At 59.4% G+C, this 230686-nt stretch carries 205 protein-coding genes, 5 tRNA genes, 5 pseudogenes and 1 riboswitch (1 of these 216 cut by a window edge); of the genes and pseudogenes, 88 read left to right on the forward strand and 127 right to left on the reverse strand.

Annotated elements, in window-relative coordinates; all coding sequences use genetic code 11:
- Positions 1-267: 267 nt before the first annotated feature.
- A tRNA-Arg gene (locus tag ACA071_RS23615) sits at positions 268-344 on the reverse strand.
- Positions 345-633: 289 nt separating this feature from the next.
- Here ACA071_RS23615 and ACA071_RS23620 point away from each other — a divergent pair.
- Together ACA071_RS23620 and ACA071_RS23625 are read left to right on the forward strand one after the other, a co-directional pair.
- Positions 634-867, forward strand: coding sequence for a hypothetical protein (locus ACA071_RS23620; RefSeq protein ID WP_497641353.1), 234 nt, complete (start codon positions 634-636; stop codon positions 865-867).
- A gap of 22 nt (positions 868-889) precedes the next feature.
- Positions 890-1069 (forward strand): PA3371 family protein, encoded by a 180-nt coding sequence (locus ACA071_RS23625; protein ID WP_497641354.1) that lies wholly within the window; start codon positions 890-892, stop codon positions 1067-1069.
- Here ACA071_RS23625 and phnN read toward each other — a convergent pair.
- Both phnN and ACA071_RS23635 read right to left on the reverse strand, forming a co-directional pair.
- Positions 1044-1616, reverse strand: a complete 573-nt coding sequence (gene phnN, locus ACA071_RS23630; protein ID WP_497641355.1) for a phosphonate metabolism protein/1,5-bisphosphokinase (PRPP-forming) PhnN — start codon at positions 1614-1616, stop codon at positions 1044-1046. The two genes, ACA071_RS23625 and phnN, sit on opposite strands and share 26 nt — an antisense overlap.
- 121 nt (positions 1617-1737) lie before the next feature.
- The gene (locus tag ACA071_RS23635) at positions 1738-1893 is read right to left on the reverse strand and encodes a hypothetical protein (RefSeq protein WP_497641356.1); all 156 of its coding nucleotides are present in this window, start codon (positions 1891-1893) and stop codon (positions 1738-1740) included.
- A 110-nt stretch (positions 1894-2003) separates the two neighbouring features.
- Between ACA071_RS23635 and ACA071_RS23640 the strand changes: the two genes are divergently transcribed.
- Positions 2004-2330, forward strand: a complete 327-nt coding sequence (locus tag ACA071_RS23640; protein WP_003178899.1) for an Arc family DNA-binding protein — start codon at positions 2004-2006, stop codon at positions 2328-2330.
- A gap of 101 nt (positions 2331-2431) precedes the next feature.
- On the opposite strand, the gene mgtE is transcribed toward ACA071_RS23640, so the two are convergent.
- Entirely contained in the window at positions 2432-3874 is a 1443-nt protein-coding gene (gene mgtE / locus ACA071_RS23645) for a magnesium transporter (protein WP_497641357.1), read from the reverse strand.
- A gap of 319 nt (positions 3875-4193) precedes the next feature.
- Between mgtE and ACA071_RS23650 the strand changes: the two genes are divergently transcribed.
- A complete protein-coding gene (locus ACA071_RS23650; RefSeq protein WP_497641358.1) occupies positions 4194-4712 on the forward strand; it encodes a cell envelope protein SmpA in 519 nt (172 codons plus the stop codon).
- A 19-nt stretch (positions 4713-4731) separates the two neighbouring features.
- Here ACA071_RS23650 and ACA071_RS23655 read toward each other — a convergent pair.
- From ACA071_RS23655 to ltaE, 7 genes are all read right to left on the reverse strand, one after another.
- Positions 4732-4808 (reverse strand) — tRNA-Arg (locus tag ACA071_RS23655).
- Between the two features lie 72 nt (positions 4809-4880).
- Positions 4881-4957 (reverse strand) — tRNA-Arg (locus ACA071_RS23660).
- A gap of 107 nt (positions 4958-5064) precedes the next feature.
- Positions 5065-5155, reverse strand: a tRNA-Ser gene (locus ACA071_RS23665).
- 62 nt (positions 5156-5217) lie between these two features.
- A complete protein-coding gene (gene csrA, locus ACA071_RS23670; RefSeq protein WP_003178872.1) occupies positions 5218-5406 on the reverse strand; it encodes a carbon storage regulator CsrA in 189 nt (62 codons plus the stop codon).
- A gap of 189 nt (positions 5407-5595) precedes the next feature.
- On the reverse strand, positions 5596-6837 hold the full coding sequence (locus ACA071_RS23675) for an aspartate kinase (protein WP_123407338.1): 1242 nt from the start codon (positions 6835-6837) through the stop codon (positions 5596-5598).
- 90 nt (positions 6838-6927) lie between these two features.
- On the reverse strand, positions 6928-9546 hold the full coding sequence (gene alaS / locus ACA071_RS23680) for an alanine--tRNA ligase (RefSeq protein WP_497641359.1): 2619 nt from the start codon (positions 9544-9546) through the stop codon (positions 6928-6930).
- Positions 9547-9692: 146 nt separating this feature from the next.
- Positions 9693-10697: a low-specificity L-threonine aldolase gene (ltaE, locus tag ACA071_RS23685; RefSeq protein WP_497641360.1), complete on the reverse strand. Its 1005-nt coding sequence runs from the start codon at positions 10695-10697 to the stop codon at positions 9693-9695.
- Between the two features lie 196 nt (positions 10698-10893).
- A riboswitch (FMN riboswitch) is annotated at positions 10894-11064 on the forward strand.
- Positions 11065-11167: 103 nt separating this feature from the next.
- On the opposite strand from ltaE, the gene ACA071_RS23690 reads away from it, so the two are divergent.
- On the forward strand, positions 11168-11677 hold the full coding sequence (locus ACA071_RS23690) for a 6,7-dimethyl-8-ribityllumazine synthase (protein ID WP_497641361.1): 510 nt from the start codon (positions 11168-11170) through the stop codon (positions 11675-11677).
- Between the two features lie 118 nt (positions 11678-11795).
- On the opposite strand, the gene astE is transcribed toward ACA071_RS23690, so the two are convergent.
- The 7 genes from astE to ACA071_RS23725 all read right to left on the reverse strand — a co-directional run bounded on the left by astE (position 11796) and on the right by ACA071_RS23725 (position 19636).
- Entirely contained in the window at positions 11796-12806 is a 1011-nt protein-coding gene (gene astE, locus ACA071_RS23695) for a succinylglutamate desuccinylase (RefSeq protein WP_497641362.1), read from the reverse strand.
- 12 nt (positions 12807-12818) lie between these two features.
- The gene (locus tag ACA071_RS23700) at positions 12819-13106 is read right to left on the reverse strand and encodes a hypothetical protein (protein ID WP_033056735.1); all 288 of its coding nucleotides are present in this window, start codon (positions 13104-13106) and stop codon (positions 12819-12821) included.
- A gap of 62 nt (positions 13107-13168) precedes the next feature.
- Entirely contained in the window at positions 13169-14515 is a 1347-nt protein-coding gene (gene astB / locus ACA071_RS23705) for an N-succinylarginine dihydrolase (RefSeq protein ID WP_497641363.1), read from the reverse strand.
- A gap of 139 nt (positions 14516-14654) precedes the next feature.
- On the reverse strand, positions 14655-16124 hold the full coding sequence (astD, locus tag ACA071_RS23710) for a succinylglutamate-semialdehyde dehydrogenase (RefSeq protein ID WP_497645376.1): 1470 nt from the start codon (positions 16122-16124) through the stop codon (positions 14655-14657).
- Positions 16121-17146 (reverse strand): arginine N-succinyltransferase, encoded by a 1026-nt coding sequence (astA, locus tag ACA071_RS23715; RefSeq protein ID WP_133837982.1) that lies wholly within the window; start codon positions 17144-17146, stop codon positions 16121-16123. Before astA ends, astD begins: the two co-directional genes overlap by 4 nt.
- Before the next feature lie 53 nt (positions 17147-17199).
- Positions 17200-18219 (reverse strand): arginine/ornithine succinyltransferase subunit alpha, encoded by a 1020-nt coding sequence (gene aruF, locus ACA071_RS23720; RefSeq protein WP_497641364.1) that lies wholly within the window; start codon positions 18217-18219, stop codon positions 17200-17202.
- 196 nt (positions 18220-18415) lie between these two features.
- Positions 18416-19636 carry an aspartate aminotransferase family protein gene (locus ACA071_RS23725; protein WP_497641365.1) on the reverse strand — a complete coding sequence of 407 codons (1221 nt, stop codon included), beginning with the start codon at positions 19634-19636 and terminating at the stop codon, positions 18416-18418.
- A gap of 279 nt (positions 19637-19915) precedes the next feature.
- Between ACA071_RS23725 and ACA071_RS23730 the strand changes: the two genes are divergently transcribed.
- Positions 19916-24994, forward strand: a complete 5079-nt coding sequence (locus ACA071_RS23730) for a dermonecrotic toxin domain-containing protein (RefSeq protein ID WP_497641366.1) — start codon at positions 19916-19918, stop codon at positions 24992-24994.
- 7 nt (positions 24995-25001) lie between these two features.
- Here ACA071_RS23730 and ACA071_RS23735 read toward each other — a convergent pair whose 3' ends face one another.
- The 7 genes from ACA071_RS23735 to acs form a co-directional block, all read right to left on the reverse strand.
- Positions 25002-25982 (reverse strand): GlxA family transcriptional regulator, encoded by a 981-nt coding sequence (locus tag ACA071_RS23735; protein ID WP_010457247.1) that lies wholly within the window; start codon positions 25980-25982, stop codon positions 25002-25004.
- Positions 25983-26095: 113 nt separating this feature from the next.
- Entirely contained in the window at positions 26096-26860 is a 765-nt protein-coding gene (locus tag ACA071_RS23740) for an ABC transporter ATP-binding protein (protein ID WP_497641367.1), read from the reverse strand.
- Between the two features lie 27 nt (positions 26861-26887).
- The gene (locus tag ACA071_RS23745; protein ID WP_497641368.1) at positions 26888-28000 is read right to left on the reverse strand and encodes a M14 family metallopeptidase; all 1113 of its coding nucleotides are present in this window, start codon (positions 27998-28000) and stop codon (positions 26888-26890) included.
- Between the two features lies 1 nt (position 28001).
- A complete protein-coding gene (locus ACA071_RS23750) occupies positions 28002-28700 on the reverse strand; it encodes an ABC transporter permease (RefSeq protein ID WP_123407314.1) in 699 nt (232 codons plus the stop codon).
- Positions 28697-29386, reverse strand: a complete 690-nt coding sequence (locus ACA071_RS23755; RefSeq protein WP_123407311.1) for an ABC transporter permease — start codon at positions 29384-29386, stop codon at positions 28697-28699. The genes ACA071_RS23750 and ACA071_RS23755 overlap by 4 nt, the downstream gene beginning before the upstream one ends.
- Positions 29387-29477: 91 nt before the next feature.
- Positions 29478-30251 carry an ABC transporter substrate-binding protein gene (locus tag ACA071_RS23760; RefSeq protein WP_162438695.1) on the reverse strand — a complete coding sequence of 258 codons (774 nt, stop codon included), beginning with the start codon at positions 30249-30251 and terminating at the stop codon, positions 29478-29480.
- 1502 nt (positions 30252-31753) lie between these two features.
- Positions 31754-33709, reverse strand: a complete 1956-nt coding sequence (gene acs / locus ACA071_RS23765; RefSeq protein WP_497641369.1) for an acetate--CoA ligase — start codon at positions 33707-33709, stop codon at positions 31754-31756.
- 406 nt (positions 33710-34115) lie between these two features.
- On the opposite strand from acs, the gene ACA071_RS23770 reads away from it, so the two are divergent.
- The 6 genes from ACA071_RS23770 (at position 34116) to ACA071_RS23795 (ending at position 39373) form a co-directional block, all read left to right on the forward strand.
- Complete coding sequence (locus ACA071_RS23770) at positions 34116-34379, forward strand: DUF2790 domain-containing protein (RefSeq protein ID WP_497641370.1); 264 nt, start codon at positions 34116-34118, stop codon at positions 34377-34379.
- A 188-nt stretch (positions 34380-34567) separates the two neighbouring features.
- Positions 34568-34822, forward strand: a complete 255-nt coding sequence (locus ACA071_RS23775) for a hypothetical protein (RefSeq protein WP_169373514.1) — start codon at positions 34568-34570, stop codon at positions 34820-34822.
- A gap of 515 nt (positions 34823-35337) precedes the next feature.
- Complete coding sequence (locus tag ACA071_RS23780; protein ID WP_169373513.1) at positions 35338-36588, forward strand: ribonucleotide-diphosphate reductase subunit beta; 1251 nt, start codon at positions 35338-35340, stop codon at positions 36586-36588.
- Between the two features lie 374 nt (positions 36589-36962).
- On the forward strand, positions 36963-37496 hold the full coding sequence (locus tag ACA071_RS23785; protein ID WP_497641371.1) for a BRO-N domain-containing protein: 534 nt from the start codon (positions 36963-36965) through the stop codon (positions 37494-37496).
- 120 nt (positions 37497-37616) lie between these two features.
- Positions 37617-38330 (forward strand): HNH endonuclease, encoded by a 714-nt coding sequence (locus ACA071_RS23790; RefSeq protein ID WP_497641372.1) that lies wholly within the window; start codon positions 37617-37619, stop codon positions 38328-38330.
- A 59-nt stretch (positions 38331-38389) separates the two neighbouring features.
- Positions 38390-39373, forward strand: a complete 984-nt coding sequence (locus tag ACA071_RS23795) for a hypothetical protein (protein ID WP_497641373.1) — start codon at positions 38390-38392, stop codon at positions 39371-39373.
- A 3-nt stretch (positions 39374-39376) separates the two neighbouring features.
- Here the strand turns inward: ACA071_RS23795 and ACA071_RS23800 are convergent, their stop codons facing one another.
- From ACA071_RS23800 to ACA071_RS23825, 6 genes are all read right to left on the reverse strand, one after another.
- On the reverse strand, positions 39377-40537 hold the full coding sequence (locus ACA071_RS23800; protein WP_497641374.1) for a hypothetical protein: 1161 nt from the start codon (positions 40535-40537) through the stop codon (positions 39377-39379).
- Positions 40538-40582: 45 nt separating this feature from the next.
- A complete protein-coding gene (locus tag ACA071_RS23805; protein WP_497641375.1) occupies positions 40583-41677 on the reverse strand; it encodes a hypothetical protein in 1095 nt (364 codons plus the stop codon).
- A gap of 34 nt (positions 41678-41711) precedes the next feature.
- Complete coding sequence (locus ACA071_RS23810; RefSeq protein ID WP_497641376.1) at positions 41712-42866, reverse strand: hypothetical protein; 1155 nt, start codon at positions 42864-42866, stop codon at positions 41712-41714.
- 34 nt (positions 42867-42900) lie between these two features.
- Positions 42901-44058 (reverse strand): hypothetical protein, encoded by a 1158-nt coding sequence (locus tag ACA071_RS23815; protein ID WP_497641377.1) that lies wholly within the window; start codon positions 44056-44058, stop codon positions 42901-42903.
- Positions 44059-44152: 94 nt separating this feature from the next.
- Positions 44153-44845, reverse strand: a complete 693-nt coding sequence (locus tag ACA071_RS23820; RefSeq protein ID WP_497641378.1) for a DUF6933 domain-containing protein — start codon at positions 44843-44845, stop codon at positions 44153-44155.
- Positions 44846-44871: 26 nt separating this feature from the next.
- Positions 44872-45681 carry a sulfite exporter TauE/SafE family protein gene (locus ACA071_RS23825; RefSeq protein ID WP_497641379.1) on the reverse strand — a complete coding sequence of 270 codons (810 nt, stop codon included), beginning with the start codon at positions 45679-45681 and terminating at the stop codon, positions 44872-44874.
- Between the two features lie 112 nt (positions 45682-45793).
- Here ACA071_RS23825 and ACA071_RS23830 point away from each other — a divergent pair, with 112 nt between their 5' ends.
- Positions 45794-46561: an AraC family transcriptional regulator gene (locus tag ACA071_RS23830; protein ID WP_497641380.1), complete on the forward strand. Its 768-nt coding sequence runs from the start codon at positions 45794-45796 to the stop codon at positions 46559-46561.
- A gap of 93 nt (positions 46562-46654) precedes the next feature.
- A complete protein-coding gene (locus ACA071_RS23835; protein WP_497641381.1) occupies positions 46655-46972 on the forward strand; it encodes a helix-turn-helix domain-containing protein in 318 nt (105 codons plus the stop codon).
- Positions 46973-47028: 56 nt separating this feature from the next.
- Here the strand turns inward: ACA071_RS23835 and ACA071_RS23840 are convergent, their stop codons facing one another.
- Positions 47029-48078 carry an MBL fold metallo-hydrolase gene (locus ACA071_RS23840; protein WP_497641382.1) on the reverse strand — a complete coding sequence of 350 codons (1050 nt, stop codon included), beginning with the start codon at positions 48076-48078 and terminating at the stop codon, positions 47029-47031.
- Between the two features lie 215 nt (positions 48079-48293).
- On the opposite strand from ACA071_RS23840, the gene ACA071_RS23845 reads away from it, so the two are divergent.
- From ACA071_RS23845 to ACA071_RS23855, 3 genes are all read left to right on the forward strand, one after another.
- A complete protein-coding gene (locus ACA071_RS23845) occupies positions 48294-48902 on the forward strand; it encodes a TetR/AcrR family transcriptional regulator (RefSeq protein WP_497641383.1) in 609 nt (202 codons plus the stop codon).
- Between the two features lie 158 nt (positions 48903-49060).
- Positions 49061-50143 (forward strand): diguanylate cyclase, encoded by a 1083-nt coding sequence (locus ACA071_RS23850; protein ID WP_497641384.1) that lies wholly within the window; start codon positions 49061-49063, stop codon positions 50141-50143.
- Between the two features lie 34 nt (positions 50144-50177).
- A complete protein-coding gene (locus ACA071_RS23855; protein WP_497641385.1) occupies positions 50178-50723 on the forward strand; it encodes a DUF1003 domain-containing protein in 546 nt (181 codons plus the stop codon).
- Positions 50724-50927: 204 nt separating this feature from the next.
- Here ACA071_RS23855 and ACA071_RS23860 read toward each other — a convergent pair whose 3' ends face one another.
- Positions 50928-51878 (reverse strand): LysR family transcriptional regulator, encoded by a 951-nt coding sequence (locus ACA071_RS23860; RefSeq protein ID WP_497641386.1) that lies wholly within the window; start codon positions 51876-51878, stop codon positions 50928-50930.
- A 15-nt stretch (positions 51879-51893) separates the two neighbouring features.
- On the opposite strand from ACA071_RS23860, the gene ACA071_RS23865 reads away from it, so the two are divergent.
- Complete coding sequence (locus tag ACA071_RS23865) at positions 51894-52601, forward strand: CTP synthase C-terminal region-related (seleno)protein (RefSeq protein ID WP_497641387.1); 708 nt, start codon at positions 51894-51896, stop codon at positions 52599-52601.
- A complete protein-coding gene (locus tag ACA071_RS23870) occupies positions 52598-52927 on the forward strand; it encodes an antibiotic biosynthesis monooxygenase family protein (protein ID WP_497641388.1) in 330 nt (109 codons plus the stop codon). The genes ACA071_RS23865 and ACA071_RS23870 overlap by 4 nt, the downstream gene beginning before the upstream one ends.
- A 66-nt stretch (positions 52928-52993) precedes the next feature.
- On the opposite strand, the gene ACA071_RS23875 is transcribed toward ACA071_RS23870, so the two are convergent.
- The gene (locus ACA071_RS23875) at positions 52994-53320 is read right to left on the reverse strand and encodes a DUF2025 family protein (protein ID WP_497641389.1); all 327 of its coding nucleotides are present in this window, start codon (positions 53318-53320) and stop codon (positions 52994-52996) included.
- Between the two features lie 235 nt (positions 53321-53555).
- On the opposite strand from ACA071_RS23875, the gene ACA071_RS23880 reads away from it, so the two are divergent.
- The 3 genes and pseudogenes from ACA071_RS23880 to ACA071_RS23890 all read left to right on the forward strand — a co-directional run.
- A complete protein-coding gene (locus ACA071_RS23880) occupies positions 53556-54683 on the forward strand; it encodes a glycerophosphodiester phosphodiesterase (RefSeq protein WP_497641390.1) in 1128 nt (375 codons plus the stop codon).
- A 176-nt stretch (positions 54684-54859) separates the two neighbouring features.
- Positions 54860-55165, forward strand: coding sequence for a PepSY domain-containing protein (locus ACA071_RS23885; RefSeq protein ID WP_497641391.1), 306 nt, complete (start codon positions 54860-54862; stop codon positions 55163-55165).
- A gap of 239 nt (positions 55166-55404) precedes the next feature.
- A pseudogene (locus ACA071_RS23890) lies at positions 55405-55893 on the forward strand (sensor histidine kinase); the annotation flags it as partial.
- On the opposite strand, the gene ACA071_RS23895 reads toward ACA071_RS23890, so the two are convergent.
- Together ACA071_RS23895 and ACA071_RS23900 are read right to left on the reverse strand one after the other, a co-directional pair.
- Positions 55890-56327: a hypothetical protein gene (locus tag ACA071_RS23895; RefSeq protein WP_497641392.1), complete on the reverse strand. Its 438-nt coding sequence runs from the start codon at positions 56325-56327 to the stop codon at positions 55890-55892. The pseudogene ACA071_RS23890 and the gene ACA071_RS23895 overlap by 4 nt on opposite strands.
- A 111-nt stretch (positions 56328-56438) precedes the next feature.
- Positions 56439-58064, reverse strand: a complete 1626-nt coding sequence (locus ACA071_RS23900) for a methyl-accepting chemotaxis protein (RefSeq protein ID WP_497641393.1) — start codon at positions 58062-58064, stop codon at positions 56439-56441.
- A 428-nt stretch (positions 58065-58492) separates the two neighbouring features.
- Here ACA071_RS23900 and ACA071_RS23905 point away from each other — a divergent pair, with 428 nt between their 5' ends.
- The gene (locus tag ACA071_RS23905) at positions 58493-59515 is read left to right on the forward strand and encodes a transporter (protein ID WP_497641394.1); all 1023 of its coding nucleotides are present in this window, start codon (positions 58493-58495) and stop codon (positions 59513-59515) included.
- Positions 59516-59744: 229 nt separating this feature from the next.
- The gene (locus ACA071_RS23910) at positions 59745-61358 is read left to right on the forward strand and encodes an inorganic phosphate transporter (protein WP_497641395.1); all 1614 of its coding nucleotides are present in this window, start codon (positions 59745-59747) and stop codon (positions 61356-61358) included.
- A gap of 84 nt (positions 61359-61442) precedes the next feature.
- Here ACA071_RS23910 and ACA071_RS23915 read toward each other — a convergent pair whose 3' ends face one another.
- Complete coding sequence (locus ACA071_RS23915) at positions 61443-62294, reverse strand: NmrA family NAD(P)-binding protein (protein WP_497641396.1); 852 nt, start codon at positions 62292-62294, stop codon at positions 61443-61445.
- A gap of 112 nt (positions 62295-62406) precedes the next feature.
- On the opposite strand from ACA071_RS23915, the gene ACA071_RS23920 reads away from it, so the two are divergent.
- Positions 62407-63333 carry a LysR family transcriptional regulator gene (locus tag ACA071_RS23920; RefSeq protein WP_497641397.1) on the forward strand — a complete coding sequence of 309 codons (927 nt, stop codon included), beginning with the start codon at positions 62407-62409 and terminating at the stop codon, positions 63331-63333.
- A 156-nt stretch (positions 63334-63489) separates the two neighbouring features.
- On the opposite strand, the gene ACA071_RS23925 is transcribed toward ACA071_RS23920, so the two are convergent.
- Positions 63490-63927, reverse strand: a complete 438-nt coding sequence (locus tag ACA071_RS23925) for a multidrug/biocide efflux PACE transporter (protein ID WP_497641398.1) — start codon at positions 63925-63927, stop codon at positions 63490-63492.
- Between the two features lie 89 nt (positions 63928-64016).
- Between ACA071_RS23925 and ACA071_RS23930 the strand changes: the two genes are divergently transcribed.
- On the forward strand, positions 64017-64871 hold the full coding sequence (locus ACA071_RS23930) for a LysR family transcriptional regulator (protein WP_497641399.1): 855 nt from the start codon (positions 64017-64019) through the stop codon (positions 64869-64871).
- Positions 64872-65037: 166 nt separating this feature from the next.
- Here the strand turns inward: ACA071_RS23930 and ACA071_RS23935 are convergent, their stop codons facing one another.
- Positions 65038-65877 (reverse strand): LysR family transcriptional regulator, encoded by an 840-nt coding sequence (locus tag ACA071_RS23935; protein WP_497641400.1) that lies wholly within the window; start codon positions 65875-65877, stop codon positions 65038-65040.
- Between the two features lie 111 nt (positions 65878-65988).
- Between ACA071_RS23935 and ACA071_RS23940 the strand changes: the two genes are divergently transcribed.
- Positions 65989-66714 (forward strand): SDR family oxidoreductase, encoded by a 726-nt coding sequence (locus ACA071_RS23940; protein WP_497641401.1) that lies wholly within the window; start codon positions 65989-65991, stop codon positions 66712-66714.
- 120 nt (positions 66715-66834) lie between these two features.
- On the opposite strand, the gene ACA071_RS23945 is transcribed toward ACA071_RS23940, so the two are convergent.
- From ACA071_RS23945 to ACA071_RS23960, 4 genes are all read right to left on the reverse strand, one after another.
- Positions 66835-68070 (reverse strand): RNA polymerase sigma factor, encoded by a 1236-nt coding sequence (locus ACA071_RS23945; protein WP_497641402.1) that lies wholly within the window; start codon positions 68068-68070, stop codon positions 66835-66837.
- On the reverse strand, positions 68070-68561 hold the full coding sequence (locus ACA071_RS23950) for an SRPBCC family protein (RefSeq protein WP_149657815.1): 492 nt from the start codon (positions 68559-68561) through the stop codon (positions 68070-68072). The genes ACA071_RS23945 and ACA071_RS23950 overlap by 1 nt, the downstream gene beginning before the upstream one ends.
- A gap of 26 nt (positions 68562-68587) precedes the next feature.
- A complete protein-coding gene (locus ACA071_RS23955; RefSeq protein ID WP_497641403.1) occupies positions 68588-68932 on the reverse strand; it encodes a YciI family protein in 345 nt (114 codons plus the stop codon).
- A gap of 79 nt (positions 68933-69011) precedes the next feature.
- Complete coding sequence (locus tag ACA071_RS23960) at positions 69012-69437, reverse strand: YybH family protein (protein ID WP_497641404.1); 426 nt, start codon at positions 69435-69437, stop codon at positions 69012-69014.
- Between the two features lie 141 nt (positions 69438-69578).
- Between ACA071_RS23960 and ACA071_RS23965 the strand changes: the two genes are divergently transcribed.
- Both ACA071_RS23965 and ACA071_RS23970 read left to right on the forward strand, forming a co-directional pair.
- The gene (locus tag ACA071_RS23965) at positions 69579-70064 is read left to right on the forward strand and encodes a GNAT family N-acetyltransferase (protein WP_497641405.1); all 486 of its coding nucleotides are present in this window, start codon (positions 69579-69581) and stop codon (positions 70062-70064) included.
- Between the two features lie 18 nt (positions 70065-70082).
- Positions 70083-70688 (forward strand): pyridoxamine 5'-phosphate oxidase family protein, encoded by a 606-nt coding sequence (locus tag ACA071_RS23970; RefSeq protein WP_497641406.1) that lies wholly within the window; start codon positions 70083-70085, stop codon positions 70686-70688.
- Between the two features lie 122 nt (positions 70689-70810).
- On the opposite strand, the gene ACA071_RS23975 is transcribed toward ACA071_RS23970, so the two are convergent.
- The 9 genes from ACA071_RS23975 to ACA071_RS24015 form a co-directional block, all read right to left on the reverse strand.
- A complete protein-coding gene (locus ACA071_RS23975) occupies positions 70811-71308 on the reverse strand; it encodes a GNAT family N-acetyltransferase (protein ID WP_497641407.1) in 498 nt (165 codons plus the stop codon).
- A 409-nt stretch (positions 71309-71717) separates the two neighbouring features.
- A complete protein-coding gene (locus ACA071_RS23980) occupies positions 71718-72410 on the reverse strand; it encodes a response regulator (protein WP_497641408.1) in 693 nt (230 codons plus the stop codon).
- On the reverse strand, positions 72407-75100 hold the full coding sequence (locus tag ACA071_RS23985) for a DUF4118 domain-containing protein (RefSeq protein WP_497641409.1): 2694 nt from the start codon (positions 75098-75100) through the stop codon (positions 72407-72409). Before ACA071_RS23985 ends, ACA071_RS23980 begins: the two co-directional genes overlap by 4 nt.
- A gap of 54 nt (positions 75101-75154) precedes the next feature.
- Positions 75155-77224 (reverse strand): potassium-transporting ATPase subunit KdpB, encoded by a 2070-nt coding sequence (kdpB, locus tag ACA071_RS23990; RefSeq protein ID WP_497641410.1) that lies wholly within the window; start codon positions 77222-77224, stop codon positions 75155-75157.
- 11 nt (positions 77225-77235) lie between these two features.
- Complete coding sequence (kdpC, locus tag ACA071_RS23995; protein WP_497641411.1) at positions 77236-77916, reverse strand: K(+)-transporting ATPase subunit C; 681 nt, start codon at positions 77914-77916, stop codon at positions 77236-77238.
- Between the two features lie 10 nt (positions 77917-77926).
- Entirely contained in the window at positions 77927-79633 is a 1707-nt protein-coding gene (kdpA, locus tag ACA071_RS24000; RefSeq protein ID WP_497641412.1) for a potassium-transporting ATPase subunit KdpA, read from the reverse strand.
- Positions 79634-79800: 167 nt separating this feature from the next.
- Positions 79801-79899 (reverse strand): K(+)-transporting ATPase subunit F, encoded by a 99-nt coding sequence (gene kdpF / locus ACA071_RS24005; RefSeq protein ID WP_095130908.1) that lies wholly within the window; start codon positions 79897-79899, stop codon positions 79801-79803.
- Between the two features lie 260 nt (positions 79900-80159).
- Positions 80160-80648 carry a GyrI-like domain-containing protein gene (locus tag ACA071_RS24010; RefSeq protein ID WP_497641413.1) on the reverse strand — a complete coding sequence of 163 codons (489 nt, stop codon included), beginning with the start codon at positions 80646-80648 and terminating at the stop codon, positions 80160-80162.
- Positions 80649-80715: 67 nt separating this feature from the next.
- A complete protein-coding gene (locus tag ACA071_RS24015) occupies positions 80716-81378 on the reverse strand; it encodes a LysE family translocator (protein ID WP_497641414.1) in 663 nt (220 codons plus the stop codon).
- A gap of 126 nt (positions 81379-81504) precedes the next feature.
- On the opposite strand from ACA071_RS24015, the gene alaC reads away from it, so the two are divergent.
- The gene (gene alaC / locus ACA071_RS24020; RefSeq protein WP_497641415.1) at positions 81505-82722 is read left to right on the forward strand and encodes an alanine transaminase; all 1218 of its coding nucleotides are present in this window, start codon (positions 81505-81507) and stop codon (positions 82720-82722) included.
- 166 nt (positions 82723-82888) lie between these two features.
- Here the strand turns inward: alaC and ACA071_RS24025 are convergent, their stop codons facing one another.
- Positions 82889-84241 carry a GntP family permease gene (locus tag ACA071_RS24025; RefSeq protein ID WP_497641416.1) on the reverse strand — a complete coding sequence of 451 codons (1353 nt, stop codon included), beginning with the start codon at positions 84239-84241 and terminating at the stop codon, positions 82889-82891.
- A gap of 82 nt (positions 84242-84323) precedes the next feature.
- Positions 84324-84857: a gluconokinase gene (locus tag ACA071_RS24030; protein WP_497641417.1), complete on the reverse strand. Its 534-nt coding sequence runs from the start codon at positions 84855-84857 to the stop codon at positions 84324-84326.
- A 216-nt stretch (positions 84858-85073) separates the two neighbouring features.
- Here ACA071_RS24030 and gntR point away from each other — a divergent pair, with 216 nt between their 5' ends.
- Complete coding sequence (gene gntR / locus ACA071_RS24035) at positions 85074-86105, forward strand: HTH-type transcriptional regulator GntR (RefSeq protein WP_497641418.1); 1032 nt, start codon at positions 85074-85076, stop codon at positions 86103-86105.
- Positions 86106-86298: 193 nt separating this feature from the next.
- Here gntR and ACA071_RS24040 read toward each other — a convergent pair whose 3' ends face one another.
- Positions 86299-86547 carry a DUF6124 family protein gene (locus ACA071_RS24040; RefSeq protein ID WP_497641419.1) on the reverse strand — a complete coding sequence of 83 codons (249 nt, stop codon included), beginning with the start codon at positions 86545-86547 and terminating at the stop codon, positions 86299-86301.
- A gap of 454 nt (positions 86548-87001) precedes the next feature.
- Entirely contained in the window at positions 87002-87877 is an 876-nt protein-coding gene (locus tag ACA071_RS24045; protein WP_497641420.1) for a LysR family transcriptional regulator, read from the reverse strand.
- A gap of 120 nt (positions 87878-87997) precedes the next feature.
- On the opposite strand from ACA071_RS24045, the gene ACA071_RS24050 reads away from it, so the two are divergent.
- From ACA071_RS24050 to ACA071_RS24070, 5 genes are all read left to right on the forward strand, one after another.
- The gene (locus ACA071_RS24050; protein ID WP_497641421.1) at positions 87998-88429 is read left to right on the forward strand and encodes a PACE efflux transporter; all 432 of its coding nucleotides are present in this window, start codon (positions 87998-88000) and stop codon (positions 88427-88429) included.
- A 42-nt stretch (positions 88430-88471) separates the two neighbouring features.
- On the forward strand, positions 88472-89104 hold the full coding sequence (locus ACA071_RS24055; protein WP_497641422.1) for a glutathione S-transferase family protein: 633 nt from the start codon (positions 88472-88474) through the stop codon (positions 89102-89104).
- Positions 89105-89354: 250 nt separating this feature from the next.
- Positions 89355-90095 (forward strand): NAD-dependent epimerase/dehydratase family protein, encoded by a 741-nt coding sequence (locus ACA071_RS24060; RefSeq protein WP_497641423.1) that lies wholly within the window; start codon positions 89355-89357, stop codon positions 90093-90095.
- Positions 90096-90220: 125 nt separating this feature from the next.
- A complete protein-coding gene (locus ACA071_RS24065) occupies positions 90221-91645 on the forward strand; it encodes an MFS transporter (protein WP_497641424.1) in 1425 nt (474 codons plus the stop codon).
- A gap of 137 nt (positions 91646-91782) precedes the next feature.
- Positions 91783-92334 (forward strand): hypothetical protein, encoded by a 552-nt coding sequence (locus tag ACA071_RS24070; RefSeq protein WP_497641425.1) that lies wholly within the window; start codon positions 91783-91785, stop codon positions 92332-92334.
- Positions 92335-92432: 98 nt separating this feature from the next.
- On the opposite strand, the gene ACA071_RS24075 is transcribed toward ACA071_RS24070, so the two are convergent.
- The 3 genes and pseudogenes from ACA071_RS24075 to ACA071_RS24085 form a co-directional block, all read right to left on the reverse strand.
- Positions 92433-93002, reverse strand: coding sequence for a methyl-accepting chemotaxis protein (locus tag ACA071_RS24075; protein WP_497645377.1), 570 nt, complete (start codon positions 93000-93002; stop codon positions 92433-92435).
- Positions 92976-93752, reverse strand: a pseudogene (locus tag ACA071_RS24080) (PAS domain-containing protein); the annotation flags it as partial. The gene ACA071_RS24075 and the pseudogene ACA071_RS24080, both read right to left, overlap by 27 nt.
- 415 nt (positions 93753-94167) lie before the next feature.
- Positions 94168-95046 (reverse strand): LysR family transcriptional regulator, encoded by an 879-nt coding sequence (locus ACA071_RS24085; RefSeq protein ID WP_497641426.1) that lies wholly within the window; start codon positions 95044-95046, stop codon positions 94168-94170.
- A 99-nt stretch (positions 95047-95145) separates the two neighbouring features.
- Between ACA071_RS24085 and gstA the strand changes: the two genes are divergently transcribed.
- Positions 95146-95748, forward strand: coding sequence for a glutathione transferase GstA (gstA, locus tag ACA071_RS24090; protein ID WP_497641427.1), 603 nt, complete (start codon positions 95146-95148; stop codon positions 95746-95748).
- A gap of 131 nt (positions 95749-95879) precedes the next feature.
- Here the strand turns inward: gstA and ACA071_RS24095 are convergent, their stop codons facing one another.
- The 4 genes from ACA071_RS24095 to ACA071_RS24110 all read right to left on the reverse strand — a co-directional run bounded on the left by ACA071_RS24095 (position 95880) and on the right by ACA071_RS24110 (position 99364).
- Positions 95880-96893 (reverse strand): ABC transporter substrate-binding protein, encoded by a 1014-nt coding sequence (locus tag ACA071_RS24095; RefSeq protein ID WP_497641428.1) that lies wholly within the window; start codon positions 96891-96893, stop codon positions 95880-95882.
- Positions 96890-97441, reverse strand: a complete 552-nt coding sequence (locus ACA071_RS24100) for a sigma-70 family RNA polymerase sigma factor (RefSeq protein WP_497641429.1) — start codon at positions 97439-97441, stop codon at positions 96890-96892. Before ACA071_RS24100 ends, ACA071_RS24095 begins: the two co-directional genes overlap by 4 nt.
- Before the next feature lie 143 nt (positions 97442-97584).
- Positions 97585-98376: a phosphate/phosphite/phosphonate ABC transporter substrate-binding protein gene (locus ACA071_RS24105; protein ID WP_497641430.1), complete on the reverse strand. Its 792-nt coding sequence runs from the start codon at positions 98374-98376 to the stop codon at positions 97585-97587.
- A 46-nt stretch (positions 98377-98422) separates the two neighbouring features.
- On the reverse strand, positions 98423-99364 hold the full coding sequence (locus ACA071_RS24110) for a fatty acid desaturase (protein ID WP_497641431.1): 942 nt from the start codon (positions 99362-99364) through the stop codon (positions 98423-98425).
- A 404-nt stretch (positions 99365-99768) separates the two neighbouring features.
- Here ACA071_RS24110 and ACA071_RS24115 point away from each other — a divergent pair, with 404 nt between their 5' ends.
- Both ACA071_RS24115 and ACA071_RS24120 read left to right on the forward strand, forming a co-directional pair.
- Positions 99769-100206, forward strand: a complete 438-nt coding sequence (locus tag ACA071_RS24115; protein ID WP_497641432.1) for a GNAT family N-acetyltransferase — start codon at positions 99769-99771, stop codon at positions 100204-100206.
- A gap of 60 nt (positions 100207-100266) precedes the next feature.
- Positions 100267-101088 (forward strand): class I SAM-dependent methyltransferase, encoded by an 822-nt coding sequence (locus ACA071_RS24120; RefSeq protein ID WP_497641433.1) that lies wholly within the window; start codon positions 100267-100269, stop codon positions 101086-101088.
- 83 nt (positions 101089-101171) lie between these two features.
- On the opposite strand, the gene def is transcribed toward ACA071_RS24120, so the two are convergent.
- The 3 genes from def to ACA071_RS24135 all read right to left on the reverse strand — a co-directional run bounded on the left by def (position 101172) and on the right by ACA071_RS24135 (position 103031).
- Positions 101172-101711: a peptide deformylase gene (gene def, locus ACA071_RS24125; RefSeq protein WP_497641434.1), complete on the reverse strand. Its 540-nt coding sequence runs from the start codon at positions 101709-101711 to the stop codon at positions 101172-101174.
- Between the two features lie 2 nt (positions 101712-101713).
- Positions 101714-102664, reverse strand: a complete 951-nt coding sequence (locus tag ACA071_RS24130; protein ID WP_497641435.1) for a YihY/virulence factor BrkB family protein — start codon at positions 102662-102664, stop codon at positions 101714-101716.
- 175 nt (positions 102665-102839) lie between these two features.
- Positions 102840-103031: a CsbD family protein gene (locus ACA071_RS24135; protein ID WP_497641436.1), complete on the reverse strand. Its 192-nt coding sequence runs from the start codon at positions 103029-103031 to the stop codon at positions 102840-102842.
- Between the two features lie 201 nt (positions 103032-103232).
- Between ACA071_RS24135 and ACA071_RS24140 the strand changes: the two genes are divergently transcribed.
- Positions 103233-103610 (forward strand): hypothetical protein, encoded by a 378-nt coding sequence (locus ACA071_RS24140; protein ID WP_427632766.1) that lies wholly within the window; start codon positions 103233-103235, stop codon positions 103608-103610.
- Between the two features lie 184 nt (positions 103611-103794).
- Here ACA071_RS24140 and fadD1 read toward each other — a convergent pair whose 3' ends face one another.
- Together fadD1 and fadD2 are read right to left on the reverse strand one after the other, a co-directional pair.
- The gene (gene fadD1, locus ACA071_RS24145; RefSeq protein WP_497641437.1) at positions 103795-105486 is read right to left on the reverse strand and encodes a long-chain-fatty-acid--CoA ligase FadD1; all 1692 of its coding nucleotides are present in this window, start codon (positions 105484-105486) and stop codon (positions 103795-103797) included.
- 398 nt (positions 105487-105884) lie between these two features.
- Entirely contained in the window at positions 105885-107573 is a 1689-nt protein-coding gene (gene fadD2, locus ACA071_RS24150; protein ID WP_497641438.1) for a long-chain-fatty-acid--CoA ligase FadD2, read from the reverse strand.
- A gap of 226 nt (positions 107574-107799) precedes the next feature.
- On the opposite strand from fadD2, the gene ACA071_RS24155 reads away from it, so the two are divergent.
- Both ACA071_RS24155 and ACA071_RS24160 read left to right on the forward strand, forming a co-directional pair.
- The gene (locus tag ACA071_RS24155; RefSeq protein ID WP_497641439.1) at positions 107800-108744 is read left to right on the forward strand and encodes an alpha/beta hydrolase; all 945 of its coding nucleotides are present in this window, start codon (positions 107800-107802) and stop codon (positions 108742-108744) included.
- Positions 108745-108798: 54 nt separating this feature from the next.
- Positions 108799-109269, forward strand: a complete 471-nt coding sequence (locus ACA071_RS24160) for a MaoC family dehydratase (protein WP_475267534.1) — start codon at positions 108799-108801, stop codon at positions 109267-109269.
- 169 nt (positions 109270-109438) lie between these two features.
- Here the strand turns inward: ACA071_RS24160 and ACA071_RS24165 are convergent, their stop codons facing one another.
- Positions 109439-109906 carry a ferritin-like domain-containing protein gene (locus ACA071_RS24165; protein WP_497641440.1) on the reverse strand — a complete coding sequence of 156 codons (468 nt, stop codon included), beginning with the start codon at positions 109904-109906 and terminating at the stop codon, positions 109439-109441.
- Between the two features lie 203 nt (positions 109907-110109).
- Between ACA071_RS24165 and ACA071_RS24170 the strand changes: the two genes are divergently transcribed.
- Together ACA071_RS24170 and ACA071_RS24175 are read left to right on the forward strand one after the other, a co-directional pair.
- Positions 110110-110346 (forward strand): DUF3820 family protein, encoded by a 237-nt coding sequence (locus ACA071_RS24170; RefSeq protein WP_092278897.1) that lies wholly within the window; start codon positions 110110-110112, stop codon positions 110344-110346.
- A 16-nt stretch (positions 110347-110362) separates the two neighbouring features.
- Positions 110363-111544, forward strand: coding sequence for an aminotransferase class V-fold PLP-dependent enzyme (locus ACA071_RS24175; protein WP_497641441.1), 1182 nt, complete (start codon positions 110363-110365; stop codon positions 111542-111544).
- A 9-nt stretch (positions 111545-111553) separates the two neighbouring features.
- Here the strand turns inward: ACA071_RS24175 and ACA071_RS24180 are convergent, their stop codons facing one another.
- The 4 genes from ACA071_RS24180 to zwf form a co-directional block, all read right to left on the reverse strand.
- Positions 111554-112276, reverse strand: coding sequence for an intradiol ring-cleavage dioxygenase (locus tag ACA071_RS24180; RefSeq protein ID WP_497641442.1), 723 nt, complete (start codon positions 112274-112276; stop codon positions 111554-111556).
- Between the two features lie 179 nt (positions 112277-112455).
- Positions 112456-113121 carry a bifunctional 4-hydroxy-2-oxoglutarate aldolase/2-dehydro-3-deoxy-phosphogluconate aldolase gene (locus ACA071_RS24185; RefSeq protein ID WP_169373449.1) on the reverse strand — a complete coding sequence of 222 codons (666 nt, stop codon included), beginning with the start codon at positions 113119-113121 and terminating at the stop codon, positions 112456-112458.
- A 17-nt stretch (positions 113122-113138) separates the two neighbouring features.
- Positions 113139-113852, reverse strand: coding sequence for a 6-phosphogluconolactonase (gene pgl / locus ACA071_RS24190; RefSeq protein WP_497641443.1), 714 nt, complete (start codon positions 113850-113852; stop codon positions 113139-113141).
- Positions 113839-115308: a glucose-6-phosphate dehydrogenase gene (zwf, locus tag ACA071_RS24195; protein WP_429512082.1), complete on the reverse strand. Its 1470-nt coding sequence runs from the start codon at positions 115306-115308 to the stop codon at positions 113839-113841. Before zwf ends, pgl begins: the two co-directional genes overlap by 14 nt.
- Before the next feature lie 226 nt (positions 115309-115534).
- Here zwf and ACA071_RS24200 point away from each other — a divergent pair, with 226 nt between their 5' ends.
- Entirely contained in the window at positions 115535-116395 is an 861-nt protein-coding gene (locus ACA071_RS24200; protein WP_497645378.1) for a MurR/RpiR family transcriptional regulator, read from the forward strand.
- 108 nt (positions 116396-116503) lie between these two features.
- Here the strand turns inward: ACA071_RS24200 and ACA071_RS24205 are convergent, their stop codons facing one another.
- The 11 genes from ACA071_RS24205 to edd form a co-directional block, all read right to left on the reverse strand.
- Positions 116504-117355 (reverse strand): D-hexose-6-phosphate mutarotase, encoded by an 852-nt coding sequence (locus tag ACA071_RS24205; protein WP_497641444.1) that lies wholly within the window; start codon positions 117353-117355, stop codon positions 116504-116506.
- Between the two features lie 114 nt (positions 117356-117469).
- The gene (locus ACA071_RS24210; protein ID WP_497641445.1) at positions 117470-118819 is read right to left on the reverse strand and encodes a carbohydrate porin; all 1350 of its coding nucleotides are present in this window, start codon (positions 118817-118819) and stop codon (positions 117470-117472) included.
- 130 nt (positions 118820-118949) lie between these two features.
- On the reverse strand, positions 118950-120110 hold the full coding sequence (locus ACA071_RS24215; RefSeq protein WP_497641446.1) for an ABC transporter ATP-binding protein: 1161 nt from the start codon (positions 120108-120110) through the stop codon (positions 118950-118952).
- Between the two features lie 2 nt (positions 120111-120112).
- Positions 120113-120955, reverse strand: a complete 843-nt coding sequence (locus ACA071_RS24220) for a carbohydrate ABC transporter permease (protein ID WP_133838062.1) — start codon at positions 120953-120955, stop codon at positions 120113-120115.
- Positions 120948-121856 carry a carbohydrate ABC transporter permease gene (locus ACA071_RS24225; protein WP_054044927.1) on the reverse strand — a complete coding sequence of 303 codons (909 nt, stop codon included), beginning with the start codon at positions 121854-121856 and terminating at the stop codon, positions 120948-120950. Before ACA071_RS24225 ends, ACA071_RS24220 begins: the two co-directional genes overlap by 8 nt.
- 90 nt (positions 121857-121946) lie before the next feature.
- Positions 121947-123248, reverse strand: coding sequence for an ABC transporter substrate-binding protein (locus tag ACA071_RS24230; RefSeq protein ID WP_497641447.1), 1302 nt, complete (start codon positions 123246-123248; stop codon positions 121947-121949).
- A gap of 117 nt (positions 123249-123365) precedes the next feature.
- Positions 123366-124625, reverse strand: coding sequence for a D-mannose isomerase (locus ACA071_RS24235; RefSeq protein WP_497641448.1), 1260 nt, complete (start codon positions 124623-124625; stop codon positions 123366-123368).
- Between the two features lie 188 nt (positions 124626-124813).
- Complete coding sequence (locus ACA071_RS24240) at positions 124814-126283, reverse strand: ATP-binding protein (protein ID WP_497641449.1); 1470 nt, start codon at positions 126281-126283, stop codon at positions 124814-124816.
- Positions 126273-127004 carry a response regulator gene (locus tag ACA071_RS24245; RefSeq protein ID WP_008155851.1) on the reverse strand — a complete coding sequence of 244 codons (732 nt, stop codon included), beginning with the start codon at positions 127002-127004 and terminating at the stop codon, positions 126273-126275. The genes ACA071_RS24240 and ACA071_RS24245 overlap by 11 nt, the downstream gene beginning before the upstream one ends.
- Before the next feature lie 153 nt (positions 127005-127157).
- On the reverse strand, positions 127158-128111 hold the full coding sequence (locus tag ACA071_RS24250; protein ID WP_497641450.1) for a glucokinase: 954 nt from the start codon (positions 128109-128111) through the stop codon (positions 127158-127160).
- Entirely contained in the window at positions 128108-129934 is a 1827-nt protein-coding gene (gene edd / locus ACA071_RS24255; RefSeq protein ID WP_497641451.1) for a phosphogluconate dehydratase, read from the reverse strand. Before edd ends, ACA071_RS24250 begins: the two co-directional genes overlap by 4 nt.
- A 220-nt stretch (positions 129935-130154) precedes the next feature.
- On the opposite strand from edd, the gene gap reads away from it, so the two are divergent.
- The 10 genes and pseudogenes from gap (at position 130155) to ACA071_RS24305 (ending at position 141986) form a co-directional block, all read left to right on the forward strand.
- Positions 130155-131156: a type I glyceraldehyde-3-phosphate dehydrogenase gene (gene gap / locus ACA071_RS24260; protein ID WP_054044940.1), complete on the forward strand. Its 1002-nt coding sequence runs from the start codon at positions 130155-130157 to the stop codon at positions 131154-131156.
- A gap of 17 nt (positions 131157-131173) precedes the next feature.
- Positions 131174-131638: a methylglyoxal synthase gene (locus ACA071_RS24265; RefSeq protein ID WP_497641452.1), complete on the forward strand. Its 465-nt coding sequence runs from the start codon at positions 131174-131176 to the stop codon at positions 131636-131638.
- Between the two features lie 90 nt (positions 131639-131728).
- Complete coding sequence (locus ACA071_RS24270; protein WP_497641453.1) at positions 131729-132247, forward strand: RNA polymerase sigma factor; 519 nt, start codon at positions 131729-131731, stop codon at positions 132245-132247.
- Between the two features lie 81 nt (positions 132248-132328).
- Positions 132329-133294 (forward strand): FecR family protein, encoded by a 966-nt coding sequence (locus ACA071_RS24275; RefSeq protein ID WP_497641454.1) that lies wholly within the window; start codon positions 132329-132331, stop codon positions 133292-133294.
- A gap of 122 nt (positions 133295-133416) precedes the next feature.
- Positions 133417-135981, forward strand: a complete 2565-nt coding sequence (locus tag ACA071_RS24280) for a TonB-dependent receptor (RefSeq protein ID WP_497641455.1) — start codon at positions 133417-133419, stop codon at positions 135979-135981.
- Positions 135982-136097: 116 nt separating this feature from the next.
- Positions 136098-136700, forward strand: a complete 603-nt coding sequence (locus tag ACA071_RS24285) for a biliverdin-producing heme oxygenase (protein WP_497641456.1) — start codon at positions 136098-136100, stop codon at positions 136698-136700.
- Between the two features lie 123 nt (positions 136701-136823).
- Entirely contained in the window at positions 136824-137225 is a 402-nt protein-coding gene (locus ACA071_RS24290) for a YbaN family protein (protein ID WP_497641457.1), read from the forward strand.
- A gap of 451 nt (positions 137226-137676) precedes the next feature.
- A pseudogene (locus ACA071_RS24295) lies at positions 137677-138684 on the forward strand (methyl-accepting chemotaxis protein); the annotation flags it as partial.
- 333 nt (positions 138685-139017) lie between these two features.
- A pseudogene (locus tag ACA071_RS24300) lies at positions 139018-139542 on the forward strand (methyl-accepting chemotaxis protein); the annotation flags it as partial.
- 1112 nt (positions 139543-140654) lie between these two features.
- Positions 140655-141986, forward strand: coding sequence for a CoA transferase (locus ACA071_RS24305; RefSeq protein WP_497641458.1), 1332 nt, complete (start codon positions 140655-140657; stop codon positions 141984-141986).
- 122 nt (positions 141987-142108) lie between these two features.
- Here ACA071_RS24305 and ACA071_RS24310 read toward each other — a convergent pair whose 3' ends face one another.
- Both ACA071_RS24310 and arcD (ACA071_RS24315) read right to left on the reverse strand, forming a co-directional pair.
- Positions 142109-142972 (reverse strand): DNA-3-methyladenine glycosylase family protein, encoded by an 864-nt coding sequence (locus tag ACA071_RS24310; RefSeq protein WP_497641459.1) that lies wholly within the window; start codon positions 142970-142972, stop codon positions 142109-142111.
- On the reverse strand, positions 142969-144396 hold the full coding sequence (arcD, locus tag ACA071_RS24315; protein WP_497641460.1) for an arginine-ornithine antiporter: 1428 nt from the start codon (positions 144394-144396) through the stop codon (positions 142969-142971). Before arcD (ACA071_RS24315) ends, ACA071_RS24310 begins: the two co-directional genes overlap by 4 nt.
- A 448-nt stretch (positions 144397-144844) precedes the next feature.
- On the opposite strand from arcD (ACA071_RS24315), the gene arcD (ACA071_RS24320) reads away from it, so the two are divergent.
- From arcD (ACA071_RS24320) to ACA071_RS24375, 12 genes are all read left to right on the forward strand, one after another.
- Positions 144845-146272: an arginine-ornithine antiporter gene (gene arcD / locus ACA071_RS24320; RefSeq protein ID WP_497641461.1), complete on the forward strand. Its 1428-nt coding sequence runs from the start codon at positions 144845-144847 to the stop codon at positions 146270-146272.
- Between the two features lie 35 nt (positions 146273-146307).
- Positions 146308-147564: an arginine deiminase gene (gene arcA, locus ACA071_RS24325; RefSeq protein ID WP_497641462.1), complete on the forward strand. Its 1257-nt coding sequence runs from the start codon at positions 146308-146310 to the stop codon at positions 147562-147564.
- A gap of 69 nt (positions 147565-147633) precedes the next feature.
- Entirely contained in the window at positions 147634-148644 is a 1011-nt protein-coding gene (locus ACA071_RS24330; RefSeq protein WP_497641463.1) for an ornithine carbamoyltransferase, read from the forward strand.
- Between the two features lie 156 nt (positions 148645-148800).
- The gene (gene arcC, locus ACA071_RS24335; protein ID WP_497641464.1) at positions 148801-149730 is read left to right on the forward strand and encodes a carbamate kinase; all 930 of its coding nucleotides are present in this window, start codon (positions 148801-148803) and stop codon (positions 149728-149730) included.
- A gap of 63 nt (positions 149731-149793) precedes the next feature.
- Positions 149794-150150: a DUF5064 family protein gene (locus tag ACA071_RS24340; RefSeq protein ID WP_497641465.1), complete on the forward strand. Its 357-nt coding sequence runs from the start codon at positions 149794-149796 to the stop codon at positions 150148-150150.
- A 211-nt stretch (positions 150151-150361) separates the two neighbouring features.
- Positions 150362-151870 carry a transcriptional regulator GcsR gene (gene gcsR, locus ACA071_RS24345; protein WP_497641466.1) on the forward strand — a complete coding sequence of 503 codons (1509 nt, stop codon included), beginning with the start codon at positions 150362-150364 and terminating at the stop codon, positions 151868-151870.
- A gap of 419 nt (positions 151871-152289) precedes the next feature.
- Positions 152290-152673 carry a glycine cleavage system protein GcvH gene (gene gcvH, locus ACA071_RS24350; protein ID WP_497641467.1) on the forward strand — a complete coding sequence of 128 codons (384 nt, stop codon included), beginning with the start codon at positions 152290-152292 and terminating at the stop codon, positions 152671-152673.
- Between the two features lie 9 nt (positions 152674-152682).
- Positions 152683-155535: an aminomethyl-transferring glycine dehydrogenase gene (gene gcvP, locus ACA071_RS24355; RefSeq protein WP_497641468.1), complete on the forward strand. Its 2853-nt coding sequence runs from the start codon at positions 152683-152685 to the stop codon at positions 155533-155535.
- Positions 155536-155666: 131 nt separating this feature from the next.
- A complete protein-coding gene (locus ACA071_RS24360; RefSeq protein ID WP_497641469.1) occupies positions 155667-157043 on the forward strand; it encodes an L-serine ammonia-lyase in 1377 nt (458 codons plus the stop codon).
- A gap of 42 nt (positions 157044-157085) precedes the next feature.
- Positions 157086-158210, forward strand: coding sequence for a glycine cleavage system aminomethyltransferase GcvT (gene gcvT / locus ACA071_RS24365; protein ID WP_497641470.1), 1125 nt, complete (start codon positions 157086-157088; stop codon positions 158208-158210).
- Positions 158211-158602: 392 nt separating this feature from the next.
- Positions 158603-158815 (forward strand): cold-shock protein, encoded by a 213-nt coding sequence (locus tag ACA071_RS24370; protein WP_003175786.1) that lies wholly within the window; start codon positions 158603-158605, stop codon positions 158813-158815.
- A 96-nt stretch (positions 158816-158911) separates the two neighbouring features.
- Positions 158912-159400: an RDD family protein gene (locus tag ACA071_RS24375; protein WP_497641471.1), complete on the forward strand. Its 489-nt coding sequence runs from the start codon at positions 158912-158914 to the stop codon at positions 159398-159400.
- 96 nt (positions 159401-159496) lie between these two features.
- On the opposite strand, the gene nadA is transcribed toward ACA071_RS24375, so the two are convergent.
- From nadA to ACA071_RS24470, 19 genes are all read right to left on the reverse strand, one after another.
- Entirely contained in the window at positions 159497-160555 is a 1059-nt protein-coding gene (nadA, locus tag ACA071_RS24380) for a quinolinate synthase NadA (protein WP_497641472.1), read from the reverse strand.
- Between the two features lie 270 nt (positions 160556-160825).
- Positions 160826-160901 (reverse strand) — tRNA-Lys (locus ACA071_RS24385).
- Between the two features lie 63 nt (positions 160902-160964).
- On the reverse strand, positions 160965-161657 hold the full coding sequence (gene queC, locus ACA071_RS24390; RefSeq protein WP_497641473.1) for a 7-cyano-7-deazaguanine synthase QueC: 693 nt from the start codon (positions 161655-161657) through the stop codon (positions 160965-160967).
- A 1-nt stretch (position 161658) separates the two neighbouring features.
- Positions 161659-162306, reverse strand: coding sequence for a 7-carboxy-7-deazaguanine synthase QueE (queE, locus tag ACA071_RS24395; protein ID WP_046032066.1), 648 nt, complete (start codon positions 162304-162306; stop codon positions 161659-161661).
- A 166-nt stretch (positions 162307-162472) separates the two neighbouring features.
- Positions 162473-163318, reverse strand: coding sequence for a tol-pal system protein YbgF (ybgF, locus tag ACA071_RS24400; RefSeq protein ID WP_497641474.1), 846 nt, complete (start codon positions 163316-163318; stop codon positions 162473-162475).
- Positions 163319-163324: 6 nt separating this feature from the next.
- Positions 163325-163822 (reverse strand): peptidoglycan-associated lipoprotein Pal, encoded by a 498-nt coding sequence (gene pal / locus ACA071_RS24405; protein ID WP_003178634.1) that lies wholly within the window; start codon positions 163820-163822, stop codon positions 163325-163327.
- 52 nt (positions 163823-163874) lie between these two features.
- Positions 163875-165143 (reverse strand): Tol-Pal system beta propeller repeat protein TolB, encoded by a 1269-nt coding sequence (gene tolB, locus ACA071_RS24410; protein ID WP_497641475.1) that lies wholly within the window; start codon positions 165141-165143, stop codon positions 163875-163877.
- A gap of 29 nt (positions 165144-165172) precedes the next feature.
- Positions 165173-166252 carry a cell envelope integrity protein TolA gene (gene tolA / locus ACA071_RS24415; protein ID WP_149657886.1) on the reverse strand — a complete coding sequence of 360 codons (1080 nt, stop codon included), beginning with the start codon at positions 166250-166252 and terminating at the stop codon, positions 165173-165175.
- Positions 166252-166704 carry a protein TolR gene (gene tolR / locus ACA071_RS24420; RefSeq protein ID WP_166656030.1) on the reverse strand — a complete coding sequence of 151 codons (453 nt, stop codon included), beginning with the start codon at positions 166702-166704 and terminating at the stop codon, positions 166252-166254. The genes tolA and tolR overlap by 1 nt, the downstream gene beginning before the upstream one ends.
- A gap of 23 nt (positions 166705-166727) precedes the next feature.
- Complete coding sequence (gene tolQ, locus ACA071_RS24425) at positions 166728-167423, reverse strand: protein TolQ (RefSeq protein ID WP_054044990.1); 696 nt, start codon at positions 167421-167423, stop codon at positions 166728-166730.
- Positions 167413-167880, reverse strand: coding sequence for a tol-pal system-associated acyl-CoA thioesterase (ybgC, locus tag ACA071_RS24430; RefSeq protein ID WP_054044992.1), 468 nt, complete (start codon positions 167878-167880; stop codon positions 167413-167415). Before ybgC ends, tolQ begins: the two co-directional genes overlap by 11 nt.
- Positions 167881-168017: 137 nt before the next feature.
- Positions 168018-169079 carry a Holliday junction branch migration DNA helicase RuvB gene (gene ruvB, locus ACA071_RS24435; RefSeq protein WP_133838095.1) on the reverse strand — a complete coding sequence of 354 codons (1062 nt, stop codon included), beginning with the start codon at positions 169077-169079 and terminating at the stop codon, positions 168018-168020.
- Positions 169080-169697 (reverse strand): Holliday junction branch migration protein RuvA, encoded by a 618-nt coding sequence (gene ruvA, locus ACA071_RS24440; RefSeq protein WP_092278805.1) that lies wholly within the window; start codon positions 169695-169697, stop codon positions 169080-169082.
- A 114-nt stretch (positions 169698-169811) separates the two neighbouring features.
- Complete coding sequence (gene ruvC, locus ACA071_RS24445; protein ID WP_008147379.1) at positions 169812-170336, reverse strand: crossover junction endodeoxyribonuclease RuvC; 525 nt, start codon at positions 170334-170336, stop codon at positions 169812-169814.
- 166 nt (positions 170337-170502) lie between these two features.
- Entirely contained in the window at positions 170503-171249 is a 747-nt protein-coding gene (locus tag ACA071_RS24450) for a YebC/PmpR family DNA-binding transcriptional regulator (protein WP_497641476.1), read from the reverse strand.
- A gap of 121 nt (positions 171250-171370) precedes the next feature.
- A complete protein-coding gene (gene aspS / locus ACA071_RS24455; RefSeq protein ID WP_497641477.1) occupies positions 171371-173146 on the reverse strand; it encodes an aspartate--tRNA ligase in 1776 nt (591 codons plus the stop codon).
- Between the two features lie 94 nt (positions 173147-173240).
- A complete protein-coding gene (locus tag ACA071_RS24460; protein ID WP_010457489.1) occupies positions 173241-173462 on the reverse strand; it encodes an FmdB family zinc ribbon protein in 222 nt (73 codons plus the stop codon).
- Positions 173463-173614: 152 nt separating this feature from the next.
- On the reverse strand, positions 173615-173929 hold the full coding sequence (locus ACA071_RS24465) for a ribbon-helix-helix domain-containing protein (RefSeq protein WP_169373407.1): 315 nt from the start codon (positions 173927-173929) through the stop codon (positions 173615-173617).
- A gap of 267 nt (positions 173930-174196) precedes the next feature.
- A complete protein-coding gene (locus ACA071_RS24470) occupies positions 174197-174667 on the reverse strand; it encodes a Dps family protein (protein ID WP_475267603.1) in 471 nt (156 codons plus the stop codon).
- A 310-nt stretch (positions 174668-174977) separates the two neighbouring features.
- Here ACA071_RS24470 and ACA071_RS24475 point away from each other — a divergent pair, with 310 nt between their 5' ends.
- Entirely contained in the window at positions 174978-175580 is a 603-nt protein-coding gene (locus tag ACA071_RS24475) for a cold-shock protein (RefSeq protein ID WP_497641478.1), read from the forward strand.
- A gap of 73 nt (positions 175581-175653) precedes the next feature.
- Here the strand turns inward: ACA071_RS24475 and ACA071_RS24480 are convergent, their stop codons facing one another.
- Both ACA071_RS24480 and ACA071_RS24485 read right to left on the reverse strand, forming a co-directional pair.
- Positions 175654-175860, reverse strand: coding sequence for a SlyX family protein (locus ACA071_RS24480; protein ID WP_169373405.1), 207 nt, complete (start codon positions 175858-175860; stop codon positions 175654-175656).
- A gap of 3 nt (positions 175861-175863) precedes the next feature.
- Entirely contained in the window at positions 175864-176289 is a 426-nt protein-coding gene (locus ACA071_RS24485) for an HIT domain-containing protein (RefSeq protein WP_054045765.1), read from the reverse strand.
- 908 nt (positions 176290-177197) lie between these two features.
- On the opposite strand from ACA071_RS24485, the gene ACA071_RS24490 reads away from it, so the two are divergent.
- A complete protein-coding gene (locus ACA071_RS24490; protein ID WP_497641479.1) occupies positions 177198-178499 on the forward strand; it encodes an OprD family porin in 1302 nt (433 codons plus the stop codon).
- A 240-nt stretch (positions 178500-178739) separates the two neighbouring features.
- On the opposite strand, the gene ACA071_RS24495 is transcribed toward ACA071_RS24490, so the two are convergent.
- The gene (locus ACA071_RS24495; protein WP_497641480.1) at positions 178740-179582 is read right to left on the reverse strand and encodes a mechanosensitive ion channel family protein; all 843 of its coding nucleotides are present in this window, start codon (positions 179580-179582) and stop codon (positions 178740-178742) included.
- A gap of 139 nt (positions 179583-179721) precedes the next feature.
- Complete coding sequence (locus tag ACA071_RS24500) at positions 179722-180207, reverse strand: YajQ family cyclic di-GMP-binding protein (RefSeq protein ID WP_028621905.1); 486 nt, start codon at positions 180205-180207, stop codon at positions 179722-179724.
- A gap of 140 nt (positions 180208-180347) precedes the next feature.
- Here ACA071_RS24500 and ACA071_RS24505 point away from each other — a divergent pair, with 140 nt between their 5' ends.
- The 3 genes from ACA071_RS24505 to ACA071_RS24515 are packed head-to-tail and all read left to right on the forward strand — an operon-like array spanning position 180348 to position 183931.
- Complete coding sequence (locus ACA071_RS24505; RefSeq protein ID WP_497641481.1) at positions 180348-181265, forward strand: putative 2-dehydropantoate 2-reductase; 918 nt, start codon at positions 180348-180350, stop codon at positions 181263-181265.
- A gap of 45 nt (positions 181266-181310) precedes the next feature.
- Positions 181311-183347, forward strand: a complete 2037-nt coding sequence (locus ACA071_RS24510) for a sensor histidine kinase (protein ID WP_497641482.1) — start codon at positions 181311-181313, stop codon at positions 183345-183347.
- Positions 183348-183349: 2 nt separating this feature from the next.
- Positions 183350-183931 carry a cob(I)yrinic acid a,c-diamide adenosyltransferase gene (locus ACA071_RS24515; RefSeq protein WP_497641483.1) on the forward strand — a complete coding sequence of 194 codons (582 nt, stop codon included), beginning with the start codon at positions 183350-183352 and terminating at the stop codon, positions 183929-183931.
- A 110-nt stretch (positions 183932-184041) separates the two neighbouring features.
- Here ACA071_RS24515 and ACA071_RS24520 read toward each other — a convergent pair whose 3' ends face one another.
- The 4 genes from ACA071_RS24520 to secA form a co-directional block, all read right to left on the reverse strand.
- On the reverse strand, positions 184042-184986 hold the full coding sequence (locus tag ACA071_RS24520; protein WP_497641484.1) for a Nudix family hydrolase: 945 nt from the start codon (positions 184984-184986) through the stop codon (positions 184042-184044).
- On the reverse strand, positions 184983-185615 hold the full coding sequence (locus tag ACA071_RS24525; RefSeq protein ID WP_497641485.1) for a glutathione S-transferase family protein: 633 nt from the start codon (positions 185613-185615) through the stop codon (positions 184983-184985). Before ACA071_RS24525 ends, ACA071_RS24520 begins: the two co-directional genes overlap by 4 nt.
- A gap of 135 nt (positions 185616-185750) precedes the next feature.
- Positions 185751-186968: a bifunctional glutamate N-acetyltransferase/amino-acid acetyltransferase ArgJ gene (gene argJ, locus ACA071_RS24530; protein ID WP_497641486.1), complete on the reverse strand. Its 1218-nt coding sequence runs from the start codon at positions 186966-186968 to the stop codon at positions 185751-185753.
- A gap of 121 nt (positions 186969-187089) precedes the next feature.
- Positions 187090-189825 carry a preprotein translocase subunit SecA gene (secA, locus tag ACA071_RS24535; RefSeq protein ID WP_497641487.1) on the reverse strand — a complete coding sequence of 912 codons (2736 nt, stop codon included), beginning with the start codon at positions 189823-189825 and terminating at the stop codon, positions 187090-187092.
- 307 nt (positions 189826-190132) lie between these two features.
- Here secA and ACA071_RS24540 point away from each other — a divergent pair, with 307 nt between their 5' ends.
- The gene (locus ACA071_RS24540; protein WP_497641488.1) at positions 190133-190588 is read left to right on the forward strand and encodes a DUF721 domain-containing protein; all 456 of its coding nucleotides are present in this window, start codon (positions 190133-190135) and stop codon (positions 190586-190588) included.
- Between the two features lie 82 nt (positions 190589-190670).
- On the opposite strand, the gene ACA071_RS24545 is transcribed toward ACA071_RS24540, so the two are convergent.
- Complete coding sequence (locus ACA071_RS24545) at positions 190671-192158, reverse strand: helicase HerA-like domain-containing protein (protein ID WP_497641489.1); 1488 nt, start codon at positions 192156-192158, stop codon at positions 190671-190673.
- A 187-nt stretch (positions 192159-192345) separates the two neighbouring features.
- On the opposite strand from ACA071_RS24545, the pseudogene ACA071_RS24550 reads away from it, so the two are divergent.
- From ACA071_RS24550 to gpgF, 5 genes and pseudogenes are all read left to right on the forward strand, one after another.
- Positions 192346-193380, forward strand: a pseudogene (locus tag ACA071_RS24550) (HAMP domain-containing protein); the annotation flags it as partial.
- Between the two features lie 90 nt (positions 193381-193470).
- Positions 193471-194235, forward strand: coding sequence for a methyl-accepting chemotaxis protein (locus ACA071_RS24555; RefSeq protein ID WP_371927523.1), 765 nt, complete (start codon positions 193471-193473; stop codon positions 194233-194235).
- A gap of 145 nt (positions 194236-194380) precedes the next feature.
- The gene (gene gpgS / locus ACA071_RS24560; RefSeq protein ID WP_497641490.1) at positions 194381-195502 is read left to right on the forward strand and encodes an N-acetylglucosaminyl phosphatidylglycerol synthase; all 1122 of its coding nucleotides are present in this window, start codon (positions 194381-194383) and stop codon (positions 195500-195502) included.
- A complete protein-coding gene (gene gpgD, locus ACA071_RS24565) occupies positions 195495-196271 on the forward strand; it encodes an N-acetylglucosaminyl phosphatidylglycerol deacetylase (protein ID WP_497641491.1) in 777 nt (258 codons plus the stop codon). The genes gpgS and gpgD overlap by 8 nt, the downstream gene beginning before the upstream one ends.
- Entirely contained in the window at positions 196268-197263 is a 996-nt protein-coding gene (gpgF, locus tag ACA071_RS24570; RefSeq protein WP_497641492.1) for a glucosaminyl phosphatidylglycerol flippase, read from the forward strand. The genes gpgD and gpgF overlap by 4 nt, the downstream gene beginning before the upstream one ends.
- A gap of 107 nt (positions 197264-197370) precedes the next feature.
- Here the strand turns inward: gpgF and ACA071_RS24575 are convergent, their stop codons facing one another.
- Together ACA071_RS24575 and purU are read right to left on the reverse strand one after the other, a co-directional pair.
- Positions 197371-197547 (reverse strand): hypothetical protein, encoded by a 177-nt coding sequence (locus tag ACA071_RS24575; protein WP_497641493.1) that lies wholly within the window; start codon positions 197545-197547, stop codon positions 197371-197373.
- A 145-nt stretch (positions 197548-197692) separates the two neighbouring features.
- Positions 197693-198541, reverse strand: coding sequence for a formyltetrahydrofolate deformylase (purU, locus tag ACA071_RS24580; RefSeq protein WP_027922916.1), 849 nt, complete (start codon positions 198539-198541; stop codon positions 197693-197695).
- 339 nt (positions 198542-198880) lie between these two features.
- Here purU and mvaT point away from each other — a divergent pair, with 339 nt between their 5' ends.
- Positions 198881-199258: a histone-like nucleoid-structuring protein MvaT gene (gene mvaT, locus ACA071_RS24585; RefSeq protein WP_007933316.1), complete on the forward strand. Its 378-nt coding sequence runs from the start codon at positions 198881-198883 to the stop codon at positions 199256-199258.
- A gap of 97 nt (positions 199259-199355) precedes the next feature.
- Here mvaT and sbcB read toward each other — a convergent pair whose 3' ends face one another.
- Positions 199356-200786 (reverse strand): exodeoxyribonuclease I, encoded by a 1431-nt coding sequence (gene sbcB, locus ACA071_RS24590; protein ID WP_497641494.1) that lies wholly within the window; start codon positions 200784-200786, stop codon positions 199356-199358.
- Between the two features lie 186 nt (positions 200787-200972).
- Between sbcB and ACA071_RS24595 the strand changes: the two genes are divergently transcribed.
- The 6 genes from ACA071_RS24595 to ACA071_RS24620 all read left to right on the forward strand — a co-directional run bounded on the left by ACA071_RS24595 (position 200973) and on the right by ACA071_RS24620 (position 207820).
- Positions 200973-201698 (forward strand): RDD family protein, encoded by a 726-nt coding sequence (locus ACA071_RS24595; protein ID WP_497641495.1) that lies wholly within the window; start codon positions 200973-200975, stop codon positions 201696-201698.
- Entirely contained in the window at positions 201695-202672 is a 978-nt protein-coding gene (locus ACA071_RS24600; RefSeq protein WP_497641496.1) for a stage II sporulation protein M, read from the forward strand. The genes ACA071_RS24595 and ACA071_RS24600 overlap by 4 nt, the downstream gene beginning before the upstream one ends.
- The gene (locus ACA071_RS24605) at positions 202659-204203 is read left to right on the forward strand and encodes a DUF4129 domain-containing protein (protein ID WP_497641497.1); all 1545 of its coding nucleotides are present in this window, start codon (positions 202659-202661) and stop codon (positions 204201-204203) included. The genes ACA071_RS24600 and ACA071_RS24605 overlap by 14 nt, the downstream gene beginning before the upstream one ends.
- Positions 204200-205363, forward strand: coding sequence for a DUF4350 domain-containing protein (locus tag ACA071_RS24610; protein ID WP_497641498.1), 1164 nt, complete (start codon positions 204200-204202; stop codon positions 205361-205363). The genes ACA071_RS24605 and ACA071_RS24610 overlap by 4 nt, the downstream gene beginning before the upstream one ends.
- Positions 205360-206358 (forward strand): AAA family ATPase, encoded by a 999-nt coding sequence (locus tag ACA071_RS24615; RefSeq protein ID WP_497641499.1) that lies wholly within the window; start codon positions 205360-205362, stop codon positions 206356-206358. The genes ACA071_RS24610 and ACA071_RS24615 overlap by 4 nt, the downstream gene beginning before the upstream one ends.
- A gap of 130 nt (positions 206359-206488) precedes the next feature.
- Positions 206489-207820 carry a DUF58 domain-containing protein gene (locus ACA071_RS24620; RefSeq protein ID WP_497641500.1) on the forward strand — a complete coding sequence of 444 codons (1332 nt, stop codon included), beginning with the start codon at positions 206489-206491 and terminating at the stop codon, positions 207818-207820.
- On the opposite strand, the gene ACA071_RS24625 is transcribed toward ACA071_RS24620, so the two are convergent.
- The 5 genes from ACA071_RS24625 to ACA071_RS24645 all read right to left on the reverse strand — a co-directional run bounded on the left by ACA071_RS24625 (position 207817) and on the right by ACA071_RS24645 (position 223126).
- Positions 207817-212133, reverse strand: coding sequence for an Ig-like domain-containing protein (locus ACA071_RS24625; RefSeq protein ID WP_497641501.1), 4317 nt, complete (start codon positions 212131-212133; stop codon positions 207817-207819). The two genes, ACA071_RS24620 and ACA071_RS24625, sit on opposite strands and share 4 nt — an antisense overlap.
- Positions 212126-214861 (reverse strand): Tc toxin subunit A-related protein, encoded by a 2736-nt coding sequence (locus tag ACA071_RS24630; protein WP_497645379.1) that lies wholly within the window; start codon positions 214859-214861, stop codon positions 212126-212128. Before ACA071_RS24630 ends, ACA071_RS24625 begins: the two co-directional genes overlap by 8 nt.
- Positions 214862-215081: 220 nt before the next feature.
- On the reverse strand, positions 215082-216230 hold the full coding sequence (locus ACA071_RS24635; RefSeq protein WP_497641502.1) for a neuraminidase-like domain-containing protein: 1149 nt from the start codon (positions 216228-216230) through the stop codon (positions 215082-215084).
- A 47-nt stretch (positions 216231-216277) separates the two neighbouring features.
- Positions 216278-219862 (reverse strand): Tc toxin subunit A, encoded by a 3585-nt coding sequence (locus tag ACA071_RS24640; protein ID WP_497641503.1) that lies wholly within the window; start codon positions 219860-219862, stop codon positions 216278-216280.
- Between the two features lie 138 nt (positions 219863-220000).
- The gene (locus ACA071_RS24645; protein ID WP_497641504.1) at positions 220001-223126 is read right to left on the reverse strand and encodes a hypothetical protein; all 3126 of its coding nucleotides are present in this window, start codon (positions 223124-223126) and stop codon (positions 220001-220003) included.
- A gap of 458 nt (positions 223127-223584) precedes the next feature.
- Between ACA071_RS24645 and ACA071_RS24650 the strand changes: the two genes are divergently transcribed.
- Positions 223585-223950: a DUF6124 family protein gene (locus ACA071_RS24650; protein ID WP_497641505.1), complete on the forward strand. Its 366-nt coding sequence runs from the start codon at positions 223585-223587 to the stop codon at positions 223948-223950.
- A gap of 116 nt (positions 223951-224066) precedes the next feature.
- Here ACA071_RS24650 and ACA071_RS24655 read toward each other — a convergent pair whose 3' ends face one another.
- Together ACA071_RS24655 and ACA071_RS24660 are read right to left on the reverse strand one after the other, a co-directional pair.
- The gene (locus ACA071_RS24655) at positions 224067-224426 is read right to left on the reverse strand and encodes a PilZ domain-containing protein (RefSeq protein WP_497641506.1); all 360 of its coding nucleotides are present in this window, start codon (positions 224424-224426) and stop codon (positions 224067-224069) included.
- Positions 224427-224673: 247 nt separating this feature from the next.
- A complete protein-coding gene (locus tag ACA071_RS24660; protein ID WP_497641507.1) occupies positions 224674-225057 on the reverse strand; it encodes a tetratricopeptide repeat protein in 384 nt (127 codons plus the stop codon).
- A 157-nt stretch (positions 225058-225214) separates the two neighbouring features.
- Between ACA071_RS24660 and pyk the strand changes: the two genes are divergently transcribed.
- Both pyk and ACA071_RS24670 read left to right on the forward strand, forming a co-directional pair.
- A complete protein-coding gene (gene pyk / locus ACA071_RS24665; protein WP_497641508.1) occupies positions 225215-226666 on the forward strand; it encodes a pyruvate kinase in 1452 nt (483 codons plus the stop codon).
- Positions 226667-226910: 244 nt separating this feature from the next.
- Positions 226911-228230, forward strand: a complete 1320-nt coding sequence (locus ACA071_RS24670; protein ID WP_497641509.1) for a hypothetical protein — start codon at positions 226911-226913, stop codon at positions 228228-228230.
- Between the two features lie 167 nt (positions 228231-228397).
- Here the strand turns inward: ACA071_RS24670 and ACA071_RS24675 are convergent, their stop codons facing one another.
- The 3 genes in view from ACA071_RS24675 to ACA071_RS24685 are tightly spaced (at most 31 nt apart) and all read right to left on the reverse strand, a layout consistent with a single transcriptional unit that may run on beyond the window.
- A complete protein-coding gene (locus tag ACA071_RS24675) occupies positions 228398-229147 on the reverse strand; it encodes an enoyl-CoA hydratase-related protein (RefSeq protein ID WP_497641510.1) in 750 nt (249 codons plus the stop codon).
- Between the two features lie 31 nt (positions 229148-229178).
- Entirely contained in the window at positions 229179-230114 is a 936-nt protein-coding gene (locus ACA071_RS24680; RefSeq protein ID WP_497641511.1) for an iron-sulfur-binding ferredoxin reductase, read from the reverse strand.
- Positions 230107-230686 carry the 3' portion of a GGDEF domain-containing protein gene (locus ACA071_RS24685; protein WP_497641512.1) on the reverse strand. 527 nt of this gene lie beyond the right edge of the window, so the window shows 580 of its 1107 coding nt (coding positions 528-1107); its start codon lies off the right edge, out of view; it ends in the stop codon at positions 230107-230109. Before ACA071_RS24685 ends, ACA071_RS24680 begins: the two co-directional genes overlap by 8 nt.

Consider the following 230686-nt stretch of genomic DNA (forward strand, 5'->3'; position numbering starts at 1 on the left):
GTGGGGCGAATTATAGACTTCCAGAATCTGCCGTCAAGCCCTGATTTCGCTTTTCTATCAATAACTTGCAGAAAGCCGGAAAACACTTCGTTTAGCCCTCTATATAGGAGAGCGGCACCGCTCCCTCTATATAGAAGAGAACCGCAAAGCCCCCAACCTCCCGGAAAGCAGCCACAAAAACGCACCCAGATCCAACGCCCGCTTCAGGGGGCGATTGAGAACCAGAAAGGGAATTCAGGGAAAAAGGAGCCGAGCTTGAAATGAAAGTGGTGTCCCAGGGCAGGTTCGAACTGCCAACCTTCCCCTTAGGAGGGGGATGCTCTATCCAATTGAGCTACTGAGACACAAGTCGCCCGCGAGAACCGCGATGCGATGACGGCGAGCATGTTAACGGGCAGCCCCGCTTTTGTCATGTCGTCCTTAGGCTTTTTAAGTGTAGGCAAGCGCCTCATGCCCCCACGGCGTTATCTACCGTGCAAATTGCACCACCTCAAAACGCCATCATTGCAAATTGCACTGGCACCTTTTGGAAATTTAACCCCAATCCATTGTTTTTAAAGGATTTAATAGCCGTTAGACTCTTGGCATGCGGACTGCTTTAGCTATTCTCCAAGAACAATGGAGGATAACCCCATGAACAGCGCCCTTTTACTCTCGAATGCGATCGCCTTGACTGTGCTGCTTGGCTTTCAATTGATCCCCGAGGGTAACGCTGAAGTGGTTGCCCAGCGCATGCCTCATTACCTCCAGCTTCAGAAAGCCCCCCAACTGGCGGTCATGAGTGATCAGCACGTTTTTGCAAACCAGGAAGTGAGCCAAGAGAACTCTCTGCTACAGACACTGCCTTCCGAACGATTGGTATTTTGACTTTCACAACCAGGAGCACCACATGTCCAAATCAGCCACTGGATTTTTTATCCTGGCCTTGTTGAGTGGCATCCTTCATCTAGTCCTGGATCAGGACACACTACTTGCCCTGCCCTTGATTGCCTGCGGCGTCTTTGGTGCATTGTTCGTGCTCGCGTTGATCGCCGGGCGTCGAATCAAATTTGATCCGGTTTTACACTAAGCCCCAGCAGACTCAGAAGATTGTTGACCGTGACAGCCAAGTCGCCAGAGTTATCGAGTCGAAGGATTTGCGTTTCGCAGATTGAATGATCAACTGCGAATAGCCTGTTGCGCCGAAGCCTGGCTTCAATGTCCTCCAGGCTCTCGCGCCCCCGTCGCAACAACCGCTCGCGCAGCACTCCATCCTTGACCGTCAGCAACACCGGCAGCATCGCCGGATAGCGCGCCAGCGCAACGGGCAGATGCCCGCGAGAGCCATTGACCAGAACATGGCGCCCATTTTGGAGCCATTGATCGATTTCGACGGGAATCCCGTAATCCAGTCCGTTGGCGCGCCAGGAAAGCGAGAAGCCGCCCTCCTCCTTGCGCCGCTCGAACTCCTCAGGAGTAACCCCAATGGCGTCCTCGCCCACGGATTCGGCTGAACGCGTGATGACCCTACGTACCACTTCGCAACCCAGCGCCTGCAAAGGCTGCCGAGCTGCCTCGATGAGACTGTCTTTACCCGACCCCGAAGGCCCCATCAGATAAATCAATCTGCCATCCATCCTGAAATCATCCCGCACTACAGGTTCGCCTCTAGTAAATCGGCCATTTGCCACTATCCTATATAAGGTAAGGAACGATGATCGAATCCGCATAGCATGCACCTTCAGGCGTCCTTGGACATCACCTGCCGGGCAAGAGGACGCGGTCAGAGATATGGACCAAGGCAAGCTTTTCAAACCAGTCCGCATTTCTGATAATTGGTGCTGGCATAACGCCTTTATCCAGTTCAATATTTGTCACAGAATTGACGCCAATGAACTGGCTGCTTTGAGGCATGATGCGAGCCTCTATCAATTCAGGTTGAACATTTGGCCAGAGTGCTTGTCACATCAGACATCCTGCGGCTAATCCCGAGAACCGCTCCCCTGAACTAACCGGTTAAATATATGCGCCCATTGAAACAGGCAATTTATTCCAGCCGTACGGCTGACAAGTTTGTCGTACGTCTGCCAGACGGAATGCGTGAACGCATTGCCGAGGTGGCTCGCAATCATCATCGCAGCATGAACTCCGAAATCATTGCGCGCCTTGAGCAGAGTCTTATTCAGGAAGGTGCACTGGGCGAAGAGCTGAGCATGCGCCTGGACAGCCCGGAGCTGTCGTTGCACGAACGCGAACTGTTGCAACGCTTCCGTCAACTCTCCCACCGTCAGCAAAACGCTCTTGTTTCGCTGATCGCCCATGACGCTGAAATGGCCGCAGACGCGTCCTGATCCACCCCAAAAAATTCAAGCCGGCATAACCGCTGGCTTTTTTTTGCCTTGAATTTGAGGCACAAAAAAGCCCGCCAATGTGGCGGGCTTCAAGATGCGAGTCAAAGCAGGAAGATGGTAGCCAACCCAAGGAATATGAAGAACCCACCACTGTCGGTCATGGCCGTGATCATTACACTGGCACCCATTGCCGGGTCGCGACCGAGCCGCGCCAACGTCATGGGAATCAGCACCCCCATCAACGCCGCCAGCAACAGATTAAGTGTCATCGCTGCCGTCATCACTACGCCAAGGGACCAACTGCCATAGAGCAGATAGGCGACGACCCCAATGACCCCGCCCCAGACCAGGCCGTTGATCAAACCTACCGCGAGTTCTTTGCGCATCAAGCGCGAGGTATTGCCGGTACTGACCTGATCCAGCGCCATGGCCCGAACGATCATGGTGATCGTCTGGTTACCCGAGTTGCCACCAATACCCGCCACGATCGGCATCAACGCCGCGAGTGCCACCAGCTTCTCGATGGAGCCTTCGAACAGGCCAATTACCCGGGATGCTACGAAAGCAGTCACCAGGTTCACTGCCAGCCAGGACCAGCGGTTACGCAGGGATTTCCAGACTGACGCGAAAATGTCTTCTTCTTCGCGCAGACCCGCCATGTTGAGAACTTCGTTTTCGCTCTCTTCACGAATCAGGTCGACCATTTCATCAATGGTCAGACGGCCGATCAGCTTACCGTTCTTGTCGACCACCGGTGCAGAGATCAAGTCGTAACGCTCGAACGCCTGAGCGGCATCATAGGCATCTTCATCCGGGTGAAAACTCACCGGATCACTGGCCATGACTTCAGCAACCTGTTTATCCGGATCGTTGACCAGTAAGCGCTTGATTGGCAGCACGCCCTTGAGCACGCCGTCATAGTCGACCACGAACAACTTGTCGGTGTGCCCCGGTAACTCCTTGAGACGACGCAGATAGCGTAGAACCACTTCGAGACTGACATCCTCACGGATAGTCACCATCTCGAAGTCCATCAGAGCACCGACCTGGTCCTCGTCATAGGACAACGCGGAGCGAACGCGCTCACGCTGTTGGCCGTCAAGGGTTTCCATCAGCTCATGGACGACGTCTCGCGGCAGCTCGGAGGCCAGGTCAGCAAGTTCGTCGGCATCCATATCCTTGGCCGCAGCCAGAAGCTCGTGATCGTCCATGTCGGCAATCAGCGTTTCACGAACCGAATCGGATACTTCGAGAAGGATGTCGCCGTCACGATCAGCCTTGACCAATTGCCAGAGCGTCAGACGATCGCCCAGCGGCAAGGCTTCAAGGATGTAGGCAACGTCAGCGGAGTGCAGATCATCAAGCTTACGCTGCAGCTCGACGAGGTTTTGCCGGTGAACCAGGTTCTCGACCCGGTCGTGATGTGGGCCTTCCTGGCGATGAGTCAGGTCTTCGACCACTCGCTGACGCTGCAACAGCTCAACGACTTGAGCCAGGCGGTCCTGCAAGCTTTCCTGCGTTTTCTTTACTTCAACTTCAGACATAGGCGAACTCCACTCCCAGCAGCGGGGCACGCCGGAAGGATCAATCAGTCAATTCATGATTGGAAAAACGGGGTACTGAGTAACTACTGGGTAAGTCCATGGAGGTTTTCCATAAGCCCCGGCGGGGCTGACGGGCGCAATGATACACCGCCTGACGGTTTAAAACGTTAAAAAATCGTGGCTGAAACAAGCGCTTGCAAGACAAACCTGAGCGCTGTCCTATCCATGAAACTGCGACGACTTATCCTGAAAAGAAAACACACGGCGGCCGAAAAATGTAGCGACTACCCTTCAGAGGGAACGTCATGGAGGACGCCGAATGCCATCAAACACACACCTTCTGCTGCTGATCACCCTTCTCTGCTTACCGCCCTGGGCGCTTGCGGCGACCATACACCGATGTGAGGCAGCCGATGGACGCCTCACCTTCACTACACTGAGCTGCAAGGCTGAGGAGCGTCTTTCACCTCAGGTCGTAAGCCCATATATGCCAGGCACCAGCATTGCGATCATGCCTGAGGCCAGCACCCGGGAAATACCAGGTACGAACTTAAAAAGAAGGGAGCCAACCGTCGTCGGCCAACCCGAGGACAAGTGTGGAAACCTGATCGACGCCAAACAACGGCGCGAAGCGATCATCAATCAGCGCGTCGTTGCCGGCATGAGTCAGCAGGACGTCGAAAGCTCACTCGGCAAACCGGACAAGATCAGTATTCGCAATTCTGCCACGAGCTACCGCTATGACCTCAAGCGAGGCCGAAGTGCTCACGTCGATTTCGATGAGAAAGGATGCGTCAAAGGAAAAGCCAAATCCCAGACGGCAAAAAGCCCGCGTTAAACGCGGGCTTTTTGGTGTTTGGTGCACTCGACAGGATTCGAACCTGTGACCGCTCGGTTCGTAGCCGAGTACTCTATCCAGCTGAGCTACGAGTGCATTTTGTGTTTTTAAACCAGACCACAACTGGCTGAAGCAAAGTCGCTCGCATTACTGCAAACAACTCTTAAATGGTGCACTCGACAGGATTCGAACCTGTGACCGCTCGGTTCGTAGCCGAGTACTCTATCCAGCTGAGCTACGAGTGCATTTGTTGCCGCGCATTATAGGCCGTCTAATCTCTATGTCAAACACTTTTTCTAGTAATTTCAACAACTTACCGAAGAAGCCAGATTACAACGTACTACGCAAATAATGGCGGAGAACGGGGGATTCGAACCCCCGACACCCTTTTGAGGTGTACTCCCTTAGCAGGGGAGCGCCTTCGGCCACTCGGCCAGCTCTCCGCAACACGGGGCGTATCTTAACCAACCTTTTCCCCGTTTGCAAACATAAAAAACGATAAAAATTAATGGCTTGGTTCGTCGTCCTTCTCTTTCTTGATCCGCAAGTAGATTTCCTCGCGGTGAACAGCAACCTCTTTAGGCGCGTTAACGCCAATACGCACTTGATTTCCTTTAACGCCGAGCACGGTCACAGTGATTTCGCCATCACCAATAATCAGGCTTTCTGCGCACCGACGAGTCAGAATCAGCATACCTTTCTCCTCACGCATTTCAGTTCAGGGACAACAGTCTGCAAAAAAAAGGCACTTGACCTACAACCGGAACGATCGCAGCCCTACATGCCTGAGTATTGACCAGCGCGAGCAAAAGAACAGAGTCCTGGGTCGCGCCATTCAAAAAAGACGAAGGGCGCGGTCAGACCGCGCCCTTCGGTAAACGCATCACTCGCCCTGACGGGCAGGCGCGTCCAGTTCGAAAGCCGTGTGCAGCGCGCGCACAGCCAGTTCCAGGTACTTCTCTTCGATCACCACGGAGACTTTGATTTCCGACGTCGAGATCATCTGGATGTTGATGCTTTCCTTGGCCAGGGATTCGAACATGCGGCTGGCCACGCCTGCGTGAGAACGCATGCCGACGCCAACGATCGAAACCTTGGCGATCTTGATGTCACCCACGACTTCACGGGCACCGATCTCGCGAGCGGTGTTTTCCAGCACGGTTTGCGCGGCCTGGAAGTCATTGCGGTGCACGGTGAAGGTGAAGTCGGTGGTGTTATCGTGCGCAACGTTCTGCACGATCATGTCGACTTCGATGTTCGCGCCGCTGATCGGCCCAAGAATCTTGAACGCCACACCCGGGGTGTCTGGCACGCCACGGATGGTCAGCTTGGCTTCATCGCGGTTGAAAGCGATGCCGGAAATGATCGGCTGTTCCATGGTTTCCTCTTCATCAATAGTAATGAGGGTGCCCGGACCCTCCTTGAAGCTGTGCAGTACGCGCAGCGGAACGTTGTACTTGCCGGCGAATTCCACCGCACGGATCTGCAACACCTTGGAACCGAGGCTGGCCATTTCCAGCATCTCTTCGAAGGTAATCTTGTCCAGGCGCTGGGCCACGGACACCACGCGCGGGTCAGTGGTATAGACGCCGTCCACATCGGTGTAGATCTGGCATTCATCAGCCTTCAGGGCCGCTGCCAGCGCCACGCCGGTGGTGTCGGAACCGCCACGACCGAGGGTGGTGATGTTGCCGTGCTCGTCGACGCCCTGGAAACCGGCGACAACCACCACGCGACCTGCCTTCAAGTCACCGCGGATCTTCTGATCGTCAATCTGCAAGATACGCGCTTTATTGTGCGCGCTGTCCGTCAGAATCCGTACCTGATTGCCGGTGTAGGACACCGCTGGCACGCCGCGCTTGATCAGCGCCATGGCCAACAGGGCAATCGTCACCTGCTCACCGGTGGAGACGATCACATCCAGCTCACGGGGAACTGGCTGATTGTCGCCACTGATTTGCTTGGCCAGATCGATCAGACGGTTGGTCTCGCCGCTCATTGCAGACAGCACAACCACCAGGTCATCGCCGGCATCGCGGAATTTCTTAACCTTGTCGGCGACCTGCTCGATTCTCTCGACAGTGCCGACCGAGGTGCCTCCAAATTTCTGTACGATCAAAGCCATTTCAAAGCCGCCTCTGCCCATGAAGGGCGCCCAATAATCACTCAAACAGTTGCCGGACCCGCCACTAGACCGCGCGCCCGGCCAACCGCCTTATAAACCCTGCTCTACAAATGGAACGGTCAGGGCCAATGCCGCGTCCAGTGCGCCGGCGTCTACACCACCGCCCTGCGCCATGTCCGGACGACCACCGCCCTTCCCGCCCACTGCCGCAGCGGCTTGCTTCATCAAATCACCGGCTTTGAGTTGGCCAGTCAGGTCCTTGGTTACGCCTGCAACCAGAACGACCTTTTCCTCATGGACACTGCCGAGCAGGATCACTGCGCGGCCGAGTTTGTTTTTCAATTGATCGACCAGCGCCAGCAGCGCCTTGCCGTCCTGGCCGTCCAGACGCACGGCCAGCACTTTCACGCCTTTGACATCCAGCGCCGAAGCCGACAGATCGTCGCCCGCCGCGCTGGCTGCCTTGGCCTGCAACTGCTCGAGTTGCTTCTCCAGCAGACGGTTGCGCTCCAGCACAGCCGACAGCTTGTCGATCAGGTTGTCGCGGCTGCCCTTGACCAGGTTGGCCGCTTCCTTGAGTTGTTCTTCCGCAGCGTTCAAGTATGCCAGCGCTTGCGCGCCGGTGACCGCTTCGATACGACGTACGCCGGAGGCCACACCGCCTTCGCTGATGATTTTCAGCAGGCCGATGTCGCCGGTACGGTTGGCGTGGATGCCACCGCACAGCTCGACGGAGAAATCACCGCCCATGCTCAGCACGCGCACGTTGTCGCCGTACTTCTCGCCAAACAGCGCCATGGCGCCTTTTTGCTTGGCGGTCTCGATATCGGTTTCTTCGGTTTCAACCGCGGAGTTCTTGCGAATCTCGGCGTTGACGATGTCTTCCAGGGCTTTCAACTGCTCAGGCTTGATGGCTTCGAAGTGGCTGAAGTCAAAGCGCAGGCGCTGACTGTCGACCAACGAGCCTTTCTGCTGAACGTGATCGCCCAGCACCTGACGCAATGCCGCGTGCAGCAAGTGCGTCGCCGAGTGGTTCAGCGAGGTGGCGTGCCGCACATCGGCATCGACATGGGTTTCTACCGGCGCGCCGATGGTCAGGCTACCCAACACCGCTACACCGTGGTGCAGGAAAGCACCGCCGGTCTTGGTGGTGTCGCGCACGTCAAAACGGCTGCTGCCGACTTGCAGATAACCGCAATCGCCGATCTGGCCGCCGGACTCCGCGTAGAAAGGGGTCTGATTCAGAACGATCACGCCCTCTTCGCCTTCACTCAAGACGTCGACCGACTGGCCTTCTTTATAGATAGCGACAATTTTCGCCGAACCGCTGGTGGCCTTGTAGCCGGTGAACTCGGTCGCCACGTCTACTTTGACCAACGTGTTGTAGTCCAGACCGAACGAACTGGCCGAACGCGCACGTACGCGCTGAGCTTCCATTTCGCGCTCGAAACCGACTTCATCGACAGTCAGGTTGCGTTCGCGGGCGATGTCAGCGGTCAGGTCCATCGGGAAACCGTAGGTGTCATACAGCTTGAACACCACGTCGCCCGGCACCACGGTGCCTTTGAGTTCCAGCAAATCCTGCTCGAGAATCTTCAGGCCGTGCTCCAGAGTCTTGGAGAACTGCTCTTCTTCGGCCTTGAGTACGCGCTCGATGTTGGATTGCTGCTGCTTGAGTTCCGGGAAGGCTTCGCCCATCTCGGCCACCAGCGCTGCAACAATCTTGTAGAAGAAGCTGCCGGTCGCACCCAGCTTGTTACCGTGACGGCACGCGCGACGAATGATACGGCGCAGTACATAGCCGCGACCTTCGTTGGAAGGCAACACGCCATCGGCAATCAGGAAACCGCACGAACGGATGTGGTCGGAAACCACTTTCAGCGAAGACTGGTCGTCATTGCTGCAGCCAATGGCCTGGGCCGAAGCGCTCAACAGGTTCTTGAACAGGTCGATTTCGTAGTTGGAATGAACGTGCTGCATCACCGCACTGATCCGCTCCAGGCCCATGCCGGTATCGACCGACGGCGCTGGCAGCGGATGCAACACGCCGTCGGCGGTGCGGTTGAACTGCATGAACACGTTGTTCCAGATCTCGATATAACGGTCGCCGTCTTCTTCCGGCGAACCCGGGGGGCCGCCCCAGATGTGGTCGCCGTGATCGTAGAAAATCTCGGTGCAAGGACCGCACGGGCCGGTATCGCCCATGGTCCAGAAGTTGTCGGACGCGTATGGCGCGCCTTTGTTGTCGCCGATGCGAATCATGCGCTCGACAGGCACACCGATTTCTTTGGTCCAGATGTCATAGGCCTCGTCGTCCGAGGCGTAGACCGTTACCCAGAGTTTTTCCTTGGGCAGCTTCAGGACACCGGTCAGGAAGGTCCAGGCGTAGGTGATCGCGTCGTGCTTGAAATAGTCACCGAAGCTGAAGTTACCCAGCATTTCAAAGAACGTGTGGTGACGAGCGGTATAACCGACGTTTTCCAGGTCACTGTTCTTGCCACCGGCACGCACGCACTTCTGGCTGCTGGTCGCACGGGTGTACGCACGTTTTTCCTGGCCCAGGAAGCAGTCCTTGAACTGGTTCATCCCCGCGTTAGTGAACAGCAGGGTTGGGTCGTTGCCCGGAATCAAAGAGCTGGAGGCTACACGGGTGTGGCCTTGCTCTTCGAAGAAGCGAAGGAAGGCTTCACGGATTTCTGCGCTTTTCATTAGGTTCTTCCACGGAGGCTGCGGCCAAAGGCCTGTGCAAAACGTCATCAGACGAAGCGACGGCAAAGGGCCGCATTATATCGGCCCTGCGCGCGGGGTACAGCGTGTTTATACGATAGAAACGGTCAATTGGACGGCTAACGCTGTCAGTTGCGCGAAAACTCGACGAATGTAGCGATGACCTGCTCGATTTGCGCGCGGCTGACGTCCATGTGCGTGACCATCCGTAGACGCCCGGCAGCGCTCAGCTTGATGCCGCGCTCGCCAGCGAACGCTTTAATCGCTTCGGCCTTGTCGCCCATGGCGACGTAAACCATGTTGGTCTGCACTGGCTCGACTTCATAACCGGCTTTGCTCAGGCCTTCAGCAAGAAATTGCGCATTGGCGTGGTCGTCGGCCAGGCGCTGGACGTTATTGTCCAAAGCGTAAAGGCCTGCTGCGGCAAGGAGCCCGGACTGGCGCATACCGCCGCCGACCATTTTACGCAGGCGGCGTGCCTTGGCGATGAACTCGACCGAACCACACAACACCGAACCAACTGGCGCGCCCAGCCCCTTGGACAGACAGACCGACACCGAGTCGAAGTGTTGAGTGATCTCCCGGGCATCGACACCCAGTTTGACTGCGGCGTTGTAGAGGCGCGCGCCGTCCAGGTGCAGGGCCAGGCCGTGTTCTCGGGTGAAACTACGCGCTCGGGCCAGATACTCCAGTGGCAAGACCTTGCCCTGCATGGTGTTTTCCAGGGCCAGCAAACGGGTGCGGGCAAAATGGAAATCGTCCGGCTTGATCGTCGCGGCAACCTGGGCCAGGTCCAGGGAACCGTCAGCCTGCAATTCCAGCGGCTGCGGCTGGATCGAACCGAGCACTGCAGCACCGCCACCTTCGTACTTATAAGTGTGGGCCTGTTGGCCGACGATATATTCCTCACCGCGTTCGCAGTGCGCCATCAATCCCAGCAAGTTGCTCATGGTGCCCGTCGGGACGAACAGCGCGGCGGCAAAACCCAGCCGTTTGGCCAGTTCCGCTTCCAGACGATTGACCGTCGGATCTTCACCATAAACGTCGTCACCGGTAGCCGCCGCAGTCATGGCGTCGAGCATTCCCTGGGACGGCTGGGTGACGGTGTCGCTGCGAAGATCGATAACGCTCATGAATCTGGCCTCGGTAAGCAGGGGAAATCCCTATCCAGGTTGAGTTACTGCGGTCATGCCGACGAATAATCAACCCTTGGGCGGAGAAAAGGCGCTTTGTACCTTCGGAAAACTCGATATCAATCATCAGAAAGCAGCAATGCGCACGCAGGAAATATGTGTTAAAAACGCTTCGCCGCCAAACATTCTGGCGGCAAAACGTTCTCAGGGCGGGGTGCAACTCCCCACCGGCGGTAATTGCGCGCAATGCGCATAGCCCGCGAGCGCTTGGTGACAGCACGGCTTCGGCGGTGACTGGCGGCAAGGTCAGCAGACCCGGTGTGATCCCGGGGCCGACGGTCATAGTCCGGATGAAGAGAGAACGGGATTGGCGCCAAAGGGCCGTCTGCGAGCATTTTTTGCGAGCACGCGTACCCTTAAATCCCATTCGATTCATAAGCCCTGTTTTTCACACAAACAGGAACCAGAACATGCAACCCACCGCAATCGATAGCAAAAGCAAAAACCATCAGGGCGAGCGCGTCGCGTTCATCCAGGCCTGCTGGCACAAGGAAATCGTCGATCAGAGCCGTAAAGGCTTCCTCACCGAAATGATTGCCCAGGGCTATCAGGAATCGGACATCGATTTCTTCGAAGTCGGCGGCGCCTTTGAAATCCCGTTGCACGCCAAGCTGCTGGCCAAGTCCGGTCGTTATGCTGGCATCGTTGCCGCCGGCCTGGTGGTGGACGGCGGGATCTACCGTCACGAATTCGTCGCCCAATCGGTAATCAGCGGCCTGATGCAGGTGCAGCTGGAAACCGAAGTGCCGGTGTTCTCGGTGGTCCTGACCCCGCACCACTTCCATGCCGGCGAAGAACATCAGAAGTTCTTCTTCGAGCATTTCGTGCATAAAGGCCAGGAAGCGGCGAAGACGTGTGCGGATACGTTGCACAAGACCCGTGCATTGCGTCGTAGCGAGCCACGCGCAGTCGCGGTCTAGTCAGTGATCGTCCCCACGCTCCGCGTGGGGATGCATCCCGTGACGCTCTGCGTCACATCCAGAGCCGAACGCGGAGCGTCCGTGGCGGCATTCCCACGCGGAGCGTGGGAACGATCAGTCAGGCGAGGTTTTCGTCGGTGGTCGGCACGATCAGGATGCCAGCGCGCAGCCCGTTCTTCACCTTGGGGTTCGGGAAGATAATCCGGGCGCCCTTCTCTTCGATGATCCAGCGGGTCTGGGCGATGTCCTCGGCCAGCACGTAACCCACTTCCAATTCCGAAAAGTTCTCGATGTCCGCGGGCAGGTTCAAGCGGAAGCTGTCGCTGTGCTTGATGATTTCCCGCGCCACGCTAAATAGCTGCAAACCGTCCAGCGACGCTTCGGCCACGGGCGGCTCGTTGCCTTCGATGATCTGTTTGAGTCGGGTTTCCAGCAGATCGACATTGACCCCGTCGTTCTGCCCGAATGGCCGGGCCTTGCCCAGTTCGAGGGTAAAAGCCTCGGCATCGAGCTTGTCGTAGGTGTAAGAGCTGAAGACGATGGATGGTTTGTTCTGCAACAGCACCGCTTCCATGCCAGCAGCACGCAGGCGCGCCAGCTCCAGACGCGAGTGCTGGCGACCTTCTTTCCACGGGTACAACGCGAATTGCTCGATCTTCGAGCCACGAATCGCCGTGTGCAGGTCGTAGTGCAGACGGTCGCGGTCCGGCAGGCTAAAGAAACTCGCCGCCAGTCGCTCCAGTTCACAAGCACGCAGGGCTTCGGAACCGCTGCTTTGTTCGTGACGGCCATTGAACAGCCGATTGACGTCCTGCTCGATGTAACGCTCGCCGCGACGGATCGCCTCGGGGTTGCCGAACAGGAACAGAATACGTGCGCGCGGTTTAAGATCGCCACGGGCGATGTCATGCAACAGGCGATCAAGCAACTCGATCGGCGCTGTTTCGTTGCCATGGATACCGGCCGATAACAGCAGGTCCAGGCCATTGTCGCGAGCTTCAGGTGGCCGGACTTCCAGCGCACCTTCGCTCAACCAGCGCATCCGCACGCCTTCGACAGTCAGTTGAGTCTTCTCCGCCGGTTCGCGGCCGGCGAGGGTCAGTTCAAGCAGTTTGCCGAGGGCGAGCATAGAGCGATTTCCTTAGTGGTCGTGTGCGCAATCCGGGCCGTGCACGTGGTCTTCGTCACCGACTTCGGCCGGTTCCATTTCCAGTTGCAGACTTACCAGATTAGTCGCCAATGGGCGCAGCAGCAGGTTTGCGTATTCGGCATCGCCTTCTTCGACGTCCACGCCGATCAACAACTGGCCGCGGCCGTCTTGCTGGATCCACAGCTCTTTGCCTTGCCACATGACCGCGACGCGGGTGCAGGAAGTTTCCAGTTGCGTGCCGTCGGTGTCTTCAAGGATCAGCTGCAGGGTATCGCTCATGTCTTTTTACGCTCTCGTTTGAGATGAAGCAGCGCGCGTCCGGATAGAAAGCGCGCCGTCGATCAATTGATCTGGAATGGATAAACCGCGCCCAGTTTAAGGATTTGCGTCAGTTCATCCAGTGCCGTCCGGCATTCAAGCAGCAATTGCGGGTCCGCCAGATCGTTTTCGGTCATGCGGTCGCGGTAATGCTTGTCGACCCATTCGGTCAGCGTGCCGTACAACGGTGCCGTCATGATAACCCCTGGGTTGACCGCCGCCAGTTCGGTTTCGTTGAGGGCCACGCGAAGTCTCAGGCAAGCCGGGCCACCGCCGTTCTGCATGCTCTGCTTGAGGTCGAAGACTTTCACTTCGCGGATCAGCCCGCCAGAGCTGGTCAAACCTTGCAGGTACTGCCAGACGCGCTCGTTGCCACGGCATTCTTCCGGCACGATCAACAGCATCGAGCCGTCAGGACGCGACAGCAGCTGGCTATTGAACAGGTAGGAACGAACCGCGTCTTCTACGGTTACCGCGGAACGCGGAACGCAGACAGACTGAAATTTCCCACCGACTTTGGCGAGTTTTCCGGAAAGCTCGGCCAGCATCTGTTCGGTGTCGAGGAATGCATCCTCGTGATAGAACAAAACTTCGCCGTTACCCACGGCGATCACGTCATTGTGAAACACGCCCTGATCGATCACCGATGGGTTCTGCTGGGCGTACACCACGCCGTCATCGCTCAAACCGTGCAAACGAGCAACGGCCTGGGACGCTTCGAGGGTCTGGCGCGCCGGGTATTTCTGCGGTGCCGGGTAACGGTTATCGAAGGCACTGCGACCGAACACGAAGAACTCGACACCGGCCTCGCCGTATTCACGGCAAAAACGCGTGTGGTTGGCCGCGCCTTCATCACCGAACTGCGCCACGGCCGGTAATGCGGCGTGGTGAGCAAAGTGCTGCTGGTTAGCGAACATGGCGCCCAGCACGCGGCTGGTGGTCGGGTGTTCGATGCTGCGGTGGTATTTGCAGTTCAGGTTGGCGGCAGTGAAATGCACGCGGCCATCGGCGGTGTCGGCACTCGGGCTGACAGTGGCGGCGTTGGCGACCCACATGCTCGATGCGGAGCAACTGGCGACCAGCAACGGCATCGCTTCTTTCGCGGCCTGCTGGATGACCTGGGCGTCGGTACCGCTGAAACCCAAACGGCGCAGTGCGGCGACGTCCGGACGTTCTTGCGGTGCCAGCACGCCTTGCTGAAAGCCCATTTCCATCAGCGCTTTCATTTTCGCCAGGCCCTGCAACGCCGCTTCCTTCGGGTTCGAAGACTGCTGGCTGTTGCTCTGGGACGCGACGTTGCCGTAGGACAGGCCGCCGTAGTTATGGGTCGGCCCCACTAGACCGTCAAAATTGACTTCATAGGATTTCATCAGCGAGGCTCCACGAGAATCTGTTTTTATAGGCATCTGGTAACAATTCAGTAAGACCGAGGCGTGGCCATCGCGGGCAAGCCTTGCGCCTACAGGTTTCATGCAACCCGTGGGAGCAAAGCTTGCTCGCGAAGCGGTCTTACGACATCCGCACACCTGGGGTCAGCGTGCCAGGCAAGGTCAGGCTCGGGGTTTCCAGCGACGCCACCGGGTACGCGCAGTAATCTGCCGCGTAGTAGGCGCTGGCGCGATGGTTGCCCGAGGCGCCGACACCGCCGAATGGCGCGCTGCTCGCAGCACCGGTCAACTGCTTGTTCCAGTTGACGATCCCGGCGCGGCTTTCCAGCCAGAACTGCTGATAACGCGCTTCGGAATCCGACAGCAGACCGGCGGCCAGGCCGTAGTCGGTGTCGTTGGCTTCAGCGATCGCCGCTTCAAAATCAGCGTAGCGGATCACTTGCAGCAACGGGCCGAACAGCTCTTCGTCAGGACGGTCGGCAACGGCGGTAACGTCCAGAATGCCAGGGGTCAGCAACGCCGCTTGGGCCTGAGGCTGAGTCATTTCCAGCAGCGTCACGGCGCCGTTGGCCTGCAGATGTTCCTGCGCATCCATCAACGCTTTCGCCGCGCCGAGGGAAATCACCGAGCCCATAAACGGCGCCGGGGTTTGATCGAACGCACCGACTTCAATCGTCGAGCTGACCGCCACCAGGCGCGCCAGCAACGTGTCGCCCCAGGCGCCTTGCGGCACCAGCAAGCGGCGGGCACAGGTGCAGCGCTGACCGGCAGAAATGAACGCCGACTGGATGATCGTGTAGACGGCGGCTTCAACATCAGCCACTTCGTCGACGACCAATGGGTTGTTACCGCCCATTTCCAGCGCCAGGATCTTGTCCGGACGACCGGCAAACTGTTGGTGCAGGTGATTGCCGGTGCGGCTCGAACCGGTGAAGAACAACCCGTCGATACCCGGATTCGCCGCCAGGGCGATCCCGGTTTCACGAGCGCCTTGCAGCAGGTTCAACACACCCGCCGGCAGGCCGGCTTCGATCCAGCACTTGACCGTCAACTCAGCGACTTTCGGCGTCAGTTCACTTGGCTTGAACAGCACGCTGTTACCGGCCAGCAGCGCCGGCACGATGTGACCGTTGGGCAAGTGACCCGGGAAGTTGTAAGGACCGAATACCGCGACCACGCCATGTGGCTTGTGACGCAACACGGCTGTGGCATCGCCCAACGGCCCGCTCTTCTCGCCGGTACGTTCACGGTAACTCTGCACCGAGATCGCAATCTTGTTGACCATGCTGGTGACTTCAGTCGCCGATTCCCACAGGGGTTTGCCGGTTTCCTCACCGATGCAGCGAGCCAATTCGTCAGCGTGGTTCTTCAGCGCGGCAGCAAAAGCTTCCAGAACCGTGATGCGCTCGTCCAGAGTCCGACGGGCCCAGCCCGGGAACGCCTGACGTGCGGCTTGCACGGCCGATTCAACCTGGGCGGTGGTGGCACCTTCGCCGGTCCACAAGACTTGTTGGGTCACCGGGTTCAGCGATTGAAAAGCTTCACCCTGGCCAGCCAGCCATTCACCTGCGATGTATAGCGAATTCATTATTTCGACTCCCGAGCAGCGGACAACGGAACGGCGCGCACTTGATCGCCGGCGTTGAGTTGAAGACGTTTGGCGGTCAGCGGATCGACCACCAGCGTACCGGCGGCGAAGCGTGCTGGCGCGGCAGTGATCCGGCAGTCTTCGCGCTTGCGGTTGTGAATCAGGAATGGCGTGGCGTCGTCACCCGGTGTGCCGATGGCCAGCACCAGCGCCTGGCTGTCGCGCACCGCGCGGATCTTGCCGGTTTCGCACTCCACCGCCGGGCCGGCGTCGAAGATGTCGACGTAACCCTGGTAGCTGAAACCTTCGCTCTTGAGCATGGACAGGGCCGGCTCGGTGTCCGGGTGAACCTGGCCGATCACGTTGCGTGCGTCTGGCGACAGGAAGCAGGTGTACAGCGGAAACTTCGGCATCAGTTCGGCGATGAACGCCTTGTTGCCCACGCCCGTCAGGTAATCCGCCTGGCTGAATTCCATTTTGAAGAAGTGCCGACCCAGGCTTTCCCAGAACGGCGAACGCCCGGCTTCATCGGACACGCCGCGCATTTCGGCAATGATCTTGTTGCCGAACAGCTGCGGGAATTCGGCAATAAACAGCATCCGCGCCTTGGCCAGCATGCGGCCGTTAAGGCCACTGCGGTAATCGGCGTGCAGGAACAGCGAGCACAACTCGGAGTTGCCGGTCAGGTCGTTGGCCAGGAACAGCGTCGGGATTTCGCGGTAGATGTTCAGCTCTTGCGAGGCACTGACCGTCAGGCCAACCCGGAAGTTGTACCAAGGCTCACGCATGCCGACCGCGCCAGCGATGGCGGAAATACCCACCACGCGGCCATTGTCATCTTCGAGCACGAACAGGTAATCCGCGTCGCCCCGCCCGGCTTCGCCACGGAAGGTTTTCTCGGCCCAGCCGACCCGGTGGGCCAGACGTTCTTCGTTGGCAGGCAAGGTAGTCAGGCCGGTGCCGGTGCTGCGGGCCAGGTCGATCAGAGCGGGTAAATCGCTGCTGCGTACGGGACGAACGATCATGCTATCTCCTCAAACGGGCCGCTTGCGCCACCCGCGAAACTCTTCGAAAGGCTTTAAACCGCGACCAGGCGCACGCTGGCACCTTCACCGACGCCCAGGGCTTCGGCCGCTTCCAGATCCAGGGTCACGGGTTTGCCCGGCGCGTAGTCGAGCTCGAGCAACACGGCGCGGTAATCCTGCAACTGGGCGTTGGCCACCAGGTACTGACGACCGGCGCCTTTGACCGGCTCGCCGATTTTTACCGGGACCACACGGCTCTGGGCGATCGAACGGATCCCCGAGACGCGGGCGTGCAAGGTCGGGCCGCCGTCGAAAATGTCGATGTAATGATCGGTCTCGAAGCCTTCGCGCATCAGGATGTCAAAGGTGATCTGCGCACGCGGGTGCACCTGGCCCATCGCTTCTTGAGCGGTGTCCGGCAGCAACGGCACGTAGATCGGGTAGTGCGGCATCAGTTCGGCGAGAAAGGTCCGGCTCTTCAGGCCACACAGACGCTCGGCAGCGGCGTAGTTGAGGTCGAAGAAGTTGCGACCGATGGCGTCCCAGAACGGCGAGTCACCATTTTCATCGCTGTAACCGACGATCTCGGTCACCACGGAATCGGCAAAGCGTTCCGGATGGCTCGCGACGAACAGCAGGCGACCACGGGAGTTGAGTTCTGCCCATGGCGAACCGACCAGTTCCGGCTTCACATAGAAACTGGTCAGCAAGCTGTTGCCGGTCAGGTCGTGGCACTGGGAGAGCACGTGGATCTTGTTATGAATCTTCAGCTCGCGGGAAGCGTGCACGAAGGTTTCATTGCGGAAGCTGTAGAACGGCTCGGAATAACCGGCCGAAGCAACGATCGCCGAGCAGCCCACCAGTTGGCCGGTGGCACTGTCTTCGAGGACGAAGAAATAGCTCTCTTCACCGTTGAAGCTGACTTCAGCGGAAAACGAGGCTTCGCTCGCGGCGATCTTGTCGCTCAGGCGTTCAACGTCATCCGGCAAGGAAGTGACACCAATCGGGCTGTCCGCAGCCAGACGCTGTACCTCGCCCAGATCAGCCATTTGCGCGGGGCGCATCACCAGCATGGTGTCACTCCTTTCTCTTACTCTTGTGGGGGAAATAAACCGAACCCTTGTAGGATCGAAGCTTGCTCGCGAAGGGGTGTCAGTCGACATCACGGTGACTGACACCCCTTCGCGAGCAAGCTTCGCTGCTACAGAAGAGCGGGTCCGGCATAAAAATTGGGTTCGACGCCTGAACAGTCAGGCGTCGAAGGGTCGATCAGGCTTGCGTCAGTTTCGCCGCAGCGCGCTCGAAACGATCCAGGCCGGCATCGATATCAGCGTCTTCAACCACCAGGCTTGGCGCGAAACGAATCACGTCCGGGCCGGCTTGCAGGATCATCAGGCCTTCACGCTCGGCGGCGTTGAAGATGTCCTTGGCCTTGCCTTTCCAGGCATCGCTCAGCACGCAACCGATCAACAGACCCAGGCCACGCACCTGAGTGAACAGGCCGTATTTCTCGCCGATCTGTTCCAGGCGAGCCTTGAACTTGTCGTGCTTGGCGTTGACGCCGGCCAGCACTTCAGGGGTGTTGATCACGTCGATCACGGCTTCAGCGACAGCGCACGCCAGCGGGTTGCCGCCGTAAGTGGTGCCGTGAGTGCCGACAACCAGGTGTTTGGCCAGGTCTTCGGTGGTCAGCATCGCCGCGATCGGGAAACCGCCGCCCAGGCTCTTGGCGCTGGTCAGGATGTCCGGAGTCACGCCGTAATGCTGGTAGGCGAACAGCTTGCCGCTGCGGCCCATGCCGGTTTGCACTTCGTCGAACACCAGCAGTGCGTTGTGCTCGGTGCACAGTTCGCGGGCGCCTTGCAGGTAAGCCAATTCGGCCGGCATTACGCCGCCCTCGCCCTGGATCGGTTCCAGCACCACGGCGCAGGTCTTGTCGGAAACGGCGGCTTTAAGAGCCGCCAGATCGTTGTAAGGAACGTGGGTGATGCCGGTGATTTTCGGACCGAAGCCGTCGGAGTATTTCGACTGGCCACCGACGTTCACGGTGAACAGGGTACGGCCGTGGAAGCTGTTCAGCGCGGCGATGATTTCGTACTTCTCGGTCCCGAAACGATCGAAAGCGACGCGACGGGCCAGCTTGAAAGCGGCCTCGTTGGCTTCGGCGCCGGAGTTGCAGAAGAACACGCGCTCGGCAAAAGTGGCGTCGATCAGCTTATGGGCCAGGCGCAGGGCCGGCTCATTGGTGAACACGTTGGACACGTGCCACAGCTTGTTCGCCTGCTCGGTCAAAGCACTGACCAGCGCCGGGTGCGCATGGCCCAATACGTTAACGGCAATCCCCCCGGCGAAGTCGATCAGCTCGCGGCCAGACTGGTCCCAAACGCGGGAACCGGCACCACGCACAGGGATGAATGCGGCAGGCGCGTAGTTGGGAACCATTACCTGGTCGAAATCGGCGCGTTGTACCGCAGCGTGCTCAACGGACATCGGAGTCTCCTGAAGAGGAACACCCGCCTGAAACTGGCGAGCGATGAGGGGATTGTAAGGACAGTTTTCAGCCCGGCCTTGCCGCCAAGCGACAACTTCTTATAGCGCAAACCCCGGTTTCAGCCGGGTTTACGGCAATGCGACATATACCGTCGCAAAGGCGCAGTTTAAACCGATGCGCAAGATTAGCGGCAGCGCGTGCGACATTAGATTTCAGGCCGTTGGTGGATGTGCGGTAACTATGTACCGCACCCACATTTTTATTTCGGGTCTCCTTGCATGCTCGACATGTTTAAGGACGAACCCGTGGATCCATTGATTGCCTCACAGATTGCGACGCCTGCGCCGATTTGGCCGCAACACTCCGACAGCCATTACGAGCACCTGGCAACCGCCCTGCCCCAATGGCTGATCAAGGCGTCGCCCCAAAGACGCGCCGCCCTGGGCAACGTCCGGCCACACCTGCGGGACGAGTTCCGCAACGCCTCGACAGGCCAACATAGCGTTCTAAAACGGTTGAATGCCGCGTACTGGACAGCGCAGAACCAGGTCGACCAACGCCTGGAGCACCTCAAAAGTGCTCGCACCTTTGGCGAGCCCTTGTTGCGTGAGGCCTTGAAAAAGCAGTACGGCCTGGATCTGGACGTAAACACCACGTTCTTGCGCCTGTACATTCCCGCATCCATCCCCTGGTTTGCGATCAAGTCAGGCGCCGCTCGCAGCTGGACGGTTTCGCTGCTCGACGCGGCCCTGCACAACTTCGAATTCTCGGAAACTGAAGAAGATGCCTATGAATCTGACTCAATCTTCATCACCCAGCCGACAGCCGCCGGTCAATTCGAAACCCTCGGACACATCAAGGACCACCTGACCATTGCAGCGTTTACCCGCTTGTGTCGTGAACTGGATATCGGCCAACAATACGAGGCCTGGCTCAAAGACAACCTCGGGGTGAACAATCCGCTTGTCGATGGGGCACTCCGACCGCAGATCAAGGACAGCCACCAAGCCGCCCTGCGAATGGCGCTGGAACTGGCGATCACCCAGAAGGACATCCTCAAAGACGATGCCTACCTGTCCATTCTCGGCCTGGTGAATGGCGTGCAAGGCATGCTGCTCGACGGCAAACCCTTGCTCTGTCATGACTTGACGATGATGGCCGCCCGACTGACCGGCATCCTGCTGTTTGCCCCGGACCTGGAACACAATCGCAGCGCGGTACGGGTAGTGGCTTACATTCCCGACGATCCCGAGCATCCGATCAAGGAGTACCCGTCCAGCGCCCACTTCATGGTGGATCTCAGTCAAAAACTGCGTTCGAACAACTATCAACACTTCTTCAGCCAATTCGTCGCCCATCAGGATCGCGGCTATTTCTTCAGCAACCTCAACAACCGGCTGACACAAACCACCTGGCACCCGCACACCGCCGGCGACCCGCTACCCTCGTGGCGCGAAACAGTCGCCCCGCACAGCAACCTGCAGTTCGCCACCCGGGTGATCACCTCCGATCTGTGGCAGCACCTGCACGACAGCAAACTCAACAAAATCCTCAACGACGCCCGTACCTTGGCCGTCTCCACCGCCAGCGCCGACCGAAAGGCTCGCTGGGAATTGTGGGACTCGTTCAGCAACATCGCCTCCACGCTTGTGCAGATCGCCTCGTTCGTGGTGCTGCCGTTTGTGCCCTTCCTCGGGGAAATGATGATGGCTTACATGGTCTATCAACTGCTCGACGAAACCTTCGAAGGTATTGTCGATTGGGCCGAAGGGCTCACTCGGCAAGCCTTCGAACACACCATGGGTGTGCTCGAATCACTGGTCCAGCTGGGTGCTTTCGCAGCAGGTGGCAGCATCGTCGCCGGGGAGTTTCGCAAGGTACTGCCAACAGAATGGGTCGATTTTATTGATCGCTTTACCCCCGTGAAGACAGGCAGCGGTCAAACCCGTTACTGGAACGGCGACCTGACACCCTATGAACAAAACATCACCCTGGCGCCCGACGACAAGCCCAACGACCTGGGCCTGCACTCCCACGGGCAGAAAAACATCCTGCCACTGGAGAACAAACACTACGCCGTTACCCATGACCCAGAGATCAATCAATTTCAAATTGAACATCCGACGCGCACCGACGCTTACAAACCGCTGCTGGAACACAACAGCAACGGCGCCTGGCACACCGAGCTCGAAAAACCACTGACCTGGGACGGTGACACGGTCTTGCAACGCTTGGGGCATCTGACCGATTCGCTCTCCAGCCGCGAACTCGAGCAAGTACTGAAGATCAGCGGCCATCATGAAAACGCCTTACGCCGGATGCATGTCGACAACGCTTCTGTACCGCCTCTCGTTGCCGACACCCTCAAACGCTTCAAGATCGACAAGGACATCCAGACTTTTATCGAACGAATCGGCAGTGAGCATTCACAGATTTGGCAGACGGCGGATCGGCCGACCCAACTGCAACTGCTCACCGAACACTTCCCGTGGCCGGAAAACAATGCGCTGCGACTGATCGACAGCGAAGGCAACATGACGTGGCAAAGCGCAAACGGCCTGACCCACGGCGTACGCGTTTATGACATCCCGGCCAGCAGCACCGACGTGCTGAAAACAGCGCTGCAAGGCCTGAGTCAGGAGGAAATAAAAGTACTGTTCGATGAAGCGTTCGGCACGCCGGCGCTGGCCATCGACGTACGCGCCAATCGCCTGAGATCAAGCCTTGCGCAGATCGCACGAACTCAACGCAGCTCATTGTTTGACTCACGTTACCAAGCGCTGGAACGTGAAGCAGACCCGCAGACCCTGCGCCTGATGGACAGCGTTTCAGGCTTGCCAAGCAGTGTCGCCGAAGAACTGCTGAACACGGCCAGCGGCAGCGAACTGCAACGGCTGGAACAAGGCGCGATCGCCCCAAGACTCCAAGAACTGGCGCGCTGGGCTCAACACCATGTACGCGCCGCCCGCGCCCGTGAAGGCCTGGTGCTGTCGTCGCAGAACAACCCGGATACCGACCGACTCGCTCTGCATTCGCTGCCGCGCGTGCCTGGCTGGTCGGGCAAGGTTCGCATTGACGTCAACCGTTTTTCATTCAACGGAGAAACCGTCGACAGGATTGGCAAACCCGACGCATCCGAGCACAAAGTGCTGGTCCAGCTCGTCGATGGGGATTACCAGGCCTACGACGAACTCGGCGAGGAACTGTCCGGAACTGAAGACCTCTACGATGCACTGCTGCGCGCATTGCCCGACAGTGAACGCCACGGGATGAACCTACAGACCGGGCAAGGCTTGGCGCTGAAACAGTTGATCAGCGAACACACTCTGGGCCACGAGGAACTGCAAAAAGTTCTCTCGCTTCACCCGCTTCGCAAACCTCACTACGATCCGAACGTCATGCGCCTGCCCGGCGGGACGGATTATCCTCGCCACCACCACGGCGCCCCGTCATTGCAAGACCGGGTCCGGAACCTCTATCCCACCTTCACCCCCGAAGAGGTGGAACGGTTTACCCTGGCATTGCAACGTCATCCTTCGGGCGCGCGTATCGAGCTCTCAAGGCTGAACAACGAATACGCCCAACTGGCCAACAGCCTGCGGATCTGGTGTGCCGCCACTCCGCCCTATCACCCCGAAACCGGCGCCAGGCTCAGCCCTCGCCAACTCACCGCCTCCAGACGCAACCGGGCACTGCTCGCCGATGAACTGCAACGCTGCTGGCGGCGCCAGACCGCGCTGAATGACGGCGATCTGGATGCCGGCGAGCGCGGCTACATGTTCAGGTTCACCCGGCCGATCACTGGCGAGCTGCCGATTATTCAAGCGGACTTCAGCCACATTGCCTACCTGACCCTCGAAGGCAACGAGGCGACACGCGGCACCCATGAGTTCCTGCGCCACTTCACCGGTGTGCGTCGCATGGAAGTGCGCAATATTCCCCTGTCCACACTGCCCGACGTTCTGCCCTCATTATCGAATCTTGATCAACTGATCCTGAGTAATTGTGGGATCAGGCTGACCGCCGAAGCCCAGGTAACGCTTTCGTCCTTGAGTCAGATGCGTACGCTGGAGTTGTACAAAAATCCTCTGGGGCAGGTATTCAGTATCGAGACCATGAACCAGCTGGACTACATCGACCTGGGCGAGACCGGTATCTCCAGCCTTCCCCCGGGCCTGCTGAGTCGCCCACAGCTGAAAACAGCTATCTTCGCCGACAACCAACTGTCGGAGCTTCCAGCCGAACTGTTCGAGATGCCGCCGAGCCAAGGCAAGGGTTTCGATTTCGGTAATAACCCCTTGTCCGTCAGCACACAAAATCGCGTGAAAGCTTACTTCCAGCAGACCCGTGAAGACCTGGGCGTCTATGCCATACAGTCCGATATCGAGCGGGTTGTCGCCCTTTACCCGCGCCTGGATCGCGAACAGGCCAGCGGATTTGTGTACAACCTGCCCGGGACACTGGAGGCCGGGCGAGCCGAACTCACACGACTGGAGACAGAGTACGCAACACTGAGCACCGCCCTCGCGGCGTGGACTGGCAACATTCCCCCCGTGCATCCGCTCAGCGGCGAGCCCTTCAGCGCGCAGCAACTGCTGGTCGAGCACAACACTCGGGACGAATTTAAACGGATCGTTGAACAGGGCTGGCGCCGTGAAACCGAGCTGGATGACTTTAACGAAACCCTTGAGCCTTCTTATGAGCTCGGTCTGTCATTGATAGTCACTGGCGAGCTGCCCACCCTAAGCGCTGACTTCAGTCACGTGTCCCACCTGTACCTGCACAGTTACGGCGAACTGACATCGGTTTCCGATGGATTCCTGAAGTGCTTCCCCAAACTCAAGGGGCTGACCATTCGCCACTACCGCCTGGGCAATATCCCGCAGTCGGTATTCAGCATGGGTGAACTGGTGGCATTGGTGCTGCCTAACTGCCGCATCAGCCTGACTGCCGACACGGTGGCGGCGCTGGCCGGCATGGAACACATGGACTTTCTGGACCTGAGTGATAACCCGCTACTGCTGACACCTGATGTCAGTCAGATGCCGGACCTGTCCACGCTCATCCTCAGTAGCACGCACATTACCGAGCTACCGCCGGGGCTGCTGAACTTGAAAGCGCTGGATATCGCCAGCCTGAACAATAATGCGATTCGCGAACTACCCAGCGACATCCTCGAACTGCCCATGGAAATCGGCGAGAGCATCACCCTGCGTGGCAATCCGTTTTCTGAGCGAAGCCTGCAACTGTTGCACGCTTACTTCAGGCAAAACGGCACCGATTTTGGCGTTGAGGCAATTATTAACACCGCTGAGATGGAGGTCTCCGACTCAGACGAGTCAGAGACAGAGCAGTAACCGCACATCAACCGCGCTCTGAAGGCACCGACGACAATTCGAACGGGCTGCTGCTGCGCCGCTGGTTGCGATCTTCCCGCGGCGTGGCGCCGAAGAAATTGCGGTAGGCACTGGAGAAATGCGGCCCCGACGAGAAGCCACACGACAGGCCGATCTGGATGATCGACTTGCTGGTTTGCATCAACATCTGCCGGGCCTTGTTCAGGCGCAGTTCCAGGTAGTACTGGCTCGGCACACGGTTGAGGTATTGCTTGAAGATCCGCTCCAACTGCCGACGGGACACGCACACGTGCTGGGCGATTTCGTCGGTGGTCAGCGGCTCTTCGATGTTGGCTTCCATCAGCAGCACCGCTTGGGTGAGCTTTGGATGGCTGGAGCCGAGGCGGTTTTGCAGGGGGATGCGCTGGCGTTCGCCGCCTTCGCGGATGCGCTCGACTACCAGTTCTTCCGACACCGCGCCTGCCAGTTCGGCGCCGTGGTCACGGGCCAGTACCGCCAGCAGCAGGTCGAGCACCGACAGTCCGCCGCACGCGGTCAGGCGATCACGATCCCAGTCGAACAGATGGCTGGTGGCGATGACTTTCGGGAAACGTTCGGCGAAATCGTCCTGCCAGCGCCAATGCACGGCAGCGCGATAACCGTCGAGCAAACCGAGTTGCGCCAACGGGTAAACACCGGCGGACAAACCGCCGATCACACAACCGGCACGCACCAGTTGTTTAAGCGAACTGCTGAGGGCCGGCGCCAGAGTGGTCGGTGGCTCATCGGCGAGCAAAAACAGTTTCTGGAAATTTTCGAGCTTGCCGGCCCACGGTTCACCGGGCAATTGCCAGGCGCCTTCGGTCGGCGGTTCGGCCTGCAAGAATGACAGTTCGTAGACAACGTCCGGATGCACACGCTGAGCAACACGCAAGGCCTCCTCAGCCAGCGCAAGCGTCAGAGCTTTAGTGCTGGGCCAAATCAGGAAACCAATTCGATGGGCAGTCATGGCGGGCAATCCGAAACTAAAACAGTGTTAAAGGCCGAAGGCGGCTGCAACCAAATTAGACCATCTGGCGCGCGGTGCGCAGCATGACCTAATTTGGTGCGTAACGGGAGCGATTACTTCAGGCTACCCGAGAGGAATTGCTGCAAACGTTCGGACTGTGGATTGACCAGGACCTCACGCGGGTTGCCGCTCTCTTCGACGATACCTTTGTGCAGGAACACCAGTTGGTTCGACACTTCGCGGGCGAAGCCCATTTCGTGGGTGACCACCACCATGGTCCGGCCTTCCAGCGCCAGGGCCTGCATGACTTTCAGCACGTCGCCGACCAGTTCCGGGTCGAGGGCCGAGGTGGGTTCGTCGAACAGCATTACCTCAGGTTCCATCGCCAGCGCACGGGCAATCGCCACACGCTGTTGTTCGCCGCCGGACATGTGGCCCGGGTAAGCGTCTTTACGATGGGCCACGCCGACCTTGTTCAGGTAGTGCTCAGCCTTTTCACGGGCTTCAGCCTTGGTCATGCCGAGCACGTGGACCGGCGCTTCCATGATGTTTTCCATCGCGGTCATGTGCGACCACAGGTTGAAATGCTGGAACACCATCGACAGGCGCGAACGCATGCGCTGCAGCTGTTTCGGGTCGGCGGCCTTCAGCGCGCCGTCCTTGTTCGAAACCAGTTTCAGCTCTTCGTTGTTGAGCAGGATCTTGCCCGCGTGCGGCTGCTCAAGCAGGTTGATGCAGCGCAGGAAGGTACTTTTGCCGGAGCCACTGGAGCCGATGATGCTGATCACATCGCCAGCCGCCGCTTTCAGGGACACGCCCTTGAGCACTTCGTGACTGCCATAGCGTTTATGCAGGTCTTGGACTTCAAGTTTGTACATGCGGTCGGTTCTCACAAAAACAGTCAGTCAGTCGTTGAGCAAGCGCCCGTGACGCAGCGCTTCGCGCCCCGCCACCTTGGCCAGCCAGAAACCGGGTTGGGCATAACGTAGCCGTTCAATGGCAAACAGCACCCCGGACGTACCAGCACACACCGTGCTGACCCGATCCGCCAACGGATCGATCACTTCGAAAATCTCATCGCCGGCTTCAATCCATTCACCGGGTTTACGCAGGAAACTCACCACACCGGGGTGCGGCGCGAACAGCAATTCGGTGCCTTCGAACGGCACGCCTTCACAGGCCTCTTGCGCAGGTTTCGGCCATTCGCCGCTGATCAAACCTTGCTCGGCGAGGAACGCCAGAATGCCTTCGGCGTGGGATTCAGCTTGCGGGCGCCCGGTGTCGGCCTGACCGCCCAGCTCGATCGTCGTCGCCAGGCACGCCAGTGGAATCTGCGCCTCCGGAAACAGGCGCGACAGGCGCAGCCACGACAACGAGCAGGCTTCGTCAAACGAGCTGCCGCCGGAATCTTCCGCCAGCAGACCCACTTTCACGTCCAGGTGCGCAGCCAGCGAACGCCATTGCGGCCAGTGTTGCGGCAAGGCGTACATGTGCAGCGCGGCTTCGGCATCGCAATGCAAATCCAGCACCACGTCGGCGGTGCAGGCGTGGTTGAGCAAGATGCGCTGCATGCCTTGCAACTGGCTCGCGGGGGGAGGCAATGCGGCCAGGGCATCGCTCATGGCTTGGCGGATCAAGCGGATATTGGCGTGAGGATCATCCCCCAGATGCCCGTCCACTGCGGCGGCCACTGGCGCGCTGAGCTCGACGAAATCCCGGTTGAAATTCTTGCCGCTGCCCGCCTCGAAACGCCCTTGATGGTTGCCTTGCAGCAGTTGACCGAGGCCCAGCGGATTCGCCACCGGCACCAGTTCAATCACGCCGTTGAGCAAGCCTTGGGCTTCGAGTTCGGTCAGGCGCTTTTTCAGCTCCCAAGCGGTGCGCATCCCCGGCAATTCATCGGCATGCAGGCTGGCCTGAATATAGGCCTTGCGCTCGCCAGTGCCGAAGCGGAACACCGAAATCTGGCGTTCGCTGCCCAAGTGGCTCCACGGCAATGAGTGATCGATGCGTTCCATATCAGTGCTTCCGCGGGGCCATGTAGCCCAGCCAGCGGCGCTCGGCCAGTTTGAACAGCTTCACCAGAATGAAGGTCAGGCACAGGTAAAACACACCCGCCGTGATGTAGGCCTCGAACGGCAAGTAGAACTGGGCGTTGACCGTACGCGCGGCGCCGGTGATGTCGATCAGGGTCACGATGGACGCCAGACTGGTGGTCTGCAGCATCATGATCACTTCGTTGCTGTACTGCGGCAGCGCCCGACGCAGGGCCGACGGCAGCAGGATGCGCTTGTACATCTTGTAGCGGGACATGCCCATGGCCTTGGCCGCTTCGATCTCGCCGTTCGGCGTCGCACGCAGGCTGCCGGCGATGATTTCGGCGGTGTAGGCGCTGGTGTTGATCGCGAAGGCCAGGCACGCACAGAACGTGGCGCTGGACAGCCACGGCCACATGAAGCTTTCCCGCACCGCTTCGAATTGCGCCAGCCCGTAGTAGATCAAGAACAGCTGCACCAGCATCGGCGTGCCGCGGATCACATAGGTGAACAGCCAGGCACTCATGTTGACGACCGAGTTCTTGGAAACGCGCATCAGCCCCAGCGGCAAGGCCGCCAGCAGACCGAAAAACAGCGACAGCGCGAGCAATTTGAGGGTGGTCACCAGGCCGCCGAAGTACAGCGGCAGGGCCTCCCAAATGACGTTGTAGTCGAAGATCATAGATCAGCCGCCCTTACGCCTACCGAGTAGCGCTTCTCAAGGTGACGCAATGCCAGCAACGAGACACTGGTGATCACCAGGTACATCGCCGCCACTGCGAGGAAGAAGGTGAAAGGTTCGCGGGTGGCATCGGCCGCCTGCTTGGCCTTGAACATCATGTCTTGCAGACCCACCACCGAAATCAGCGCGGTGGCCTTGGTCAATACCAGCCAGTTGTTGGTGAAACCCGGAATCGCCAGGCGAATCATCTGCGGCACCAATACCCGGAAGAACACCTGGAAACTGCTCATGCCGTAAGCCATGCCGGCTTCGGCCTGACCTTTAGGGATCGCCATGAAGGCGCCACGGAAGGTTTCCGACAGGTACGCACCGAAGATGAAGCCCAGGGTGCCGATACCGGCGGCCAATGGGTTCAGGTCGATGTAGTCGTCGAAGCCGAGCATCGGTGCGACGCGGTTGAGCAGGTCCTGACCACCGTAGAAAATCAGCAGGATCAGCACCAGGTCGGGAATCCCGCGAATCACCGTGGAATACAGGTCGCCCAGCCAGGCCAGCCAGCGGATCGGGGACAGACGCAGCGAAACGCCGATCAGGCCCAGAACAATGGCCAGGACCATGGACGACAAGGCGAGCTGAAGCGTCAGCCATGCGCCATCGAGGATGACAGCCCCGTAGCCTTTCAACATGATTCAGGTCCTCGAAAGTTGGGATGAAAAAATGGCGCAAACCTCAGAGATCCTGTTGCTTGCGCCATTTCGGACTTGTCGCTCGGACGTATTACTTGCCGTAGATATCGAAGGCGAAGTACTTGTCCTGGATTTGCTTGTACTTGCCGTTCTCGCGAATGGCAGTGATCGCGGTGTTGATCTTGTCTTTCAGCGCGTCACCCTTGCGAACCGCGATACCTACACCGTCGCCGAAGTATTTGACGTCGGTGAAGGCCGGGCCAACGAAGGCAAAACCTTTGCCGGCGTCGGTTTTCAGGAAACCGTCATCCAGCAGCGTAGCGTCTGCCACGGTGCCGTCGAGGCGGCCAGCGGCCACGTCGAGGTAGATTTCGTTCTGCGAACCGTAAGGCTTGATCTCGGCACCCAACGGGGCCAGGACTTCGCGGGCGAAACGCTCGTGGATCGAACCACGCTGTACGCCGATGTTCTTGCCCTTCAACTCGGTCAGGCCTTCGCTGACTTGAGTGCCGGCCTTCATGACCAGGCGCGCCGGGGTGTTGTAGTACTTGTTGGTAAAGTCCACAGACTTCTTGCGGTCTTCAGTGATCGACATGGACGACAGGATCGCGTCGATCTTGCGCACTTTGAGTGCCGGGATCAGACCGTCGAACTCTTGCTCGACCCAGACGCACTTGACCTGCATCTGTTCGCACAGGGCGTTGCCGATGTCGTAGTCGAAACCAACGATGCTGCCGTCCGGTGCTTTGGAGGCGAACGGAGGGTACGCCGCTTCGATACCGATCTTCAGAGGCTTTTCATCGGCGAAGGTCGGCAGGGACAGCACGGACAGTGCCAGGGCGCCAAGCAGCACAAGTTTCTTCATCTTGGGACTCCATCGGTAAAGGGCAAAAACGGCAGAGTGAGCGACAGCCCAATATGCGAATGGGTTAAACGGAAAAGCAGTGCTGCGTCCTGGGAAACCCGCGCTGATTTCAACGCGAGCAACGACGAGCGAGTGATCGGCATTCTAACGACAGGCCGGAAGCCGATATTTCTTCAATGCGACAACTAATTACAGATGCACTGAGAAAGCCGCTTAGGCACGTTGACAGCCTTGCAAATTCATGCAAGAGCAAAAGATTGTGAACCGATCTATGCTGCAAATTGCGGGCCTATTATTGGCAAACCCTTCTAATCCGGCAAGCGCAGCGTGGTGTCTTATTTTTCATGGGCGGTTTAGAGGCCCGGGAATGGGGCTTTGCGTTTCCCAATGCCCCGGATTGGTGGGGACGGTTACACATTCAGTTACTTTCCTGAAAGCGGGTAACAGTGGGAAATGGCCTACAAGTGATGCCGATAATTATTCGGCTCACCCGTTGATCGTTCCCACGCTCTGCGTGGGAATGCCGCCATGGACGCTCCGCGTCCGCCGTTGACGCTGTGACGCAGAGCGTCACGGGATGCATTCCCACGCGGAGCGTGGGAACGATCGGCGCGGAGCGTGGGAACGAGCGGGCATGAAAAAGCCCCGCCAGGCGCCACAGCTGGCAGGGCTTCATATTCGGCTCACCCGTTGATCGTTCCCACGCTCTGCGTGGGAATGCCGCCATGGACGCTCCGCGTCCGCCGTTGACGCTGTGACGCAGAGCGTCACGGGATGCATTCCCACGCGGAGCGTGGGGACGATCGGCGCGGAGCGTGGGGACGAGCGGGTACGAAAAAGCCCCGCCAGGCACAACACCTGGCAGGGCTTCATATTCGGCTCACCCGTTGATCGTTCCTATGCTCGGCGTGGGAATGCCGCCATGGACGCTCCGCGTCCGCCGTTGACGCTGTGACGCAGAGCGTCACGGGATGCATTCCCACGCGGAGCGTGGGAACGATCGGCGCGGAGCGTGGGGACGAGCGGGCATGAAAAAGCCCCGCCAGGCACAACACCTGGCAGGGCTTCATATTCGGCTCACCCGTTGATCGTTCCCACGCTCTGCGTGGGAATGCCGCCATGGACGCTCCGCGTCCGCCGTTGACGCTGTGACGCAGAGCGTCACGGGATGCATTCCCACGCGGAGCGTGGGAACGATCGGCGCGGAGCGTGGGGACGAGCGGGTACGAAAAAGCCCCGCCAGGCGCCACACCTGGCAGGGCTTCATATTCGGCTCACCCGTTGATCGTTCCCACGCTCTGCGTGGGAATGCCGCCATGGACGCTCCGCGTCCGCCGTTGACGCTGTGACGCAGAGCGTCACGGGATGCATTCCCACGCGGAGCGTGGGAACGATCGGCGCGGAGCGTGGGGACGATCGGCACGGAGCGTGGGAACGAGCGGGCATGAAAAAGCCCCGCCAGGCGCAACACCTGGCAGGGCTTCAATGTCGCTGAACGCTGCTTACGCGACGTTCATTGTCTTATGCGTATCAATCAAATGCTGCACCACACCCGGATCCGCCAGGGTGGAGATATCCCCCAACCCATCGTATTCGGCGGTCGCAATCTTGCGCAGGATCCGGCGCATGATCTTGCCCGAACGGGTTTTCGGCAGCCCCGGCGCCCACTGGATGACATCCGGCGAAGCAATCGGCCCGATCTCTTTACGCACCCAGTTTTTCAGCTCCAGACGCAATTGCTCGCTCGGCTCTTCACCATTTTTAAGGGTGACATACACATAAATGCCCTGCCCCTTGATGTCGTGCGGCACACCGACCACCGCCGCTTCGGCGACTTTCGGGTGGGCAACCATCGCACTTTCAATCTCAGCCGTACCCATGCGGTGGCCGGAAACGTTAAGCACGTCATCCACACGACCGGTGATCCAGTAGTAACCGTCTTCGTCACGTCGCGCGCCGTCACCGGTGAAGTACATGCCACGGAAGGTCTTGAAGTAGGTGTCGACGAAACGGTCATGGTCGCCATACAGCGTGCGCGCCTGGCCTGGCCACGAATCGAGAATCACCAGGTTGCCCTCGGCAACGCCTTCGATGATGTTGCCCAGGTTGTCCACCAACGCCGGCACCACACCGAAGAACGGACGCGCCGCAGAACCTGGCTTGAGGGCGTGAGCGCCCGGCAGCGGGCTCATCATGTTGCCGCCGGTTTCGGTCTGCCACCAGGTATCGACGATCGGGCAACGGGACTTGCCCACATTCTTGTAATACCAGTCCCACGCTTCCGGGTTGATCGGCTCTCCCACAGAACCGAGCAGGCGCAAACTGCTGCCATCGGCACCCTCAACAGCGGCTTGGCCCGACGCCATCATTGCGCGGATCGCGGTCGGTGCGGTGTAGAGGATGTTGACCTTGTGCTTGTCGATGATCTTCGCCACCCGGGTGATATCCGGATAGTTCGGCACGCCTTCGAACAGCAGCGTGGTCGCGCCGTTAGCCAATGGACCGTAGACGATATAGCTGTGGCCGGTGACCCAGCCGACGTCGGCGGTGCACCAGTAGACTTCACCCGGACGGTAATCGAACACGCGCTCATGGGTCATTGCCGCATACAGCAAGTAACCGCCGGTGGTGTGCTGCACGCCCTTCGGCTTGCCGGTGGAGCCGGAGGTATAAAGGATGAACAGCGCTTCTTCAGCGCCCATCTCTTTCGGCGCGCAAACACTGCCCGCCACTTTCATCAGGTCTTCGTACCAGATGTCGCGATGCTGGTTCCACTTGATGTCGCCACCGGTGCGCTTGCACACGATAACTTTCTGGATGCTGCTGGTCTCAGGGTTGGTCAGCGCGTCATCGACGTTGGTCTTGAGCGGGACCTTCTTGCCGGCACGAACACCTTCGTCGGCCGTGATCACCACTTTGGATTTGCAGTCGATGATGCGGCCAGCCAGGGCTTCCGGCGAGAAGCCACCGAACACCACCGAGTGAATCGCGCCGATCCGGGTGCAGGCCAGCATGGCGACCACGGCTTCGGGGATCATCGGCATATAGATAGTCACCACGTCACCGCGATGCACATCCTGGCCGCGCAAGGCGTTGGCGAACTTGCAGACTTGCTCGTGCAGCTCGCGGTAGGTGATGTTGCGGCTCTCGGCAGGGTCATCCCCTTCCCAGATAATCGCGATTTGATCGCCGCGCTCGGCCAGATGACGGTCGAGGCAGTTGTAGGAAACGTTCAGGGTGCCGTCGGCGAACCACTTGATGTCGACATGGTGATCGTCGAAGGAGGTCTGTTTCACCGTGGTGAAAGGCTTGATCCAGTCGAGGCGCTTGGCCTGTTCGCGCCAGAAGCCGTCCGGATTGACGACCGACTGCTGGTACATGGCCTTATAGGTGGCCTCGTCAGTCAGCGTATTGGCTGCTACCTCGGGACGAACGGGATACAAAGAAGCCGCACTCATCTTTCTTACCTCGGTGGAATAGTTGTTTTTGTATGGCTCTGTTGTAGCCGGGCCGGGCCTATAGAACCATTCGACGATGGTAGTAACAAGCCCCTACAAAATGTCGTGGTTCCTCCCTCCGAGCGCTCAAACCCAAGCCATCCGCGACTTCCCATCCCTCGCAGCGGCCTGCGAACATTTGCTTTTCGCGCGATTGTTACGGGAATCGCGAAAGGTGTTTATCAAAACCATGGGTATATGAATGCAGACCCCACGCCTAAAATCAGCCTCGCCAACAAGGCACCCCTGATTAACCAAGTTGCAGCCCCCACGAAGGCAGTTAATCAAAAAACCAAGTACTGAAGTTCCACACGCAATCCCAAAAAGATTGCGTGACCCCTCACGACTTTAGAAAGGTAAAACTGAAATGAAAGCTTTATTAGTTCTGGCCCTCAGCAGCCTGTGCGCAACCGCCATGGCAGACGAGGTCCCGACTGATGTCGCACAGCAACAACCCGTGGTCGAGGAATACACTTACTCCACCCACCTGGACATCGCCAACGTGGTGTCCATGAGCGAAGTCCCGAACGTGTGCGAAGTGGTTCCGATGAAAATGGAATACGACGACTCCAAAGGTCAGCGCCACATCCTGCGTTATAGCGTCATGGGTAACGGCTGCTCTAACGGCTGATCTTCCCGCCCCCCCCTTAACGGTTCGACCCACCCGCCCGCTCTTTAAGGCAGATGAAGCGCCGAACCGAATACATCTACAAATACGATTGTTTAGTGCGATTATTTGCGCTTTTTAATCAAAATAGCTGGCGTAGTATCCATTCCACACCCAAGGCACACAACGCCAACGAACCTGGAGCCACTCACATGAAAACCAAACTGATCCTCGCCCTGACCCTCTCCGTACTGGCCGGTAGCGCCTTCGCTGCTGATGGTTTTGACCGCACCGGCTCCGCTGTTGCCGCTGACGGTTACGATCGCACCGGTTCCGCCGCTGTTGCTGCTGATGGCTACGATCGCACCGGTTCCGCCACCGTTGCTGAAGACGGCTACGACAAGACCGGTTCGGCAACCTTCGCTGCTGACGGTTTTGAACGCACCAACTCGGCGACTTTCAGCTGACATTTGGCTGAATCATCACTGCCCGACTTCGGTCGGGCTCAGTTGTGTCTGGAGCCATCGAAAAGCGCTTCAAAACACAACATGTAGTGAAAAACCGGTTTTCTGGCTGTTTTTTGAGCAAAAAAACCAACGCGCTAAATTTAATGAAAAAAAATCTGCCCCCGCGATACCCAGCCAAAGCCCTGTAAACCCTCGCTCCGACCAAAAAACCTCCCCCGCCGTCCGTTCTCAGTGCCATTTCGTCGCACCACAGCCCTGTTTTTTTCCCTATAATGCGGCGTTAAACGGGCCTGCAATATTCCCTTACAGGGATAAGACTGCCAGTCTGAAGCCCCACGCAGAAGCGATTCATTCCTCTGCGCCCATCAGTGGCTTCGGAACCCGGACAAAATTCTGTTTGATGCCTGCGTATAGCTGCCGCAAAAAACGATTCCTTTAGATCCAACGCGGTCAGTACGACCGTGTGAAAAACCATCACACGGGCAATCTGGCCCTCACGCAGGAGACGACACGTCATGCTGAGCTGGGACGAATTCGACAAAGAAGACACGGGCGAAGTAGCCGTAAAAGGCGCCAACGCTGGCCACGCGACTGAAGCCAACATGGACCGCCTCGACACCGCCGGTGGCGTTGCCGCCCAAGAAGCGCGTGCCGTGACCGCATCCGACTCCGCCGCCATCGCCCGTGCCAAGGCTGCCCTGGACAACCTCGACGTTGCCGAAGGCCTGGCCGAACTCGAAGGCGCCTCCGCCCGTGTTGCCGTCGACGAAAAGCGCATGATCAACTGCCGCGCCGACCTCAACCAACTCGTACCCTTCAAGTACGACTGGGCCTGGCAGAAATACCTGGACGGTTGCGCAAACCACTGGATGCCGCAAGAAGTCAACATGACCGCCGACATCGCCCTCTGGAGAGACCCGGAAGGCCTGACCGACGACGAACGCCGCATCGTCATGCGCAACCTCGGCTTCTTCTCCACCGCCGACTCCCTGGTTGCCAACAACCTGGTCCTGGCCGTGTACCGCCTGATCACCAACCCGGAATGCCGCCAATACATCCTGCGCCAGGCTTTCGAAGAAGCGATCCACACCCACGCCTACCAGTACTGCATCGAATCGCTGGCCATGGATGAAGGCGAAATCTTCAACATGTACCACGAGATCCCATCGGTCGCGAAAAAAGCCACCTGGGGCCTCAAATACACCCGCTCGATCTCCGATCCGAAGTTCGAAACCGGCACCGTCGAAACCGACAAAGAACTGCTGCGCAACCTGATCGCCTACTACTGCGTCCTGGAAGGCATCTTCTTCTACTGCGGCTTCACCCAAATCCTCTCCATGGGCCGACGCAACAAAATGACCGGCGTCGCCGAGCAGTTCCAATACATCCTGCGCGACGAATCCATGCACCTGAACTTCGGCATCGACGTGATCAACCAGATCAAAATCGAAAACCCACATTTGTGGGATGCTGAAATGAAGGAAGAGGCCTCGCAGATGATTCTGCAGGGGACTCAGCTGGAGATTGAATACGCTCGCGATACCATGCCTCGTGGGGTGTTGGGGATGAATGCGGCGATGATGGAGGACTACCTGAAGTTCATCGCTAACCGTCGTTTGTCGCAGATCGGTTTGAAAGAAGAGTATCCAGGGACGACTAACCCGTTCCCTTGGATGAGCGAGATTATGGACTTGAAGAAAGAGAAGAATTTCTTTGAGACTCGGGTTATTGAGTATCAGACTGGTGGGGCGCTTAGCTGGGATTAACTCCTGAGGCTAATCGATAACCTGAAAGCCCCGATCTAATCGGGGCTTTTTATTGCCTAGAAGAAACCCTTGCTCGTCCCTACATCACTTCGCTAAAACTCCTACAGCACTTCCAGCACTTTCCCGATTGATGCCAAGTCAATGCACCTCTAAGCTCAATCCAGGTGCCTAAGAAACGCCCAACGTAGAAGCTGACTTACTCACACAGAACCGCGTGTTGAAGACATATACGCGAGCTTGTGTGGAAGAGACTGCCTGTTGGGATTTCTTACATCCTCTATGTTGGGTTCTGGCTCTATCCAATTCATTCGTAGAGGTAATGGATATGCCCACACAACACCCCATCCGCTCTCCCGCTTCTTTGGAGATCGGCCATGTCTGAACCCTTCATACCCACCGTCTTCATCCGCCAAAACCTAGACCTTCACGCCCTCCTCCTGGAAAACCAGCCATGGTTCTGCGCCCGCGATCTGGGTCGCTTAATGGGCTTTCATCTGAATGATCGAGTGGTCAGCAAACTGGATGAGGATCAGCGCCATACGCTGCTGATTGACTACCACGGTCAACCAGAGAAGCGGCTAATGCTCAGCGAGTCCGGCGTCTATGCATTGCTGGTCTATCACTACGCGCCGGGGAATCGGTTGCTGCGTGAGTGGCTGACACATCAGGTGGTGCCGGCCTTGCGCGACGCTAGGCAATCGAAGAATTCTGATCGGCCGATGTTGAGCTTGTTGGATTGGCCAGAGATGTCGTTGAGCCTTTTGCATTGGCAGGATGAAGGCTGGATTCGGCTGCGGGACATGCCTTATCTATTGCTCAATCGCACGCGGCGGCGGGTACCAGTGGTTAAGCCTTGGTGGCGGAAGGTTTTGGAGGTGTTTCAGTCTTCGAAGCAATCGGTGGGTTAGTGCGGCGGTGTCTTTGTAGGATCGCTTGAGCGACACGTCGGTCTGTTCTGTAGGAATTTTCGTAGACAGCCGTAATGGCCACTCAGTATCGTCCGAGGGTTTTCAACCCTCGGCGATTGTATGGATACGGAAAAGAGCAACAGCGATTGGACTGACGTGGAGATTCAGGCTGCGGTCGATGCCTATCTCAGCATGTTGTCCCGCGAGCAGAGCGGTCAGAAAGTCGTTAAGACTGAGGAAAATCGCATCCTGCGCGAGGGAGCCTTAGCCGGTCGGACTAAAGGATCGGTTGAGTTTCGGATGCAGAATATCTCTACGGTGCTGGTCGAACTGGATCGTGCTCGCATTGAGGGCTACAAACCGGCCAAGAATGTCGGCGCGAATGTTGCGCGCAGCATTCGTAGAGCGCTCAGCGCTTCAAGCATTTTGACACCCGAAGATTTTGCTCCGACTGCGGACGAGGCAACACTGGAGCAACGAGCTGCCAAACTCGAACGACGACCGATTCTCGATGTGCCGAAAGGGATTAAAAAACCCATACAGATTCAGTCCAGCGGAAAGTCCTACGTTCGCGATCCGGAATTGAGGGCTTGGGTACGTCAACAGGCCGAAGGCAAATGCGAAGGCTGTCGCAACCCTGCTCCGTTTGAAAAGGATGGTCGACCGTTTCTTGAGGTGCATCACGTGAAGCACTTGGCGCAAGACGGTACGGATCTTTGGACGAATGTTGTGGCGCTATGCCCCAACTGTCACCAGCGTTGCCACCACTCAAGTGATAAAGATGCGTTCACGGAGTCGCTGTATCAGACGATAGGAAGGTTGGAGCGCGAGTAATAAATTTGCACCGCCTCCCGCTATTAATACCCTCCCCCACTCAAGGACCCGAGCCCACCATGAAATTCGACCTCGCCTACTGCCTCAGCCTCGACGACAAGCTGTCGATCTATGACGTGCGGGATTTGAATTTCGACGAGACGATGGAGTTCGATTCCGCCAAGGAACACTTCCAATGTCCCAATGACGCCTGCAGGGCGGCCTTCAATGCGACGAATGTGTTGACGACGTTCAACGCCAAGAATGTGAATTACGTTCGCACCCCGCACTTCAAGAACACGCCCAGCACGCGGCATGTGGCGGATTGTCCTTATGTCAGTCTGAAGACGCCGGCGTCGGGGCTTGAGGCGGAGGGTGCGGAAACGGATGACGGTCGCGAGGAGCATTTTCCGTCGGAGTTGTTACTGGCTCGGCGTGAGTATGTGCGCAAGCTGTCGTCTCCCGCGGTGGCGGCGGATGTATTAAGGGATGACGTAAAACCCATTACAGCGGACAGCCACACGGAACACCCAACCCGTGAGTCGGCGCCGGACAAGACCAGTGTCTTCGCCCATCCGGTGGAGTGTTTTGTGTCGAACTTCGAGGACAGGGAGTTGCTCAAGCGCATGCCGCTGAAGATTGGCGAGCATACGGCGCCTTATGGGTCGTTCTTCAAGAAGATTGAATACCTGACGGACAACAAGGGGCTGATTTACTGGGGCAAGATCAAGGAGATCAAGGATTACACCCAGAGTTTTCGCATAGATTTCGAGCAGAAGGTCTGGTTCAAGCAGGCGGATGAGACGAAGAAGAAGCCTTATTCGGTGAATGTTTATTTGAGCAAGAAGCTGATCGACAACTACCGCAAGCGCAAGGCGTTTCTGGAAGAGATCAAGCACGCCATCGAAAGTGGGAAGGAATTGTTCTGTTTCTTCTATGGCGTGACGCCGGAGTTGAAGCAGGTGCCGAGCAAGAAAAACCCCGAACAGACGTTCGGGGTGTTCAGTGCGAATATCGAGAACCTGGATCACTTTATTGTTCGTGAAGCGCCGGGGTTGGAGTAGGGATTAACCGTTACGCAGTTCCAGCTTCAGCGCGCCGGGGTGCTGTTTGACCAGCGAGTACGGCAGCACTGACCAGTCCGGCGAGTCGCAGCCCCGTTGGTAACGGGCGAAGTAGGCGCCCAGGTACAAGCCCTTCGCGGTGAAGTGCCAGTCGGAGTAGCCCCAGATGTTTTCGTCGGTGTAGTCGCAGGTGTCTTCGTCGCCTTCAACCGGTTTTTTCATTTCATCCGGGTAGAGCGCGGTGAACTGTTCAATCAACCAAGGCACCAAAACGTCCCGTTGTTCGCTGGCTTGCGCGTCGCTGATGGTTGCCGTCGCAGGTTTATCCGCCTCGCCAATCCATAGCACGTCGGTCAGCGATAAGACTTGGCCGGTATGAACGTCGAAATTAAGCGGTGAGTCGCCAAAGTCCGGATGCGCACCACCGCAGTCGTAGCCGATGGAGATGCTCACGCTGACCACGTCCGGCGACAGGTATGTAGGGGTGGCGCCTTGTTCGAACTCGGCATTCTCCCCGCCCCGTAGCTGGCAGCCGTAATAGTCGATGGCCTCGCTCCAGAGTCGCCCCAGCAGCTGTTGATTGACGCGATCCAGATCGGCTTTGGCATAGCCGGATTCGACGCTGAACAGCGAGACCTTGGACTCAGGCTCGCTCCACCACTGCAGGCCGTAGCCCATGAACGTTTCTTTCTTGCCAGGTTTGAGCTTCAGCCCTTGCAGGCGCAGGTACTCGTAAGGATCTTTTTTTGGTAGCGCGGCAATGAAGGGCAAGGCGTCCGCCGCCGGGGCCGGGAGTTTGGCCTCGGTCAACTGCACCGCAAGGGTCTTGCCCTTGGGGCTTTTCCATTCGCCCTGCCAGCCATTGGCGGTTTGTTTCAGCTTGAGGGTTGGCAGGGGTTTGTCCTCGCCATAGCGATTGTTGCCCTCGTTGAGCGTCAGAGTCTTGTCCTGCAGCGTTCCGCTCAGTTCCAGGTCGCGATGGAATTTCTCGTAGAAATAACGGCCAGTCACTTCGCTCGCGTCGCGGGTGTTCACTTCCAAGACAATCGGCATCTTGCCCAGGGTGCCGGTGAACACCTGCCCGCCGAATTCGGCATGGGCGGTTGAGACCAGCGTAAGAAACAAAGTGGCGCAAGGTACGAGACGCAACAGACCTTTAAACATCAAATCTTCCTTGGATAAGCAAACGGGAGTTGGCGGTGGGCAACGTTAAGGCAGTTGCAGCGCTAAACCGCCAGGGTGTTGTTTGATCAGACTGTAGGGCAGGATGCTCCACTCCACGTTGCGGCACATGGCCTGGTTGTGAGCAAAGACCGGCAGCAACTTGATGCCTTTGTCGGTGAAGTACCAGGCAGGGGAAACCCAGGACTGTTCTTCGCCATAGACGCAACCATCGTTACGATCAGTTGTAGTGGTAACTTCCTCGGGGTAGAGCGTACGCAGTTGCGCCACCAGCCATGGCGCCAAGTCTTTGGGTTCGCCCAGTACATCTTCCAGGCTCAGGGTCTTGCCTGTTCTGGTATCGAGATTGAACGGTATATCGTTCTCATCCGAATAATTCCCGCCGCAGTTGGACTCGGCGGTGATGTTCACGCTGAGCACCGACGGTGACATCCACAATGGAGTCGCCGATTGGCTGTAGGTGGTCACGCCGTACTCGGTGAGGCACTCATGAAAGTTGACGACTTGCTGCCATAAACGCTCCATCAACTGTTGATTGATGCGCTGACGTTGTTCGGCGGGGTAACCCGACACCACTTCAAACAGCGACATTTTGGATTGCGGTTCGCTCCACCATTGCAGTGTGTAGCCCATGAACACTTCAGTTTTACCTTGTTTGAGTTTCATGCCTTGCAGGCGCAGGTAGTCGTATGGCGCCAAGTCATGGAGCGTGGCGAGAAAGGGCAAGGTGTTGGCAGGGATTGGCGGGATTTTGGCTTGCGACAATTCGATCTTCAGGACTTTGCCTTGGAGACTGGTCCATTCTCCGGACAATCCATTCGGGGTGGATTGAAGACGAAGGTTCGGATGCGGGGTATTTTCATGATTGCGGTCGCTGGCTTCATTTAGCACCAGCGCGTCGCCGTCCTTTTCGCCGCCAAGGAGTAAGTCCTTGCGAAACTTTTGATAGAAGTAGCGGCCACTCACGTCCTTGGCGTTATCGGTGTTCAGCTCCACCACAATCGGCGAATGGCCGAGTGTTCCGGTGTAAACCTGCTTGCCACTACCGGCCCCCACAGCAGTTGAAACCGCCGAGCACATGAGCGCGATAACGCCGGTCAAATGACACAATCCTTTGAACATCAAATCATCCTTGAGTAAATGGCTGCGGGCTTTCTTAGGGAAGTTGCAGGGTTACGCCGCCGGGGTGTTGTTTGACGAGGTTGTAAGGCAGAACGCTCCAGTCAATGTCTCGGCACACGGCCGCAGCGTGAACAAAAGCAGGCTCCAACTTGAGGCCTATTTCGGTGAAGTACCAGAGTGGGTAACTCCAAAGGTCATTGTCGTTGTAGACGCAATCGTTCTCCTCCACTTCAGGCTTTGCCGTCATTTCGTTGGGGTTGAGTTTGAGTAATTGCGCTACCAGCCACGGCGCCAGCTCCTTAGTACGATATTCGGAATGAGCGTGAGATGCTGGGGATGAGTAATCGAAGCCCTCTTCGAAATGCACTGGTTTGCCCTGCCCCACCCACAGCACATCATCAAGCGTCAGGGCATTGCCAGTCTTGGTATCGAAATTGAGCGATTCGTTGTCCTGGTTCGGATGAAGACCACCGCAATAGAAGTCGGTGAAGGTAAAGACGCTCATCACCGAAGGAGACATCCATACGGGATGACTTATTTGAAAATAGGAACCCGGCGCACCATCGACCGTGCACCCGAAAGTATTCCCGACGCCCTGCCACAAACGCGCCATTAATCGCTGATTGATGCGTTGAAGCACTTCAGCGGGATAACCCGAAACAACTTCGAACAGTTGCACTTCTGATTGCGGCTCGCTCCACCATTGCAGCGTGTAGCCCATGAAGTTTTCGGTTTGGCCTTGTTTGAGTTTCATGCCTAGCAAGCGCAGGTATTCGTAAGGCCACTTGTCATGAAGTTGGACGAGATAGGGCAAGGTATCGGCGGCCACTGGCGCAAGTTTGGCTTGCTGCAGCTCCATCTTGAGCACTTTGCCCTTGGCACTGGTCCACTCGCCAGACCAGCCATCCGGCGTGGGTTGCAGGCGCATGGTCGGGTGAGGCTGGCTCTCGCCGCCCTCCTCCAGTACAAGTATTTCCCCTTCTTTCGTAAGGCTGAGAACCAAGTCCTTGCGATACTTTTGGTAGAAGTAACGACCTTCACCAAAGTCAGGATTCACTTCCAGCACAATCGGCATTTTACCCAAAGTCCCGGTGTAGACCTGAGTGCTGGCGTCAGCCCAAATCACAGGCGAAAACGTTAAGCATGCCGTTACGACAACTCCGGCCAACCAGCGCAATCCTTTAAACATCAAATCTTCCTTGGGTAAATGGCCATATCCAGCCTTAGGGCAGTTGCAGGGCGACGCCGCCAGGGTGTTGTTTGATGAGGCTATAGGGCAAAACACTCCACTCCACATGCCCACACGGCGCTTGCGCATGAGAGAAGTAAGGCTCTAACTTGATTCCTTTTTCAGTGAAATACCAAGTAGGGAGAACCCAACGGTCCTCTTCGCCGTAAGCACAGTTCTCGTCGCTGCCAGGTATCTGATCGGGATGAAGCTTATGCAACTGTTCGACTAGCCAAGGTGCAAGTTTTTGGATGCGGTACTCGGAATAAACTTCGCGCGCGTCCGGGGCTTGTTCGTCATTCAGTTCTTCGTAATGCAGCGGTTTGCCCTGCCCGACCCAGAGGACGTCCTCTAGTGTCAGGGACTTACCGGTTTTGGCATCCAGGTTAATGGGAGCCTCGCTGTAATCCGGGTGCTGGCCGCCACAACGCCCCACGGTTTCAACGTTCAAGCTGATAACCGATGAGGTGATCAGCAGCGGTGTCATCGCTTGGATAAGCGACGTATCACTACCGCCAGCGAGACACCCGTAGTACCCCACCACTTCCCGCCACAATCGATCCATCAACAGCCGATTAATGCGATCGCGCGCTTCAGGGGTATAGCCGGAAACCACTTCAAATATCGTCAACTTCGTCTGCGGCTCACTCCACCACTGCAACGAATAGCCGTTGAACGTCTCGGTCTTGCCTTGTTTGAGTTTCAGACCTTGCAGGCGCAGATACTCATAAGGTTCCTGATCATGGAGCCTGGTTAGATAGGGCAAAGTATTGGCGGGTAGTGGTGGGCGTTTGGCTCGCTCCAACTCGATCTTCAGCACTTTACCTTCAGGGCTGATCCATTCGCCGGCCCAGCCTTCAGGCGTGGGTTGCAAGCGAATTGTCGGGCGCGGCTTGTCCTCGCCGTAAGGTTCTTCACCCTCCTTGAGAACAAGGGCGTTCCCTTCCTTTGTGCCGCTGAGCACCAGATCCTTGCGGTACTTCTGGTAGAAGTAGCGGCCACTTCCCGTGTCAGGGTACATCTCCAGCACAATCGGCGTTTTGCCCAAGGTTCCGGTGTACACCTGAGCGCTGTTTTCAGCCCACAGCGACGTAGAAAACATTGAGCACGCCAGCGCGATAACGCCAGTCAGACGACACAATCCGTTGAACATCAAATCATCCTTGAACGAAGCGAGCGTCTGCCCGCTGGAAATTAGCGCGGATTATGGCGAAGAGACGTCAAACAATCGATACGGCGAAGTTCGATCATCCTTGCTCAAACTGCCGCTTCAACTCCCGAATCTCGCGCTTCACTTCTTGACGTCGATCACGCGCAGCCTGAACACCTTGCTCATCCTGAGCTGAGTAGATGCGCATCCAGTGCGCAACCATTTCTTCATCGGGCCAGTAATAGTCCTTATGGCCTTTACTTCGTCGCGGGGTGTCATTTATCTGAGCGTCGAAGCGGCCAGCCACGTATTCGTCAGGCGGTAGCTCGCCCCACTCGGCCGCATAATCCTGAAAAATCCAGGCGATTTCGTCGATGTGCTTTTGCGCACCGCGATGCCTGCGTTTATAGAAAACATATTCGCTGCAGGCTTGCTCATAACGCTGCTGCATGAGGTCGCCGTCTATCCATGGAAGAAGGTCATTCTGGGTCGCGTGGCGCATCAGACCGTAGAGCCAGCGCTCAGAGAAGCGCTGGATAAAACCGTCAACGTCAGCCTTTTTCGCGTCCGCGAAAATCATGCAGTAACGGGTTTTGATGTGTATGACGAACAGCACATGTTTGCGCTGTACGGTGATCGCGTGGAGCAGCCACTGCTCTGTCAGGTCAGCCGGCTCGTCTTCTTCTGGGGTGGGCGATGGTGGATTAAAGTCCATGGGCGTTATTGTTTTGCCCTTTTGGACGCGGCTGAAAAACTGGCTGGCGGCTTCGGTACAGTTGAAGATCAACATCAATGGCTCTCAAGAGTCAGGTGCGCTTATTTAACCCATATACCAAGCATCACTAAAAGCAGCAAACCGATGTAGACCCACGCATGCACGCGATCCGGTATGCGCCCGATCCAAGGCGTAGCCAGCCTCATGCCGATGATCGATCCAGCCGCCAAAATCGCAAACGCCAACACATCCACATACCCGATAAACCACGGCCCCAGATCAAACTCGGTGAAATGGGCCATCGCCATGTAAGTCAGCGTTCCGGCCAGGGCCACGGGCAAACTCAGTGGATTGGCCATGGACGTGGCTTGCGACATGCTCAGGCCGCAGCGCCTTAGCAATGGCACGGTCATGACACTGCCGCCCACGCCGAGAAAGGTTGCGATAGCGCCGATTCCTACACCAGACACCTCCACCTTCCCCAATCGTCGTGGGACTCCGTTATCCGAGGGTGTGAGAAAACCGCGCCTGAACAGGCAGTCCAGAATCGTGATGCCGAGGTAGGCGATGAAGGCATAGCGAATCACCTCCCCATTGGCCCACATCGCAGCAACCGCGCCGATAATCGCGCCTAATCCGATGTACCCACCCAACGGCCACAGGTAATGGCGAATGAGACTACCGGCGCGGTGATGTTTTCGGGTGGCGATCAGCGCATTGACGATCATCACGCAGGTCGAAGTGGCCACGGCAATGTGCATCGCCGATTGACCGACAGGGTCATCAGCACCATGGCTGGCCATGAGCATGCGGTATAGCAGCGGCACCACGACAAAGCCGCCGCCGAAACCGAACAGTACGGCGGTGATACCGGTCATGCAGCCGAAGAGTGTCAGCAAGAGATAGAACATCGTGCATCGTCCAATGGTTGGGAGCGGTCGACGATAGAGCGATGCCGCTTGGCCTGCTTCAGCAAGTCAGCCAATAATGTTTGCGTTTACGCCAATCGCTGGATACCGCTTGATGCGCAATGTTTCGATCAATTTGCTGGACGACACGCCACGGCCAGTGGTGGCGATCGGTACGGATTATTCCCACGGGCATGTATTGCCCCTTCATACACACCGGCGAGCCCAACTCCTGTATGGCGCCACCGGCGTGATGCAGGTCAGCACCCACGACGGCAATTGGGTGGTGCCACCGCAGCGGGCGGTGTGGATTCCGGCTGGGGTGGCCCATGAAGTGTTGATGCTGGGGGTAAGTACACGGAGTTTGTACATCGAGCCGATGGCGGTTGATTTGGGGAGTCGATGCCAGGTGATCAGTGTGTCGCCGTTGATGCGGCACTTGTTGATGGAGGCGGTGGAGGTTCCGCTGGCGTACGACGAGGCCGGGCGCGATGGTGTGCTGATCGACTTGTTGCTACATGAACTGGCCCGCAGCGCTCATCTGCCGTTGCACATTCCGCTGCCCGTCGAAGGTCGATTGCTCGGGTTGTGTCAGACGTTTCTCCAGCAGCCCAACATCCATCAAGCGCCGCAGCAATGGGCCGATCAGTTGCACATCAGCCTGCGCACCTTTAATCGCCTGTTCCGCCAACAGACCGGTATGAGTTTCAGCCAGTGGCGGCAACAAGCCTGCGTGGTGCTGGCCCTGGCGCGGCTGGCGGTGGGGACGCCGGTGACGCGGATTGCCGTGGATTTCGGCTATGACAGCCCGGCGGCGTTCTCAACGATGTTTCGCCGGGTGCTGGGGCAGGCACCGTCCGTCTGGATGGAGGCAGCGAAATAGCACAAATCAAAAAATGCGTTTGATCCGGGACCAAAACAACTGTACAAAAACACAGTACATTTTGAATCAGCACTCTCGAGCCCGGAGAACACCATGGCCTCTCTTGCGATGAAAATCACCCTGGAACGTATCGCCCTCTTCCAATTCACCCCGGCCCACAGCGCCCAGGCCCGAGCAATGCTGGGCTGGAGCGTGGAAGAACTGTCTCGTGAATCCGGGGTTTCCGTGGACGCCATCGAGCGATTCGAGGCCGAGCGCGATGTATTGGATGTCACGAGGCTGGCATTGGCGTATCGGTTTGAGTCGGAAGGGTTGGTGTTCTTCCCGGGTTTTGCGCCGGGTAGAGGGATGAATGTGAAAGGGTCGACGCCGAATCCGGTGGCGCGGACGGATTATGCGATGGTTGAGTGAGGTGGCCGCCGGGCCGCTTTCATGGCAAGCGGCCCGGCGTCAAACCATCAGGCGCTCTACGCCGTCACCTGCTCCCCAACGCTTTCCAACCCCAGCCACCACGGTCTGCCACGCTGCGGATACATCACGTTGAACGCTTCACCCATCTGCGGCGTGCTGATCGACACATTCCGCTCCCAGGCCAACGCCAGGATGCGATCGAAGGGTTCGTACCAGGCGTGCATCGACAGGTCGAAGGTGCCGTTGTGAATCGGCAGCAGCCAACGCCCTTTGAGATCGATGTGCGCTTGCAGGGTTTGCTCGGGTTGCATGTGCACGTGTGGCCACTCGACGTTGTAGGCACCGGTCTCCATCAGGGTCAGGTCGAACGGGCCATACTGTTCGCCGATGCGTTTGAAGCCGTCGAAGTAGCCGGTATCGCCACTGAAGAAGATTCGGGTGTTGCCGTCAATCATGACCCACGAGGCCCACAGCGTGCTGTTGCCATCGAACAGGCCGCGACCGGAAAAGTGCTGTGACGGTGTGGCGATGAATTGAATGCCATCGACTTCGGTGCCCTGCCACCAGTCCAGTTGGCGGATTTTGCTGGCATCAACGCCCCACTTGATCAGGGTGTCGCCAACGCCCAGCGGCGTGAGGAAGTACTTGGTCTTATCCGCCAGTTTGAGCACAGCGTTGTAGTCGAGGTGGTCGTAGTGATCGTGGGACAGGATCACGGCTTCAATCGGCGGCAATTCTTCCAGGCTGATTGGCGGCTGGTGGAAACGCTTGGGGCCGGCCCATTGCACCGGTGAAGCGCGCTCGGCGAAGACCGGGTCGGTGATCCAGAATTTGTCTCGCAGTTTGAGCAGTACGGTGGAGTGACCGAGGCGGTAGACACTGTGGTTGGGAGCGGCGATCAGCGCGGCTTGAGTCAGGGGTTGTACCGGGATGGCAGCGCTCGGGCGGGTGCTGCGCGGTTTGTGGAAGATCATGTTCCACATGATGCGCAGCATTTTGCGAAAGCCTTCGCGCTGGACCGGCTGGTGATTTCGGAAGTGCCCTTCTACCTGACGGGAAGCTTCAGGCTGGGTAGCGTTATCGGTTAGGGAAGTCGTAATGGCCATGACTGAATGACTCCAGAAAAACCGCGCAATTCACGGTTTTCCGCTTTGGGACGATAAATGGCCAAGGCACGCACGCATCAGCCGGAGATTCTATTTTTCACCGTGCAGGATTAACTCAGCATTACACTGCACAGTGTAGTTTCTAGGTTGCATCAATCCCGATCACAAGTAAACTGCCGAGTGTAACTCCCACTTTTTCCTGCCGAAGCGTACTTATGACAGCTCCACAGCGCCTCACCGACCGAAAACGCGAAGCCATCATCCAGGCGGCGATTGCCGAATTCCGAACCAACGGTTTCGAGATCACCAGCATGGACAAGATCGCCGCCACCGCGGGCGTGTCGAAGCGCACGGTGTACAACCACTTCCCGAGCAAAGAAGAGTTGTTCGCCGAAATTCTCAACCAGTTATGGGCACGGGTGACGGAAGAACAGGAAACCTCGTACCGCCCCGACCTGCCCCTGCGCGATCAACTGCGCCAGCTCCTGCTGGCGAAAATGCAGATGATGGGCGACAACAACTTTCTCGACTTGGCGCGCGTCGCCATTGCCGCGACCATCCATTCTCCCGAACGCGCGCAGAACATGATCACCCGCATGGGTGCGCGCGAAGAGGGCCTGACCCTGTGGATTCGCGCCGCCCAGGCCGATGGCCGACTGAAACCGGTCGCCCCGGAGTTTGCTGCGCAGCAGGTCCAGGGATTGCTCAAGTCCTTCGGGTTCTGGCCGCAGATCTCCATGGGCCAGACCGGCCTTTCGCCTGAAGTACAAAGCACTGTCGTCGAGTCGGCCATGGACATGTTCCTGGCCTGTTATCAGCTCTAGATCAAGTCTCTGCCACGCCTGCGCTCCCGTTAAATGGCTCCCAAGGACACTGATTATTCCCGTTGGAATAAATGACAATGTCTGCCGCTTTACCGATGAACGGTATCTCTGAATAAAACACCGCAAAGTGTTTCAGAATGAATCTGGCGCAGGGAATTATGGAAAACCAACGCGGCAAGGGCCTTTCGTTTGCCCGACGCATTTACATGCCCAGAACCGTCGGTCTGGGGATTGGCTGTATCTGTGTGACCGCCGCGCTTTATCCATTGAACATGCCGGGATGGGTCTGGGTCCTGATGCTGCTCAATGGCTTCGTCTGGCCCCATCTCGCCTACCAGATGGCCACCCGTTCGCCGTTTCCTTATCAGGCCGAACGCCGCAACATCATCGGCGATTCGCTGTGCGGCGGTTTCTGGGCGGCCGCCGTTCAGTTCAACCCGATCGTGACCGTCACCATTCTGTCCATGATGACGATGAACAACGTCGCAGCCGGTGGCCCGAGACTCTTCTTCCAGGGTGCCCTGGCGCAAATGGTCGGCGTCATCATTGCCTGGCTACTGTTCGGCATCGGCTTTACCCCGACGGCCACGCCGATCCAGGTGTGGGCCTGCATACCGTCGCTGACCATTTACCCCTTGGCGGTGGGCATGGTGTGTTATCGACTGGCATTCAAACTCGCCGAACACAAACGCGCCCTGAGCGCCTTGAGCCGCACCGACAGTTTGACCGGCCTGCTCAACCACGGCGCCTGGAAGGACCTGTTGCACGTTAAATTCCAGCAGTGCCGGCAGAACCAGGTCGCGTCGGTGATTGCCCTGATCGACATCGACCATTTCAAGGCGATCAATGACACCTACGGGCATATCGTCGGCGATACGGTGCTGCGTCAATTGAGCGTGGAGCTCAAGCGCACCCTGCGTGAAAGTGATCTGGCTGGCCGTTATGGCGGCGACGAGTTCTGCGTGATCCTGCCCAACATGTCGTTACAGCACGCCAGGGAAATCATGGAACGCCTGCGCGAGGCGCTGAATGACTATCGCCACCCACAAGTGCCCGAACTGCGAATGAAACTGAGCATTGGCCTGGCCGCGTACCAAACGCCTTTCGCCGACGCGATTACCTGGCTCAACGACGCTGACAAAGCCCTCTACACCGCGAAAAACACCGGTCGTAACAAGATTAGTATGGCGTCGAGCCATTCAACATTGATTCAGACAACCGACGCCTACGCAGGACTATAGTGACCCCAAGTCCCGACTCCCTGCCGAGCGCACCATGAATTCAACCAAGTCCGACACCCAGCCCGCCGCCCCCGTCGATCACCTGCGCTTCCACCGCCCTCATGCTCACCTGGCGCCGACCTTCGGCAATGACAAATTCGCCCTGCGCGCCGAGGCGTTTGCGCGGTTCTTTGGTACCCCTAAGTTTCTTGGGGCGCAAACCCTGATCGTGGTGCTCTGGGTTTGCCTTAACTTGTTCGGCGTGGCGCACTTTGACCTGTACCCGTTCATCCTGCTCAACCTGGCGTTCAGCCTGCAGTCGGCCTACGCCGCGCCACTGATCCTGCTGGCCCAGACCCGCCAGGCCGCACGGGACAAAGCCCAGTCCGAAGCCGATGCGCAGCACCGCGAAGCCTTGGCGGTTGCCAACAGCCATCGCCAGGCTCAAGCCGCGCAGCACACCACACAATTGCTGGAACTGCTGGAACAGAACACCCGCCTCACCGAAATGACCAAGACCTTGACCGAACGTATCGAAAACCTGACGTCGGAAATGCATCAGCACTTTGTGCGCAAGGACGGACCCAAAACCCCGATTTAAGGCAGACGCAACGCCAAATGCCGATCAATTAAAAGGTCGCCAGCCAAACACGGTTTATGTAGCAGCTGGCGAAGTCTGCGTTCGGCTGCGAAGCAGTCGTAAAACCTGAGCGCGCAGTCTTCCTGAAGAAACGCGTCGGCTGATTTCACGACTGCTTCGCAGCCGAACGCAGGCTTCGCCAGCGGCTACAGATCGCGAGGAGACTTAACTGACCGGCATTAACCGCAGCGCCCGGCCCAATTCATCAAACAGCGTCACCACCGAGCGCAAGGCGCGGCAGTCCGGCCGGGTCAGCAACCACAGCGCCGTGTCATAACCCTGCAACGGCCCGGTCAGCGACTGCAAACCATCGCCGATCAGAAAGTCCGGCAACGCCGCGACACCCAGCCCCGCCCGCACCAACTCCGTCACCGACAACATGCTGTTGCAGCGATAACCCGGCACCACGCCGGGCAATTGCTGGCGGCGCCAGGCGATGGTCGGGTGATCCGGCAGGAAGTCGTCCGGGGCGATCCAGGTCAGCGACGCCAGATCGGTTGGATCAACGGTTTTCAAATAGGCCGTGCTGCCACAGACCCGATACGACACCTGCGCCAGACATCGGCCAACCAAGTGCTCGGGCGGTGTGCGGGTCAGGCGCAGGGCGATGTCGGCATCCCGGCGACTGAGGTTCGCGAAGTCATTGGAGGTGCTGAGCTCGATGGTGAGTGCCGGGTAGGACGGCATGAACTGCGCCAATGCCGGCAGCAGCAAACCCTGCAGGACTGAATCGGTACACGTCAGGCGCACGGTGCCGCTGATGATTTCACCGCCCTGCTCCACGCCGATACGCGCCGCGTCCAATGCTTGCTCGGCGCGTTCTGCCTGTTCGGCCAGGGTCTGCGCCAAAGTCGTCGGCAGGTAACCGGCGCGGCTCTTTTCGAACAGTTGCTGACCCAATGCAGCTTCCAGTCGGCGCACCGCCCGGAATACCGTCGAGACGTCGACCTTTAACAGCTGTGAAGCCCGGGCCAGAGAGCCACCGCGAACCAGGGCAAGGATCAAGGCCAGGTCCGGGTAATCCAGCCGATAGTGCGCCGGTGCATTGATCAATTGGGATAACGCCAATATTGAGTGCGTGAACGCCAATCTATAGTGGGTGCAAGGAATCAACAAGCGCAGAGAACACTCATGGAAAGCACCGTCATACGCATCGCCCTGATCGGCGATTACGACCCGCACGTCACCGCCCACCAAGCCATCCCCATCGCCCTCGGCATGGCTGCCGAACACTCGGGCCTGGACGTGCAATTCCAATGGCTGGCCACCGATCACATCAGCGCCCAAACCCCGCTAGATGATTTCGACGGTTTCTGGTGTGTGCCCGCCAGCCCCTATCGCGACATGAATGGCGCATTACGGGCCATCCGCTTCGCTCGCGAACAGCAGCGACCCTTTCTCGGGACCTGCGGTGGTTTTCAACACGCGGTGCTGGAATACGCGCGCAATGTGCTGGGCTGGGCAGATGCCGAGCACGGAGAGACATCCCCCGATGCCGCACGGGCATTGCTCACTCCGCTGTCATGTTCGCTGGTGGAAGCCGTCGACAGCATTCATCTGATTGAAGGTTCGTTGATCGCCAAGGCGTATGAAAAATCCGAGATTCACGAAGGCTATCGCTGCCGTTTCGGAGTGAATCCGCAATTCGAGCAGGCGCTGCTGAACCGGCAACTCAACGCCGTCGGTCACGATTCGAATGGCGATTTACGGGTGTTGGAACTGCAAGGTCACCCGTTCTTCGTCGCCACCCTGTTCCAGCCAGAACGTGCCGCGCTCAAAGGTACGTTGCCGCCGTTGGTGGGTGCCCTGATCGAAGCCTGTGCGAGGCAAAAACCATGATCGCCGATACCCCATCACCGCACTACTACGCGGTCATCTTTACCTCCCTGCGCACCGACGGTGATCAGGGTTACGCCGAGGCAGCCGGGCGCATGGTCGAGCTGGCGCGCGAGCAACCGGGCTTCCTCGGTGTCGAGTCGGCCCGGGGCGAGGACGGGTTGGGGATTACCGTGTCGTATTGGACCAGTGAGGCGGCGATCCTGGCCTGGAAGCATCACCCCGAGCACAGCGCCATTCGTGAGCGTGGACGCTCGACGTGGTATGCGGCTTGCCATACGCGGGTGTGCAGGGTTGAGCGGGCCTATCGGTTTGAAAAACCGGTTTAACAGCAGAAAAGATAGCAGCCTTCGGCAGCACTCGTAGGAGCTGCCGAAGGCTGCGATCTTTTGACTTTAACCCCGCACCAAACTCCGAACCGCCGAAATCTGCGGCACTTCCAGCCGATTCATATACACCCGCAACGGCTCGGTAATATTGATCCGGTCATCGATGTTCTGGTCCAGCAACAACTGAATCAGCTCGCGCTTAAGCGTCATCGCCTGCTCGGGGCCCGGTCCCCAGACAAACTCACTGGCAGGAATAATGCCGTCGTCCGCCACGTCCATGCCGAAGGAGTCTTCGCTGAAACGTACGATGTACTGGCCGGTCTTGCGATTGAGGCCGACGAAGCCCTTGAGTTGGTCGGCGGCCTGGCAGATGAGCTGGGAAGTGATGCGCATATAAACCTCACAAAAGGTCGCAAAGGGACCGGTGATCGATGGTTTACACGCAAGGGTTGGGGAACGGGTTTCCCTCTGCCGGGGAAACTGCCGCGCCAAGAGTACTGCAAAGAACCGCACAAAAGCGCTGAAAAAAATCGCTTTAAACACGTTTATGTCGGTCTGGCGATAGCGCTCGCGGCGCTCAGTTGTTAAAAGGTACGTCTTTGAAAACCTCTGCGAAAGGACCTCGACCATGCCTGCTACCTTCACCAAGAGCGCCTTGGTACTGAGCCTGTTGCTCGGCTTCGGCCAGGCACAGGCCGCCACACAGCCCAGCCCCACTGCGCGGGCGACCACGCTGGGCATTCCGCATCCGGCCGTGATTGCCCACCGCGGCGCGTCCTTCGATGCCCCGGAATCCACCGCCGCGTCCTACAAACTGGCCCGCGACCTGGGCGCCGATTACCTGGAAATGGACCTCCAGCGCAGCAAGGACGGCGTGCTGTTCGCCCTGCACGACAACAACCTGCAGCGCACCACCGACGTTGCCACCAAGTTCCCTGAGCGCAAGGACGCCCCGGCCAACCAGTTCACGATTGCCGAACTGAAAACCCTCGATGCCGGCAGCTGGTTCAACGCCGCTTACCCGGATCGCGCGCGTCCTTCCTACGTCGGCCTGAAGATTCTGACTCTCGACGAAATTATCGACATCGCCCAAGGCAACCCGCTGCACAAGCCGGGCCTGTACATCGAAACCAAAGAGCCGAAGCAATTCCCCGGCATCGAACGCGACCTCAAGGAGAAACTCCAGGATCGCGGCTGGCTGAGCCCGGTCGGTTCGAAACTGGCGAAGAGCGAGATTGCGGTCGGCCAGGGCAAAGGCAAGGTCGTGCTGCAAACCTTCGAGAAGAGCAGCCTCGAACTGCTGCAAAAAGAAATGCCGAACGTGCCGAAGATCCTGCTGCTGTGGGTCGGTGACGGCAGCATTGAGCCGAAATCCAAAGTGACTTTCGCCGAATCCGGCGACAAGGACAAAGCCACTTACTACGCCAAGCAAGAGCCGAAAGACAAAGCTGAATTCCAGCAATGGGTCGAGTACGCCAAGGCCCAGGGCGCGATCGGCACCGGCCCTTCGGCGGCGCTGACCAAGGGCGGTGATCAGAGCTATTCGGACCTGGTCAAGCCGTGGATGAACCAATTCACCCACGATCAGGGCCTGCTGGTGCACGTCTACACTATCGACGACGCGGTGGATTACCAGAAGGTGATGGATTCGGGTGTCGACGGCATCTTCACCAACCGCGCCAGCGAACTGCTGAAGTTCTACAAGCGCCCGGCGGCTGGCACCGTGGCGCAATTGCTGCAGAACAACGGCTACTAATAGGTATCGGGCAGCGACACTGCGTCGACTTCTTCGCGAGCAGGCTCGCGCCCACAGGATTGTGCTGAACCTGTGGGCGCGAGTGCTTTTAGCGGCGGCCGATGAATTAAGGGTGAATTAAGTTGCGCCGGTTAACCTGAGCCCACTTAAACAGATCACCCCAAGGAAAGAATCTTATGAAAACCCTGACTGCCCTGTTCACCGCCGCTGCCCTGACCCTCACTGCTGGCATGGCCCAAGCTGATATTCGCGTCGACCAGATCCCTGAGCTGGTCAAAAGCGGCAAGATCAAGCCTTTGGAAGAAATGAACCAGGCGGCCCTGAAACTGCATCCGGGCGCGACCATCACCGACACCGATCTGGACAACCACTTCAACGGCTACGAATACGAAGTTGAACTGAAAGATGCCAAAGGCGCTGAATGGGACGTGGATTTCGATGCCGCCACCGGCAAAGTCCTGAGCAACAAGCAAGACACATAATCCCCGTTATCCCTGTAGGAGCGAAGACGGCAGCACATTCAACATTGATGTGACTGACACACCGCTTTCGCGAGCACGCTTCGCTCCTACAGGGTTTTTGCCGGATTCAAGAACGCACGATCTTCGGGTCGTGCGTTTTTTTATGCCTGCGCGCGCCAGGGTCGCTAGAATCCCCACGGGTTCACGCAGAGATAAATGAAGATGGAGCAAACCGCGGCGGCAGACATCGTCACCATCGGAACTTCGCCCGTGGACGCCTGGGCAACGGCATCCCGCTTAACATCGAGACCTGCGCGGACCTGGGCGATGCCTTGCAACATGTGATGTCAGAGATACAGGGCGTGCACCTGCAACGGGTCATCCGCGCATCGATCGGTGAGTTGCAAGGCATCCATTGCGATCGCGAGCGTGTCGCGCAATTGCTCTCCAACCTGCTGGCCAATGCCATCGCCCATGGCGATGCCCAAGGTGACATCGAAGTCATCGCGCAGGTGGATCAGGGTGCCTTGATGCTGGGGGTGAAGAATCAGAGGACGATCCCCGAAGAAGTGTTGCCCCATCTCTTCCAGCCCTACTCGCGACCGACCCGCGACACGCCTCGGGCCGGCCTCGGACTGGGCCTCTACATTGCCAGCCAGATTGCCCAGTCCCATGGCGGCCAACTGCACGTGGCGTCCACGGCGCAGAACGGCACGCTGTTTACGTTCAGCCTGCCGGCAGCCCATTAAGCCGACGTACTGACCATCGACCCGGACGTGCTGCTGCCCTCATCCTGCAACGCCTGCAACAACGCCGCCGTGGCGGTTTGCAACGAGCCCGAGGTGGTCGCGATCTGCGACTGCGCGGCGGCTACGTTGGCGGCTTTGGCATCGGCGCTTTCCTGCTTGGCCTGAGCCGCTTGCAATTGCCGCTGTTGTTCCTGCAGTTGCTTTTGCAGTTCGGCGATCTGCTTGCGCAGTTCTTTCACCGTGTCGGATTCAGTGCTGCTGCTCGAACTGCCGCCACCGGCAGCCGGTGCCGCACCGCTCGCAGAAGCCTTGGTGGTATCGCTGGAGGCAGCCGCGGTCGCTGACGTCGCGTCGTCGGTGCTGTCGCTGATCGCGGTTTTGCTCGAAGGCGTCGAGAGGGTCTGGTTGATCGAAACCGAGGTGATGCTGACCATGGGACTTATCCTATGTGGGTTCAGGTTAAGTCCATCATCGACATCGGCTGGCCAGACTTGAGATCGACTGTGTACCGGTTTGGTAAGCAAACCGGTACACAGTCTTTTGCCTTAAGCGCTCAGGCGCGCCGTCACTTCGTTCAACTGGCCCGACAACCCGTGCAGGTTGTGGCTGGCCGCTTCGGTGCGTTGCACGTTGTCCAGGTTGGTGCTGGCGATGGTGGTGATCTCGGTGAGGTTGCGCGAGATGTCTTCGGCCACCGAGGTCTGCTCTTCGGCAGCGGTGGCGATCTGGCGGTTCATGTCGCGGATGGCCTCCACGGCATGGGTGATGCGCTCCAGCATGGCGCCGGCCTCGGTCACCTGCGCGACACTTTCTTCGCTGCGTGACTGGCCGCTTTCAATCGCCTGGGCCGCGTCCACGGCACCAGTTTGCACGGTCTGGATGATCTGGTTGATCTCGATGATCGATGCCGCCGTGCGCTGGGCCAGGCTGCGCACTTCATCGGCCACCACCGCAAAACCGCGCCCGGCTTCACCGGCACGGGCCGCTTCGATGGCCGCGTTGAGCGCCAGCAGGTTGGTCTGTTCGGCGATGCCGCGAATCACTTCCAGTACTTTGCCGATGCGCCCGCTGTCGGTTTCCAGACGACGGATGACGGTGGCGGTGTTGGCGATTTCGCCGCGCATTTGGGTGATGGTGTGAATGGTGCCCTGCATGACCTTTTCGCCTTGCTGAGCGGACTGGTCGGCATCGTCGGCCGCACGTGCCGCGTCTGCTGCGTGACGCGCCACTTCCTGGGCGGTGGCGGACATTTCGTTCATCGCCGTGGCCACCTGATCGGTGCGGCTGAACTGCTCGTTGGTGCCGCTGGCCATCAGGGTGGCGATGGAGTTCAGCTCGCCGCTGGCGCTGTCCAGGTCCTTGGCGCTGCGCTGCAAACGGCTGAAGGTTTCGGCGAGGAAGTCGCGCAGGGTGTTGGCGGCCATGGCCAGTTTGCCCAGTTCATCCTGACGGGTGCTGGCTACGCGGTCGGCGAACTTGCCCTGGCTGAGTTGTGCCACGTAGTCGATCAGTTTGCGGATCGGGTCAACCAGGTTGCGGTTGATCAACCACAGGCTCAACAGGCCGATCAACAGACCCGAGGCGAGCATCACGATAATCCCGAGCATGACCGTGCGCTCGGCAGCGGCGCTGATCTGCGCCGATTGTTCGGTGCCCTGCTTGCGCAGTTCACCGACCAATTCGCTCATCTGATCGCTGGTGGCGCGGTCCACGCCTTTGACGGCGGTGTCACCGGCCGTTGGGTCGGCACCCGCCGCTACATAAGCATCACGACCTTTCTGGTAAGCGCTGCCCAACTGACGGTGTTCGTCACGCAAACGTTCGATGCGGGTCTTGAGTTGACCATCCAGGCCTTTCTGCCCGGCCAGTTCGCCGAGGATGCCCTGCACGTCGCGCTGACGGTCTTCGAATTGCTTCCAGTATTTGTCCAGATCGGCCGGCTGCTTGCCGCGCAGCAGGACGTTTTTCCACTCCTGAACCTGCACCTTGAATTGCAGGTTGGCTTCATCGATCAGTTGCGAAGTATGCAGCGGGCCGTCGATCAGGTTGGCGTAACTTTGCACGCCGCTGGACAGGTAGTGAAAGCAAGCCAAGGCGATCAGCAATATCGCCAACAAGCTGCCGCTCAGCAACGCGAGGATTTGGGCTCTCAGGGATTTCTGCAGCATCAAGTGATACTCATGACAGGAAAGAGGCACGCCTGGTTGGGCGTGAAAGACGTCCAAACTTCCCTGTCTGCAATCTCGGCTCGTGGCCGAAGCCGCGCAACCTAGCACCTGCGTCATCGGCGTGCCAGAGCAGTTCTTGAATCAATCCCGACGATTGGTGACGCACACGTTTGCGCGCCACGTAACTGTCACAAAACCGTCAAGACACCTTGCGATGATGCCCGGTAGCAGCTGTCGAGCGGAGCGAGGCAGCGTTCGGCGACGAAGTCGTCGTGAAATCAGCCACCGCGGTGTTTCAGGAGAACCGCGTGTTCAGGTTTGACGACGACTGCGTCGCCGAACGCTGCCTCGCTCCGCTCGACAGCTGCTACGTGGCTACGTGGCTACGTGGCTACGTGGCTACGGATGAATGCCCCTCCCAACGAGACCTCATGAACCACAGCATCGATCACACTCACCGCGACACTGACTTGTTCGGCCTGCTTTACGGCTTCCGTTTTCGTCCGGGTGAGCGCGGCCGGGAGATCGATTCGGCCGAGGCATTGCGCTGTTTGCAACAGTCTGAAGACAGCGATGAGTTCCTCTGGCTGCACTTGAACCTGGCCCACGCCGCGTGCGAGCGCTGGATGAAAAGCCATCTGGAATTGCCCGAGGAGTTTTTCGAAGCGTTGCACGAAGGCTCGCGCTCAACGCGTATCGAGCACGTCGATTCGGCGTTGTTGGCGGTGGTCAACGATGTGGTGTTCAACCTCAGCAGCATGGTGTCCTCGGATGTCTCGACGCTGTGGGTCTGCGCTCGCAGCAAGCTGATTATCAGCGCGCGCCTGCAACCGCTGCACTCGGTGGACAAGCTGCGTTCTTCGGTGAAGGCCGGCGAGTGCTTTCGCTCGCCGTTGGAATTGCTGGTGCACCTGCTGCGCGATCAGGGCGAAGTGCTGACGCAGATCGTGCGCAAGACCAGCCAGAGTGTCGATCGGATCGAGGATGAATTGCTGTCTTCGCGGCTGTCGACCAACCGTGCCGAACTGGGCGCCAATCGTCGGGTGCTGGTGCGGCTGCAACGGTTGTTGGCGCTGGAGCCGGGATCGTTGCTGCGTTTGCTGAACCGGCCGCCGCAATGGTTGCAAAAGGAGGACGTCAAAGAGTTACGCAAATCCACCGAGGAGTTTGCACTGATCATCAACGACCTCACGGCCCTCGGTGAACGGATCAAGCTGTTGCAGGAAGAGATCGCCGCCAACCTCAACGAACAGAGCAACCGCACGCTGTTTACCCTGACCGTGGTGACGGTGCTGGCGTTGCCGATCAACATCATTGCCGGTTTTTTCGGGATGAACGTCGGTGGCGTGCCGCTCTCCGGCGACCCGGAAGGGTTCTGGATTCTGGTGGCGCTGGTGGCGACCTTTACCGTGATTGCCGGGCGCTGGGCGTTTCGTAAGCGCCAGGATTACTAACCTGACGTGATCGTTCCCACGCTCCGCGTGGGAATGCAGCCAGGGACGCTCTGCGTCCCAAAGCGGACGCGGAGCGTCCGGGGAGGCATTCCCACGCAGAGCGTGGGAACGATCATCTTCCGACCGAAGGTAACAGGAATAAAACCCAAACACTGACCCACCGCAGTCTCTCTGTCACATTTTGAAACGATCATGGGCGACACTCCTTCCTCGCTCAGGATTGTCCGGCATGGCTACTCCTTCCTTGACCGCTGCCCAGGCGCCCGCCAGCAGCGCCAGACCGCAGCTTGATAAAAAACCCGGTCTGTTCACCCTGGTGATTTTCTTCGGTGTACTGGCCAGCGGATTGTTGTTCACCGCTTACAGCCTGATGCACGACATGCACGAACTCGGCACGGTGGTGACCACCTGGACCCCGTTTCTGCTGCTCGGCGTGGCGCTGCTGATTGCCCTCGGTTTTGAATTCGTCAACGGTTTCCACGACACCGCCAACGCCGTGGCCACGGTGATTTACACCAACTCGCTGCCGCCGAACTTCGCGGTTGCGTGGTCCGGGTTTTTCAACTTCCTCGGCGTGTTGCTGTCGAGCGGCGCGGTGGCGTTCGGCATCATCGCCCTGCTGCCGGTGGAACTGATTCTGCAAGTCGGTTCCTCCGCCGGTTTCGCCATGATCTTCGCCCTGTTGATCGCCGCGATCCTGTGGAACCTCGGCACCTGGTGGCTGGGCTTGCCGGCCTCGTCGTCGCACACCCTGATCGGTTCGATCATCGGCGTCGGCGTGGCCAATGCCCTGATGCACGGCCGCGATGGCACCAGCGGCGTGGATTGGGCGCAGGCGACCAAGATCGGTTACGCACTGCTGCTCTCGCCGTTGGTGGGTTTCGGCTTTGCCGCGCTGTTGCTGCTGGCCTTGCGCGCGTTCGTCAAAAATCGTGCGCTGTACAAGGCACCGGAAGGCGATGCTCCGCCACCATGGTGGATTCGTGGTCTGTTGATCCTGACCTGCACCGGCGTGTCCTTCGCCCACGGTTCCAACGACGGCCAGAAAGGCATGGGCCTGATCATGTTGATTCTGGTCGGCACCCTGCCAATGGCCTATGCGCTGAACCGCACCATGCCGGCCGATCAAGCGTTGCAGTTCGCTGCCGTGGCTGAAGTCACCCAGCAAGCGCTGGTGAAAAACACGCCGCTGCCGGCACCTGGCGACCCACGTGCGGTGCTGTCCGATTACGTGCGCAGCAAAGAAGCCACGCCGCAACTGATCCCTGCCCTCGCCGCGCTGGCCGGCAATATCGGTAACGAAGTGAAGGGTTATGGCTCGCTGTCGAAAGTCCCGGCCGAGGCCGTGGGCAACGTGCGTAACGACATGTACCTGACCAGCGAAACCATTCGCCTGATGGACAAGAACAAGGTCGGCAACTTCGACGCCGACACCAGCGGCAAGCTGCAACTGTTCAAACAACAGATCGACAATTCGACGCGCTTCATTCCGCTGTGGGTGAAGATCGCCGTGGCCATCGCGCTGGGGCTGGGCACCATGGTCGGCTGGAAGCGGATCGTGGTGACGGTCGGTGAAAAAATCGGCAAGACCCACCTGACCTACGCCCAAGGCGCCTCGGCAGAAACCGTGGCCATGCTGACCATCGGCGCCGCCGACATGTTTGGCCTGCCGGTCTCCACCACCCACGTGTTGTCCTCGGGGGTGGCCGGGAGCATGGTCGCCAACGGCGGCGGCTTGCAGATGAAGACCATCCGCAACCTGCTGATGGCGTGGGTGCTGACCTTGCCAGCGGCGATCCTGCTGTCGGGCAGTTTGTACTGGTTGTTCACCAAGATTTTCTGACCCACCCCGAACCTGTAGGAGCAAGGCTTGCCCGCGATGGCGATTTCAAGAACGCCATCGCGGGCAAGCCATGCTCCTACAGGTCTAATTCGTCAGCAACTGCTTGAGTACGGTCAACAACTCGATCCGGCCTTTGCGCGGTTCGCCTTCAAACTCGATCCAGCCTTCGTTAAAGCCATCGATCATTTGCATCCGTGGCATCGGATGGCGCATCCCCTGACTTTCAAACAAGCCCTGCCAGGTCTCCCGTGGCACCACTTGCATGCGCACCGGTTTACCCAACAACTCGCTGAACCCGGCGCCCAGTTGCAGCGGCGTAATCCGTTGCGGCCCTTCGAGTTCGACGATGCGTTGACCGTTCCAGTCCTCCTGCAATAGTTCTGCGGCGACTCGACCGACATCGGCGGTGGCGATCATCGGCACCGGTTTATCCAGCGGTTGCAGGAAAGATGGAATGCTCCCGGAGCCAACCGCGTGTTCGACGTCCCACAACGCGTTTTCCATGAACCAGGCGGGTCGCAACAGGGTGACTGGCAATACAAGATCGTTAAGCGCCAGTTCCAGCAAACGCAATTGATTAAGCAGGTTCGGCTGGGAGGCCTGAGCGCCGATAGTCGACAGCCCCACCACTTTGCCGGGCTGTGCAACTTCAAGCGCCGAGCGAATGTTCTCCACTACTTGCCGGGTTTCCGGGAAGCCTGGGGACGGGTCGAAGTTCGACGGCATCATCACGAACACCCCTTTTACGCCAGTAAACGCCTCAATCATGGCGTTACAGTCATCGACATCCGCCACGGCCAATTCACACCCCTGCCCGGCCCACACCGCGCCTTTATCGGCACTGCGCACCACCGCGCGCACTTTGTGACCGGCGGCCAGTAACGTCCGGGCGACCGCGCCGCCCACTTTCCCGGTAATGCCCATGACTGCGTACATCAGCTGTTCTCCTGTTGGATGGCGACGGTTGTCGCGATGGCAGATTATTGAGCCGAGGGCTGACATTCTCCGATAGCATGAATGTCATTGAACAAATGATCGGGAGTCATTAATGAGTTTCGACGCAAGCCTTGCCAGCGGGATGGGCGTGTTCAGCGCGGTGGTCGATGGCGGCAGTTTCGTGCGGGCAGCCGAAGCGCTGGAATTGACGCCGTCGGGTGTCAGCCGGGCCATCGCTCGATTGGAAAAACGCCTGGGCATTCGGCTGTTCGACCGCACTACTCGCACGGTGACGCTCACTGATGAAGGTCGGCGCTTCCATGGTGAAATCGCGCCGTTGCTGGCCAGTCTGGAAGAGGCAGCCAACTCGGCCTCGACCAGTGCCACCCAGGTACGTGGTCGGCTACGGGTGAACATGGACCCGTATTTTTCGCGGCTGATTCTGGGGCCCAAATTGGGACAGTTCATGGCGCGCTATCCCGAGCTGTATCTGGAGCTGCAAACCCGTGATCAACTCGGGGATATGGTGGCGGACGGGTTTGATCTGGCGGTGCGGTTCGGCCATCCGCAGTCGTCGTCGCTGGTGGCGCGCAAGTTGCTGGAGGTGCGCGTGCTGACGCTGGCGTCGCCGGCGTACCTGAAGCGTCATGGCCGACCGCTGGCGCCGCTGGACATGGAAGACGAGCGACACACGTGCGTGCAGTTTCGCGACCCGCAAACGGCGCGACCGTTTGGCTGGGAGTTTCATCGTCCGGGCCGCGCGGTGCTGCATGTGCAGCCGCATTGCCGGTTGCTGGTGAATGATGTCGGTACGTTGCACAGCGTTTGCGAAAGTGGCCAGGCGATTGCCCAAGTGCTGGACCTGGGGATCGCTCCGGCGCTAGAGGAAGGACGGTTGGTGGAGTTGTTTCCTGATTGGCCGGATGAGCGATTTCCGTTGTATGCGTTGTACCCGTCGCGGCATTTGCCGGCGGCGAAGGTGCGGGCGTTTTTGGGGTTTGTGAGTGAGTTGTGTGACGGAGCGACAGGCCCCTTGTAGCAGCTGCCGAGCACCGCGAGGCAGCGTTCGGCGGCGAAGCCGTCGTAAACCCTGCGTACGCGGTCTGCCTGACATACCGCATAGCTTGATTTCACGACGGCTGCGCCGCCGAACGCTGCCTCGCGGTGCTCGACAGCTGCTACGAAGCCGTGATCATTAGCCTTGGCAAGAAGAGCGCAAGACCAACCGCTCCCGCACCACGTCATACCCCCAGTGGTAAACGTAGGTGTACGGCAGGAAGAACAGCAGCACACCAATGTCCAGCAGGAACGCTTGCCACAGGCTGACGCTCAGCCACCAGGCAATCAGCGGCACGCCCATCACGATCAAGCCGCCCTCGAACAACAGCGCGTGCACCACCCGGACCCAGGCGCTGCGCACGATTTCATAGCGCTTGAGCAACCGGTCGAAAAACCCGTTGAACACCACGTTCCAGCCCAGGGCCAGGGCGGCGATAGCGACGGTTGCCACACCCATTTCCAGCATCGGTTTGTCCATGACCCAAGCCAGCAGCGGGGTACAGATCAATACGGCCAGCAGTTCAAAACCGATGGCCTGGAAAATACGTTCAGTAATGGATTTGTTGGCGTTCATGGCCAGACTCCCTGAGTGACTGTGGTTGCCATGATCTGTCAGCGCACCGATACTTCATAATCAATAACCATCGATCAAGGCGATAGTTCATGGCTTCCCACGAAGTGTTACTGGCGTTTGTCCAGGCCGCGACCCAAGGTTCCTTTTCCGCGGCGGCGCGCAAACTCGGACGCAGTCAGTCGACCATCAGCGCGGCGGTGGCGAGCCTGGAAATCGACCTCAATCTGACCCTGTTCGACCGCAGCAGCCGCAAGCCCAGCCTGACCCCGGCCGGGCATGTGATGCTGCAACGGGCCGAAGAAATCCTCGCGGCCACCAGCCGATTGGAAATGACCGCCAGCCAACTCTCAAAAGGGGTCGAGGCGAAGTTGACGGTGGCGATTTCCGATACTTATCAATCCGACCGCTTCGAAGCGGCGCTCAGTGCGTTCGAACAGCGTTATCCAGACCTGGAGCTGGAATGCCTGATCGCCGAATGCGATGACTTGGTGGCGCTGGTGCAACGGGGCCGGGCTCATGTTGCCTTTGCCGAAATGCAGGACAGTTATCCGCCGGATCTGGTCAGTTCGACTGTCGATGAGCGCACGGAAATTGCGCTGTTCGTTTCTCGTACACACCCGTTGGCGACGCTGAGCGGGATCGATCAGGACGTGTTGCAGCAGCATCGGGAATTACGCCTGGCGACCATCGTCAATCCGTATGAAAGCCGGGCGAAGGGCCGGGTCTGGTCGGCGCCGAGTTATCTGATGCTACTGGAAATGGCCCAGGGCGGATTCGGCTGGGCGCCGCTGCCACGCTGGCTGGTGGGACGGTTTGGCGCTGGGTCGCTGGTGGAGCTGGAGGTGCGCGGCTGGCCGAAACCGGTGTATGTCGATACGCTGTGGTCAAGGCTGCATCCGCCGGGGCCGGCGGGGAGTTGGTTACTTAGCAAGATGTTGGAGTAGATCGCCCTCCGTAGCAGCTGTCGAGCACCGCGAGGCAGCGTTCGGCGGCGAAGCCGTCGCAAACCCTACACGCGAGGTTTACCTGAAACACCGCGTCATCTGATTTCACGACGGCTTCGCCGCCGAACGCTGCCTCGCGGTGCTCGACAGCGGCTACCGGGGGTTCTTACGCGGCTTCAGTCGCTACAGGCCGATTCACCTGAAAATACTCATGCAACCCGCGCAACGCCGGCAACTCCAGCGCCTGCGCCGCATAACACAACCCCACCCGGCGCGTCGGTGCCGGCAGGTGCAAGGTCCGGGTCACTACCCGTTCATGCCCGCTGACCAACGACTGCGGCAACATCGCCACACCAACCCCGGCCGCCACCATGTGCAACGCCTGTTTCAATGAACCGGCATGCCCGGCCACCGCTTCCGGCGAGCGCCCGTACAACGCCATCAAGCGCTGATGCGACGGATGCTGCGGGCAGGTAATCCAGTCATCGATCGGCGTCCAGGCTTGCGCCGATTCCGCCGCCATCGGATGCCCGACCGGCAGCGCCATCACATAAGACTCTTCCCACAACGGCAGGAACAATTCGTCCTCGCAGCACATCTCTTCCACCGCCAACCGGGCATCGCCGTGGCAACCTTCTTCCAGGGTCAGCAACAGATTGGGCAAGGCCTGATGGGCCATGCGCACGAAGGCTTCGATTTGCCGGTCAGCGATATCGCCTTCAATCCCTAGGGTCAGCGGCACACGGTTCTCCCGGCCACGGAACATTCGGCTCAAGGCCTCGGCTTCCGCCACCATCCGCCGCGCTTGCGGGTACAGCACCCGCGCCTCGTCACTGACCTCCACACCACGGGGCAGACGTACAAACAGCGCCGCGCCCATTTCGTCTTCGAGTTGCTTGATGGTCACCGACAAAGTCGGCTGACTGATGAACAGCCGTTGCGCCGCCGCGGTGATATTGCGTTCCTCGAACACCGCGAGGAAGGCTTTGAGATGACGGATATCCATAGGAGATTCCGATAGCAGACAGAGGAATAAGGCATTTTTCAGCCCGGACAGCGCTAAATATACTGCGCCGCAGCTTGAGTGATTTGTTTTTCTTATTTCAGGAGTCTAGCCATGAGCAAGCCATTGATCATCATCACCGGGGCCAGTTCGGGCATTGGCAAAGCCGCCGCACGGCTGTTGAGCGCCGCCGGCCATCCGCTTCTGCTGCTGGCCCGTCGGGTCGAGCGCCTGGAAGCCCTGGAATTGCCGAACAGCCTGAGCCGCCGCGTCGACATCACCGATCGCGCCGCCCTGCTCGCCGCCGTCGCCGAGGCTGAAGCGCAATTCGGCCCGGCGGATGCTTTGATCAACAACGCCGGAGTGATGTTGCTTGGCGAGATGATCAAACAAGATCCAGCGCAGTGGGACCGGATGCTCGACGTCAACGTGAAAGGTTTGCTCAACGGCGTGCATGCGGTCGTCGCCGGGATGGTCGAGCGCAAGCACGGCACGATCATCAACATCAGCTCGGTGGCCGGGCGCAAGACGTTCCCGAATCACGTGGCCTATGTCGGCACCAAATTCGCGGTGCATGGCCTGTCGGAAAACCTGCGTGAAGAACTGTCGCCGCACAATGTGCGGGTGATCACCATTGCGCCGGGCGCGGTGGAAACCGAGTTGCTGAGCCACACCACGGATGAGGCGATCAAGACCGGTTACCAGGCCTGGAAACAGGACATGGGCGGCACGGTGTTGAGCGCTGAGGACGTGGCTTCGGCGATTGCCTATGCGTATCAGCAGCCGCAGAACGTGTGTGTTCGCGAAATCGTGCTGACCGCCACACGGCAGCAGGCCTGACCCCATGATCGTTCCCACGCTCCGCGTGGGAATGCCGCCAGGGACGCTCCGCGTTACGCTTCTGAATGTGACGCAGAGCGTCACGGGATGCATTCCCACGCGGAGCGTGGGAACGATCAGTCATTTCAATTCCTGCAATCGCCCCTCGATAAACCGCCGCTCCGGCTCCTGCTGCGTCAACTCCAGCGCCCGCTGATACGCCTCCCGCGCCTCCCCCACCCGTCCCAACTGCCGACAAAACTGCCCCCGCGCCGAATGCGCCAAGTGGTAATCCAGCAACTCCCCCCGCGCCAAAATATCTTCGACCACCGTCAACCCCGCCAACGGCCCATCGCGCATGGCCAGCGCCACCGCGCGGTTCAGTTCGATCACCGGCGACGGCAGCGCCCGCAGCAGCAAGTCATACAGCCCGACAATCTGTGGCCAGTCGGTCTCCCCTGCTGTCTCGGCTTCGGCATGCACCGCCGCAATCGCCGCTTGCAGGCAATATGGCCCGAAGCGCCGCAGGGTCAGCGCGCGCTCCACCAGCGCGCAGCCTTCGGCAATCATCTCGCCATCCCACAACGAACGGTCCTGTTCATCCAGCAGGATCAACTCGCCGGTGTCCGAGGTCCGGGCCGGTCGCCGGGACTCGTGCAACAGCATCAGCGCCAGCAACCCCATCACCTCCGGTTCGGGCAACAACTCCACCAACAACCGCCCGAGGCGAATCGCTTCGCGGGTCAGGTCTTCGCGAGTCAGTTCAGCACCGATGGACGCCGAGTAACCTTCGTTGAACACCAGGTAAATCACCCGTAACACGCTGTCGAGACGCTCGGGCAATTCGGCCAGCGATGGCACTTGATAAGGGATTTTCGCGTCACGAATTTTCGCTTTGGCCCGCACGATGCGCTGGGCGATGGTGGCCGGCGCCGAGAGAAACGCGCGGGCGATTTCTTCCGTGGTCAGGTCGCAAACTTCCCGCAGGGTCAGCGGCACCTGGGCGTCCGCCGCGAGTGCCGGGTGACAGCAGGTGAAGATCAGGCGCAGGCGATCATCTTCCACGTCTTCGTCACTCCAGTCGGCCTGCTCCAGCTCTTCAAGCTGCGCGATCAGCAGCGGCCGCGACGCCTTGAAACGAGCGCGGCGGCGCAACACATCAATCGCCTTGAAGCGCCCGGCAGACACCAGCCAGGTACGCGGATTGTCCGGCACGCCATCGCGCTGCCAGCGCTCGACCGCGACGAAGAACGCCTCGTGCAAGGCCTCTTCGGCGAGGTCGAAATCACCGAGCAAACGAATCAGCGTCGCGAGGATCCGCCGCGAGTCTTCGCGGTAGACCTGCTCGACCTGTGCCTTGACCGACTCGGCCGACATCAGTCGGGCATGCCTTCGGTCACCAGCGTTACCAACCGATCCAGGCTCTGCCCCCAGCCGTCGTGGAAACCCATGGCCTCGTGGGCCTGGCGATCTTCTTCGCTCCAGTGCATGGCGCGGGCGGTGTAGAGGGTTTTACCGTCCCGGTCTTCAAGGGTCACTTCGGCGCTCATGAACGGTTTGCCCGAAGGAATCCAACCGGGAATAAACGCATCGGTGAACACCAACCGCTCAGGCGCGACGATCTCCAGAAACACGCCCATGGTCGGGTATTCGCTGCCGTCCGGCGCACGCATCAGGGTGCGAAACTGACCGCCGACCCACAGGTCCATTTCACATTCCGGCGTGGTCATGCCATGCGGCCCCCACCACTGGACGAGCAAGGCCGGCTCGGTCCAGGCGCGGAAAATTTTGCGGCGTGGCGCGTCGATCAGACGGCTGATGGACAGTTCGAATTCGGCAGGCTGTTTTTTAAAGGGTTGCGGGCTCATGCAGATCTCCTGTTTGTTTTGATTGTTCAGGGATTCAACTGGCGAACGGGACGCACCTCGACACAGCCGACCCGGGCCGCCGGGATGTTGCCGGCGACCTGGAGGGCTTCGTTGAGGTCCTTGGCATCGATCAGGTAGAAGCCGGCCAACTGCTCCTTGGTTTCGGCGAACGGGCCGTCGGTGATCGACAGTTTGCCGTTACGCATGCGCACGGTGGTGGCGGTCTGCACCGACTCCAGCGCCTCGGCGGCGACCATCCGGCCGCTGCCCTGGATCGATTCGGCGTAGGCCATGCACTCGGCGTCTTCCGGGCTGTCGGGCAGCGAATGCAACGCCTGTTCGTTGCTGTAAACCAGGCATAGGTATTTCATGGGGCTCTCCGTGATCGGCTGATCAACTATGGCTGCTGTTTGGCGGGTCGGCTGCTTTTCCGACGAGTAAGCCCGACGATCAGGGTTTCAGATCGAACAGAGCGGCGCCGCTGGTCATGTCGAACGGTGCCGACCAGTGTTCATGGACGATCTGCCACAGCCCCGCCTCTTGCCGATAGCACTGGGTGACGCGCATCCAGCAGGCCTGGGTTTCGCCCTTGTCATTGGTGCCGCCGCAGTGGGCCAGCCAGTGGGCGAAGGCGATCTCCTGGGAGGGCGCGATGTCGATCTCGTGGAACTCGAAGATGTGCGGGCCTGGGCACATTTCCATGCATTCTTGCCAGTGCGCGCGGTAGGCCGCCTTGCCTTTGAATTGCAGGGCCTTGACCGCGTCGAAGGACACGATGTCGGCGGCATACAGCGCCATGACTTTTTCCACGTCCTTGGCAATGACGGCCTGGCGGTAGCTTTCAATCAGGCTATGGATTTGGGTTTGCGCGTTCATGGTGGTTCTCCGTGGTTTTTGTGGTGAAGACACCCTTAGTCGTTCGGCGTAACGTTGAATCGACAACTGAAATAAAAATAATCCAACCACGCAAACTCGCTAGAATCCGAGGCTCATTTGCAGAGGGAAAAGGACACTCCAGTGGCAACTCAGCTCGTGCCTTACGAAAGCCTGAACGCGCACCAGTGCCGGCAGGTCGAGGCCATCGAAGTACACAAAGAACAAATCAAGTTTTCCGGCGACATCCACGGTGCGTTGCACTCCTTGCTGTCCAAACCCGGTCCCGGCGTCAAAGGTTTTGCCTTGCTGGTCGAGGACATTCCCGTCGCGTTCCTGCTGCTCAAACGCCCACCGGCACTACCGGCCTGGGCCGATGAACACAGCGCCACGTTGCACGCCTTGCAAGTCGATCAACGCGCCCAGGGCAAAGGGTATGGCAAGGCCTGCTTGCAAGCGCTGCCCGACGTCGCACGCCAGGCGTTCCCGGAAATAAAGGGTATTGAGTTGTCAGTGGACGCCGACAACGAAGCGGCCATTGCGCTGTATGCAAAATTTGGCTTCGTCGACAGTGGTGAGGCGTACAAGGGCCGGATCGGTTACGAACGGCGGATGGGCCTGGTGTTCTGATTCGTTGAGGGAAAAACGATGGTGAATTCAATCGAAGAGCTGGAAGCGATCTACGGCCAACCCCACGACCGCGCGGTGCGCAAGCAGATCCCTTTTTTAAACGAGGACTATCAAGCGATGGTCCGCGCCTCGCCGCTGATCATCATCAGCTCGGTCGGCCCGGATGGCATGGACGGCTCACCTCGGGGCGACGCGCCGGGGTTTGTGCGGATCATCGATGAGCGCACCCTGGCGATCCCGGATCGTCCGGGCAACAATCGCATCGACACCCTGCGCAATGTGGTGCTCGATTCACGGGTGTCGCTGCTGTTCATCATTCCGGGGATTGGCGAGACCTTGCGGGTCAACGGCACGGCGCAGATCAGCGCCGAACCTGCGCTGCTGGAGAGTTTTGCGGTCAACGGCAAACCGGCGCGCACGGTGATGCTGGTGGCCGTGGAGGCGGCGTATTTCCACTGTTCCAAAGCGATTGTCCGTTCGGAGTTGTGGAACCCGGAACGCTATCTGGACCGCTCTGCCCTGCCGACGGCGGGTGCGTTTCACAAACGCTTGAATGATGGGCAGTTCGATGCCGAGACGTATGATCGGGAAGCACCGGCGCGGGTGCGCGATAGTCTCTACTGACACGACCACCACCTCGTAGGAACTGCCGCAGGCTGCGATCTTTTGATCTTGATCTTCAACCGTTTCAACGCCGCCAAAGATCAAAAGATCGCAGCCTTCGGCAGCTCCTACGGGGATTGGGTTTACAGGCTCAGCGTCATCTCATGCCACGCCATGCCGCCATGGTCCGACGCCGATGGCTTGATGTAGGCAAACCCAAATCCCGCATACAGCGGAATGTGCCGTTCCTTGCACATCAAATGGATGGTGGATTTGTTCAGCCCGCGCATCCGCTCGATGAACTCGCTCATCAAGCGCTTCGCCTGACCCTGCCCCTGATAATCCGGATGCACCACCACCGACATGATCACCACGTGCGGGCCTTTCGGGTCGTGGCCGATCAGTTCCTTGAACGCCTCGTCCGACATTTCCACTTCAAACGCCGCACCGGAATTGATAAAACCGGCTACAACGCCGTCCACTTCAGCGACGATGAAGCCTTCTGGCCAGGTGGCGATGCGGGTGGCGATTTTTTCCCGGGTGGCGGCTTCGTCGCCTTCGTAGGCCACGGTTTCGATGGCGTAGCAGCGGTCCAGATCAGCGGGCAGGACGTTTCGGATAACAGGGTTCGACGAGTTCATGGCGGATTGCAACGACCTTGGGGCAGGTGGAATGACAGGATAGCGCTCGCCGATTCTAACAATACTTGCCTCCTTTCGAACGCCCGATGTCCACCGCTCGTATGAAGTGCATAGCGTTCTAGGACAGGGCCGTAAAGCTTTCATATAACCGCTTCCCCAAGGTCCAGGGTTCGTACTATTTATCTGTGCCTCGACGATTGACGACGCCCAGCCACGGCAGGTTAAGCGCTCCTCGTCCCACCCACAGGACTTTGATCATGAGCACGACTCAAATCGGCCTACTCGTGTTGTTCAGCATTACCTCGTTCGGCTTCGTCACGCTGTACATCGATTTCCTGCACGAGCGCCGGATCAAGAAAAACAAGTGAGTGACCCACGGCCAGGCGCAGCAACCCGCGCCTGCCGTGCCTTACAGCCCGACCAAGCGATAACCCACCTGCAATTCAGTGATGAAATGCTGCGGCTGGGCCGAGTCGGCCTCCAGTTTTTGCCGCAGGTGCGCCATGTGCACCCGCAGATAGTGAGCACGATCGACGTAATCCAGGCCCCACACTTCCAGCAGTAGCTGGCGATGGGTCATGACCCGGCCTTGTCCGCGAATCAGCGCGCACAGCAAGCGATACTCGATAGGCGTCAGATGGACCGATTGGCCCTCACGCCGAACCTCGTGCGTGGCCAAGTCCACTTCGATCATGCCGAATGTCACCTTGCTGGTGACCGCGTCGGTGCCCTTTTGCAAATGCCGGCGTAACTGGGCGCGGATACGTGCGAGCAACTCGGGCACACCGAAGGGTTTGGCCAGGTAATCGTCCGCCCCCGCATCCAGGGCCGCGACTTTTTCCTCTTCACGATCACGGGCCGACAGCACCAGAATCGGCACCGTCATCCATCCCCGCAACTCACTGATCAATTGTTTACCGTCGCCGTCGGGCAAGCCCAGATCGACAATCACCAGATCCGGTTGACGACTGGCGGCGTGGATCAGGGCGCGCTTGACGGTGTCGGCCTCGAACACTTGAAAACCTTCGTCCTGCAGCGCGATACCGACGAAACGGCGAATGTTGGCCTCGTCCTCGACAATGAGGATGCGTGCACTGGTCATAGCGATTCCATGGAGGGCGGATGACCCGCCGGTAGTGTGATGACGAAGCGGATGCCCGAGGCGGCCTGAGGCTGAGCCTCGATCGTTGCGCCATGGGCCTGGACAATACGTTTTACCAACGCCAGCCCAAGGCCGATGCCGGCGACAGCCGACTCCTGCTGACCCCGGGTGAACGGTTCGAACAAGCTCTGAGGCGTGCTGCCCTGAGGACAACCGGGACCGGCGTCGATCACCTCCAGCACAATGCTGTCCGCCTCTTGCCGGGCCGCCACCTGCACCAGCGTTCCGGCCGGAGTGTACTTGGCAGCGTTGTCCAACAGGTTGACCAGCACGCGCTCGATCAACAGTGCATCGACGTCGACCAACGGCAACTGCGGCGACAACGCGGTGCGCACCACATGCCGCGCCAACGGCTCGCGCAGTTGACGCAAAGCGCTGCCGACGATTTCCTCCAGTGAGTGCCATTGCCGGTTGAGGCGTACACCGCGTTCCTGCATCCGGGCCATGTCCAACAGGTTTTCGATCAACCGCTGCATGGAGCTGGCCTGATCGCGAATGCCGCCCAGCAACTGCGTCAGCGGGCCGGCCGGCGCATGGGGCGCCGCGGCATCGGCTGCGCCGATGATGGTGGTCAGCGGCGTGCGCAGGTCATGGGAGATCGCCGCCAGCAGGGTATTGCGCATGCGCTCGCCTTCCATCTGCACCAAGGTGCTTTGCGCCACTTCGACGAAATGCACCCGTTCCAGCGCGATTGCCAGTTGGCTCATGCAGGCCTCAAGCAGGCGTTGCTCTTCAGGCTCGTTCAACCGTTCGGGTTCAGCCAGCTCGAGCACCAACACGCCGCGCACACGCATGGGCGCCTTCAACGGCAAATAGCGGCCCAGCGCGGCAGCCAGCGTGTCGGTGCCCTGGCCGGCAGGTTGGCCATGGTCGTAAACCCATTGGGCAATGCTTTGATCGATCGGGAATGCACCCGCGCCACGCGCTTGGACGCTGTCTGCGGCGTCCGGCAGTGTCAGCCCGACCCGCGCTTCAAACACCCCGCTGAAGGTGCGCAGTGCCACCTCCGTGATCTGCTCCACCGTCAGCGCCGCCGACAAATCGCGCGCCAACCTGGCCAACGACGTCGCCCGCCGTTCACGGCCGGCAGCGGTACGGGCTTCATGACGCAAGCGTGCCGTGAGTTGCCCGGTGATCAACGCAATCCCCAGCATCAGGGCGAAGGTAAAGAAGTACTGAGTGTCGTTGACCGTGAACGACCAGCGGGGCTGGACGAAGAAAAAATCAAAACACAGCACCGCCAGCATCGCCGCCCACACACCCGGCCCTCGCCCGTAGCGCAGGGCGACCAGCACCACCGTGAGCAAAAACAGCATGACCACGTTGGCCAGATCAAACACCTGCAATAGCAAGGCAGCCACCGCTGTGGCGGTAAAACAGGCCAGGCTGGCCCACAGATACGCCGCAGCCCTGCTGGGCGGCAGCGCTGCATCAGTATTGGCCGCGACCGCCACCACGATGGGTAACGGGCCATGCGCGATGACAATCTGATCGATCTCGGGATGACGACGGCTGATGCGGTCACTGACCGATTGGTGCCAGAACTGCCAGACCTTGCGTGGGTAATGCCCTAGCACCAAACGGTTGGCGTTGTGCTCACGAGCAAACGCCACCAGTGCCTCGGCCACGTCCATGCCCGACAACGTGGCGGTGTCCGCGCCGAACTCGGCGGCCAGCGCCAGGGTTTTCATCGCGGCGGCATAGCGGCTCGCCCCCGCGCCACGGTGCTGCGCCGAAGGCACATGGACGACAATCCAGTCCGCCTCAAGCTTTTGTGCCAGACGCGCCGCTTCCCGCACCAGGCGTTCATCCGAAGGGTGCCCCGCCACCCCGACCAGCAAACGCTCGCGTGCGGGCCAAACGGTGTTGATCGACCGCTCGCGACGATAGACGCGCATCTGTGCATCGACGCGATCAGCGGTACGTCGCAGCGCCAGCTCGCGCAAGGCCAGCAGGTTGCCCTTGCGAAAGAAGTGCCGGGACGCGCGCTCGGCCTGGGGTGGCAGGTAGACCTTGCCTTCCTTGAGACGGCGCAGCAAGTCATCGGGTGGCAGATCGATCACCACCACTTCATGCGCAGCGTCGAACAGATGATCAGGCACGGTCTCGCGCACCCGGATGCCGATGATCCCGCTGACGATATCGTTGAGACTTTCCAGGTGCTGGACATTGAGGGTGGTCCAGACGTCGATGCCGGCGCGCAGCAGTTCTTCGACATCCTGCCAGCGCTTGGGGTGACGCGAACCGGGGACGTTGCTGTGGGCCAGCTCATCCACCAGCAGCACCGCCGGACGCCGCGCCAGCGCGGCATCCAGATCGAACTCGCTGAGGGCACACTCACGATGCATCACGTTATAACGCGGCAGCAGTTCCAGGCCGGCGAGCAGTTCGGCGGTTTCCCGGCGGCCATGGGTTTCGATCACGCCAGCCACCAGATCACGGCCCTGGGTCACTTCGCGTTGGGCCGCGGTGAGCATGGCGCAGGTTTTCCCGACGCCGGCATTAGAGCCGAAGTAGATGCGCAGTTTCCCACGCAGGGCGGTCTGTTCGTCCTGTTGCAGCTTCTCCAACAGCGCGTCGGGATCAGGGCGGCCGCCACGTGAAGCGGTGAACGTATCAAAAACGGGCATGGCAATCCTTTTGAACTGCACGGCGCCCTACAGGGCGCCGTGCAGTCAGTCCTTTCAAACCAGGCCGAGCCCGGCCAACAGCATGTCGATCACCTTGATTCCCGCAAAGGGCACCAGCACGCCACCCAGGCCATAGATCAGCAGGTTGCGATTAAGCAACGCCGCGGCGCCGATGGCCCGGTAGGTCACGCCCTTGAGCGCCAGCGGGATCAGAAACACGATGATCAAGGCATTGAAGATCACCGCACTGAGAATCGCCGAGTTCGGGCTGCTCAGGTGCATTACGTTCAGGGCGCCCAGTTGCGGGTAGGTCGCGACGAATGCGGCCGGTACGATAGCAAAATACTTGGCCACATCGTTGGCCACGCTGAAGGTGGTCAACGCGCCGCGCGTCATAAGCATCTGTTTGCCGACTTCCACCACCTCAATCAGCTTGGTCGGGTTGCTGTCCAGATCGACCATGTTGCCCGCTTCCTTGGCGGCCTGAGTGCCACTGTTCATGGCCACGGCCACGTCCGCCTGAGCCAGTGCCGGCGCATCGTTGGTGCCGTCTCCGGTCATCGCTACCAGCTTGCCCTGGGCCTGATAGTCGCGGATCAGTTGCAACTTGTCTTCTGGCCGAGCCTCGGCAACAAAGTCATCGACCCCGGCTTCCACGGCAATCGCTGCCGCCGTCAGGCGGTTATCGCCGGTGATCATGACAGTCTTGATCCCCATGCGCCGCAGTTCGGCAAAGCGCTCCTTGATGCCACCCTTGACCACGTCCTTGAGCTCAACCACGCCCAAGGCCTGCAGGCCATCGCACACCACCAGCGGTGTACTGCCACGGCGCGAGACTTCATCGACCCTGGCCTGCAACGCGGGTGGGAAGCTGCCGCCCAGCGCTTCGATGTGCTGGCGAATGGCATCGGCTGCACCTTTGCGGATGCTCCGGCCACCCGCCAGATCGACCCCGCTCATGCGGGTTTGCGCGGTGAAATGCACGAAGCTGGCGCGCAGCGCATTGAGGTCCCGCGCCCGCAGGTCGAACTTTTGCTTGGCGAGCACCACGATGCTGCGCCCCTCCGGCGTTTCATCGGCCAGCGAGGCCAGTTGCGCGGCGTCGGCCAACTCCGATTCCTTGACCCCGGGCGCCGGCAGGAAACTGCTGGCCTGGCGGTTACCCAAGGTGATGGTGCCGGTCTTGTCCAGCAGCAGGACGTCAATGTCGCCCGCCGCTTCCACGGCTCTGCCGGAGGTGGCAATGACGTTAGCCGCCATCATCCGGCTCATGCCCGCCACACCGATCGCCGACAACAGGCCACCGATGGTCGTGGGGATCAGGCAGACCAGCAACGCCACCAGCACCGTTGCGCTGACCACGTCGCCGCCGCTCATGGCCACCGCGAACATCGAGGAAGGCCCCAGGGTCACGATCACCAGCAGAAACAAAAACGTCAGGCCCACCAGCAAAATGGTCAGCGCCACTTCATTGGGCGTTTTCTGGCGTTTCGCGGACTCGACCATGGAAATCATTCGGTCCAGAAACGACTCGCCGGGATTGACGCTGATGCGCACCACCAGCCAGTCCGACAGCACTTTTGTCCCGCCGGTTACCGATGAAAAGTCGCCACCCGCCTCGCGAATCACCGGTGCCGATTCGCCGGTAATTGCGCTTTCATCCACCGACGCCACGCCTTCGATCACCACGCCATCGAGGGGCACCAGATCGCCAGCTTCGATCAACACCACTGCGTCCTTGAGCAGTTCGCTGGAAGGCACGGGCATCCAGGCGGAGCCATGCCGGGGTTGCTGCAACAGCTTGGCCAGGGTCTGGCGCTTCATCCCGCGCAGGCTGGCCGCTTGGGCTCGACTGCGGCCCTCGGCCAGGGCTTCGGCGAAGTTGGCGAACAACACGGTGAACCACAGCCACAACGTGATGCTGAGAATGAAGCCACTGGGGGCTTCACCCTTACCGCCCAGTGATTGAAACCACAACAACGTGGTGAGAAGGCTGCCCAGGTACACCACAAACATCACCGGGTTTTTCCACTGCGCCTGGGGCAGCAACTTCTTGAAGGCATCCAGGCACGCCGTGAGCAACAACCCACGGTCGAACAAAGGCAAACGAGCTTGCTTACTCATGGTTGTTTCTCTTACTCACTGGCCGCAAGGGGTGGCTGATGCGCAGGCGCCAGAGCATCCAGCGCAAGGTTGAGTTGCAGCACATTGACCCGGGGCTCGCCGAGCAGGCCGAAGGTGCGTTGCTCGGTGTGGGTATTCACCAGTTTCAACAGATCGGCTTCCGGCAGGTGGCGCAGACGTGCGACGCGCGCTGCCTGGATCTGTGCGTTGGCCACCGAAATGTGCGGGTCCAGGCCAGAGGCCGACGAGGTGACCGCATCCACCGGCACCTGCGCATTTGCCGCCAGGCCGTTCTGCCGACGGTAGGCTTCGACCCGCAGGGCTACGGTGTCGATCAACTTCTGGCTGGTAGGACCAAGGTTGCTGGCGCCACTGGAGCCTGCGTTGTACGGCTGCGCCACGCTTTTGCTCGGGTCCAGTGGATCGGCGCCAAGGGTCATGCTCGCCCGTCCCTGGAAATACTCGGGACGGGTGAAGTGCTGGCCGATCACCGCCGAACCGATCACCAGTCCGTCGCGTTCAACCAGACTGCCCTGAGCCTGAAACGGAAACAGCACGTTGGCCACCAGCGTGGTGAACAACGGATACCCCAGCCCGGTCAGCAGCATGAAGAACGCGGCCGAAATCAGCACCGGGCGCAACAGGCCAACAAACAGAAATTGCGTTTTGGTTTGTGTTTGTACTTGAGTCATCACAGCCCCCTCACTTGTAAGTCTGGCCGGACAGCAACTGCAGTTGCTCGACCAGCGGGCCGAGCGCAAGCGCCGGCAGGAAAGTCAGGCCGCCCACCACGAGCACCACGAACACCACCAGGAACATGAACAACGGCGTGGCGGTCGGGATGGTGCCGGCACCGGCCGGGATGTTCTTTTTCATCGCCAGAGAACCGGCGACGGCAAGCATCGGCAGCATGGTGAAGAAACGTCCGAGCAACATGGCAAGACCGATTGTGGTGTTGAAGAACGGTGTATTGGCATTCAATCCGGCGAACGCCGAACCGTTGTTGGCAGTGCCCGAGGTGTAGGCATAAAGCACCTCGCTGAAGCCATGTGGCCCCTGGTTGTTGAGGCTGTTCAGGGTGTCCGGCCAGAGTGTCGCCAGGGCGGTGAAGCCGAGAATGCAGATGGGGTGTGCCAGCACCGAGAGCATGACCAGCTTGATCTCCCGGGCCTCGATCTTCTTGCCGAGGAATTCGGGACTGCGGCCGATCATCATGCCCACCAGGAACACCGTCAGCAGCGCGTATTGGATCAAGTTGATGAAGCCCACGCCGTCGCCACCGAACACGCAATTGAGCATCATCTGCGCCAGCGGTACGAAGCCGCCCATGGGCGTCAGCGAGTCATGCATGGCGTTCACCGAGCCGGTGGTTGCACCGGTGGTGGTGGTGACGAAAAGGCTGGTATCGGCAATCCCGAAGCGCAACTCCTTGCCTTCCATGTTGCCGCCACTCTGGGTGGCCGACAGCACCTGGTCTGCGCCCACCCCGGTCAGTAGCGGGTTGCCACTTTGTTCAGCCGTGTAAACGATGCTCAGAAAGCCGACAAACATCACCAGGAAGGTGCCAAAGAACACCCAGCCCTGACGCCGACGCATCAGCATGCTGCCAAAGGTGTACGTCAGCGCCGACGGGATCAGCAACATGCTGAGGATATGCAGCATGTTCGTCAGCGGCGTCGGGTTCTCGAACGGGTGTGCGGCGTTCATGCTGAAGAAGCCGCCGCCGTTGGTGCCGATGTGCTTGATTGACTCAAAGCTTGCCACCGCGCCAACGATCAATTGCTGCTGCGCACCTTCCAGAGTGGTAGCCAGTGCCTGGGAGTTCAGGGTTTGCGGCATGCCTTGCCAGACATAAACCAGTGCCATGCCAAAACACAGTGGCAACATCACCCGATACAGCGTGCGAGTGAAGTCCACCCAGTAGTTTCCGATATCAGCGGAATTTGAACGACTGAGGCCGCGAATGAAACCCGCCGCAGCCACAACGCCCGCCGTAGCACCGACGAACATCAGGAAGGTGATCACCGCCATCTGGCTGAAATTGGACAGGCTGGTTTCACCCGAGTACGCCTGCCAGTTGGTGTTGGTGATAAAAGACGCAGCGGTATTGAACGCCAGATCAGGGGTTTGCGCGCTCAGGCCCAAGGGGTTGAGCGGCATGAAAACTTGCAGGCGCAACACGATGTAACCCAGCAACATCATCGCCGCGTTCGACAACAGTAAAGCCGAGCCGTAACGTGCCCAGCCCATGGTTTCAGCGGTATCGATCCCCAGCAGACGATAAGTGGCGCGCTCCGCCAACGCATGCTTGCGCCCGGTAAATACCAGCGTCAGCCACTTGCCCATCAACACGGCGAGTCCGGTCATCAACCCGAGAATCACCGCAAATTCCAGCATAGTGCTCAACATGTTGATGCTCCGTTCAAATCTTGCCCATGGCGACGATGACCATGGCTGTCGCAGCAAAAAACACCACGCTAACCCCCATAAAGATCAGGTCGTACATTGCCGATTTCCTTTCTCAAGACCGCCCTCGCGGGCTGATAAAAAAGCCTGTGGCGCAATGACTGCGGCCATCAGAACTTCTCTGCACGGATAAGGGCGTAACCCAGGTAGGCAAACAACAGGGCGGCACACAGGCCGCTGGCGATGTAAATGAACTCGAGTGTTAACAAGACAGCTCCCCCTGACATAACGAAAGGACACCCGCAATCGGGTGCCGATAGAGAGCGTCAGTGCAAAAAAACGCACTGAATCGCGCTCTCTATCTGCGCCTTGCAGGTTAAGTGAGGGGGTATCAAGGTCGGACACTGATTGGGGGCAGCGGTATTAAGACGGCGTATAGATCGAGCGAAACGGACGGTGGGCGGGGATGATGCGAGGAGTCAAACACCGTCACGAACGGGCACGCTGAAGTGCCCGTCCGGGACTGGGATCATTCGGGTTTGAGCGGCAACCAGATTTCCAACACACCGGTATTGAGCTTCGGGTTGAAGTCCTCGCTGTAGCGTTCGAACTCCGGGGCGTCCGCCGCTGAGCGACCGGACTGTGGCAGCCAGGTTTTCCAGATGTACTGAAAGGTCTCGGGCAAGGTGTCCAGCGACCCTTTGTGCTCGAACACCGCGTAATGCTGGGGCTGAACCTCGACCCAACGGTACTTGTCGGGCAGATCGTCAAGCTTGCTGATTTCCACGCCGGCGATGTATTCGAACCCGCCCATGCCGTCGGGATTGCAGCAGATGCCGTAGGTCACTTCGCTTTTCTGGCCAGGAATTTTGCCAATCTCGGGAACGAATTTCTCCCAGAGGTCGGGGATTTTCTTGGAGGTTTCCTGGGTAAATCGCCCGCCAAGCCCGGCAATGAGCAGGAAATGCCCGTTTTCAAAACGTGGCTCGGCCGGTTTGACGCCTGATTGCTCATCCATGACTCACTCCTGGTACAAAAAAAATGGGTTCGGCTGGGAGTATAGAAGCCAAACCCGATTCTCCCAATCAGAGCCCGGGAAGCTGCCCGACGGCAGCCTTACCGATGAACTCGTTGTAACCCGATAGGATCACGTAGGCCGCGAAATAGCAGAAGATCGCCGCTGATGCCATGTAGGAGTAGCGCAGCAACTTGTCACCCAATAATTTGCCGCCATGACTCGCCGCGAAGCACAACGCGACGCACCAGAGCACCCCGGCGCAGAGAAACCCGCCGAGAAACAGAGCCGAACTGAGTGCACCACCGCCGCCGGAACGCGCGATCAGGGTGCCGCCCACTGCGGCGAACCACAAAATCGCGCTGGGCGAGGACATGGCGAGGAAAATTCCGCGAAAAAACTCTCGTCGATGGGAGTTGTTTCCTACGTCTGCGGCCTGGGCCAGTACCGCTTCGTGGTGGATCGCCGAGTAAATCATCTTCGCCGCGAAGTACAGCAACAATGCCGAACCACCGATCCACAGCACCCAGCGCACCGTTTCGTATTGCAGCAAAACGGTCATCCCGGCCAGCGCCAGCACGGCGTAGATCAGGTCGCCGACGCAGGTCCCCAAGCCCAGCGCAAAGCCTTGAAAATAGCCGCGCTGCATGGCCAGGGTGATCATCGCGATGTTGGCCACGCCGATATCCAGGCACAGCGAAAGGCTCAGCAAAAAGCCACTGCTAAATTCCATCAACCGATTTCCTTCGGAAAAATTTGTTTACAGTTTGCCATATCCGCCCTTACATTCCGCCACAGGCCACCGCAGTGGCCAGCGTCGCTCGGACGGTTCCGGGCGCTCACGTTATTCGAGGCAACAATGGCTAACCCAGGTTCGCCGCGCCGCTTTGCGCGCATAGATCGACTCCCCCCTTACGTATTCAACATCACTGCCGAGCTGAAGATGGCCGCCCGACGTCGTGGCGAAGACATCATCGACTTCAGCATGGGCAACCCTGATGGCCCGACCCCGCCGCATATCGTCGAAAAACTGGTGACCGTCGCCCAGCGCGAAGACACCCACGGTTACTCGACGTCCAAGGGCATCCCGCGGCTGCGCCGGGCGATTTCCAACTGGTACAAGGATCGCTACGAGGTCGACATCGACCCGGAAACCGAAGCCATTGTCACCATCGGTTCCAAGGAAGGCCTGGCGCACTTGATGCTGGCCACCCTCGACCAGGGCGATACCGTGCTGGTGCCGAACCCCAGCTACCCGATTCACATCTACGGCGCCGTGATTGCCGGCGCCCAGGTACGGTCGGTGCCGCTGATTCCGGGCGTGGACTTCTTCGCCGAACTGGAAAGCGCCATTCGCGGCTCGATCCCGAAACCGAAGATGATGATCCTCGGCTTCCCATCGAACCCTACCGCTCAATGCGTGGAGCTGGACTTCTTCGAGCGAGTGATCGCCCTCGCCAAGCAGTACGACGTTTTGGTGGTGCACGACCTCGCCTACGCCGACATCGTCTATGACGGCTGGAAAGCCCCGTCGATCATGCAAGTACCCGGCGCCAAGGACATTGCGGTGGAGTTTTTTACCCTGTCCAAGAGCTACAACATGGCCGGCTGGCGCATTGGTTTCATGGTCGGCAACGCCGAACTGGTCAATGCCCTGGCGCGGATCAAGAGCTATCACGACTACGGCACCTTCACGCCGTTGCAGGTTGCGGCGATTGCAGCGCTGGAAGGCGATCAGCAGTGCGTCAAAGACATCGCCGAGCAGTATCGGCAGCGTCGTAACGTGCTGGTCAAAGGCCTGCATGAACTGGGCTGGATGGTCGAAAACCCGAAAGCGTCGATGTACGTCTGGGCGAAGATTCCCGAGGCATATGCGCATTTGGGTTCCCTGGAATTCGCCAAGAAAATGCTCGCTGAGGCGAAGGTTTGCGTCTCGCCGGGCGTAGGGTTCGGGGAATATGGGGATGATCATGTGCGCTTCGCGCTGATCGAAAACCAGGACCGGATTCGTCAGGCCGTGCGCGGGATTCGCGGGATGTTTAGGGCGGATGGGTTAGTCACAAAAACCAACGCCTGACACATCAAACACCCACAAAAAAACCGCATCGCTGCGGTTTTTTTGTACCTGATCGTTCCCACGCTCTGAGTGGGAATGCATCCCGTGACGCTCCGCGTCACAGTGGACGCGGAGCGTCCATGGCGGCATTCCCACGCAGAGCGTGGGAACGATCAGTACGGTGTGCTTAGACGAACAGCGACAGCAGCAAGATAAAGCCCAGCGCCACCACGGACAGGATGGTTTCCATCGCCGTCCAGGTCTTGAAGGTTTCCAGCACGGTCATGTTGAAGTACTGCTTCACCAGCCAGAAACCGGCGTCGTTGACGTGAGACAGCACCAGCGAACCGGCACCGGTGGCCAGCACCAGCAGCTCAAGGTTCACACCCGGCATCATCCCCACCACCGGCACCACGATGCCCGCGCCAGTAATGGTCGCCACGGTCGCAGAACCCGTCGCGACACGAATCACCGCGGCCACCAGCCAGGCCAGCAGGATCGGCGAGATCTGTGCGTTCACCGCCATGTGGCCGATCACGTCGCCCACGCCGCTGGTCACCAGCATCTGTTTGAAGCCACCACCCGCACCGATGATCAGAATGATCGCGGCGGTCGGCGCAAGGCTGGCGTCGAGCAATTTCAGAATCGTGTTCGAGCCCATGCCCTGCTTGTAGCCAAAGGTGTACAGCGACAGCAGCAACGCCAGCAGCAGCGCGGAGATCGGGTGACCGACCAGGTCCATGAACGAGCGCGCGAAATTGCCTTCCGGCAGTACCACGTCGGCAAACGTCTTGAGCAACATCAGGAACACCGGCAGCAACACGGTGACCAGGGTGATGCCAAAGCTCGGCAACGTGGCGGCCTGAGGCTCGCGAGCCAGTTGATCCACCAGTTCCTGATTGGCATGACCCGGAATGTACTTGGCAATGAACGTACCGAAGATCGGACCGGCAATAATGGCGGTCGGCAGCGCAACGATCAGACCGTACAGAATGGTTTTACCGATGTCGGCACCGAACACGCCGATGGCCAGCAACGGGCCCGGGTGCGGTGGCACCAGACCGTGCACGGCGGAAAGGCCTGCCAGCAGCGGGATACCGATTTTGATAATCGACACGCCGGTACGTCGGGCAACGATGAACACCAATGGGATCAGCAGCACGAAGCCGATTTCGAAGAACAGCGGAATGCCGACCAGGAACGCCGCGAACATCATCGCCCACTGCACCTTGTCCTTGCCGAACGCGCGAATCAGGGTCTGGGCAATCTGATCCGCCCCGCCCGATTCGGCCATCATTTTGCCAAGCATGGTGCCCAGCGCCAGGATGATCCCGACGAAACCGAGCACCCCGCCGAAGCCGTCCTGGAACGCCTTGATGACGGTGCCGATCGGCATGCCAGAGGTCAGCCCGAGAAAGGCGGCGGCGATGATCAGGGCAATAAACGGGTGAAACTTGAACTTGGTGATCAGGACGATAAGTCCGATCACGGTAACCACTGCATCTAGCAGCAGGAACGACTCGTGGGACATGCCAAACATGGGGGGGTGTCTCCTGTTTGTTGTTGTTATGAAAGCAATTATTCAAAAGCAATCAGGACAGCGCTATCTCTTGGAGCGAGACTTAACCGGCGAGTTTCAAACCGTGTTTAAGCCACCAGGCTTGAGCCTGTTGAGCCAATTCGTCGACGCTGTGATTCGAGGCGTCCAGCGCCAGTGTCAGGGGTTCGCCCACCGGAGACTCCAGGGTGGCGAACTGACTGTCGATCAGGGTTGACGGCATGAAGTGGCCCGGACGGTGGGACACACGCTCGGCGGCGACTTCAGGGGTCAGCTCAAGGAACACGAAGCCCAGGCCCGGCAAGGCACTGCGCAACACTTCGCGATAGCTGTGTTTGAGGGCCGAGCAGGTCAGCACCGGGCGTTCGCCCTTGGCGTCAACGCGGCGCAGTTCGACGCACAAGCTGTCGAGCCAGCCAGCACGGTCTTCGTCGTTCAGGGGGATACCCGCGCTCATCTTTTCGATATTGGCGGCAGGGTGGAAAGTGTCGCCTTCAATGGCAGTCGCGCCGCTGAGCTGGCACAAGGCTTCGCTGACGCAAGTCTTGCCACAACCGGCAACGCCCATGATGACCAGGGCGGTGATGGGATGATTCATGAAACACCTCAGCGCGCAGACAGCGCTACCTTTGCTACGTGAAACTCTAGAGCAAAAGCAGAAGTTGCCGACGCCTTTTTGTCATTTTTGTGGGTTGCAGCATGTTCGTTCACAAAGCTAAAAAGCGAGGATCAGGCAAAACTCGCTTACGCATTTGCAGCTGCTTCGGGACAGCGCTACCTTAGTGCCTTGAATTTTGTTTGGCAAGCCGCCCCGATGACCACCCCTAAAAACGATAAAAATACGCGCACCACTGGCCGCCCTACCCTCAACGAAGTTGCACGCCTGGCCGGCGTCAGCCCGATCACCGCCTCCCGGGCCTTGCGCGGTGTCAGCACCGTGGCCACCGAACTGGTGGAAAAGGTCCAGAAAGCCGCGCTTGACCTGAACTACGTGGTCAACCCCGCCGCCCGCGCACTGGCCTCGGCTCAGAGCCATTCAGTGGTGGTGTTGGTGCCGTCGCTGTCCAACCTGCTGTTCATCGACACCCTGGAAGCCATTCATCAGGTTTTGCGGCCCAAGGGCTTTGAAGTGCTGATCGGCAACTTCCACTACTCGCGCGATGAAGAAGAAAACCTGCTGCGCAACTACATGGCCTATCAGCCACGCGGCTTGCTGCTGACCGGGTTCGACCGCACCGAAAGCTCGCGGCGGATGATCGAGGCGAGCAACATTCCCTGCGTGTACATGATGGAACTGGACAGTGCTGCGGGCCTGAACTGCGTCGGCTTCTCGCAACTGGCCGCCGGCGAAACGGCAGCCGAACATTTGTTGTCCCGTGGGCGTAAGCGCCTGGCCTACATCGGCGCGCAACTGGATCAGCGCACCTTGCTGCGTGGCGAAGGTTTCCGCAAAGCCCTACAAAAATCCGGTTTGTATGACCCGGATCTTGAAGTGCTGACTCCGCGTGCCTCCTCCGTCGGTTTGGGCGGTGAGTTGTTCCTGCAACTGCTGGCCACTCATCCCGATGTCGATGCGATCTTCTTCGGCAACGACGACCTGGCTCAGGGCGCATTGCTTGAGGCCATGCGTTGCGGGATCAAGATCCCCGAGCAGGTGGCGATCCTCGGCTTCAACGACCTGCCCGCCTCGGCACACATGGTGCCGCGCCTGAGCAGCATCAGCACCCCGCGTGAAGCCATTGGCCGGCGTGCGGCGGAACAGATGCTGACGTTGATGGCCGGCAATGCGGTGGCCAAACCGGTGCAGGACATGGGGTTTGAGTTGAAGGTGCGTGAGAGTACTTGATGTAGCGAGAAAGACTCGCGAAACACGTTCGTTGTAGCAGCTGTCGAGCACCGCGAGGCAGCGTTCGGCGGCGAAGCCGTCGTAAACCCTACACCCACGGTCTACCTGACACACCGCGTCGCCTGATTTTGCGACGGCTTCGCCGCCGAACGCTGCCTCGCGGTGCTCGACAGCTGCTACAAAGGTTCTGTGTTTAGTCTTGTGGATCGAGGTTATTCAGTGCCCGATTCACCGCCATTTCCGCCGACAGGATGATCTGTGCAATGCCCAGCGCGGTGTTGCGATGAGGGTTGTCCAGAAAGGTCGCGAAGTCATTGATCATGACAGTGGCTGAAGCCAGGGATTCGCAGGCGTGGGCCAGCAGGGCTCCGTTGTTGAGGTCCGCCGAGATGCTGAACATCGGGCTGATTTTGCGCGGCGGATTGGGGGTTGGTTTGAACATGATTACGCTCCTAGAGTCATGGAGCTGCCACGAATTCGCTGCTAGACGAAATAAGGTGACAGCCGTGCGCGGGCTAGCAGACCGGGACTCTAGAGACCGGTAGACCCGAAGGTCTTCCCACGCACAGCCGCCATAACGTGAACAGATCACGGACAGAGGACGCTGTGCGTCTAAGTACCCAGGCTGCTAGACCCGGTCGCTGCATTGGCAGCGACCCGGAAACGATAAAGTCCGGGCACCAGACGCACAAGCCGGCGGATTCTGGCGTAGTTGTAGGCAATGGAGCAAGAAGCTGTAGCCTTTGGAAACCTGCCGAAACTGCTTTCCTACAGACCCCCTTACATGATCGTTCCCACGCTCCGCGTGGGAATGCAGCCCGGGACGCTCCGCGTCCCATCCAAAGCCGAACGCGGAGCGTCCGTTGAGGCATTCCCACGCAAAGCGTGGGGAACGATCATTCGCCAGACATGAGTCCGACGAAGGCCAATGCCCCTTTCTGCAACGGCTGGCTCTTGAGCCATACCGCATGCACCGGCAACACCAAACCATTCTCGATGTTCCTGAAGCTCAGGCGCTTGAGCCTTCCGGCATCGAGCAAAGGCTGCACCACTGACAGCGGAAAGTTGCCCCAGCCCAACCCGGCCTCGACCATTTCCAGCGCAGCGCCCAAGGTGTCGGTGCGCCAGTAGGATTCAGCCACTAACGGCCGGGTTTCGCTGATCGGCAAATCACGGCTGGCAACGACGATTTGCCGCACATGCACCAAATCTTCCAGATACAAATCCTGTCCCTGAAACAGCGGATTGTCCGCCGCCAGCGTGGCGATCATCCGCTCCGTGCCGACAAACTGAAAACGCTCCAGCACGTTCATGCTCAACCCGGCAAACGCCAGGCATACGCTGACTCGACCGCTGTGCAGCAACGCCAGCACATCATCCTGCGGCGCGCTAAGCACTTCGATGTCCAGCAGCGGATGACGTTCGGCAATGACCTTGAGTGCCGCCATCAATCGACTCTTGTCGATGTCCGCCACCACCCCGATCGACAACGTGCTTTCCAGCCCCAGCGACAACTCAATCGCGTGCACCTGCAACTGCTTGAGCTGTTCAAAAATGAGCCGCGCATGGGGCACCAGAGCGCTGGCCATGGCGGTCGGTACCGGTTCGCGATGGCTGCGGTCGAACAGCGGATAACCCAGCTCGGCTTCAAGATTGCCGATGCCCATGCTCACCGCCGACGGCACTTTGCCCAGCGCCCGAGCGGCGGCGGAAAACGAGCCGCGCTCGATCACCGCGAGAAACAATTCGATGCTGTCGCTGTTGAAGTTCATCCGCCGTCCTATCAATAAAACTGAAAGCTACTGACTTTTTCTGTCACCCCTATTGAAGCTATCTTTCGACGCCTTCGCCAGTGCTGCTGGCTCAAGTTCGCAAGAAAGAGGCAAAACCCCATGCAAGGCGTTAAACGCAAACTGGTCTATGTGTCGCTATATGAAGTGATCGGCATGACCTTCTCGGCCCTCGGCCTGGCGCTGTTGTCCGGCACTTCACCGGGTAGCACCGGTCCGCTGGCGGTGATCATTACCACCCTCGCCGTGACCTGGAATTTCATCTACACCTCGCTGTTCGAACGCTGGGAAAGCCGCCAGCTTTCGCGCACCCGCACCGTCAGACGGCGCATCGCCCATGCCGTGGGTTTTCAACTAACCTTGATTGTATTCCTCATCCCGTTGATCGCTTGGTGGATGAACATCAGCCTGGTGCAGGCCTTTTTGCTGGACTTGGCGCTGATCCTGTTCATCCCGTGCTACACCTTCGCGTTCAACTGGTTGTTTGATCGCACGTTTGGTTTGCCAGCGTCGGCGCTGCCGGATCCCGCTTAGTGGTAGATTCCCGAGGCGTCGATTCGCTAAAGGAGTAGCTCCATGGAACATGCACTGAAGATTCTCGGCAAGGCTTCGTCCATCAACGTCAGAAAAGTCCTTTGGACTTGTGAAGAGCTGGCCGTTTCCTACGAGCGTGAGGATTGGGGCAGCGGTTATGCCTCGACCCACAGCCCCGAGTTCACCCGGCTCAACCCCAACGCCCAGGTGCCGGTGATCATCGATGACGCCGGGGTGTTGTGGGAATCCAACACGATTTGCCGTTACCTGGCGGCCAAGCACCACAACCACGAACTGCTGCCCAGCGAACCGGCAGCGCGTGCGCGGGTTGAGCAGTGGATGGATTGGCAGGCCACCGAACTCAATCGGTCCTGGGGTTATGCGTTTACCGCGTTGGTGCGCAAGGATCCGGAATACCAGGACCCGCACCAGATTGCCGTCGGAGTGAACGACTGGAACTACAAAATGAGCATCCTTGAGCAGCAGCTCAAGACCACCAAAGCCTACGTTGCCGGACCCCGCTTTACGCTGGCGGACATCGTGATCGGGCTGTCGGTGAACCGCTGGCTGATGACGCCGATGGAGCGGCCGGACTTTCCCGCTGTCGACGAATACTTCCAACGACTGGCCCAGCGTCCGGGGTTTCTGAAACACGGCTGCAACGGTTTGCCATAGCGCCGGACAAACGCCCCTAATGCCCATCAGTTAAGAAAACCTCATGCCAAACACACTCTTTGTAGCAGCTGGCGAAGCCTGCGTTCGGCTGCGCAGCAGTCGTGAAGTCAGCCGATGCGCTTCTTCAGAAAAATCGCGCGCTCAGGTTTTACGACTGCTGCGCAGCCGAACGCAGGCTTCGCCAGCTGCTACAGATCGCTACGGCTTAATGGACTGGCATTAGCCCCAACCCCCTAAAAAAGAGAGACTCATGAACGGACTCAACGTACTGCTGACCGGTGCCTGCGGCAGAATCGGCAAAACCTTTTTCGAAGCCTCGAAAGATCGTTACACCTTCGTACTGACTGACCGCGTCGAGCCTGACTTTCCGGTTGAGGCGCCGCACCGTTTCGTACGCCTGGACATGGCCGATCCCAAGGCAATGGAAGCAGTGCTCAAAGGCATCGACGTCATCGTCCACCTGGCCGGCATTCCCCACGCCACGGCGACTTTCGATGAACTGTTGCCCAACAACATTCTGGCCACCACTTACCTGTTCGAAGCGGCGGTGGCGGCCGGTTGCAAACGACTGGTGTTCGCCAGCAGCGCGCAAACCATAGAAGGCTACCCGGTGGACCGGCAGATCACCCCGGGCATGCAGGTGATGCCGGCCAATCTGTATGGCGTCAGCAAATGTTATGGCGAAGCGTTGTGCGCGTTCTATGCCGCCAAACGCGGGCTCTCGACCATCGCCATCCGCATCGGCGCTTTCGAATTCCCGGACCGCCACGAACTGACCAACGCCCGCGACTTGAGCGCCTGGCTCAGCCCGCGTGATGCCGTGCAATTGCTGCAACGCTCGGTGGAAGTCGAAGGCGTGCAACACCTGATCGCCCACGGTATTTCCAACAACCGCTTCAAGCGTCTGGACCTCAGCGAAACCACGCGGGTGTTGGGTTATTTGCCAGTGGATGATGCATTTCGCGAGTTTGATATTCCGATCGCGCCATAAACCCTTAAAACCTGAGCCGTTCTTGCAATAACTCAGCGAAACTCGTCACAACGCCGCAAAAATTCACAATCATTGATTTCCGATAGCAGGCTAAGCTTCCCGCTCAACAAGAATCGGATCAGCCCATGCCTGCTCACCCCCCCGCCGTCGCTCAAGCAGACGGCATCGACCCTGTTCGTGCCGCTCAGATCTCCGCCCGCATCGATCGACTGCCTGCCGTTTCCACGATCTGGAAACTGGTGGCATTGCTGTCGATTGGTGGTTTTTTCGAGCTGTATGACCTGTTCCAGACCGCCTACATCAGCCCCGGCCTGATCCGCGACGGCATCTTCGCCACCGGCAGCCAGGGTGTGCTCGGTTTCTCCGATCAGGCCGCATTTGCCTCGGCAACCTTTCTTGGGTTGTTCCTCGGCGCGAGTCTGCTAAGTCCCTTGGCTGACCGCTTCGGTCGCCGGGCAATCTTCACATTTGCGTTGATCTGGTACACCGTCGCCACCGTGGCCATGGGCGTTCAGAGTTCGGCGCTGGGCATTATCTGCATGCGCTTTCTGGTGGGCATCGGTCTGGGTATCGAGCTGGTGACCATCGACGCCTACCTCTCGGAACTGGTGCCCAAACGCATGCGCAGTTCGGCGTTTGCCTTTGCGTTTTTCGTGCAATTCCTATCGGTGCCAGCGGTGGCGTTGATGTCCTGGTGGCTGGTGCCGCAGGCGCCGTTCGGGGTGTCGGGCTGGCGTTGGGTGGTGTTGGCCAGCGCGGTGTTTGCGCTGTTCATCTGGTGGCTGCGCTCACGGTTACCGGAGTCGCCGCGCTGGTTGGCCCAGCATGGACGTTTCGACGAGGCCAGCCGGATTCTCGATACCATCGAAGCACGCTGCGTGAAGGATCAGGGCAAGGCGCTGGACGAGCCGGAACTGGCGGCGGTGGACGTTCAGGGCACCGGCCGCTTCGCCGATATCTGGCAACCGCCCTATCGCCGTCGGGCGTTGATGCTCATCGTCTTCCACGTGTTCCAGGCCATCGGTTTCTTCGGTTTCGGCAACTGGTTGCCGGCGCTGCTGTCCGGCCAGGGCGTGAGCGTGACGCATAGCTTGATGTACGCCTTCATCATCACCCTGGCCTACCCGCTCGGGCCATTGCTGTTCGTGAAGTTTGCCAATCGCTTCGAGAACAAGTGGCAGATTGTTGGCTCAGCCCTCGGCGCCATGACCTTCGGTACGTTGTTCGCGCTTCAGACCAGCGCGGTCGGGCTGATCGTCTGTGGGGTGATGATCACCTTCTGCAACGCCTGGCTGAGCTTCGCCTACCACTCCTACCAAAGCGAACTGTTCCCCACCAACATCCGCGCCCGGGCGGTGGGCTTCTGTTATTCGTTCAGTCGCTTGTCGACGGTGTTCAGCAGTTTGCTGATCGGGATCTTCCTCGAACACTTCGGCACGCCGGGGGTGCTGGCGTTTATTGTCAGCAGCATGCTGATCGTGATGATCACCATCGGTTACTTCGGGCCAAGAACCCGCAACCTGGCGCTGGAAAATATCGCTCACCGCTGAAGCGGTTGCCGTCTGCCGCCCAGCGGCAAAACCTGACCGCCGCCGCTGCCGAATCGCCCCGCAAACCGGGCGTTTGCGCAGCGGCACGCTAATTGCTCCTACAGACTCAACAGCAATTACCTACAGGTTTATCCATCATGTTGGTCAATGCCCACAAAGCCGCAATCATTCAACAGACCCAGCGCACGGACATGGACCCGACCACGGCCGCCGCCAGCGCGCTGTACAGTGGTTTGATCCAGAACGCGCAAAACACCGTGGCGCAAATCAAGCAGGACAGCACCAACGCCCAGTCCTCCGGCCTGACCTCCGCCACCCAGCAAGTCAGCGCGGCGAGCACCCTCAGCGACAACGTTGATGAAGCGTTCGCGAAAACCCGTGTGGCCCTGCAAGCCTCTGTCCCGGACGATAGCAAAACCAAGTCCACCGACAGCGCCGCCATGACCGACTTCAAGGACTACATGAGCAAAACGCCGGAACAGCGGCTGCGCGACAGTATCCTGAAAGAGATGGGCATTACCGAAGACCAATTGAAAGCCATGCCGCCAGCGCAACAACTGGCCGTTGGGAAAGAGATCGCCGAGCGCATTCAGGACAAGATGAAACTGGCGCAGGCTGACAAGGAAAATGGCGCCACTGAAAAGGATGATGGACCGCAAGTGGTCGACAAGTTTCTCGCTTCGCTTTAACGGCTAACAGCGCATTTGTAGGAGCGAAGCTTGCCGGAGAAAGCGTTCTTGAGGACGCCTTCGCCGGCAAGCCTGGCTCCTACAAGTACATGCCGTGATCAGTTCAGTTGCAGGGTCGAGCTGAACTGACTGATCGCATCCACCACATGCCGCGACCCTTGCTGTATCTCCAGAATCACCTCCCCCGCCTCGTTCGCCAGTTCCACGCCTAAACCGGTGCGGCTCAAGCTCGATTGCATGCTCGATACCGCGCTCAACGACAAGTCATGGTTCCTGCGCACCACGTCGACAATCTCCAGCGTCGCCTGGCTGGTTCGCGCCGCGAGGCTGCGCACTTCATCGGCCACCACCGCGAACCCGCGTCCATGCTCCCCGGCCCGGGCCGCTTCGATGGCGGCGTTGAGCGCCAGTAGGTTGGTTTGATCGGCAATGCCACGAATGGTCTGAACGATGGTGCCGATGATGTCGGACTGCTTGCTCACCGCATCAATGCTCAGTGCCGCTTCGTTGAGGTCGCGGGAAATGTCCTGGATGATCTGCACCGTTTGCTGAACCACCAAAGAACCTTTCTGCGCACAGGCGTCGTTTTGTACCGAAGTGCTGTGGGCCGATTCTGCGGCGGTTTGCAGGGTGGTGACCTGCTGAGTGATGTCGCTGGCAAACTTCACCACTTTGTACAACCGGCCCTTGCTATCGAACAGCGGGTTGTAGGAAGCCTCCAGAAACACCGTATGACCGTGCTTGTCCTTGCGCTCGAAACGGTGCGAGTGATATTCGCCGCGATTGAGTGAGGCCCAGAACGCTTTGTACTGCGGCGACTCGGCTTCGGCGCGGTGGCAGAACAGGCTGTGGTGCTGGCCCACCACTTCGTTGAGCGAGTAGTGCATGGTTTTCAGGAAGTTGTCGTTGGCGGTAACAACGCGACCGTCCGGGGTGAACTCGATCACCGCCATGGACCGCCCGATGGCCGCCAACATGCTCTCCTCTTCGTGCTCTTTATAGATTCGATCGGAGATGTCCGAGGCCACTTTCATCACACTTTTAACTTGGCGATCGGGTCCGAATACCGGCATGTAACTGGCCTCCAGCCAAATCTCCCGCCCGGCCTTATTCAAGCGCAGGAACGTGCCACTGACCGGTTCGCCACGGGCCAGGTCACGCCACAACTTGGCGTATTCCTCGCTGCGATAAAACGCTTCTTCGCAAAAGACGCGGTGATGTTTGCCGCGCACTTCTTCGGCGCTGTAGCCCATGGTGGCGCAAAAGTTATCGTTGGCATCGAGCACGATGCCTTCAGGGCTGAACTCGATTATTGCCATCGAGCGACTGACGGCCGCCAACTTGGCGTTGGCCTCGGTCAATGCGCCATTAAATCGCTCGAGCTCCAGCAGGTCAGCCTTGTGATGTAGGTTAAACATGGTTCTATCACCTTAAGCGCGATCTTTTGATTGATGAAAGTTGTTGGTCTTTCAAGATCCACCACTACGTTCCATGGAACAGGCACACGCATCCCGCCATCGGCAGGATTTGTCAGGTGATAAATGATGTTCAATCGGAGAGTCCGTGCAGCAACGCTCTTATCAAGACATCCTTCTCTTGATAGCCCGGTCGGGCCAACCCTAACGTTTTGCTAAGTAACTCCATTTACGGGACAACTCCTTGTTGTTCAGTGTCGGTGCCTTGGGTTGCGCACTCTGGGGTTATTTCAGGAACTGGTTTTGGCGGGGCGCCGACTTTCATATGGCGACCGACATGATTAGTTACGAGTCAGCATAGTCAGCGCAATCAGGGACGCAAGGCCACTAGTCGGCCAGTATTGAGGACAAAATCGGTTCAGCACCCTGCGCCAGCGAGCATGCCCAACAGCGCCTGCACCGCTGCCGACGGTTCCTTGTGTGCGGCCATTACCAAGGCAAATTCGCGATTGATCTGCGGTGTCAGCGGAACAATCCTCAAACCTTGGCGATTGCTTGGCAGCGTCATCTCCGGCACCACGGTCACGCCGATGTTTTCCCGCACCAGAGTGAATGCGCTGCTCCACTCGCGAACCTCGGCCCGCACATCCAGCAATTGCAACCCGGCTTCGGCCGCCAGACTGCGGGCATTGGTCGAACAACCGCCCGTGGCCAGGACAAAAGGTTGCGTCACCAGTTGCGCGAGGCTGATGCCTTCTTCGTTTGCGCCGCGTGCCAAGGGGTGGCCGCCGGGCAGCACCGCCACCCAGGCATCGCGCCCCAACAGCGCAGCATTACGTTCGGGCGCCGGGTTCAGCGCTACGCCGATGTCCACCAGCCCGGCTTCGAGCAGGGTTTCCACTTCGTCGTCGCTGACTTCCAGGGCCACCACCTGAATGCCGGGATAGAGCCGATTGAACTGGCGCAACAGCGGCGGCAGAAACGTGGCCAGCACCATGGGGAAACTGGCCAGGCGAATGCTGCCGCGCTGCACATCCCTGGCGGCATCGGCGGTGCTGCGAATGATCTCCAGGGCGCCGAGCATGGTGCGCGCCTGCTCGATCACCGGCAGGCCGATGGCGGTCGGCAGGGTCTGGCGGTTTTCCCGGCTGAACAGTTGAACGCCCAGGGTTTCCTCAATCAGCGCCAGCGCCTGGCTGGCGCCGGATTGGGTCATGCCGACCCGTTCGGCCGCCCGGGTGATGTTGCCGGTATCGGCCACTGCCACCACCATTCGCCAATGCATCAGATTCATCATGGCAGTAGCTTTCCTTATGGCGGTTTTCTGAAAGATTAATTTTACGAAGCCCGGCGCGCACTATGACACTGGCGTAAATCCCCAGCCAGAGCCCTGCCCATGAAGTTGTATTACGCCCCGCAAGCTTGCTCGATGGCGCCGCACATAGTGTTGCGCGAGCTCGATCTGCCCTTCGTCTTGATTCGTGTCGATAACAGCACCAAGCAAACCGCCGCCGGAGAGGACTTTCTTGCCATCAACCCCAAGGGTTACGTCGCGGCGCTGCAATTGGACGACGGCCAGGTGCTGACCGAAGGCCCGGCGATCCTGCAGTACTTGGCGGACCTGCGGCCCGAGGTGAATCTGGCGCCGGCGAACGGGACTTTCGAGCGAGTGCGGTTGCAGGAATGGCTGAACTTCGTCTCGACCGAGATCCATGGCGGGCTCGGCTGGCTGTTCAATGCGCAGTTTCCCGAAGAGGTGAAAACGCTGATCAAGGCAAAACTGTTCAAGCGCTTTGCGGTGTTGAGCCAGACGCTGGAGCGGCAGGATTATTTGCTGGCGGATGGGTTCAGTGTGGTGGATGCGTATTTGTTTACGGTGTTGCGTTGGGCGGTTGGGTTTGGAATTGATTTGAAGCAGTGGCCGGCGTTGGCGCAGTTTCAGGCGCGGGTTGATGCGCGGCCAGCCGTGAAGGCGGCGTTGGCGGCTGAATTGGTGTAAGGCTGGAGACCCTTCGCGGGCAAGCCTCGCGCCTACAGGTTTCGCGTCGTGTGAACAACGCTGAACGCTGTAGGAGCGAGGCTTGCCCGCGAAAGCGGCCTATCAGGCGCTACAGAAACATCAGAAAAAACCTACAAACTCCCACTCACTTTCGTCGCCACCTCCCCCGGCACCCACCCCTTCCACACCTGCGGCTGATCGCGCAAAAACGCTTCGGCGACCTGGCGCGGTTGCTGACGTTTTTCGCTCATCTGCGCCAGGGTCTGGTTCAGCAGATCAATCGGCAAATCGACCTTTTCAAAGAACGCCACCAAATCCGGGTATTGCGCCTTGAACGGTGCAGACACGCCAATCGCCAGGCTCGCCGGCATCGAACGGGTGCCCTTCGGATGCGGGTTGTTGGCATCGGCCAGGGTCTTCCAGGCTTCGGCATCGAACGCAGGCTCTTCGAGTTTTACCAGTTTGAACCGGCCCAGCAGCGGCGTCGGTGACCAGTAATAGAACAGCACCGGTTTACCGCGACGGATCGATGAGGCGACTTCGGCATCCAGCGCCGCGCCGGAACCGGTGCGGAAGTTGACGTAGTCGGCGGTCAGGTCATAGGCCTTGAGTTTCTGGCTGTTGACGATCTCCGAGGTCCATCCGGTAGGGCTGTTGAGGAAACGCCCGCGGCTTGGGTCTTCCGGGTCGCGGAACACGTCCTTGTAACGGGCCAGGTCGGCGACGGATTTCAACTCCGGGGCCAACGGTTTGATGCCGCGCTCCGGGTCGCCCTTGATCACGTATTCCGGGACCCACCAGCCTTCGGTGGCGCCTTTGACCGTGTCACCGAGGCCGAACACCTTACCTTCATTCGAGGCCTTGACCCACGCCGGACTGCGCCCGGCCCACTCTTCGCCGATCACCTGGATGTCGTTCTTGGCCAGCGCCGCTTCGAGGCTGACGGTGCTGCCCGGCAACGTATCGGTCGGGTAGCCGTAGCCTTTTTCGACGATCAGGCGCAGGACTTCGGTGATGAAGCTGCCGCTTTCCCAAGCGATGTCGCCAAAGTGGATCGGCGCGGTTTTTTCGGCGGCGGGCACGTGGCTGGCCACCAGGCTCAGGGCCAGCAGCGAACTGCCGAGCAGGGTTTTGATCGATCTCATGCGGACCTCTGGGTCAGGGGTGTTCGGTTTAATAAGGGTTCATTGGCGCTGTGCTGCACGCACAAGGCCTGGGAGCGGGTCATGTAGACGCTGACCGAACGCTGGGAAATGCCCAGTTCAGCGGCGATTTGCGGGTAGGTCAGGCCGTCGATGCGCGACAACAGGAACGTTGCCCGGACCTTGCCCGGCAAACGCCCGAGCGTGCGGTCGAGGCCATGCAGGGCCTGGGTCAGTTGCGCCAGGTCCTCGGGCGAATTCGTTTGATGGAAATCGAGTTGCTGCAATTGATCGAGGTGCTGATGTTCCAGATCGCGACGGCGCCAGAGCTGATAGATCAAGCGCTGGGCGATGGTAGTCAGCAAGGCGCGCGGCTCGCGGATTGGTGTCAACCCTGGGGATTCGAGCAGTTGGGTGAAGGTTTCAGCGGCGATGTCTTCGACGCTGCAATGGCTCCCCAATTGCTGGCGCAACCGGGCGCACAGCCAGGCGTAATGAGCGCGGAACAATCCGCCCACGTGATTGCGATGGGAAAGGTCGGCGCCGGACATAGGGGCTCCTGGGGTTAGGGGTCGCTGAATGTCCGGTGATCCGGTGGCGCGATTCTAGCCAAGAGCCTTATTCTTTAATAATACTTAAAAAGCATTTTTATATTCTATTTTGGTATTTATCGATCTTTTGATCTTGATCGTGCCTAACGCAATCGCCCATACCCCAACGCCTCAGCTTCCTGCTGGTAATCGAGCACGATCTGATAGTCGCTTTCCATCGCGGGTAACACCTCTCGCAAACCGAGGATCTCGGCAACGTCCGGCAACTCGCGCAACGTCCCATTCATCACGAGTCGAAGCTGCTCGATCTGCTCATTACTTGCGCTCGCAGCGGTGATGTAAGGCAAGGTCGGACTGAACGCACTGCGGGCGATCACGCGCAAACCGGCCACTTCTGCTTCGGCATGCCGCGCCAGGTAGGCGAAGGTCACGCTATCGATGGCGGCCAGGTCGGCGAGGTCTTCACGCAGCCAGCGCAAGCTTTCGCGATGGCCGCCGCTGATGCCGACACGGGCAAAAAACTGGCCGTCGCGATGCAGTGGCGCCAGTCGATGGCGCAGCAGGTTCATGCCGCTGTTGGAGCCTTCGTCATTGATCACCCCGCGACTGTTGTAAAAGGCCGGTAAGTTGCGGCGTGGATCGTCGGCGCGGCTGAGCAGCAGGCTGCAATGGTTGCCGCCGTTGCTGTCCGGCAGTTCGTAACGCGGGCGGCCGACGACCCGGACCTGACCGCGTAACAAGGTCATCAGCGGGTAGCCGCAGGTTTGGGTCAGCAGCAAATTGGGGGAGCGCCAGAGGTCTGGTAGCGACAGACCTTCGGCGCGTTGGCGGGTAGCGCCGAGTCGTTCCAGAATTCGCGACAGCCAGGCTTCATTGGCCTGGCGGATTGGCTCGGGGGCGACGTACATCAGTAGTTCGGCGATTTGTGCTGCCATCTCAAAATTCCCCTGTAACAAAGAACCCCTGTGGGATCACCGTCGATCAATGAAATGGATGTTGCGGGCTGTCGATCGCCGTCACCCCGTGCCTGCGCCACAACTCACCATAACCCTGCACCAGAAACCCGCCACTGCGCGCCAGCCATTGCTCACGACGTGCGCGATAAGCCTTGGGCAAGTCATACCAGGGCAAGCTCGGCAAATCGTGATGCACCAGGTGCAGGTTGTTGTTCAGGAACAGCCAACTCCATGGCCACGCCGCTTCATTGAGCACGCTGCGTTGCTCAGGTTGTGCGTTTGGGCGGTGTTCATAGTAGGAGCGAATCATCGCAATCGACAGCGCCGGCACACTGATCAGCAGCAGGTAATGCCACACCGGCAACGCGCTGAAACGCGCAATGAACGCCAGCATCAACAGCGTGAGCGCGCCGTGGGTCAACCACATTAACCAGGCCTGGCGCTCGCCCGCGCGCAGGCGTCGCAGTTCTTTGCGGGCCAGGGCCTGCAACGCCATGGGTGCGCCCACCATGACGCGTCCGAGCACAGTTTTGTTCAGCCGGTGCAGGGCCTGTTTGAACACGGAGCTGCGTTGCCAGTGCGCGGCGGTGAGGTAACGGCTTTCCGGATCGCGACCGGGGACGGTCAGGTCTTCGTCGTGGTGATGCAGCAAATGGCTGTCGCGATAGAGGGTGTACGGAAACCACACCGCAAACGGTGCGTAACCGAGGAATTTGTTCAGAGCCAGCCTGCGCGTGGGGTGGCCGTGGAGCAATTCGTGCTGCACCGATAACCAGAGCACCACCAAGGGAATCAACAATACCGTGCTCCACCAAAGGCCCAGCCGGTCACTGGCCAGGACAATGCCAAACCAGATCGTGTACACGCCAATCAGCAGCAACCAGGTCGGCCACTCGGTGCGAGCGGTCAGGCGTTGGCGCAGGGATTCGATTTCTTCTCGATGGGCGGCGTCGAAGTAATGGGGCATGGCTTTGCTCAGAACGGGACTTGTCCCTCTCTGTGCAATAGCGTGGGGAAATCTTGCAGATTATTTGCTGATCGTTCCCACGCTCTGCGTGGGAATGCAGCCCGTGACGCTCCGCGTCACTGGACGCGGAGCGTCCCTAGAGACATTCCCACGCGGGAGCGTGGGAACGATCATCAAGGCGTCCTACTGATCAATGCCCGAACACATCCACCTTCTTGGCCTTCTTGTCCGCGCGCTTTTCATCGGCGGTTTTTGCCGGTTTTTTCTTTGCCGCTTTTTTTGAATCCATGCCTTTGGCCATGATACGTACTCCACTCATACGGGATGTGAAGTCAGGTATACACCTATCGCCGCGCGCGCGTTCTTTTATAATCGCCCACTTTGCCAACTGACAGCCAAAGCCCATGCCAGACACCCAGTACGCCTTGCTCGACGAACCGTTATGGCCGTTGATGAACAAGTTTTACCGCACCCACCAATCGCCCATGAAAGCTGTGCGCGAGGCACAACTGTGGGTAGCCCGGCGCGGGGAGATTGTCGCGGCATTGTGTTTGCGGCCGGTTGCGGGCGGGCATTGGTTGACGGGTTTGTTCGTGGACCCGGCATGTCGTGAACAAGGCATCGCCGCAAAGCTGATCGCCGAAGCCGTCAAAGGCCTCGACAGCCCGGTCTGGTTGTACTGCCACCCGGATTTGCGCGGCTTTTATGAGCGACGCGGCTTTACTTGCGATCCGCCAATGCCCTACGCGATGGTCGAGCGCTTGAGCCGTTACGCCCGCAGCAAACCGATGATCGCCATGGGCTTAGAACCGTTGGTGAGGTCGTCCGTCGATAATGTGTGATCGGCCGTCAATGGCTGCGTGCTAGCCTCGGAGTCGACTTCGAATCTGCCAGGATGCGCCATGAAAACCGCCCTACTCGCCTTGACCCTGACCGCCCTGCTCACCCCTGTTCTGGCGTACGCCGCCGACACCAAACCCATCTCGAGCGAGCAATACGCCGAGGTGCTCAAAGGCACCTGGCGCGCGCCGCAGAACGTGGTGCGCGATGTCTACCGGCATCCGCAACAGAGTCTGCAATTCTTCGGCTTGCGGCCGAATCAGACGGTCATTGAAATCACCCCTGGCAGCGGTTGGTACAGCGAACTGCTGGCGCCGCTGCTCAAGGATCACGGCACCTACATCGCCGCCGTGCAGGCACCGACCGTCAGCGACTACGCGCGCAAGAACGAAGAAACGCTCAAGGCGAAATTCGCCGCCGCCCCCGCCCAATACGCCAAGGCCCAGGTGGTCGAGTTTGATCCCAAGGCCCCGGTGCTCGGCAAACCCGGTTCGGCAGACACCGTGCTGACCTTTCGCAACGTGCACAACTGGGTGCTGGCCGACACGGCGCCGCTGATGTTCGAGTCGTTTTTCAAGGTGTTGAAACCGGGTGGTGTGCTCGGCGTGGTGGATCATCGGGCCAAGGATGGGGCGTCGCTGGAGGACATCAAGCACAGCGGTTACCTGACCACCGCGTACGTGGTGAAACTGGCCACGGATGCGGGGTTCAAGCTTGAGGAAAAGAGCGAAATCAATGCCAATCCGAAGGACACCAAGGATTACCCCGAAGGCGTCTGGACTTTGCCGCCGGCGTTGACGTTGGGGGAGAAGGACAAGGCGAAGTATGTGGCGATTGGGGAGTCGGACCGGATGACGTTGCGGTTTATTAAACCCGTCAAATAACAGCGAAGATCAAAAGATCGCGGCCTTCGGCAGCTCCTACGCGCCTGTGGGCGCCGCCGAAGGCTGCGATCTTTTGCTTGTGTTTAATCGTCCGCGCTGGGATCCAGATCCGGAAACATCACCTCAGTAAACCCGAACTTGGTGAAATCACTGATCCGCGACGGATACAAGCGGCCAATCAGGTGATCGCATTCGTGTTGCACCACCCGCGCATGAAACCCGGAGGCAATCCGCACAATCGGCTGGCCCTTGGGGTCGACGCCTTCATAGCGAATGTGCTGATAACGATCCACCGCGCCCCGCAGGCCGGGCACCGACAGGCAACCTTCGAAACCCTCTTCCAGCGTCGGGCTCAACGGCGTAATCAACGGGTTGATCAGAATCGTCTGCGGCACGGCTTCGGCATCAGGGTAGCGTTCGCTGTGCTCGAAACCGAAGATCACCAGTTGCAGATCGACACCGATCTGCGGCGCGGCCAGGCCAACGCCGCCGACGCTTTCCATGGTCTGGAACATGTCGTCGATCAGTTGCCACAACTCGGGGCTGTCGAACATCTCGGCCGGCACCGGCGGGGCAATGCGCAGCAGGCGTTCATCGCCCATTTTCAGGATTTCACGGATCATGTTCAGGCTTCGTCAGTGTTCGGCTTGAGCGAGTGGTCCCGTCCCAGTCCCGAAACGTGGTGTTTGGTTTCGTGGTCGTGCTCGCCGGGGACCTTTTCGCCAGGGTCCTTGCCTTCGGTCGACATGTGTTCGATCACCGCATTCATCTCCGCGCCAAGCAACAGCACTGCGGCGGAAATGTAGAAGTACAGCAACAGCACAATGATCGCGCCGATACTGCCATACATGGCGTTGTAGTTGGCGAAGGTCTTGACGTAAAACGCGAAACCCAACGAGGCGATAATCCACACCACCACCGCCAGCACCGAACCCGGAGTGATGAAACGAAACTCCTGCCTGACGTCGGGCATGACGTAGTAGATCAACGCCACCGCGACCATCATCAGGATCACGATCACCGGCCAGCGGGCGATGGTCCAGACCGTAACGATGAAGTCTTCGAGCCCGACCTGCGCTGCAATCCAGCCCATCACCTGCGGGCCGAGCACCATCAACGCTGCAGCGGCGAGCAACATGCCGGCGATGCCGATGGTGTAGAACACCGACAGCGGAAAACGCTTCCACACCGGCCGACCTTCCACTACGTCATACGCGGCGTTCATCGCGCTCATCATCAGCCGCACACCGGCAGATGCCGTGTACAGGGCGATGACAATACCGATCGAGAGCAAGCCACCCTTGGATTGTTGCAACTGGTCGATCACTGGGTTCACTTGTTCCAGGGCTTGGGGCGGCAGCACCAGTTCCGATTGCAGGCGCAGCCAGGAGAAGAAGTCCGGCAGGTGCAGGAAACCGATCAGGGCGATCAGGAACAGAATGAAGGGGAACAGCGAGAACAGCATTTGATAGGCCAGCGCCGAGGCATAGGTCGACATCTCATCGTCGATGAATTCTTTGACCGTGCGCACCATCACGTGGTGCAGGGGCAGGCCTTTCATGTCCGGGAAAATCATTAGCGTCTCCTTTCGCCGCAAAAGGGTTGAAGTCGTGGCGACTCAGGGGCCGTTTTCTACATCAAAGTAGCCTACTTGGCGACTTTGAAACAATTTCGTTGTTTAACCGGTGCCGCTGACACAAAAACGGCCATCCGCGGATGGCCGTTTCAGTGTGCCTTGAAGGGGCGGAACGTCAGGACTTATCGACCGCTTTCTTGACCGCGTCCTTGGCTTTGCCGACCGCTTGCTGGGCTTCGCCTTTCTTTTCCTGAATCTTGCCTTCAGTTTGCAGTTTTGGGTTGTCAGTGGCCTTGCCGACGCCTTGTTTGACGTTGCCAGCCGCTTCATTTGCCATGCCTTTAACTTTATCGCCAGTGCTGCTCATGGTGTTTCTCCTGTGAACAATTCAAGGGTCATAGTCGTTACACAAAGATTGACCGGAGGCGTTTGCACGGAGTTTCATTTATTTTTTAGCGCGACATTTCATCGCCGATCAAAGGTTGGGCTTTATGTTTGCCGTGCAACCCCCGAGAATGCGCAACGTATTCAGGCCATGGCGCTGAAGATCCAATCCCGTAGGAATGTTATGAAACTCGATAAAAAGCAGGCCATTGCCCGCAGAAACCTGGAACTCGGCGGTGCTGTGCTTGGCGTCAACAACTGCCATTTCACCGAATTGAACCGCAACCGCAACATCTGGTGGTTCGACATCCCGGTGGCGCGTCTGGCTGTTGGTCAGTACGAGTGGGTTCACTTGCTGATGCACACGCCGGACACCGACGAACTGCTGCACCTGAAGGTGCCGACGGTGTTCCTGCGTGAAAAACTCGAAGGCCTGGTGGTGCGCAACGAAGGCAAGCGCAAAGCGGCCCTGAGCCTGGAACTGAGCGCCGACAAGGACTCGTACCTGCAGGACATGCGCCCGGCGGGCACCAACGTCAATTTCGCGCCGTTCCGCCTCTAAAAAACCAAAGATCTTGCTTACCTGATCGTTCCCACGCTCCGCGTGGGAATGCAGCCCGGGACGCTCCGCGTCCCAACAGCGGACGCACAGCGTCCATTGAGGCATTCCCACGCAGAGCGTGGGAACGATCAGGCAGGCAACAAAAAGCCCCGCTTCTGCGGGGCTTTTGTGTTTCAAGCGGGGCTTACTTCTTCACGCCCAGCTTCTTCAGCTCTTCGTCACGCAGTTCGCGGCGCAGGATCTTGCCGACGTTGGTGGTCGGCAGCGCATCGCGGAACTCCACGGAACGCGGGACCTTGTAGCCGGTGACGTTGGCGCGCATGTGCTCCATCACCGTTTCCTTGGTCAGGGTCACGCCCGGTTTGGCGACGATGAAGATCTTGATCGCCTCGCCCGACTTCTCGTCCGGGATGCCGATGGCCGCGCATTGCAGCACGCCCGGCAGGGTCGCGAGCACGTCTTCCAGTTCGTTCGGGTACACGTTGAAACCGGAGACCAGGATCATGTCTTTCTTGCGATCGACAATGCGCATGTAGCCATCGGGCTGGATCAGTGCGATATCACCGGTCTTCAACCAGCCTTCGCTGTCGAGCATTTCATCGGTGGCGTCCTGGCGCTGCCAGTAGCCCTTCATGACTTGCGGACCTTTCACACACAGCTCACCGATTTCGCCCAGCGGCTGTTCAACGCCGGCATCGTCGATGACTTTGCACAGGGTCGAGGGCACCGGAATACCGATGGTGCCGACCTGGATATTCTGGATCGGGTTGACCGTGGCCACCGGGCTGGTTTCGGTCATGCCATAACCTTCACAGATCGGGCAATTGGTCACCGCTTTCCAGCGTTCGGCGGCGGCCAGTTGCAGGGCCATGCCACCGGACAGGGTGACCTTCAGCGCCGAGAAATCCAGCTTGCGGAACGCTTCGTTGTTGCACAGCGCCACGAACAACGTGTTCAGGCCAACGAAACCGCTGAACTTCCACTTCGACAGCTCCTTGACCATCGCCGTCAGGTCGCGCGGGTTGCTGATCAGGATGTTGTGGTTGCCGATCAGCATCATCGCCATGCAATGAAAGGTGAAGGCATAGATGTGGTACAGCGGCAGCGGAGTGATCAGGATCTCGCAACCTTCATTGAGGTTGGAACCCATCAGCGCCTTGCACTGCAGCATGTTCGCCACCAGGTTGCGGTGGGTCAGCATCGCGCCCTTGGCCACTCCGGTGGTGCCGCCGGTGTATTGCAGCACCGCGACATCGCCACTGTCCGGGTTGGCTTCAGCCACAGGCTGGCCATGACCCTTGCTCAGCACGTCATTGAACTTGACGGCCTTGGGCAAGTGATACGCCGGGACCATCTTCTTCACGTACTTGATGACGCTGTTGATCAGCAAGCGCTTGAGCGGCGGCAGCAGGTCGGCGACTTCGGTGACGATGACGTGCTTGACGCCGGTTTTCGGCACCACGGTCTGGGCCAGATGCGCCATGTTGGCCAGGCAGACCAGGGCTTTGGCACCGGAGTCGTTGAATTGGTGTTCCATCTCCCGCGCGGTGTACAGCGGGTTGGTGTTGACCACGATCAGCCCGGCGCGGATCGCACCGAAGACGGCCACCGGGTACTGCAACACGTTAGGCAACTGCACGGCGATTCGATCACCGGGCTGCAAGTCGGTATGCTGTTGCAGGTAAGCGGCAAAGGCACCGGACAATTCGTACAGTTCACCGTAGGTGATTGTCTTGCCCAGGTTGCTGAAAGCCGGTTTGTCGGCGAAGCGTTGGCAGGACTGCTTCAACACTGCCTGAATATTCGGATACTCGTCTGGATTGATGTCGGCAGCAATCCCGGCAGGGTACTTATCCTTCCAAAAGTCTTCGATCATGGAAGCCCACTCCTCAGCAACGCGAATTCATCACCGCATTTGATGCGATTATTATTGGTGTATGTTTTTGTTGGTGTGTCGATTGGTGAGTCTGGCTTTTTACTTAGGCCGAGAAGTCACAAAAGCGCGCCGAGAGTAGCAGCTTTGCCAGAGGCCGACTAGAGCCAAAAGCGGCCTCTACAGTCACATAAATGACTCAAGAATAGCCGGTAGTCATTTTAGAGCAAAAGTTCTATACACCCCTTGAAAGCGCTTTAAATCAGGCTTTTCAGCCCTTAAAGCATCGCGGGCAAGCCTTGCTCCTACGGGTTCGGTGTCATTCACCTTGTTTGTGAACAAATCGAACCTGTAGGAGCGAGGCTTGCCCGCGATCCGCGCGAAGCGCGGCCATTCAACGGTTATGCGATATCGCGCAACTCCCGCCGCAGAATCTTGCCCACTGGCGTCATCGGCAACGACTCGCGCAACACAATGTGCTTGGGCACTTTGTACGCGGTGAAGTTTTCCTTGCAGTACGCCTTCAACTCTTCAAGGCTGACACCGGATTCACGGGCTACCACAAACAACTTCACCGCCTCCCCCGAACGCTCGTCCGGCACGCCGATCACTGCGCAGTTGGCAACTTTCGGGTGGGCCATCACCACGTCTTCGATTTCGTTCGGGTACACGTTGAAACCCGAGACGATGATCATGTCTTTCTTGCGATCGACAATGCGCACAAAACCGTCCGGGTCGATCACCCCGATATCACCGGACTTGAACCAGCCCTCGGCATCCAGCACTTCGGCGGTGGCTTCGGGTTTCTGCCAGTAGCCCTTCATGATCTGTGGGCCCTTGATGCACAACTCGCCGCGCTCGCCTAGCGGCTGTTCGACGCCTTCGTCATTGATGACCTTCAGCGTAGTGCCGGGCACCGGCAGGCCGACTGTGCCGATCCGCGATTTGTCGCCATACGGGTTGGTGCAGGCCACCGGCGAGGTTTCGGTCAGGCCGTAACCCTCGGTGATGCGGCAACCGGTGAGCTGTTCCCAACGCTCGGCGGTGGCCTTGACCAGCGCAGTGCCGCCGGAGTTGGTGAGCTTGAGGCTGGAGAAGTCCAGGGTCTTGAAGTCCGGGTGATCCATCAGCGCCACGAACAGCGTGTTGAGCCCCAGCAGCGCCGAGAACCGCCAGTTTTTCAGCTCCTTGATAAAGCCTTTGATGTCCCGCGGATTGGTGATCAGCACGTTGTGGTTGCCGGTCACCATCATGCACATGCAGTTCGCCGTGAAGGCATAGATATGGTAGAGCGGCAGCGGCGCGATCATCACTTCCTGGCCTTCGCGCAGCAACGGCTGACCGTCGCTGCCGAACTGCCCCAGGCAGGCCCGCGCCTGTTGCATGTTCGCCACCAGGTTGCCGTGAGTCAGCATCGCGCCCTTGGCCAGGCCCGTGGTGCCGCCGGTGTATTGCAGCACGGCGATGTCGTCGAGGCCGACCTTCAGCGGCTTAATGCCCAGGCCCCGGCCCAGACGCAACGCGCTCTTGAAGGAAACGGCCTGGGGCAAGGAATAGTCGGGGACCATTTTCTTGACCTTGCTCACCATCGTGTTGACCAGCCAGCCCTTGGCGGTGGGCATCAGGTCGCCCATCTTCGCTTCGATCAGATACTGGATGTCGGTGTCGGCCAGCACTTCCTGGACCTTGGCTCCGAACATGTTCAGGTAGACCAGCGCCCGGGCACCGGAGTCCTTGAACTGATGACGCATCTCCCGCGGGGTGTACAGCGGGTTGGTGTTGACCACGATCAGCCCGGCGCGCAACGCACCGAACACGGCAATCGGGTAATGCAGGACGTTGGGCATCTGCACCGCGATGCGATCCCCCGGCGCGAGATCGGTGTGGGCCTGCAGGTAACCGGCAAACGCGGCACTGTAGCGTTCCAGTTCGGCATAGGTCAGGGTCACGCCCATGTTGCTGAAGGCCGGGCGATCCGCGAATTTCTTGCAGGAACGCTCGAACACCTCGATCACCGACTTGTAGGCCCCAAGATCAATGTCCAGGGGCACGCCGGCCGGGCGTTTGTCATTCCAGAAATCAGGCTGCATTGTTCTTGTCCTCTTTACCTGAATCACCTTGGCCACTTTTCTGTCATTTCTGAAAAACAATGAATGAAAAGCGGAGCTTCACGGACACTAGCAGTTATGGCCAATCAGGCAAATATGGCCAACACCGTCATTGATCGTGTGAATCTTCCTAACGTGGCGTGGCCTGATCAGACGGCAAGCGAAGGATGCGCTATACAATGCAACCACATCGTGCAAAGGAATCGCCATGATCCACGACACTTTCTGGCTGACCGCGAGTGACCACAGCCGCCTCTTCGTCAACCAATGGCTGCCCGCCTCGCCCTTAAAAGCCGTGATCCTGCTGGCCCATGGCATGGCCGAGCACAGCGGTCGCTACGCTCGACTGGCTGAGAAGTTCTGCGATCAGGGTTATGGCGTCTACGCGCCGGACCTGCGTGGACATGGCAAAACTGCCGAAAACGGGACGCTGGGCCATTTCGCCGATGACGATGGCTGGTGCAAGGTGGTCGGCGACCTTGCCAGCCTCAACCAGCACATCGGTCAGCACCACCCTGGCGTACCGATTGTGCTGTTGGGCCACAGCATGGGCAGCTACATCGCCCAGGCCTACCTGCTGCACCACAGCGCCAGCCTGCACGGAGCGATTCTCAGTGGTTCGAATTTTCAACCGGTGGCGCTGTATCGCGCGGCGCGGCAAATCGCCCGGCTCGAACGGCTGCGTCAGGGACAGACGGGGCGCAGCGCGCTGATCGAGTTCCTGTCGTTCGGCTCGTTCAACAACAAATTCAAGCCTGCGCGCACCCGGTTCGACTGGCTGAGCCGCGACCCGGCGGAAGTCGATCTGTACGCCAGCGACCCGTTTTGCGGCTTTCGCTGCACCAATCAACTGTGGATCGACTTGCTCGGCGGCTTGCAGCAAATCAGCAAAGCGTCCAATCTCGCCCAGGTCGATCCGGGCCTGCCCTTGCTGATAATGGGCGGTGAATGTGATCCGGTGAGCGAAGGCAAGCGTCTGAAAGATCTGGCCCATGCGCTGCGCGCGGCCGGCAGCCAGAACCTGCAATTGAATATTTACCCGCAGGCACGCCACGAACTGTTCAACGAGAGCAACCGCGATGAAGTGACCGCCGACGTATTGAACTGGATCGCCCAGGCACTGAGCCACCGCCGCCCGGCCAGAACCGAATAGTTTTTCGAATAGTTTTTTTGTGGATTTTTAAATTCGTCACAGGAATTGAGACAGATGACCCAGGTTACCAACACCCCTTACGAAGCCCTTGAAGTCGGCCAGACCGCCAGCTACAGCAAGACCGTCGAAGAGCGCGACATTCAGTTGTTCGCCGCGATGTCGGGCGATCACAACCCGGTGCACCTGGACGCCGAATTTGCCGCCAGCACCATGTTCAAGGAACGTATTGCCCATGGCATGTTCAGCGGCGCACTGATCAGTGCGGCAGTGGCGTGCGAGTTACCTGGGCCGGGGACGATTTATATCGGTCAGCAGATGAGCTTTCAGAAGCCGGTAAAAATCGGCGACACCCTGACCGTGCGTCTGGAAATTCTCGAGAAGCTGCCGAAGTTTCGCGTGCGTATTGCCACTCGCGTGTTCAACCAGCGTGATGAGTTAGTGGTGGATGGTGAGGCGGAGATTCTGGCGCCGCGCAAGCAACAGACGGTAACGTTGCCTGTACTGCCGGCGATCAGCATTGGCTGATTGGCTGATCGTTCCCACGCTCCGCGTGGGAATGCATCCAGTGACGCTCCGCGTCACATGACGGCTGGACGCAGAGCGTCCGGGGCGGCATTCCCACGCAGAGCGTGAGAACGATCAGACATAAAAAAACGCCAGTCAAACTGGCGTTTTTTATTCCGGCGACGAACGCTTACGACTGAGCACGCGCCTGGTTACGCAGGGCTTTCACCTGATCGTGATTGCGTTGCACGCCATGGTACTGACGTTCAACCAGGTCACGAATACCCACCAGGTTGTGTTTGTTGATTTTCTCCAGCGCTTCCTTGTAAGCCTTCAGCGCGTGATCCTCACCGCGTTCGGCTTCGTTCAGCACGGCTTCTTCGTCCTTGCCGGTGAACATCGCTTTCACGTCTACCCAGCGACGATGCAGGTCACCGCTGACACTGGTGGACGTTTCCGGATCGCCGCCCAAGGCACGCACTTCAGCCTGAAGTTCGGCAGCGGCAGTGGCGCAATCGGCAGAACGCGTCACGAACAGTGTTTTGAGTTCTGGGTGTTTGATGTCTTCGGCGCAAGTCTTGAACCCTTCCTGACCGTCTTTGCTGGTTTCAATCAGGTCGTTGAGTACAGAGATGGCTTCTTTATTCACGTCGGTCATTTTCAATTCCTCGCGGGTTGATGAAAGATGCAATAGCTATTGCAGTCTGCATGCCAGCTTTGAATCGAGGATTTACCTATTGTTTTTCAATGACTTAACTTATATCCAGAAATCTGTATCCGCTTTATTTGCATGATCTGTCATTTGGCCTGCATGCAGAATGCCTGTATTTTCGAGGCTGTTTGAATCAAGACGACTGATTGATGAATCCTGAAAAGCTCGAACTGCTGATTACCCGCGAAATGCCCTTCGGCAAATACAAGGGCCGCATCATCGCCGACCTGCCCGGCCAGTACCTGAACTGGTTCGCGCGGGAAGGTTTCCCCCACGGTGAATTGGGTGGCTTGCTGGCGTTGATGCAGGAGATCGACCACAACGGTTTATCGGAACTGCTCGACCCGCTGCGTGCCAAACATGGCAAGCCAGCACCCCGCCACTGAACTGATTGAGTAGCCCATGCCCGATAACACCCGCCGTGCCCGTGATGAAGCCTTCTGGCAAACCTTTGCCGACCGTTACGCTGTCGAACCAGGCCCGATCAATCTGGAAAACGGTTACTTCGGGCGCATGTCGCGCACGGTGGTCGAGGAGTATCAGCGCAATATCGAGCTGATCAATCGCAGTAACTCAGTGCATGTGCGCCAGCGTTTCGAACAAGGCGAAAGCCTGGACATTCGGGCGCAACTTGCCGAGATGATGGGCGTGCGCGCGCAATCCGTTGCCCTCACTCGCAACGCCTCGGAGGGCCTGCAATCGCTGATCCGCAACTACAATCGCTTGCAGCCTGGCGATCAGGTGCTGTTCTGCGATCTGGAGTACGACACGGTCAAGGGCGCCATGCGTTGGCTGGCCCGCCATCGCGGCGTGGAAGTGATCGAAATCGACCACCAGCACCCTGCCACTTTCGACAGTTTGCTGGCCACCTACCGCGAAGCCTTCGTGCGTTATCCGCGACTCAAGCTGATGGCCCTGACCCACATCACTCACCGCACCGGCCTGGTAATGCCAGTGCAGGCGATTGCCGCACTCGCCAAGGAACACGGGGTCGATGTGATCCTCGATGGCGCCCATGCCCTGGGCCAGATGGAATTCAATCTGGAAGCGCTGGGCATTGCCTTTGCCGGGTACAACTTGCACAAATGGATCGGCGCACCGCTGACCCTGGGTTTCATTTACATCGCCCCCCAGCGCCTGGTCGACATCGACCCGGACATGGGTGAGATGCATTTCCCGATCAACGACATTCGCGCCCGCACGCCCTACAGCACGCCGAACATCCCGGCGCTGATGACCCTGCCGCTGGTGCTCGAAGAACATCAGGCCATGGGTGGTTCCGCCGCGAAGGGCGCACGGCTCAACTACTTGCGTAATCGCTGGGTCAACGCCGTGCGCGACCTGCCGGACATCGAAGTCATGACCCCGGACGATCCTCGACTGTATTGCGGCATCACCTCGATGCGCTTTACCCGCCATGCCGACCAGCACGTCATGGCCGAACGGCTGCTCAATGAGTACAACTTGTTCACCGTGGCCCGCAGCGGCGCCGCCAGCGGACCGTGCATCCGCATTACACCGGGACTGACCAGCACCGCAGCCGACGTGGACCTGCTGGCTCGGGCACTGACCGAGCTGCGCTGAGGCCGGCGCTTACACGGTGTACTTGTCGAAATCCTCGGGCTTGATCTGGGTCGATACCGCAAAAGTGTCGATGCCGATGGTCATGTGCCCGAAAAAGCCATCATCCATGGTGTCTCGACCGATGCTGTGCACCATCAGGGTTGAGGCTTTACCGCCCATGGTTTCGTAGTAATGGTCTTGATCGTTGGTCAGCGACGACACGCTCCGCCCCTTGTACTCCCTGGCATTAAGCACCGACCTGGACACAACCTCGGGAAAATAGAGCTGACCGACCCAGGCAACATGCCGTTCTTCCAGATAGTTGTTGCCGTCGGTGATCCGTACGGCCACGTGAATGTGTAGCGCACGACCGGCATAAAACGACGGATAAATCGTGGTAAATCGCACGACGCCCTTGTTGTCGCTGAATTGCCCACCGCGCAAGTAGGTGTCGTCATCGGTGCGCGGGACCGAACCGATACTGCCGACGTCGACTTTTTTGTCCGGGTCGACCTTGCTCCAGCCCGAATACGCGCCTCGGGCGTTGCAATGCCAGATATCCACCAGCGCGCCGTTCACCGGCTCTCCGGTCATGGCGTCGACAATCGCCAGCCGCAGCACCAGGGGAACGCCGTCCTGACCTTCGCTAATATTTCTTCTGATGAGTTTAGGGTTGCGAAAATACGGGCCGGCGATCTGCTCCGGGGAGAGCAGGCAAACCGTTTCGCGGGGGGCAGTAGTGTTGTAATCCATGAGGTTCTCTCTTCCATAAGATGCTTCAAGGATAGAGAGAGACGCCGGACGGGATGCGGTAACTATGTATCGGGTCGTGTGATTTGCTCCTACGGGGCATTCTGCAGGCAAAAAAAAACGGTGCACCGACCAAGCGCACCGTAAAGCCGTAGAACACACAACGAAGTGTCAGGTAACAATCAGTCCAGCAGCGCCAGGGCCTCGGCGGTGCATTCCTGAATGCGGGCCCAGTCGCCGTTCTTGATCCATTCCGGATCAAGCATCCAGCTACCACCCACGCACATCACGTTTTTCAACGCCATGTAGCTTTTGATATTGGCCGGACTCACGCCGCCAGTCGGGCAGAATTTGACTTCGCCGAACGGGCCGCCCAAGGCCTTGATAGCCGCGACGCCGCCGCTGACTTCCGCCGGGAACAGCTTGAAGCGGCGATAGCCCAGGCCATAGCCTTCCATGATGCCGGAGGCGTTGCTGATGCCGGGCAACAGCGGGATCGGGCTGTCGACACTGGCTTCGAGCAGGTCACGGGTAATGCCTGGGGTGACGATGAATTGCGAACCGGCCCTTTCGGCGGCGGCAAGCATGGTGCGATCGAGCACGGTGCCAGCACCGGTCACCAGCTCCGGACGCTGCTCACGCAGAACCTGGATGGCCTTGAGGCCGAACTGCGAACGCAGGGTCACTTCCAGGGCGGTCAGGCCACCGGCGGCCAGGGCGTCGGCCAGCGGCAAGATGTCCTGTTCGCGAGCGATGGTGATCACCGGCAAGATCCGCGCCTTGGCGCAGAGGCTGTCGATCAGGGCAACTTTGTCCGCCATGGAAACGGTCGGGGATGTCTTTGTCATAGCGGCTGATCCTTGGCTCATGGGCACCAGTAAATCTCTAACGTAGGTTGCAGAAACGCGCGAATCGGCATGGCGGCGACATCGTCACCGGCCAATGCGGCACTTAAAGTGGTCAGCTTGGACTGACCGGAAATCGATAGAACGGTGGTCTTGGCCGAAGCCAGCAGCGCACGACTCATGGTCAAGCGCTGGTGCGGCACGGTCGGTGCCAGCATCGGATAGCAACGGCGTGTGCCGTCGACTTTCAAGGCATCAGCCAGGTTCGGGCTGTTGGGGAACAGCGAAGCGGTGTGACCGTCATCGCCCATGCCGAGGATCAGCACGTCGATCGGCGGCAACTCGGCGAGCAAACGGTCGGCCTGCTCGGCTGCCAGCTCAAGGTTGGCGGTGGCGCTGTACAGACTCAGGAACTGAGCCTTGGCCGCCGGGCCTTGCAGCAGGTAGCGCTTGAGCAGGCCGGCATTGCTGTCGGCGTGCTCGACCGGCACCCAGCGCTCGTCTGCCAGGGTCACGACCACCTTGGACCAGTCCAGTTTTTGCTTGGCCAGGTTCTGGAAGAACGCCACCGGGCTGCGGCCACCGGACACCACCAGCGTCGCGTTGCCGCGAGCATCGATAGCGTCATTCAGTTGCTTGGCCACATTCAGCGCCAAACCGTCGGCCAGCAACACCGGGCTCTTGAACTCATGGGCGTTGACGCCCTGAGGCAGTTGCAAATTAGATATCGCCATACCACGACCTCCCATCCCGCGTGATCAGTGCAATGGAGCTCATTGGTCCCCAGGACCCGGCCGCGTACGGCTTGGGCGCATCACCGGATTTTTTCCACCCGGCGATCAACTGGTCACACCACTTCCACGCGGCTTCGATTTCATCTTTACGGACAAACAGGTTCTGATTGCCCCGCATTACTTCCAGCAACAACCGCTCGTAGGCATCGGGAATCCGTGCGCTGCGATAGGTGTCGGAAAAATTCAGCTGCAACGGACCGCTGCGCAGCTGCATGCCCTTGTCCAGGCCTTGTTCTTTGGTCATCACGCGCAAGGAAATGCCTTCGTCCGGTTGCAGGCGGATAATCAGTTTGTTGCTGATCTGCAGGCGCTGCTCGGGAGCGAAGATGTAGTGCGACGGTTCCTTGAAGTGAATGACGATCTGCGACAGCTTCTGCGGCATGCGTTTGCCGGTCCGCAGGTAAAACGGCACACCGGCCCAACGCCAGTTGCGGATATCGGCCCGCAGGGCGACGAAGGTTTCGGTGTCGCTTTGGGTGTTGGAATTCGGCTCTTCCAGGTAACCCGGCACCGGTTTGCCTTCGCTGTAGCCGGCGATGTACTGGCCGCGCACCACTTGAGTGGTCAGGCCTTCCGGGCTGATCGGCGCCAGGGCCTTGAGCACTTTGACTTTCTCGTCACGGATGCTGTCGGCGGACAGGTCGGCCGGCGGGTCCATGGCGATCAGGCAGAGCAGCTGCAGCAGGTGGTTCTGGATCATGTCCCGCAGCTGGCCGGCCTTGTCGAAGTAACCCCAGCGGCCTTCGATGCCGACCTTCTCGGCCACGGTGATTTCCACGTGGGAAATATAATTCTGGTTCCACTGGGTTTCGAACAGGCTGTTGGCGAAACGTAGGGCGATCAGGTTCTGGACGGTTTCTTTGCCCAGGTAGTGGTCGATGCGGTAGGTGCGGTTCTCCGGGAAGAACTGCGCCACGGCGTCATTGACCTTGCGCGAGGATTCCAGGTCCGAACCGATGGGTTTTTCCAGCACTACGCGAGTGTTTTCGGTCAGGCCGACCTTCGACAGGTTCTCGCAGATCGCGCCGTAAACGGCGGCCGGTGTGGCGAAGTAGGCAATCACGCGCTGGGCGCTGCCAGCCTGCTCGGCCAGGGCGACGTAATCGTCAGCCTTGAGGAAGTCGACGTGCAAGTAGCTCAACCGAGCGAGGAAGCGTTCGAGCACGGCTTCGTCCAGCTCTTTGGCATCGACGTAGCGGCGCAGCTCCGAGGTGATGAACGCCAGGTGCTGCTGCTCGCTGCCGGGTTCACGGGCCAGCGCGATGATTCGCGAGTCCTCGTGCAACAGGCCGGCGCCGTCCAGCTGATAAAGGGCAGGAAACAGCTTGCGCAGGGCCAGATCGCCGAGGGCGCCGAACAAGGCAAAGGTGCACGGTTCTACCGTAATCGAAGGCATGATGTTTGTTCTTTTATCAAGTTAAGCTACAAATACCTTTTTTCAAGGCATCACTCAAGGGAAAATGTAGTAATAACCACAACATTTTCGCAAAATACAGATTGCGAGTGGTGGTCGGTCGGAGCCATCAGTAGGATAGGCCACCGTGACGGGCCGCATCAAAGGCCCTTTTTGCATAGCAGAGCGCATCTTTGCGCTGCTGACTCAAGGAACATCTATGGACCGCGTGCGAAATTTACTGGAACAAATCCAGAATCGCCTTGAAGACCTGAACAAGGCCGAACGCAAAGTCGCTGAAGTGATCCTGCTCAATCCACAGCAGGCGACCCGGTTCAGCATCGCCGCCCTCGCCCAGGCCTCAAAGGTCAGCGAGCCGACGGTCAACCGGTTCTGCCGTTCGTTCGGTGTCAGCGGCTACCCGGAACTGAAACTGCAGTTGGCCCAGAGCCTGGCCAGTGGCGCCGCGTATGTCAGCCGTGCGGTCGAGGCCGATGACAATCCTGAAGCCTACACCCAGAAAATCTTCGGCAGCGCCATCGCTTCGCTGGACAGTGCTTTGCAGGCCCTGGACCCGAACCTGATCAGCCGTGCCGTCGATCTGTTGATCCAGGCCCGGCAAATCCACTTCTTCGGCCTCGGCGCCTCGGCCCCGGTAGCGCTGGATGCGCAGCACAAGTTCTTCCGCTTCAACCTCGCCGTCACCGCCCATGCCGACGTGCTGATGCAGCGCATGATTGCCTCGGTGGCGCACACCGGCGAGTTGTTCGTGATCATTTCCTACACCGGCCGCACCCGCGAACTGGTGGAAGTGGCGCGCATTGCCCGGGAGAACGGCGCTTCGGTGCTGGGTTTGACCGCTGAAAACTCGCCATTGGCCAAGGCCAGTACCTTGAGCCTGAACATTCCGCTGCCGGAAGACACCGACATCTATATGCCGATGACCTCGCGGATTATTCAGCTGACGGTGCTCGATGTGTTGGCGACTGGCATGACGTTGCGTCGCGGGGTGGATTTCCAGCCGCATTTGCGCAAGATCAAAGAAAGTTTGAATGCGAGCCGGTATCCGGTGGGTGACGAGTTCAACTAGTCCGCACTGATCGTTCCCACGCTCCGCGTGGGAATGCCTCAAGGGACGCTCCGCGTCCAGTGACGCGGAGCGTCACGGGCTGCATTCCCACGCGGAGCGTGGGAACGATCACCCCACCCACGCCTGTAAACTCAAATGCGCCCGCTCCCCCGGCGCCAGACTCAGGCTATCCGTCCCGCCGCTCGCCGCTTCCACGCAGACAAATTCCAACACCTCGTTCCAGCTCACCCCCAGCAACGGTCGCGAACCCGGATGCCAAACCACCGTGTCCGCAGCGTCGCCAGTGTCGATGCACAATTCCCGCTGCCAGGCGTGGTCCTTGAGCTGTAATTCGCCGTCATGCTGGAACACGCGCTGACAACCGCCATCGACCCGCAGCTCACCTTCCTGATGACACACCTGTCGGCTCAACTGATCGTAACCCTGCGCGCCATCGAGCCCAGACAGCGCTACCTCAGCCACGTCGCCAATACGCCAGTAAGCATGCAACGCCTGGCTCAATTGGCACGGCAGGCTGTCCTGATGCTCGGTGCTCAGGCGCAAATCCATGCGTTCGCCCAGATGGGCGTGCAGGTCAACCGTCCAGTCGCATAGCTGCAATTGCCAGTGCAAGCGCACGCCATCATCGTCAGTACTGCTATCGAGTAACTTCCAGTCCAGCAGCCGCGCCCAGCCATGGGACGGCCAGGCGTTTTCGCTCGGATGACGGCCAAACCACGGCCAGCACACCGGCACGCCGCCCCGAATCGCCCCCACGTGCGGCCACTTCGCCGCGCACCACAACCAGGGCTTCTGCCCCGCTGGCTGAAAGTGCAACAACTGCGCACCCTGGCGGCTGAACACCGCTTGGCACAGCGGATGATCGATCACTAGCACGTCGCGCATCTGATAGCGTTCCCACGCAAACACCGGACGTTCGCGCAAGGATTTGAAGAAGCGTTGTAGCGGATGCTCATGCATGTGCCGCGGTCCTGAAAATCATCTGTTGCCGGGGTGCGCCGCCCCCAAAAAAAAGCGGATAGCCTTGGCCATCCGCAAATATGCGCACATAGAGAGGAGCTTATCGCAACAGCGTTAGAACACCGACTGAATTTTCAGACCGGCGACCAGCGCGTTGTCGACTTCATCAACACCGCCCGGGTGAGTGATGTATTGCAGGTTAGGACGCACGGTCAGCCAGTTGGTAACGTGGAAGCCGTAGTTGATTTCGTAGTTGTACTCGGTGCTACGCAGTGGCGCGAACAGTGGATCTTCGTAGTCGCTGACACCATTGGAAGCGTTGATCAGCTCGGAGTTTTTCTTCACGTCATCGTTGACATGGATGCGGGCGAAGCCGATACCGACGTCATCCTTTGGACGTGCATCGAACGGACCTTTGTAGACAAACATCAGCGACTGATAGTTGTCGACGAAGTTGGTGTCCTTGTCGTGGAACGTGGCGTTGGCCGCGATGTTCAGACCGCGGGAAGCGTCACCGTTGTGGGTGGTGAGTTGTTGCTGCGCAACGAACCAGTAGCCGGACTTGCTGCTGTGGCTGCGATAGGCGTTGCCGCTGGTTGCCGCATCATTGCCGTTGTCGTCTTTAAGAACGTCATCAGCCTTGGCCGTGCTTTTGTAGTAACCGACACGGTATTCGCCCGGCAGGTTGTTCGGGTTAGGCAACCAGACCAACTCGACCGGGATGACGGTGCCCGCCGTACCACTGCCGCTGAGCTTGAAGCCGTTACCGTGCTCAAGCTGCGACGGGTTCTGGTTGTACGCGCCGATCTGCGCATAGAACTCAGGCGAGATGTTGTACTTGACGCGGACAGCGGCCTGGCTGACTGGCCAGTTGTACCAGATACCGGTAGCCCAGTTACCCGCTTGTGAACCGCAGAACGCCAGGTTCTGGAACTCGCACGGGAAGGTGTTGAAGTCTTCGCCTTCACCGAAGTAACCGGCCTTGACGTCCAGTTTGCCGTCGAGGAACTGGTGCTTGATCCACAACTGGGTCAGACGGACCATGTGGCCACGGCCGTAGACTTCCTGGGAGGAGCTCAAGGTGCCGGCACGCGGGTCGCCAACACGGTCGTTGGAGATGTTCTGACCGTTACGGTTGGTCAACTGGATCTTCGCCTGGGTGTTATCCCAGCCCCACAGCTTTTGCAGGTCCAGTGCCACGCCCAGGCCGAACTGGTCGGCGTAACGCGCAGTCTTGTCGTTGTTGTAGCCACCATGGAGGTTGCCGCCGACTTCGCCGACGTAGTCCATCTTGATGTCGATACCCTGCTCGATCAGCTTGGTACGCTCACCACCCCAGTCACCGGTCATCCACTGGGAATCGGCGCTGAACGCGTCAGCCGCGTGAACGCTACCGACCAGGGTCATTGCCGCCGCAACAGCTGACAATTGGCAGATAAGCTGAACGTTGTTCTTCTTCTTCATCCCTACATCCTCGTTTTATTGTTATTAACTGTTTTTATCTAACGCGGTTTACATAGACTGCGGCGAATGTCCCCATCCGCCGCACATTTCCCCGAGTGGGAGCAGGCAAGCCAGCTCCCACACTTGTTCTTCAGCGACCTTTGAACTGCGCCACATTGGCGCCGTGGGCCTCAGCTTTCGGCACACCGGCCACCCCCAGGCGCTCCCCGGTCTTGGCATCGAACAGCAACACTTTCGATGGATCGAATTGCAGGGTCAGGGTCTCGCCCACACCCGGCGCAACGTCTGGCGCCAAACGGCAGCAGACCTTGGTTTCGTTCAGGTTGACGAACACCAGGGTGTCCGGGCCGGTCGGCTCGGTGACCTGGACTTCGGCGCGAATGGTCGGCAAACCGTTCGGCTCGCCGTTCGCCAGCACAATCTGTTCCGGGCGCAGGCCGAGGATCACTTCGCGATCTTCGAGCCCGGCATCCTGCATGCCCAACGGCAATTCACAACGGGCCTGGCCGCTGTCGAGCAGCGCGATCAGGCGACCGTCCTTGCGCTGCAAGCGCAGGGGGATGAAGTTCATCGGCGGCGAACCGATGAAGCTCGCCACAAACAGGTTGGCCGGGTTGTTGTAGATGTCTTTCGGCGTGCCGAACTGCTGAATGATTCCGTCCTTCATCACCGCCACTTTGTCGCCCAGGGTCATCGCTTCGATCTGGTCGTGGGTCACGTAGACCGTGGTGGTTTTGAGGCGCTGGTGCATCAGTTTCATTTCGGTACGCATCTCGACCCGCAGCTTGGCGTCGAGGTTGGACAGCGGTTCGTCGAAGAGGTAAATCTTCGGCCGCCGCGCCAAGGCACGGCCCATGGCCACGCGCTGTTGCTGACCGCCGGAGAGCTGGCCGGGTTTGCGGTTGAGCAAGTGTTCGATCTGCAGCAGCTTGGACACCCGCGCCACTTCCGTTTCGATGTCGGCAGCCGGCATTTTGCGGATCTTCAAGCCGAACGCGATGTTCTCGCGCACGCTCATGGTCGGGTACAGCGCGTAGGACTGGAACACCATGGCGATGTCCCGATCTTTCGGGCTCATGCCGCTGACGTCCTGGTCATCGATCATGATCGCGCCGCCGGTGATGGTTTCCAGGCCGGCGATGCAATTCATCAGGGTCGACTTACCGCAACCCGAAGGTCCGACCAGGATCAGGAACTCTCCGTCCTTGATCGACAGATCGATGTCCTTCAGGGTGTCCGGCAAGCCGGGACCGTAAGTCTTGTTTACATTGCGAAGTTCGAGCGTAGCCATGATTACCCCTTGACTGCGCCGGCCGTCAGCCCGCGCACGAAATACTTGCCTGCGACCACATAGACCAGCAGGGTCGGCAGCCCGGCGATCATCGCCGCCGCCATATCAACGTTGTATTCCTTGGCCCCGGTACTGGTGTTGACCAAGTTGTTCAGCGCTACTGTGATGGGTTGCGAATCACCGCTGGAGAACACCACGCCGAACAGGAAGTCGTTCCAGATCTGGGTGAACTGCCAGATCAGGCAGACCATGATGATCGGGGTGGACATCGGCAGGATGATCAAGCGGAAGATGGTGAAGAAACCCGCGCCATCGAGCCGCGCGGCTTTCACCAGCGCATCCGGAACGCTGACGTAATAGTTGCGGAAGAACAGCGTGGTGAACGCCAGGCCGTAGACCACGTGCACGAACACCAGGCCCGTGGTGGTACTCGCCAGGCCCATCTTGCCGAGGGTGAACGAGGCCGGCAGCAGGACGGTCTGGAACGGCAGGAAGCAACCGAACAGCAGCAAACCGAAGAACAGTTGCGAGCCACGGAAGCGCCACATCGACAGCACATAGCCGTTCAACGCACCGATGGCGGTGGAGATCAGTACCGCCGGGACGGTGATCTTGATCGAGTTCCAGAAATACCCGTCAACCGTGCCCCAGGCCTTGACCCAGCCAATGCCGCTGACCACGGTCGGCCAGCTCAGCAGGTTGCCGGAGTTGATGTCTTCCGGGGTCTTGAAACTGGTCAACAGCATGACCACCAGCGGTATCAGGTACAGGAACACCGCGAGGATCAGCACGGCGTAGATCGCGATGCGACTCAGGCTGATGGAAGGTTTGGCGAAACTAGTCATGACGCTTGGTCCTCAGCTCGGAGTACAGGTAAGGCACGATGATTGCGAGAATCGCACCGAGCATCAGGATTGCGCTGGCCGAGCCCATGCCCATCTGGCCGCGACTGAAGGTGAAGGAATACATGAACATCGCAGGCAGGTCGGAGGAATAACCCGGGCCACCGGCGGTCATGGCCGCTACAAGGTCGAAACTCTTGATCGCGATGTGGGCCAGGATCATCACGGCGCTGAAGAACACCGGACGCAGGCTTGGCAACACCACTTTCAGGTAGATACGCGGCATGCTCGCGCCATCGATCTGGGCGGCACGGATGATCGATTGATCAACGCCACGCAGGCCGGCGAGGAACATCGCCATGATAAAGCCCGAGGCTTGCCAGACGGCAGCGATCACCAGGCAATACACCACGCGATCCGGGTCGATCAGCCAGTCCAGGCGGAAGCCTTCCCAACCCCAGTCACGCAACAATTTGTCCAGGCCCATGCCCGGGTTGAGCAGCCACTTCCACGCGGTACCGGTAACGATCATCGAGAGCGCCATCGGGTACAGGTAAATGGTGCGAATGAAACCTTCGCGACGAATGCGCTGGTCAAGAAACACCGCCAGCAGCACACCGATCACCAGGGTGATGCCGATAAACATGCCGCCGAACACGGCCAGGTTCTTGCTCGCTACCCACCAACGGTCGTTGTCGAACAGCCGCTGATATTGCGCCAGGCCCGCCCACTTGTAAGTCGGCAGGAAAGTCGACGTGGTGAACGACAGCACGAACGTCCAGAGGATATAGCCATAGAAGCCCACCAGGACGATGAACATGCTGGGCGCCAGCACCAGTTTGGGGAGCCAGCGCTGCAATGCATCGAACGGCGAGGCCTTGCTGAACACAGCAACAGAACTCATGGGAAGATCCAGTACGTAGAGAAAGGATTACAGGCGCATGCCGGGTGGGAGCGGGTTTGCCCGCCCCCACCGGGTCAACGCTGCTAACGGTTACTTGGCCGCTTTGATGGCCGTGCCGAGTTGCTTGGCAGCAGTGGCCGGATCGGCTTTCGGATCGTTGATGAAGTTGGTCACGACATCAAAGAACGCGCCCTGCACCGCCAGCGTGGTCGCCATGTTGTGCGCCATGCTCGGCTGCAGGCCGCCGGACTTGGCGTCCGCCAGGAAGTCCTTGGCAGCGGTCTGGGCGCAGGAGTCGAAACCGTTTTCTGCCATTTTGTTCAGCATGTCGATGCGAACCGGGATCGAGCCTTTGTTGATGCTGAAGACTTTCTGGAAGTTCTCACCCAGCACGACCTTGGCAATGTCCTGCTGCGCGGCAGAAGTACCCTTGTCTTTCTGCTTGAACACCGCCAGGGAGTCGATGTTGTAGGTGAAGGCCTTTTCGGTGCCCGGGAAGGCTACGCACTCGTAGTCCTTGCCGGCGACTTTCTTGGCCGCGGTCCATTCGCTCTTGGCCCAGTCACCCATGATCTGCATGCCGGCCTTGCCGTTGATGACCTTGGCCGCTTCCAGGTTCCAGTCCTGGCCTTTGCCGTCGGCGTCCATGTAGGTCGCGACTTTCTTCAGTTCGGTCAGCGCCTTGACCATTTCAGGACCGGTCAGGGCAGCGTTGTCCAGGTCGACCAGGGCTTTCTTGTAACCGTCGACACCCATGACCGAAAGCACTACGGCTTCGAACACGGTGCTGTCCTGCCAAGGCTGGCCGCCGTGGGCCAGCGCGATGAAGCCTTTGGCCTTGAGCTTGTCGCCGGCTGCGTAGAACTCTTCCAGGGTGGTCGGGGATTTTTCGATCCCGGCTTTCTTGAAGACTTCCGGGTTGATCCACAGCCAGTTGACGCGGTGAATGTTCACCGGCACGGCCACGTAGTCACCTTCGTACTTCACGGTATCGGAGACTTTCTTGTCGAGCAGGCTGTCCCACTTCTCCGACTTGGCGGCTTCTTTCAAGACGTCGGTGTCGAGCAGACCGGTAGACGCCCATTCCTGAATGTCCGGGCCTTTGATCTGCGCTACGCCTGGCGGGTTACCGGCCACGGCGCGGCTCTTGAGCACGGTCATGGCGGTCGCACCGCCACCACCGGCAACGGCGCCGTCCTTCCAGGTGAAACCGTCTTTTTCGACTTGGGCCTTGAGCACATCAACAGCAGCTTTTTCGCCACCGGACGTCCACCAGTGAACGACTTCTACCGAACCTTTGGAGTCGGCGGCAAGTGCACTGAGAGGGAATGCAGAGATAGGAAGCAATGAGGCAAGAGAAATGACAGTAGCGAGGCGAGAAATCGCATTCATCTAGAATTACCTTTCTTGTTGTTATGCATGCAAGTCTGGTGCTTGCGCTGCATAGGATTTTAAACAGGAGTTATCCCTTCGCAGGTAACGAAGGGACGCTTGAATGTCACCACATGGTTACACAGGAGCGCTCTGGGACAACTGCCCCAAGGCAGTCGCCATGCTCGGCGCCAACGGCAGGCGCGGAATCAGGACCGCTTGCCAGGCGTGATACAAGTCCGGCTTGCCACCCCAGATATCGGCACTCGGGCGGTTTTGCGGGTCGAGTTCATGGTGCCAACTGCCATCGCAACGGTCGATGAAATGACTGTCACAGAATTCCCAGAACAGTCGGTACCAGGTCTCGTATTGCTCGTCGCCGGTGCGTTTGAGCAGCGCACTGGCAGCGGCGCTGGCCTCGCAATGGGTCCAGTGCAAACGATGGCGAACCACGGCGCGGTTGTCCCAATCCAGCGTGTAGACAATCCCTGGCGCGCCATCGACATTCCAGCCGTGACGGCAATTGTGATCGAAGAGTTTTTGCGCGTCGGTTGCCAGCCAACCCGGCGTGAGCATCCCGGCCTGCACCCGCGCTGCTTCGAGGTGCAGTAACAACCGCGCCCATTCGAAACCGTGGCCCGGCGTGGTGCCGTAGGGGCGGAAACCGTCCGCCGGGTTGTCGTGGTTGTACTCGCGCAGCGGCTGCCAGTCGCGATCGAAATGTTCGACCACCAGGTAATCGTTGGCGGCGGCGTGACCGTGGATTACCCGCTCGACGATCCGTTGCGCACGGACCAGCCAGCGGTGATCGTCGGTGACATCCGCCAGCGCGAGGAAGGCTTCAGTGGCGTGCATGTTGCTGTTGGCGCCGCGGTAGGCTTCCTCTTCACTCCAGTCGCGATTGAAGGATTCGCGCATGGCGCCCTCCTCTTCGCTCCAGAAATGGGTGTCGATGATGTGGATCGCATCGTCGAGCAGCGCTTGCGCACCGGGCCGTTGGGCGACGACTGCGGAACTCGCGGCCAGGGCAACGAAGGCGTGCAGGTAGGCGGCTTTGCCGGTGTTGTCGTCGCGATGATGGGCCGTGGCGAACCAGCCGCCGTGTTTAGCATCCTTCAACGGGCCGCTGAGGGCCTGGACACCGTGATCCACCAGCTCGGCAAACCCCGGCAGGCCTTGGATGTGGGCCATGGCGAAGCTGTGGGTCATGCGCGCGGTGTTCATGGTTTCGGCGTGGGCGTTGGCCGGCAGATGGCCTCTTTCATCGAGATTGCCAAAGCCTTCGGGAAGCTTCGAAGCCTTGGCGAACGCCAGCAGGCGCAGGCCTTCGGCGGCGAGCCATTGCTGATGGGCAGGCGCGTTCAGCCAACTGCTGAAGGCAGGTTGGAAGGTGTCCATGAGGTACCTTTTTTGTTGTTATGACTGGGGGCAGTCTAAACAACGGTCGAGGTGCGGCAGGTAACGAAGGGGACGGGGTTTGTCACCATTTCGTGACAAAGGAAAAACAAAATCAAAAGATCGTAGCCTTCGGCAGCTCCTACACCGGTCTCAGTAGGAGCTGCCGAAGGCTGCGATCTTTTGATCTTTCAGTCGATTGAACGCGGCAACTGCAACGTCACCCGCAATCCGCCTTCACGAAGATTTTGCAGGCTAACTTCACCGCCATGGCTATGGGCAATATTGCGCGCAATGCCCAACCCCAACCCATAACCCTGCTGCTGCCCGGCCAAACGGAAGTGCGGTTCAAAAACCTGTTCCATCCGCTGCTCCGGCACGCCCGGCCCTTCATCGTCCACATGCAGGATGAAGGCGCTTTGATCGTCATCAATATGCAAATGCGCGTTTTGCCCGTACTTCAAGGCATTGTCGATCAGGTTGCCGATGCAGCGCTTGAGCGCCAGTGGTTTGCCCGGATAGGCTGCCAGCGCCCGGCCATGTTGGGTCACGCGGCCATTGCCGTTGGGTGCCAGGTAAGGCTCCACCAGGCAATCGAGCACATGATTGAGGTCCACCGGTTCGATATTTTCGTGGATGTCGGTGTCTTTCACGCATTGCAGCGCGCCTTTGACCAGCAGTTCCAACTCATCCAGATCGCGGCCGAACTTGGCTTGCAGCGTTTCGTCTTCAAGCAATTCGACCCGCAGCCGCAACCGGGTGATCGGCGTGCGCAGGTCGTGGGAAATCGCGCTGAACAACTGGCTGCGCTCGGTCAGGTAACGGCTGATGCGTTCGCGCATCGCGTTGAAGGCGCGGCCGACTTCGACCACTTCACTGCCGCCACCCTCGGGCACTGGCTCGACTTCGGCACCGAGGGACATGTCCCGCGCCGCCCGCGCCAGGCGTTTAAGCGGACGGCTCTGCCAGTGCACCAGCAGGCCGATAAACAACAGCAAAAAGCCGCTGGTGAGCACGATAAACCACACCTGCTGCGCCGGCAGGCCCTGCTCTTCAAGACTGGTGTAGGGCTCGGGCAACAGCGAGGCGATGTACAGCCATTCCCCCGGGGCCATCTGGATTTGTGTGACCAGCACTGGTGGATTCACCGGTTCCAGGGTCAACGCGTAATGCGCCCAGGAGCGAGGCAACTCATCGAGTTTCAGCCCGCTGTTGAAGATCCGCAGGTCTTCGGGGCTGACGAACGTCACCGAGATATCCGTGTCGTGGCCCAGGGACTCGCGCAGCACTTCGTCCACCGCCTTGAGCACCGCCGCTTTGCGCGGGGTGATCGGCAGCACTTCCATGCCTAACGGTTTGTCGTTGAGGGTCACCACGAACCGGGTGCCGCCCATGCTGCGCAATTGGTCGAGCACCAATGGCCGAAAGGCGACGGGCAATGAACGGAAATAGCTGACGCTGGCGGTCATCGAATGGGCCAGGCTGCGGGCGCTGGTAACCAGGCCTTCGAGTTGGGTGGCGCGCAGTTGCGAGACCCAGATCACGCTCGACAGCGCCTGGGCAAAGAGCACCACCAACAGGGTCAGCAGCAACATCCGCCCGAGCAACGAGCGGGGCACCGGCACCTTGGCGGCGAGCCGGCGCAACCACTCAATGGCCATTGCTGGCAACCACATTGGCAGCCAGTTGGTAGCCACTGCCACGCACGGTACGGATCAGTCGAGGGGGTTTTTCGGTATCGCGCAGGCGCTGGCGCAAGCGGCTGACGGCCATGTCGACGATGCGATCCAGCGGCATCAGATCGCGGCCACGGGTGGCGTTGCCGATGGTGTCGCGGTCGAGGATTTCCTGGGGGTGATCGAGGAACAGTTTCAGCAGGGCGAAATCGGCGCCGGAGAGAATCACTTCTTCGCCATCGATGTGGAACAACCGATGGCTGACCATATCCAGGCGCCAGTCATCGAAGGCAAGCACTTCACTGCCGGAACGCTCCTGACCGAACTGCGCACGGCGCAACAGCGCCTTGATCCGTGCCTGCAATTCGCGGGGGCTGAAGGGTTTGCCAAGGTAATCGTCGGCGCCCAGTTCCAGGCCAATGACCCGGTCGGCCTCGTCGGAGCTGGCGGTGAGCATGATGATCGGCACCTGGGCCTGACGCGGGTGCTGGCGAATCCAGCGGCAGAGGCTGAAACCGTCTTCGTCCGGCAGCATCACATCAAGGATCACCAGATCGCTCGGCGCCTCGTTCATCGCCTGGCGAAAGCCGGCGCCGTCCGGCGTCGTGCGCACCTGAAAACCAGCGCGGGTCAGGTAGGTGTCCAGCAACTCGCGTATCTCTTGATCGTCATCGACCAACAAAATCGACTTGTTGACTGAGCTCACAGGGGCGGCATCCTTGTTGTTTGAATTGGGCGGATTATGCCTGATCGTTCGATCGTTCCCACGCTCTGCGTGGGAATGCCTCAAGGGACGCGGAGCGTCCAGTGACGCTGAGCGTCACGGGCTGCATTCCCACGCAGAGCGTGGGAACGATCACTACTCTGCTTGTTCGAGGGCCACACCCGCACCCATCAACCCGGAATACGGCGCCGTCACCAGCCACACCGGGATGCCTTTGAAGTAATCGCTCATGCAACCCTTGTCGGCGAAGCACCGGGCGAAACCGCTTTCAACAAAGAAATCGGCAAACCGGGGAATCACACCGCCGACGATGTACACGCCGCCGCGTCCACCGGTGGTCAGCACGTTGTTGCCGGCCACGCGACCGAGCCAGCAGCAGAACTGCTCCAGCACTTCCAGCGCGACCGGGTCACCGGCCAACCCTGCCGCCGTAATGGCTTCGGGGGTGTGGAACTGCGGTTCATGGCCATCCACCGCGCATATCGCCCGATAGACTCGCGGCAAGCCGCTGCCGCTCAACGCTGTTTCAGCGCTGACATGGCCGATTTCGTTGAAGATGTGCTGCCACAATTGCGTCTCTCGCGGACTGCTCAGCGGCAAATCGACGTGACCGCCCTCACCCGGCAATGCCGCAAAACGGCCTTCACCGAGATCGAGCAAAGTGCCAACGCCAAGCCCGGTTCCAGGGCCAATCACCACCGCTGGCCGCAACGGTTCCGGCGTGCCTTCGCAGACCACCCGAAACTCGTCCGGCTGCAAACGGGTCATGCCCAGGGCCATGGCCGAGAAATCGTTGACCAGCAGCAACTGATCCACCTGCAAGGTCTGGCAGAACGCCTTGCGGCTCAGGCGCCAGTGATTGTTGGTGAACTTGAACTCATCGCCACTCACGGGACCGGCCACCGACAGGCACACCGAACCGATGTCGCCCGGTTTCAAGCCCAAGCCAACGAGGTAGACGCCAATGGCCTCTTCCGGGCTGGTGTGATCCGCTGTCGCCAGCACCTGGATCGACTCCAGTTGCTGGTTTTTCCACAACGCGAAACGTGCGTTGGTCCCACCGATGTCACCGACCAAAGCCAGTTTCAATTAAGCGTCTCCAGGGCAGAAGTAAAGGCGCTGGCGCCCTGCTCTGCGGAGCTGAAGGCCATGCGCATGAAACCAAACAGTTCGCGCCCGCTGCCGATGTTGTTACCCAACAAACCCTTGGCCGGCGTGCGCGCTGCGAATTCTTCGGCGTCCACCTTAAGCTCCAGGGTGCCTTTGACGCCATCGACGCGGATGATATCGCCCTCTTGCACCCGCGCCAAAGCGCCGCCCACAAATGCTTCGGGGCTGACGTGGATCGCCGCCGGGATTTTCCCGGAAGCACCGGACATCCGCCCGTCGGTCACCAGCGCCACTTTGAAGCCGCGATCCTGCAGCACGCCGAGGAACGGCGTCATTTTGTGCAGTTCCGGCATGCCATTGGAACGCGGGCCCTGGAAGCGCATCACCGCGACAAAATCCTTCTCCAGCAAACCGGCCTTGAACGCATCGGCCAGATCCTGCTGATCCTGGAACACCATCGCCGGTGCTTCGACAATCTGGTTTTCCAGGGCCACGGCGGAGACTTTCATCACACCGCGACCGAGGTTGCCTTCCATCACTCGCAAACCGCCCTCTTGCGAGAACGCGCGGGCGACCGGACGCAAGATGGTTTCGTCGAGACTTTCGATCGGGCCTTCGCGCCAGACCAGTTCGCCGTTATCGAGGAACGGTTCCACGGTGTAGCGGCTCAAGCCATGGCCGAGCACGGTGTTGACGTTTTCGTGGAGCAGCCCGGCTTCCAGCAGTTCGCGGATCAGGAACGACATGCCGCCCGCCGCCTGGAAGTGGTTGATGTCGGCTTTGCCGTTCGGGTAGACGTGGCTCAGGGTCGGCACCACCTCGGAGAGGTCGGCCATGTCCTGCCAGGTCAGCTGAATGCCCGCCGCCATGGCGATGGCCGGCATGTGCAAGGTGTGGTTGGTCGAGCCACCGGTGGCATGCAGCGCCACGATGGAGTTGACCAGCGAGCGCTCGTCGACGATTTCGCCGATCGGCATGAAGTCGCCGTTCTGTTTGGTCAGGCGCGTGACCTGATGCGCCGCTTCGCGGGTCAGGGCCTCACGCAACGGGGTGTTCGGGTTGACGAAGGATGCGCCCGGCAAGTGCAGGCCCATGACTTCCATCAGCAACTGGTTAGTGTTCGCGGTGCCGTAGAAGGTGCAGGTACCGGGGCTGTGGTAGGAATTCATTTCCGATTCCAGCAGTTCTTCGCGGCTGGCCTTGCCTTCGGCATAGCGCTGGCGCACGTCGGCTTTCTGCTTGTTGGAAATGCCCGAGACCATCGGCCCGCCCGGAACGAAGATCGTCGGCAGATGACCGAAACGCAGTGCGCCCATCATCAGGCCCGGGACGATCTTGTCGCAGATGCCGAGCATCAGCGCGCCGTCGAACATGTTGTGGGACAACGCCACGGCGGTGGACAACGCGATCACTTCACGGCTCGGCAAGCTCAGTTCCATGCCGGGCTCGCCCTGGGTCACGCCATCGCACATCGCAGGCGTGCCGCCGGCGAACTGGCCGACCGAGCCGATTTCGCGCAGGGCTTTTTTGATTTGTTCAGGAAAGACTTCGTACGGCTGATGCGCCGAGAGCATGTCGTTATACGAAGAAACAATTGCGATGTTCGCGGAGTTCATCATCCGCAGGCTGTTCTTGTCGTCGGTGCCGCAACCGGCCACGCCGTGGGCGAAGTTGGCGCATTGCAGCTTGCCGCGCATCGGACCGTCGCTGGCGGCGCCGCGAATCAGCGCAAGGTAAGCCTCACGAGTAGCTCGGCTGCGGGCGATAAGTCGTTCGGTGACCTCAAGGACGCGGGGATGCATGTGTAGAACTCCAGGCTAACGGATGTGGCGACCTGATTGTCTATGCTGATCAAGGGCCGTTGTCGATGGGGTGACAGGCGGCTTTCTTGATCGATCGGACCAGTTGATTCAGGTCACTCGTTGTAGATTGAACAAAATATTGCCATTAAAAAGGCTTGTTTTCTATTTTTATGCGAATAATCTTGTAATTCCAACAACAAAACGACGGCGGCCCTGTTAAATGACTCTTCGAATCGCAATCAATGGTTTTGGCCGTATTGGCCGTAATGTCCTCCGCGCACTGTATACCCAAGGCTACCGCCAGGATTTGCAGATCGTCGCCATCAATGACTTGGGTGACAGCTCGATCAACGCGCATCTGCTCAAGTACGACACCGTTCACGGCACATTCGACGCCGATGTCCAGCACGATAACGAAAGCCTGACCGTTAACGGCGACCGTATTTCCGTCAGCGCGATTCGCAACCCGGCCGAACTGCCGTGGGCTGCCGAGAAGATCGACGTCGTCTTCGAATGCACTGGTCTGTTCACCGACCGTGCCAAAGCCGCCGCGCATATTACGGCCGGCGCGCGCAAAGTGATTATCTCGGCCCCGGCCAAAGGCGCCGACGCCACTGTGGTGTATGGCGTGAACCACGACATTCTGCGCCAGTCGCACCAGATTATTTCCAACGCCTCGTGCACCACCAACTGCCTGGCCCCGGTGGCCCAGGTGCTGCACCGCGAGCTGGGCATCGAAAGCGGTCTGATGACCACGATCCACGCCTACACCAACGACCAGAACCTGACCGACGTCTACCACACCGACCCGTACCGCGCCCGTTCGGCCACGCAGAACATGATCCCGAGCAAGACCGGCGCCGCTGAAGCGGTCGGCCTGGTGCTGCCGGAACTGGCGGGCAAACTGACCGGCATGGCCGTGCGTGTTCCGGTGATCAACGTGTCGCTGGTGGACCTGACCGTGCAGCTCAAGCGCGAAGCATCGGCCGATGAAGTGAATGCGCTGCTCAAAGAAGCGGCTCAGCACTCGAAGATTCTTGGCTACAACACCCTGCCGCTGGTCTCCAGCGACTTCAACCATAACCCGCTGTCGTCGATCTTCGACGCCAACCACACCAAGTCCAGCGGCAAGCTGCTCAAGGTGTTGGCCTGGTACGACAACGAATGGGGCTTCTCCAACCGTATGCTCGATAACTGCCTGGCACTGTGTAACGCTGAATAAACCGTGGAGCAACACCGATGATCGGTATCAGCTTTACGCAAAAGACCATGGCGGCGCGCAAGCGTATCGCCCTGGTCGCCCATGACCATTGCAAAGTGTTTTTGCTGGACTGGGCCGAGCGGCACAAAGACAAGCTGGCGCAACATGAATTGGTCGCCACCGGCACCACCGGGTTGTTGTTGCAACAACGCCTCGACCTGCCGGTGGAAAGCATGATCAGTGGCCCATTGGGCGGCGACCAGCAACTCGGTGCGCGTATCGCCGAGCAACGGGTCGACCTGCTGGTGTTCTTCTGGGACCCGTTCGAACCGCAGCCCCACGACCCGGACATCAAGGCGTTGCTGCGGGTCGCGGCGGTCTGGAACATCCCGGTGGCCTGCAACGAATGCAGCGCCGATTACCTGCTCAGCAGCCCGATGATGGCGCAGGCGCACGAACACCGGATCCCGGATTACGCGACCTATCTGCTGGGCCGCGCCTAGCTCTTCGCAAATCAGCTTCACAAATCAGCACTTGACCACTCGGGCGGATGATAAGCATTATCATTCGCTCGAAATGGATCAGGTCCTCCCGTGAGTCAATCGCGCTTCAATTACGTCTTCATCGCCCAGCGGGTTTCCCTGCTGCGCACGCTGGAGCGGATGGTCAACAATCACAGCACCGCCGAAGACCTGCTGCAGGAAACCTACCTGCGCGTGACCCGGGCGCTCAGTGAGCGGGCCATCGATCACCTCGAACCCTTCGTCTTCCAGACTGCCCGCAACCTGGCGCGGGACCATTTGCGTGCGCGGCGCATTCAGTCGCGGACCCTGCTCGATGACGTCCCGCTGGACGTGGTGGAAAGCATCGCCGCCCCCGCCAGCAGCGCTGAGGACGCCGCCCATGCCGAACAATTGCTGGAGCGTTTGAACGTGAGCCTCAGTGAACTCAGCAACCGTCAGCAGCAGATCTTTATCCTCAGTCGCCTGCATGGGCATAGTTATCTGGAGATTTCCGAGAAGCTCGGCGTGTCGTTGAGCACGGTGCAGAAGGAACTGAAGCTGATCATGGCGATCTGCATCGGTGTCGCGGAACGGTTAAACGGCGACTGAGCACACACGGCTTTGCTACCCTTGCTCACTTTCAAGCTCCACTAAAAACCAGCCGTGCACAGACACAGCCGAGGAAACACCGTGACGGACACCCACCGCTCCTCTGCGCCCTCCCCGGCGCGAGACCCCGCCAGCGTGATGGACCAGGCGTTGGACTGGCTGATCGTGCTGGGCAGTCCGAGCGAAGAACAAACCCGACAATTCCACGACTGGCTCGCCGCCGACCCGTTGCATGCCGAAGCGTTCGCCAAAGCCCAGGCGATCTGGGACGGCCCGCTGGTCATCCAATGCGCGCAAAGCCTCGCCGCCAAGCCTGCGAAAGTCACCGTGTTGTCGCGCCTGCGTCCGCACTGGAAACCTTTGGCTACGGCAGCAGTGCTAATTCTCGGTTTGTTCAGTTTCAGCAATCTGCCAATGCGCTTGCAGGCCGATCACCTGACCGTGGTCGGTGAACGCCAGCGCCTGCAACTGGAGGACGGCTCGAAAGTCCTGCTCAATACCAACTCGGCGTTTTCCAGCACCATCAACGATCAGCAGCGCGTGGCCCGCTTGTATCAGGGCGAGGCGTTTTTCGAGGTGCAGGACAACCGTGGCCAGGCGCTGGAAATCGATGCCGGGCCGGTCAAGGCCAGTGTGCGCGATACCGCGTTTGCCGTGCGTTACCTCGACGGCGTGGCGCAGGTTCGGGTGCAGCGTGGCGATGTCGATTTGCGCGCCACCCGTGACGATGCGCGAGTGCGGCTGTCGGCCGGCGAAAGCATCCGCATCGGCCCCAACGGTTTCGACCGTCCGGCCAAGCTCGATGCCGCCACCGACCTGGCGTGGGTCCAGGGTCGCCTGGTGTTCGAGAACTGCCCGATGAGCCAGGTGCTGGCGGAGCTGCGGCGCTACTACCCGGGCTGGATCATCAACAACAACGAGCAATTGGCCGACGTCGCCGTCACCGGCAATTACCGCCTCGATCAGCCGCTGGACGTAGTCCGCTCTCTCGCCCACATCACCTCGGCGCACCTGCAGGAATTCCCCGCGCTGGTGATCTTGAACTAAATGAGAATTATTTTTACTCGATAGCTGAAGCTCGTTCGTCTCGTTATAGCCAATGCAATTGATTCGCATCTATCGATGCCAATCTGCACCTATAAAGATTCGTGCGACACGGAGCGCTATCGATGTCCTCTCGCCATACCCGCCAGTCCTCTTCACCTTCCCGCGTGTTGTCGCTGCTGACCGCCGCCATCCTGATGGCCGGCGCTGCGCCGCTCATGGCCGCTACCGCCGCCGAGCAGCCAAGCCGCAACATGGGCGATTATTCGTTCGCCATTCCACAGCAGTCGCTGGTGTCGGCGCTGAATGCCTTTACCGCCGTGACGGGTTGGCAGGTCGGCTTGCCGGCCGAACTGGCGCAAGGCGTCGCCTCGCCGGGTGTGCGTGGGTCCTTGCCGCCGGAGAAAGCCCTGGATCGCCTGTTGGTGGGGACCAACCTCGGCTATCGCAAACTGGGCAACAACAACATTGTGCTGGAAAAACGCAGCAGCAGCGGCGCCCTGAACCTGCAACAGGTGACCATCAGCGCCACCCGTCAGGAACAGAGCATCGACAGCGTGCCGGCCACCGTCACCGTGCAGACCCGCGAAGAACTGGACCGCAACAACGTCAACACCATCAAGGATCTGGTGCGCTACGAACCGGGTGTTTCGGTGGGCGGCGCCGGCCAACGCGCCGGGCTCACCGGCTACAACATCCGTGGCATCGACGGCGACCGTGTGCTGACTCAGGTCGATGGCGTGCAAGTGCCGGACAGCTTCTTCAACGGCCCTTACGCCCAGACCAACCGTAATTACGTCGACCCGGAGATCGTCAAACGCGTCGAAATCCTCCGTGGCCCGGCCTCGGTGCTCTACGGCAGTAACGCCATCGGCGGCGCCGTCAGCTATTACACCCTCGATCCGGACGACATCATCAAGCCCGGCAAAGACGTCGGCGCGCGCCTGAAGACCGGTTACAGCTCAGCCGATGACAGCTGGCTGACTTCCGGCACCGTGGCCGGTCGCACCGGCGACTTCGACGGCTTGCTGCACCTGAGCCAGCGCAATGGCCATGAAACCGAATCCTACGGCGAAACCGGCGGCACCGGCCTGAACCGCACCGAGGCCAACCCCGAAGACGTGCGCACCACCAACGTGCTGGCCAAGCTGGGCTGGAACTACGCCGACGACGCGCGCCTGGGCCTGACCTATGAGAAGTACAAAGACGACCGCGACACTAATCAACTAAGCGCGGTCGGTGGCCCGTTCAACGCTGGACGCGGTTTTGGTTTCTACAAATCCCGCACCGGCAACGACACGGTCAGCCGCGAACGTTTTGGCATTGAGCACAGTTTCGGCCTGGACAGCGCGCTGGCCGACAACATCAAGTGGTCGCTGAACTACCAGATCGCCAAGACCGACCAGAGCACCGAAGAAATCTACGCGCCGTCGCGCACCGTGCTGCGCGAGCGCAACACCAATTACAAGGATCGCCAATGGGTGTTCGATGCCCAGGCTGACAAATCCTTCGCCATTGCCGACACCGATCACACCATCACCTACGGCACCACCATCAAGCAGGACAAAGTTACCGGCCTGCGTACCGGCACCGGCACGTGCCTGACCGTCGCCGGCGCCTGCCGCTTCATTGGCGCACCGAGCGCCACCGACACGCTGAAACCCGCGAGTGACTTCCCGGACCCGACCATCAACAGTTACAGCCTGTTCGCCCAGGATCAGATCAGTTGGGGCAACTGGACCTTCCTGCCGGGCGCGCGCTACGACTATACCCAGCTCAAGCCGCACATCACCGACGAGTTCCTCGCGACTGCCGACCAGAGCGGCAACGGCGTGGTGAGCGACAAGACCAAGACCTGGCATCGCCTGTCGCCGAAGTTCGGCACCACGTACAGCTTCAACGATAACTACACCTGGTACGGCCAGTACGCCGAAGGCTTCCGCACGCCGACCGCCAAGGCTCTCTATGGTCGCTTCGAAAACCTCGCAGGCGGTTATCAGGTCGCGCCGAATCCCGACCTGGAACCGGAAAAGAGCAAGAGCTATGAAACCGGCCTGCGCGGCCAATTCGAGGCGGGCAGCTTCGACGTAGCGGTGTTCTACAACAAATACCGCGACTTCATCGACGAGAATGCGATCACTCCGGGCTACACCGAGACCACATTCCAGAGCAACAACATCAAGCACGCCACCATCAAGGGCGTGGAGCTCAAGGGTCGCCTGAACCTCGACACCTTCGGTGCGCCAACCGGCCTCTACACCCAAGGCTCGGCGTCGTACTTGTATGGCCGTAACGATGACAGTGGCCAGCCGCTGAACAGCATCAACCCGCTGACCGGCGTGTTCGGCCTCGGTTATGACCAGGACAGCTACGGCGCCCTGTTGAGCTGGACCCTGGTCAAGCGCAAGGACCGCGTCGACAGCACCAGCTTCAAGACCCCGGACGGCACCAGCACCCAATTCAAGACCCCGGGTTATGGCGTGCTCGACCTGGCCGGTTTCTACAAAGTCACCGACGACGTGACCGTCAACGCCGGCCTCTACAACCTGACCGACAAGAAGTACTGGCAGTGGGATGACGTGCGCGGCTACGACAGCGTCGGCGAAGCCTCGGTCACGCAACCGGCCAACCTCGATCGCCTGACCCAGCCGGGTCGCAACTTCGCGATCAACCTGGTCTGGGACATCTGACCCTGAACACCTCACGGCGACACATTTGTTAATGCGTTGCCGTGAGGTTTTTTTACGCTCAGGCGTCTTCTTGTTCGTCTCGTTACCAAGCGCCTCTTTTTTCTCAAGGACTTCTCATGACCTCCCCGGACACTGCTCAACGCCCAGCCCTGCGTTCGCAACGCTTGAACCAGATCACCAACGAGCCGCACACCAAGCTGGATGCGCTGGTCAAAGCCCACGCGCCGTTCGAAACCCAGGCCAATTTCGCCCGTTTCGTGGTCGCGCAGTATCTGTTCCAGTCGGAACTGGTGTCGCTGTACAACGACGCCGAGCTGACCGCGATCGTCCCGGACCTGCCGGCGCGCTGCCGAGCTGACGCGGCCAAGGCTGACCTGGCGGATCTGGACACTGAAGTTCCGGCTCCAGTGGCCGGCGCGGTGAAAAACCCAAGCAAGGCTGCGGCTCTGGGTTGGTTGTTCGTCTCCGAGGGTTCGAAGCTCGGCGCGGCGTTTCTGATCAAGCGTGCCGTGGGCCTGGGCTTGAGCGAAACCTTCGGTGCCCGTCACCTCGGCGAGCCGGCCGGTGGTCGCGCGGAAGGCTGGAAAAGCTTCGTCAAAACCCTTGATTCGCTGGAATTCAGCGCGCAGGAAGAAGCGGAAATCGAGCAAGCGGCGGTCGATGCGTTCAACCGCTTCACCGTGTTGCTGGAACAGGCCTACACCCCGGAACTCGCTTAACAACACAACCTTTGTAGGAGCGAGGCTTGCCCGCGAAAGCTGAGTGTCAGGCACTATTGATATCGACTGACACTCCGCCCTCGCGGGCAAGCCTCGCTTCTACAGGGTATAAATGTCGACCTTATGATCCGCAAACACCTCGCCTCCTCCAAACTCGCCCGCCTCCTGTTCGGCCTACTGGCCTACGTCAGCCTGGGCATCGGCCTGATCGCGATTGTCGTGCCGGGCCTGCCAACCACCGAGTTCATCCTGCTCGCCGCCTGGGCCGCGACCAAGAGTTCGCCGCGCCTGAGTGCCTGGCTGGAAAACCACCGGCTGTTCGGGCCGATCCTGTGCAACTGGCGCAACGGCAAAATCATCGCCCGCCGGGCCAAGGTCAGCGCCACCGTCAGCATGGTGCTGTGCGCGGGATTGATGCTGGTGACCCTGGAGCATGGCTGGCCGATTTACCTGGCGATAGCGGGGATGAGCCTGGGCAATCTGTGGATTTGGTCGCGGCCGGAATCGGTGCCGCAAATCTCCTGAATTCCAGACCTTTTCAGGGTATTTCCCTGCGCAAACGGTCAACTGCTACCGCTCGTCGGCTGGTCATTCATGCAAGCCCTCACCACGCCGATGTGCATTAAATGGCGCTGAATGGATTTGGCGAGCGGGAGCACTCCCGTCTCTTGGCCAACACCTCATCCATTCGCGAGTTCGCCCTATGTTCGACTCTCTGTCCATCCGCCTGAAAATCGTCCTCCTGTCTGGCCTGTGCCTGCTCGGCGTCGTCGCCTTGATCGTCGGCATGAACATCTACCAGACCAATCAGAATGACGAACTGGTCAACGCTTCCAGCAGCAAAATGCTCACCGCCAGTGTGCAGAACCTGCTGCAGGCCAAGGCCGCCGAGCAAGCCGTGCGGGTGCAGAAGACCTTCGGCGAAAACCTGCTGGTGGTGACGGCCCTGGCCGATCAGATCAAGGACATGCGCACCATGGCCGCCAAGCGTTCGCTGGACGCTGGTGCCCTGCGCGAAGAGTTGAACCAGAGCCTGAAAACCGCTTTCGAGCGCAACAGCAAAGTGCTGGGGATCTGGCTGGCGTTCGAACCCAACGGCTTGGACGGCAAGGACAGCGAATTCGCCAACGACGCGGCCCGCCAGTCCAACGAAGCCGGGCGCTTCGCCAGTTACTGGAGCCGCGCTGGCGGGGCCGGGCTCAACACGATCATGGTCGAAGACGACATGACCAAAACCACCCTGAGCCTCAGCGGCACGCCGTACAACAGCTGGTACACCTGCCCTCGCGACAACAAGCGCACTTGCTTGCTGGACCCATATGCCGACACTGTCGGTGGCAAGGAAATGCTGATGACCACCATTTCCGTGCCGCTGCTGGTGGACGGCAAGGCCATCGGCGTGGTCGGCGTGGACATCGCCCTCGACGCATTGCAAGCGGCAGCGGTGGATTCCCAACGTGACCTGTTCAATAGCGCCGGCCATATGCTGATCGTCTCCGGCAGCGGTGTGCTCGCCGGTTACAGCGTCGACGCCGGCAAAGTCGGTAAAAGCATCGGCGAAACCCTCGGCGCCGACGGCAAGGAAGTCCTGCAGCTGCTCGGCAGCGGCACGCCGAAGATTCTTGAACAAGGCGACCTGATCCGCGCGGTGTACCCGGTCAGCCCGATCCCCGACTCCAAGGCCTGGGGCGTGGTGATCGATCTGCCGAAACAAGTGTTGCTGGCCGATTCAGTGAAGCTGCAAGCGGTGGTCGATGACGCGCAGCAAAGCGGCACTATCAAAGCGTTGCTGGTGGCGATTGCGGCCGGTCTGGTCGGTCTGTTGCTGATCTGGCTCACTGCCTCCGGCGTCACCCGGCCAATCAACAGCGTGGCTGAAATGCTCAAGGCGATTGCCAGCGGCGACGGCGACCTGACCCAACGCCTGCACTACAGCAAGAAAGACGAACTCGGTGAACTGGTGAGCTGGTTCAACCGTTTCCTCGACAAGCTGCAACCGACCATCGCCCAGATCAAACAGAGCATCACCGACGCCCGTGGCACCGCCGACCAGTCTTCGGAAATCGCCCGCCAGACCAGCGAAGGCATGCAGGTGCAGTTCCGCGAAATCGACCAGGTCGCCACCGCCTCCAACGAAATGAGCGCCACCGCCCACGACGTCGCCAACAGCGCATCGAACGCTGCCAACGCGGCGAAAGGCGCGGACCAATCGGCCCGTGATGGCATGCAAATCATCGAGCGCAGCACCCGGGACATTAACTTGCTGGCCGACGAAGTCAGCAAAGCCGTGACCGAGGTCGAAGCGCTGGCGGTCAACAGCGAACAGATCGGTTCGGTTCTCGAAGTGATCCGCAGCATCGCCGAACAGACCAACCTGCTGGCACTCAACGCCGCGATTGAAGCGGCCCGTGCCGGTGAAAGCGGTCGCGGTTTTGCGGTGGTCGCCGATGAGGTGCGCAACCTGGCCAAACGGACCCAGGATTCGGTTGAAGAAATCCGTATCGTCATCGAACGCATCCAGACCGCCACCCGCGGCGTAGTCGCCACCATGCATTCGAGCCAGACCCAGGCCCACAGCAACGCCGGGCAGATCCAGCAAGCGGTCCAGGCCTTGGGCAAGATCAGCGACGCGGTGACCGTGATCAGCGACATGAACCTGCAAATCGCCAGCGCCGCCGAACAGCAAAGCGCCGTGGCCGAAGAGGTCAACCGCAACGTCTCGGCGATCCGCACCGTCACTGAAACCCTGACCGGGCAGGCCACCGAATCGGCGCAGATCAGCAGCCAGCTCAACGCCCTGGCCACGCACCAGATGAAATTGATGGATCAGTTCCGGGTTTAGCCCTGCACTTGATCGTTCCCACGCTCCGCGTGGGAATGCAGCCCGGGACGCTCCGCGTACCAGAAGCGGACGCAGAGCGTCCATTGAGGCATTCCCACGCGGAGCGTGGGAACGATCATTCATCAGCAGCCAGCTCAATGCCCTGGCCACGCACCAGATGAAATTGATGGATCAGTTCCGGGTTTAGCCCTGCACTTGATCGTTCCCACGCTCTGCGTGGGAATGCAGCCCGGGACGCTCCGCGTCCCAGAAGCGGACGCAGAGCGTCCATTGAGGCATTCCCACGCGGAGCGTGGGAACGATCATTCAGCAGCAGCCAGCTCAACGCCCTAGCCACGCACCAGATGAAATTGATGGATCAGTTCCGGGTTTAGCCCTGCACTTGATCGTTCCCACGCTCTGCGTGGGAATGCAGCCCAGGACGCTCCGCGTCCCAGAAGCGGACGCAGAGCGTCCATTGAGGCATTCCCACGCGGAGCGTGGGAACGATCATTCAGCAGCAGCCAGCTCAACGCCCTGGCCACGCACCAGATGAAATTGATGGATCAGTTCCGGGTTTAGCCCTGCACTTGATCGTTCCCACGCTCCGCGTGGGAATGCAGCCCGGGACGCTCCGCGTACCAGAAGCGGACGCAGAGCGTCCATTGAGGCATTCCCACGCGGAGCGTGGGAACGATCATTCATCAGCAGCCAGCTCAATGCCCTGGCCACGCACCAGATGAAATTGATGGATCAGTTCCGGGTTTAGCCCTGCACTTGATCGTTCCCACGCTCCGCGTGGGAATGCAGCCCGGGACGCTCCGCGTACCAGAAGCGGACGCAGAGCGTCCATTGAGGCATTCCCACGCGGAGCGTGGGAACGATCATTCAGCAGCAGCCAGCTCAACGCCCTGGCCACGCACCAGATGAAATTGATGGATCAGTTCCGGGTTTAGCCCTGCACTTGATCGTTCCCACGCTCTGCGTGGGAATGCAGCCCGGGACGCTCCGCGTCCCAGAAGCGGACGCAGAGCGTCCATTGAGGCATTCCCACGCGGAGCGTGGGAACGATCATTCATCCGGCGAGGCAGATTTTTGATCTATGATCGGCCTCTCGTTCCGGAGGGCCTTCGATGACTGATTTACTCACGCCCATTCAAGCCGCACTCGGCTTGCCGCACACCCAAATCCCCTTCACGTCGAGCGGCGCCCTGCCCTCGGCGTTCGCCGTCACCGACCTGGCCTGCGCCAGCATTGCCGCCGCCGGTCAGGCAGTCAGCGAGTTGCTGCAGCAGCAAACCGGTCGTTTGCCCAGCCTTGAAGTCGACAGCCGACTCGCTTCGTTCTGGTTCGCCACCTCGATCCGTCCGGTGGGCTGGAGCGTACCGCCGCTGTGGGACCCGGTCGCCGGTGACTACGCGACCAAGGACGGCTGGATTCGCTTGCACACCAACGCCCCGCATCACCGTATCGCGGCCGAGAGTGTTCTCGGCGCTTGTTCAGACCGCGCAGCAATGGCGAGTCAGGTAGCAAAATGGGCCAAGACTGATCTGGAACAGGCTGTCGTGGAAGCCGGTGGCTGTGCTGCCGAGATGCGCACCTGGGCGCAATGGCAGGCTCATCCTCAAGGGATTGCAGTGAACGCCGAGCCGTTGATTCAGTTCACCGCCAACAGCAGCCACAACGCCAAACCGTGGCAAGGCTCGGTGGCTCGACCACTGGCCGGAATCAAGGTGCTGGATTTGACCCGCATACTCGCCGGCCCGGTTGCCAGCCGCTTCCTCGCCGGCCTCGGCGCCGACGTCTTGCGCATCGACCCGCCGACCTGGAATGAACCGGGCGTCGTGCCGGAAGTCACCCTCGGTAAACGCTGCGCGCGCCTGGATCTGCATGACAAGGCTGATCGCGCGGTATTCGAAAGCCTGCTCAAGGACGCCGATATTCTGCTCCACGGCTACCGTGCCGATGCACTGGAGCGACTGGGTTACGGTATGACTGCGCGCCAGAAGTTATCCCCCGGCCTGATCGACGTCTGCCTCAACGCCTACGGCTGGAGCGGTCCGTGGCAGAACCGCCGAGGGTTCGACAGCCTGGTGCAGATGAGCAGCGGGATTGCCGAGGCTGGCCAGCGGTGGAAAAACGCCGACAAACCGACGCCGTTGCCGGTCCAGGCACTGGATCACGCGACCGGGTATTTGATGGCGGCCGCGGCGATCACATTGCTCGGACAGGGTGGATCGGCGCGGTTGTCGTTGGCGCGGACGGCGAAGTTGTTGATTGAGAATGGGCGCGGAACGGATGAGCCGTTGCGGGTGGAGGATGAAAACGATCAAGGCCTGTTGATTGAACAGACGCCGTGGGGGCCGGCGCATCGGCTGCACGTTCCACTGAAAATCACGGGAACGCCGTTGCAGTGGGCAATTCCGGCCTCTGAATTGGGTTCCCACCGCGCGCAGTGGTGGTGAACTGATCGACCGATCGTTCCCACGCTCTGCGTGGGAATGCCGCCAAGGACGCTCCGCGTCCTCTGTGACGCAGAGCGTCACGGGATGCATTCCCACGCAGGAGCGTGGGAACGATCATCTGCTCAATCAACCCGACTCAACGATGTCCACAAAAGCTGCGCCGCATACCCCCGAAATGGCCGCCAAACCTCCGCCCGCTGCAACAACTCCCGCGCCGTCACAACCCCACCTTCCAACGCCGCCAACGCCTTCATCAACCCGACATCACCCGACGGAAACCCATCCATCTCGCGCAATTGCCGCAACGCAATGTACTGCGCCGTCCAGTCGCCAATCCCGTGCAACGCCAACAACCGCGCTACACCGTCCTCCCGACCCGGCTCAAACAACAACGGATCATCGAGCAACGCCTGGGCGACACCCGACAGCGTCCGCCCACGACTTTTCGGCATGCCCAATGTCGCCAAATCCGCCGCCGCCAAAACCCCGGCCTCAGGAAACACATGCGTCAGGCCCGACAGCGCAGAACGCAACGGCTCGCCATACTGCGCCACCAGTTTCCCCGCCAGTTTGATCGCTGCCCCCACGGTAATCTGCTGCCCCAACACCGCACGAATCGCTAGCTCCAATCCATCCCACGCCCCCGGCACTCGCAACCCTGGGCGCTCGGCAACCAACTGCGCCATCAGCGGATCTACCGCCAGATGTCGATGGATCGAAGGCAAGTCAGCGTCCAGATCAAACATCCGCCGCAACCGCGCCTCGATCTCGGGCACGGCGGCCGGATCAGGAAAATCCAGCGTCACTTCCAACGCATCAACGCCGGTCGGTTTGATCGAAAACGTACCTTGAACACCGTTCAAGCCGATGCTGCGCGAATACACGCCATCGATCACCGTCTCCATCCCGACAATTGCCCGCGCCGACAAAAAACCCAGCATCGCGGCCCAGTCGTACGGAGGCTGATACGCCAGCAACACCTTCACAACGACAGCAACCCGCTATACAAGCCGTACGCCGCCAACCCTGCTCCACTGACGACACAGGTAAAAATCCCCTTCTCGACATGGGTGAACAACGGCTCGCCCTGCTCGCGTTTGGCCTTGGCAAACAGAATCACCCCCGGCGCATACAGCAGCGCCGACAGCAGCAAATACTTCATCCCGCCGGCATACAACAGCCACACCGCATAACTCAGGGCGATGCCGCCGATCAACAAGTCTTTGGTGCGTTCGGCCGAGGCGTGTTCGTAGGTTTCACCGCGCCCGCTCAACAGCACTGCGTAGGCTGCTGACCACAAATACGGCACCAGAATCATCGACGATGCAAGGTAGATCAGGCTGGTGTAAGTCCCGGCGGAGATCAACGTGATCAACAGGAAAATCTGGATCATTGAATTGGTCAGCCACAGCGCATTGACCGGCACATGATTGGCGTTTTCCCGGGTCAGGAACGCCGGCATGGTTTTGTCTTTCGCCGTGACGAACAGGATTTCGGCGCAGAGCAACGCCCACGACAACAACGCCCCGAGCAGCGAAACCGCCAGGCCGATGCTGATCAGCAGCGCGCCCCAAGGGCCGACGATATGTTCCAGCACCGCCGCCAGCGACGGGTTCTGCAACGCGGCCAGTTCCGGCTGGCTCATGATCCCGAGCGACAACACATTCACCAGTACTAGCAGCGCCAGCACCCCGAGAAAACCGATGACCGTCGCCCGTCCAACATCCGAACGCTTTTCAGCCCGGGCCGAGTAAACGCTGGCGCCTTCGATGCCGATAAACACGAACACCGTCACCAGCATCATGTTGCGCACCTGATCCATTACCCCGCCGAAGCTCGGGTTGCTCTGCCCCCAGATGTCCCGGGTAAAAATCTCAGCCTTGAACGCCACGGCGGCGATCACGATGAACATGATCAGCGGCACGATCTTGGCCACGGCAGTCAGTTGATTGATGAACGCCGCTTCCTTGATTCCGCGCAATACCAGGAAGTGCACCGACCACAGCAACACCGAGGCGCAGCCAATGGCGATCGGTGTGTTGCCCTGGCCAAAGATCGGGAAAAAATAGCCGAGTGTGCTGAACAACAGGACGAAATAACCGACGCTGCCCATCCACGCGCTGATCCAGTAACCCCACGCCGACGAAAACCCCATGTAGTCACCGAACCCGGCCTTGGCGTAGGCGTACACCCCGGAATCCAGTTCCGGCTTGCGATTGGCCAGGGTCTGGAACACGAACGCCAGGGTCAGCATGCCCACGGCGGTAATGGCCCAACCAATCAGCACCGCCCCGGCATCGGCCCGGGCCGCCATGTTCTGCGGCAGGGAGAAAATTCCGCCGCCAATCATCGACCCTACCACCAAGGCGATCAACGCACTCAGGCGCAGCTTTTGCGTCGGTTGCGACATTCCTGATTTCCTTTTTATTGAACTGAACCTGTGGCCACAGAAACCGTCACACAATTGAATCTAACTAAATAGATAAAGCGCAATAACGTTAATTAATTAACGCCTATTTACGTGTTTTATTGATAGCCGATCAATCTATGGCATTTGGCATATCGCAGTTTTGTGCGTTGATCCTAATAAATCAATTCTGTACTGAAAACAGACGTCAAAAAGTTGCTTATTCGTCAAAACGAACTAGCTTCAAAAACTCAACGCGATACGCGTTATTCCTGCTCGACCTGCCGGAGGCCTCTGAACCGGGCTTTCCCAGCAATACAGTTATGCTCTCGAAAAGTTCATAAGTCTTTCATTAACAATGGAATGTGCCTATGCACTGATCTATGTCAGCTGATTGAACAGTTAACAGATTTAATCTGTTGTCTCTCTTCTCCTGCATTGGAGTCATGCAATGTCTGAATCCCCCGGAAAACTGAAACTCGGTGCGCTCGTTGCATTGGTCGTTGGCTCAATGATTGGTGGCGGGATCTTTTCCTTGCCGCAAAACATGGCCGCCAGTGCTGACGTCGGCGCCGTGTTGATCGGTTGGGCCATTACCGCGGTCGGCATGCTGACCCTCGCGTTCGTGTTCCAGACCCTGGCCAATCGCAAGCCGGATCTGGACGGCGGTGTCTACGCCTACGCCAAGGCCGGTTTTGGCGACTACATGGGTTTCTCGTCGGCCTGGGGTTACTGGATCAGCGCCTGGCTGGGCAACGTCGGCTACTTCGTGTTGCTGTTCAGTACCCTCGGTTATTTCTTCCCGGTCTTCGGCGAAGGCAACACCGTTGCCGCAGTGATCGGCGCGTCGGGGCTGCTCTGGGCTGTTCACTTCCTGGTATTGCGTGGAATCAAGGAAGCGGCGTTCATCAACCTGGTGACCACCGTCGCCAAGGTCGTGCCGCTGCTGCTGTTTGTGTTGATCGCGGTCTTTGCCTTCAAACTGGACATCTTCACCGCCGATATCTGGGGCACACAAAACACCACCCTGGGCAGTGTGATGAACCAGGTGCGCAACATGATGCTGGTCACCGTCTGGGTATTCATCGGCATCGAAGGCGCGAGCATCTTCTCGGCCCGTGCGGAAAAACGCAGCGACGTCGGTAAAGCCACCGTGATCGGTTTCATCACCGTGCTGCTGTTCCTGGTGCTGGTGAACGTGTTGTCGCTGGGGATCATGACCCAACCGGAACTGGCCAAGTTGCAGAACCCGTCGATGGCGGCCGTGCTGGAACATGTAGTCGGTCATTGGGGCGCGGTGCTGATCAGCGTCGGCCTGATCATCTCGTTGCTCGGTGCGTTGCTGTCGTGGGTGCTGTTGTGTGCGGAGATCATGTTCGCCGCCGCCAAGGACCACACCATGCCGGCGTTCCTGCGCAAGGAAAACGCCAATCATGTGCCGGTCAATGCGCTGTGGCTGACCAACGCCATGGTTCAAGTGTTCCTGATCATCACGCTGTTTTCGGCCAGCACTTACCTGTCACTGATCTACCTCGCGACCTCGATGATTCTGGTGCCATACCTGTGGTCGGCGGCCTATGCGCTGCTGCTGGCGGTTCGCGGTGAGAGTTATGAAAACGCCCTGGCCGAACGCAAGAAAGACCTGATCATCGGCGGCATTGCAGTGATCTACGCGGTCTGGCTGCTGTATGCCGGCGGCATCAAATACCTGCTGCTGTCTGCCTTGCTCTACGCCCCCGGCGCGATCCTGTTCGCCAAGGCCAAGATCGAAGTGGGCAAACCGGTTTTCACCAACGTCGAGAAGCTGATTTTCGCCGCCGTTGTCGTCGGCGCCCTGGTGGCGGCCTACGGGCTGTATGACGGCTTCCTGACTCTGTAAGACCTGATTGATTTGTTATCTGGAGGATCACTGTAATGACCACGGAAAAAGTGAAGTACGGCGTACATTCCGAAGCCGGCAAACTGCGCAAAGTCTTGGTTTGCTCCCCCGGCCTGGCCCACCAGCGGCTGACCCCGAACAACTGCGACGAACTGCTGTTCGACGACGTGCTGTGGGTCGCCCAGGCCAAGCGTGACCATTTCGATTTCGTCACCAAGATGCGCGAACGCAACGTCGACGTGCTGGAAATGCACAACCTGCTGACCGACATCGTCGCGATCCCGGAAGCGCTGGACTGGATTCTGGAACGCAAGATCACCGCCAATTCGGTGGGCCTGGGTCTGGTCAATGAAGTCAGCTCGTGGCTGCGCAGCCTTGAGCCGCGCAAGATCGCCGAGTTCCTGATTGGCGGCGTGTCGGCCGATGACCTGCCGAACAGTTTCGGCGGCAAGACCATCGAGATGTTCCGCGACTTCCTCGGCCACTCCAGCTTCATTCTGCCGCCGCTGCCCAACACCCAGTTCACCCGCGACACCACCTGCTGGATCTTCGGTGGCGTGACCCTGAACCCGATGTACTGGCCGGCGCGCCGTCAGGAAACCCTGCTGGCCAGCGCCATCTACAAATTCCACCCCGAGTTCACCAACGCCGACTTCCAGGTCTGGTATGGAGACCCGGATCAGGAACACGGCAACGCCACGCTTGAGGGCGGCGACGTGATGCCGCTCGGCAACGGCGTGGTCTTGATCGGCATGGGCGAACGCTCGTCCCGCCAGGCCATCGGCCAACTGGCGCTGAACCTGTTCAAGCACAACGCCGTGGAGCGAGTGATCGTTGCCGGTCTGCCGAAGTCCCGCGCGGCGATGCACTTGGACACCGTGTTCAGCTTCTGCGACCGCGACCTGGTGACGATTTTCCCGGAAGTGGTCAACCAGATCGTCGCCTTCACCCTGCGCCCTGACGACAGCAAACCGGGCGGCATCGACATCCGCCGCGAAGAAACCAACTTCCTCGACACCGTGGCCGCCGCCCTCAATCTCAAGACGTTGCGCGTGGTGGAAACCGGCGGCAACAGCTTCGCCGCCGAGCGCGAGCAATGGGATGACGGCAACAACGTGGTGGCCCTGGAACCGGGCGTGGTCATCGGCTACGACCGCAACACCTACACCAACACCTTGCTGCGCAAGGCTGGCGTGGAAGTCATCACCATCAGTGCCGGCGAACTCGGTCGCGGGCGTGGCGGCGGCCACTGCATGACCTGCCCGATCATTCGCGACCCTATCGACTATTAATTTTTGTGCCCTGCTTCGCGCTCATAAAGCGCGAAGTCGGCGGATAACCGAAACCCAAGGAGATCCAAAATGGCTTTTAACATGCGCAACCGCAGCTTGCTGAGCTTGATGCACCACACCACTCGTGAGCTCAACTACCTGATCGACCTGTCCCGGGACCTCAAACGCGCCAAGTACACCGGCACCGAGCGTCCACACCTGCAAGGCAAGAACATCGCGCTGATCTTCGAAAAAACCTCGACCCGCACCCGTTGCGCCTTCGAAGTCGCGGCCCACGACCAAGGTGCTCACGTCACCTACATCGACCCGGTGTCATCGCAGATCGGCCACAAAGAAAGCATGAAAGACACCGCCCGCGTACTGGGCCGGATGTTCGACGCCATCGAATACCGTGGCTTCGAACAGGACATCGTCGAAGAGCTGGCCAAGTTTGCCGGCGTGCCGGTGTTCAACGGTTTGACCGCTGAATTCCACCCGACGCAAATGATCGCCGACGTGCTGACCATGCGTGAACACAGCGACAAGCCGATACATGAAATCAGCTACGCCTACCTCGGCGATGCGCGCTACAACATGGGCAACTCGCTGCTGATGATCGGCGCGAAACTGGGCATGGACGTGCGCATCGCCGCACCGAAAGCGCTGTGGCCACACGCGGACTTCATTGCTCAATGCAAAGCCTTTGGCGAAGAAAGCGGCGCGCGCATCACCATCACCGAAGACCCGAAAGAAGCCGTCAAAGGCGTGGACTTCATCCACACCGATATCTGGGTGTCGATGGGTGAGCCGGTAGAAGCGTGGGACGAGCGCATCGAGCAACTGCTGCCGTACCAGGTCAACACCAAGATGATGAAAGCCTCGGGCAACCCGCGGGTGAAGTTCATGCACTGCCTGCCGGCGTTCCACAACAGCGAAACCAAGGTCGGCAAAGACATCGCCGCGCGCTATCCGCACCTGGCCAATGGCGTTGAGGTGACTGAAGAGGTCTTCGAATCGCCAGCCAACATCGCCTTCGAGCAAGCGGAAAACCGTATGCACACCATCAAGGCGATATTGGTGTCGGCGTTGGCGGATATCTAACAGTCAATCGCAGTGATCGTTCCCACGCTCTGCGTGGGAATGCATCCGGTGACGCTCTGCGTCACATGGGACGCGGAGCGTCCCGGGCGGCATTCCCACGGGGACCGTGGGAACGATCATCGTGTTGCCCGTACCCTTTTCTGAAAGGACTGCATTATGCGTATCGTCGTTGCCCTGGGCGGTAACGCCCTGCTCCGCCGTGGTGAACCCATGACCGCGGACAATCAACGCGCCAACATCCGCGTCGCCACCGAACAGATCGCCAGGATCTACCCCGGCAATCAACTGGTCATCGCCCACGGCAATGGCCCGCAAGTCGGCCTGCTGTCGCTGCAAGCGGCAGCTTACACCTCGGTTTCGCCCTACCCGCTGGACGTGCTCGGCGCCGAAACCGAAGGCATGATCGGCTACATCATCGAACAGGAACTGGGCAACCTGCTGGACTTCGAAGTGCCATTCGCCACACTGCTGACCCAAGTCGAAGTCGATGCCAATGACCCGGCGTTCCAGAACCCGACCAAACCCATCGGCCCGGTGTACTCGAAAGCGGAAGCAGAAAAACTCGCCACCGAAAAAGGCTGGGCGATTGCCCCCGATGGCGACAAATACCGCCGTGTGGTGGCCAGTCCACGGCCAAAACGCATCTTCGAAATCCGCCCGATCAAGTGGCTGCTGGACAAGGGCAGCATCGTCATTTGTGCCGGCGGTGGCGGTATCCCGACGATGTACGGCAGCAGCGGCAAACTCGAAGGCGTGGAGGCGGTGATCGACAAAGACCTGTGCTCGGCACTGTTGGCTGAACAACTTGAAAGCGATCTGCTGGTGATCGCCACCGACGTCAGCGCCGCGTTTATCGACTTCGGCAAACCCACCCAGAAAGCCATCGCCCAGGCCCACCCCGACGACATGGAAAAACTCGGCTTCGCCGCCGGCTCCATGGGGCCGAAAGTCCAGGCCGCGTGTGAGTTCGCCCGCAAAACTGGCAAAGTCGCGGTCATCGGTTCACTCTCGGACATCGAAGCGATCGTCCAGGGCAAGGCCGGCACCCGCATCAGCACGGCGACACCCGGCATTACTTACCTTTAAAAAGAAACTCGGCGGCAGGCCCGGGGTCTGCCGTTCTCCAATGCCTTCGAAGGAGAGATGAATATGGCTACGTTCGAGCCCGGTCACTTGCACATCGAGCGCCACGCGCTGAATGACGACGATGTCAGCTACAACCTGTGCATTGACTATGAAGTCACCCAGGATCCGGAAAAAGGCATGCAGTTCACCGTGCACGGCAACATCCTGGGCAAGGACATGGAAGAGTCATTTTTCCTGCCCAAGGATCAGGCCTATAACTTCGCCAGCAACGTGACGAAAATCGCCGAGCAATACGGCATTCCCAAGACCCACAGCGGCATCGGCTCGGTGCACAAGCATTACGACGCGATGTTTGAAGATGTGCGGGTGCAGCTGGATATGAAATCCGGTGATCCGGTGAACCCCGAACATCTCGAGTGAGTTTGAGGGCCACCCCTCACCCTGATCGTTCCCACGCTCTGCGTGGGAATGCCGCAACGGACGCTCCGCGTTCGGCTCTGAAGGGGCGCGGAGCGTCCCGGGCAGCATTCCCACGCAGAGCGTGGGAACGATCATCCGTCCAGGATTTCACCTAACCCCCTCCGCCAAGGCATACTTGCCCCCTCCGCACGCCAGAATCAAAAACCGCCCCATGCGTATCCACGTCAGCTTCATCGACCGCGTCGGCATTACCCAGGAAGTCCTGGCCTTGCTCGGTGGGCGCAATCTCAATCTGGATGCGGTGGAAATGGTTCCGCCCAACGTCTACATCGACGCCCCGACCCTGAGCCCGGAAGTCCTTGAAGAATTGCGCGACGCGTTGCTCAGCGTACGCGGCGTGCAGGCGATGACGGTGGTCGACATCCTGCCCGGCCAACGCCGGCACTTGCAGCTCGACGCGTTGCTCGCGGCCATGACCGACCCGGTGCTGGCCCTCGACAGCGCCGGCAAAGTGTTGCTGGCCAACCCGGCGCTGATTGCCCTGTACGGTCGCGAACCGGCCGGTGAAAGCATTGCCGAGCTGTTTGCCGACCCGGCGTTGCTCGATACCTTGCTGGAAAACGGTTTTCGCCTGCCGCTGCGCGAGATCACCGTCAACGGCCAGACCCTGCTGCTGGACGCCACGCCGATCACCGACGCTGGCGCCTTGCTGACGCTGTATCAACCGAGCCGCATCGGTGAACGCCTGTCGGCCTTGCACCATGACCACGCCGAAGGTTTCGATGCGCTGCTCGGCGAGTCCCCGGCGATTCGTACGCTCAAGGCCCGCGCCCAGCGTGTGGCGGCCCTTGATGCACCGTTGTTGATCCAGGGCGAAACCGGCACCGGCAAAGAATTGGTGGCCCGGGCCTGCCACGCCATCAGTGCGCGGCACAGTGCGCCATTCCTCGCCTTGAACTGCGCAGCATTACCGGAGAACCTCGCCGAAAGCGAATTGTTCGGCTACGCCCCCGGCGCCTTCACCGGTGCGCAACGGGGTGGCAAACCGGGGCTGATGGAACTGGCGAACCAAGGCACGGTGTTCCTCGATGAAATCGGCGAGATGTCGCCGTACTTGCAGGCCAAGTTGCTGCGGTTTTTGAACGACGGCAGTTTTCGTCGCGTGGGCGGTGATCGCGAGGTCAAGGTCAACGTACGGATCCTCAGCGCCACCCACCGCGACCTGGAAAAAATGGTCAGCGAAGGCACCTTCCGCGAAGACCTGTTCTATCGCCTCAACGTGCTCAACGTCGAAGTCCCGCCGCTTCGTGAACGCGGCCAGGACATTCTGTTGCTCGCGCGCTACTTCATGCAGCAAGCCTGCGCGCAAATCCAGCGCCCGGTCTGTCGCCTGGCACCGGGCACTTACCCGGCGCTGCTGGGCAACCGCTGGCCGGGCAACGTACGGCAATTGCAAAACGTGATCTTCCGCGCCGCCGCGATTTGCGAAAGCAGTCTGGTGGACATTGGTGATCTCGACATTGCGGGCACGTCCGTGGCGCGGCAGAGCGACAGTGAAGTGGATAGCCTTGAGCAGGCGATGGAAGAGTTTGAGAAGACGTTGCTGGAAAAACTTTACGTCAGCTATCCCTCGACTCGGCAACTGGCGAATCGGCTACAAACCTCCCATACCGCGATTGCCCACCGGTTACGCAAGTACGGCATTCCCAACAAGCCCTGAGACTTGATCGTTCCCACGCTCTGCGTGGGAATGCAGCCCGGGACGCTCCGCGTCCCAAAGCGGACGCAGAGCGTCCATTGAGGCATTCCCACGCGGAGCATGGGAACGATCTTTATTCAACTCAAAAGCGACCTTCATCTGTACTGAAAGCGCTACAGCGGAACGATATCGATACACCCTCCTTTGATCACCGCTGTGCAAGGCTTTGATCCCGTTACGCTTTTTTCTTTGCCTCAGGCTGTAGCGATTTCGCTACAGGCATTCCATTCGCTCGCTCATCAAAAACACACAAGCTATTGATTTATAACGATTTAATACTATTGGCCGCGATTTTGCTTAGTAACCGCTCATAAAGAAGGGCTTTAGCCCAAGCATTCAATCGCGTCCACCAGACGAGTCTGGCCCCCTTAGGAGTTTCCATGAGCGAGTTGCGTTTTACTGAAGATCACGAATGGCTGCGCACCGAAGCTGACGGCAGCGTCACAGTCGGCATTACCGCTTTTGCGCAGAACGCCTTGGGCGACGTGGTTTTCGTACAACTGCCTGAGCTGCAGTCCTACGACAAAGGCGCTGAAGCCGCCACCGTGGAATCGGTAAAAGCCGCCAGCGGCGTGTACATGCCATTGAACGGTGACGTGCTGGAAGTGAACCCGGCGCTCGACAGCAGCCCTGAACTGGTCAACGAAGATCCGCTGGGCGAAGGCTGGTTCTTCCGCTTCCGCCCAACCGACGCATCGGCTGTTGCCCAATTGCTGGATCAGGACGCGTACGACCGTCTGATCAAAGCCAACGCCGAAGCCTGAGGAACCGACATGTCTCAAGTAAATCTCAGCACCGCCAACGAATTCATCGCCCGCCACATCGGCCCGCGCTCCGGCGATGAGCAAGCCATGCTCAACAGCCTCGGTTTCGACTCCCTGGAAGCCCTGAGCGCCAGCGTCATTCCGGAAAGCATCAAGGGCACCAGCGTCCTCGGCATGGACGACGGCCTCAGCGAAGCCGACGCCCTGGCGTTGATCAAAGGTATCGCCGCCAAGAACCAACTGTTCAAGACCTACATCGGCCTGGGCTACTACGGCACCCACACGCCATCGCCGATCCTGCGCAACCTGCTGGAAAACCCGGCCTGGTACACCGCGTACACCCCGTACCAGCCAGAAATTTCCCAGGGCCGTCTCGAAGCGCTGCTGAACTTCCAGACCCTGATCAGCGACCTGACCGGCCTGCCGATCGCTAACGCCTCGCTGCTCGACGAAGCCACCGCTGCCGCCGAAGCCATGACTTTCTGCAAACGCCTGAGCAAGAACAAGGGCAGCCACGCCTTCTTCGCTTCCGTGCATTGCCACCCGCAAACCCTCGACGTGCTGCGCACCCGTGCCGAGCCATTGGGCATCGACGTCGTGGTCGGCGACGAACTCGAACTGACCGACGTGACGCCGTTCTTCGGCGCCCTGCTGCAATACCCGGCCAGCAACGGTGACGTCTTCGACTACCGCGAACTGACCGAACGTTTCCACGCCGCCAACGCTTTGGTAGCGGTGGCGGCTGACCTGCTGGCCCTGACCGTGCTGGCTCCGCCGGGCGAGTTCGGCGCTGACGTGGCCATCGGCAGCGCCCAGCGCTTCGGCGTTCCGCTGGGCTTCGGCGGTCCGCACGCGGCGTACTTCTCTACCAAAGATGCGTTCAAGCGCGACATGCCGGGCCGTCTGGTCGGTGTCTCCGTGGACCGTTTCGGCAAGCCGGCCCTGCGCCTGGCGATGCAGACCCGCGAGCAACATATTCGCCGCGAGAAGGCCACCAGCAACATCTGCACCGCCCAAGTGCTGTTGGCCAACATCGCCAGCATGTACGCCGTGTACCACGGTCCGAAAGGCCTGACCCAGATCGCCAACCGCATTCATCACCTGACCGCGATTCTGGCCAAAGGCTTGAATGCACTGGGCCTGAACGTCGAGCAAGCCAGCTTCTTCGACACCCTGACGATCAAGACCGGCGCCAACACTGCCAAGCTGCACGACAAGGCACGCGCCCAGCAGATCAACCTGCGCGTCGTCGATACGGAACGTCTGGGCCTGTCCCTCGACGAAACCACTTCGCAAGCTGACGTCGAAACTCTGTGGAGCGTGCTGGCCGACGGCAAAGCGCTGCCAGATTTCGCGGCATTGGCTGCAAACGTTCAAAGCACCATCCCGGCCGCGCTGGTTCGCCAATCGGCGATCCTCAGCCACCCGGTGTTCAACCGCTACCACTCGGAAACCGAGCTGATGCGCTACCTGCGCAAGCTCGCCGATAAGGATCTGGCGCTGGATCGCACCATGATCCCGCTGGGTTCGTGCACCATGAAACTCAACGCCGCCAGCGAAATGATCCCGGTGACCTGGGCCGAGTTCGGTGCCCTGCACCCGTTCGCCCCGGCCGAGCAAAGCGCCGGTTATCAGCAACTGACCGACGAACTGGAAGCGATGCTCTGCGCCGCCACCGGTTACGACGCGATCTCGCTGCAACCGAACGCCGGTTCGCAAGGTGAATACGCCGGTCTGCTGGCGATTCGCGCCTATCACCAGAGCCGTGGCGAAGACCGTCGCGACATCTGCCTGATCCCGTCGTCCGCCCACGGCACCAACCCGGCCACCGCCAACATGGCCGGCATGCGCGTCGTTGTGACCGCGTGCGATGCCCGTGGCAACGTCGACATCGAAGACCTGCGCGCCAAGGCCATCGAGCACCGCGAGCACCTCGCCGCGCTGATGATCACGTACCCGTCGACCCACGGCGTGTTCGAAGAAGGCATCCGCGAAATCTGCGGCATCATTCATGACCACGGCGGCCAGGTGTACATCGACGGCGCCAACATGAACGCGATGGTCGGCCTCTGCGCCCCGGGCAAGTTCGGCGGCGACGTGAGCCACTTGAACCTGCACAAAACCTTCTGCATCCCTCACGGCGGTGGCGGCCCAGGCGTTGGCCCGATTGGCGTGAAATCGCACCTGACCCCATTCCTGCCGGGTCACGGCACCATGGAGCGTAAAGAAGGCGCGGTCTGCGCGGCACCGTTCGGCAGCGCGAGCATTCTGCCGATCACTTGGATGTACATTCGGATGATGGGTGGCGCGGGTCTGAAACGGGCTTCGCAACTGGCGATCCTGAATGCCAACTACATTTCCCGTCGCCTCGAAGAGCATTACCCGGTGCTGTACACCGGCAGCAACGGCCTGGTGGCACACGAATGCATCCTCGATTTGCGTCCACTGAAAGACAGCAGCGGCATCAGCGTCGATGACGTCGCCAAGCGCCTGATCGACTTCGGCTTCCACGCCCCGACCATGTCGTTCCCGGTCGCCGGCACGCTGATGATCGAGCCGACCGAAAGCGAATCCAAGGAAGAACTGGACCGCTTCTGCGACGCCATGATCCGCATCCGCGAAGAAATCCGCGCGGTGGAAAACGGCACCCTGGACAAGGACGACAACCCGCTGAAAAACGCTCCGCACACCGCGGCGGAAATCGTTGGCGAGTGGACGCATCCGTACAGCCGTGAGCAAGCGGTGTATCCGGTCGCTTCGCTGATCGAAGGCAAGTACTGGCCGCCGGTCGGTCGTGTCGACAACGTGTTTGGCGATCGCAACCTCGTGTGCGCTTGCCCGTCGATCGAAAGCTACGCTTAAGAAAAACAGCCTTAAGCTTCAAGCATCAAGCTGCAAGAACGAGCTGATCGGCTTTAACTTGCAGCTTGTAGCTTGCCGCTTAGCGCTCGCGCGCTTGCGCGCGCCTATAACAAGAAACCGGAGAACAACTCATGTCGTTAAGCGTGTTCGACCTGTTCAAGATTGGCATCGGTCCCTCCAGCTCCCACACCGTCGGCCCGATGCGTGCTGCGGCACGTTTCGCCGAAGGTTTGCGCCGTGAAGGACTGCTGGCCGCGACCACCTGCGTCAAAGTCGAGCTTTACGGCTCGCTCGGCGCCACGGGTAAAGGACATGGCAGCGACAAGGCTGTGTTGCTCGGCCTGGAAGGCGAACACCCGGACACCGTGAACACCGAAACCGTCGCTGCGCGCCTGCAAGAGATTCGCGGCAATGGGCGTTTGAACCTGCTCGGTGAACACTCCATCGAATTCAATGAAAAGCTGCATCTGGCGATGATCCGCAAACCGTTGGCCTATCACCCCAACGGCATGATCTTTCGCGCCTTCGATGCGGCTGGCATACAGATCCGCAGCCGCGAGTATTACTCGGTGGGCGGCGGTTTCGTTGTCGATGAAGACGCCGCTGGCGCCGACCGCATCGTTGAGGACGCCACGCCGCTGACCTTCCCGTTCAAAAGCGCCAAGGACCTGCTCGCGCACTGCGCCACCTATGGCTTGTCGATCAGCCAGGTGATGCTGACCAACGAAAGCGCCTGGCGCCCGGAAGCGGAAACCCGCGCCGGTCTGCTGAACATCTGGCAAGTGATGCAGGACTGCGTCGCCGCCGGGTGTCGCAACGAAGGCATCCTGCCCGGAGGTTTGAAAGTCAAACGCCGGGCGGCGGCGCTGCATCGGCAACTGTGCAAGAACCCGGAATCAGCCCTGCGCGATCCGCTGTCGGTGCTGGACTGGGTCAACCTCTACGCGCTGGCGGTCAACGAAGAAAACGCCAATGGTGGGCGCGTGGTCACGGCGCCCACTAACGGTGCGGCGGGGATCGTCCCGGCGGTATTGCATTACTACATGCGCTTCATCCCCGGCGCCAACGAAGACGGCGTCGTGCGTTTTCTGCTGACCGCCGCCGCGATCGGCATTCTGTACAAAGAAAACGCCTCGATCTCCGGCGCCGAAGTCGGCTGTCAGGGTGAGGTCGGCGTCGCTTGCTCAATGGCGGCCGGTGCCCTTTGCGAAGTCCTCGGCGGCAGCGTTTCGCAAGTGGAAAACGCCGCCGAAATCGGCATGGAACACAACCTCGGCCTGACCTGCGACCCGATTGGCGGGCTGGTGCAAGTGCCGTGCATTGAGCGCAACGCCATGGGCTCGGTGAAAGCCATTAATGCGGTGCGCATGGCCCTGCGCGGCGACGGGCAACACTTCGTCTCGCTGGACAAGGTCATCCGCACCATGCGCCAGACCGGCGCCGACATGAAAAGCAAATACAAGGAAACCGCCCGTGGCGGTTTGGCGGTCAACATTATCGAGTGCTGATGCGCGCGCATTGGCATCTGCACACTTTTTCAGGAGCTGAATATGTCCACCGAACAATTGCTGAAAACCCCGCTGCACGCCCTGCACATCGAACTCGGCGCGCGCATGGTGCCGTTCGCCGGCTACGACATGCCGGTGCAATACCCGCTGGGCGTGATGAAAGAACACCAGCACACCCGTGATCAGGCCGGGCTGTTCGATGTCTCGCACATGGGCCAGATCCGCCTGACCGGCGCCAATGCCGCCAAGGCCCTGGAAACCCTGGTGCCGGTGGACATCATCGACTTGCCGGTGGGCATGCAGCGCTATGCAATGTTCACCAACGAGACTGGCGGCATTCTTGACGATCTGATGGTTGCCAACCTCGGTAATGACGAGCTGTTCCTGGTGGTCAACGCCGCGTGCAAGGATCAGGACCTGGCGCACCTGCGCAAGCACATTGGTGACCAGTGCACCCTCTCACCGCTGTTCGAAGAGCGTGCGCTGCTGGCCCTGCAGGGTCCGGCTGCGGTGACTGTGCTCGCACGTCTGGCGCCTGAAGTGGCGAAGATGACTTTCATGCAGTTCGCCCGCGTGAAACTGCTGGGCGTGGACTGCTTTGTCAGCCGTTCGGGCTACACCGGTGAAGACGGTTTCGAAATCTCCGTGCCGGCCGCCAACGCCGAAGCTCTGGCTCGTGCGCTGTTGGCTGAACCTGAAGTGGCGGCTATCGGCCTCGGCGCTCGTGACTCCCTGCGCCTGGAAGCCGGTCTGTGCCTCTACGGCCACGACATGAACACCGAGACCACCCCTATCGAGGCGAGCCTGTTGTGGGCCATCTCCAAGCCACGTCGTGCCGATGGCGCGCGGGCTGGCGGCTTCCCTGGCGCTGAAACCGTATTCGCGCAACAACAGGGCGGCGTCAGCCGCAAGCGCGTTGGCCTGCTGCCGCAAGAACGCACCCCCGTGCGCGAAGGCGCAGAGATCGTCAACGAAGCCGGTGAGATCATCGGCAGCGTGTGCAGCGGCGGCTTCGGGCCGACCCTCGGTGGTCCGTTGGCCATGGGTTACCTCGATAGCGCCTACATCACTCTGGAAACACCAGTATGGGCCATCGTTCGTGGGAAAAAGGTGCCTTTGCTTGTAAGCAAAATGCCATTTGTTCCACAACGCTACTACCGTGGTTGATTGCCTGTTTCTATAAGTAACGCGGCTGCGTTAACAGTGCACTAATCTGTAACGCAACCGCCATAAAACAGTGCAACCGTTCGATAATGAACTTGGCTTATAACGATCGAAAACAATTGAGCACCGCTATCGAATAAGCCCGCACTAGTGGACTGACTAACAGCCACCAACCTGAGCAAAACCGGGCCCCTCACAGGGGCTTGTTTTTTATCGGCTAGTTGGCGTAGAGTTTGTTCACTGTGTTTGCATGGGTCGCTTGGAATCGTGACCTGGGCAGTAGCCTACAAGTTAGCTACATCCCGTTCGACGTCTTCTTACTCTCCTGCAACCAGCCCCAGTACTCTTTCATGAGAAGGAGGCTGTCATTAATTTTGCGTCAAAGGAAATAAGAAATGTCCCAACGTCAGAGCGGTACCGTCAAGTGGTTTAACGACGAGAAAGGTTTTGGTTTTATCACTCCTGAAAGCGGTCCGGATCTGTTCGTGCATTTCCGCGCCATCCAGGGCAACGGCTTCAAGAGCCTGAAAGAAGGCCAGAAAGTGACTTTCGTCGCTGTGCAAGGCCAAAAAGGCATGCAGGCTGATGAAGTACAAGCAGAAGCCTAACCTTCTGTAACGAAAAAGCCCCTGATGCTGACATCAGGGGCTTTTTTGTGCGCGTAAATCCGTAAAATGGCTTTCTTTTTTCGCCCAGAGGCTGCCATGTCGAAACACCTGCTCAACCCCCAGGGCGACTTCCCCGCCGCCACTTTGGGTCGTCGCCTGGCAGCGATGTTCTATGACTTTCTGTTGTGCACCGCCCTGCTGATCGTCACCAGCGGTATCTACAAGCTGATCCAGATAGCGATCATCGGTGAAGACAAGATGCGGACGTTGACCGAAGCCGGCGCACTGGACGGTGATCCATTGCAGTCGACGGTGCTGTTTTTTGTGCTGTTTGGTTTCTTCGCCAAGTTCTGGACCTGGTCGGGCCAGACCCTGGGCATGCAGGTCTGGTGTATCCGCGTACAGAATGCCGATGGTTCGTCCATCAGCTTGTGGCAGGCGTTGTTACGATTTGTGGTGTCGATTGCGTCTTGGTTGTGCGTCGGCCTGGGGTTTCTTTGGCCGCTGTTTGATAAGCAGAAACGCAGCTGGCATGACATGTATTCGAATACGCAGTTGGTGCGGATTCCGAAGAAGACCAAGTAACAGCCACAAAAAAGATCGCGGCCTTCGGCGACTCCTACGCGCCTGTAGGAGTCACCGAAGGCTGCGATCTTTTGATCTTGCCTTTTGATACTACGCTTAAGCGTTCCCAGCCAACTTCATCCGCGCCGCCTGGGTAAAGTCCAGCATCCGCTTCAACGGCCGAATCGCCTGCGGAATCAACGCTGGATCGACAAAGATCTCGTTCGTCCCTTCTTTCAAGCTCTTCAGCGTGCGCTCAAGGGTATTCATCGCCATCCACGGGCAGTGTGCGCAACTGCGGCACGCGGCACCGTTACCGGCCGTAGGGGCCTCAATGAAGACCTTGTCCGGGCACAGCTGCTGCATCTTGTAGAAAATGCCGCGGTCGGTGGCAACGATAAAGGTCTTGTTCGGCAGGCTTTGCGCCGCTGCGATCAACTGACTGGTGGAGCCGACGGCATCCGCCAGTTCGATTACCGCGGTCGGCGACTCCGGGTGCACCAGAATGGCCGCGTCCGGGTACAGCGCCTTCATGTCCTCAAGCTGCTTGGACTTGAACTCTTCGTGCACGATGCAGGCACCGTCCCACAACAGCATGTCGGCACCGGTCTTGCGCTGGATGTAAGTGCCCAGGTGCTTGTCCGGCCCCCAGATGATTGTTTCGCCGTTGTCCATCAGGCTTTCGACGATCTCCAGCGCGCAACTTGAAGTCACCACCCAATCGGCCCGAGCCTTGACCGCTGCCGAGGTGTTGGCATACACCACCACCGTACGTTCCGGGTGCTGATCGCAGAACGCCGAGAACTCATCCACCGGGCAACCCAGGTCCAGCGAGCAGGTCGCGTCCAGGGTCGGCATCAGTACGCGTTTTTCGGGATTGAGAATCTTCGCGGTCTCACCCATGAACTTCACACCGGCGACCACCACGGTCTTGGCCGGATGGGCATTACCGAAGCGCGCCATTTCCAGGGAGTCGGAGACGCAGCCACCGGTTTCTTCGGCCAGGGCCTGAATCACCGGATCGCAATAGAAGTGGGCCACCAGCACCGCGTCCTGAGCCTTGAGCTCGGCGGCGATGGCAGCACGGTAATAAGCCTCTTCCTCGGCAGTCAGCGGCTTGGGCTGCTTGGCGTCGAGATGAGCTTGAACCAGTAGGCGTTCGGAAATTTGCGTCATGATCGCAAGACCTGCGGGCGCTTTCGCGCGAAAGTCGAGTATACACCCGGCTCCGGACCCTTTAGGGGTACCGCCGGGAGAGTGAGTATTCATCAGGCAGAGCGTTGGAGCTGGGCAAGGCTACAGAATATCCCGTGGTTGCAAAAGATGATTCTGACCTGCGTCATGCGGTGTAGCCCCGCGTTGAGTCGAGCTCAAATCGTGGGCAAAAAAAAATCCGGAAATCCTCACTTGCGTGGGCCTTCCAGACTTTTAAAACTGCTACAAAAATGGTGGGTCGTGTGGGATTCGAACCTACGACCAATTGGTTAAAAGCCAACTGCTCTACCAACTGAGCTAACGACCCGCTGTGTGGTGGCGCGTATAATACTGATTTTTAAGGACTATTCAACACCTAATTTGAAATAAATCAAAAATAAGGTGTTGGGTCGCTGATTCCGGCTGTTGCGAAGCCTTCTGCACGCAAGCGGCAGCTGTCGCATTTACCGCACGCACGGCCGTTATCGTCGGCCTGATAGCAGGAAACGGTCAGCCCGTAATCGACGCCGAGCTTCACGCCCGCCTGGACGATCTGCGCCTTGCTCAGGTTCTGCAGCGGCGCCTGGATACGGAAACCGTTGCCCTCTACGCCGGCCTTAGTCGCCAGATTAGCCATACGCTCGAAGGATTCGATGAACTCGGGACGGCAGTCCGGGTAACCGGAGTAATCGACCGCGTTCACACCGATGAAGATGTCGCGGGCACCGAGCACTTCAGCCCAGCCAAGTGCCAGGGACAGAAACACCGTGTTGCGCGCCGGTACGTACGTCACCGGGATACCTTCACCCGGCGCTTCCGGAATAGCGATGCTGCTGTCAGTCAGTGCCGAGCCGCCCATACCGTCCAGGTTCAGACCGATCACCTTGTGCTCGATCACACCCAAATCGCGAGCGACACGTGCAGCGGCGTGCAATTCGGCGTGAGAGCGCTGACCGTAGTCGAAGCTCATGGTGTAACAGGCGTAGCCTTCAGCGCGAGCCATGGCCACGACTGTGGCCGAGTCCAGGCCGCCGGACAGCAGGATCACAGCACGTTTTTCGGTCGTATTCAGTTGTTCAGTCATATCAGCGCCCCGGCTCGTCATTCCAAAGATATTTATGCAGCTGCAATTGCAGACGCACTGGCAGGTTGTCCGCCACCACCCAATCAGCCAGGTCCCGTGCATTGAGGTCATGGTGACTTGGCGAGAACAGGACTTCGCCGGCCCGTCGATCAAGACCGTACTGGATCAGCTTGGACACAGCCCAGTCGTAGTCTTCCCGCGAGCAGATGACAAACTTCACCTGGTCGTTGGGCGTCAGCAGTTCGATGTTCTCGTAGCGGTTGCGGTGCGCTTCTTTCGAACCTGGGGTTTTCAGGTCGACGACGCGACTGACCCGGGAATCTACAGCCGAGATATCGAGAGCACCACTGGTTTCCAGTGACACTTCGTAACCGGCGTCGCACAACTGCTTGAGCAATGGGATGGCATTGGGTTGCGCCAACGGCTCGCCGCCGGTGACACACACGTAGCGCGGACGAAAACCGGCCACTTGCTCGAGGATATCGTCGAGGGGGCGAATGGTGCCACCGGTGAACGCGTAGGCGCTGTCGCAGTATTGGCAACGCAATGGGCAACCGGTCAGGCGCACAAAAACAGTGGGCAGCCCGGCAGTCCGCGTTTCACCCTGCAAAGAGTAGAAAACTTCGGTGATTCTCAATGTGTCTTGCATAGTCGCCACGGGCGTAACAGCTAAACAGGCTGTCCGCCTCCGTCAGGCTCTTCAAGGAACCCCGCCAACGCGCGAATCCCAAAAAGCGTGTTTCAGAAAAAGGGCGTGAATTCTAACGAAAAAACCCGCAACGAGTGCGGGTTTCTTCAAAACGGGTCAAACAGGCTTACATGCGCTGCAGATCGCGTTGGGCCAGCTGAGCGGCGGAAGTGCCCGGATATTGCGACACCACCTGCTGCAGAATGCCTTTGACCTTGTCGGCATGACCCAGGCGGCGCTCTACATCAGCCAGCTTGTACAGCGAGTCAGGCACTTTGGCGTGCTTGGGGTACAGCTGCGAAACCTTGGCAAACGCCTGACCTGCACCTTGCAGATCGCCTTTGGCCAAGTTGACTTCGCCCAACCAGTACTGGGCATTACCCGCGTATTGGCTGTTCGGGTATTTGCGCAGGAAAGCGGCGAAAGCCTGGCTGGCCTTGTCGAAATCCTTGGCTTTGATCAGGTCGAAGGCTGCATCGTAATACAGTTTTTCCTTCGCCGGATCACCCGGTTCACTGCTGGCGGCAGGGGCTTGAGCGGCGACCGCTCCTGCACTTGCGCCTGCAGCGGCTGCTGCACCGGGGGCATTCAGAGTGCCACCGGTGGAAGAATTATCAGGAGTGGCGGCTGGTGCAACGCCGGTTCCTATGCGCCGATCAAGATCCTGGTATCGCTCCAGGCTTTCTTGCTTCATGCGCGCTACATCATTTTGCAGAACTTCGATCACACCCTGTTGGCGTGAGATCTGCTCCTGCATGGATTGCAGTTGGTTGAACAGCTCGCCCTGTGCCGAGACAGGGGCCGAAACCCCTCCCCCGGCATAGGCGCCGTTCGTACCGTAACCCGCAGGCGGATAACTGCTCCCGCTATTGTTATAACCGGAGTTGTCATCGACCACAGGAACCGCAGCCCACACCGCAAGCGGTGCGAGACTGAGAGCCAAAACAGTTACAGCACGACGGCACGTTCGCATGACGAATTACTTACGCAGTTCGACGCGACGGTTTTGAGCCCAGGACTGCTCGTCGTTGCCGGTAGCAACTGGACGCTCTTCGCCGTAGGAAACCAGTTCCAGCTGAGCTGGGGAAACACCTTGCAGTACCAGGTAGCGCTGAACGGCTTTCGCACGACGCTCGCCCAGTGCCATGTTGTACTCACGAGTACCACGTTCGTCGGTGTTGCCTTCCAGAACAACGCGAGCGCCGTTTGCTTTCAGGTCTTTAGCGTGAACATCCAGAGCGCGCATGGCTTCTGGCTTCAAGTCCGAGCTGTCGTATTCGAAGTAGAAAGTGGTGATTGCGCGCAGAGCAGCTTCTTCGCTCAGGGAGCCGTCAACTGCACCAGTGTTAGCGCCGTAACCAGCGTTTGGATCAACAGCGCCTTCACCGGCATTGTCGCCGCCTTTGGACGAGCAACCTACAGCTACAGCCATGGCCAGAGCCAGCGCAGCAAATTTACCAAACTTCAGCATTTCCATCGTGAAACTCCTAATGAACCCCAGTGTGTTAAGTAAAACGTGTAGCGCCGCGTCAGTTCAGGTAAGGGGACCAGGAAGGTTCTCTGACTTCGCCTTGTGCGGTAGGAAGCGGGAGCCTTACGCGTCCATTAATGGACACGAGCATCAAGACTCCCCGGCCCTGCTGGCGGGTGGCGTAGATTACCATGGTGCCGTTGGGCGCAACAGTAGGCGACTCGTCCAGAGTGCTATCAGTGAGGATTTTTACGCTTCCGCGCTGCAAATCCTGGGCCGCCACCTTGAAATTAGTGAAGCCATCCTGGCGGTGAATCATCACCAGGGTCTTTTCATCGGCCGAAAGTTTCGGGTTGGCGTTGTAATTACCGATGAAAGTAACGCGCTCAGCACCGCCGCCACCGACGCTGGTCTTGTAGATTTGCGGCTTTCCGCCACGGTCGGAGGTGAAATAGATGGTCGAACCATCCTTACCCCAGAACGGTTCGGTGTTGATGCCGGGACCGTTGGTGACACGAGTGATCTGACGCGAACCCAGGTTCATCACGTAGATGTCCGGGTTACCGTCTTTCGACAGTACGAACGCCAGGCGATTGCCATCCGGCGACCAGGCTGGCGCGCCATTCAGGCCTTCGAAGTTGGTGATCTGCTCACGGCGACCGGTGTCGATGTTCTGCATGAAGATGCGCGGACGCTTCTGCTCGAACGAGACATAAGCGATGCGCTTGCCATCTGGTGCGAAACGCGGCGACAGGATTGGCTCGCGCGATTGCAGCAGAGTCACGGCGCGAGCACCGTCATAGTCCGAACGTTGCAGCGTGTAGCGCGTGTTCTTCTCGGAGAAACGCTCTGCGGTCACGTACAGCAGGCGAGTCGAGAACGCACCTTTAATACCGGTGAGCTTTTCGAACGACTGGTCAGCGATGTAGTGCGCCATGTCGCGCAACTGATCAACCGTACCGGAGACACTGCCTTCCGATACTTTTTGCTCGGTGGCAACGTTGAACAGCGAGTATTGAACCTGCAAGCGACCGCCCGCAGGAACAATGTTGCCGACCATGATGAACTGGGCATTCACGGCTTTCCAGTCACGGAAAATGATTTCGCTGGCCTGGGTCGGCTGGCTGATCATGTTCTGCTTTGGAATCGGCGAGTAATAGCCCGAGTTACGCAGGTCATTGCCGATAATTTCGGCCATGTCATCCGGCAACACGGTGCCGCCCTGGAAACCAAATGGCACTACGGCAATTGGAGTTGCCTGGGAGCTACCACTGCTGACCAGGATGTTTTTTTCATCTGCCGTTGCCAATCCTGCAAAGCAGAACATGACTACAAGCAGTCCTCGAAGAAGGTTTCTCACAAGGCTAGATCCTCAGGTGTGAATGTCATCTTGAATGAACGATAGGGTGCGAAATCACTTGCCTTCAAACCCTGCATTTCGGTCAAACGACCAATATTTTTTACTGCCGCTACCGCTGAACTGTCGAACGGCACATCACCACTGGAATGAGCTACCGATACGCCGGAGATCGTTCCGTCAGGCAACATGTTGATCTGCAGGATCACTTTCATGCCCTTGCGGGCCGACGGTGGCTGCGCCCAACCTTCAGATGCACGCGAGCGAATCAAATCATCGAAGTTGCCGGCGACTTCATCACCCTGCTCATCGGCCAACGCCTGCTGACGCTCCGGCTTGTCGGAAAGCAAATCTGCCAGGGCCTGAGCCTTTTTATCTTCGACGGATTTACGTGCCGCATCCTGCGATTTCTTCTTCGCAGCATCGGCAGCAGCTTTCTTCTTCGCTTCGTCGGCGACTTTCTTCTTCGCCTCTTCAGCGTCAGCTTTCTTCTTGGCGTCGTCCGCGGCTTTCTTCTTCGCGTCTTCGACGATCTTTTTCTTCGCTTCTTCAGCGGCCGCTTTCTTGGCCTCTTCTTCCGCAGCCTTCTTGGCTTCTTCTTCAGATTTCTTCTTGGCTATATCAGCCAATTGTTTCTCTTCGGCCTTTTTGGCTTCGGCGGTCTTCTTGGCTTCGTCGGCTTTTTTGGCTTCATCAGCCTTTTTAGCTTCCTCAGACTTCTTGGACTCGTCGGCCTTCTTGGCTTCCTCGGCTTTTTGAGCCGCTTCTTCTTTCTTTTGTTCCGCAGCCTTCACCGCTTCCTGCTCGACCTTCTTCTGTTCCATCTGTTCGACTTCGGTCTGGCGCGCAGCAGATTTCTGCGCTTCACCCGCAATCTTCTGATTGGTCTGGGTGACGGCCCGACTTTTCGATTTCAGCTGGTACAGGGTCGCCTGGACAATAGGCTTGGCCGGCGGCAACTCAGGCGTCAGGGCAAAACTGACGAACAGCATGCCGAAAACCAGCACGTGCAAGCCAATCGCCCAGACACTCGGCCAGAAGTAGCTTTCCGAGGCTGTTGGCTCTCGTTGTTGCTGCATCAGGGCGCCTCGGTAATCAAGCCAACATTACCGACCCCGGCTTTCTGCAACCCGCCCATGGCACCCATTACGGATCCGTAATCGACGGTCTTGTCGCCGCGGATGAACACCTGGGTACGCTTGCCACCTTCAGTACCTACGCGAATGATCTTGGTCACGGCATCGGTCATCTGCGGCAAGGTCATGGCCTTGTCCTGCTGCTTTTCGGTGTCGACTTCGCTGCCAAGGTTCCAGTAGTAGGTCTTGTCAGCCTTGATCGAAATGGTCAGGACCTGGGTGTTGTTGTCCTGCGGCAAGGCTTCGCTGGAAACCTTGGGCAGATCAACTTTCACGCCCTGATTGAGCATCGGCGCGGTCACCATGAAGATGACCAGCAGTACCAGCATCACGTCGATGTATGGCACCACGTTCATCTCGGCGACCGGCTTGCGCTTTTTGCGAGCTCGAGCGATTAAAGCCATTGGAAATTACCTGCTTATTCTTCGCTGGTGTGCACTTTGCGGTGCAGGATCGCCTGGAATTCGTCGGCGAAGGTGTAGTAACGGCTCAGCAGGGTTTCGCTGCGAGCAGCAAAACGGTTGTAAGCGATAACGGCCGGGATGGCTGCGAACAGGCCGATGGCGGTAGCCACCAGTGCTTCGGCGATGCCCGGGGCCACGGTGGCCAGGGTCGCTTGCTGGGCAGTTGCCAGGCCACGGAAGGAGTTCATGATGCCCCAGACCGTACCGAACAGACCGATGTACGGGCTGACGGAACCGACGGTGGCGAGGAACGGCAGGCTCTGTTCGAGCTTTTCTTCTTCGCGGGAAATGGCCACGCGCATGGCACGAGCCACGCCTTCCATGACCGCTTCCGGATCAACGCCTGGCTGCTGGCGCAGACGGGAGAATTCCTTGAAACCGGCACGGAAGATCTGCTCGACGCCCGAATCCGGGTCAGGGTTGCTGCCGGCCTGACGGTAGAGTTTGGACAGATCGATACCCGACCAGAAGCGCTCTTCAAAGCTCTCCAGGGCACGTCGACCGGCACGCAGCAAGTTGCTGCGCTGAAAGATCATGATCCATGAGGTCACCGATGCGGCTACCAGAATCAGCATTACCAACTGCACCACGACGCTGGCATTGCTGACCAGGCTCCACATGGAGGAATGGTCGACGACGTTAGCTTCCACGCTTTATCTCCTGCTTTGAGTGTGTACCCGCGCCGCTCACGTCGGCAAAGGCCGCACGTAGAGCTTCGGGAATGGCCCGGGGTTTCAAACTATTAGTGCGCACACAGGCCACCAAAAACTGCCCTTCGCAGAGCAGCGCATTATCCGTAGCCCGCCTGACTTGCTGTTTAAAGCGCAGGCTGACACGGTTCAATTCGATTACTTCAGCGCTTACCAGCAACTCGTCGTCCAGTCGCGCCGGCGCGTGGTAACGCGCTTCGCTGGAATGCACGACGAACAACAGGTCCTCCCCTGCCAGCTGGGATTGGGCAAAGCCCAGTTCCCGGAGCCGCTCGGTTCGAGCCCGTTCCATAAACTTGAGGTAATTAACGTAATACACGATGCCGCCCGCATCGGTGTCCTCGTAATAAACGCGACAACGATGTGCGAACGGCTCAAGCCCGTTTTGCGCGCGCATACTCTAGTGCTTACTCCTCAGGTTGCCAATCCGGCGAGGCAACTGTTTTTCATTGTTCTGCGGCTTTCTAGTGAAAGATTCGTCATGTGAGCCCCTAGGACCACACAAACCATCAATCGATCAGCCCGCAAAGGTGATTAATCGTCTACTGCATCGAGGAACTCGTCTACCACGGGCATCTCGCCCAATCGTGACGGAATGTTTAAACCGAAGTGCAGGTACGCGTGCCGGGTGACTACCCGCCCCCGCGGGGTACGCATGATATAGCCTTGCTGGATCAGATACGGCTCCAGCACGTCTTCAATGGTGTGGCGCTCTTCGCTGATGGCCGCTGCAAGGCTGTCCACGCCCACCGGACCACCGTCGAACTTCTCGATCATGGTCAAGAGCAGGCGTCGGTCCTGGTGATCGAAGCCACGCTCGTCGACATCCAGCAGGTTCAGGGCCAGGTCGGCGATTGGTTTGGTGATGTGGCCCTTGGCGCGGACTTCGGCGAAATCCCGTACCCGGCGCAACAGGCGGTTGGCAATCCGCGGGGTGCCACGGGCGCGGCGAGCGATTTCGAAGGCGCCCTCCGGGTCCAGCGGCAGGCCGAGAATGTTCGCCGAACGCATGACAATCGTCGCCAGGTCGGCCGTGCTGTAGAACTCCAGACGCTGGACAATCCCGAAACGGTCGCGCAACGGGTTGGTCAGCATGCCGGCCCGGGTGGTGGCACCCACCAGGGTGAACGGCGGCAGATCCAGCTTGATCGAACGCGCGGCCGGGCCTTCGCCGATCATGATGTCGAGCTGGAAATCTTCCATGGCCGGGTACAGCACTTCTTCGACGATCGGCGACAGCCGATGGATTTCGTCGATGAACAGTACGTCGTGAGGCTCAAGATTGGTCAGCAACGCAGCCAAATCACCCGGACGCTCAAGGACCGGGCCCGAGGTGCTTTTGATCGACACGCCCATTTCCTGGGCGATGATGTTGGCCAGGGTGGTTTTACCCAGTCCCGGCGGACCGAAGATCAGCGTGTGATCCAGGGATTCGTTGCGGCCACGGGCGGCCTGGATGAACAACTCCATTTGCTCGCGAACGGTCGGCTGGCCAATGTATTCGGCCAGGCTGAGGGGACGAATCGCCCGGTCCTGGACTTCCTCGCGGTCGCGAGGGCCAGGCGTGGCGGCAATCAGACGATCAGCTTCAATCACTTAAATCATTCCCTTCAGGGCACGACGAATCAGGTCTTCACTGCTCAAGCCTTTCTCCTTGATCGAGGTAATCGCCTTGCTGGCTTCCTGCGGCTTGTAGCCCAGGGAGACCAGCGCGCTGATCGCATCACTCTCGGCGGTGACCGCCGGGGCTGGCGCATCCGGCCCACCCGGCTGGTTTGGTACCAGGGCGAACATCGCCGGCACGGTTTCCCAGGCCTTGAAGCGATCCTTGAGTTCCACCAGCAAGCGTTCGGCAGTCTTCTTGCCCACGCCTGGCACCTTGGTCAGCGCCGAGGTGTCCTGGGACTGCACGCAACGCACCAGTTCATCGACTTCCAGGCTCGACATCAACGCCAGGGCCAGTTTCGGCCCTACACCATTAAGACGGATCAACTCACGAAAAAAGTCTCGCTCACGTTTGCCGTAGAAGCCATAGAGTAACTGCGCGTCTTCGCGTACGACTAAATGGGTGTGCAAGGTCAGCGGTTCACCGACCGACGGCAAGCGGTACAGCGTGGTCATGGGCACTTCCAGCTCATACCCCAGGCCGTTTACATCCAGAATCAGGTGCGGCGGCTGTTTCTCAGCCAGAGTGCCGCGCAAGCGTCCAATCACGTTTCGAATCCTTGAGCGTTGGCCAGGCAGTTGCTGGCGACTGACAGAGCAAGGGTTTTGCACCGACGACACAGGCGCAAAACCCTTATCCCGTAAAAATGATTGCTGATGCTATCAGAGACGCAGGCGCCCGCCACGACTGCGTGCCGTTCCCAGGCCATGAGGCAACAGGCTGGAACGGGTGTGCGCATGACAAATGGCGATGGCCAGAGCATCCGAGGCATCGATTTGCGGCTTGCTGGTCAGTTTCAGCATGTGCATGACCATCATTTGCACCTGCTCTTTATTCGCCGCGCCGGTACCGGTGACGGCCTGCTTGACTTGGGTCGCGGTGTATTCAGCAATTTCCAGGCTTTCTTCGGCGCCGGCAACGATGGCCGCGCCACGGGCCTGGCCCAGTTTCAGCGCCGAGTCAGCGTTGCGCGCCATGAAGACCTTTTCGATGCCCATGGTCACTGGACCGTAAGTCTGGATGACTTCCCGCACGCCGCGATAGACGATTTGCAGGCGCTCGTGCAACTCGCCGGAGCCGGTGCGAATACAGCCCGACGCCACGTACACGCAGCCACGCCCGGTATCGCGTACCACGCCATAACCGGTGATGCGCGAACCGGGGTCGATACCAAGAATTAAAGTCATAACGCCTGCAAGAAGAGATCGCGGTTGGCTGAGGATAACCGTGTAGGAGCTGCCGAAGGCTGCGATCTTTTGATTTTCGATCTTAAAGACAAAAGATCGCAGCCTTCGGCAGCTCCTACAGGTTTAGCGTAGGGCTTTGCGAAGGCAGCGATCTTTTATAAGTACATCAACCGAGCTGTTCGGCAACCGACTCCGGAATGTCCGCGTTGGAGTAGACGTTCTGCACGTCATCCAGGTCTTCGAGCATGTCGATCAGCTTGAGGACCTTCTCGGCGCCTTCCAGGTCCAGTTCGGCACTGGTAGTCGGCAGCATAACGATTTCCGCGTCATCGCCTTTGAAACCGGCTGCTTCGAGGGCGTTACGCACGGAATAGAACCCGGCAAACGAGGTGAACACGTCGATCGAGCCGTCTTCGTGGGTGACCACGTCATCGGCGTCGGCTTCCATGGCCGCTTCCATCAGCGCATCTTCATCGACGCCCGGCGCAAAGGAAATCTGCCCCTTGCGCTCGAACAGATAAGCCACCGAACCGTCAGTGCCCAGGTTGCCGCCGCATTTGCTGAAGGCATGGCGCACAGCGGCTGCGGTGCGGTTACGGTTGTCGGTCATGCACTCGACCATCACCGCCACGCCGCCCGGGCCGTAGCCTTCGTAGCTGAGTTCGACCATGTCGTCGGTATCGGCAGCGCCGGCACCGCGGGCCACCGCGCGATCAATGATGTCGCGGCTCATGTTTGCACCAAGGGCCTTGTCCAGCGCCAGACGAAGACGCGGGTTGGAGCCTGGATCACCGCCGCCCTGACGGGCCGCAACGGTCAGCTCACGTATCCACTTGGTGAAAATCTTGCCCTTCTTGGCATCCTGACGTTCTTTGCGGTGCTTGATGTTCGCCCACTTGGAATGACCCGCCATATCTCGCTCCGAATTCTCTTTGAAACATTGCCCGCTGCGCTTTTTCGCACCGGCCGGCAAGAAAAAAATCTCGACCTATAAAAAAGGCGCATCCCATAAGGATGCGCCTTCAGGGTCAGCCTTACTCAGCCTTTGGCGCTTCGCGCAGACGAATGTGCAATTCGCGCAATGCCTTGGCATCTACCGCACCCGGTGCCTGAGTCATGACGTCCGCCGCGCTCTGGGTTTTCGGGAACGCGATCACTTCACGGATCGACTGGGCGCCGGTCATCAGCATCACCAGACGGTCCAGACCGAAGGCCAAACCACCGTGCGGCGGCGCGCCGTATTTCAGGGCGTCGAGCAGGAAGCCGAATTTCTCTTCCTGTTCCGCTTCATTGATACCCAGCAGGCGGAACACGGTCTGCTGCATTTCCTTGCGGTGGATACGGATCGAACCGCCACCCAGCTCGGTGCCGTTCAGGACCATGTCGTAGGCACGGGACAGCGCGGTCGCCGGGTTGGCTTCCAGCTCTTCCGGGGTGCACTTCGGCGCAGTGAACGGGTGATGCAAGGCGGTGAAGCTGCCGTCGTCGTTCTCTTCGAACATCGGGAAGTCGACGACCCACATTGGCGCCCACTTGCAGGTCAGCAGGTTCAGGTCGTTGCCGACCTTGATCCGCAGCGCGCCCAGGGCTTCGCTGACGATCTTGGCTTTGTCGGCACCGAAGAACACGATGTCGCCGTCAACCGCGCCAACGCGATCGAGGATCACATTGAGGTTGGCTTCAGGAATGTTCTTGACGATTGGCGACTGCAGGCCTTCGACGCCTTTGGCGCGCTCGTTGACCTTGATGTACGCCAGGCCCTTGGCACCGTAGATGCCGACGAACTTGGTGTAGTCGTCGATCTGCTTGCGCGGCATGCTCGCAGCGCCTGGAACGCGCAGGGCGGCAATGCGGCATTTCGGGTCGTTGGCCGGGCCGCTGAACACCTTGAAATCGACTTCTTTAAGCTGGTCGGCAACGTCAACCAGTTCCAGCGGGTTACGCAGGTCCGGCTTGTCGGAACCGTAACGGCGCATGGCTTCTTCGAAGGTCATGTGCGGGAAGTCGCCGAATTCCAGATCCAGCACTTCCTTGAACAGGTTGCGGATCATTTGTTCGGTGATGCCCATGATCTCTTTTTCATCGAGGAAGCTGGTCTCGATGTCGATCTGGGTGAATTCCGGCTGGCGGTCAGCCCGCAGGTCTTCGTCACGGAAGCACTTGGCGATCTGGTAGTAGCGGTCGAAGCCGGCGACCATCAGCAGTTGCTTGAACAGCTGTGGCGATTGCGGCAAGGCAAAGAAGGAACCGGCGTGGGTACGGCTCGGCACCAGGTAGTCACGAGCGCCTTCCGGAGTGGCACGGGTCAGGATCGGCGTCTCGACGTCGAGGAAGCCGTTCTCGTCCAGGAAGCGACGGATGCTGGTGGTCATGCGCGAACGCAGACGCAGCTTCTCGAGCATTTCCGGGCGACGCAGGTCAAGGAAACGATAACGCAGGCGGGTTTCTTCGCCGACATCGGAGAACTCGTTGAGCGGAAACGGGGGGGTTTCCGACTCGTTCAGTACTTCGAGCTCGTAGCCCAGCACTTCAATCATGCCCGACGCCATGTTGGCGTTGGTGGCACCGGCCGGACGCAGGCGCACCTTGCCGGTGATCTTCACGACGTATTCGCTGCGCACGCGATCGGCGGCGGCGAAGCTCTCGGCGCGGTCCGGATCGAATACCACTTGGGCCAGACCATCACGATCACGGATATCGAGGAAAATCACCCCACCGTGGTCACGGCGACGGTGAACCCATCCGCAAAGGGTAATTTCCTGGCCTTCCAGGGCTTCGTTCAGTTGGCCGCAATAATGGCTGCGCATCATGGTAGTGGTTTCACTTCTCGTAATCGAAATTCGGTTGGAGGCCTTGCAGATGTTGCAAGAGCTCACGCGTGTCGTTCAACTCAGGTTCCAGACCCTAGTCAGCTTTGTCGCCGCCGGCCAGATTCTTCTTGGACCCGGTCTTGAAATCGGTTTCGTACCAGCCGGTGCCGCTGAGGCGGAAACCCGGCATGGACAGCATCTTCTTGAGCTCTGGCGCCTGGCACGCAGGGCAGTCGACCAGCGGTGCTGCGCTGATCTTTTGAATGGCTTCCAACTGATGACCACAGGAAGCACATTGATAGTCGTACATCGGCATGGGGGTTGTCTCGGCGATCAGATTGCTACCGCTTACGCTGGGTTTTGCGGCAAAGAGCGGGATTATATCCATTAAATGCAGCCTGTGCAGCCGTAAGACTGCACAGGCCGACATACCACCCGCTCCGGCGTGAACCACGGGGGGAACGTGCGTTACTTCAAGCTGTGTACGACACAGACAACTCGCACCAGCCCGGTGAAATTCTTCACCCCGCCGTGACGCAAATGCACCTCGCGATCCACGTGGGACAACAGTGCACTGACGGAGCAACCATTGAGCGTGGCCATTTCGCCCAGGATTTCCCAGTAGACCTGCTCAAGCCGCAGGCAAGTCGCAAAACCGTTCAAGCGCACCGATCGGGATAAAGGCCTGGCCAGCCCCATATCAAATTCACTGACGAACGGATCAACCTTTATAGCCGGTTGTGCACCGGGCCTCCACTCGCTTCGACTTTCTCCATAAACCATACCGCTGACACTCCTTTGCCATCCCTGGTTTCGATAAGAGCAACCTCCTGTGCCCTTATCAAAACGCAGGCGCAAAGTTATATCCAGATGACTTTATGACCATCAACGTAGGATAAGCCAACAACGAAGAGAGGATCACGGACACAGTCCTACGCCGGACAATTTCCCACAGTGCCCAGGTTATTTTCTTTAACTGAAAGGGTGTTTGCCTGAAAGAAAAAGCGGTGCGCGAACGACGCCCCCGGCGCCATCCGCGCACCCGCCTGATTACTGATCCAGCAACGAGCGCAGCATCCACGCGGTTTTTTCATGGACCTGCATGCGCTGGGTCAGCAAGTCCGCCGTTGGCTCGTCGCTGACTTTGTCCAGCAACGGGAAGATCCCGCGTGCCGTCCGGGTCACCGCTTCCTGGCCGTCGACCAGTTGCTTGATCATGTTCTCGGCACTGGGTACGCCCTCTTCTTCTTTAATAGAAGAAAGACGCGCGTACACCGAATAGGCACCGGGCGCCGGGAAGCCCAACGCACGAATTCGTTCGGCAATCGAATCGACCGCCAGGGCCAATTCGTTATATTGCTCCTCGAACATCAGGTGCAGGGTACGGAACATGGGCCCCGTGACGTTCCAGTGGAAGTTATGGGTTTTCAAATAAAGCACGTAAGTGTCCGACAACAGACGCGACAGCCCGTCGACGATGGACTTGCGATCCTCTTCACTGATACCGATATCGATTGCCATGCTTATCCCCTAAAGGTGATGAAATTCATCCGACAAGTGCAGGACCACTGTAGCAAGGCTGTCTACACCCTGCAGCCCCGGATGCCCCACCGACCTGCGACAAATCGACCACGGGGGCACCGCTGGCCTCCCTGATTTGAGTAGCCGAAGGCTTTGCTGTTAAATAGGCAGTGTGTCGCTACGCCCCTATTTTTCCGGGTGCAGCGCATAGGCTGGTAGCGGGTACGTGTCCACCGCCTCTTATTGTTCTGAAGCGAACCGTGCTCAATCAGCTCTTCCTTGTGATCCGTCTTAACGTGAGTCAATCAAAATGTTGAAAATCGTCCACCTGCTAATGGGCGCAGCAGCCTTGCTGCTGTCCTTCTTCCCTAGCTTGCAACCCGAAGCTGTTCCTTACCTGCAACAACCCGATGCGCTGTACCTGGCCTTTTTCGGCCTGCTCAACCTGACCCTCGCTCCGGTTATCCCGTACTGGAACAAAGGTCCTCGTCACCAACTGCAAAACCTCGTCAGCGCCCTGCTGATCCTGGCTGTTGTCCTGCAAACCCTGACACTGATCGCGAAGATGCCTTTCATCGCCGGCCAACCTTCCGTTCTGTTCAGCCTGTTGACTGCCGTGGTCGCGGTCCTTCTGCACCTGGCCATCAGCTTTTACAAATCTTCACCCGCCGCCTCCTCGCCAAGCTATGACATGAGCAACCGCGATACTGGCACCGTCAAGTGGTTCAACACCTCCAAAGGCTTCGGCTTTATCTCCCGGGATTCCGGCGATGATATTTTCGTGCACTTCCGGGCCATTCGTGGCGAAGGTCACCGCGTCCTGGTCGAAGGCCAGCGCGTGGAGTTCTCCGTGATGAATCGCGACAAAGGCCTGCAAGCCGAAGATGTGATTGCCGCACTGCCCCGTCGCTGATCCTCAGCGATAAAAAAACCGCGAGCAGCCTGGCTGTTCGCGGTTTTTTATTGCCCGGCGTTTAGCCGTCCACTCAATAGTGCGGCGGCGGCGCCTCTTCTTCGGAGGACTCGAACTGGCCGGCCATCTCTTCCTGACGCCGCAGCAGCGCGGCCATTTGCAGCTGCAGGCGCTCGACCGCCCGCTGCTGTGTCACCAGGATATCGTTCAATGACTGAATGGTGTCGTCCTGGAACGCCAGTTGGCTTTCCAGATCGTTGACGCGTTCTTCCAGGCCCATGGCTCAGCCCTCCAGAAACGTGAAGTGATCGGTCAAGACCAGGCGCAGCCGTTCGCGGATCACCGCGACCTGCTCGGCGCTGTAGGGTTTGGCCGGGTGTTTGCCCCAGACCGGGGCGGGCCAGGCGGCATCCTCGCGTTTGCGCACAATCACATGCATATGCAACTGACTGACCACGTTACCCAACGCAGCAACGTTCAACTTGTCGGCGTCGAACGAGTCCTTGAGCATTTCCGCCAGGGCGGTGGTTTCCTGCCATAGCTGCTGCTGATCGGCGACATCTAACTGAAACAACTCGCTGATATCTTCTCGGCGCGGCACCAGGATGAACCAGGGGTAGTTCGAATCGTTGGACAAGAGCAACCGGCACAGAGGGAAATCGCCGATGGGTAACGTGTCTTGTTGAAGTCGTGGATCTAAAGCGAACACTGCGCGCACTCCCGCCTGTTTCATCATTTTCAGCTTAGCGCCCTCCTCAGAGGCTGCGCGCCAAGCGACAGGACCGCAGCATACCTGCGAATGCCCCAGGCTTCACGACGAACCCGGCCCGCGCGATCAGTTCAGCCATGCGGGACGCGCGCCCCGAGATGAGACATTTTTCGCCGGAGCGCACCATTACAGAACCGATGTCGCTGCGAAAAACGCTGAAATGACCGACAAACACTCATCTGTTCGCGCCCAACCATTGGCCACACTGTATGAATACAGCACAGAGAATGAAATTTATTGCACCAAAACCGCACATCGCGACTACGCTGAGTCCGTCGGGGATCCGCCAATTACTCACTTACGGGGTGAACCGGTAACGTTTTTCGTGGTCGCGCAATTGTCATCAGCGCGCAACACAATGCCAAGGATGGCGTCAAGCCCAAACAAAACGCGCTTGAAACCCCCGGTTTTATGAGGTTTTTACAGCAGCGAATGTGCCTACAGAAAAAAACGGCAACGAAATTCTGGTTTGAGCACGCTTGTTGCATTCACACCCATATCGTCTACAAGTGCCCTGCTGGAAGTGGGAGCCTTGAGACAAATAAAAACAGCGGCAGGGTTGCCCGATGGAGATTCAAACGTTTCACCAGGGACTCTTTTTATCGACGCTAAAGCTTTGGAAAACAGCGCCTAAGTTGTTAATCCGCTTGCATCGAGGTTGTAAATTTGCGACATCTACACAGCAGTTTGCGACAGTGTCGTAAAGAAGCTGAAAGGTTAGATGCGTAAGTATCGCCAACATTGTCGGCGTGATATAAGTTTGCGCCGACACAAAAAGAAAGAGCCGCCCAGATAATAAAACAGGTGGGACGGCAGTACTCTTCTAAAAACCAAAGGAGCAAATCACGATGCGCGTGATGAAGTGGAGCATGATCGCACTGGCTGTTTCAGCAGGCACCTCGCAGTTCGCAATCGCGTCCTCCCAGGACGACGCCAAAGGTTTTGTTGAAGATAGTCATCTGACAGCAAAAACCCGTATTGAGTACATGAACCGCGACTTCCGTAATGGCGCGGGCAACATTCGACAAGCTGACGGATCCTTTAAAAGCGGTTATCGCCAGGACACCGGTATCAGCGAACTGCTGACCTACGAATCGGGCTTCACTCAAGGCACCATCGGGGTTGGCGTTGATGCCTTCCTCGGGGGCACCGCCAAGCTGGATGGCGGCGAAGGTCGCTCCGGGAACGGTCTTTTCGCTACCAACAGCGAAGGCCAAGACCCTGAAAACACCCAATCCAAAGGTGGCGCAGCTGTTAAATTCCGCCTCTCCGACACCACGCTGAAATACGGTCGTCAATTCGTTGCCAGCCCTGTATTCGCTACCGATGACAGCCGTCTGCTGCCAGAAGTCGCTGAAGGCACCTTGATCACCAGCAAGGAAATCAAAGGCCTGGAAGTCAGCGCTGGTCGTTTCACAGCCCTGAGCTCGCAAACCGGCATGGGCAAGGACAGCATCAACGGCAAGAACACCCCGGGCTTGACCAGTGCCAACATCGCTGGCGCAACCTATCAGTTCACTGACAACTTCGTTGCTGGTGTGGCTGCATCCGACGTCGATGACTACTTCAAGAAGCAGTACATCAACGCCAACTACACCTTCCCGATCAACGACGAACAGTCGCTGAACCTCGACTTCAACGGCTACAAGACCAAATCTCAGGGTCAAGAGCTGTACGGCGATCTCGACAACAAACTGTGGAGCCTCGCGGCGGCCTACAGCATTGGTGCGCACAAATTCACCATTGCTCACCAGCGTTCGACTGGCGACACCAACTACCTGTACGGCGTTGACGGTAACGGCACGATCTTCGTAGCCAACTCCATCCAGATCTCCGACTTTATCGGTATTGACGAACGTTCGTGGCAGGCTCGCTACGACTTGAACATGAAAACCTACGGCGTTCCTGGCCTGAGCTTCATGACTCGCTACGTATACGGCGACAACATCAAGACGTCCTCCGATACCGAAGGTAAGGAACACGAGTTCAACTTCGAAACCAAGTACGTTCTCCAGGAAGGTCCGGCCAAGGATCTGTCGTTCCGCCTGCGTAGCGCGATCTATCGTGCAAACGGTGCCTACAACACCGACTACACTGCGGACAACAACGACGTACGCTTGATCGTTGAGTACCCGCTGACCATCCTGTAATAAGGATGTAAACCGGTCGTACTGTAGAGCTCTGCTCTAACAAAAACCGCCCACCTGTCTCAGGTGGGCGGTTTTTTATGTCTGTTGCGCTGCAACTTCGCAAGCAAGCTAATTAACTCCAACTAATAACATTAGCAAGCTACCTTTTCTAAACGATAGCCATAAAAAAACCCAAGCGCCTTATCGACTCTTGGGTTCACGGTTTTAACTTGACCGAACAGCCAAGTTAAAAAAGCACCGTTACTGTGGCGTTGCTTCCTGAACCACCCGAATAACTCGTTGCGGGAACGGGATATCGATACCGGCAGTCTTCAAGCGATCACGCGACTGTTCATTGAACATGAACATCACATCCCAGTAATCGGCGGTCTTGACCCACACTCGCAAGGAGACAGTGATCGAACTATCACCCAAGGTCGAAATCACCGCCTGAGGAGCCGGCTCGGCCATGACGCGCTCATCCTTGGCCAGTTCAAGCAATACTTCACGGGCCTTTTGCAAGTCCGCTTCGTAATCCACACCCACATCAAACACGACTTTGCGGGTCGGCTGACGGTTAGTGTTGGTGATGATGCCGTTCGACAGGTTACCGTTCGGGACAATGATGGTTTTGTTGTCACCAGTGCGCAGCACGGTGTGGAAGATCTGGATGCTGTCGACCGTACCGGCCACACCTTGCGCTTCGATCCAGTCACCAATGCGGAACGGGCGGAACAACAGAATCAGCACGCCGCCGGCGAAGTTCGCCAGGCTGCCCTGCAACGCCAGGCCGATGGCCAGGCCGGCCGCACCGATGGCCGCAACGAACGAGGTGGTTTCAACACCGATCATTGAAGCGACGCTGACAATCAGCAGCACCTTGAGAATGATGTTGGCCAGGCTGCTGATAAAGCCTTGCAGCGCCAGGTCGGCGTTACGCAGGGCCAGCAAACCGCCGAGCTTGTTCGTGACCTTGTTGATCAGCCACCAGCCGATGGCCAGGGTGAGCACCGCCAGCAATACGCGGCTGCCGTACTCCATGATCATCGGAATCCAGGCTTGAGACGCCTTGACCAGATTGTCCACTTCAGTATTCAAATCCATCTACTTTCTCCTGATTTCCGGCCATCCGGCACGCGAAAAATAAGCGGCAGAAAAGACCACCTCCACAGGGATATGATCGATTCTGCCATTGCTGGGGCCTCGGACGCCGAAAACGCCAGGAGGTTCCCGCTTTGAAACGTCAGTCGCGGAAGTTGTTGAACTGCAGCGGCATGTCGAACGTCTTGGCGCGCAGGGCCGCAATGGCTTCCTGCAAATCGTCGCGCTTCTTGCCGGTGATGCGCACTTGCTCGCCTTGAATGGAGGCCTGGACCTTGAGCTTGGCGTCCTTGACGTGAGCGACGATTTTCTTCGCCAGCTCTTTGTCGATGCCTTCCTTGAGAACGGCTTCCTGCTTCATCAGCTTGCCCGACGCGTAAGCGTCCTTGACTTCAAGGCATTGCACGTCGATTTTGCGCTTGACCAGGGCCAGCTTGAGGATTTCGATCATCGCTTCGAGCTGGAAGTCGGCTTCAGCGGTCAGGTTGACGGTCAGGTCCTTTTCCTTGAACTCGAAGGTGCCCTTGCCTTTCAGGTCATAACGACGATCGAGTTCCTTGACGGCGTTCTCGACCGCGTTGGTGACTTCGTGTTTGTCCAGTTCGGATACCACGTCGAACGACGGCATGTAGTTTCTCCAATAAAAAGGCGCGCTCGATCACGATGGAGCGCGCTTGGCTTGCGGTTAAAATCGGGCTCATTATAACGGGTCTTTTCCAACCGATACTGCGAGCCTCACATGCCTGACTCAAACCGAGCAAAAAGCTGATGTCCACCACCTGGCATGTTTTGGGCGCCGGTAGCCTTGGCACGTTATGGGCTACCCGCCTGGCGCGGGCCGGCGTTCCGGTCCGGTTGATCGTGCGGGACGAAAAACGTTTGCAGGCCTATCAGGCGGCCGGCGGTCTGACACTGGTGGAGCACGGCAACGCAACAACCTATGCGGTGCCTGGTGAAACACCAGACAGCGGCGAGCAGATCAATCGACTGCTGGTGGCCTGCAAAGCCTACGACGCCGAGAACGCGGTGGCCCGGCTGGCGCCGCGCCTGGCCCCTGGCGCCGAACTGATCCTGTTGCAGAACGGCCTCGGCAGCCAGGATGCAGTCGCCGCGAAGGTGCCCCAGGCGCGCTGCATCAGCGCATCGAGCACCGAGGGTGCGTTTCGCGATGGCGACTGGCGCGTGGTGTTCGCAGGCCACGGCTACACTTGGCTGGGGGATGCCGGCCATCCGGTGGCACCGATCTGGCTGGACGACTTGAGCGCCGCGGGGATTCCCCACGAGTGGAGCACCGACATCCTGACTCGGCTGTGGCGAAAGCTCGCGCTTAACTGCGCGATCAATCCACTGACCGTGCTGCACGATTGTCGCAACGGCGGTTTGCAACAGCACCATTGCGAGGTCGCCACCCTCTGCGCCGAGCTGACCGAGTTACTGGAGCGCTGTGGCCAACCTGCTGCCGCCGAGGATCTTCAGCAGGAAGTGGAACGGGTGATCCACGCCACCGCCGCCAATTACTCTTCGATGTATCAGGATGTCGCCAATCAGCGCCGAACCGAAATCAGCTATCTATTGGGCCATGTCTGCAAAGTCGCGGCGCGGCACCAGTTACACCTGCCGCATCTGCATCAATTACAGCAGCGGCTGATCACTCATCTGCACAGCCTTGGATTGCCCAGCGACTGAGCAGCGGCTACGCTGGCCACTTGTTCCTTTTCAGCGATGACCCTGATGCCACTGCGCCAGCGCCTCGAAAACCTTCCAGTCGGCCAGAAACTGCTGGCCGCCCTGCTGGTGCTGTTGATCACCGTCCTGCTGGTCGCCAACCTGACCTTTATCAGCGCCGCGTACTATATTTCCCAGGAAAGCATGGCGCCCCAGGCCCTGCAGACCATCGGCCGACTGGTGTCCAACCCGAGCCTGGTGTCCGAAGCATTGAAGTCGCCCCAAAGCGCCGAACGCTTGCTCAACGAACTCAACAGCTATTCACCCTTGCGCGCAGCGGCGCTGTATGACGGTGACGGCGTGCGCCTGGCGCAGTTGCAACACGGCGAAAAGCTCAAGCTGCCGGAGCGCTACCGGCATATCGAAGCCTGGCAAGCGACCGAGTTTCGCAGCAATCAAATCATCACCCTGCCCCGCCCCGGCACCGAGCCGGGTCACCTGCTGCTGGTGGCGAGCAGCGAACTGCCAGTGGCGTTCTATACCGGCACCCTGACCGCGAGCCTGGGGATCCTGATCTTCAGCGTGCTGCTGTGGCTGGTAATCGCCCGGCAGATCAAACGCCTGATCACCCGACCGATCCATGAACTCGAAGAACTGTCCCGGCAAGTCACCCGGGAAGAGAACTATGCTTTGCGCGCCTCCCGGGGCAACCACGATGAAATCGGCAGCCTGGCCGAGGCGTTCAACACCATGCTCTCGCGCATTGAAGCCAGGGAGCAGCAGCTCAAACGCGCCCGGGACGATTCCCAGGCTGCTTACGACCAAGCCCAGGGTCTGGCGGAAGAAACCCGCCACACCAACCGCAAGCTGGAACTCGAAGTCCAGGTGCGGAGCAAGATCGAGAAGAAACTCACCGGCTTCCAGAACTACCTCAACAGCATCATCGACTCGATGCCGTCCGCGTTGATCGCCCTCGACGAACAACTCTACGTGACCCAGTGGAATCAGGAGGCCAGCGCCTTGTCCGGCACACGCCTGGATGAAGCGCTGAACCAGCCGATCTTCCTCGCGTTCGAACCGCTCAAGCCGTTCCTGCCGCAACTCAAGCAAACCGTCGAGCAGCACACCGTGGCCAAGATCGAGCGGGTGACCTGGATCAAGGACGATGAAGCCAAGCACTACGCCCTGACCTTCTATCCGTTGATGGGCGGTGCCGGGCGTGGCGTGGTGATCCGGATCGACGACATCACCCAGCGCCTGTCCCTCGAAGAAATGATGGTGCAGTCGGAAAAAATGCTCTCGGTCGGTGGCCTCGCCGCCGGTATGGCCCACGAAATCAACAACCCGCTGGGCGCGATCCTGCACAACGTGCAAAACATCCGCCGGCGGCTGTCCCCGGATTTGCCGAAGAACCTCGAACAGGCCGAGCACGTCGGCATTGAGCTGGAAACGGTCAATCAATACCTGCAAGCGCGGGAAGTCCCACAGTTGCTCGATGGCATCCAGCAGGCCGGCGCACGGGCGGCGAAGATCGTCACGCACATGCTCAGTTTCAGCCGACGCAGCACCCGGCAAATGGCCCCGTGCGACCTGCCGGCGCTGATCGATCAAGCGGTGGAAATCGCCGGTAACGACTTCGACCTGGCCATCGGCTTCGACTTCAAGGGCCAGGCGATCATTCGCCAGTTCGACCCGGCACTTGGTCCGGTGCCCGGCACCGCCAACGAACTGGAGCAGGTGCTGCTCAACCTGCTGAAAAACGCCGCCCAGGCGATTCACCAACGGGAAGACGATCGCGAGCCCGGGCGGATTATCCTGCGCACCAAGCTCAACCCGCCGTGGGCGGAAATCCAGGTCGAGGACAACGGCATCGGCATGAGCGAAAACGTGCGCAAACGCACCTTCGAACCGTTCTTCACCACCAAGGAAATCGGCCAGGGCACCGGCCTTGGGCTGTCGGTGTCGTATTTCATCATCACCAACAACCACAAGGGTCAGATGGAAGTGCAGTCGACCCTCGGCCAAGGCACGTGTTTCACCTTGCGCCTGCCGTTGGCGGGCACCCCGCTCGTCTCCCAAGAACTCAATCAGCTACCGAGGTAACCATGGGCTTTCGCTTGTCGAAGATTTACACCCGCACCGGCGACAAAGGCGAAACAGGCCTGGGCGATGGCCGCCGAGTGCCCAAGGATCATCCGCGGATCGAGGCCATTGGCGAAGTCGATACGCTGAACAGCCAGGTCGGCGTATTGCTCGCCGGGTTGGCGGCAGAAAGTGCCGCGTATCCGGGTTTAAATGAAGTGATCGAGGTGTTGGCGACCTGTCAGCATCGGCTGTTCGACCTCGGCGGTGAACTGGCGATGCCGGTGTATCAGGCGCTGAATGCGGCGGAAATCGAACGTCTGGAAGCCGCCATCGATGTCTGGAATGAAGAGTTGGGACCGCTGGAGAATTTCATTCTGCCGGGCGGTTCGGCGTTGATTGCCCAGGCTCACGTCTGCCGCAGCCTGGCCCGCAGTGCGGAGCGCCGGTGTCAGCATTTGAATGCCGTTGAGCCGCTGGCCGGGGTGGGCTTGGCGTATATCAATCGGTTGTCGGATTTGTTGTTTGTGGTGGCGCGGGTGATTGCCAAGCGTCAGGGGATCGCAGAGATTTTGTGGCAGGCGGCGGCGAAGCCTCAGGTTTAGTGATCGTTCCCACGCTCCGCGTGGGAATGCATCCCCGGACGCTCCGCGTCCGCATTGGGACGCGGAGCGTCCCTTGCTGCATTCCCACGCAGAGCGTGGGAACGATCGGGTTAGGCCTCAGGCCAAAACGCCCGAATCCCCGACACACCCTGCGCCCCTGCTTCCCAAGCCTTCTGCCGATCCGCCGGGCCAACCCCACCCAACAAGAACACCGGTTTGCTGAAGCCTTCGATCAGGGCTTTCGCCTGTTCCCAACCCAACGGCTGGCCATCCGGGTGCGTCTGGGTCAGTTGCACCGGCGACAGGGTGACAAAGTCCACACCCATCTGTTCGGCCAACGCCAGTTCTTCAGCGTTATGGCAGGACGCCGCCAACCAGCGCGATGCCGGCAGTGGCCGCCCCTTCTCCGCGTACTTGCGCAACTGCGCGGCGGTGATGTGCCAACCGGCGGACGGGAAGTCACCCAGCCACTCGAACGGCCCCTTGATCATCAACTGCGCCTTGCCGGCACACAGCCCCGCCGCATCCACCGCCAGGTCGCGGTATTTGGGGTCGTAGCCGTTGGGTGCCCGCAACACAATCAACTTGATGCCACCGGCAATGGCTTTCTGGATACCACGCAGCAAGGCCGGGGTTTCCAGGTCTTCGGGAGTAATCAAATATTCCGCCGGCAGCCGTGCCGCCGCAACGATCGGCTGGTTAGCCGCCGGGAACTCGTAGTTCAGCAGGTCACGGGGCGCGACCCATTCCAACGGCTGGCCTTCAGCACCGTGGGGCTCGCCGGTAAATACCGCGACCTCCCAGACATCCAGCAACACCTGCTTGTCCGGGTAATCGTGGCGAACCTTGATCAGCGGGCGCGCGGCACCGACGACAATGCCCAACTCTTCCTGAAGTTCACGGGCCAGGGCCGTTTCGACCGACTCGTCAGCCTCGACCTTGCCACCCGGAAACTCCCACAGGCCGCCCTGATGCTGGGTATCGGCACGACGGGCAATCAGGATCCTGCCAGCGTTGTCACGGATAACCGCGGCGGCGACGTGTACTCGTTTCACTGTGCTACCTCCTCCAGACCAGCCTTCTGCCACGCCTTGAAGGCTGGCCACTGGTAAATGGTTTCGACGTAGGCCTCAGCCTCCGCCGGCAGTTTCACCCGGTAAGTGCGCAGACGCACGGCAATCGGGGCGAAGAACGCGTCGGCCAGGGTCGCACCGCCGAACAGGAATGGACCGGTTTCGCTGGCGACCGCGCGGCATTCCGCCCACAACGCCAGCATGCGCTCGATTTCGGCCTGAACCTCAGGCGGGGTCGAGGACAGCGCTTCGTTGCGACTCAGGTCGAACGACATGTTGCCGCGCAGGGCGAAAAAGCCACTGTGCATCTGCGCGCAGGCCGAACGAGCCTGCGCGCGGGCGGCGGTGTCTTTGGGCCAGAGGCCGGCATCGGGGAACTGCTCGGCCAGGTATTCGGCAATCGCCAACGAATCGGCGATGACGCCGTGTTCGGTTTTCAGCAGCGGGACTTTGCCGGTCGGCGAATGCTTGAGCAGGCGTTCACGAGTGTCCGGCTGGCCGAGCTTGATCAGTTCTTCGGTGTAAGGAGCACCGGTCAGGTCGAGGGCCAGGGCACCGCGCAGGGACCAGGAGGAAAGCAGTTTATCGCCGATGATCAGGTGGAGGCTCATGATTTGGCGCCTTTTGATGAAGGTAGCAGCCAGAATTTCTAGCGTCTGGTAGTCCGTCATCGCGGGCAAGCCTTGCTCCTACAGATCAAATTATCCGTAGGAGCAAGGCTTGCCCGTGATGCGGGCGACTCGGTCTTACGTGCGGTATTCGGCGTTGATCTTCACGTATTCGTGGGACAGGTCGGTGGTCCAGATGGTTTCGCTGCAATCGCCGCGACCCAGTTCGATACGGATGGTGATTTCTTCCTGCTGCATCACTGCCGAGCCTTGGGCCTCGGTATAGGTCTCAGCACGAGCGCCACGGCTGGCGATGCACACGTCACCGAGGAACACGTCGATCTTGCTCACGTCCAGGTTCGGCACGCCGGCACGGCCAACGGCTGCGAGGATGCGGCCCCAGTTCGGGTCGGAGGCGAACAGCGCGGTCTTGATCAGCGGCGAGTGAGCCACGGTGTAACCGACGTCCAGGCATTCCTGGTGATTGCCGCCACCATTGACTTCAACGGTGACGAACTTGGTCGCACCTTCGCCGTCGCGGACGATGGCCTGGGCCACGTCCATGCACACTTCAAACACGGCCTGCTTCAATTTGGCGAACAGCTCACCGCTGGCGGAGGTGATTTCCGGCAGTGCAGCCTGACCGGTGGCGATCAGCATGCAGCAGTCGTTGGTCGAGGTGTCGCCGTCGATGGTGATGCGGTTGAACGACTTGTTGGCGCCGTCCAGCAGCAGGTTTTGCAGCACGTCGCGGGAGACTTTGGCGTCGGTGGCGATGTAGCCGAGCATGGTCGCCATGTTCGGCCGAATCATGCCCGCGCCTTTGCTGATACCGGTAACGGTGATGGTCACGCCATCATGCTGGAACTGGCGGCTCGCGCCTTTAGGCAAGGTGTCGGTGGTCATGATGCCAGTGGCCGCGGCTTCCCAATTGTTCACCGACAAGTCGTCGAGGGCGGCTTGCAAGGCGCCTTCGATTTTTTCGACCGGCAGCGGCTCGCCGATCACACCGGTGGAGTACGGCAGCACCAGGCTGGCATCGACGCCGGTCAGCTCAGCCAGCTTCGCGCAGGTGCGCTCGGCAGCGGCCAAGCCCGGTTCGCCGGTGCCGGCGTTGGCATTGCCGGTGTTGGTCAGCAGGTAACGCACCGGGCCTTGCACACGTTGCTTGGCCAGGATCACCGGCGCGGCGCAAAAGGCGTTGAGGGTGAACACGCCAGCAACCGTGGACCCTTCGGCACAGCGCATTACTACCACATCCTTGCGCCCTGGACGCTTGATGCCGGCCGAGGCGATACCGAGTTCAAAACCGGCAACCGGGTGCAACGTTGGCAAAGGACCAAGACCAACAGCCATGAATGCGCTCCTTAATAAATGATGTCAGCACCGGCGTCGCAGCGACGGTGGTTTAAATGGCAAAACGCCGCGACGGCTGATGCCGGTCGCGGCGCGGGTATTTCAGCGATTGGAACGGGTTTTACTGGATCTGCCCGTGACAATGCTTGAATTTCTTGCCCGAACCGCAGTAGCACAGTTCGTTACGGCCCAGCTTCTGTTCGTTGCGTACTGGCGCGGTGGCGAGGGCAACATCGACCTCTTCACCGAGCAGTTCCGGTTGCTCAAGACCCGGCGCTTCGTCGTGCTGGAATTGCATGCGCGCCGCCAGTGCCTCGGCTTCCTGACGCAGGCGTTGCTCTTCTGCTTCCGGATCTTCACGGCGGACTTGAACGTGGGACAGCACACGGATCGAGTCGCGTTTGATCGAATCCAGCAGCTCGGAGAACAGCGTGTACGACTCGCGCTTGTACTCTTGCTTCGGGTTCTTCTGCGCATAACCACGCAAGTGGATGCCGTGACGCAGGTGATCCATGGTCGACAGGTGGTCTTTCCACAGGTCGTCGAGTACACGCAGAACGATTTGCTTCTCGAAACTGCGCAGCGCTTCGGCGCTTGCCGCTTCTTCTTTCTCGTTGTACGCCGCCAGCAGCTCGGTCATGAGCTTCTCGCGCAGGGTTTCTTCGTACAGGTGATCGTCTTCGTCGAGCCATTGCTGGATCGGCAGCGCCACGCCGAAATCGCTCTGCAATGCGGCTTCCAGACCGGCAACGTCCCACTGCTCAGGCAGCGATTGCGGTGGAATGTGCGCGCTGACAGTCGCGTTGAGCACGTCCTGGCGGAAGTCGGCGATGGTTTCGCCAATGTTGTCGGCGGCCAACAAACTGTTACGCATGTGATAGATCACTTTACGTTGTTCGTTGTTGACGTCATCGAACTCGAGCAATTGCTTACGAATATCGAAGTTGCGGCCTTCAACCTTGCGCTGAGCCTTTTCGATGGCGTTGGTCACCATGCGGTGCTCGATCGCCTCACCGGACTGCATGCCCAGGGCCTTCATGAAGTTCTTCACCCGGTCAGAGGCGAAGATACGCATCAGGCTGTCTTCCAGCGACAGGTAGAAGCGGCTGGAACCGGCGTCACCCTGACGACCGGCACGACCACGCAGCTGGTTGTCGATACGGCGCGATTCGTGACGCTCGGAAGCGATAACCTGCAGGCCGCCGGACTCCAGCACTTGCTGGTGACGTTTCTGCCAGTCGGCCTTGATCTGAGCGATTTGCTCAGGGGTCGGGTCTTCCAGCGAAGCGACTTCCACTTCCCAGTTACCGCCCAACAGGATGTCGGTACCACGACCGGCCATGTTGGTGGCGATGGTCAGTGCGCCTGGGCGACCGGCCTGGGCGATGATCTCGGCTTCTTTTTCGTGGAACTTGGCGTTCAGAACCTTGTGTTCGATGCCCTCTTTCACCAGCAGGCTGGACATGTGCTCGGACGTTTCAATGGTCGCAGTACCCACCAGCACCGGACGGCCTTGGGTCATGCATTCCTTGATGTCGGCAACGATGGCCGCGTATTTCTCGTCCGCGGTGAGGAACACCAGGTCGTTGTAGTCTTTACGCGCCAGCGGTTTGTTCGGCGGGATCACCATCACCGACAGACCGTAGATCTGGTGGAATTCGAACGCTTCGGTGTCTGCGGTACCGGTCATGCCGGACAACTTGTTGTACAGACGGAAGTAGTTCTGGAACGTGGTCGAGGCCAGGGTCTGGCTTTCGGCCTGGATGTTCAGGTTTTCCTTGGCTTCGATAGCCTGGTGCAGGCCTTCGGACAAACGACGGCCCGGCATGGTACGACCGGTGTGTTCGTCGACCAGGACAACCTGACCGTCCTGCACGATGTATTCGATGTTGCGATGGAACAGCTTGTGCGCACGCAGACCGGCATACACGTGGGTCAGCAGGCCCAGGTTATGCGACGAGTACAGGCTCTCGCCTTCCGCCAGCAGGCCAACGCGGGTCAGCATGTCTTCGATGAACTGGTGACCGGCTTCGTTGAGTTCGACCTGACGGGTCTTCTCGTCGACGGTGTAGTGACCAGCCTTGGTGACTTCGCCTTCGACTTCTTCGACGTGCAGTTCCAGCTGCGGGATCAGTTTATTGATCTCGACATACATTTTGGAGCTGTCTTCGGCCTGACCGGAAATGATCAGCGGCGTACGGGCTTCGTCGATGAGGATGGAGTCGACTTCGTCGATCACGGCAAAATTGAGTTCGCGCTGGAATTTTTCTTCCATGCTGAACGCCATGTTGTCGCGCAGGTAGTCAAAACCGAATTCGTTGTTGGTGCCGTAAGTGATATCGGCAGCGTAAGCCAGACGTTTCTCTTCCGGCGGCTGGAAAGGCGTCACCACGCCGACCGTCATGCCGAGGAATTCGTAGAGCGGACGCATCCAGTTGGCGTCGCGACGGGCCAGGTAGTCGTTCACCGTCACAACGTGCACGCCCTTGCCGGACAGCGCGTTCAGGTAAACACCCAGTGTTGCCACCAGGGTCTTGCCTTCACCGGTACGCATTTCCGCGATCATGCCTTCATGCAAGGTCATGCCGCCGATCAGCTGGACGTCGAAGTGACGCATACCCATGACGCGCTTACCGGCTTCGCGGGCGACCGCAAAGGCTTCTGGCAACAGCTTGTCGAGGGTTTCCCCTTTGGCGATGCGGGCCTTGAACTCATCAGTCTTGGCACGCAATTGATCGTCCGAAAGGGCCACCATTTGCTCTTCGAAGGCATTGACGAGTTGCACCGTCTTGAGCATGCGTTTGACTTCACGCTCGTTCTTGCTTCCAAAAAGTTTCTTTAACAAAGGCGCAAACATATCGGCAGGATCTTCCACACTAAAGGGATGGAGGGCGGCCCCGTGAGTCGCCCGTGCAGCCCTCATGGCCGCATGCGAACGAGCATTCTACCCGGAAACGATGGTGAGGAAAGTGGCGTTATTCCACGATGCATGCACTGCGCTGTTACGGGGCTCACTTAAAATAAGGGCTTTTTACTGAACTTCAAGCCATACACGGTAGAAGTTACTTGTTGATTTAATGGGTAAAGCGCTCGCAAAGCAATGGGTCAGGCTCATCGAGTGCTTTCTGCTACCATGGCCGCTCTGTTACTTCAGGTGTCTGATCATGGCATTTCGCCCTCTCACGGCCAGAGCACCCGCCGTTCTGCTTCGCGAAGCCAAACCGCTGAAAGCCATCTTCGGCCAGGCTCAACGCCTGGGTCATTTACAACGTCTGGTGGAAAGCCAACTGCAGCCTGCCGCGCGCGAGCATTGCCATGTGGCCTCGTGGCGCGAAGGCAGTTTATTGCTGATTGTCACCGACGGTCACTGGGCCACCCGCCTGCGTTACCAGCAGAAGCGCCTGCAACGGCAGTTGCAGTTGTTCGACGAGTTCGCCAGCCTGACCCGGATTCTGTTCAAGGTACAGCCACCGACCGTCCAGCAGGGCGCGGTGGGGCATACCATCAGTTTGTCCAGCGATGCCGGTGCGACTATTCAGGCGACGGCTGACGGGATCAGCGATCCGAATTTGCGGGCGGCGCTGGAGCGGCTAGCGGCGCACGCCAAACCCAAAGATTAAAAGCAAGTTCAAAAGATCGCAGCCTTCGGCAGCTCCTACAGGGCGTACGCCATCAAATGTAGGAGCTGCGATCTTTTGCTTTTTAACGGCGTTTGCTGCCACCGAGTAAAGAGCCCATCAACCCGCGCACCAACTGCCGACCCAATTGATTAGCCGCCTGTCGCATCGCCGATTTCAACGCCTGCCCCGCCGCCGTGCCGAGGAATTCCCCAGCCTTGTCGGTGAAACTCGGCTCTTCCACCGCCGGTTTACCCGGTGCTGCTTCAGCCTCAGGCGCCAGACCTTTACGTCCCATCAACACTTCATACGCCGATTCGCGATCAATCGGCTTGTCATAACGCCCCTTGAACGGCGACCCGGCGATCAGCATCGTGCGTTCCGTTTCGGTCAACGGCCCGATCCGCGACTGCGGCGGTGCGACCAATACCCGCTGGACCATCTCCGGCGTGCCCTTGTCCTGCAAGGTGCCGACCAACGCCTCGCCGATCCCCAGTTCGGTCAACACCGACAAGGCATCAAACGCCGGGTTCGGCCGAAAGCCCTCCGCCAAGGCGCGCAAGGATTTCTGCTCCTTGGCGGTAAACGCGCGCAAGCCGTGCTGAACCCGCAAACCGAGTTGGGCCAGCACGTCGTCCGGCAAGTCCCCCGGTGACTGGGTGACGAAATACACGCCGACGCCTTTGGAACGAATCAAGCGCACCACTTGCTCCAAACGCTCCTGCAACGCCTTGGGGGTGTCGGCGAACAACAAGTGCGCTTCGTCGAAAAACAGTGCCAGCAACGGTTTATCGGCATCGCCGCGCTCCGGCAATTGCTCGAACAGTTCCGCCAACAACCACAACAGGAAGGTCGCGTAGACCTTCGGCGCTTCGTGCACCAGACGGCTGGCATCGAGCAAGTGAATGCGCCCACGGCCATCGGCGGCCGGTTGCAGGATGTCTTCGAGTTGCAGCGCCGGCTCGCCGAACAGCGCTTCGGCGCCCTGCTGTTCCAGGGTCGCCAAGCGCCGCATCAGCGCCTGGCTCGATCCGGTGGTCATCAATGCCGCGTCTTCACCAAGCAATTGCGGGTTGTCGCGCAAGTGATTGAGCAGCGCTTTCAAATCCTTGAGGTCCAGCAGCAACAGGCCTTCGCGGTCGGCGACCTTGAACGCGGCATACAGCGCCGACTGTTGGCTGTCGGTCAATTCCAGCAGCGCGCCGATCAACAACGGACCCATTTCGCTCAGGGTGGTGCGTAACGGATGACCGGACTCACCGTGAATGTCCCACAGCGTCACCGGATACGCCTGGGGCTTGTAGTTCAGCCACGGCATCCCGGCGATCCGCTCGGCAACCTTGCCTTGCGGGTTGCCGGCGGCACCGAGGCCACACAGATCGCCCTTGATGTCCGCGGCGAACACCGCCACGCCGGCATCGCTGAACGCTTCGGCCAGGCGTTGCAAAGTGACGGTCTTGCCGGTACCGGTCGCGCCCGCGACCAGACCGTGACGGTTCGCCAGGCGCATGGCCTGGGCGATCGGCTGCCCCGCGAGGTCGGCGCCGATAACGAGTTGCGATGAGTCAGGCATTTTGTCACCCATGGTTAATCTTTGATCCTTCACGGCCGATAAAAAGAGGCGAGAGACCAGACTGAAAAGCGCGTCGGTAATTCCCTAAGGAGAGACGGAATATCAGCTTACTTTCATCACCGCCCATTTTGCGCGCCTTTATAAAAGCACGCCCTGGACATTAAGACCTTAGCGGACACCCCAAGCCATGAACAAAAATCTGCGTTTCAGCCATAAGATACTGCTTGCCGCCGCCCTCATCGTTATTGCTGCCTTTGCCTCGTTCACGCTGTACAACGACTATTTGCAGCGCAATGCGATTCGTGAAGACCTGGACAATTACCTCAACGAGATGGGAGAGGTCACCGCCAGCAACATTCAAACCTGGCTGGCCGGTCGTATCCTGTTGATCGACAACCTCGCGCAAAACATCGCCATCAACCCTGAACAGTCCACTGTCGCCAGCCTGCTTGAGCAGAAAGCCCTGACGTCGACGTTCATGGCGTCCTACCTCGGTGACGCCACCGGCCACTTCAGCATCCGCCCGGATGTGAAAATGCCTGACGGCTTCGACCCGCGGGTTCGCCCTTGGTACAAAGGCGCCGAAAGCAGCAGCACGGCGACCCTGACCGAACCGTACATCGACGCGGCGACCGGCCAGACCATCATTTCGATCGCCACCGCCTCAAAAAAGGCCGGACAAAGCGTGGGCGTTGTGGGCGGCGACCTGAGCCTGCAAACCTTGATCGACACCCTCAGCGCCCGAGACTTCGACGGCATGGGTTATGCCTTCCTGGTCAGCGCCGACGGCAAGATCCTGGTGCACCCGGACAAAGCCCTGGTGATGAAATCCCTCAGCGAGGCTTACCCGAAAAACACCCCACGCATCAGCAGCGACTTCAGTGAAGTGGAAGTCGATGGCAAATCCCGCATCGTCACCTTTACCCCAATCAAAGGACTGCCGTCGGTCAATTGGTACATCGGCCTGTCGGTGGACAAGGACAAAGCCTTCGCCATGCTCAGCGAATTCCGTGCCTCGGCGGTGGTAGCGACGGTGATTGCCGTGGCGATCATCATCGCCCTGCTCGGCATGCTGATCCGCATCCTGATCCAGCCGTTGCACGTAATGACCCGGGCCATGGAAGACATCGCCGACGGTGAAGGCGACCTGACCAAACGCCTGACCATCCAGAACAATGACGAATTCGGCATCCTCGGCACCGCGTTCAACCGCTTCGTGGAACGGATTCACGCCTCGATCCGCGAAGTGTCCTCGGCTACCGGCCAGGTCAACGAAGTTGCCTTGCGGGTGGTCGCGGCCTCGAACTCGTCGATGTTCAACTCCGACCAGCAAGCCTCGCGCACCAACAGCGTGGCCGCCGCGATCAACCAGCTCGGTGCCGCCGCCCAGGAAATCGCCCGCAACGCCGCGCAAGCGTCGAACCAGGCCAGCGATGCGCGCAGCCTGGCCGAAGACGGCCAGCAAGTGGTGGATCGCAGCATCAAGGCGATGAATCAACTGTCGAGCATGCTCAGCGCTTCGAGCAGCAACATCGAGTCGCTGAACAGCAAGACCGTGAACATCGGACAGATTCTGGAAGTGATCACCAGCATTTCCCAGCAAACCAACCTGCTGGCGCTCAACGCAGCGATTGAAGCGGCGCGTGCCGGTGAAGCCGGTCGCGGGTTTGCGGTGGTGGCCGACGAGGTGCGCAACCTGGCGCACCGCACCCAGGAGTCGGCGCAGCAGGTGCAGACCATGATCGAGGAGCTACAAGTCGGCGCCCGGGAATCCGTCAGCACCATGAGCGAAAGCCAGCGCCACAGCCAGGACAGCGTGGAAATCGCCAACCTGGCCGGCGAACGCCTGAACAGCGTGACCTTGCGCATCGGCGAGATCGACGGGATGAACCAGTCGGTGGCCACGGCAACCGAGGAACAGACCGCGGTGGTGGAGTCGATCAACGTCGACATTACCGAGATCAATACGCTGAACCAGGAAGGCGTGGAGAACCTGCAATCGACATTGCGCGCGTGTTCGGACCTTGAGCAGCAGGCGGCGCGGTTGAAGCAGTTGGTGGGTAGTTTCCGTATCTAGCGTTTTCGAGGCCGCCATCGCGAGCAAGGCTCGCCCGCGATGGCGGCCCATGAAACACCTCATCCATCGCTGAGCCCCCCGCAAAACCCCAACCGAACATCTATCCTTCATAAAGGTCAACCTAGGGAGAGCCAAGACCGGAGGGATGTTCATCGTGCATATCGCTGACATAACCATGTTCTACGCCCCTGCCAGCGGTGGCGTGCGCACTTATCTGGACGCCAAGCACCGTCGCTTGAGCATCAAACCGGGGATTCGTCACAGCCTGCTGATACCCGGTTCGCACCTGAGCGAGCAGGACGGTGTATACAAAGTTCCCGCCCCCGCCCTGCCCTTCGGCAAGGGTTATCGCTTCCCCCTCCGTCTCGCGCCTTGGCGCAATGTCCTGCAGGATTTGCAGCCCGATCTCATTGAAGTCGGCGACCCTTACCTCACCGCCTGGGCGGCGCTGGATGCCCGGCGGCAACTGGATGTGCCAGTAATCGGCTTTTATCACTCGGACTTGCCGCTGTTGGTCAGCAATCGCATGGGCAATTGGGTCACCACCAATGTCGAGGCCTATGTCAGCAAGCTCTACGGCAACTTTGATCGAGTTCTGGCTCCGAGCCAGGTCATGGCGGACAAACTGATTGGCCTGGGGGTGCGCAATGTGTTCGTGCAGCCGCTGGGCGTTGACCTGCAAACCTTCAACCCGAGTGCCCGTGACCCGGAACTGCGAGCCGAACTGGGCATTGATGAAGACACCCGGCTGCTGATCTTTGCGGGCCGCGGCTCCAAGGAGAAAAACCTGCCGGTATTGCTCAATTGCATGAATCGCCTGGGGCCGCGCTATCACTTGTTGCTGGTGGGTTCATCGATGCCGGCCCAGGTGCCGGACAACGTCACTGTGGTCGATGAATTCTGCCCGGCAACCCAGGTCGCGCGCCTGATGGCCAGCGCCGATGCGCTGCTGCACGCCGGCGATCAGGAAACCTTCGGCCTGGTGATCCTCGAAGCCATGGCCAGCGGCATTCCGGTGGTGGCCGTGGCGGCCGGGGCCTTCAAGGAAATTGTCACCGATCAATGCGGTCTGCTCTGCGCGCCCAACAATCCTCTGGCCATGGCCAACGCAGTCCGCGAGTTGTTCAGCCGTGGCAGCGTCACGCTGGGCGAACAGGCCCGCCAGCATGTGGAACGGCATTACGCCTGGGACGCGGTGGTCAACAGCCTGTTGGGCCATTATCACGCCGTGCTCGGCGATCCCTGGCCGCTGACCGCCAATGGCTGAGCCCAGGCCGTCACCCGCCCTGTTGTTGGTGCTGCACGACGTGGCACCGCAGACCTGGGCCGATTACCAGCCTTTCGTAGAAGCCGTCGATGCGCTGGGCGCAGTGCCGATGACCTGGCTGGTGGTTCCCGACTTTCACAAACACAACGATCTGGAAGCGCATCCGGGATTTCGCCGGATGTTGAGCGGTCGCGTCGACCGGGGTGACGAACTGGCCTTGCACGGCTATTTTCATTGCGACGACAGCCCGGCGGCGACGACACCGCGAGACTGGTTCATGCGCCGCGTCTACACCCACGAAGGCGAGTTCTACAGTTTGTCTCAAGCAGCAGCCCTCGCCCGCCTGCGTGCTGGCATCGAAGTGTTTCACCGTTACAATTGGCCGCTGAAGGGCTTTGTCGCCCCCGCCTGGCTGATGAGCGAAGGAACACGCCAGGCCTTGCAACAGTTGCCATTGAGTTACACCAGCGACCCGCAACATCTGTATCGTCTGCCCGACTTTACGGCGATCGATGCTCCCGGCCTGGTCTGGAGTGCGCGCAGCGCCTGGCGCCGCGGGCTATCGAAAATCGTCAGCGATCAACGGCAACAACGCTGGCGGCATGCGCCAGTGATTCGCCTTGGCTTGCACCCGGTGGACATGCGTTACAGGTTTTCCCGTGATTACTGGCTGCAAACTCTTAAACACTTACTCGACGAGGGCCGTGTGCCAATGACCAAGGCCAACTGGCTGACGCTGCACCATGACCGTATCGGCCGCGCCGCATGAGTCGGGGGATTCTGCTGTTTCTCGCCCTGCTTGCTGCGGTGCTGATCCCGTTGGTGCTGGGCGGCAACGAAACCTGGTCGCGGTTGCAAAGCTTTCCGGTGAGTGGATTGCTGATCATGTTCGGCATGATCTTGCTCTGCTGGGTGGTCAATACGATGCGCTTGCGCCTGTTGCTGGGCGATCAGCGCGACAAGGTCAGCCGCGTCAAAAGCCTCGGCGTGGTGATGGCCGCCGAGTTCGCCTACTGCGCCACCCCCGGCGGCAGTGGCGGACCGCTGACCATCATGGCCCTGCTGGCGCGTAACGGCGTGCGCCCGGCCAGGGGCAGCGCGGTGTTTGCCATGGACCAACTGAGCGATCTGCTGTTTTTCCTTTGCGCCCTGAGCGGGATACTGATTTACGCGCTGTTCCAGCACCTGAGCCAGCGCATGGAGTGGCTGCTGATGGTCAGCGCCATCTCGCTGTTCGGCGGGCTGGTCAGTTGCGTGGTGGTGGCTCGCTACCATCGACTGCTGATCCGTCTGTGCGGCCGGTTGCTGGCGCGCCTGAATGTCAAAACCACCACACGCCTGCGCTGGGCACGAAAACTCCTGCATTTCCTGGCGGCGTTCACGGACACGTTGAAGCTGCCCGTGCAGACACTGGCCAAGGTGTTTGCCTTGACCTGCCTGCATTGGTTACTGCGCTACAGCGTGCTGTACCTGGCGTTGCGCGGCCTCGGGGCGGATTTGCAGTGGGCGTGGAGCTTTCTGATCCAGATGCTCTCGCTGGGCGCGGGGCAATTCAGCTTGTTGCCGGGCGGTGCTGGCGCGGCGGAATTGACGTCGGCGGCATTGTTGGCGCCGATGGTGGGGAAATCCACCGCAGCGGCGGCGATTCTGATCTGGCGGGCAGTGACGTATTACTTTTACCTGGTAGTCGGCGGGCCGGTGTTTCTGTTGATGCTGGGGCGGCCGCTGCTCAAGAAGCTGATGAAGTTCAAGCAGGCCTGAAAGCAAAAGATCGCAGCCTTCAGCAGCTCCTACGGGATTGGGTTTACACGACGCGATCCGAATGCAACGCATATCCCGCGTATCAGCTGCCGAAGGCTGCGATCTTTTCAGGGTTTAGCAACTTCTTCGTCAGACTCCGGCTTCAACTCTTCCCACAACTCGGCGGCACCGGGAAATTCAGTGCCGTCCTCCGGGCTCATGTCATCCGGGTCATAACGGCTCAGACAGCCTTCGCCCAGAGTGGCTGGCGCCTTGGAAGTGGCTTTGTCCAGTGGATCGGCCATGGTCGATATCCTCTCTCCACATTGATCGTTCCCACGCTCTGTGTGGGAATGCATCCTGTGACGCTCTGCGTCACGCTTACAAAGGGACGCGGAGCGTCCCGGGCGGCATTCCCACGCAGAGCGTGGGAACGATCTGTGGCGTAAGTTAGAACACGACCGTTTTATTGCCGTGTACCAGCACCCGGTCTTCCAGGTGATAACGCAGACCACGGGCCAGCACCATCTTCTCGACGTCGCGGCCGAAGCGCACCATGTCTTCGATGCTGTCGCTGTGGCTGACGCGTACCACGTCCTGCTCGATGATCGGACCGGCGTCCAGCTCTTCGGTGACATAGTGGCACGTGGCGCCGATCAACTTCACGCCACGCAGGGAAGCCTGGTGGTACGGCTTGGCCCCGACGAACGACGGCAGGAAGCTGTGGTGAATGTTGATGACCTTGTGGGCATATTCGCTGCACAACGCTGGCGGCAGAATCTGCATGTAACGGGCAAGTACCACCACTTCGGCATCGTGCTGTTTGACCAGCCGCGAGACTTCGGCAAACGCGGGCTCTTTGTCCTGCGGATTGACTGGCACGTGGTAGTAAGGAATGCCGTGCCACTCGACCATGCTGCGCAAGTCGTCATGGTTGGAAATCACGCAGGAAATTTCGCAGTCCAGTTCATCGCTGTGCCAGCGGTGCAGCAAATCGGCCAGGCAATGAGATTCACGACTGGCCATCAACACCACGCGTTTTTTCTGCGCGGTATCGGTGATACGCCAGTTCATCGAGAACTCTTCGGCGATCGGCGCAAACGCTTCGCGGAAAGCTTCAATACCAAAAGGCAGCGAATCGGCACGAATTTCGTGACGCATGAAGAACCAGCCACTGAGATTATCCGAGTGATGGCTCGCTTCAGTGATCCAGCCGTTATGTGACGCCAGAAAGTTACTGACTTTAGCAACGATGCCGACGCGGTCCGGGCAAGCAATCACCAGCCGAAAAGTGCGCATGAGGGTCAAACTCCAGAACTTCGCAAAGGCCGCCATTCTAGCGATTGCGCAGCAAAACTGCAGTATTGATGACGTGTCACCCTGCACATCGGCCAAGAGCGCAGGTTTGGGCAGCGTCACGCGCCAGCGTAATGGTGCTGTTGCAGGTCATATTCAAGCACTCAATTGTGAATATCCGTGTTGACTGCATCACACTATTTAACTGCACCTCGAATTTATGCCCTATTCACCGTAACTAATTTAAATAAAACTCCGGTTAAATGTTTACTTGATGAAACACCCTGACTATTATTGCCGCACTGTCCCTGCCATCCTGCGTCCTACATAAGGTAGTCCTCAATGTCCTTGATCAACGAATACCGCGCCACCGAAGAAGCTATCAAAGAGCTGCAAGCCCGTTTGAAGAACCTGTCCCAAGACGACAAACTGCAAACCGAGCTGGAATTCGAAGGCAAACTGCGCACCCTGATGGGTGAGTACTCCAAATCCCTGCGCGACATCATTGCGCTGCTGGATCCAGAGTCCAAAACCAAAGCACCACGCGGCGGCGCAGTAAAAACTACCGGCACCAAGCGTGCTCGCAAAGTTAAGCAATACAAAAACCCGCACAATGGCGAAGTCATCGAAACCAAAGGTGGCAACCACAAGACTCTGAAAGAGTGGAAAGCCAAGTGGGGCGGTGACGTGGTTGAAGGCTGGGCTACCCTGCTGGGCTAAGCCGCACGCCTGCCGCAGATTGATTCTGCGACAAAAAATAACGCCAGCTGATGCTGGCGTTTTTTATGCCCGGGATTCAGGCTTCAATCTTTGGACTTCATAGACTCAAACGTTTGCGTAATCCCTGGACATAATCCTGCCATTCATTCAGTACCTCTTGCTGAAACGATGTAGCGCTATTCGCCAATTGCCCTGCCGCGTCTGCAAAAGATTCCAGGGTATTGGGCGCACCCCATTCCGGATCGGACAAACGTTGCTGACAAAACATCCGCCAGCGTTCTTGCTCTTCGAAATTCAACGTGTCAGGGAAGTTGCGTGCGCGATATCGAAACAATAATTCCGGCAAACGTTCATCATCGAACGGCCATTGTTGTTGCGCTAATTGCACAGGATCAGCGGCACGGACTTGCTCACATAGACGCCGGTCCCGATCACCGATAAAACCGTCGTATAACTGTTGCTCCGGATCCTGGCTTGCGGCGAACGCTTCGCTGGCATAAATCGCCATGACTTTATCTCGCCAAACTTGTTGTGCGTCACTTAGCCGCAGCGCCCGTGCCTGATATAGCGCCATATCCAGCCCCAGGCGTTGCTGATCTTCGGGACGAAGTACCGACAGCGGCGCCACCACCGGGCATTTATTGATATGAATGAGTTTGAGCGGCACCGGCAGCTCGCCTTCCGCCAGATCATCGCGGCGGGTATACAGGCGCTGGCGTAACGTCTCGGCATCCAGATCAAGTAAACCCTGAGGGTCGAGGTGCAGGTCACAGACAATCAGCGCGTTCTTGTTGCGCGGATGCCAGGCCAGGGGCAATACCACGCCGACATAACTGCGCGCCGCGGAGAAGCGCCCGGAGATGTGCACCATCGGCTGCAACAGTCGAATCTGATCCATCACCTTTTGTTTGCTGCGCAACTGGAACAGCCAGTCATACAGCTTCGGTTGTTTCTCACGAATCAAACGGGCCAGGGCAATCGTTGCGCGAACATCCGACAAGGCTTCGTGGGCATTGCCGTGATCGATGTTATTGGCCACCGTCAGGCGATCGAGCTTGAGCGTCACCCGCCCTTCGTCGTCCGTGGGCCAGACCAGGCCATCGGGACGCAAGGCATACGCCGCGCGCACCACATCGATCAGATCCCAGCGACTGTTGCCGCCCTGCCACTCCCGCGCATACGGGTCGAAGAAGTTTCGATAGAGGCTGTAGCGGGTCATCTCGTCGTCAAAACGCAAGGTGTTGTAACCCGCCCCGCACGTACCAGGTGCGGCAAGCTGGGCATGCACCCGCGTCATGAAGTCGGCTTCGCTCAACCCTTGTTCGGCCAGACGACTGGGCGTAATGCCGGTGATCGCGCAAGCCGCCGGGTGCGGCAGGATGTCGTCACTGGGCTGGCAATACAGATTGATCGGTTCGTCTATTTCATTGAGTTCGAAGTCGGTGCGAATCCCGGCCACTTGCAGCGGGCGGTCGCAACGGGGGTTGATGCCAGTGGTTTCATAGTCGTACCAGAAGATGGAGGTCACGGGCTATTCCTGAACTGAAGACCGGCGAAGTCTAGGCGCAGACAAGTCGCTGCGGCCAGTCCTCTTGTCATTCAATCACTTCTGACTTTGCATCGTGCAATACATAGTTATGTCGTTCCCCCCCGAGAGGCTGCTAGCATCGGCGCAATATTGAATCCCGATCCGGCCCGATCATTCAGGTTGCCCATGCTCGAGACCACAGCACTGCCAAGGAAAGCGACGCTGTCCCCGCCACTGGACACGCGGTATCAAGTCGAAACGCCCGAAGGCATCGACTTGCCACTGCGCCCGGCCGGGTTGATGGTCCGTGCGCTGGCGTTCTCTATCGACCTCGGCCTGCGCGGGTTGATCCTCGGTGTGCTGTTCACCGTGCTGGCGCTTCTCGGCCAACTCGGCGCAGGGCTGGGCTCGATCCTGCTGTTCGGGGTCGGTTGGTGGTATATGGTGCTGTTCGAGGTGCTCAACCAGGGGCGCTCGCCCGGCAAGCAATGGATGGGTTTGCGCGTGGTGCAGGACGATGGCACGCCTGTGGGCTGGTCGGCCTCGTTGCTGCGCAACCTGCTGCGTTTTGTCGACCTGTTGCCGTTTGGCTATTTCCTCGGGGCCATCAGTTGCTTGCAACATCCGACCTTCAAACGCCTCGGCGACCTCGCCGCCGGCACGCTCGTCATCTATAGCGAACGGCCGCTCACCCGCCCCGAATTACCCGATGCCCAGCCGCGCCGGACAGCCTTTGCCCTGACGCTGACCGAGCAGCGCGCCATCCTCGGTTTTGCCGAACGCCAGGGTGAACTCTCCGTAGCCCGGGTCAATGAACTGGCGGCCATCCTTGCCCAACCGTTGCAGGTTCCGACGCCACAGGCCGTGACCGAACTCAACGGCATCGCCCGCGGCTTGTTGGGCCCCACATGAAGCAAAGCCTTTTCGAAAGTCGCCACAAGGCCGAATGGGAACAGTTCGCCCTGGTCCTCGACCGCTTGGAACGGGGCAAGGAAGCCTCACGCATCGCCAGTTTCCCCAAAGATTATCGCCGGCTCTGCCACCACTTGGCCCTGGCCCGCGAGCGCGGCTACAGCAGTTTCCTGGTAGACGCGTTGCAGCATCAGGTGCTGCGCGGGCACCAGCAGTTTTACCGACATCGCAGTCGCCTGGGGGCCAATGCGCTGGCGTTTATCCTCGCCGACTTCCCGCGGCTGGTGCGTCAGCAGTGGCGCTTTGTGCTCGCCGCCGGCCTGATGTTTTTTGGCAGCCTGATCGGCATGGGCGTGCTGGTGTTCCTGTTCCCGGACCTGATCTACAACCTGATCCCGGCCGATCAGGTCAGCGAGATGCAAAGCATGTACGACCCGGTCGCCGGGCACCTCGGCCGTTCGGCGGAACGGGCGGCCAGCGAAGACTGGGTGATGTTCGGTTACTACATCATGCACAACATCGGCATCGCCTTTCAGACCTTCGCCAGCGGTGTGCTGTTTGGCCTGGGCAGCGCGTTTTTCCTGGTCTTTAACGGTTTGATGATCGGTGCGGTGGCCGGGCACCTGACTCACATCGGTTATGGGCAAACCTTCTGGCCATTCGTCATCGGCCACGGCGCGTTCGAACTCAGCGGTATCGTCCTGTCCGGTGCCGCCGGTCTGCAATTGGGCTGGGCCTTGATCGCACCGGGACGCCTGCCCCGGGCCGAAGCCTTGCGCCTGGCCGCGCGCCAAAGCGTACTGCTGATTTGCGGAGTGATGCTGTTGCTGCTGCTGGCGGCGTTTGTCGAAGCCTACTGGTCGTCCATGACCGCGCCTACGCCGATGACCAAATACCTGGTCGGCGCTGCGCTGTGGTTGTTGGTGGCGATGTACCTGCTGTTTGCCGGACGGACTCGCCATGCGCCTGAGTGACGCCACAGTGGTGATTCGCCCGCGCAATACCTGGGAAGCCATGGACCTGGGCGTGCTGCTGAGTCAACAACACCGCCGGCTGTTGATGACCAGTTGGGCCATCGTCACCTTGCCGATTTTCGCCCTGCTCAGCCTGCTGCTGTGGGATTCGCCGTCGCTGGCCGTGTTCATTTTCTGGTGGCTTAAACCGGCGTTCGATCGCCTGCCGTTATTCATCCTGTCGAAAACCCTGTTCGGTGAAACGCCCAAGCTCAAAGAGGCGTTGCGCCAATGGCCGCGACTGCTCAAGCCGCAATTATTGGCCAGCCTGACCTGGCGCCGCCTGAGCCTGAGCCGCAGTTTCCTGATGCCGGTGGTGCAACTCGAAGGCCTGGGCGGTACGGCACGCCAACAGCGTTTGCGCGTGCTACTGCAACGCAATGCCGGCGCCGCGCAGTGGTTGACGATCATCGGGGTACACCTGGAAAGCGCCTTGTGGATCGGCTTGATGGTGCTGTTTTACCTGCTGGTGCCGCAGCAGGTCGAGCTGGACTGGAACTGGCAGACCCTGATCGCCGCCGCCAATCAGGACTGGTTATGGCTGGAACACCTGACCAACGCCTTTTATGCACTGGTGCTGGTGGTCTGGGAACCGATCTATGTGGCCTGTGGCTTCAGCCTCTACCTGAACCGGCGCACGGTGCTGGAGGCCTGGGACATCGAGCTGGTGTTTCGCCGAATGCGTCAGCGTCTGAGCAGTGCAGCCGTCGTCCTGTTGCTGGCGGTCATTGTGGTGATGCCAAGCACGCAAAGCGTCTGGGCCGCCGAGCCAGTCATTTCACCGGACACGCCGCGCTTGCTGGACCAGCCCCTGACCAGTCAGGCGTCCCGGGACAGCATTAAAGCGATTCTTGATCAGCCACCGTTCAAGAACAGGGAATCCGTCACCCGCTATCGTTTTGGCGAGGACAAACCCGCCACCCAGACTGCGGACGATGGCACCACTCCGGAATGGCTGAAGGGGCTGGCCAGGATGCTCGACAATCCGCGTTTCGGTGCACTGGCTAATTTGCTGGAAGTGCTGTTGTGGGGCGCCCTGTTCGTTGGCCTGGGCGTGTTGATCTGGCGCTATCGCGAGTGGTTGCAGACGTTTGTCAGCCGCCGACCGGCCCGGCGCAGCCCCCTCGGACGCCCGGTGCCCAAGCAACTGTTCGGGCTGGACGTGCATCAGGAAACCCTGCCCGCCGATGTTGCATCAAGTGCCGAAACCCTTTGGCAAACCAATCCTCGCGAAGCCCTCGGATTACTCTATCGCGCCCTGCTCAGCCGCTTGTTGCACGACTTCAACCTGCCGTTGAAAGACGCCGACACCGAAGGCCAGGTGCTGGAGCGCGTCGGGCAACTGCAACAACCGGCCTTGCTGGCGTTCAGTCAAACCCTGACCCGGCACTGGCAGAACATGGCCTACGGGCATCGTTTGCCACCGGCGCAACTGCAACAGGAACTCTGCGACGGCTGGCGAGCGCTGTTCAATCCGGGAGCCGTTCGTTGAGCCGGCGTGGGTGGCAGGCCCTTGGCGCACTGTTCGCCGTGCTGTTCGGCGCGTTGTGCCTTTATCTGTACCTGAAGGCCACGCCTTATCAGGAGATCGTCGATCACGGCGCCTCCCCCGAAGCCCGGGCCAATCCCTATCTGGCGGCGGAACAGTTTCTGCGCAAACAAGGCATCGCCGTCAGCCACGCCAACAGCCTCGATGTGCTGCCCGGCATCGACCCGCGCCAACACAGCCTGTTGCTGTTCGGCGATCGCTCTAACATGACCCCGCGCCAGATCGATCAGGTGCTGAACTGGACCCGCGCCGGCGGGCGTTTGGTATTCGTCGCCGAGTCCCTGTGGGATGAAAAGACCGGCCAGAGCAATGACCTGCTGCTCGACCGCGTGCAGGTGCACCAATCCTTGAGCAAAGACCTCAAGGACCCGCCGCCCGACCCCAGCGATGATCCCTACCCGAACCTGACCAAGCTTTATCTGGAAGACGAAGACGCCCCGGCCTACGTCAGCTTCGATACCGCGTTCCATCTCGAAGACCCGAAAAACCTTGCCCAGGCCTGGGCCAACAGCGGCAAGGCCACACACATGATGCAACTGAACCACGGGCTCGGTTCGATCACCGTGGTCACCGATGCCGACCTGTGGAAAGCCCCGACCATCGAGCAATACGACAATGCCTGGCTGCTCTGGTACCTGAGCGCCGGCACCCGCGTGACGCTGCTGTACAACACCGATCATGACTCGCTGCTGACCTTGCTGCTGCGCTACTTCCCCCAGGCTTTGGCCGCTCTCGCAGCCCTGATCGGCCTCGGTTGCTGGCACTTCGGCGTGCGTCACGGGCCGCTGTTGGAACCTGCCCCGCGAGCCCGTCGACAACTTCAGGAACACCTGCGCGCCAGCGCCGATTTCATGCTGCGTCGCCATGGGCAGGACAGTCTGTTGCACGCCTTGCAGCAAGACATCCTGCGCCGCGCCCGCCGCCGTCACCCCGGCTTCGAACAATTGGCGGTTGCCGAGCAATGGCTGGTGCTCGCGCGCCTGACCCGGCAACCCACCCGCGCCATCAGCCAGGCCCTGAGCCCGCGCCCGAAACAGCGGCTGTCCAGCGCTGAATTCAGCCGTCAGGTCGCCCACCTGCAAACCTTGAGGAATGCCTTATGAGTGACATCGAGCCCGGCGCCCAAAACCACGCCGCCCAGCAACGCCAGCGCGCCAGTCAATTGGCCCAGGCGGTGCGCAACGAATTGCAGAAAGCCGTCATCGGTCAGAACACAGTAATCGATGACGTGCTCACCGCACTGATCGCCGGCGGCCATGTGTTGCTCGAAGGCGTGCCGGGCCTGGGCAAGACCTTGCTGGTGCGTGCGCTGGCACGCTGCTTCGGCGGCGAGTTCGCACGCATCCAGTTCACCCCGGACCTGATGCCCAGCGACGTCACCGGGCACGCGGTGTACGACCTGCAAACCGAGCAGTTCAAGCTGCGCAAAGGCCCGCTGTTCACCAACCTATTACTGGCCGACGAAATCAACCGCGCCCCGGCGAAAACCCAGGCCGCTTTGCTCGAAGCCATGCAGGAACGCCAGGTCACCCTCGAAGGCCGGGCGCTGCCGATTGCGCAGCCGTTCATGGTGCTCGCCACGCAAAACCCGATCGAACAGGAAGGCACGTACCCACTGCCGGAAGCCGAGCTCGACCGTTTCATGCTCAAGGTGCGCATGGACTACCCCAACGCCGAGCAGGAGCTGGACATGGTGCGCCAGGTCAGCCGCTCAACCCGGGCCGACATGCTTGATGTGCAGCCGCTACGCACCGTGCTGCAAGCCAAGGACGTGATGGCGTTGCAGCGCATTGCCAGCGACTTGCCCCTCGATGAACAGGTGCTCGACTACGCCATCCGCCTGGCCCGCGCCACCCGCACCTGGCCAGGCCTGACCCTGGGTGCCGGTCCTCGGGCATCCATTGCTTTAGTGCGATGCGCGAGGGCACGGGCGTTGCTGCGCGGTGGCGAGTTCGTGATTCCGGACGACATCAAGGGCTGTGCGCTGGCGGTGTTGCGCCACCGCGTGCGGATTGCCCCGGAACTGGACATTGAAGGGCTGGATGTCGATCAGGTGCTGCAGCAACTGCTCGACCAAGTCTCGGCGCCAAGGATGTGAGCATCTTGATCAATATCCGCGGGGGCGGCACAAAAGATCGCAGCCTCCGGCAGCGCCTACAGAGAAATGCAATCGACGTAGGAGCTGCCGAAGGCTGCGATCTTTTAAACAGGCCACACGGTGCGAAACCATGAAACCGTCCCGCCTGCTGCTGATCTGGCTCTCGGTGCTGCTCGGTCTCGGTATCGTGCTGGGTGCCTTGCGGGCGCTCGACATCGAAATGCCGCAAAACCTGCAGTCGATCAGCTGGGGGCTGCTGCTGGCGCTTCTCGCATTGGCCATTCTCGACGCCATCCGCCTCAAGCGCCTGCCTTCGCCGCGCCTCAAACGGCAGATGCCCGGCAGCCTGGCTCTGGGCCGTTGGGGCGAGGTACAACTGGACGTCGAGCATGATTTTGCTCAGCCCCAGAACGTGCAGATCTTCGATCACGCCCCCGATGGCTTGAACTACGAACACTTGCCACAATCAGTCGAACTGCAACCCGGTCAACGCAGCCTGATCAGCTATCGCCTGCGCCCCCTGCGCCGTGGCCACTTCACCTTCGAACATTGCGAAATCAACCTGCCGAGCCCGCTGGGGTTGTGGTCCGGCAAACGCCTGTTGAAGGTGACCGACACCACTCGCGTCTACCCGGACTTCGCCCGCCTCTACGGCGGCCAATTGCTGGCGGTGGACAACTGGCTCAGCCAACTCGGCGTGCGCCAACGCCAGCGTCGCGGTTTAGGGCTGGAATTTCACCAACTGCGCGAATTCCGTGAAGGCGACAGCCTGCGCCAGATCGACTGGAAAGCCACCGCCCGCCAGCGCACACCGATTGCCCGGGAGTACCAGGACGAACGTGATCAACAGATCATTTTCATGCTCGACTGCGGCCGCAGCATGCGCAGCCAGGACGATGAACTGGCGCATTTCGACCACGCCCTCAATGCCTGCCTGCTGCTCAGCTACGTGGCGCTACGCCAAGGCGATGCCGTGGGTCTGTGCACCTTTGCCAGTGACCGGCAACATTACCTGGCGCCGGTCAAAGGCAGCGGGCAACTCAATGTGCTACTCAACAGCGTCTATGATCTGGACAGCACCCAACGTCCCGCCGATTACCAGGCCGCCGCCAATCATTTGCTGGCCCGGCAGCAACGTCGGGCGCTGGTGGTGCTGGTGACCAACCTGCGGGACGAAGACGATGACGAACTGCTGACCGCCGTCAAGCGCCTGGGCACACGTCATCGGGTGTTAATTGCCACCCTGCGTGAGCAAGTGCTCGACACCTTGCGCCAGGCGCCCGTGCAAACCCTGGACGAAGCGCTGGTTTACAGTGGGACCGTGGAGTATTTGAATACACGGGCCGAACGCCAGGAGCGATTGAGTGCTCATGGCGTTGCGGTGCTGGATGTCCCGCCCGGCGAGCTCGGCGCTGCGCTGGTCACGCGTTACCTGAGCTGGAAAAAGGCCGGGGCGCTCTAGCTGTTGGTCACCTTGACCGTCGTCGACATCGTCACCGTGCCCTCGGGGTTGTCCACTGCCGCCGCAATGGCGACATCGCCAGCCACTGTGCCCATATACCTGAATTGAGCCCGGCCCTCTTTGTTACTGTAGATCTGGTCCCGCTCGTTGCCATTAACCATCCATCTCACCAAAATGCCTTCCACCGGCGTCGCCAGCCCCTTGACCACCTGGACGAAGATTTCCGCTGGCCGGCCTACCCGGACAACGGCGGGCATCGCGTAGATACCGCGCAATAACACCGTGGGCAAGCGCTCCACGCTGATGGACTGCGTCTTGGTCCCTGGCAGGCCAGACACTAGCGAAGCCACCAGATCAAACTCCCCGGCGTCGCGCGTCTCAAAGGTTATCCCGGCGATGCCGCTGACGTCGGAAGTGGAAACCGGCAGTGCCTGCCCCGCAAAACTCCAATTGATCCTGATGCCTCGCATTGGCTTGCCACTGACCGAATCAAGCACCAATGCCCGGGCGGCCACCTTATAACCGGTGAAGCTATGGGTTCTGTCGCAGGCAAGGGAGTCGATGACCGGCACCATTACCAGATTCAGCCCCAACTGCGCCATGTTCCAACCACCCTCACCGCCCTCCACCATGGCCACCACCGCGTTCTCCTGCTCGGTGGATAGCGTAAAGTCCAACCAGGCAAACCCGTCTGCATCGGTCACACCGGACGGCAAGCGTGAACCGTTCAACTCCCACTTGACACTCACGTCTTGCAGCGGTTTGCCGGTGCGGCTGGAGGCCACCTTGACCCGTACGCGCGCCGGCGCCTGCTCCGTGCCGGCTACTTCAATCAACTCAACGATTTTGCGCGGTTCGTTCAGGGTGAAGCCCAAGGTTGTCGACTCCGAGTACAGCGTATCCCCAACCGTCGCCGTCAGCGCCGCCGGGCCCGGCTGCGTCGGGATGAAGCTGATCCTCGCCACGCCGTAAAAATCCGTCACCGACGTCACCACACCCAGATCCGGGCTACGCCAGGTCACGGTCAAACCCGCCATCGGCTTGCCGCTGATCGCCGACACCACCGTGACCTGTTCCACCAGTGTCTGCCCCCAGTCCGGTGTCTGGGTCACGCGTCTGCCTACCCGGAACTTGACCACCTGGATCCCCGACCCGAGCGACATTGCATTGGCCGGTGACAACCGGGCGAGCCGGCTGGCGGCCAGACGCAGGGCAAACGCACCGTCATTCATATCGCCGACAACAAAGCTGTAGTCCAGGCCTAAGCTGTTGAACGGCCGCGCGGTCCCGAGCGCGTTCATCGGTTCAAAACGAATGCCCAGCTCCGCCGGCCCGGTACCGGTCAACCCCAGCACCAGATCCTGGCCGAACAAAGGACTGTTATCGGCGGCCCTGATTTTGATCAGGTGATTGCCTTTGCGGCGTGGAAAGTAAGTTTTTCTGCCCCAGGGTTCTGACGGCTGATCGTCAAAGCGGACCGTCACCCCTTCCCACGGATCGCTCGGCAACACAGTAAGCATCATCGAGCGTTTTTCTTCGTAGCCATCGTGAGGGCTCACGAGCACAGCCTCTAAGGACTGCTGCCGCACAACCGTGGGCGCAAAGGCGAAACCGGACCAACCTTCGGCGTCGGTTTTCACCTCAGTAGATTGCTCGCCGTCCAGCCATTTCACGGCGACCTGTTCAACCGCGCGCTCGGTGAAATGGGAGAACACCCGGATCCACATCCAGGCTGGCTCCTGGCCTACCACCGGATCCACCGCCGACTCACGCCAAGCCTCAATCCTGACTTTGTTGTGCGCCAATATCATCTCGTTAGCGGCCGTTTTCAGACCTAACTGCGGCAGTTCCAGCGCCAGGGCAAACGTGCCCGACGCCGAACTGGCGGTGAAGTCCAGGGACCAGCGCACACCGCCGTCGCCGATCACCTGCGACTGCGCCAAGGGCGGATTGACGCTCGCACCCAATTGCTCGGGCGACATTCCCGTCCATGACAGCGTCGTCGAAAGCCCTACCAGCGGGCTCAGCGCATGGGTCAAAAAGCTGAAACGGTGCACGGCCCCCAGACACGGATAGAGCGTCTGATCGCCGGGCAGCGCTGAAACCTGATCCAACGTCAGGCTCACTTCCTCGGCCAGATCAGGGGCGATCAAACGTCCGAACAGCTCGCGATCCGATGCCAGCCGCGGGCTGCTCAATGTCAGCTCGAACAGGCTGCTGAGACTGGTCCCAAGAGCAGACGTCAACGTCCACTCCAGACCCGTGGCGATCAGTGTTCTGGGTGTTCCGATGTCGCTCGCCTCCAGCCCGATGGCCGGTGGCGTACCGCGCCAGTTCAGTGTTACTGGCTGACCGATCAAGGTGCTGCCCGACAACGGCTCGATTTTCAATTGATGAGAGCCACCACGCCAGCAGAGCATGCCCAGCACCACCCGATCGACCTCGACGTTATCCAGCAGGATCCTGACCTCACTCTTCCATGGGCTGGTGGCCAGGGCCTTGACAGTGAAGGCATGCTCAACCGCCACTGCCTCTTCATGCGCCCGGACACGGGCGGTGACGATCAGATCCCCGGCACTTTTTGGCGTATACAGCAAACTGGCCCAACCACCGGCCCCGGTGGTGACGGTCGGCATCGAGCCCTCAGGGGTGATCCAGTCGACCAGCGCATTGACGACAGGGTCGCCGTCGCCGCTGGCCAGCATATGCACCACCTGAATCCGCAGCAGCACGTTTTCGCTTTCATCCACCACTGGAAACTTGTTGGCTTCACGCACCTCGCCGATGCGCACCTGATTGCGTGCCAGCGACATGGTTTTTTTCGGCGACGGCAACAACAGCTTCGAGCAGACCAACGACAGTTCGAACCGACCGTCGAGGCGATCCTCACTGGTCAGCGTCCAGACCAGGTCGTGGCCACCGACTGGCACTGGCGATTCCAGCGCCGGGCTGACGGTAACGCCCAACTGTTCGGCAGAAACGCCGCTCCAGTGCAGTTCCATCTCGCTACCCGACAACAGATGGTCGGCCGGCAGTCTCACCTGGATGGGATAACCGGTGCCGCGATTGGGGTAGCCGGTCTTTTCATCCCATAGGGTCTCGGTGCCCTCGACGACCGCCATCAGCGTCTTCCACGGATCGGTCGCCAGCACCCGAACCGGGAGTGTTGTTGAAACAACGCCGCAGGCGGAATAGAGACTGTCGACCGTCGCTTCAATGACGAAGTCCCCGGCAGCCGTCGGTACATACTCGAAGTACGCCCAGCCATTCTCGTCAGTCAGGCCCGCGCTCTTGACGTTCTGACCGGCCACCGTCCAATTCACCGTGCGTGCGTCGAGTGCCTGACCGGTGTAATACGACGCCACCTGCACCCCCAGGCGCACGGGGTCCCGGCCCAGCACCGGGTAATAGGCGGCCTCCAGCACATCACGGAACACCAGGCGATGGTGGCCCAGCGATACTGAGATCAGGTAAGGCTCGGCGGTGTACTGGTTGACCAGTTGCATCGTGAACACATGCGGGCCTTCATCATCGAGCCACGGACAGTCAAGCGACCACGACGCAGCCAACGGCTGATCGACGCCCCAGTCCGGTTGCGCGAGGATGGCGCCTTTCGGATTGTCATCAACGATCAAGGCTGCCGAGGTGCCCAGCCACGGGTGGCCCGTCACGGGCACACATTCAAGACGATGCAGCAAACTGGCGGAGGCGCCCAGGCACAACGGCAGGACACCGGTCGCCGGCAACAACTCGTCATCCAGCCTCAGGGTTTGCAGCACCACCGGCGGCAAGTGCAAGGCCAGTTGTATACGGGTGATGCACACCATCATATCGCCGGTTCCATCCGTCGGGCTGAACACCCGCACACGAATCCGGTCCTGGCTTTGCAGTGGAAGATCCAACTGGACTGCGTACTCGATCGGCACAAACTCCAGCGGCTGGCCGCCCGCCAGACGCGCCCGGTCTTCTTCCTCGTTACGTGCCTGGCTGAGCCGCAGGGGAATTTCCTGGTTTTTGTCGGGCTGGTCGACCATCTCGACCAGCACTCGCCCCGTTCCGCTGTACCGCACCTCGCAAAGAAAGCTGAGCACATATGTGGCATTGGCCCCCGATGCCATGGGCACCTTGACCATCTGACTGACCGAAGCGCCGTTGCCGACCCGCAGAAAACGGGTCATCTGCCCCTGGTAGAATTCCTCGGCCGGGCTGACCCCTCGCGTATTGGACGGATGCTTGGTCCAGTGGTCGACGGCCTGTTTGAAATCACCATTGACCACCAGATTCTGATTGGCCTGAATGACGGGGTTATGCATGACCGTTTTCTCCTCTGCCTGCACGTTTCAGTCCGGGCGTTTCAGCCATTTTCACGAGGTTTTCGACAGCGGACTGGAAGCTCGGCTCCCCCCCCTTGGCCGTGTAGCGGACACGCACAATGACATCGGTCAAAGAGCCGAGCATCGCGCTTTGCGCCTCTCTTTTCGGCCAGGGGAAATTCAGCTGCCAGCGCGAGACAGCCCCCGTGTTTTCAAACGGATTGAGCAAGCCTTCATCGGGTTTGATGGCCGTCATGCCATTGTCGGCAATGCCTACCGACAGCGCGATCTGCTGCCCGCTGCGCAGGTTGAACTGCACATCCGCCGGCGCCACCGAATCATTAGGCCATAGCAAGTACTCGACCGAATGCGCCGACGCTTTGGTAGCGGTTGTGCTGCCAATCTGCAGCAAGGTGGCGCGCACATCCTCGTAAGGTCCCACCAGCACCGGCAGATCGACCTCGACCGAATTGATGAGCCGGCAGTAGTCGCCGGGGTGTTCGCGATCGAACAGCAACTGCGTGAGCTTGAACTCCAGAACACCAGTGTCTTGCAACTTAGCCAGCGCCGCGCTCCAGTTGGCGTGCACCGATTGTGGATCGATGGCGTCGTCGAACAGACGCCGCAGTGAGACGGTCTTGACCCGTTCCAGCCGTCGTTCATGGCTTTGCAAGTGCCTGCGTTCCATGCGCAACAGGTATTCGCGCAAGTGTTCGCCGGCCGTCAATCCATAACGGTTGTCGAGCCAGACCTGGGGCATGGCAGGGGCTGCATCGTAATCGCCGGTTTCAGCGCTCAGGGAGGCCTGGGCACTCAGGCAAAGGCTGACCACCGCGTCGTAAACCTGCTTGTACAAGGCAATGAGTTGGCCCAGCAGCCAGCCGAACAATTCAGCATTGGTTGCGCGTTTTTTCAGGAAGTTATACACCGTCAGCGCCTGGGCATTGCCGCGCAGAGTCTGATCGAGACTGGCCCTGGCCGCGTCTTCCGCGATTTGCTGCGCGGTAATCTGTTGATCGATGGCCAGCGTCTCCGCCAGGGCCTGATTGCGTTGCAGCTCCCATTCGCGACGGCGCAGGCGATAGCTTTCGGTGACGGCTTGCTTGTCGGCATCTACTTGCACCGCTGCCGAAGCGAGTTCCAGGCCATAACCCACGGCGTAGGCAATGGAGCCGGGACGGTGGCCGCCATTGGCCGCGCCAAAAATGTTCGGAATAGCGTCGATCGCCGCCCCCGCGGCCTGAAATGCCGTCGATGCCACGTGCAGTTTTTTGGCCGTCTGCAGACTTTCCATGACCTCGTATTCCACCGCGCTGACGTTTTCGTCATACCAGCGGGCATAGGTATCGGTACGCTCCTGCACCGTGACGCGGCTTTGGCGCAACGCAGCCAAATTTGCCTCCATCTGAGCGATGCTCTGCTCCTGAACCGTCCGGGCGTAATCTCCCAGTTCCACCAGGTGGCTCTGTTGCATCTCTTCCTGTTCGGCCCGATCCCGTTGTTCAAGCAGGCGCAACACTTGGCTGCCGTAGTCTTGCAATGCCTGCACAGCGCGTACCGCGACCTCGAATGTCACCCGCCAATGAAAGGCGCCCACCACCAGACGTCCGCCCATCGGGCGTGGTCCGCCGACGCCACCGGCCGCCAAGTCACGCAACAATTGGTTCGGATCGGTCGGCGGGCTGAACAGCGGAATATTCAGCGGCTTGCCATCCAGCGTCAGGTTGTTGCGCAGGTTATTCAGACGCCGGCCCGGCAGGGCGAACAGGTCGAGCAACTGCTCGTTGATCGGCAGTTTGAACGGCTCGTTGGCCAACAGACCGAGCAAGGGTGGCGCGGGCGCCGAAGGCGGAATATCACCCAAGGAAACATCGAGGGTTTTCTCGAACTGCTCCAGCGCCGGGCGCGTGTTGCTCTGGCTCAGCAGCTGTGCGACCGTTATTGTTTCCCAATCCGTCACCGTCCGCGCCACCGGTGGTTTACCCATCAGAAATTCAGCCTGCACGTAACACAGCTTGCCCGCGACCAGGCTGTCCCGAGTGAGTTGGCGGTAATACCAGTCGCCCCAGGCAATCAGGTTTTTCACGTATTCGATGAACACCAGAATTCGCAAGTGCCGGGGCTTCGAGTAGCCAATGGCATCCGGATCGACCGGCAATTGGGTTTCACATCCCGGGTTACCGTCGCTGACCAGAGGCCGGCAGCGCCAGTATTCCGGTTTGTCAGAGGCATGCGGCGGATCGGACTCCTTGTCCGCTGGGGCACGCGGGTCGAACAGGTAATGCAGCCAGTTCTGCGCGTCTTGATAACGATCCTCGGCCCGCAGGCGAGTTGCAACCAGATGCGGCAGGTGAAACGACAGCTCCCAGAAATACAAACCGTTGGCACCATCGTAAGCACCGTTCGGTTCGTCGAGGGCCGCGGAATCGGGCGGCGGTTCTACAAGGAATTGCGTGTCCCAGTCCAGGACAGCATCCACCGAAATATGAGCGCGCTGCACCAGTTCCGGCCCGAACAATGAATTAAGTCGGGCATGGGCCAGGGTGCCGCTCTGGTTGAAGGCGATGAATTGCGCGGCGTTGGCGGTGTTTTTTTTCAGGGCCGGTGGTACGAACCGGGGAAGGCCGCTCATTGGCAGGGTAAATTTCGTCGTGCCGTAGATGAGGGCGGCGCCCAATGTGAACTGCACAGTCTCGGTAAAACCACCTGCCCGCCGTTCTATCGCCATCCATGGCGTCGCCCAGCCGCCGACGCTCGAAGCGTTCAGGCTGACCGACGTTGGATCACCGACGCTCCCATTGAGCAATGTCAACGTGAACAAGGCGCTCGCAGGGGTAAGCGAAGTCGGCTTACACACCCCTCTGACCACCAGCCGATCTTTGTCGCTGCCACTGATAAACAACACCTGCAAATCGTAATGGCTCGTCAATGAGCCATCGGCAGTGACTTCAGCGGTGACCTTCGGCTGGTTCTTCGCGAACAGCGGATGTTGCACGGTCAACGCATCGGGGAACCGATAGAGCGCCAGAAAGTCCAGCCAAGTGCCATTGTCTTCCTGTACCGGGCGCATCAGCACATCTCGTACCGCGTACACCTTGGAACCGGTCAACAGCACTCCCAGCACGCCTTTGGCGCTGACGATCATCGACCGTTATCGTTGCGATCAACCGGGCGTTGGTGGACAAATCCGTCTTAGGCTCACTGCTGTGCAGGTTCAGCGGTGCCGACCATTGCCCGTTCTGCATCATGAACGCGAGATTGATCTCGAGTTTGTACGGCAAGCGCACGATTGGATCGCTGTCGGTCAACTCGACGATCTGGTCACGCCACTGCGCCCACACCACACACAACCGTCCACTCCAAAACACCGGGCGAATGTCCAGCACCCGATCGCCCGTGCCGATTTCCACCGGTTGCCATTCCCCCCACGCCACCGGGTTGATGGCTTTGCAGTCAGGTTGCAGTTCGATCTCGGCCTTGCGCCAGAAATACTGGAACGGCGGCACGCGCTGGCGGCCGATGAAGTAATAGTTGGCAAGGGTGGGGGTGGCGCCGTCCATGTAACTGCTGAGCACATCCAGGTTGCAGGTTTGCTCGAAGGCTTGCAGGTAATTCTGCAAGGCCCGTTGCACCGAATCGCTGTTCAGGCGCGTCTGGTTCAGATCGTTTTCAAGCACCTTGAACAGGCCAGTCTTGCGCTGGCGCACAAACGGGTTGATGAAGTTTTCCGGGTAGACCCCTATTTGTGTCACCGCCGCCCAATCCGGATAGTTGTTGTGCAGCTCCCAACGTTGCAGGCCCTCTTCCCAGAGTTGCAGCTCCTCTGGCTTGAACGGCGTTTGACCATAGCCCGGCTCCAGCTGGCGATAAGCCGCATGAATAAATTGTTGGGCGCAACTGGTCGCCTCGGCCACCCAGGAGCTTTGCACCGGATAGCTGTCCAGCGGGTCCAGGCGCAGCAGCTCGAACAGATCCCCCGGCGTCCTCAGGAAGTTGAACTTCGCGTTATCGCCGGTTTTGCCGACTTGACCGATACAGTATTCGACCAGTGCCAAACGACGCTTTTCAAGCAGACCGCCAATGTTGTGCTGTGCCATGTTCCTTGCTCCTATGCCCGTCGGGCGTAAACCGCTTCCAGCCGTTGTCATTCGGCGCCAGGGCCGGCAAAAGTGATGGAGTCGAAAATCAGGCTGGTCTCGGCGCTCTCGATGAGGACGCTGACAAGGAAACGTCCACCGTCGGCGCTGGAGACAAAAGCCCGCACCAGGCCCTCCTGATTGCTGTCCCCCTGTGCCGGCCGGATGGTCGCGGAGCCCGTCGTTTCCTCGTCGAACGGTTCCACAGACCAGCGCACCAACTGGTCTTTGCCAAGGTTCTTGAAACGATCCGTCAGGGTGCCGTAAAACTCGACTTCCCGACCCGCCGGCACCGGTTCGTCCGGGACCCGGGACATGGATGCCGACAGCATCGTCAATGACTTCACGTCGACGATGACGTTGATGGTCGGGGCATACTCGGGCTCCATCAGATCCAGCCAGAACAACGGCGTCTCCGTACCCATGACCTTGCCCACGTACTCGGCCCTGACTTGGCCTTTTTCGTCGGTCGCCTGCGTCGCGATGGTGCCGAGGCTGGCCTGCCAGTAAACATTGACGTACGGCACAACCCTGTTGTCGGTGTCCTTGAGCGTCACGGTAAAAGTGATCTTGTCCTTCGGGTTGTTGGCGACCACATCGCTCTTGTCCACGATGCAGGTCAGCGTGACGATCGGTTCAGGCACCTCGTCGTGGTAGGCCACCACCGGAGCACTGGCTTCGGTGAGGCTCAGCAAGGCACTTTCAGCGGCGTGCCGGTACGTATTTTTATCGACCGACTCCGGCAGATTGCCCACCCGAAAGATCGTCAAGGCGTCCATGCCGGTGTACCGGGCCAGCACCCGAATGCGCATCAACAGATCCAGTTGAGTCAGGTTCTTCATCAGGCGTGTTTTGGGGTCGATATGCGCGACGCACGCCCGCACTTCCTCAACGCTCCAGTCGAAAAACGCGGCCAGGCGGATCGAGGCCGCCTTCTGCGCAAGCCCCAGCGCTTCGTTGGAAATCGGGTCCGGCAGTGAGTTGACCTCGCGCAGGTAATCCAGCAATTTCCCGGCCGGTTGCTCACCGAGTTCAAACGCCCGGGTCAGTGCCGTCAGGTAGTAAAGGGTTCGCACCGAAAACGCGTGCCGGTTGTCCTGCCCCAGCCACGCCGTGTAGCCATATTGCAAATAGTCCTGCAACAGCGTGGCACTCAGATCGAGTTGCAATACGACGTTGCTGCGCCGCCGTACATCGGCCAGTAAGGTGAACGCGGGGTCCGGCTCGTCCTTCAGCGTGTTCGCCGACGCGCGCGCGGCGTGTTCCTGCACCTGGCGCAGCAACTGGTAAACCGTGCTGTTTGCCCAGACCAGCACATTGGACACCCGCTCGGCATCAAGGCCGGTGTACACCGCCAGGGATTCCCTGACCACCGACGCCTGGGCATCACGGGCCTGCAACAGCACCGTGAGCATCCTTTCGACAATGACCGCACGCGCCGAGGCGTCTTCCTCACCCAGGCCATCGTGAACGGCCTTATCCAGTTCTATACGTGCCTTCTGCAGATACTCGGGTTCAGTGCCTGCAAAACTCATCACCAATCCCGTGGGGTCGACCAGTGTCCCCAACAAGTCCAGCCAGTCGGCGCCGACCAGCGGCGGCACGCCTACCATCAGCAGCGTGGCATTGGCGAACAGTGCAGCGGGCAACAGATTGCCCGCCTGCTCGAACAACTGACGCTCCTTCTCTGAGGCCACCGCCAACACCGCTGGTGGCGACACCTGTTGCAACATCCACAGCACCGGTAACTCACGATCCCGGCACCAACCCACACAAGCATGCAGGGCATAAATGAGGTTCAGTACATCGGGAACGGTTTCGCTGCCAGGGGTCGCCTTGATCGTCGGGATGCCCGCCAGGCCATCAACCCAGTTTTCGCCACCCAGCAAGGTCAGCATCAGCACGCCCTCGACCGGTGTGATGCCCAACAGACGCGGCAACTTCACCAACCGGTAGAACGCGGAAATGATCGCTGGGCTGCGCTGAAACGAGGTGGTGCATTGATGTGCCCGCGCAATCGCCAGGGCCAGGTATTGGTAAGTCTTCAGATCAATGCCCAGGCCGCTGCATAAGCGGTTGATCGTCAGATCCGCAACCCCGGTTGCCGGGATGATCGGGAACTCTCCGTTATCCAGCATCAGGGGTTCGCGATAGCCGCCCTGGTTGTTGAACACTTGGTCGAATTGCGACAACCCTTCGCCCCGGCCGTAGATCGCCACCTCATCGATAAACACCGCGAAGTCCTGTGCCGTGCAACCGTAGCGCTCGCGCAATGACTGAAACAGCCCCAGGGCATGCACCGTAGAATTGCTTATCCACCACGTGTTTGTGGGGCCGCGCTTTTCGGCCTTCATCGCCGCCACCAGCAGCGCATCCACCTGTTCACTCGGCAGCTCCAGCCATTGATCCAGGCGCAGCTTGCGGTTCATCCGGTCATAACGCGCAAATGCGGTGTCCGGATCCGTACTCAGGCGGTGGAGCGCTTCGCTGTAATTGATGGTGACCGCCGGGGATGCGCCGCCATTGAGGTAAACCGAGCCTGAACGCTCGCTTTCACCAGTCGGCGATGGCGGCTGATACACCATCACGTTGGCCGAGCGGGTCGGGGCAAAATCACGCACCGACAGCAGCGCCTCGACGCCCCGGGCATCGAGCTTGGTGCGCTCACCGAAAAGCGACACCTCATTGAGTTTGCTCCAGCACGTACTCTCAGCACCGAAGTTACTCAGATAAAAGGCATCCCGTTTATCCTCGGCCACCACTGGCTCGGTCAACAGCTGTCGTTGATAAGGCCCCAACCGCGAAGCGTGGGTCAGGGCCCGTTTTGCGTCGTTGTCCCAGGCCTCGGGCTGGAGGAAATACGGCGAGGACAAGTCCACCATATGAACAAAGTTACCCACCGACATACCGTGATGACGAGCGACCGTATCCAGCGTGACCCAGTGCTGGTAATACGGCAGCCCATTGGGGTAGCGGGCTGCGATCATGGCTTGTTCCAGATCGGGCACCGCGTTCTCGCCCTTGATGAAGGTCTCCAGTACCGAGACGATGATGTCCACCGCAGACACCGATTGGTGCACCGCGTTGAAGTCGATGTGCAACTGCTTCAGGTCTTTGCGACGGTCATGCAAATACAATTTTTTGCCCGAGCCTAGCGGTTCGATCAAGTCGCGGATCCAGCGCAACAGCTCGACCAGATACGCCACGGGCGAGGCCACTGATTCCAGGGCATCGGGCGGACACAACGTGTCAAAGTTGGGGGAGAACAAACGCTCATAGCTCGGTCCCGGAACCAGCGACAACAGCCCGCTAGACGGCGTACCGGCGTGCTCCCCGGAACCTGTCAGGCTGTGCTCGATAAACTGGCGGCGCACATACGTGGCCAGGCTGTTGGCCCGGCGCAAGAACTGCTGCGCCTCCTCACGGCCCAGCCCGTAATCGCGCACCAGCCCCCGCACGCCTCTCTCCACCAAGGGAAAGATAGATCCGCCCTGCTCGATGTAAGTCGCCAGGGCAGCATGGGCGGTGCGCTGTTCCTCACCGAACACCTGCTCAAACAATTGTTGGATAGGACGATTACTGGAGTCCGCCATGGCCAAGTTCCTTGATGGGTATTAGCGCCCGAACGGCAGTCGGGACATTCATCTTGTAGTGCCAATCTGAACGTCTGAGCTGGAGTCGTCTACTGTCATAACTGACAGTAGAGGTGACCGCTCATCAGACAATGGGCGTCAGCGCGACGATGGATCGAGGACTTCAAAACGGCCGCTCTCGCTCCAATCGGAAATCGTCGAGGCATCGGCCCCATCGACGATGGTCTGCTTGAACCGACACCAATTGCCGCCCGTCGGCAGCGCCCGCACCGCCAGCCCTTGCCAGCCCTGTGCATTGACTGCCAGGTTCGGCGCCCATGGCTGCTCGGGGTTGAACCAGCTCACCAACTGGCCGGTGCCCGGTCGACCTTGACCGCTGAAGGCCACCGGTTCATCCACCCAGCGTCCCGCCTGTGGCGAATCGATGATGGGTAAATAGCTGCCGAGCACTACGGGCAGTCTTGCGGAGCGGTCAGACTCAAACCCGTCATACGAAGCCACCGCCACCAGCACGTGACCACCACCGGGTTGAGTGAGCGAGGTGGCGACCGACCAGGTGCGATCCACCAGTACCAGAGTGCTACCGAGCACGGCATCGCCCAGAAGGAGGGTGACGGTGTCCCCCGGTACGCCGAAGCCGGACACCACGGTCGAGCGGCCGATGTGCCCATTCTGGACCGGCGTTTCGATGTAGGGTGCGGCGGGTACCACGTTGCACGTCAACAGCGGGCTGTCGTTGGAAACCACCTGCTCGATGGCTTGCCTGGCCCGTAAGGTCGTCACCCCGACGGGCAATGTCACCGGGCCTTCCCAGCGGCCAGCAGGACTGACCAAGACACCCGTGAGCAAAAAATCATCGCGACCATCCAGCCACACCGAGACACTCGCGCCGGGCATCCCCTCACCGGAAATCGTCGATATCCGCGGCAGATCACCGCCCGGCAGTGGCGTCGTGAAGACCGGTGGCATCAGCACCACATGAAAAGGCACGGATTCACTGAGCTCGGACGGCCGACCGTCCAGGGTCTGCTGTGCGTCCAGGATGCGCCGACCGAACTTCTGGTCCTTGAGGTTGATGGACCAGTTGCCATCGCTGGTCAGCAGTTTGGTCTCCCCCTTATTGATGCCATCGATACGAAGCTGCATCGACGCTCCGGCCAAGCCATGTCGCCCACAGACGGTCAGATTGCGTTCCACCTCTATCTCGCGCGTGGGATAGTCGATGACGGGTTTGAGCAGCGTCCTTCTCACCACAAACTCTCGCCTAGTCGGCGGTGAAGTTTGTTGCGCTGCGATCTGGGTGACGAACACCGTATGGGTCACATTGGGGGCGAATGACCGGGGGCGTCTGAAGGTCCAGGTGCTCCCCGTCACAGTGGCCGATTCGACCGTGTCCGGGCTATCGTCGAATCTCAGGTTGACCACCGCCCCCGTCTTCCAGCAGTTGCCCGAGATAGTGGGTGATAAGTCGTTATCCTCCAGGCCGGTGATCACCGGTGCGAGCGGCGGGATCGTCACCACAAGCCGGACCCAGCCCTCAGAGTCCCGTCCGTCGAGACGCTGCTTCAAGTCAACGTTCTGGTCGAACGTCGGCCCCCATTCCTGACTCGACGGGCTCGACCAGCGACTGCCCTCTACCAAAGCATCTGGCGCCGCCTCGGCCCCGCCCTCTTTCTTGATCAACACGGTGGCTTGATTCCTGCCGTTGCCGGAAAACGTCGGCGTGTACACGGGCGTATACGTCACATTGGTCGGGTCCGGCACCGGCTCAAGCTCCGGATCGGGGATGGTGAATTGAAAGTGGAAGTCCCTCGTAGGGATCCAGCCGTCGGCATTGTCAGACACCTTTTGGATCGCCGAGTAGGTATAGGTCCCGGACGTCCAGGCCGTGGAGCTGACCTCCCAGCGACCATTGGCCACCACGACTTCCGGCAACTTTTTGTCGACCGGCCCACTGACGTAACTGAGTACCAGAGTGGCGGTGTCGTAGCCATCCCCCGAAAACTTCACGGCCTGATTGGGCAACAGTTCCACTTCGATGGGGGACAGTTTGGGTGGGCGGATTTTGAAGACCTTTGGGACGCTGCGATCCGACGTGTACGGGGCGTGTTTTTGTAGCACCGTCAGGCTTCGGGCACCGGGGATCAAACCGCTGATGGCGGCATTCCAGCGGCCATTTGACGATACTCTACCGGTGCCGACCTGGGTGCTTGTCGGATCCAGGTATACAACAACGTCTGCGCTGGCCAACCCGCCGTCGCCGCCCAGCTCAAAGGCCGGGTCTTGGTCCTCCGTGGTATTGGGATCGGTGATGGTCAAGGGGAACAGGCCGAAGACAGACACAGCGGTGGCCCAACTACTATTCTTGCCATCCTTGCGCTGTTTACCCGTCAGATGGAAGGGCCCCTGAGGTAAGTCCCGGGTGAGTTTTACTTTCCACGTATCGTTCTGCGCGACGGCCACCGTTCCGTATACCGTTGTCCCATCGCCCCCCTTGTGCACATCAACGTCCACCTTCCAATTTCCCGTGCCTGAAATCTCAGGCCTGGGTTCTCTGATCAAGCCGCTGTCGGGAAGGGGGGAAACAACCGGTTTTGGCAGCAGGTAGAACGTGTAATCTCTGACAACAGAGCGACCGGGATTTTGAGCATCGATCCACGACGAGGCTGTAATGTCGTTGAAGCCCACGTTCAAATTCTTCGTGAGGGCCAACTCCCAAGAACCACCATTAGCGATGCTTCCCACATCGCTCATTTCGATCGACCCACCGGCCCCCGTTCGAGTGAATTTTAAAAAACCACCCGGCATGCCCTGACCTTTGAAAACTGGCCTGACATCCTCCAGCACGTTGTCCGGACTATGAGAAGTTATCTGGGGCGGCTCCCCGAGCTCGAACCAGCCGGAATCGTACCAATCCGACTCTACGTCACTATTGAGCTTGAATTGATAGAGCAAATAAGCACTTGCACGGGGCGGTACCCAGGTCGGCATTGCCGTAGTCCATTGAGTAGTAAATGGCACGACATTGGGCTGCAAAGTCAGCAGTTGCTCACCCGCATAGCGATTAGTACCCCCGTGGAAGACGTATAGGTGCAACTTGACCGTTTCATCATTGGGGCTGTGATAGTCCGGCCCTATGACCTGGAAACCTTTCCTGCTGACAAGTACCCCTTGCCGCGGAGCATTAATGGGCCGCAGCCCGCCCTGGATGCCGGTGGTGTCGCTGGTATTAACGGGGTTAGGCAGTTCGGGTTGATCCGACATTATTGAATCCTCCAACGATAGGCGTCACGGGCCTGTGCATTGGAGTTATTTAAAACCGAACATTGCCTGCCCAGATACCTGTAATAACTGACAGTCCCGACGAACGGTCCTACGGACTTTTCCCACGTTTTTTGAGGCCTACGAAGCCTTGCGCCTTTGCCTACAGCTGCGCCAGAATCGGCCGGCTTGTGCACTTTTGGCCTGCCCCGTAACTTGATTCGTGTCGCTGATAGGCAGCGGCCGGGTTTAGTCGCCTGGGAGGTTCTATGAAAGTGCAAGGCACGCCAGACGGTCGGGATGTCCCTATCCCCCTTCCTGAACGTTATGGTGGCTGTGCACAGGGCGCCCTCGGGCGCGCCGGTTTTTTCATAGTTCCTCCCGGTCGACTAACCTGTGTACAGCCGCCACCCTTCGTTTAGTCGCGAGTCGGTGGCAGCTCCTTTAGGGAACTTATGACTATGTTCAAAGCAACACCCAATCCGCCGAAAACGGACCCGTTTTCGGCCACCCTCGATGCCAAAAAACTCCGCGAGGCTGCCGACCGTGCCCTCGATCACTACCTCAAACCCAACGCCCACCACCTGCGTGCCCCACAGGATCGAGCCATGCAAATGTTCGCCGTCGCCCCCGAAGCCAACGCCCAGGCCATCACCATCCAGACGTACGAGACCTTTTCTTCGGTCAGCATCCTGCTGCTCGACCTGGCCGAAAGCCTGGACGACAAGCCACGGCACCTGGCGATGGCGATTTATCAGTTGAGTGAGTTGGGGTTGTTGCTGGTAGAGAAGACGCTGGAGAATGAGCCGGCGGTGAGCGCGACGTAACAGCAAGATCAAAAGATCGCAGTCTTCGGCAGCTCCTACGGGGACCGTGTTCGCCGCAATAGAACGAATGAACACCGCTCACGTAGGAGCTGCCGCTGGCTGCGATTTTTTGCTTTTCAGACCGAAGCAGGCAACGGCTGAAAACTGAAGTACTGGCGCAACGCACTCACCAATTGCCCATATTCCGGCGGTGCCCGTTGCAGGCTGAACCCGGCGTCATAGTGGTGAGGAGTCGCGTCTTCGTGGCACCACAAACAACTGGCCCGCACATCGATGACCTGCTGGCAGCCATCACCTGCGGGTATCTTCAGACGCAAGTCAAAGTCAGCGCCGATCATCATCGGCAACTGGCTAATGAGCATCAGCCCGTCTTCGGACACATTGCCCAGAAAGCCGATGGGTTTTTCGGTGACACTGTTGAACACTTTCAGAAAATACGGCAGTTGATGCCGCTCGATCCGGCGGTCGGTGAACATGCTGAATTCGCTACGCAAGACCCTTAAGCAGGGCCGCACTAATGCTTCGGAACGGGCCTTCTTGTGTTCTATAAAAGAAGAAGAGGCACGCTCTCCCCGCTTCCGGTGTGACAGTCCATCCCGACCGCTGCCACTTACCGCTGCCAGTCGCAGGTGTTACGTCGGCTTGGAGGCAAGGCTCCAAGGCCGGTTTAGTCGACTATAGCTCACCCCATACACTCGGTCAGCCTTCGTATGAGATCTATCATCAGAAGCGGGTCGGCCGCACCACGGCAGCGCTGCGCGTCGGATAGTGGCCCAGGGACTCCAGGGTTTCCAGCCGGGCGCGGGCACGGTAGGCGTATTCGCTTTGCGGGTACGAGGCGATGATGTACTGGTAGGTCTGGGCTGCGTCGATAAACAGCTTCTGCCGTTCCAGGCACTGGCCGCGCATCATTGACACTTCCGGCTGCACATAGCGCCGGGCACGGCTGGCGCGGTCGACCTTGGACAGTTCGAGCATCACCTGCTCGCAATTGCCCCGGTCATAGGCGCTGTAGGCGTTATTCAAATGATGGTTCATCGACCAACGGGTGCAGCCCGTGACGCTGAGGGCAGTGATGGCAAGGGCGGCAATGAGCACAAATCGCATGGGGGTTCTCCTGTCTTGAGCTCTGTATCGACCCGTTGGCGGAAATCTTCAGGAATGTTCGTTTCAATAAACAAACGAATAAGTAGTGCAAACGAACAATGACTACAACCCAAGAGCATAGTAGCCTCACTCAGCGCTTGAACTCAGGAGTCTATGCATGTCCGTCCGTCGCACCAAAATCGTCGCTACCCTTGGCCCGGCCAGTAACTCGCCGGAAGTTCTCGAACAGCTGATTCTGGCTGGCCTGGACGTCGCCCGCCTGAACTTCTCCCACGGCACCCCCGACGAGCACAAGGCTCGCGCGAAGCTGGTGCGTGACCTCGCCGCCAAGCACGGCCGCTTCGTTGCCCTGCTGGGTGACCTGCAAGGCCCGAAAATCCGTATCGCCAAATTCGCCGGCAAGAAGATCGAGCTGAAGATCGGTGACCAGTTCACCTTCTCCACCAGCCATCCGCTGACCGAAGGCAACCAGCAAGTGGTCGGCATCGACTACCCGGACCTGGTCAAAGACTGTGGCGTGGGCGACGAGCTGCTGCTCGACGACGGCCGCGTGGTGATGCGCGTTGATTCCGCCACCGCCACCGAACTGAACTGCACCGTGCTGATCGGCGGTCCGCTGTCGGACCACAAAGGCATCAACCGTCGCGGCGGCGGCCTGACCGCTCCAGCCCTGACTGAAAAAGACAAGGCCGACATCAAGCTCGCCGCCGAGATGGAAGTCGACTACCTCGCCGTGTCCTTCCCGCGTGACGCCGCCGACATGGAATACGCCCGTCAACTGCGCGACGAGGCCGGCGGTACTGCCTGGCTGGTGGCGAAGATCGAACGCGCCGAAGCCGTGGCCGACGACGACACCCTCGATGCGCTGATCAAGGCTTCCGATGCCGTCATGGTTGCCCGTGGCGACCTCGGTGTGGAAATCGGCGATGCCGAACTGGTGGGTATCCAGAAGAAAATCATTCTGCACGCACGCCGCCACAACAAGGCAGTGATCGTCGCGACCCAGATGATGGAGTCGATGATCCAGAACCCGATGCCGACCCGCGCCGAAGTGTCCGACGTGGCCAACGCCGTGCTCGACTACACCGACGCCGTGATGCTCTCGGCCGAAAGTGCTGCCGGTCTGTACCCGCTGGAAGCCGTGCAAGCGATGGCGCGCATCTGCGTCGGCGCTGAAAAGCACCCGACCAGCAAGACCTCCAGCCACCGCATCGGCAAAGTCTTCGAAAGCTGCGACCAGTCCATCGCCCTGGCGGCCATGTACACCGCCAACCACTTCCCGGGCGTAAAGGCGATCATCGCCCTGACCGAAAGTGGCTACACGCCGCTGATCATGTCGCGCATCCGTTCCTCGGTGCCGATCTACGCGTTCTCCCCGCACCGCGAAACCCAGGCTCGGGCTGCCATGTTCCGTGGCGTCTACACCGTCCCGTTCGACCCGGCGTCCTTGCCACCTGAGCAAGTCAGCCAGGCCGCGATCGACGAGCTGCTCAAGCGCGGCGTCGTGGAGAAAGGCGACTGGGTCATCCTGACCAAGGGCGACAGCTACCACACCATCGGCGGCACCAACGGGATGAAAATCCTGCACGTTGGCGACCCGATGGTCTGAGTGACCGGTTGCTGAAAGTCAAAAGCCCCGCCCTGTGAATGGCGGGGCTTTTTTTCGTCTGAAGATCGATAAAAACCGCAAATTCGAGTGCGTCTACTGTCAGGTTTGACAGTAGACAGGCGGCACGATGAAGCCGTCAAATCCAGTCTCTGTCAGTATTCGCCTTGCACAGGACCGAGGAAGCAACCCTCCATTCCGTTACTTAGGCAGTCGACAAAACGCCCCGATGAATGGAGTACAGGATATGACAACTCAAGCTGTGACTTACCCAGGCCAACTCGATCAGACGTTTGGAACCAACGGCATCGTATTGGTGAATATTCCTGGCTATTCAAGCCTCAGGATAGAAAGCATCAAAAGCGACGGGCTCGGTCCCGAACGCAAAATCTACTTTGCCGGTTGGTGCGAGAACGACTTGCAGCCAGATGCCCTGTATGTGCTGGGACGATTGAATAGCGACGGGGAGCTCGATACAACGTTTGGTGAAAACAAGGATGGCTTGGTGACAGGACAGTTTGCCGGTCTCAACTCCGAAGCAAAATCACTGGCTTTACAAAGTGACGGTAAAATCCTTCTGTTTGGTAAAGCCCTCAGCAGTGAAAGCCCACCGGCCTTTGCTCGCTTTACCACCGATGGAATACTCGATAAAAGCTTCGGAGCCGGCGGCTACACCGTGCTGGAAATTGTCCTGGCGCCTCCCGCCCCCGCGCCCAAACATCAAACAATACAACCAGCGACCGAAAGCACGGCAAGCCCAAGCGGCATTGAAATACTGCCCGATGGAAAAATACTGGCATTCCAAAGCTATGTCTTTCAATCCGGGCAAGCAGTAGGTCTGATCATTCGACTCACGGAAAAAGGGACCGTTGATCTCGATTTCAATCAACTCGGCTACATTCCGGTCATTCATCCAGCCTTTTTATCTCAAGCCACCCATCTGGCAAACATCATGGTGCAGGCCGATGGCATGTATCTGGGATGTGGGGCCACTTGGGATTTCGTTAAGCCCCATAACGCCATGTTTGTGCGCCTCGACACTGATGGCAATCTAGATACGTCCTTTGGCTCGAAAAAGGATGGATTCGTCCTGATCGAAGCGCCTGCCGCGGCTAACGGAATCCGAATCGAACACATGGTCCAGCAGCCCAACAACCGAATTCTGGGAGTAGGTAATACTTTTACCTCTCCAAACAGAATGGCTGTGCTGACCAGCATCGAACCCGATGGCACACCCAATATCCAGTTCAATAGGGGGATGCCTTTGTACACATCGCTTGAGCAGGGTGCGACAACCCTGTGGATGGGCGGCGCCATTCAAAACGACGGCAAGATTGTAGTGGTTGGAGGCGTCGGCTTGCCCAACGGCGAAGTCGATATCGTTGTGGCGCGTTTTATTGATGGAGCGTTTGATCCCTCATTCAACAATGGCAAGGGCTGGGTGGGCACTCACCTTGAAGACGGCACGGAAGCCGCTACCGGCATGGCCTTGCAGGATGATGGGAAGATTCTGGTTTCGGCTTACATAGAATCTTCAAAGGGGGTCATTTTGCGCTACTTGTCCTGAATGCCTAAGAGCCCCGCCCTGTGAATGGCGGGGCTTCTGCGTTGAAGCTCAAAAGATCGCAGCCTTCGGCAGCGCCTACACGGGATGATGTTCATCCGCAATGTTGCGCCGAACTCAATCAACGTAGGAGCTGCCGAAGGCTGCGATCTTTTCGGCTTATCCGAGGTTCAATGCCGGTTGATAAACCCCGACAACGCTGCCATCGCTTCCGGCGAGCGCAGCCGCTGGGTGAACAACGCGCCCTCTTCCTCTATCACCTTGCGGATCAATTCCCGGTCCGGCGCTTTCATCAATTGTTTGCTGATGCGCACGGCCTCCGCTGGCAACGATTCAAACTTCAACGCCATCTCCCGCGCCTTGGCCAATGCCGCCTCGCCGCTGCCCAGCGCTTCAGTGGCAATCCCCCATTGCGCCGCTTGTTCACCGCTGAAACCTTCGCCGAGCAATAGCAACTCTGCTGCTTTGGCGTGCCCGAGCAAACGCGGCAGGATCAGGCTGGAACCAAACTCCGGGCACAACCCGAGGTTAACGAACGGCATGCGCAAGCGCGCGTCGCGGCTGATATAGACCAAATCGCAATGCAGCAACAAGGTCGTACCAATTCCCACCGCCGCACCGGCCACGGCGGCAATCACCGGTTTTCGGCATTCGAGCAGGTTGAGCATGAAGTGAAACACCGGGCTGTCGAGGTTGCTCGGCGGTTGCTGGATGAAGTCGGCGATATCGTTGCCAGCGGTGAAGCATTCACTGCTGCCGGTGATCAGCACGGCGTTGATTTCGGGGTCAGTGTCGGCCTGTTTCAGCGCTTCGGCCAAGTGGCTGTACATGGCGCGGGTCAGGGCGTTTTTCTTGTCGGGGCGGTTGAGGCGCAGAGTCAGCAGACCACGCTCGCGTTCAAGTTGGATGGCATCGGTCATGGCAAGTCTCGCGTCGTTAAACGATCAGCGCTCAACCACGGGGCAGGAAGGTATCGGCCAGCAGTTGATTGCGCGGCAATCCCGCCAGGTACAGGCGCCGGGCAAAGGCGTCGACGCTGTCGGGGGCTCCGCAGAGTAAGGCCAGGGTTTGCCTTGAAACAAGCCGCAGTTGCGCCAACGCCTGTGGCAACTCGGCCGGGGTCCAGAGCTCGACTGTGAGGTTGTCACGGCCTACCGCCATGGCTTGCAGGGGTTTGGCCAGGTAATGCTCGTCAGCGTCATGGGCCAGGTGAATGACGCGGATGGCGCCCTGGTGATCCTGGCGCAACGCTTCGCGCAAGATGCCGAACAATGGCCCCAGGCCGGTGCCGGCCGCCAACAGCCACAGCGGTCGAGTGTGCCAGTCCGGGTCGTAATGCAGGGCGCCACCGCGCAGTTCGCCGAGGCGAATGGTGTCGCCGATCTGCAACTGGCGCGCCGCATCGCTGAATTCGCCGGGCTGGCGGCAATCGAGGTGAAACTCCAGAAAGCGGTCTTCGTCCGGCAGGCTGGCCAGAGAGTACGGGCGCGCCACGCGGCCGGCCCACAACACCAGGTGCTGGCCGGCGCCGTAGCGCAGCGGGCGTTGAGTGATCAGGCGCAGACGCAACACGTTCGCGCTGAGCCAATCGACGGCGGCGACTTCGGCCGGGCGACCGTCCTGTTGCGGGTCGAACGTGTGCACCTGCAAGTCCTCGACCACCGAACACTGACAGGCCAGGCGCCAACCTTGCTGACGCTGCTCCGCACTCAGGGCATCGGGACGGCTATCGCTGGGCAACCCTTGCACACACTGCACCAGACACGCATGGCAACTGCCGGCGCGGCAGCTGTAAGGGACCGCGGCGCCATTCTGATTCAGGGCATCGAGCAGGTTGCTGCCCGCCGCCACCGACCACTGGCGTTCGCCGACTCGCAACTCAGGCATCGACGTTCTCCCAGGCTGCCGCGCAACGATTGCGACCATCACGCTTGGCGCGGTACAGCGCCTGGTCGGCGCGTTGCAGGGCGTCGTCCAGATCGTCGCCCAGTTCCAGCAAGGTCATGCCGGCGGACAGACTTAGGTTGCTCACGCTCAAGCCGAACAACTCGACATCGGTAAAGGCGATGCGCAGCCGTTCGCAACAGGAGGTCAGGCGCTCGGCATCACAGTCGGGCAGCAACACCACGAATTCTTCGCCGCCGTAACGAGCCAGCACATCACCCTCGCGCAGGCAGGCCGTGGCCACCCCGGCGAAGGCTTGCAGCACCTGATCACCGGCGGCATGGCCATGCACATCGTTGATCCGTTTGAAGTGGTCAAGGTCGATCAGCGCCAAGCCGTGGATCACGCCAGCGTCCATCGCATTGAGTTCGCGGGAGGCCAGGCGCAGGAAGTGGCGGCGGTTGAACAGGCCGGTGAGTTCGTCGGTGGCCACCAGGTCTTCGAGCTGGCGCATCATCCCGCGCAGGGTGTCCTGATGCGCCTGCAAGGCGAAGCGGCGTTGGCGCATGAGCTGG

This window comes from Pseudomonas sp. LBUM1646, assembly GCF_059716165.1.

What these genes read in the sequence shown, in the direction of transcription:
- ACA071_RS24015 (WP_497641414.1), bottom strand. Translation starts at nt 81,378, where the DNA reads ATGGAATTTAGCAGTGGCTTTTTGCTGAGCCTTTCGCTGTGCCTGGAT.
- ACA071_RS23875 (WP_497641389.1), bottom strand. Translation starts at nt 53,320, where the DNA reads ATGCGCATCACTTCCCAGCTCATCTGCCAGGCCGCCGACCAACTCAAG.
- acs (WP_497641369.1), bottom strand. Translation starts at nt 33,709, where the DNA reads ATGAGTGCGGCTTCTTTGTATCCCGTTCGTCCCGAGGTAGCAGCCAAT.
- ACA071_RS24615 (WP_497641499.1), top strand. Translation starts at nt 205,360, where the DNA reads ATGAGTGACATCGAGCCCGGCGCCCAAAACCACGCCGCCCAGCAACGC.
- ACA071_RS23800 (WP_497641374.1), bottom strand. Translation starts at nt 40,537, where the DNA reads ATGTTTAAAGGTCTGTTGCGTCTCGTACCTTGCGCCACTTTGTTTCTT.
- gcsR (WP_497641466.1), top strand. Translation starts at nt 150,362, where the DNA reads ATGCGTATCCACGTCAGCTTCATCGACCGCGTCGGCATTACCCAGGAA.
- ACA071_RS23835 (WP_497641381.1), top strand. Translation starts at nt 46,655, where the DNA reads ATGGCCTCTCTTGCGATGAAAATCACCCTGGAACGTATCGCCCTCTTC.
- ACA071_RS24655 (WP_497641506.1), bottom strand. Translation starts at nt 224,426, where the DNA reads ATGTTCACCGACCGCCGGATCGAGCGGCATCAACTGCCGTATTTTCTG.
- alaS (WP_497641359.1), bottom strand. Translation starts at nt 9,546, where the DNA reads ATGAAAAGCGCAGAAATCCGTGAAGCCTTCCTTCGCTTCTTCGAAGAG.
- ACA071_RS24230 (WP_497641447.1), bottom strand. Translation starts at nt 123,248, where the DNA reads ATGAATGCGATTTCTCGCCTCGCTACTGTCATTTCTCTTGCCTCATTG.
- arcA (WP_497641462.1), top strand. Translation starts at nt 146,308, where the DNA reads ATGACCACGGAAAAAGTGAAGTACGGCGTACATTCCGAAGCCGGCAAA.
- ACA071_RS23735 (WP_010457247.1), bottom strand. Translation starts at nt 25,982, where the DNA reads ATGACTGCCCATCGAATTGGTTTCCTGATTTGGCCCAGCACTAAAGCT.
- ACA071_RS24120 (WP_497641433.1), top strand. Translation starts at nt 100,267, where the DNA reads ATGAAAACCGCCCTACTCGCCTTGACCCTGACCGCCCTGCTCACCCCT.
- ACA071_RS23805 (WP_497641375.1), bottom strand. Translation starts at nt 41,677, where the DNA reads ATGTTCAAAGGATTGTGTCATTTGACCGGCGTTATCGCGCTCATGTGC.
- ACA071_RS24105 (WP_497641430.1), bottom strand. Translation starts at nt 98,376, where the DNA reads ATGGCAGCACAAATCGCCGAACTACTGATGTACGTCGCCCCCGAGCCA.
- pal (WP_003178634.1), bottom strand. Translation starts at nt 163,822, where the DNA reads ATGGAAATGCTGAAGTTTGGTAAATTTGCTGCGCTGGCTCTGGCCATG.
- ruvC (WP_008147379.1), bottom strand. Translation starts at nt 170,336, where the DNA reads ATGACTTTAATTCTTGGTATCGACCCCGGTTCGCGCATCACCGGTTAT.
- mvaT (WP_007933316.1), top strand. Translation starts at nt 198,881, where the DNA reads ATGTCCTTGATCAACGAATACCGCGCCACCGAAGAAGCTATCAAAGAG.
- ACA071_RS23795 (WP_497641373.1), top strand. Translation starts at nt 38,390, where the DNA reads ATGAAATTCGACCTCGCCTACTGCCTCAGCCTCGACGACAAGCTGTCG.
- ACA071_RS24205 (WP_497641444.1), bottom strand. Translation starts at nt 117,355, where the DNA reads ATGCATGAGCATCCGCTACAACGCTTCTTCAAATCCTTGCGCGAACGT.
- ACA071_RS24165 (WP_497641440.1), bottom strand. Translation starts at nt 109,906, where the DNA reads ATGACCGACGTGAATAAAGAAGCCATCTCTGTACTCAACGACCTGATT.
- ACA071_RS23910 (WP_497641395.1), top strand. Translation starts at nt 59,745, where the DNA reads ATGGCTACTCCTTCCTTGACCGCTGCCCAGGCGCCCGCCAGCAGCGCC.
- ACA071_RS24545 (WP_497641489.1), bottom strand. Translation starts at nt 192,158, where the DNA reads ATGCCTGACTCATCGCAACTCGTTATCGGCGCCGACCTCGCGGGGCAG.
- ACA071_RS23830 (WP_497641380.1), top strand. Translation starts at nt 45,794, where the DNA reads ATGCGCAATGTTTCGATCAATTTGCTGGACGACACGCCACGGCCAGTG.
- ACA071_RS24660 (WP_497641507.1), bottom strand. Translation starts at nt 225,057, where the DNA reads ATGCGATTTGTGCTCATTGCCGCCCTTGCCATCACTGCCCTCAGCGTC.
- ACA071_RS24055 (WP_497641422.1), top strand. Translation starts at nt 88,472, where the DNA reads ATGGAACATGCACTGAAGATTCTCGGCAAGGCTTCGTCCATCAACGTC.
- ACA071_RS24465 (WP_169373407.1), bottom strand. Translation starts at nt 173,929, where the DNA reads ATGGTTTATGGAGAAAGTCGAAGCGAGTGGAGGCCCGGTGCACAACCG.
- gntR (WP_497641418.1), top strand. Translation starts at nt 85,074, where the DNA reads ATGACCACCCCTAAAAACGATAAAAATACGCGCACCACTGGCCGCCCT.
- ACA071_RS24650 (WP_497641505.1), top strand. Translation starts at nt 223,585, where the DNA reads ATGTTCAAAGCAACACCCAATCCGCCGAAAACGGACCCGTTTTCGGCC.
- ACA071_RS24645 (WP_497641504.1), bottom strand. Translation starts at nt 223,126, where the DNA reads ATGTCGGATCAACCCGAACTGCCTAACCCCGTTAATACCAGCGACACC.
- ACA071_RS24640 (WP_497641503.1), bottom strand. Translation starts at nt 219,862, where the DNA reads ATGGCGGACTCCAGTAATCGTCCTATCCAACAATTGTTTGAGCAGGTG.
- ACA071_RS24265 (WP_497641452.1), top strand. Translation starts at nt 131,174, where the DNA reads ATGATCGGTATCAGCTTTACGCAAAAGACCATGGCGGCGCGCAAGCGT.
- ACA071_RS23845 (WP_497641383.1), top strand. Translation starts at nt 48,294, where the DNA reads ATGACAGCTCCACAGCGCCTCACCGACCGAAAACGCGAAGCCATCATC.
- ACA071_RS24175 (WP_497641441.1), top strand. Translation starts at nt 110,363, where the DNA reads ATGCCCGATAACACCCGCCGTGCCCGTGATGAAGCCTTCTGGCAAACC.
- ACA071_RS24235 (WP_497641448.1), bottom strand. Translation starts at nt 124,625, where the DNA reads ATGGACACCTTCCAACCTGCCTTCAGCAGTTGGCTGAACGCGCCTGCC.
- ACA071_RS23940 (WP_497641401.1), top strand. Translation starts at nt 65,989, where the DNA reads ATGAGCAAGCCATTGATCATCATCACCGGGGCCAGTTCGGGCATTGGC.
- kdpA (WP_497641412.1), bottom strand. Translation starts at nt 79,633, where the DNA reads ATGTTGAGCACTATGCTGGAATTTGCGGTGATTCTCGGGTTGATGACC.
- ltaE (WP_497641360.1), bottom strand. Translation starts at nt 10,697, where the DNA reads ATGAGCGTTATCGATCTTCGCAGCGACACCGTCACCCAGCCGTCCCAG.
- gpgD (WP_497641491.1), top strand. Translation starts at nt 195,495, where the DNA reads ATGGCTGAGCCCAGGCCGTCACCCGCCCTGTTGTTGGTGCTGCACGAC.
- ACA071_RS23855 (WP_497641385.1), top strand. Translation starts at nt 50,178, where the DNA reads ATGAATTCAACCAAGTCCGACACCCAGCCCGCCGCCCCCGTCGATCAC.
- ACA071_RS24540 (WP_497641488.1), top strand. Translation starts at nt 190,133, where the DNA reads ATGGCATTTCGCCCTCTCACGGCCAGAGCACCCGCCGTTCTGCTTCGC.
- ACA071_RS24060 (WP_497641423.1), top strand. Translation starts at nt 89,355, where the DNA reads ATGAACGGACTCAACGTACTGCTGACCGGTGCCTGCGGCAGAATCGGC.
- ACA071_RS24010 (WP_497641413.1), bottom strand. Translation starts at nt 80,648, where the DNA reads ATGGATGAGCAATCAGGCGTCAAACCGGCCGAGCCACGTTTTGAAAAC.
- alaC (WP_497641415.1), top strand. Translation starts at nt 81,505, where the DNA reads ATGGCTAACCCAGGTTCGCCGCGCCGCTTTGCGCGCATAGATCGACTC.
- ACA071_RS23770 (WP_497641370.1), top strand. Translation starts at nt 34,116, where the DNA reads ATGAAAGCTTTATTAGTTCTGGCCCTCAGCAGCCTGTGCGCAACCGCC.
- ACA071_RS24210 (WP_497641445.1), bottom strand. Translation starts at nt 118,819, where the DNA reads ATGAAGAAGAAGAACAACGTTCAGCTTATCTGCCAATTGTCAGCTGTT.
- ACA071_RS23985 (WP_497641409.1), bottom strand. Translation starts at nt 75,100, where the DNA reads ATGCCCGTTTTTGATACGTTCACCGCTTCACGTGGCGGCCGCCCTGAT.
- ACA071_RS24085 (WP_497641426.1), bottom strand. Translation starts at nt 95,046, where the DNA reads ATGATGAATCTGATGCATTGGCGAATGGTGGTGGCAGTGGCCGATACC.
- ACA071_RS24280 (WP_497641455.1), top strand. Translation starts at nt 133,417, where the DNA reads ATGTCCTCTCGCCATACCCGCCAGTCCTCTTCACCTTCCCGCGTGTTG.
- fadD1 (WP_497641437.1), bottom strand. Translation starts at nt 105,486, where the DNA reads ATGATCGAAGACTTTTGGAAGGATAAGTACCCTGCCGGGATTGCTGCC.
- ACA071_RS24180 (WP_497641442.1), bottom strand. Translation starts at nt 112,276, where the DNA reads ATGGATTACAACACTACTGCCCCCCGCGAAACGGTTTGCCTGCTCTCC.
- ACA071_RS24500 (WP_028621905.1), bottom strand. Translation starts at nt 180,207, where the DNA reads ATGCCGTCGTTCGACGTGGTATCCGAACTGGACAAACACGAAGTCACC.
- ACA071_RS24625 (WP_497641501.1), bottom strand. Translation starts at nt 212,133, where the DNA reads ATGCATAACCCCGTCATTCAGGCCAATCAGAATCTGGTGGTCAATGGT.
- ybgC (WP_054044992.1), bottom strand. Translation starts at nt 167,880, where the DNA reads ATGCGCGCGCAAAACGGGCTTGAGCCGTTCGCACATCGTTGTCGCGTT.
- ACA071_RS23730 (WP_497641366.1), top strand. Translation starts at nt 19,916, where the DNA reads ATGCTCGACATGTTTAAGGACGAACCCGTGGATCCATTGATTGCCTCA.
- queE (WP_046032066.1), bottom strand. Translation starts at nt 162,306, where the DNA reads ATGCAAGACACATTGAGAATCACCGAAGTTTTCTACTCTTTGCAGGGT.
- ACA071_RS23780 (WP_169373513.1), top strand. Translation starts at nt 35,338, where the DNA reads ATGCTGAGCTGGGACGAATTCGACAAAGAAGACACGGGCGAAGTAGCC.
- ACA071_RS24115 (WP_497641432.1), top strand. Translation starts at nt 99,769, where the DNA reads ATGCCAGACACCCAGTACGCCTTGCTCGACGAACCGTTATGGCCGTTG.
- ACA071_RS23675 (WP_123407338.1), bottom strand. Translation starts at nt 6,837, where the DNA reads ATGGCTTTGATCGTACAGAAATTTGGAGGCACCTCGGTCGGCACTGTC.
- ACA071_RS24680 (WP_497641511.1), bottom strand. Translation starts at nt 230,114, where the DNA reads ATGCCTGAGTTGCGAGTCGGCGAACGCCAGTGGTCGGTGGCGGCGGGC.
- kdpB (WP_497641410.1), bottom strand. Translation starts at nt 77,224, where the DNA reads ATGAGTAAGCAAGCTCGTTTGCCTTTGTTCGACCGTGGGTTGTTGCTC.
- ACA071_RS23635 (WP_497641356.1), bottom strand. Translation starts at nt 1,893, where the DNA reads ATGCCTCAAAGCAGCCAGTTCATTGGCGTCAATTCTGTGACAAATATT.
- ACA071_RS24285 (WP_497641456.1), top strand. Translation starts at nt 136,098, where the DNA reads ATGACCTCCCCGGACACTGCTCAACGCCCAGCCCTGCGTTCGCAACGC.
- ACA071_RS24525 (WP_497641485.1), bottom strand. Translation starts at nt 185,615, where the DNA reads ATGAGCCTCCACCTGATCATCGGCGATAAACTGCTTTCCTCCTGGTCC.
- ACA071_RS23975 (WP_497641407.1), bottom strand. Translation starts at nt 71,308, where the DNA reads ATGAACTCGTCGAACCCTGTTATCCGAAACGTCCTGCCCGCTGATCTG.
- ACA071_RS23870 (WP_497641388.1), top strand. Translation starts at nt 52,598, where the DNA reads ATGATCGCCGATACCCCATCACCGCACTACTACGCGGTCATCTTTACC.
- ACA071_RS24360 (WP_497641469.1), top strand. Translation starts at nt 155,667, where the DNA reads ATGTCGTTAAGCGTGTTCGACCTGTTCAAGATTGGCATCGGTCCCTCC.
- ACA071_RS24185 (WP_169373449.1), bottom strand. Translation starts at nt 113,121, where the DNA reads ATGACAAAGACATCCCCGACCGTTTCCATGGCGGACAAAGTTGCCCTG.
- arcC (WP_497641464.1), top strand. Translation starts at nt 148,801, where the DNA reads ATGCGTATCGTCGTTGCCCTGGGCGGTAACGCCCTGCTCCGCCGTGGT.
- ACA071_RS24155 (WP_497641439.1), top strand. Translation starts at nt 107,800, where the DNA reads ATGATCCACGACACTTTCTGGCTGACCGCGAGTGACCACAGCCGCCTC.
- ACA071_RS23745 (WP_497641368.1), bottom strand. Translation starts at nt 28,000, where the DNA reads ATGGAACGCATCGATCACTCATTGCCGTGGAGCCACTTGGGCAGCGAA.
- ACA071_RS23920 (WP_497641397.1), top strand. Translation starts at nt 62,407, where the DNA reads ATGAGTTTCGACGCAAGCCTTGCCAGCGGGATGGGCGTGTTCAGCGCG.
- tolB (WP_497641475.1), bottom strand. Translation starts at nt 165,143, where the DNA reads ATGTTCTGCTTTGCAGGATTGGCAACGGCAGATGAAAAAAACATCCTG.
- gpgS (WP_497641490.1), top strand. Translation starts at nt 194,381, where the DNA reads ATGTTCATCGTGCATATCGCTGACATAACCATGTTCTACGCCCCTGCC.
- ACA071_RS24330 (WP_497641463.1), top strand. Translation starts at nt 147,634, where the DNA reads ATGGCTTTTAACATGCGCAACCGCAGCTTGCTGAGCTTGATGCACCAC.
- ACA071_RS23640 (WP_003178899.1), top strand. Translation starts at nt 2,004, where the DNA reads ATGCGCCCATTGAAACAGGCAATTTATTCCAGCCGTACGGCTGACAAG.
- ACA071_RS24460 (WP_010457489.1), bottom strand. Translation starts at nt 173,462, where the DNA reads ATGCCGATGTACGACTATCAATGTGCTTCCTGTGGTCATCAGTTGGAA.
- ACA071_RS24595 (WP_497641495.1), top strand. Translation starts at nt 200,973, where the DNA reads ATGCTCGAGACCACAGCACTGCCAAGGAAAGCGACGCTGTCCCCGCCA.
- fadD2 (WP_497641438.1), bottom strand. Translation starts at nt 107,573, where the DNA reads ATGCAGCCTGATTTCTGGAATGACAAACGCCCGGCCGGCGTGCCCCTG.
- gpgF (WP_497641492.1), top strand. Translation starts at nt 196,268, where the DNA reads ATGAGTCGGGGGATTCTGCTGTTTCTCGCCCTGCTTGCTGCGGTGCTG.
- ACA071_RS23690 (WP_497641361.1), top strand. Translation starts at nt 11,168, where the DNA reads ATGCAACCCACCGCAATCGATAGCAAAAGCAAAAACCATCAGGGCGAG.
- ACA071_RS24240 (WP_497641449.1), bottom strand. Translation starts at nt 126,283, where the DNA reads ATGGCCATTGAGTGGTTGCGCCGGCTCGCCGCCAAGGTGCCGGTGCCC.
- ACA071_RS23930 (WP_497641399.1), top strand. Translation starts at nt 64,017, where the DNA reads ATGGCTTCCCACGAAGTGTTACTGGCGTTTGTCCAGGCCGCGACCCAA.
- arcD (WP_497641461.1), top strand. Translation starts at nt 144,845, where the DNA reads ATGTCTGAATCCCCCGGAAAACTGAAACTCGGTGCGCTCGTTGCATTG.
- ACA071_RS23970 (WP_497641406.1), top strand. Translation starts at nt 70,083, where the DNA reads ATGGTGAATTCAATCGAAGAGCTGGAAGCGATCTACGGCCAACCCCAC.
- ACA071_RS24215 (WP_497641446.1), bottom strand. Translation starts at nt 120,110, where the DNA reads ATGGCTACGCTCGAACTTCGCAATGTAAACAAGACTTACGGTCCCGGC.
- argJ (WP_497641486.1), bottom strand. Translation starts at nt 186,968, where the DNA reads ATGGCTGTTGGTCTTGGTCCTTTGCCAACGTTGCACCCGGTTGCCGGT.
- ACA071_RS24140 (WP_427632766.1), top strand. Translation starts at nt 103,233, where the DNA reads ATGAAACTCGATAAAAAGCAGGCCATTGCCCGCAGAAACCTGGAACTC.
- ACA071_RS23950 (WP_149657815.1), bottom strand. Translation starts at nt 68,561, where the DNA reads ATGAGCCCGCAACCCTTTAAAAAACAGCCTGCCGAATTCGAACTGTCC.
- ACA071_RS23905 (WP_497641394.1), top strand. Translation starts at nt 58,493, where the DNA reads ATGAACCACAGCATCGATCACACTCACCGCGACACTGACTTGTTCGGC.
- phnN (WP_497641355.1), bottom strand. Translation starts at nt 1,616, where the DNA reads ATGGATGGCAGATTGATTTATCTGATGGGGCCTTCGGGGTCGGGTAAA.
- aruF (WP_497641364.1), bottom strand. Translation starts at nt 18,219, where the DNA reads ATGCTGGTGATGCGCCCCGCGCAAATGGCTGATCTGGGCGAGGTACAG.
- ACA071_RS24045 (WP_497641420.1), bottom strand. Translation starts at nt 87,877, where the DNA reads ATGAACTTCAACAGCGACAGCATCGAATTGTTTCTCGCGGTGATCGAG.
- ACA071_RS23810 (WP_497641376.1), bottom strand. Translation starts at nt 42,866, where the DNA reads ATGTTTAAAGGATTGCGCTGGTTGGCCGGAGTTGTCGTAACGGCATGC.
- astE (WP_497641362.1), bottom strand. Translation starts at nt 12,806, where the DNA reads ATGCTCGCCCTCGGCAAACTGCTTGAACTGACCCTCGCCGGCCGCGAA.
- gcvT (WP_497641470.1), top strand. Translation starts at nt 157,086, where the DNA reads ATGTCCACCGAACAATTGCTGAAAACCCCGCTGCACGCCCTGCACATC.
- ACA071_RS24340 (WP_497641465.1), top strand. Translation starts at nt 149,794, where the DNA reads ATGGCTACGTTCGAGCCCGGTCACTTGCACATCGAGCGCCACGCGCTG.
- ACA071_RS23750 (WP_123407314.1), bottom strand. Translation starts at nt 28,700, where the DNA reads ATGATCTTCGACTACAACGTCATTTGGGAGGCCCTGCCGCTGTACTTC.
- ACA071_RS23775 (WP_169373514.1), top strand. Translation starts at nt 34,568, where the DNA reads ATGAAAACCAAACTGATCCTCGCCCTGACCCTCTCCGTACTGGCCGGT.
- gstA (WP_497641427.1), top strand. Translation starts at nt 95,146, where the DNA reads ATGAAGTTGTATTACGCCCCGCAAGCTTGCTCGATGGCGCCGCACATA.
- ACA071_RS24370 (WP_003175786.1), top strand. Translation starts at nt 158,603, where the DNA reads ATGTCCCAACGTCAGAGCGGTACCGTCAAGTGGTTTAACGACGAGAAA.
- ACA071_RS24130 (WP_497641435.1), bottom strand. Translation starts at nt 102,664, where the DNA reads ATGATTTTCCCGGACATGAAAGGCCTGCCCCTGCACCACGTGATGGTG.
- ACA071_RS24025 (WP_497641416.1), bottom strand. Translation starts at nt 84,241, where the DNA reads ATGTTTGGCATGTCCCACGAGTCGTTCCTGCTGCTAGATGCAGTGGTT.
- ACA071_RS23895 (WP_497641392.1), bottom strand. Translation starts at nt 56,327, where the DNA reads ATGGTCAGCATCACCTCGGTTTCGATCAACCAGACCCTCTCGACGCCT.
- csrA (WP_003178872.1), bottom strand. Translation starts at nt 5,406, where the DNA reads ATGCTGATTCTGACTCGTCGGTGCGCAGAAAGCCTGATTATTGGTGAT.
- ACA071_RS24490 (WP_497641479.1), top strand. Translation starts at nt 177,198, where the DNA reads ATGCGCGTGATGAAGTGGAGCATGATCGCACTGGCTGTTTCAGCAGGC.
- ACA071_RS24170 (WP_092278897.1), top strand. Translation starts at nt 110,110, where the DNA reads ATGAATCCTGAAAAGCTCGAACTGCTGATTACCCGCGAAATGCCCTTC.
- ACA071_RS23865 (WP_497641387.1), top strand. Translation starts at nt 51,894, where the DNA reads ATGGAAAGCACCGTCATACGCATCGCCCTGATCGGCGATTACGACCCG.
- ACA071_RS24070 (WP_497641425.1), top strand. Translation starts at nt 91,783, where the DNA reads ATGTTGGTCAATGCCCACAAAGCCGCAATCATTCAACAGACCCAGCGC.
- ACA071_RS23820 (WP_497641378.1), bottom strand. Translation starts at nt 44,845, where the DNA reads ATGTTGATCTTCAACTGTACCGAAGCCGCCAGCCAGTTTTTCAGCCGC.
- ACA071_RS23625 (WP_497641354.1), top strand. Translation starts at nt 890, where the DNA reads ATGTCCAAATCAGCCACTGGATTTTTTATCCTGGCCTTGTTGAGTGGC.
- ACA071_RS24100 (WP_497641429.1), bottom strand. Translation starts at nt 97,441, where the DNA reads ATGTCCGGCGCCGACCTTTCCCATCGCAATCACGTGGGCGGATTGTTC.
- ACA071_RS24480 (WP_169373405.1), bottom strand. Translation starts at nt 175,860, where the DNA reads ATGGGCCTGGAAGAACGCGTCAACGATCTGGAAAGCCAACTGGCGTTC.
- ACA071_RS23935 (WP_497641400.1), bottom strand. Translation starts at nt 65,877, where the DNA reads ATGGATATCCGTCATCTCAAAGCCTTCCTCGCGGTGTTCGAGGAACGC.
- ACA071_RS24605 (WP_497641497.1), top strand. Translation starts at nt 202,659, where the DNA reads ATGCGCCTGAGTGACGCCACAGTGGTGATTCGCCCGCGCAATACCTGG.
- ACA071_RS23650 (WP_497641358.1), top strand. Translation starts at nt 4,194, where the DNA reads ATGCCATCAAACACACACCTTCTGCTGCTGATCACCCTTCTCTGCTTA.
- ACA071_RS24305 (WP_497641458.1), top strand. Translation starts at nt 140,655, where the DNA reads ATGACTGATTTACTCACGCCCATTCAAGCCGCACTCGGCTTGCCGCAC.
- ACA071_RS23885 (WP_497641391.1), top strand. Translation starts at nt 54,860, where the DNA reads ATGAAAACCCTGACTGCCCTGTTCACCGCCGCTGCCCTGACCCTCACT.
- ACA071_RS24135 (WP_497641436.1), bottom strand. Translation starts at nt 103,031, where the DNA reads ATGAGCAGCACTGGCGATAAAGTTAAAGGCATGGCAAATGAAGCGGCT.
- ACA071_RS23785 (WP_497641371.1), top strand. Translation starts at nt 36,963, where the DNA reads ATGTCTGAACCCTTCATACCCACCGTCTTCATCCGCCAAAACCTAGAC.
- ACA071_RS23955 (WP_497641403.1), bottom strand. Translation starts at nt 68,932, where the DNA reads ATGAAATACCTATGCCTGGTTTACAGCAACGAACAGGCGTTGCATTCG.
- pgl (WP_497641443.1), bottom strand. Translation starts at nt 113,852, where the DNA reads ATGGCGATATCTAATTTGCAACTGCCTCAGGGCGTCAACGCCCATGAG.
- ACA071_RS24290 (WP_497641457.1), top strand. Translation starts at nt 136,824, where the DNA reads ATGATCCGCAAACACCTCGCCTCCTCCAAACTCGCCCGCCTCCTGTTC.
- gcvH (WP_497641467.1), top strand. Translation starts at nt 152,290, where the DNA reads ATGAGCGAGTTGCGTTTTACTGAAGATCACGAATGGCTGCGCACCGAA.
- ACA071_RS23915 (WP_497641396.1), bottom strand. Translation starts at nt 62,294, where the DNA reads ATGTACGCAGTCATGGGCATTACCGGGAAAGTGGGCGGCGCGGTCGCC.
- ACA071_RS24450 (WP_497641476.1), bottom strand. Translation starts at nt 171,249, where the DNA reads ATGGCGGGTCATTCCAAGTGGGCGAACATCAAGCACCGCAAAGAACGT.
- ACA071_RS24515 (WP_497641483.1), top strand. Translation starts at nt 183,350, where the DNA reads ATGGGCTTTCGCTTGTCGAAGATTTACACCCGCACCGGCGACAAAGGC.
- ACA071_RS24575 (WP_497641493.1), bottom strand. Translation starts at nt 197,547, where the DNA reads ATGGCCGATCCACTGGACAAAGCCACTTCCAAGGCGCCAGCCACTCTG.
- ACA071_RS24095 (WP_497641428.1), bottom strand. Translation starts at nt 96,893, where the DNA reads ATGAGATCGATCAAAACCCTGCTCGGCAGTTCGCTGCTGGCCCTGAGC.
- ACA071_RS23880 (WP_497641390.1), top strand. Translation starts at nt 53,556, where the DNA reads ATGCCTGCTACCTTCACCAAGAGCGCCTTGGTACTGAGCCTGTTGCTC.
- astB (WP_497641363.1), bottom strand. Translation starts at nt 14,515, where the DNA reads ATGAAATCCTATGAAGTCAATTTTGACGGTCTAGTGGGGCCGACCCAT.
- ACA071_RS23740 (WP_497641367.1), bottom strand. Translation starts at nt 26,860, where the DNA reads ATGTACAAACTTGAAGTCCAAGACCTGCATAAACGCTATGGCAGTCAC.
- ACA071_RS24495 (WP_497641480.1), bottom strand. Translation starts at nt 179,582, where the DNA reads ATGGATTTGAATACTGAAGTGGACAATCTGGTCAAGGCGTCTCAAGCC.
- aspS (WP_497641477.1), bottom strand. Translation starts at nt 173,146, where the DNA reads ATGATGCGCAGCCATTATTGCGGCCAACTGAACGAAGCCCTGGAAGGC.
- ACA071_RS24510 (WP_497641482.1), top strand. Translation starts at nt 181,311, where the DNA reads ATGCCACTGCGCCAGCGCCTCGAAAACCTTCCAGTCGGCCAGAAACTG.
- ACA071_RS23725 (WP_497641365.1), bottom strand. Translation starts at nt 19,636, where the DNA reads ATGTCCGTTGAGCACGCTGCGGTACAACGCGCCGATTTCGACCAGGTA.
- arcD (WP_497641460.1), bottom strand. Translation starts at nt 144,396, where the DNA reads ATGTCGCAACCGACGCAAAAGCTGCGCCTGAGTGCGTTGATCGCCTTG.
- nadA (WP_497641472.1), bottom strand. Translation starts at nt 160,555, where the DNA reads ATGACGCAAATTTCCGAACGCCTACTGGTTCAAGCTCATCTCGACGCC.
- ACA071_RS24375 (WP_497641471.1), top strand. Translation starts at nt 158,912, where the DNA reads ATGTCGAAACACCTGCTCAACCCCCAGGGCGACTTCCCCGCCGCCACT.
- ACA071_RS23790 (WP_497641372.1), top strand. Translation starts at nt 37,617, where the DNA reads ATGGATACGGAAAAGAGCAACAGCGATTGGACTGACGTGGAGATTCAG.
- gcvP (WP_497641468.1), top strand. Translation starts at nt 152,683, where the DNA reads ATGTCTCAAGTAAATCTCAGCACCGCCAACGAATTCATCGCCCGCCAC.
- def (WP_497641434.1), bottom strand. Translation starts at nt 101,711, where the DNA reads ATGATCCGTGAAATCCTGAAAATGGGCGATGAACGCCTGCTGCGCATT.
- ACA071_RS23825 (WP_497641379.1), bottom strand. Translation starts at nt 45,681, where the DNA reads ATGTTCTATCTCTTGCTGACACTCTTCGGCTGCATGACCGGTATCACC.
- ACA071_RS24475 (WP_497641478.1), top strand. Translation starts at nt 174,978, where the DNA reads ATGTTGAAAATCGTCCACCTGCTAATGGGCGCAGCAGCCTTGCTGCTG.
- gap (WP_054044940.1), top strand. Translation starts at nt 130,155, where the DNA reads ATGACTCTTCGAATCGCAATCAATGGTTTTGGCCGTATTGGCCGTAAT.
- ACA071_RS24470 (WP_475267603.1), bottom strand. Translation starts at nt 174,667, where the DNA reads ATGGCAATCGATATCGGTATCAGTGAAGAGGATCGCAAGTCCATCGTC.
- zwf (WP_429512082.1), bottom strand. Translation starts at nt 115,308, where the DNA reads ATGCCTTCGATTACGGTAGAACCGTGCACCTTTGCCTTGTTCGGCGCC.
- edd (WP_497641451.1), bottom strand. Translation starts at nt 129,934, where the DNA reads ATGCATCCCCGCGTCCTTGAGGTCACCGAACGACTTATCGCCCGCAGC.
- ACA071_RS23980 (WP_497641408.1), bottom strand. Translation starts at nt 72,410, where the DNA reads ATGACCAGTGCACGCATCCTCATTGTCGAGGACGAGGCCAACATTCGC.
- queC (WP_497641473.1), bottom strand. Translation starts at nt 161,657, where the DNA reads ATGACTGAACAACTGAATACGACCGAAAAACGTGCTGTGATCCTGCTG.
- ACA071_RS24555 (WP_371927523.1), top strand. Translation starts at nt 193,471, where the DNA reads ATGTTCAACTCCGACCAGCAAGCCTCGCGCACCAACAGCGTGGCCGCC.
- ACA071_RS24630 (WP_497645379.1), bottom strand. Translation starts at nt 214,861, where the DNA reads ATGGCGATAGAACGGCGGGCAGGTGGTTTTACCGAGACTGTGCAGTTC.
- kdpC (WP_497641411.1), bottom strand. Translation starts at nt 77,916, where the DNA reads ATGACTCAAGTACAAACACAAACCAAAACGCAATTTCTGTTTGTTGGC.
- ACA071_RS23945 (WP_497641402.1), bottom strand. Translation starts at nt 68,070, where the DNA reads ATGTCGGCCGAGTCGGTCAAGGCACAGGTCGAGCAGGTCTACCGCGAA.
- ACA071_RS23755 (WP_123407311.1), bottom strand. Translation starts at nt 29,386, where the DNA reads ATGTTGAAAGGCTACGGGGCTGTCATCCTCGATGGCGCATGGCTGACG.
- ACA071_RS24040 (WP_497641419.1), bottom strand. Translation starts at nt 86,547, where the DNA reads ATGTTCAAACCAACCCCCAATCCGCCGCGCAAAATCAGCCCGATGTTC.
- secA (WP_497641487.1), bottom strand. Translation starts at nt 189,825, where the DNA reads ATGTTTGCGCCTTTGTTAAAGAAACTTTTTGGAAGCAAGAACGAGCGT.
- ACA071_RS23960 (WP_497641404.1), bottom strand. Translation starts at nt 69,437, where the DNA reads ATGAACGCGCAAACCCAAATCCATAGCCTGATTGAAAGCTACCGCCAG.
- ACA071_RS24110 (WP_497641431.1), bottom strand. Translation starts at nt 99,364, where the DNA reads ATGCCCCATTACTTCGACGCCGCCCATCGAGAAGAAATCGAATCCCTG.
- ACA071_RS24635 (WP_497641502.1), bottom strand. Translation starts at nt 216,230, where the DNA reads ATGGCACAGCACAACATTGGCGGTCTGCTTGAAAAGCGTCGTTTGGCA.
- ACA071_RS24225 (WP_054044927.1), bottom strand. Translation starts at nt 121,856, where the DNA reads ATGAGTTCTGTTGCTGTGTTCAGCAAGGCCTCGCCGTTCGATGCATTG.
- ACA071_RS24050 (WP_497641421.1), top strand. Translation starts at nt 87,998, where the DNA reads ATGCAAGGCGTTAAACGCAAACTGGTCTATGTGTCGCTATATGAAGTG.
- ACA071_RS24065 (WP_497641424.1), top strand. Translation starts at nt 90,221, where the DNA reads ATGCCTGCTCACCCCCCCGCCGTCGCTCAAGCAGACGGCATCGACCCT.
- ACA071_RS23850 (WP_497641384.1), top strand. Translation starts at nt 49,061, where the DNA reads ATGGAAAACCAACGCGGCAAGGGCCTTTCGTTTGCCCGACGCATTTAC.
- ACA071_RS24160 (WP_475267534.1), top strand. Translation starts at nt 108,799, where the DNA reads ATGACCCAGGTTACCAACACCCCTTACGAAGCCCTTGAAGTCGGCCAG.
- ACA071_RS23700 (WP_033056735.1), bottom strand. Translation starts at nt 13,106, where the DNA reads ATGAGCGATACCCTGCAGCTGATCCTTGAAGACACCGACGGCACGCAA.
- ACA071_RS24220 (WP_133838062.1), bottom strand. Translation starts at nt 120,955, where the DNA reads ATGACTAGTTTCGCCAAACCTTCCATCAGCCTGAGTCGCATCGCGATC.
- ACA071_RS23620 (WP_497641353.1), top strand. Translation starts at nt 634, where the DNA reads ATGAACAGCGCCCTTTTACTCTCGAATGCGATCGCCTTGACTGTGCTG.
- ACA071_RS24030 (WP_497641417.1), bottom strand. Translation starts at nt 84,857, where the DNA reads ATGAATCATCCCATCACCGCCCTGGTCATCATGGGCGTTGCCGGTTGT.
- ACA071_RS24675 (WP_497641510.1), bottom strand. Translation starts at nt 229,147, where the DNA reads ATGACCGATGCCATCCAACTTGAACGCGAGCGTGGTCTGCTGACTCTG.
- ybgF (WP_497641474.1), bottom strand. Translation starts at nt 163,318, where the DNA reads ATGCGAACGTGCCGTCGTGCTGTAACTGTTTTGGCTCTCAGTCTCGCA.
- pyk (WP_497641508.1), top strand. Translation starts at nt 225,215, where the DNA reads ATGTCCGTCCGTCGCACCAAAATCGTCGCTACCCTTGGCCCGGCCAGT.
- astA (WP_133837982.1), bottom strand. Translation starts at nt 17,146, where the DNA reads ATGATCGTTCGTCCCGTACGCAGCAGCGATTTACCCGCTCTGATCGAC.
- mgtE (WP_497641357.1), bottom strand. Translation starts at nt 3,874, where the DNA reads ATGTCTGAAGTTGAAGTAAAGAAAACGCAGGAAAGCTTGCAGGACCGC.
- ACA071_RS24505 (WP_497641481.1), top strand. Translation starts at nt 180,348, where the DNA reads ATGTCCACCACCTGGCATGTTTTGGGCGCCGGTAGCCTTGGCACGTTA.
- ACA071_RS24600 (WP_497641496.1), top strand. Translation starts at nt 201,695, where the DNA reads ATGAAGCAAAGCCTTTTCGAAAGTCGCCACAAGGCCGAATGGGAACAG.
- ACA071_RS23760 (WP_162438695.1), bottom strand. Translation starts at nt 30,251, where the DNA reads ATGAAGAAACTTGTGCTGCTTGGCGCCCTGGCACTGTCCGTGCTGTCC.
- ACA071_RS23840 (WP_497641382.1), bottom strand. Translation starts at nt 48,078, where the DNA reads ATGGCCATTACGACTTCCCTAACCGATAACGCTACCCAGCCTGAAGCT.
- tolA (WP_149657886.1), bottom strand. Translation starts at nt 166,252, where the DNA reads ATGCAGCAACAACGAGAGCCAACAGCCTCGGAAAGCTACTTCTGGCCG.
- ACA071_RS23925 (WP_497641398.1), bottom strand. Translation starts at nt 63,927, where the DNA reads ATGAACGCCAACAAATCCATTACTGAACGTATTTTCCAGGCCATCGGT.
- purU (WP_027922916.1), bottom strand. Translation starts at nt 198,541, where the DNA reads ATGCGCACTTTTCGGCTGGTGATTGCTTGCCCGGACCGCGTCGGCATC.
- ACA071_RS24670 (WP_497641509.1), top strand. Translation starts at nt 226,911, where the DNA reads ATGACAACTCAAGCTGTGACTTACCCAGGCCAACTCGATCAGACGTTT.
- ACA071_RS24620 (WP_497641500.1), top strand. Translation starts at nt 206,489, where the DNA reads ATGAAACCGTCCCGCCTGCTGCTGATCTGGCTCTCGGTGCTGCTCGGT.
- ACA071_RS23815 (WP_497641377.1), bottom strand. Translation starts at nt 44,058, where the DNA reads ATGTTCAACGGATTGTGTCGTCTGACTGGCGTTATCGCGCTGGCGTGC.